The following is a 219,799-nucleotide window of genomic DNA, read 5'->3' as shown; positions in this document are numbered from 1 at the left end:
CCTGCTTTTTCAAGCCTCTCGCGGGCAAACCTTAACTGTTCCTTACTGATTGTCAGGCCCGTCACCCGCAGCCCGCGCTGACCGGCGGCATATTCGGCAAAACCGCCCCAGCCGCAGCCGATCTCCAGCACGTGGTCGCCGGGTTTGACCCCCATCTGGTCAACCATCGAGGCGTATTTGGCGGTCTGCGCCTTTTCCAGGCTGTCCTGGCCGCTTTGGAACAGGGCGCTGGAATAGGTCATCGTGTCGTCCAGCCACAATCCGTAGAACTCATTGCCCAGATCGTAGTGGTAGGAGATGTTCTTTTTCGCCTGGCGCCGGTGGTTGCGGTGCAGCCAGAAGCGGAAGCGCTCGTAAGCGCGGGCCAGGCCGCGGCCCGGAAAGCCGTCATAGACGGTGTTCGCCCCCATATGCACCAGATCCATAAAGGCCTGCAGGTCGGTCGTGCTCCACCAGCCTTCCAGATAGGCATCGGAAAACCCCAGGTCGCCCTCGCGGATCAGCCGGGCAAAGCAATCGGGGTTGTGGATGTGCAGATCGGCAACCGGGCCGGGGTTGCGCCCCTGGGCCGAAAAAACGCGCCCGTCCGGCAGATGGATATCCAGCTGCCCGACCTCCATTGCCTTGATCCTGGAAAACACCGCTGCGAAGTAGCGCGGCAGGTTTTCCTGACCCTCAACCGACGTCAGCTTCATAGGCCTCCCCCTGTACGCAAAACGGAAGTGCTACAGGGAAAAGCTAGGCCGCAGGGGGCTTTCTGGCAAGAAAACTGTGCGTTAGCGCTCTCCGCGGGCTTCGTGATAGGCCGTGAGCGCACGGTCCCGGCCTGCCTGCAGGCTGACAACCGGCTCCGCAGGCGCCATGCCGGCGGACAGATCCCAAGACAGCGGCGCGGCATCGAAGAAGTCCAGCGCGGTCCGCGGCGGCGTGTCCTGGCCTTCGGCGATCCAGCGGCTGGTGTACGCGCCTTCGGGGTCGAATTTCTCCAGCTGGCCGCTGGGATTGAAGACGCGGAAGAAGGGAGCCGCGTCAGGGCCGGAGCCCGCCACCCATTGCCAGCCCAGGGCGTTGGAGGCCGGATCCCAGTCCACAAGCGTGTCCGCGAACCAGTCCATCCCGATTTTCCAGTGCGTCATCAGATGCTTGGTGAGGAAACTTGCGACGATCATCCGGGCCCGGTTGTGCATCTTGCCGGTCACATACAGCTCCCGCATGGCGGCATCGACAAAACCGAAACCGGTCTGCCCGCGCTGCCAGGCCTGCACCTGCGGGGTGATCTTCTGGGACCAGGGGAACTCCTGCCATTCCTCGCGCCAGCTTTCGGTCAGGATGTGGGGCGAATTGTACATCAGGTGGTAGGCGAACTCGCGCCAGACGATTTCCTTCAGAAAGTGTTCTGCGCCCTGGCTGCCGCGCTCCATCGCTGCGCTGCCCTGGTGCCACATCCGGTGCGGGCTGATTTCGCCCCAGGCAAGGTTTTCGGACAGGCCTGAGGTCGCATCCTCAGCCGGATAGTCGCGGCGCGCCTTGTAGGCGTCAACGCTGTCCTCCAGAAATGTCTCCAGCCGCGCCTGCGCTGCTGCTTCGCCCACCCGGCAATAGCGGGCCACCACATCCGCCCCGCGGCGCATGGCGGCGCCCATGCGCCAATCGACAAGATCCTCGCTGGCGGGCCAGCTGTCCGGTGCAGCGATTTTCCCCGGGGCGGGCAGCAAGCTGTCGACGCCGCGGTTCCGCACTGCCTTCCAGAACGGGGTGTAAACCTTGTACATGCCGCCCGCCTTGGTCTCCACCGTCCAGGGTTCGAACAGCAGCCGGCCGCCGTGGGATTTGACCGCGACGCCCTGCTCCTTCAGCTGCTGCTTGATTTCGCTGTCGCGTGTGATGGCCTGGGGGTCATAGAGGCGGGACCAATGCACGGCCCCTGCCCCGGTTTCTTCGATCAGGTCCTGCAGCACCTCCAGCGCCTTGCCGCGGCGCAGGATCAGGCAGGAGCCGGCCTTGGCCAGTTCCTGCCCGAAATGCTCCAGCCCCAGGCCGAGGCGGAATTTCGGCGCGGCGCCCAGCGCCTCGTCCTGCTCGTCCAGGATATAGACAGGCAGGACCGGAGCACCGCTTTCGGCGGCAGCCGTGAGGGCCGGGTTATCGCAAAGGCGGAGGTCCCGCCTGATCCACCAGATCACCGGGGCACGGCTGCTCATGTCGTTTTCCTTGTCCTGTTCGCGTTACAGCACCCGGTCCAGCGCCTCGATCAGCTTCGCGACCTCGGCTTTGGACGTGTAGTGGGTGAAGCTGATACGCAGCACGCCTTCGGCCGGATCAATGCCCATCGCCTCCAGCGCGCGGACGGCATAGAAATCGCCGCCGCCGGCCATGATGCCAAATTCTGCCAGCTGGGCCGCCACCGGTTCCGCAGCACGGTTGAGGGCCAAGGCCACCGTCGGCGCGCGGGTCTCTGCCTTGGACGGCCCCAGCAGGCAGACATTGTTGCGGTCCTTCACCGCGTCCAGCAGCGGTTGCAGCAGGGCGATCTCATGCGCGCGCATGAGGTCATGAACGAAGGCACCTGTCTCTGCCGCGCTGCCTGCGTGGCCGTGATGGGCGGCGAGCGCCTCGACATAATCCGCCATGCCGGCCGAAGCGGCCACCTGGGCGTGATCCGGGCCCGCCGGAGTGAAGCGTTTGTAGAGGCAATCCGCGTTGAAATAATGCGCCTGGTTCGGCAGCAGCTCGCCCAGCGCCCTGCGGATCACCATGATGCCCTGGTGCGGCCCGTAGGTCTTGTAGGCGGAGAACAGGTAAATGTCGGCGCCCAGTTCATCCACATTCGGCAGCCCGTGCGGTGCGTAGGAGACGCCATCGACGCAGACGAAAGCCCCCGCGGCGTGCGCCATCGCGGTGATCTCCGCCACCGGGTTGATCTCCCCCACCACGTTGGAGCAATGCGGGAAGCAAACGAGGCGGACGTTTTCGTCCAGCAGACCTTCCAGCCGGGCCGTGTCCAGATGGCCGGTCTGCGGGTCGATCTGCCATTCGCGGACCTCGATCCCCTCCTCCGCGAGCCGCCGCCAGGGGCCGCTGTTGGCCTCGTGATCCTGGTTGGTGACGATGATTGCCTCGCCCGGTTTCATGAACTTGCGGAAGGCCTGCGCCAGAACATAGGTGTTCTGGGTGGTCGAGGGGCCGAAGCTCAGCTCATCCGTGGCAACGCCCAGGAGGGCCGCGAGGCGGGTGCGGGCCTCGTCCATCTCCTCCCCGGCCAGCCGGGATGCCTCATAGGGCGCATAGGGCTGCACCTTGCGCTGGGTGTAAAACCGGGCCAGCCGGTCTACCACCTGCCGGCAGGTATAGGAGCCGCCCGCGTTTTCAAAAAACGCCTGGCCGTCCAGACCGGGTTCGGCAAAGGCCGGAAACTGGGCCCGGACGAATTCAATATCCAATGCAGTCATTGCAAATCTCTCCTCAATCGCTGCGGTCCGATGGGAAGGCCGGCACATGCCAGGGATCTCCCCGAACATGGCAGGTCTTCCAGCCGAGCCGCGCTCCCGCACAAGGATTGAGGGATCGCAGGCAGCCCTGCAAGGCGCAAAAGGCCGGACAGGACGCAAGGGTCGTAGCGCAGCGACGGCGGTCCGGTCAAGCGGCAAGGCTGATGCCGGAAACTGTCATCAGGGCATGAGACCTTGCCCCCAGGCAAACATGGAGGATTTGACATGGCCTTTACTCCCAAGGATTTCCTGGTCTGGGGCGAGCTGCCCGTAAGCGATCTGGACGCGGCAGTGACGTTTTATTCCAAGGTCACCGGCGCGGACCTGAGCATTGACACCAGCGGACCCAACCCCATTGCGATGTTCAAGACCACAGATGAGGCATCCGGTGTTGCGCTGCATCTCTATCCCGGCAGACCCGCAGGCGACGGCCGCGGGCCGACGCTGCACCTGACGGCTGAGGGCGCGCTGGAGGACGTGATGGAGCGGGTGACGGATGCGGGCGGCAAGGTGGTGTCGGAAACCATCGCCATCCCGCCGGGGCGGTTCTTCTATGCCACTGACCCGGACGGCAATTCGCTGGGGTTCTTCAAATACAACGACTGACAAAAAACGCCCCGGCTCTGCAGCCGGGGCGTTCCTGAGTCCGGTGGCGATACGCCTTAGCGCGCTTCGGTCAGCAGCCCGCGGAAGATGGCCCAGCACATCAGCAAGAGCACCAAAGTGAACGGCAGACCGGTGGAGATTACCATCGCCTGCAGCGCCGCCAGACCGCCGCCCAGCAGCAGCACGATGGCAACGGCACCCTCGAAGATGCACCAGAACACCCGCTGCGGCACCGGCGCGTCGACCTTGCCGCCTGCGGTGATGGTGTCGATCACCAGCGAGCCGGAGTCGGAGGAGGTCACGAAGAACACGACCACCAGCACGATCCCCACAAAGGAGGTGATCCCGGCCAGCGGCAGCTCGCCCAGCATCTTGAACAGCTTGAGTTCAAGCGATGCGTCCTGCGCCCCGGTGAAGCCGTCGGCCAGCACCTGATGGATCGCGGTGCCGCCAAAGACGCTCATCCACAGCACGCAGACCAGGCTCGGGATCAGCAGCACGCAGATCAGGAACTCCCGCACGGTGCGGCCGCGGCTGACGCGGGCGATGAACATGCCGACAAACGGCGACCAGCTGATCCACCAGGCCCAGTAAAAGGCCGTCCAGCCCTGGCTGAAGTTCACATCCTCGCGCCCGATCGGGTTCGACAGGGCCGGCAGATATTCGATATAGGCCATCAGGCTGGAGACGAACCCGGTCAGGATGGCCATGGTCGGCCCCACCAGCAGCACGAAAAGCAGCAGCAGGAAGGCCAGCCCCATGTTGATCTCTGACAGAACCTTCACGCCGCCGTCCAGGCCGCGCAGGACCGAAATCAGCGCGATCGCGGTGATAACCGAAATCAGAACCACCTCGGTGGTGGCACCAGTCGGCACACCGAACAGCTCATTCAGGCCTGCGTTGGCTTGCGTCGCCCCGAAGCCCAGCGAAGTGGCAAGCCCGAACAGCGTGGCAAAGACCGCCAGAATGTCGATGATATGGCCGGTCCAGCCCCAGACACGCTCGCCGAAGATCGGATAAAAGGCGGAGCGGATGGTGAGCGGCAGACCCTTGTTGTAGGTGAACAGTGCCAGCGCCAGCGCCACAATGGCGTAGATCGCCCAGGGGTGAAGACCCCAGTGGAAGATGGTCGCCGCCATCCCGAGGCGCACCGCCTCGGCTTCATTGCCTGCCGCCGCGCCCAGCGGCGCCCAGTCGGTGCGGGCACCGCCGCCCTCGGGCACCGCGGTGCCGCCGAAGGCGGTGGAGAAGTGGCTCATCGGTTCGCTCACGCCATAGAACATCAGGCCAATGCCCATGCCCGCCGCAAACAGCATCGCAAACCAGCCCATATAGGTGTAATCCGGCGTCGCCTCATTGCCGCCCAGGCGCACGCTGCCCCAGGGGGAAACAATCAGAAACAGGCAGAACAGCACAAACAGGTCTGCCGCGCCGAAGAAGAACCAGTCAAAATTGCTGGTCACTGCCGGGCGCAGCCAGTTGAAAAATGTTCCCGCCTGCTCCGGCAGCGCCAGCGCGTAGAACACGAAGGCCACGATCACCAGGCCTGAGACCAGGAACACCGGGTTGTGGATGTCGACCCCGAACGGACCGATCTGGGTTTCGATATTGTCTTGACCGATCTCGTAATCGGTATCGATGAGATCCGCTTCGCCTTCCGGGGCGGGGATACCCTGATTTGTGGTTTCGTCAGCCATTGCGGCCTCCTTCCCTGTAAATTCCGGCCCATTATGCTTCGGCCTTGCAAACTTTGGCCCGGCAAGCTGGCGCTTGCGCGTTCAAGGGGCCACGTGGTCAGCTCTCGCGCACGACCAGCACCGAAACCGGCGCCTTTTCCGCAACCCGCCCGCCATGCGCATGGAACAGATAGTCGCTCACGCTCGGAACATGGCTCGCCATCACGATAAGCTCTGCCCCGGTATCGCTGCAGGCCTTGACCAGCGTCTTATCAAGGTCCACCGCCGGATCATGGCTGACGACAGCATGGCCAGAAGCGGTAATGTTGCGCGCGGCGGCCTGGCCGGACGCGAACGCATCGAGTTTTTCCGCAAACTCCTGCGGGTTATGCGCCACCTTGCTGGGCTGGGGTGAGGTGACACCCACGAAAATCACTTCTGCCTTGTAAAGATGCGCGAGATCCGATGCCACTTTCAGCGCCCGCTCAAGACGGCCGGCGTGGGCCAGATCGACGGGCACCATGATTTTGGAATACACGGTCTCCCTCCTCTTGCTTCAAATTCAATGCCCCTCCGGCACAGGGGCCAGGAGCGCACCGGGAGGCGCGGTACCGGAGCCGCACAATCGCGGCGCTGCACCCTCCCTAGGACCGCGGCAGGGCCGCGGTACGCATGAAAAACGCGCGGACATCGCCGCGCGTTCATCCGGTAGATACGAATGTATTATAATGATTTAGGCGTTGACGTCCACCACGACGCGGCCCTTGACCTGGCCCTTGAGGATATCCGCCCCCAGTTGCGGCAGATCGCCCAGCGTGGCGGGCTGGATCATCGCTTCCAGCTTGTCCATCGGCAGGTCCTTGGCAATCCGCTGCCAGGCGCGGACACGGTTGTCATAGGGCTGCATGACCGAGTCGATGCCCAACAGGTTCACGCCGCGCAGCAGGAACGGGACAACGGTGGCCGGCAGCGCAGCGCCGCCCGCCAGACCGACAGCCGCAACCGAGGCGCCGTATTTCATCTGACCCAGCACCCGCGCCAGCATGGCGCCGCCAACCGCATCCACGCAACCCGACCAGGTTTCGCTTTCCAGCGGCCGCTTGGTGGTTTCGTTGATTTCCTCGCGGGCCACGATCTGGGTGGCGCCCAGGGACTTCAGGTAGTCCGCGGTTTCCGGGCGGCCGGTGACGCCAGCCACCTCGTAGCCGAGATTGGCCAGGATTGCGGTGGCCACCGAACCGACGCCGCCTGCTGCGCCTGTGACCAGAACCGGCCCGTGGCCCGGCTCCAGCCCGTGATCCTCAAGTGCCATTACCGCCAGCATCGCGGTAAAGCCCGCGGTGCCAACAGCCATCGCCTGGCGGGTGTCCAGACCCTCGGGCAGCGGCACCAGCCAGTCAGCGCGCACATTGGCCTTTTGACTGTAGCCGCCCCAATGGGCCTCGCCCACGCGCCAGCCGGTCAGAACCACCTTGTCGCCGGGCTTGTAACGGTCATCTGAGGACGCCTCGACGGTGCCGGCAAAGTCAATGCCAGGCACATGCGGATATTTGCGCACCAGCCCGCCGCCCGGCCCGATGCACAGACCGTCCTTGTAGTTCACGGTGGAATAGTCCACCGCCACGGTCACCTCGCCCTCGGGCAGCTGATCGAGGCTGATCTGCTCGACCGCGGCGGAGGTCTTGCCGCTGTCTTCGTCCTTGTTCACAATCAATGCATTGAACATTTCGTATTCCCTTTCCTCTGAACCGGACCAGATCCCTTGTTCGTCTGGCCCGAAATATCCCGGGGGAGCCGCGGCCTGCCGCGGCGGGGGGCAGCGCCCCCCTGCCCGTCTCAGCTTAGCGCCAGAACCGCTCCTGCACCGTTGCGGGCCGCATCCCTGCCGGGGTTTCCACTTCCATCCAGGCGCCCGCGTCCCAATGGGAACGGTCCACCATGCCAATTGCCGCGTTCACCCCGAATTCTGGGGAGAACACGGCCGAGCCGACATTGCCGACCTGTTTGCCGTCGGCGTAAAGCGGCCAGGCGTCCAGGCACGGCGGGATCTCTCCGCCGATCGCCAGCGGGCGGATCTGGCGGGCGGGTCCGTTTGCGGCCTGCTCTGCCAGCGCGGCCTTGCCGATATACTCTTCAGGCGAGTTGCAGAATTTGCCCAGACCGCATTCATAAGGCGTGTTTTCGCGGGTCATGTCGTTGCCATAGCTCAAGAGCCCGGCTTCGATCCGCTCGATCGTGTTCGGGCAGCCCGCACGCACATGCATGTCCTCTCCGGCCGCAAACAAGGCATGCCACAGCGGCATGCCCAGGTCCGAGCCTTCGACATAGACCTCGAAGCCGCCCTGCTTGGACCAGCCGGAGCGCGCAACCACCAGGTCAACACCTTGAAACGCCAGCCGCTTGTAGCGGAAAAAGCGGATATCGCGCACCGCCTCGCCAAAGACGCGGGCCATCAGATCCTCCGCCTTGGGGCCTTGCACCGCCAGCGGCGAGACGTCAGGCTCGACGATTTCCACATCCAGCCCCTTGGCAATTGCAATCCCCAGCACAAACTGCAGAAAGTCGCCGTCGGCCAGCGACAGCCAGTAATGGTCGGCTGCCAGCTTCACCGCCACCGGATCGTTCAGCATACCGCCCCTGTGATCCACGACGGGCACATAATAGCACTGGTCATCCGCCATCCTGTCCATGTCGCGCGGGCTGATCATCTTCATCAGCCGCAGCGCGTCCGGCCCCTTGATGCTGACCTGGCGCTCACAGGCCACGTCCCAGACCTGCACATGCTCTTTCAGATGCGCGCAGTCATATTCCAGACTGTCGAACACGGTGGCCAGCAGCATGTGGTTGTAAACAGTATAGGCCTTGACGCCCGCGGCCTCCACGCCGGGGGTGAAAGGCGTTCTGCGCACGCGGCGCGAGGGGAAGATTTGGGCCATAACGGCAGTCTCCGGATACGGTTGTTGGCAGGCCGGCGGGAGGCCGGCCTGCAAGCTGCCTTTACTTCGGCCCGTGCCAGTCGATCTGGCAGATCTCAGCGGAGCGGCCTTCAAAATCCCAGACCCGGCCAAAGGCACGCACGCGGCCCTTGGTGGCAGTGGCGACGGTGATGTCGGGGCCCATCCAGTATTCGGTGTTGGTGACGACAATCTCCTTGCCGTCCTTGCCCTCGACCGGGACCACCGCGCCCTGGATTTTCTTGCCGACCATCAGGCGGCGTTCCTTGCCTTCGGTCTCGAACGTGACCGGAGAGCGTTCGGCGCCCAGGAATTCGCCCACCAGCATCGAGAACAGCCCGGTGGTGCCGCGCGCGGCGCCGGAGAAGATCGCAACCAGCGCGTCATAAGCGTCATCCGAGGCGCGGTCGTCGATGTAAGCCGCCGCCTTCCAGTTGCCGCGGCCCATGTTGCCGGGGATCTCCAGGAACAGGCCGACGTTCAGGCCCGACAGGTCAACCCCGCCGTAATCGCCCGTGTCGATGCGCACGCCTGCCCAGGCCTGGCAATGGCCCTCGGTCGGTGGGTGCTTGCCCAGCGACACCACGCAGGGGCAGAACACGGTGCAGTTGCAGTTGAGGATCAGCTCCCCTTTGATTGTCCAGGGCACGGTGCCCGTTGCGGCGTCCAAGGCCATGTCTTAGTCTCCCTCTCAGATAATCCCTGCTGCCAGCGCCAGCGCCGCAACCACCAGCCCCGCACCCAGCGGTTTGGTGATGTAGCGGCCCAGATCCGGCAGCTTTTCCAAAATCATGATCACGGTCGCCAGCCCCATGAAGGCAATGTTCATGGTGCCGCCCGCGAAGGCCAGCAGCATCAGTGCCCAGCAGCAGCCAAGGCACACCAGCCCCAGCCGCAGCCCGTTGCGCAGCGGGCCCTCGTCCCAGTGCTGCATGAAGAACACCAGCGGGCGGCGGCATTTGCTGAGGCAGGCTTCCTTCACCGGCGAGAACTGATAGCCGCCCGCGACCAGCAGCAGGCCCGCCGACAGGTAGCGCGAGTTGCTGTCGCCGAAGGCGGTGAGCAATTCTGCCTGGAACAGCCCCAGCTGCAGCACGGCGGCCAGCGCCGAAAAGCCGAGCCACACCGCCAGATAGCCGCCCACCAGACGGGTAAAGCTGGTGTCCGGCGCGGTGTGGGACAAATCCTCGTAGGTGGCAAAGGCTGGCAGCGCGGTCGGCGCCATCATCGCCGCCGACATCAGCGCCCACATCATCAGCATCTTGCCAAAACCCGCCGCATCCGGGGTCAGCGTGCAGAAGTCGCGCCAGAAATCGGGCCCGTAAATGGCCCCCGCGGCGCGCAGCTCGGCCGGCACGGACATCGCATAGAGCAGAACCCACGCCCCCAGGATCAGCCCGAACAGGCCCAGCCAATGCCAGCCTCCCATGGTTCTGATCCGTTGTGCCAGAATGGCTTTCATGGCGCGCTCCGGGTATGAGGGTTAGCGACTCAGGTCTTGAGTTTTAAATGTCAGACTTTTAAATGTCAGACAAATGATTTCTCGCCGGGCCAGCCTCGGCGTAACGCAGCGTCAGGATCCCGGGCATGAAGATTGACCCCAACAGCTCCGCCGATCTTTCGGTTCAGATAGCCCAGGCAATCAAGGATGCCATCATTTCCGGCGAGCTGATCGTCGATGAGCGGCTGCCGTCGGAGGCGGAGCTGTCGGATCATTTCAAGGTGTCCCGCCCGACCGTGCGCGAAGCGCTGAAGCGGCTGGCGGCGCAATCGCTGATCCGCACCCAGCGCGGAGCAACCGGCGGAGCCTTTGTGAACCGGCTGAGCTTTGAGGACGCCTATTCGCAGCAGATCACCACCTCCACCCTGCTGCTGAGCATGAATGCGGTGAGTTTCGATACAGCGTGCGAGGCGCGTTATGCGCTGGAACGCGCCTGTGCGCCGCTGTCGGCCGAACGCCGCAGTGCGGACCACCTGGCGACGATGCGGGCGGAGATCTTCCGCCAGGGGCAACCGGGACTGACCGATGAGGCCTTCTGCGCCTCCGACGTGGCGTTTCACCGGGCGCTGGTGGACGGTGCAGGCAATCCGGTGCTGTCCTATCAGCTGGCCGGCGCGGTGGAAGCGATGCAGCCCCTGATGAATATGATCACGTTCACCGCCCGAGACCGCGAGGTGATCACCGGCCTGCATTCCCGCATTGCCGACGCCATCGAAGCAGGCGACGGCAGCGCGGCCGTCTGCGGCTTGCAGGACCTGGAGAGCGAAACCCGCAAGCTGGCCTCCGACGTCTTCGCCGCGCGGGCGCAGAAGTAAGCGGTTAACGCTCTGCAAACCATGACCCGGGACAGTTGGGTCATGGCCAAACCCGGTTCCGCCCTCTCCCCCGGTATCCGGCTGCGCGACATCTTCGCCTGCAAGGCAATGCAGACCGGCCAGGTGCTGCGCCGCAAGAACCGCGATATCGAGCGCTATGCCGGGAGGGAGGCCTTTCTGGCCGGAATCCTAGCAGGATTCCGGTTGCCCCCTTTGCAACCGCGCAGAAGCGCACTATATAGCTGATGTTCCCTTGTGGAACTATGGACATAAACGCGCTCGTAATAAGCGGATCGGACCCGGGGGCGGTACCCGGCGGCTCCACCAAAATCCTTCGTTTGGGGATCATGGGGCCGAAACAGGATCGACGGACGTCTAAAGGGGTTTGCTTTGTCTCGGCGGGGTGCCACCGTACCGGCCCAAACAGTACAATTGCAAACGACAATCGTGCTCCGGTTGCTCTGGCTGCGTAAGCAGTCCGAGAAATCGAAATCTAAGCCCTTAGGCTTTGCAGCCTAAGGCGGGGTTCGCAGGTACCTGGCAACAGAAACCTGCACTTTCCCCACGAATTCCGACCAAATCCCCAGCTGGTATGCGGGGAATGCCTAAAACCTTAGGGATGGGCTGTAAAACCTGCCGGCGACTGTTAAATTACCGGGTCTGTACCGGACCCGGACCCGGACCGCAGGAAATCCTTCAATGCCTTTGGCTGCACAATGTTGAAATACTGACGCCCCGCGATTTCAGCCCGGCCGTGCCGGAGCGTGCAACTCCCTCCGCCCTGCCGCTTGCCGACCGAACCGGCGCGGCCGCCTGACAGCCCCCATGCCCCCCTGCCTGACCGGGCATGGCTCTGCTTTACGAAAAGAATGACTGATACTTTCACCAAACCCGCGACTGAACCCTTTGACACGCGCCGGGCTGCCGCAACCGGCGTCCAGGCTGCGATGGAAGCCCCCTTCGATCCGGCCAGCATGGCTGACCTGCCTTTGACCCGCCTGCTGCATCACTGGTTCGAGGAAGTCTGGGGCAGAGGCAACCTGAGCGCCGTCTCTGACATCATGCGCCGCAACACGCTGATCTCCGGATCGGTTTCCGCCCTTGCGGAACCGGAAGGCGATTACAGCGAGGTGGTCGCGGCGCTGCGCAACCTTTTGGGTCCGATCAAGGTGACCTTGACCCATGTGATGGAAACCGACGAATGGGTGTCGGTCCGGCTGGTGGCCGCAACCAGCAACCCCCGCGACGGCGAACCGTTCGAGATCACCGGCCAGGTCATGGCGCGGGTGCAGGACGGCAGGATCACCGAGATGCACTCCAACATGGATTATTTCCGGATGTTCGAAATGCTGGGCCAGCTGCCGCCGGAGGCCTTGGCCATCTGCCTGACCGGAGAACGGCTCGGCTGACAGGCGTTTGCGGCGCCATCATCGCAGGTTCTTGATCTTTGCCTCCTGCGGGACGAGCCTGGATCAAGACCGCCGGCGCTTGACAGGCTGGCCCAGGGTGTGAGAGGCGCCGGTACCGATTGGCACGGCCTTGCCGCCATGGCGGCGGGGCTGTTGCGCCGGTCAGTGGAGCACCATCAGCAGCTTGAGGCCGCCATGACCCTTGTTAACGCGCTGAACCGCCGGGCCCGCGATGGTTACCGCCACAGCCGGTTCGCGGAGCGCGCAGCATGAGCCATCCCGGCTGGGCGGAGATGTTCCGTGTCTTTGGACGCATCGGGGTGCTGAGCTTTGGCGGCCCGGCGGCGCAGATTGCTGTGATGCACAAGGAGCTGGTCGAAGACCGTGCCTGGCTGAGCGAAGAAAGCTTCCTGCGAGGCCTTTCCTTTTGCATGCTGCTGCCGGGGCCGGAAGCGATGCAGCTGGCAACCTATACCGGCTGGAAGATGCGCGGCACCGCAGGCGGGCTGCTGGCGGGGCTGCTGTTTGTTCTGCCCGGGGCCGCGGTGATTGCGCTGCTGGCTTGGCTCTACGTGCAATACGGCACCCTGCCCGCGGTGCAATCCGCCTTTCTGGGCATCAAGGCCGCTGTCGTCGTCATCATCCTGCAAGCGCTGCGGCGGCTGGCGGGCAAGGCGCTGCGCCACCGGGCGGACTGGATGCTGGCGGGATTTGGCTTTGCCGCACTGTTCCTGCTGAACCTGCCGTTCCCGCTGGTGGTGCTGGCGGCCGCCCTCACCGGTTTCCTGCGCAAGTCATCTGAGGCGGAGCTGCCCGCCCCTGCCGCGCCGTTTCAAGCTGCCGGCACGTTGCGGACCGTCGCCGTCTGGGGCAGCCTGTGGCTGCTGCCGCTGATTGCACTCAGCCTGTCCGGCGCAGGATTCCTGGCCGATGCCGGCTGGTTCTTCGCCAAACTCGCGGTAGTGACCTTTGGCGGCGCTTATGCGGTGCTGGCCTATATCAGCCAAACGGTTGTCAGCCAGTTCGGCTGGATCACCGCCGGACAGATGATCGACGCGCTGGGACTGGCCGAGACCACGCCCGGCCCCCTGATCCTGGTCACCCAGTTCGTTGCCATGCTGTCTGGGCTTCTGCAGGGCGGCTTCGGCCTGTTCCTGGCGGCAGGCGCGGTGGCGCTGTGGGCGACCTTCATGCCATGCTTTCTGTGGATCTTCGCCGCCGCGCCTTATGTCGAGCGCATCGCCGCGCATCCCCGGCTTGGCATGGCGCTGAAGGCGGTTACTGCAACGGTCGCGGGCGTGATTCTGAACCTTTCCGTCTGGTTCCTGATGCATGTGGCCTTTGCCCAAACGCAGATCTATGAGGCTGGCATCCTGCATATCCCCGCGCCGGTCTGGAGCAGCATGGACACCGCCGCGGTGCTGCTGGTTCTGCTGGCGCCGCTCGCCGCCTGGGTGGTGCGCGGCAATATGCTGCTGCTGCTGGCTGCAATGGCATGTGCCGGACTGGCCATTGGCGAATTCCCGTTTCCAATCAGTTGACTGCGGCGGCATTCGACACGCCCACCAGTGCCAAAAATAATTCGGCTTGCGAAAAGGGCGGTCTTTTGTTTCCGCCAGAATCTCTTATGCTTGGGGGCAAATGAACAAAGGGTGACTGCATGTCCCGTGAAATCGACTATGGCAACCTGATGCACACTGCCATGCGCGGCCTGATCCGGACCGTGCTGCAGGACATCGCTGAGAACGGCTTGCCCGGTAACCACCACTTTTTCATCACCTTCGACACGGCCCATCCCGATGTGGAGCTGGCCGATTGGCTGTCCGACCGCTATCCGGGCGAAATGACCGTGGTCATGCAGCACTGGTTCGACAATCTGACGGTGGATGATGAAGGCTTTGCCGTCACACTGAACTTCGGCGACTCGCCCGAGCCTCTCTATATCCCCTACGACGCGATCCGCACTTTCGTGGACCCGTCGGTGGAATTCGGTCTGCGGTTCGAAAGCGCCGAAGAAGATTCCGAATCCTATGCGGCAGATGACGATGAGGAGCAGGACACCGCCCGCGTCCCGGCCGAGGAAAAGAAAAACGCAGACATCGTCTCTCTGGACAGTTTCCGCAAATAACGCGTGTCCGCATCAGGCTGAAGAACAGGCGGCCCCTCAGGCCGCCTTTTTCATGTTCGCATCACTGCCGCGAGAGAAAGGTGCTCAGCTGCCGCTGGGGCTCTCCGTTGAGCCGCGAGATATAATCAAGGTCCAGGCCGCCCTCGGCCAAAGTCCGGTCGTACTGCTGCATTTCGTAATCCCCGTTGGGGTGGATATACAGCGAGAATACCGTCAGCGTATCGCCGGTGATGCGGCCCCAGACAAACGGCTCCCCTTTCATCGGGTCGAGCGGCACCGAATGGCCGAAGACATTGCGGGTCATCGCTGCGGAAAAGACACCTTCACGGCCGCTGGGCAGGAATTCGATCTCATAGGTTTTCGACTTCCGGCGCCCGTCGTCCTTTTCCGTCGTAGAGGTCCACTTGATGGTGAAGCCTTTCTTCGACTCGCGGATCGCCACGCTCATATCCCGGGGGTCGGTGTCACCGTCTTCCTTCACGATCTCGACGCTGCCGGCGTATTCGCCCGCGAAGCGGGAGATGTCCGCGCTTGCCCACTGCGGCAGCAGCAGGAGCAGAACCGCCGCCATCAGGGCGGCAAGGCTCAGCAAGACCTTGAGAGTTCGCAAATGCGTCGGCACGTCGCAATTCCTTCCGGATATACAGGCCTGTCCCTTACGCACTGTAATCATAGCATGGTTTCAGGCAATGGCATGTCTCCGATTGCGCCAATTCGGCACTATACCTGCCCGCGCGATTGGCTATGCTGCGCGCAACTGGCCAATTGCACTGCATCTGCACGCAGGCTAAACGGCATGCAATCGCATACGCAACGGAGAGAAGACGGATGTCCGAAACCCGCACCGAAACCGACAGCTTTGGTCCGCTCGAGGTCCCTGCAGACAAGTACTGGGGCGCGCAGACCCAGCGGTCGATCATGAATTTCCCGATCGGCTGGGAAAAACAGCCGGTCGCCATTGTGCGCGCGCTTGGGGTGATCAAGCAGGCCTGCGCCATGGCCAACAAAGAGTCGGGCAAGCTGGACGCAAAGATCGCCGATGCCGTCATCCAGGCCGCCAGCGAAGTGGTGGCCGGCAAATTCGACGACAACTTCCCGCTGGTGGTGTGGCAGACCGGGTCCGGCACCCAGTCCAACATGAACTCCAACGAGGTGATCGCCAACCGCGCCATCGAGATCCTGGGCGGCACCATCGGCTCCAAGGATCCGGTGCATCCGAACGATCACTGCAACATGGGGCAGTCGTCCAACGACACCTTCCCGACCGCGATGCATATCGCCACTGCGATGATGGTGCGCGACGTGCTGGTGCCCGGGCTGACCAAGCTGGCCGAAGGGCTGGAAAAGAAGTCCGAAGAATTCAAGGACATCATCAAGATCGGCCGCACTCACACCCAGGACGCGACCCCGCTGACACTGGGCCAGGAATTCGGCGGCTACGCGCATCAGATCCGTCAGGGCCTGGCCCGGGTCGAGGCGGCAATGCCCGGCATCTATGAGCTGGCCCAGGGCGGCACCGCCGTCGGCACCGGCCTGAACACCCAGAAAGGCTGGGGCGAGAAGGTTGCCGCCAACATGGCGGAAATCACCGGCCTGCCCTTTGTCACCGCCCCGAACAAGTTCGAGGCTCTGGCGGCGCATGACGCCATGGTGTTCCTGTCCGGCGCGCTCGCGACCATTGCGGGCAGCTGCTACAAGATCGCCAACGACATCCGCTTCCTCGGCTCCGGTCCGCGCTCCGGCCTGGGTGAGCTGATCCTGCCGGAAAACGAGCCGGGCTCCTCGATCATGCCGGGCAAGGTGAACCCGACCCAGGCCGAGGCGCTGACCCAGGTGGCGGCGCATGTGATGGGCAACGATGCGGCGATCAAGTTCGCAGGCTCGCAAGGCCATTTCGAGCTGAACGTCTACAACCCGATGATGTCCTACAACCTGCTGCAGTCGATCCAGCTCTTGGGCGATGCCGCGGACAGCTTCACCGAGCGGATGCTGAACGGCATCAAGGCCAACGAGCCGCGCATCGACAAGCTGATGAAGGAGTCGCTGATGCTGGTCACAGCACTGGCGCCGACCATCGGTTATGACAACGCCACCACCGTTGCTAAGACTGCGCATAAGAACGGCACCACGCTGAAGGAAGAAGCGGTCAAGCTGGGCTTTGTCGATGAAGCCACTTTTGACGCCGTGGTGCGGCCTGAGCAGATGATCGGGCCGAAGGACTGATGGAAAAGCCGGTCAATCTGAACCGGTACAGAAAAGAAAAAGCGCGGGCCGAGAAAAAGGCCCGTGCTGACCAGAACGCCGTGACATTCGGGCGGACCAAAGCCGAGAAAGGCCTGGACAAGGCGCGCAACGCGCAAGAGGTCAAACGCTTGGACGAACACAAGCGCGACGAATGAATTCCCGCCCCAAGAAGCATTCCCTCACGCTGCGCGGGCACCGGACCTCGGTGTCGCTGGAGGATGACTTCTGGGATGCCTTTCGCGAGATTGCAACCGCAGAAGACAGGGCGATCAATGACTTGGCAGCCGAAATTGATGAAACCCGCGGCGAGGATTGCGGGCTTGCCTCCGCCATCCGGCTGTTTGTGCTGCGGCGGTTAAGGGCGCGTTAACCACAAATTGCCATCCTCAGCTTATGCCTGTACCTGCCACTCTCTCTGCTGACGCGTGGTTGCAGCAACTTTTCCGTTCCCAGGCGGCCGCCAAGGGCGGCGTCATCCGGCGGCAGAAGCGCGACATAGAACGGCTGCTCGGCTGGGACCGGTTTCGGCAGGAATTGAAACACCGCGGTTTCCACGCCGTGGAAAATGCCGGTCAGGTCGTCATTTTCTGCAACCAAGACGCCGTGCGCATCATCCAGTAATGCAAATTTCTTCGAAGAAATTTGCCCAGAAAATTCGAATTTTCTTGGCTACCGCTCCGAAAGCTGCAGCCAGATCCCGCCCTTCGACCGCACCGTGAGATGCGCCACAGGCACCGGCGCCCTGCCGGCCGCCGGTTCGATACGGAAGCGGCGCAGGATCATTGACAGGATAAGCGGCCCCTCCACCATGGCGAAACCCGCCCCCGTACACACGCGGGCACCGGCTGAGAACGGGATATAGGCATCGCGCTGGCACTGCTTGCCGTTTTCCGTCCCCCAGCGCGCGGGATCAAAGCCGTCCGGGTTCTCCCACAGCCGCTCATGCCGGTGCAGGTGCCAGGGGCTGAGCACCATCTGCGCGCCCTCCGGCACGGCACGGTTGCGGAAGCGTTCGGGGCATGCGGCCTCCCGCACCATCATCGGCACCGGCGGATACAGCCGCAGGGTCTCGCGGAACACATCACGGCTGATCTTCAGCCGTGAAACGGCAGCAAAGTTCTCATCCTCCAGCACCGCGGCCTCAGCCGCCACCCTTTCCTGCCATTCGGGATAGAGCGCCATCAGATAGAGCGCCCAGGCCAAAGCGGAAGCGCTGGTTTCATGTCCTGCCAGGAAAAATATCGCAACCTGGTCCACCATCTCGGCGGTATCAAAGGTGCTGCCGGTTTCCGGGTCCCGGGTGGTCATGATCTTGGTCGCCAGATCATCCGGCGCTCTGCCCGCGTTAATCGCAGCCATCCGTTCAGTGGTCAGTTGCGCGATCAGCGCGCGGATCGTCCTTGCATTCCGCCGCGTCCCGGGGCGGAAGAACCGCGGCACCCAGCGCGGCAGCGGCACGAAGGCGGCCAGGTTCAGCAAGGGCTGGCTGCGCTGATAGTCGCGGAAGCGGGTGAAGACTTCGCCAGCCACCTCATGCCCGATCGGGATCGAAAATAGTGTACGGAAAATCACATCCGCCGCCGCGTGGGAGGTTTCCTCCTCCATCTCTACCGGCCCCGTCCGCCCCTCCAGCCGCTTGACCGCCGCCTCTGCCGCCGCGCGCATCGCCGGGTAGGTATCCTTCAGCCTCCCGCCCTCGAACGCCGGATCAATGATCCGCCGCTGCCGCTTCCAGGCTTCGCCATTGGTCAGAAACACCGAATTGCCCAGCAAGGGCTTCAGCCCCTCTGCAATGCGGTCCGATTTGGGAAAATCATCGGGGCGCTCCTTCAGCAAAAGCTTCACCAGATCCGGCTGGTTGACCAGAAAGGAGCGGAAAAACGGCGTGCGGAACTCTGCCATCCAGGCGCGGTAGAGCCGCGCAGGCTGCGCCGACAGGATGTCCTCACGGAACAGCTTCACATAGCGCCACAGCGGCACCTTATCCGGGCGCGCCGGCGGTTTTGGCGGCATCACTTGGGGCATTCAGCGGCCACCGAGGTGAACTTAGATACCGGCACGTCAATCCGCGATTTCGAAGGCTTCCGGTCGCGGTACCGTTCCGCCAGCGTTAGTGGCCCAGCAGTGATGCGGAAATAGTCATAGTCGCCCGGCCGGTCGAAGGCGCAGAGATACTGGAAATGCAGCCGGAAAAACCGCCAGCGCAGCTGCTGCCAGCGCGCAGGGCTAAGGGTTTGGGTAAAGGCGGCGGAGAACACCAGCGGCCAGCGCTTGCCCTCCGGCGCGACGCCGCTGACGGCGACCGGATCACACAGCGCAAAGGCGCAGCCATCGCCCGGCGCGGTCACATCCACCCAGGCAAGCTCGGTGCGCTGGGACAGGTATTTCAAGTCGGCCCGCAGCCGCTTGGCTTGAGGCAGGAAGGAAACCATCGGGACCACCTGCCCCAGCGTCAGAAACCCAAGGGCGGGGCGCTCTGCGGGCAGCCCGTCCCGGATCAGGTCCGCCAGCACCGACACCCCCAGATGCGCACCGGAGGAGTGGCCGACGACCAGCACCTCGTCCAGTGTTTTGTCCTGCAAGGCCTCGGCAATCAAAGCGCGGAACGCGCGCATCCGCGCCTCCATCTCCGGCGGGATCGCACCCCGGGAAGCCGCCGAATGAGCGTAATCGTGCATCAGGTAATATGCGAAAAACTTGCCGTCGCGTTTCTTGAACCAGCGCAGCAGCGCATAGCCGGCGCCAAGGCCCAGCATCCAGGCCGGCAGCAGGGCAAAGGCGCCGTTCAGACCGGCAGCAGCCGCGGCAAGACCGAAGGCATGAGCGGTTCCCCAAGCCAGCAGAAACGCCAGAAGCGCCTGCACAAGCAGCATTCCCACCGGGTAAAGCGCGGCAATCACCGGCCCCTTGCGCAGCAGCATCAGCCGCCTGAGCGCGCCGGTGGAGAGATAGATCCAGGCGGTGCGCAACAGCTGCCAGTAAGTGCCGGCAATCGTCGCCTCCATGCTGCCGCGCACGATGTCGGACCAAACCAGAACCTCGATATCGGCCTCAGTGCGCTGCCCGTCCATCTCAGCCGCGACATGCCAGCCGTAGGGGCCGTTGGTCCGTTTGGGAGAAAGGGTAAGGCTGTAGCCGGAAATCTGCGCCTGAGCTGTGCCCTCCTTGCGGTAGAGCTCGCGGTAACGGCGCGGATGAATCGGATCATAGCCGGGGATATAGAATACCCGGCGATTGCGCACTCTCTGGGGGTTGGAACCCGTGTGATCCACGCTGTTGATCCGCGCTGTCCTGCTCTGACATCTCATGCGCAGACTAACAGGGCTTTCCGGCAAGAGTAAGGCCGGGAGAGGCAAAGAAAAAGGGGACCTGAGGCCCCCTTGGAAACGCGCGGATCAGCCCAGCGTTGCCAGCGCCGGGAACGTTTCCAGCAGCCACCAGGAGAAGGTGGTGAACAGCCCGGTGACCAGCATGATGCCGACAAACAGCAACAGGCCGCCCATCACCTTTTCGATCAGCCCCATGTGGCGCTTCATCTTGTTCATCAGCGTCATCGAGCGGTTCAGGAACACCGCTGCCAGCAGGAAAGGCACGCCCAGACCCGCGGCGTAGACACCCAGCAGGAGCGTGCCGCGGCTGACCGAAGCCTCCGATGCGGCCAGCGACAGGATGGCACCCAGCTGCGGGCCGATACACGGCGTCCAGCCGAAGGCAAAGGCCAGCCCGAGCACATAAGCCCCCAAAGCGGAGCCGCCGGATTCGCCCGCCTCCATCCGTGCCTCGCGGTCCAGCAGCGGAATGCGGAAGATCGACAGGAAGTGGAGCCCGAAGATGATCACGACGACGCCTGAAACCTGGGCGAAAAGTTCCTGATTTTGCAGCACAAAGGCGCCGAAAGCAGAGGCCGTGAAGCCCAGCAGCAGAAACACCGTGGACAGCCCCAGCACAAAGAACAGCGCCGCAATGATCGCCTTGCGCCGCGCGGCGACGGTGCCCTGCATCTCGCCGATGGTGACGCCGCTCATATAGGCCAGGTAGGGCGGCACAATCGGCAGCACGCAGGGCGACAGAAAACTGATCACGCCGCCCAGCAGCGCCACCAGCATGGCAGGGATCAGCCCTGCGTCGATGATCTCGATTCCAAACATGGTCCCACACTTATGCCAGCGGGCGGCCAACGTCACGGGGACGGCTGGTCACATCCTTGTGGACAGCATGAAACATCCCCCTTATCTGAACACCATGAGCGAGATCAAAGAGACCCTCGATGCAATCGGGCTGCTGTGCCCCCTGCCCGTCCTGAAGGCGCGCAAGCGGCTGAAATCGCTGCAGACCGGCCATGTGCTGCAACTGCTGGCGGACGACCCGGCAGCGGTGATCGACGTGCCGCATTTCTGCAATGAAGCAGGGCATGAGTTCCTGGGCCACAGCGAAGGTGCGGGCCACCAGATCTACCTGATCCGCAAGGGCGGCTAGGCCGCAAACCTCCCCAGCGCCCGCGCCTTGCTGCACCGGAGTTCTGCAATAACTCCGGCCCGGAAAACTGTGTTTCGTGCGCAGCCAGAAGTTTCCTGATTGGGGCCAGCCCCAAATGAAAAAGGCAGGCCTGGCGGCCTGCCTTTTCGCGTGTTCCATGCTGGGCTCAGCCGCCCATCGACCACCAGCCGCGGCGTTTTGGCTTGGACGAGGCTGCGGGCTCCCGCTCCGCGGCGGCGCCAGCCATTGCAGGCTCCGGCTGCTTTTCCTCTTCCGGCTCAGCGGCGGGTTCCAGCTCAGCGGCCTCTTCCACAGCAGTCTGCTCCCCGGCAGGTTCCGCATCGGGCTCATCTGCAGGCTGTTCTTCGGCCACTTCGGCGGCAGTTTCCGCAGGCGCCTCAGCTTCTGCGGCCACTTGCGCAGCAGCCGGTTCTTCTGCCGGAGCGGCCGGTTCAGCTTCCCCAGCGGGCTCTGCGTCCTGGGCGGGAGCGGATTCTGTGCTGTCCGCAACGGCCTCAACCGCGGGTTCTGCGGTCTCATCAGCCCGAGCTTCCGCGACCGTCTCAGCCACAGGCGCATCGGCAGCTTCGACTGCGGCGGGCGTTTCCTCTGCCGCGGCTTCGGAGCCTTCAGCAGCGGCTGCATCTGCCTCAGCCTGCTTGCTCTTCGGTTTGCGCGAACGGGACCGGGTGCGGGTGCGGGAGGGCTTTTTCTCCTTCACGTCTTCCGCGACAGGCACTTCCGCCTCGGAGTCAGCTTCCAGCGCCTCGTCAGCCTCTTCCTTCGGCTGATCCTGGTCATCGGAGGTGTCCTCGCCGTTCTCGCCCGCCTGGGCCTGATCGCCGTTGCCGGACTTCCGGCGGCGGCGGCGGCGGCGCTTGCGCTTGGGCTTGTCGTCCTGCGGCGCATCGTCCTCAGCGGCCTCAACGGCCTCAACTGCAACGATGGCCTCTTCCTCATCCTGCAGCGCTTCGTCAGCGTCGACCTGCTCCATGATCGAGGTATCAACCGACACCACCGGAGCGGTGGCCGCAGGCACGGTGCGGGAAGCGGTCTTGAACTTCTCCAGCACAAAGTCCGGGCTGACCAGATGCGCGTCGCCTTCGATACGCACGGACAGACCGTAACGCGCCTCGATCTGGGCGATGTGCTCGCGCTTCTGGTTCATCAGGAAGTTGGCGATGGAGACCGGGCAGCGCACCAGAACCTCGCGCGAGCGGCGGCGGGTGCCCTCTTCCTCGATCTGGCGCAGGATCGACAGCGCCATCGAGTCGTCGGAGCGGATCAGTCCGGTGCCATGGCAATGCGGGCACGGCGCGGTGGTGGCCTCGATCATGCCGGGGCGCAGCCGCTGCCGCGACATTTCCATCAGGCCAAAGCCCGAGATACGGCCCACCTGGATGCGGGCGCGGTCGGTTTTCAGCTTATCCTTCATGCGCTTTTCGACGGCGGCGTTGTTCTTGCGCTCGTCCATGTCGATGAAGTCGATGACGATCAGGCCGGCGAGGTCGCGCAGACGCAGCTGGCGCGCCACCTCTTCGGCGGCCTCAAGGTTGGTCTTGAGCGCGGTCTCCTCAATCGAGGCTTCCTTGGTCGCCCGGCCGGAGTTCACGTCGATCGCCACCAGCGCTTCGGTCACGCCGATCACGATGTAACCGCCGGATTTCAGCTGCACCACCGGGTTGAACATGCCGCCCAGGTAGCTTTCAACCTGATAGCGGGCGAACAGGGGCAGCGCGTCCTGGTAATGCTTCACGTTTTTGGCGTGGGACGGCATGATCATCTTCATGAAGTCCTTGGCGATGCGGTAGCCGCGGTCGCCTTCCACCAGAACCTCGTCGATCTCGCGGTTGTAGAGGTCGCGGATCGAGCGTTTGATCAGGTCGCCTTCCTCATAGATCTTGGCGGGCGCGATGGATTTCAGCGTCAGCTCGCGGATCTGCTCCCAGAGACGCTGAAGGTATTCGTAGTCGCGCTTGATCTCCGCCTTGGTGCGCTTTGCCCCGGCGGTGCGCACGATCAGGCCCGCGCCGGTCGGCACGTCCAGTTCGGAGGCGATGTCCTTGAGCTTCTTGCGGTCGGCGGCGTTGGTGATCTTGCGGGAAATGCCGCCGCCGCGGGCGGTGTTCGGCATCAGCACGCAGTAGCGGCCGGCAAGCGACAGGTAGGTGGTCAGCGCTGCACCCTTATTGCCGCGCTCTTCCTTGACGACCTGCACCAGCAGCACCTGGCGCACCTTGATCACTTCCTGGATCTTGTAGCGGCGCGGACGGGGTTTGCGCGGCGGACGGATGTCCTCGCTGTCGTCCTCTTCGGCAACGGATTCGATGTTTTCATCTTTGGCGGCAGCGTCGGCCCGGAGGGATTCACCGTTTTCGTCGCCCTCGTCCCGGGCAGTGTCCTCTGCCTTGGCTTCTTCGGCGTCCGCCTCGGTCTCAGCCGCCGCTTCCGCAGCCTCGTCATCCGCCTCAGCAAGATCATCCGCCTCTGCCGCGTCGGCGGGGGCTTCGTTCTCGTCTTCCGGCTCTTCCACCGGGGTTTCCGCGACACGTTCCACCGGCGAGGAGCCTTCGGGCACCTCGGCCAGTTCCGCGGGCACATCCGCAGCCGCGGCGCTGTCGCTCAGGTCGATGGTTTCCATCCCGGCGATTTCGCCGGTCTTCTCGTCAGAAACGCCAACTTCCCTGGTCTCCACCGCATCGCCGGAGGAGGTCTTGGCCGCCTTGGCGGAAGACTTGGACCGGCGCGACCGCTTGGGCTTGGACGGTTTTTCTTCATCCTCCTCGTCGCGGGCGCGCATCGCCTCGGCATAGGCGCGCTCTTCCTCCATCAGCGCTTCGCGGTCGGCCACCGGGATCTGGTAATAGTCCGGGTGGATTTCCGAAAACGCCAGGAAGCCATGGCGGTTGCCGCCATAGTCCACGAACGCCGCCTGAAGCGAAGGTTCGACCCGGGTTACTTTTGCGAGGTAGATGTTTCCAGCAAGCTGGCGTTTGTTTTCGGACTCAAAGTCGAATTCCTCAACCTTGTTTCCATCGACCACCACAACGCGGGTTTCTTCCGCGTGGGTGGCGTCAATAAGCATCTTATTTGCCATTTGTCCTTGGTGCACCTGCCCTGTGCGCCCGCAAGCTGTCTGCTTCCAGGCGGCCGCGCGCGTTTCGGGTGGTGTCTTGTCAGGGCGATCTGGGACGGCGCGGTGCGGCAGGTGGTCCCGGGGACTGTGCCCGGCCTTCCTGCCTCAGTGCTCTTCGCTCTCGCGCGCGTCATCGCGGTTCTTCTCCGGCAGGCAAGCCGCGGCCTGTCCTGCCCTATAATCCCTGCGCCGGGTTAAATTCCGGCTCGGGCGCTAAACTGCCCCCTTGGGTCAAGGGGGCCAATCGGTCTGGCTGCAGCTTTCTCGGATCGTGCCGGACAAAAGCCGAAGCCAGCGAAACTCATCAGAACGGGGGAAGCCTAGTGCCGGTTTCCAGCCCGTTTGGACAGCATAAGGCCTGTGGATAGGTAATGACAATGGGCATTCGTCACCGCAGGACCTGAAAATGAATCCAGCCTGCTCATACCCGGGAAGACGTTAACTTTTCGTTGAAATTCAGCGGTGTGCCGGACTTCCGCGGCACACCCGGCCCCTAAAAACAAACCCCGTCCGGGCCGTGTCCCGCGTCAGGAAACGGCCCGGACAGCGGTTACGCCAGATAATCTGAGCGCTGCAGGCCGTATTTCGCCATTTTCTCGTTCAGCGTCCGGCGCGGCAGACACAGCTCGTCCATCACGCTGGCGATCGAGCCCTTGTGGCGGCGCATGGTGTTGTCGATCAGCATCCGCTCGAAGGCTTCCACATATTCCTTCAGCGGCTTGCCCTCGGTGGTCATCACCGGCTGCATTTCCTCGTGATCGGACATCAGAAGCGACGCGATGGTGCCGGAGCCGCGGCGCGACTGCAGCACGGCACGCTCAGCGATGTTGATCAGCTGGCGCACGTTCCCCGGCCAGGGCGCCTGCAAGAGCTGTGCGGCCTCCTGAGCGCTGACCTGCGGCGCATCGCAGCCGTATTCCTCGGAAAACTGCTCGCTGAGGCGGGTGAACAGCGTCAGGATATCCTCGCCGCGCTGGCGCAGCGGCGGCACGGTGATGCGCAGCGCCGCCAGACGGTAGAACAGATCCGGGCGCAGCGCGTCCTCGCAGGTCTTGCCGGCTTCCTGCAGGTTGGAAATGGCGATGATCCGGGTTTCGGCAGGCGTGCCCTGCTCGTTGATCACGCTTAGGAGCTTGGCCTGCAGGGTCTCCGGCAGAGCGTCGATGTCTTCCAGCACCAGGGTGCCGCCGCGGGCCTCCTCGATTGCGGGCAGCATGCTGTCTTCGGGCTGCATCGGGCCGAACAGGCGCTTGGCCAGCGCCTCCTCCTCCAAAGCGGCGCAGGAGACCAGCACGAATTTCTTGCCCGCGCGGCTGCCGACCGCGTGCAGCGCATGAGCGACCAGAGTCTTGCCGGTGCCGGTTTCCCCGTCGATCAGCACGTGGCCGTCGGCCTGGCCGAGGTCCAGAATATCCTCGCGCAGGCGTTCCATCACCGGGCTTTGGCCGATCAGCTTCTTCATGATCTGAGAGCCGTCCGACAGCTCGCGCCGCAGCGCCCGGTTGTCCAGGGTCAGGCGGCGGGCCCCGGTGGCGCGCTTGGCCAGTTCCGACATGCGGTCCGGGTTAAAGGGCTTCTCCAGGAAGTCGAAGGCCCCCACCCGCATCGCTTCAACCGCCATCGGCACGTCGCCATGGCCGGTGATCATGATCACCGGCAGCGCGGAGTCGGTGCCCATCAGCTTTTTCAGGAACTGCATCCCGTCCATGCCCGGCATCTTGATATCGGAGATCACGATCCCCGGATAATCCGGCCCCAGCACCTTCAGCGCTTCCTCGGCACTGGGGAAGGTTTCCGTGTCATACCCTGACAGCGCCAGCCATTGGCTGATCGACTGCCGCATATCCTGCTCATCATCGACGATCGCGATTTTCATAGCCTGGGCCATGCGCGTTCTCTCCTAATCACTCCGGGCGGCCTATTCGGCAGCCTCGATACCGTCCACCAGGACCGGCAGTTGCATCTCAAAGACCGCGCCGCCGCTCTGGCCATTGCGGGCGGTCAGCCGTCCCCCAAGGTCGTTGACGATCCCCGAGGAGATGGCAAGACCCAAACCAACCCCGTCGCCGGGCTGCTTGGTGGTGTAGAAAGGCTCGAACAGGTTGTCGAAGTCCTTGATCCCTACCCCATTGTCGCGCACCGACAGGGTTGCCGTCTCACCGGCGGCCAGCAGGATTTCCACCTCAGGGTCCGCCACGGATTTGGTGGCGTCCAGCGCATTGCGCAAGAGGTTGACCATAACTTGTTCCAGGCGCATCCGGTCGCCCATCACCATAACAGGTTCTTCTGGCAAAATCCGGGTGATTTTCACATGCCTCTGGCGCAGCTGCGGTTCCATCATCGACAGGCTGGATGCCAGCGCATCGCCCAAGTTTACAGGGCTGAACGCATCGCCGCCCTTGCGCGCGTAGGATTTCAGCTGGCGGGTGATCGCCCCCATCCGCTCAATCAGGTCGTCGATGCGCCCGAAGGATGCCAGCGCCTCATCCGGGCGGTTCCGGTTGAGCAGCAGGCGGGCGCCGGCCAAATAGGTTTTCATCGCCGCCAGCGGCTGGTTCAGCTCGTGGCTGACCGCCGCGGACATCTCGCCCAGGGCAGCCAGTTTCGAGCTTTGCGCCAGGCTCTGCTCGGCCACGGCGAGGGTCTTTTGCATACGTTCGCGTTCGGCAATTTCCCGCTGCAAACGCGCATTCAATACGCGAAGCTCTGCCGACTCCCGCTGGAACAGTGCCATCCGCAGCGCGGTCTTGCGGCTCAGCGCATAGAAGGCCAGCGCCAGCAGGATCGCGAATCCCATGATTTCCAGCGCCAGCACGGCATTTACCCGCTCCCGCACCGACGAATAGGTGGTGAAGGACGCCATCCGCCAGCCCTGGAACGGCACCCTTGTTTCCAGCCGCATCACCGCCTCGCCCTGAAGGTAGGCGTCGGGGGGCAGCGCAGTCCAGTCGGTGGTCGCGCGGATCGCCCGCTGGATCGCGCCTTCGGGCGTCTGCAGCGTCAGCGCATCGCCCTCCTTGAGGCCGCGCCAGCGCGCTTCGGTGGCAAGAATGATGGTGCCGGTGCTGTCGGTGACCAGCACCGCGTCGGAGATCCCTGCCCAGGCGCGCTCGAACTTCTGCAGGTCCACCTCAACAACAATCGCGCCCAGCACGCCGGTCGCATCAATGATGCGGCGCGAATAGGTGAATCGGTAGCCGCCGACCTCGCGCGGGATCACCGAGAATACGGTCGACTTGGCCCGCACCGCATCGACGAAATAGGCTGCATTGCGGTGGTTGGAGCCCAGCCGGTTGCGGTCTGTGGCCGCCACCGTGCGCCCGTCCTGCGCCAGCAGCATGATCGAGGCCGCGCCGATCTCATCAACAAAGGAGATAAGCCGCTGGGTCGACAGGGAGAAATCATTGGACTGCAACGCCGAGATCAAGGTCTGGTCGCGCGCCAGCAGCTGCGGCACGATGGCGTGCTGGCGCAGTTCGCTCAGCAGGTTGCCGGAGTAAAGCGCCAGCCGCAGCTCTGCCCTGTTGCGGGTGCTTTCGGTGAAACGGTGGGTCAACGCCCGGTTGGTGGTCCAGACGGTGACCGCCGCCGCCATCATGAACAGCACAAGCGCCAGCCGCGCCCGCCACGAAATCGTGCGCGAACCTGCCTTGGCCTTGCCTTTGATCATTTCAGAGCGCGGGGCGGTCATGACTCATACCTATTGCGGCCGCCCCGCATCCTCAAGTCACGCCGCGGTGACCATTCCCGCCAATGCGCGGAACACTGCCGCACCGTCGGTGCCGCCATGGCCCTCATCCGCAGCCCGCTCCGGGTGCGGCATCATGCCCAGAACGCGGCGGTTCTCCGACAGGATGCCGGCAATGTCCGCGATCGAGCCGTTGGGATTGTCTTCATAGGTGAAAGCCACCCGGTCCTGGTCGTGCAGCGCCTTGACGGTGTCCGCATCGGCGAAATAGTTGCCGTCGTGGTGGGCAATCGGGACGCCGATCACATCGCCTGCATTATAGCCCCGGGTGAACACGCTGTCAGCGGTCGCCACCTTCAGGTTCACAGTGCGGCAGATGTATTTCAGGCCCGCATTGCGCAGCAGCGCTCCCGGCAGCACGCCGGTCTCGGTCAGGATCTGGAAACCGTTGCAGACGCCAATGGCATAGCCGCCGCGGTCAGCGTGCTCAATCACCGCCTTGCAGATCGGCGACTGGGCCGCAATCGCGCCGCAGCGCAGGTAGTCGCCATAGGAAAAGCCGCCCGGCACGCCAACGATGTCCACCCCCTCAGGCAGGGCACTGTCCTTGTGCCAGACCATCGACACGTCGAAACCGGCCTGCTCGAAGGCCACCGCCAGATCGCGGTCGCAGTTCGAACCCGGGAAGACTACTACCGCCGCCTTCATCACTGCATCTCGATGCTGTAGGATTCGATCACGGTGTTCGCCAGCAGCTTCTCGCACATCGCGGTCACATCTGCTTCGGTCGCGCCTTCGGCCAGATCCAGGTCAATCACTTTGCCCTGGCGCACACCCTCAACCTTGTCAAAGCCCAAGGCCCCCAGCGCGTGGCGCACAGCCTCGCCCTGCGGATCCAGAACCCCGTTCTTCAGCATCACATGCACCCGTGCCTTCATCGCATCATCCCTCAGGTTTTCGATGGCGAAGCCCCATCAAGGCTTCATCTTTCTAGAAATACTCAAAGACCCGCGGCGCGGCAGGCGCAGCGGGTCCCTGTCTCAGTTCACCAGCGTCGGCTTGCCCGGCGCAGGCGGATTGTTCGGCATCACGCCCAGGCGGCGCGCCACTTCGCTGTAGGCGTCGGTCAGGCTGCCCAGGTCGCGGCGGAACACGTCCTTGTCGAGCTTCTGGCCGGTGTTGATGTCCCACAGGCGGCAGCTGTCGGGGCTGATTTCATCGGCGATGACCAGGCGCTGGAAGTCGCCCTCGTAAATGCGGCCGATCTCGATCTTGAAATCGACCAGGCGGATGCCGACCGCCAGGAACACGCCGGACAGGAAGTCATTCACCCGCAGCGCCAGGCTCAGGATGTCGTCCATGTCCTGCTGGCTGGCCCAGCCGAAGGCGGCGATGTGCTCTTCGGTGACCAGCGGGTCGCCCAGGGCGTCGTCCTTGTAGCAGTATTCCACGATCGGGCGCGGCAGCTGGGTGCCCTCGTCGATGCCCAGACGCTTGGAGATGCTGCCCGCCGCATAGTTGCGCACGATGATCTCCAGCGGGATAATCTCGCAGCTGCGCACCAGCTGCTCGCGCATGTTCAGCCGCTTCAGGAAATGGGTCGGCACGCCGATCTGCCCCAGCCCCAGCATGAAGAACTCGCTGAGGATGTTGTTCAGGACTCCCTTGCCTTCGATCACGTCGTGCTTTTCGGCGTTGAAGGCGGTGGCGTCATCCTTGAAATACTGCACGATGGTGCCCGGCTCCGGGCCTTCATACAGTGTCTTTGCCTTGCCTTCGTAGATTTTCTTGCGGCGCGCCATTGGGAACCTTTCGGGTCATTGCCGGGAATCCGGCCCTGCGATGTGCCGCCCTCATAGTGCAAGGGGGCTTCAGCCGCAAGCTTGCTGCATGGGCCCGCCATGCCGCGGGCGTTGCGGCGGCCGCGCCCGGACCGGCCCCCGGATCCGGCCCGCCGCTGGCAGGCCTAGGACAAATCCGCCCAAAGGCTTTAGCAGGCACTGTTTTTTCTTGCCCTGGGCGGCAATCATACTCCTATCATACCACAGGTGCACAAGGTTAATGAGGATCAGCCATGACAACATTCGACGAACGCGAGCAGGCCTTTGAGGCCAAGTTTGCGCATGATGAGGAAATGCAGTTCAAGGCGCGGGCGCGCCGCAACAGAATGCTGGGCCTTTGGGCGGCGGATCTATTGGGCAAGACCGGCTCTTCGGCCAATGAGTATGCCCAGTCGATAGTGGCGGCGGACCTTGAGGAAGCCGGCCATGAGGATGTGGTGCGCAAGCTGACCAGCGACCTGGGCAGCCGGGCCAGCGAGGAGCAGATCCGCCTGAAGCTGCAGGAACTTCTGGTGCAGGCGCAGGCAGACATCCTGAAAGAGACCAGCTGAACAGCCCGGCATCGGCAAAAGGCCCGGCTGAAACACCCCCGGCCCGCCCTGTGTCCGCCTGTCTGCCGGCATTGCACAGGCCGGCAGCGGAAGCGTGTTTCGCCGTTCCGACGGTGTGCCTGCAGCACGGCACCGCCGGGCCAACCTCTGTCAATTTTACGGGTTAACCGAACCGAAAACCGCCCCCCCTATACTGCCGGGCAAGGTGTTTGTTGCGCGCCAGTCCGGGAGTGCCATGAAGTTTCCCCTATCCTCCGCCCCCATAACGGCAGCGCGGCTGCTCCGGCTGGCCGTGCCGTTTGCGGTCATGGCGGGCTGCCTCTGGCTGCTTGAGGCGCAATCGGACCTGCCTTCCCTGGATGAGCTTGGCGCCCTCGTCTTTGGCCTCCCGGCATGGAAATGGGCGGGCGCTGCGCTGGCCACAGCCGTCAGCTTCTGGGCGCTGGGGCGTTATGATTGCGTGGCTCACCGCCACCTCGGCACCGGGCTCGACGGACCGGCTGCGCGCCGTGCCGGCATGGCCGCCATCGCCTTTTCGCAGACCGCGGGGTTTGGCCTGATCACCGGATCTTATGCCCGCTGGCGCCTGCTGCCCGGCCTGACGCCCCTGCAGGCGGGACAGCTCACCGCGCTGGTTGCTGCGACCTTTCTTGCTGCCCTGGCAGTGATCTGCGGCATATCTCTGATCGCCGCACCGCCTGTGCCGGGCCTGGCCTGGGCGGGTACCCTGATCCTGCTGGCCACGGCGGCGCTTTCCGCCTTCAGCTTTCTGACGCCGCAAATCCAGCTGTTCGGGCTGCCGCTGCGCTGGCCGTCACTGACCGCGATGGCTGCCCTGGGGTTTTGGGCGGCAGCCGATGCCGCAGCTGCGGGCACGGCCTTATGGCTGCTGCTGCCGCCCGGAACCGGGGTTGGGTGGCCTCAGCTGATCTCTGCCTTTACCGTGGCCTTGGGTCTTGCGGTGATCTCTTCCGCGCCCGGCGGTGCTGGTCCGTTTGAACTGACGCTCTGCGCGCTGCTGCCTGCGGTTCCGGATCACAGCCTGATTGCCGGGCTGCTGGCCTTCCGGCTGATCTATTACGCGGTTCCGGCGCTGATCGCCGGGATGCTGCTGGCTTTCCCGCGCCTGCTGCCCGCGCGCGCCGCCGCTCCGGACGATGCAGCCCTTTTGGGCAGCCGCAGCCTGCCGCCGGCCGCCCTCCCCCGCGACCGCCGTTGTTCGGAGACTGGGATCATCCGGCAGAACGGCGGCCGGGTCCACGCCTTCGGCCTGAACCAGCTTGCCCTGCTGGACAGCCCCCAAGCCTCGGTTGCGCTGTTCGACCCGCTGTCAGGCCTGACCGCAGAAACCTTTGCCCCGCTCGCCCGCCACGCCCGCCGCCGCAACGCCGCGGCCTGCTATTACAAATGCAGCGCGCGCACGGCGCTTCTGGCCCGCAAATCAGGCTGGAGGGTGCTGCGGATCGCTGAGGAGGCGGTCCTTAACCCGCAAACCTTTTCCGAAAGCGGGTCAAGCCGGCGCCAGCTGCGCCGCAAGCTGCGCCACGCGGAGACCGCTGGCATCAACGTCTGCCGCGGAGCGAACCGCCTGCCGTTTGAACAGATGCAGGAGGCCGACGCGGCCTGGGCATCCGCCCACGGCACCGCATATGGCACCACCATGGGCCGGTTCGAGCCCGGCTACCTGTCCTGCCAGGAGGTGGTCCTGGCCTTCCATCAGGGGCAGCTCGCTGGCTTTGCCAGCTTCCACACCTCGGCCCGCGAATGGTGCCTAGATCTGATCCGCCTGCGCCCAGGCGTGCCCGATGGCACCGGTCACGCGCTGGTGCGTGCAGGCATCGCTGCCGCCGCAGCGGACGGCATCCCCCGCCTGTCACTGGCCGCTGTGCCGGATCACCGGCTGGCCGGGCACGCGGACCGGGGCCTGCGCCGGTTCAAGGCAGCTTTTGCCCCGCAATGGGAGCCGCGTTACATGACAGCGCCCAGCTGGCTGCAAATGGCCATATCCATTGCCGAGCTTGTACGCCTGGTGCACCGCCCGCCGCCAGTGCTGCCAGCCGCAGCGCCGCAGACTCATAATGAAGATGAAGAAAATGAAATTGCCCTTGCCCGCCCGGCGTGAGACAGGGGAAACAGACCACTTTGCCGTCCGCACCGCCGGGGCGGCCTGCTGACATGGGACAAAACTGATGACGAATACTTTCAAACAGCTGCTGGACACCAGGGATGTGCTGCTGGCGGATGGCGCAACCGGCACCAATCTGTTTGCCATGGGGCTGCAGTCCGGCGACGCGCCGGAACTGTGGAACGTGGACGAACCCAAGAAGATCATGGCGCTGTATCAGGGTTCTGTCGATGCGGGCAGCGACCTGTTCCTGACCAACAGCTTCGGCGGCACCGCCGCACGCCTGAAACTGCACAACGCGCAGGGCCGCGTGCGCGAATTGAACCGCATTGCCGCCGAGCTTGGCCGCGAAGTGGCCGACAAGGCCGAGCGCAAGGTTGCCGTGGCTGGCTCCGTCGGCCCGACCGGGGAAATCTTCGAACCCGTCGGCGCCATGTCCCACGCGCTGGCGGTGGAGATGTTCCACGAGCAGGCCGACGCCCTGAAGGAAGGCGGCGCCGATGTGCTGTGGCTGGAAACCATTTCCGCGCCGGAGGAATTCCGCGCCGCGGCGGAGGCTTTCAAACTGGCTGACATGCCCTGGTGCGGCACCATGAGCTTTGACACCGCGGGCCGCACCATGATGGGGGTGACCTCGGCGGATTTCGCCCAGCTGGTGGAGGAGTTCGACAATGCGCCGCTGGCCTTTGGCGCCAACTGCGGCACCGGTGCCTCCGATATTCTGCGCACCGTGCTGGGCTTTGCCGCGCAGGGCACCGAGCGCCCGATCATCTCCAAGGGCAACGCCGGCATTCCGAAATACGTCGATGGCCACATCCATTATGACGGGACCCCGGAACTGATGGGCGAATATGCGGTGATGGCGCGGGATGCGGGCGCCAAGATCATCGGCGGCTGCTGCGGCACCATGCCCGACCACCTGCGCCACATGCGCGCGGCACTCGACAGCCGCCCGCGCGGCGGCCGCCCGGCGCTGGAACAAATCGTCGAGGTTCTGGGCCCCTTCACCTCTGACAGCGACGGGACCGGCGAGGATGCCGCGGCCGGCGCAGAGCGCCGCGGCCGCCGCGGCCGCCGCCGCGCGTGACCACCGCAACAGGCCGGTAAACACCGGAACAGGAGCGGCGCCGCATGTCAGCATGCGGCGCTTTTTTTACGCTCCTGCTGCCTGCACCGCCGCGGCGCTCACCGTTGCTTAGCCGACAATGCTGAAGCCGCGGATCGCCGGGTCGGGTTCGGTTTTTTCCGTCAGAACGTCCTTCACCGAGGCCGCACCGGGGCCACGGCCCATTCTGCGCACCATATCGGCAACACTGGCCGACGGCCCCATCAGCAACGCCCGCACGGACCCATCAGGTTCATTGCGGACCCAGCCCGTCAGCCCATGACGCATCGCTTCTGCCCTTGCCCAGGCGCGGAAAGCCACGCCCTGCACACGCCCGGTGACACGCGCCTTCACAGCTACAGATGCCATTGGACACCTTCCTTTCCGTCATGAAGGGCTTCAGCATAGCACAAAAGCACCGGAACAGCGGATCAAGAATGGATCAGAACAGCGCCAGCTGATCTCCCGGCTGCGGCGGGCGGGCAAACAGATCGCAGCGCAGCTCCCGTGTCCGCTCCTGCAAGCCAAGCCGCTTGCAGGCCGCCTTGAACCGCTGCGCGATCATCTCGGCAAAACGGCCCTCGCCCCGCATCCTGTGGCCCCAGCGCGGGTCATAATCGCGCCCGCCATGCATCTCCCTCAACCGCGCCATCACCTTGGCGGCGCGGCCCGGCTGATGTTCCGCCAGCCATTCCTGCCACAGCTCCGACACCTCCCGCGGCAGCCGCAGCATGATCCAGCTGGCGGCATCTGCGCCCGCCTCTGCACCGGCAGCCAAGAGCGCCTCCAGCTCATGATCCGTCAGCCCCGGCACCACGGGAGAGGTCATCACCCGCACCGGCACGCCTGCCGCCGTCAGCCGCCGGATCGCGGCCAGACGCCTGGCGGGCAGTGGCGCCCGCGGCTCCATCCGGCGGGACAGATCCGCATCCAGGGTGGTGACGGAAATGCCGACCCGCACCAGCCCTTTGGCCGCCATCGGCGCCAGGATATCCAGATCGCGCTCGACCATTGCGCCCTTGGTCACAATTGCCACCGGATGGTTGAAATCGCGCAGCACCTCCAGGCAGGCCCGGGTAATGCCGTAGTTCCGCTCACACGGCTGATAGGGATCGGTGTTGGTGCCAAGCGCAAGGGCGGCCGCCTTGTAGCGCGGCGCCGACAGCTCCCGCCGCAGCACCTCCGCTGCATTGGGCCGCGCAATCAGCCGGGTTTCGAAATCCATCCCCGGCGACAGCCCCAAATAGGCATGAGTGGGCCGCGCAAAACAGTAGATGCAACCATGCTCGCAGCCGCGGTACGGGTTTATCGACCGGTCAAACGGCAGATCGGGCGACCGGTTGTAGGTGATCAGCGACCGCGCCGCCTCCAGCCGCACCTCGGTGGGAATCACCGCCTCCGGCGCGTCCTGAAACCAGCCGTCATCGACGTCATCGCGGGCCATATCATAACGGCCTGCCGCATTGCTGAGGCTGGCACGCGCTTTGCGGCGCAGGGGATCTGGCGTGAATTCCTGTGGCATAGCCGCAAAATAACCGCTGCCCAGGAACAAATAAAGAACAAATGGCCGAAATCGAAGATTTCCATGTGGAATCTTCATTATTCTTGCACCGAAATTGTCTCTATACGTCGGTTAGAACAGCGGCAATGTCGCAAATAATGCAGTCGGCAGGCGGCATTCTGTCACAAAAGCTTTTGAAATAGGCCAACACCGGGGACATCCCCGTCAGCAAGGATTAGGCGCATGTCGGACGAAGAAGACATCATCCTCTCGGAACTCGATGACGAGGAACTTGTTCAGCAGATGTTTGACGACCTCTATGATGGTCTCAAAGAGGAAATCGAAGAAGGCGTGAACATCCTTCTCGAGCGCGGCTGGGCGCCTTACGACATCCTGACGAAGGCTCTGGTGGGCGGCATGACCATCGTCGGCGCCGACTTCCGTGATGGCATCCTGTTTGTGCCCGAAGTGCTTCTGGCGGCCAACGCGATGAAGGGCGGCATGGCCATCCTGAAACCGCTGCTGGCGGAAACCGGCGCCCCGCGCATGGGCTCCATGGTGATCGGCACCGTCAAGGGCGACATCCACGACATCGGCAAGAACCTGGTGTCGATGATGATGGAAGGCGCCGGCTTCGAAGTTTACGACATCGGCATCAACAACCCGGTCGAGAACTACCTGGAAGCCATGGCTGAGCATAAGCCCGACATCCTCGGCATGTCCGCTCTGCTGACCACCACCATGCCCTACATGAAAGTGGTCATCGACACCATGATCGAGCAGGGCCTGCGAGACGACTACATCGTGCTGGTTGGCGGCGCACCGCTGAACGAAGAGTTCGGCAAGGCAATCGGCGCCGACGGCTATTGCCGGGACGCAGCCGTGGCCGTGGAAATGGCCAAGGATTTCGTCGCCCGCAAGCACAACGCAATGAGCGCCTGATTTGGCACGCAAAGGACGCGCAGCTCGCTTGACGGAGCGGGCTGCCTTCCGCCCCCCCACCGGGCGGACGCTTGAGGAAAGCTCCCTCACCGAACAGGGCCTGGCCGCCCCTGAAAAGAAGACCGGCCGCATCCTGCTGATCGCCTGCGGCGCGCTTGCGCGTGAAATCATTGACATCAATGAGAAAAACGGGCTCGATCATATCGACCTCACCTGCCTGCCTGCCAAGCTGCACCTCTACCCGGAACAGATCGTGGACGCCATAGACGGCGCCGTGGCCAAGCATTCGGCCGCCTATGACAAGATATACGTGGTTTATGCCGATTGCGGCACCGGCGGCGCGCTGGAGCGCAAATGCGCCGAGCTGGGCGTCGAGATGGTGGCAGGCCCGCATTGCTATTCCTTCTTCGAAGGCAACGAAATCTTTGCCCGCCATTCGGAAGAAGGTGAAATCACCGCCTTTTACCTGACCGACTTTCTGGTCAAGCAGTTCGACGCCTTCGTCTGGCGCCCGATGGGCCTCGACAAGAATCCGGAGCTGCGGGACATGGTGTTCGGCAACTACACCAAGCTGGTCTACCAGTCGCAGACCAGCGACCCCAAGCTGGTGGAAAAGGCCCGCGCATGCGCAGACCGGATGGGGCTGGAGTTCGAGCACCGCCACACCGGCTATGGCGATCTGGAAACATCCCTGACCGCTTGGGCCAAGGGATCCTCTTCTTCTGGCTGAAAATATCCCGGCGAGCGCGAGGGTCCGCCCCCGCCCCGGCCGGCCTCAGGCCTGTGTCATCGCGGTTTCGCGGATCCGCTCGATCATTGCCCTGAGGCCATTGGAGCGCTGCGAGGACAGATGCTCATTCAGCTCCAGCCGCCCCAGTTCCGCCTTGGCGTCCACCGACACCACCTGCTGCAGGGGCAGACCGTTATACAGCTTGCGCAGCACCGCGATCAGACCGCGCACGATCATAGCGTCGCTGTCACCGTCGAACCGGAACACCCCGCCCTCGACCGTTGCATGCAGCCACACCTGGCTGGCGCAGCCGTCGACCTTGGTGGCGGGCACCTTCAGCGCGTCGTCCAGCGGCTCCATCGCCTTGCCCAGGTCGATCACATGGCGGTAGCGGTCCTCCCAGTCCTCCATGAACTCGAAGTCTTCCACGATCTCTTCAAAGGCGGCTGTGGCCATCTTCCGTCTATCCTCAAAATCCGCGTTCCGGGGCTGATCAGCACCTAAGCCCCTGCCCGCACCATTTCAACCGCTTTTCAAGCTTCGGCCAATCGGGTAATCCCTTGCAAAGACATTTTGAATGGGCGGGGACAGATGCACAAACCATTGGCTCTCACATTGGCCGCAGCGCTGGTGCTGGCCGGCTGCGGCGGCTGGAAGGACTCGCGGGTCAACCCCACCAACTGGTTCGGCAGATCCGCCCCCGCAGAGGCAACCGTGCCCGAGGGCACCAACCCGCTGCTGCCGCAGGAAAGCAACGCACGCGGGATTTTCGCCAAGAAGCCGCCAGAGGACAAAAGCGTCCTGATCAGCCAGATCACCGGGCTGCAGATTGAGCGCACCGCCTCCGGGGCCATCATTCATGCCTCCGGTGTTGCGGCGCGCCAAGGCGCGTTTGATGTCGAACTGCGCAAGGCTGAAACGGCCGAGGACGGCGTACTGGCCTATGACTTCCGGGTGGTCTATCCGGAGGAAGCAACCCTGCAGGGCAGCGAATTCAGCCGGACGATGCATGCGGCCCGCACGCTGTCCAATCAGGATCTAGAGGCAATCCGCCTGGTCCGGGTGAACGGCGCGGAGAACGCACGGGAAAGCCGCCGGCGCTGATCCTTAAGGCTGCAAAGGACTGCAACAAAAAACGCCCGCGTTTGCGGGCGTTTTTTGTTGCAGGTGACAGCTCTTTAAAGCTCCACCACCTGTACCGCCTGGCCGTTGGCGGCAAGGCCGATCTTGCCCTCGCAAAGCCGCAGCGCGTCGGCACCGAACACCTCGCGGCGCCAGCCGCTGAGGGCCGGCACATCCCGCAGGCCCGCAGCGATGGCATCCAGATCGGCGCTCGGCGCGATCAGCTTTGCCGCAACGCCCTCGGCCTCGGTCTTGGCCTTCAGGAGCACCCGAAGCAGGTCTGCCAGCGCCGGGTTCACTTGCAGCTTTTCCTTGCTGCGGTCCAGGCGCGGAAACTTTTCCGGCGGGCAGCTGATGCCCTTGGCCACGGCCTCCAGGATGCCCTCGGCAATCGCGCCTTTGCGGGCTTCACGCAGCAGCAAGCGGGAGCCGCCCAGTTCTGCCGCGGTGCGCGGCTTGGTCGAGGCCAGCTCCACCAGCGCGTCATCCTTGAACACGCGGTTGCGCGGCACGTTGTTGCTCTGCGCGTAAACCTCGCGGAACGCCGCCAGTTCGCGCACCACAGCCAGGAACTTGCCCGAGTTGGTGCGGGTCTTGACCCGCTGCCAGGCCTCCTGCGGCTGGATGTCATAAGTTGCCGGATCGGTCAGCACTTGCAGCTCTTCCGCCACCCAGTGGGACCGGCCGCTCTTTTCCAGTTCGGCCGCCAGGAATTCGTAGATCTTGCGCAGATGGGTCACATCCGCCAGCGCGTATGTCTTCTGCGCCTCGCTCAGCGGGCGGCGCGACCAGTCGGTAAAGCGCGAGGTCTTGTCCAGCCCCTGCTTGACGATCTTGCGCACCAGGGTTTCATACCCCGCCTGCTCTCCAAAACCGCAGACCATCGCCGCAACCTGAGTATCAAACAACGGTTTGGGAAAGACGCCCGCATCGACCCAGAAGATCTCCAGATCCTGACGCGCGGCATGGAACACTTTGACAACGTTTTCGTCGCGAAACAGCGCATAAAGCGGCTCCAGCGAGATGCCATCGGCCAGCGGATCAACCAGAACCGCGTCATCTTCGCCATTGCCGCTAAAGGCCAGCTGAATCAGGCATAGCTTGGAATAATAGGTCCGCTCGCGCAGAAATTCGGTATCCACCGTGACATAGGGATGCTGTGCGGCGGCATCGCAGAAGGCCTGCAGTTCTTCGGTCGTGGTCAGGGTTTTCATCAATTACCGCTTTTCAATCTCACGTGGGCCGGGCCGTGATACGCGCTTGTTCCGGGCAATGCAAACAGGTGCCGCTGCCGCCGTGGATTTGTGCTGCAAGCAGCACAGCAACCGGCGCACATGCGCCCCGGAATTCATTGTTTGTGATAATACTGTCGTCAAATATTCATTTTCCTGATGCAAGAGCGGCCCCTAGATTAGGTGTGCATCGCAAACAGGAGATTGAACGATGACTGCACTCGACTTTTCCGCCGCAAAAACTGCAGCAGCTGCGCCGTACCGCGGGATGATTCCGCTGCTGGCTGCTGCTGCTTTGCTATTGCTGCTAGGCCTGCCCGCGCTTCTGGCCCCGGACCCGCAGCAGGATCTGCTGGATTGGCACGGCAACAGCGCTGCCGTGCAGGAAAGGCGCTAGGGAAGCTGGACCGGGGTTTTGTCGCCAGCGGCAAAGCGGCGCAGCACAGCCGGGTACAGTTTGTGCTCCTGCACCAGCACCCGCGCAGCCAGCGTTTCCGGCGTGTCGCCGGGCAGAACCGGCACCCGGGCCTGGCCCAGCACCGGGCCGTCGTCCAGGCGCGGCGTCACCTCATGCACGGTGCAGCCATGTTCCGTATCGCCAGCCTCAAGCGCGCGGGCGTGAGTGTGCAGGCCTTTGTACTTCGGCAGCAGCGAGGGGTGAATGTTCAGCATCCGGCCTTCGAACTGCGACACAAACCCGGCGGTCAGAACCCGCATGAAGCCGGCCAGACAGACAATATCCGCGCCGGCCTCGAAAATGGGTTTCACCAGCTCAGCCTCAAATGCCGCCCGGTCGCCCAGAAAAGGGCGGTGGTCCACCACGGCAGTTGCCACGCCTGTGGCAGCAGCCTTGGCCAGCCCGCCGGCACCCGCGTTGTTGGACAGCACCAGACAGGGCCGCGCCGGATGGCCGCCGGTCATGCTCTCCAGCAGCGACACCATGTTGGAGCCGCCGCCGGATATCAGGATCGCGACCTTCTTGTGACTCACAGCAGCTTGCCCGAATAGCGCATGCCGGCGCCTTTGGTGACGGTGCCCACACGGGTCACGGTCTCGCCTTCGGATTCCAGCACCTTTACCAGCTCATCGGCGCGGTCCGCCGCCACCGACAGGATCATGCCAATGCCGCAGTTGAAGGTCTTGAGCATTTCCGCTTCGGCGATGCCGCCGGTCTCTGCCATCCATTTGAACACAGGCGGCAGCTCCCAGGCGTTCAGGTCGATGTCTGCGCCCAGATCCTCGGGCAGCACGCGCGGCAGATTCTCGGTCAGGCCGCCGCCGGTGATATGAGCCAGCGCATGCACGCCCCCTGCCCGCACCGCCGCCAGGCACTGCTTGACATACAGGCGCGTCGGGGTCAGCAGCGCCGCGCCCAGGGTGCCTTCGCCAAACGGGCAGTCCGCATCCCAGCCCAGGCCGGAGATCTCGACCAGCTTGCGCACCAGGGAATAGCCGTTGGAATGCACGCCGTCCGACGCCAGCCCCAGCAGAACGTCGCCCTCGACCACGCCTTCGGGCAGCGCAGAGCCGCGTTCCATGGCGCCCACGGCAAAGCCCGCAAGGTCAAAATCGCCTTCGGGGTACATGCCCGGCATTTCTGCCGTTTCACCGCCGATCAGCGCGCAGCCGGAACGCACGCAGCCCTCGGCAATGCCCTCGATGATACGGGCAGCGGTGTCGGTTTCCAGCTTGCCGGTCGCGAAATAGTCGAGGAAGAACAGCGGCTCAGCGCCCTGGCACACCAGGTCGTTGACGCACATCGCCACCAGATCGATGCCAACGCCATCCACCACGCCGGTGTCGATCGCGATCCGCAGTTTGGTGCCGACACCATCGGTGGCACCGACCAGGATCGGATCGCTGTAACCCGCGGCTTTCAGATCGAACAGCGCGCCAAACCCGCCCAGCCCGCTGGCCACGCCGGGGCGGTTGGTGCGCTTGGCGGCCGGCTTGATCCGGTCGACCAGGGCGTTGCCCGCATCAATGTCCACACCTGCGTCTGCATAGGTCAGGCCGTTCTTGCCGCTGGTCATCATTTGGCTCCTTCCAACACGTTGCGGCAGCCTTTAGCGCAAGGCGGAACAGAAGGAAACAAGCGATTGCACCGCCCCCCGATTAAGAGGGGCGGTGCATCTTTTTGCTGTCTCAAAGGCCGAATTGCCAGGGTGCCGCCTGATAGGCAAAGGCATCGCCGTGACGCAGCACCCGGCCCAGAGCCGGGAAGTCGATATGCGCGCCGGTGACCAGAAGATTATCTGCGGCGGCACGGTCCAGCATCCGCCGCCGGGTCTCCACCGTTTGCGCCGGATCTGTGTCAAAGGCGATGGTCCATTCCGGCAGCGCAAACTGCAACGCTGTGCTGTGGATGATGTCACCCCAGAACAACAGCCCCTCGCTGTCTGCATCCAGCATGAAACCTGTATGGCCCGGCGTGTGGCCTGGCAATTCCAGCGCGGTGAAGCCGGGGGCGGCTTCGCCCTCGCCCCGCAGCAGCTTCAGCCGGCCCGCATAAGGCGCAACTGAGCGGCGGGCCATCTCAAAGAACCCGCGGCTGCCTTCCGGCACGCCGGCCATGATGGCGTCATCATGCCAGAAATCCCATTCCCGCTGCGCCACCACCAGTTCAGCGCTAGAGAAGACCGCTGTGCCGTCCTCTGCGGCGAGCCCGCCGGAATGATCGGGGTGCATATGGGTCAGAAGAACGGTATCAATGCTCTCCGGCGCCGCGCCCGCCGCAGCCAGGCCGGCGCCCAGCGCCCCCAGTCCCGGCCCCATAAGCTGCGCCGTCCCGGTATCAATCAGGGTTCTCCGCCCCCCGCGTTCAACCAGATAACCGTTGACCGGGACCTGCAACGCCCCATTTTGCAACCGGTGCAGCCCGCCAGCCAGCACCGCCCCTGCGCTGTCCGCGTCATAGCCATTGAACAGCTGCGTTCCGAGAGGGATATGCCCGTCCAGCAGCACCGTGATTCTGGCGTCGCCAAGGTTGAAGCGGTGGATGGCAGGCAAGACCGCCGCGCCACCTTCTGCAAGGGCGGCGGCGTGCCCGGGGCTCCCCGCTGCCAGTGCAGCGGCCGGGACTGCTGCCAGGCCGTTCAGAAATGCTCTGCGATTGATTGTCATAAGAAACTCCGATATGCGCTGGGAAGAATTTCCCTGCAAACCGCAGATAATCCGGCTTCTCCGGCACTTGCAGCCCAGCAGCAGCAATACCTGTTATCACTATTGCTTATAGGTAAACGATGGACCGATTGACCCTGTTAGAAACCTTTGCGATCGCCCTGGACGAAGGCAGCCTGAACAAGGCAGCCCAGCGCCGCGGCATCACCCAATCCGCCGTAAGCCAGCAGATCAAGCAGCTGGAAAGCCTGATCGGGCAGCAGCTGCTGCACCGCACCGCCAAGGGCATCCACGCCACCCGCGCGGGCGACATGATTTACAGCCATGCCCAGCTGCTGCTGACAGGCTACAACAGGATGATAGCCGAACTGGACGCGCTGGAGGGCAGCGTATCCGGCACGTTCCGCATCAGCGTAAATTCCTTTCTGGGCCGCAGCGTGATCGGCCCGATGCTGATGGACATGGACCGGGAAAATCCCGACCTCAATATCGTGATGCGGCTGGAAGACCGGCTGGTCGACGTGGTGCGCGAGGGGTATGATCTGGCCATCCGCACCGGCCAGTTGGGGGATACCGATGGTTTTGGCCGCAAAATCTCGGTCATGGAAACCGTGCTCATCGCCACCCCGGAATATCTGAACCGCGAAGGCCGGCCGCAAAAACCCGAGGAGCTGCAGCGCCTCAAGTTTATCCAGCACCACGAGGATCAGACCAAAGGGTTTATTCCTCTGCGCCGCGATGGCCGTGAATACCCGGCCCCGGTGCGGGTCGGCTTTACCGCAGATGATCCTGACCTGATCATGCGGGCGGTCAGCTCGGGCTCCGGCTATACCCGTGTGCCGCGTTTCATGGCCGAAGCCCAGCTGGCTTCTGGCGAATATGAGCAGGTGCTGCCCGGCTATGACGCGCCGCTGAAGGAGGTTTTTGCCGTCTACCCGTCCCGGCACACCCCGGACCGCCGCCGGGATCTGACCATCGAAAACACCGTCGCCCGGCTTGAGGCCCTGCGTCGGGACCGTCCTGCAAAAACACCGGGTGCCCGAGCAATCACCGCTTGACCTCTCCCATCCCATTTCCTAACCACGAAACTGTGGCGGGCCTGTAGCTCAACGGTTAGAGCAGAGCGCTCATAACGCTTTGGTTGCAGGTTCGAATCCTGCCGGGCCTACCAATTCTTCCGCCACAGCACCGGACGCGGCCTGCAATCTCCGCTCACTGGCCCCAAGCCCCCCGCTGCCGCAGATGCCGCCCGCCAGCGCGGTTTGATAGCTGTGCGATGCGCGGCCGGGCGTTCCAGACCGCTGCGGCAGCTGGTGACCGGGCCGGTCTGAAAACGGCAGATCTTTCGGCACCGAATTGCGTCAGGACCGGCAGTCCCGGGGCACAAGGGATCCCGGCAACAGGGCAATACCCTGGCCGCCGGATCAGCGCGCGATAACGATATCGGCCTGCAAGCCGCCCAAGTCTGGGCTTTCCCCCAGCCGCAGCGTGCCGCCATGGGCGCGCGCAGTGTCCGCCACGATGGCCAGACCAAGGCCGACACCGGAGCCGCGGTTCTGATTGCGGGCCGGATCCAGCCGGGTAAAGGGCCGGATCGCATCGCCGCGCTGCTCCGGCGGGATGCCAGGACCGTCGTCTTCAACCCGGATGCGCAGGGACCGCTCCGTCAGCGCCACCGAAACCCGCGCCCTTGTGCCATAGCGCACGGCATTGGAAATCAGGTTTTCGACCGCCCGGCGCACCGGCTGGCGGCGCAGCATCACTTCGCCTGCTCCGCTCATCTCGCCCAGGGAGACCTGGTTTTCCTGACGCTGCCAGTCGGCGATGATGATGCGGACCAATTCGTGGGGGTCCACCGGTTCCGGCTCGCTCACCGCGGCACCGCGGGAAAAATCCAGAAACGCATCCAGCAGCGCCTGCATTTCGTCGACGTCGCGCAGCATCGGCGCGGCGTCTTCCTCGTCCAGCATCGCCAGCTCCAGCTTCATCCGCGTCAGCGGCGTGCGCAGGTCATGGCTCACGCCGGACAGCATCAGTGTGCGCTGTTCGATCTGCCGCTCGATCCGTCCCCGCATATCCAGAAACGCGCTGCCGGCCGCGCGCACCTCGGTGGCTCCGCTGGGCGAGTAAGGCACCACCCGCCCGCGGCCAAAGGCCTCCGCCGCATCGGCCAGCCGCTTGATCGGGCGCAGCTGGTTGCGCATGTACAGAAAGGAGATCATCATCATCAGGAAGCCAAACAGCAGCATGGTGACAATCAGCTGATGCGGTGCCGCGGCGGTCAGGCGGCGGCGGTCAAAGCTCAGCTCGACCAGCCCGTGCGCAGTGCCGAAATAGACCAGCGCCCTGCGGTCGGCCGGAAACCGTGCTGCCAGGAAACCCGGGAAGGTTTTCTCCAGTTCGTCGCGCACCACCCGGCCGGAAAACTCGATCAGGCCAAACTGGTCCTTTGGCAGCGGCGCCCCGGGCGCCAGATACCGCGCCTGCATGTTCAGCGGCTGCAGCAGCGGCGCCATCTGTGCCAGCGCCGTCTCCTGATCCGGCGCCGCTTCCGCCACCTGCCGCAGCAGTTCCAGCTCGCGCTGGATGGTGGCGGTCATCTGCACGGTCACATCCTCCAGATCCCGCTTGATGAACACAACCGAGACCACGATCTGCAGCGCCACGATCGGCACCACCAGGATCAGGGCCGCCCGGGCGTAAAGGCTGCGCGGCATATAACGTTTGAGCCAATTGAAGGACATGGGCTAAGCCTATAGGGCGCCAGGAAAAGAGAAAAGACGTCCGGCGGCGCATCAGTGCAGGAAATCAACAGCGGTGCAAGACCATGAATGCAGCAGACGACTTTAATCCGCAGCCCGGCCTCGCCGTTGAGCTGGACCCCGGCCTGCGCCGCATCCTGGCCCCGAATCCGTCTCCGATGACCTTTCGCGGCACCAACACCTATCTGATCGGCAGCAGCGGCCTGGCAGTCATAGACCCGGGGCCGGACTCTGCGCCACATCTGGACGCGATTCTCGCCGCCGTCCAGCCCGGTCAGCGGATCACCCATATTATCGTGACCCACAGCCATCTGGATCACTCGCCGCTGGCGCGCGGACTGAGCCAGGCCACCGGCGCGCCGGTCTATGCCTTTGGCGGCGCGGGCGCGGGCCGCAGCGCCGTCATGTCCGAGCTGGCCGCCAGCGGGCTGGCCGAAGGCGGTGAAGGCATCGACACAGGGTTTGCCCCGGACATCACCGTCCGCGACAGCGACGTGATCGGCGGTGATGGCTGGGACCTGGAGGTGATTCACACGCCAGGCCATCTAGGCAACCATATCGCGCTGGCCTGGAATGACACCTGCTTCACCGCGGATCACGTGATGGGCTGGGCCAGTTCGCTGGTATCGCCGCCGGATGGCGATCTCACCGATTTCATGGCCTCCTGCCGCCGCCTGCGCCAGCGCAGCTGGCGGGTGTTCCATCCCGGCCACGGCGCGCCGGTCACGGACCCCGCCGGGCGGCTCGACTGGCTGATTGCGCACCGTCAATCGCGCGAGGCCGCGATTTTGCAGGCGCTGGGGCAAGCCCCCGCCACCGCCCGCGCCCTGGCGGAGCAGATCTACACCGAAACCCCGCCTGCCCTGCTGAAGGCGGCGGAGCGCAACGTCTTTGCCCATCTCGTGGACCTCAGCGGCCGCGGCCTGGCGGCACCGCAGGAAACCCTGTCCGCCGCAGCTGTCTTCGCGCGGTGCGGCGGCTGATTTTTTTTCAAAAAAATCCCTCCGGCCTCTGGACGCCCTATCCGGGGAACGCTATACGGCACGGACCGTTCCGGCGTAGCTCAGCGGTAGAGCAGTTGACTGTTAATCAATTGGTCGTAGGTTCGATCCCTACCGCCGGAGCCATTTTCAAAACCACCTGAAAACAGGCCCTTAGGCTGTGCAGTGCCGGTTTTTGCCTGTGCGTGCTTCCAGAGTTTTCCGGCCCGCCACGGCCGGCCCTCCGCAGGGTGCAACCGCCAGCGCTGCCGCCGCACCAGCCCTTTCCACAGCCCCGAAGCGCCTGGATTTCCGCCTCTCGACAGCCTGCACACCCTGCCGGAAAGCGGGCACAAAAAAATCGCCCCAAAAGCAAATTTTCCTCTGGACGCCCCAGGTTGGAACTCTTATACGACGCCTCACATTCCGGCGTAGCTCAGCGGTAGAGCAGTTGACTGTTAATCAATTGGTCGTAGGTTCGATCCCTACCGCCGGAGCCAGATTTACAGGGGTCAAAGCAGAAATGCTTTGACCCCTTTTGGTTTGGTTCAACTGCTCAGCCTTGCCTGCCCCCGGCACCGCACACCAACGCCCCGCCAAGCTTTGCCGTCCTGCCTTCAGGAGACCAGATGCGGCGCCAGGATCATTTCGGCGCTGGCCCAGGCCTGCTGAAACGGTGCCAGCGGCGGGTCCTCTCCCAGCTCTGCCTTTTCGATGGCCAGCATTGCGCGGCGCAGATCCGACAGCCCCAGCACCGCAGCCGATCCTGCCAGCCTGTGCGCCTCCTTGCGCTGCGGGTCCTCCAGCGCCGCGGAGGTCTGCAGCGCGCCCTGCAACCGGGTCACCTCCTCGCAGAACGACACCAGGAAACTGCGCGCCCGCTCCGCCCCCAGAGCCTCGAAGAACTGGTGGATGTCGGACTCGGTTCTGGGCAGCGCCTTGACCCCGCCTCCAGCCCGGCGCGCAATCACATCGGCAAGCTCCGCCTTGTTGACCGGTTTGGTCAGCACTTCGGCAAACCCGGCCTCCAGAATGCGGGCGTGATCCTCGGCCGCAGCATGGGCCGTCAGCGCGACGATATCGGTCCCTTCGGCAAACTGCCCGGCGCGGATCCGGCGCAGCGCCTCAATTCCGTCCACCTCCGGCATGCTGATATCCATCAGAATCAGATCGAAGCGCCCCGCTTCGGCCGCCTCCACCGCCTCGGCACCGCCCGGCACGGCAGTGACCTGATGGCCCTCCTGGCTCAGCAGCGTGGCCAGCAGCTCGCGGTTGATGTCATTGTCTTCCGCGATCAGCAGGCGGCAGGCGCCCTTGTTGCGCGGCTTGTCCTGTTCGGCCTGCCGCGGCGGCGCCTTGGCGGGGGGCAGCGCCAGCGAAATGGTGAACAGGCTGCCTTCGCCCGGCTCGCTCTCGCAGGTGATGGTGCCGCCCATCGCCTCCACCAGGCGCTTGGTGATCGCCAGCCCCAGACCGGTGCCCTCGCTGCCGCGGCCATAGCTGGCGTCCAGCGTGATAAAGTCCTCAAAGATCCGGTCCAGATCCTCCGGCGCAATGCCCTGGCCAGTGTCCGCTACGCTGAATTCCACCGTTTCACCGTCGGACAGACGCATCACGTCAACGCTGACGGCCCCCTCTCTGGTGAATTTCAGGGCGTTGCCGATCAGGTTCAACAGCACCTGCTGGACGGCGCGGGGGCGGCCGGCGACCACCGGTTGTCCACCCAGGCTGCAATGCAGCGACAGGTCGATTCCCTGGCCCTTGGCGCTGGCCTGCTGGCTCTCGACCAGGCCGCTCACCAGCTCATCCAGATCGAATATCCGCAGTTTTTCAGAATCGGCTCCGGACTCCAGCCGCGACAATTCCAGCACGTCATTGACATGATGCAGCAGCAATTCGCCCGAAACCCGCATGGCCCGCAGATAGCGGCGCTGCTCCTGTGTCAGCCCGGTGCCCTCAATCAGGTCGATGGCGCCCAGCACCCCGGTCAGCGGCGTGCGCATCTCATGGCTCATGACCGTCAAGAGGTTGTGCTTGGCCCGCTCGCCCGCCAAGGCGTCATCCCGGGCCCGCCGCAGCTCCTCTTCCACCTCGATCCGCTCCGATATGTCGCGCAGGAAGCTGACAAATACCATTTCGGAGCCTGACTGGCTGACCGAAACGGAGAGCTCCACCGGGAACAGCTCCCCGGATTTGCGCCGCGCCTCCAGCTGCAGCCGCCCCTTGCCTGCAACCCGCGTCTCACCGGTTCGCAAAAAGCGCTTCATGCCGGCCTTATGCGCCTCCTGCAGGTGGTCCGGCACGATCAGGTTAACCATCGGCTGGCCGACCGCCTCCTCGCGGCTGTAGCCAAAGACCGATTCCGCCGCACCATTAAAGGCCTGGATCCGCCCGTCGGCGCCGACCACCAGGATCGCGTCCAGCGAGGACGCAATCATCGCCTCCATCCGCGCCGCAGCCCGGCTGCGCTCGATCGCCATCTCACGCCCCTTGCGGTACAGCCGCCCAAGCAGCAGCGCCGCCAGCGCCAGCGCCAGCACCAACGCCAGGACCACCCAGCCCAGACGGTAGAGGATGGTGAAAAGCTGCAGCCGCTTGTCCTTGGTATCGTCCACCTGCAGGACAACCCCGAACAACGCCAGCTCGCGCACGTCCTTGCTGTTTGCGTTCAGCTCTGCTGCCAGCTTCGGCAAACCGCCCAAGAGCGCCTGATCGCCGCTGTCCACCACGGCCGCCATCCGGTCCAGACGGCCCTGCATCTGCTGCAACAGGCCCGCCCCGCCCTGGCTGCGGCGCAGGTCCTCGAACAGCGGGCTTTCGCGGAAGGTCGCGATCCGGCTGTAATAGATATCGAACTGGCGCCGCAGCCGGGGCAGATCTTCAGCCTTGCGCGCCGTCAGCACCGCGGTCTGCAGCTTCAGATGCTCCACCTCGGCCTGGGACAGGTTCCATTGCATGTTGTCTGTGGCCGCTGTCGACAGCTCTTTCAGCTCCTGCAGAACCTGATGGCCCAGCCGCACCGATTGCGCTGCCAGAACGGCGGCGGCGGCCAGCACCAGGGCCAGCACCCAGCGCGGCACCGATGGAAACCCGTGAAGCATCAGCTGCCGGCCCCCTGCCCGCCCGTCACGGCCGGATCACGATGCGGTCCAGCTGCCAGATGCTGCGCGAGTAGACCTCTTCCGTGCGGTAATCGGGGTTGCTGTCATAGGGGTAGACCACCCAAAGCGGCCCCTTATTGCGCAGCGACATTTCCGCACCATTGCGTTCAAAGGCGACAATCGGCCCGCCTTCAACCGCGTCGGACACCGGGATTTCCACCGAGTAGTTATTCACCGCATGTGCCACCATCTGGCCGCCGCTGACCCCCATCTTCTTGATCAGAACGGCCAGCGGCACGCCGGTGAACTGCTGCGGACCTGTGGTCCAGATGGTCTCCGTCTCAAAGGTGACGGGATCGAGCGCGCGCAAATCCGCGATCGTGTACTGCGCCGCAGGCTCAGCCGCGCCGTCCATGCGCACCGACAGCAGCACCTTCTGCTCTTCGCCCGCAAAAACGGCGGCGGCGCAGGTTATCACCACCATCGCAGCCAGCGCCGCGGCCCGGGACATCAATCCTCTCATTTCCAGCTCTCCTCAGTTCAGCAACTCATTGCCCGGAAACATGCCACATCGGCGCGGCCCGGAAACCGGCACCAGAGGATAGGGTCCTGACCTTCCGTATAGGGTGCCCAGACGCAAGCGTAGCGCGAGCACCCTAATGTTGCCTTACCAGCCGCCGCCGGGCCGGCTTACTATCAATAATATTCCGGCAAATGCACAGGAGCGGCAGCTGATGTCCTACTACCAGACGGGTACGCAATCCCCGGTTGACAATTTTGAAACACTTGTGGCTGTAGATTGGGACCGTGAGTTTCAGAACAGGTCCAGGGGCATCATGCGAATATTGCTGGCAGACGATCACGACATGGTGCGGGAGACGATCTCCGCCTACCTCAGATCCGAGGGCGGTGCTGAGGTGGCACTGGCCACCGATCTGCCCGGCGCGATTGAGCAGATTTCCGGCGAGGGACCATTTGATCTGGTGCTGCTGGATTACAATATGCCGGGAATGATGGGGCTCGACGGGCTGTCCAAGGCGCTGGCGGCCAATGGCGGCAAAGGCGTGGCCATCCTGTCCGGCAGCGCGCCCGCCCGCACCGCGCAAGAGGCGCTGGATGCCGGCGCCATAGGCTTCATTCCCAAAACGATGGGCGCGCAATCACTGCTGAATGCGGTGCGCTTCATGAGCGCTGGCGAAATCTACGTGCCGGTCGACCTGATGCGCGAGGAGGCCGCGGCCAGCACCCACCCCCTCGCCAAAAAGCTCAGCCCGCGGGAGCTGGAGGTGCTGAACGGCCTGTCCAAGGGGTTGTCGAACAAGGAAATCGCGCGGGAGCTGGAGCTGCAGGAAGTGACCATCAAGCTGCATGTGCGCACCTTGTGCCGCAAGCTTGACGCCAAGAACCGCACCCAGGCAGCGCTTTGCGCCAAGGAAGCCGGGCTGTTCTGACCGAAGCCCCCGGCCCCGGGCCGGTTCGTCAGCGCAATCTGGCAGGCAGCGCCGCATAGCCCCGGAACCGGATCCGCCCGCCGGGCACCCGACCGGGAAGCAAGCGGTAGTCCGGAAAGCGGCGCAGGAACCGTTCGATTGCGATCCTCCCCTCCAGCCGCGCCAGCGTCAGCCCGACGCAGACATGCGGGCCGCCGGCAAAGGCAAGATGCCGGTTCGGGCTTCGGGAAATATCGAAAACATCCGGGTTCTCAAACACTTCAGGGTCCCGGTTGGCAGCGCCGATCACCAGATGCAGATTGGTGCCCGCAGGCACCCGGCAGCCGCCGATCTCCACCTCCGCGGTGGTCTCGCGGTTGCCCAGCTGATTGGGAGAGCGGAACCGCAGCATTTCCTCAATCGCGGGTTTGATCAGCTCCGGCGCCTCCAGCAGCCGCCGCTTCTGCTCAGGGTAGTCGTGCAGCAGCGCCAGCCCGTTGCCGATCAGGTTGGTGGTGGTTTCATGGCCCGCGTTCAGGATGAAGATGCAGTTCTGGATCAGCTCGATCTCGCTCAGGCTGCCCTCGGCCCCCTCGCCGCGGATCAGCCGCGTCAGCACGTCCGTTTCAAGTTCGCCGGGGCTCGCCCGGCGCCGGGCAATCAGGCCGCTTAGGTACGCCTTGAACTCCTCAACCGCCCGGTGTCCCGCGGCGAGCTGCTCGGCGCTCAGCACAGGCTCCAGCGCGCCCAGGATGGCCAGCGACCAGTCGCGAAGCGGTCCGCGCTCCGCCATCGGCACATCCAGCAGGTTGCCGATGATCTGGATCGGAATCGACGCGGCGAAATCCTCGATCAGGTCCACCTCGTCCCGGTCCGCCATCGCGTCCAGCAGATGATCCACCGTTGCAATCAGCCCCGGCTCCATCTGCGCAATCGCCCGCGGGGTCAGCGCCGAGGTCATGATCTTGCGCACCCGCGTGTGCAGCGGCGGGTCGGAAAACACCAGCGAAGTTGTGTGGTGCTCGAACAGCGGCGAGCCTGCTCCGTATTTCGGGGCAAACACCTTTTTCTTGTCCGAGGAGAACAACGTGGTGTCGCGGTAAATCCGGTCGAGGTCGGCATGACGGCAAACCAGCAGCGAGCCGTCCGGCTGCGGCAGAACCGGAGCGTCTCGCAGCAAGGCGTCGTAAAAGGGAAACGGATCGTCCGCAAACCCGTCTGGCGGGTTCGCCAGATCAAAACCCTCCGCATTGATAGATATTTGCTGGCTTTCCTGCATCGCCGCCCTCCCTCCGGTTCCGGTTGCCCTGCCCGCAAGGCTTCCCGGCGGATATGCGACTGTCAATCCGGCAGTGCGGCAAGCGACCCAGCGTCAGGCTGCGCTTGCGCGGTTAACGAACACGCTGTTTCCAGCGTGACACCGGCACCCTTAGGAGATAGAAACAAATCATGAACACAGCTATTTCTTCCATCCGCAACCTTGGCCCTGCCTATGAGGAAGCCTGCCACCGGGCTGGGATCACGTCAGCCGAAGACCTGCGCGCCATCGGCGCCGACGCGGCCTATGCCCGGCTGCTGCAGACCGGCACCCGGCCGCATTTCATCGGCTATTACGTTCTGGTGATGGCCCTGCAGGGGCGCCCCTGGAATGACTGCAAGGGCAAGGAAAAGGAGGAGCTGCGCCAGCGCTTTGACGCGATCAAGGCCGACGCCCAGCCGCAGCACAGCACGAAACTGCTGGCGGAGCTGGACGCGATCGGCGTGCGCGTTGCGGCCGCCGATCTGAAGCCCCTGTAGGCACCGCCGCCCGTCCGCGCCAGCGGTCAAAGCGGCGGCACCGGTTCGCCGTTGCGGCCCCTCATGCAACTTTTTCCCGGGTTCAGCCGTTAACCATGCAGGAAAGAGTGCAACAGAAGGAGTACCGGCATGGACCTGATCCGCATCATTTTCGCAGTACTGCTGCCCCCGCTTGGCGTTTTTCTCCAGGTCGGTCTCGGCAAGCACTTCTGGCTGAATATTCTGCTGACCCTTCTGGGTTATATCCCCGGCATCGTGCATGCGGTATGGGTCATCGCAAGGACGCCGAGCCATGCCTGATCTGCCGCAACACCATGAGCAAAAGCTGCAATCGCTGGAGCGGCTGGCGCAGCGCATGGACCGGGCATTCCGTATTCCGGGCATTGGCCTGAGGGTCGGCTGGGACAGCATCGCGGGCCTTGTGCCCGGCATCGGCGACGCCCTGGCGCTGGCACCCGCCGGTTACATCCTGTACTCGGGCTACCAGCTGGGCGCCTCGGCCGGCACGCTGGCCCGGATGGCGGCAAACACCGGTATCGACGCCCTCATCGGCTCCGTGCCGCTGGTGGGTGACCTGTTCGACATTGCCTGGAAATCCAACACCCGCAACACAGAGCTGCTGCGCCGCCACCTGGAGGATACCGCCTCAAAGGGTGAGCCCCTGCCCAAGCGGCTGGGGCGGCGGGCGTTCTCGAAACTGACCGCGCCCCGCGAGTTCGGCCGCTCGCTGTCTTACGCCAGGAACAGACACTGCCCGCAGCTGAAACAGCCTGCCATACGGCAGCACCCGCTGAACCGGTTCCTCGACCCATGAACATGAAAAAGGGGCTGCAAGCGTGACGCTGCAGCCCCTTCAGATTTCGACCGGTGAACCGGTTGATCAGCCGACCAGCTCGATGCCGGAGAAGAAGTAGGCGATTTCCACAGCTGCGGTTTCCGGAGCGTCGGAGCCGTGCACGGAGTTTTCGCCAACCGATTCAGCGAACTCTGCGCGGATGGTGCCGGCGGCCGCGTCTGCCGGGTTGGTGGCGCCCATGACTTCACGGTTCTTGGCAATGGCGTTTTCGCCTTCCAGCACCTGCACAACCACCGGGGCGGAGGACATGAATTCGCACAGTTCGTCGTAGAACGGACGCTCTGCGTGCACTTCGTAGAACTTGCCTGCCTGCTCCTTGGTCATGTGGATGCGCTTCTGCGCCACGATGCGCAGGCCGGCTTCTTCAAACTTGGCGTTGATTTTGCCGGTCAGGTTGCGGCGGGTTGCATCGGGCTTGATGATCGAGAAAGTGCGTTCCAGAGCCATTTGGCATTCTCCTGATTGATGGGCCGCAGGGCGTATCCCCGGGCCGGAAACTCCGCGCGCCGCGTAACATGGCTGGAGGCGCTTGGAAAGACGTTTTCAGAGCGCGCGCAGGCGCGTGCGCCCCCGGCAGCGATAATTTCAGCAAGAGGAACGCGGCAGGCCGATTGACAGCCCCCGGCACCTGCGCCACACCGCTGCTCATGTTACGCATTCAGGACATCACCTATTCGGTCGAAGGCCGCCCGCTGATCGACAGCGCCTCTGCCACTATCCCTACCGGGCATAAGGTCGGCCTTGTCGGGCGCAACGGCACCGGCAAGACCACGCTGTTCCGGCTGATCCGGGGCGAGCTGGCGCTGGAGGGCGGCAGTATCTCCCTGCCCTCCAAGGCCCGCATCGGCGGTGTCGCACAGGAGGTGCCCTCGTCCGGCGTGTCGCTGACCGACACGGTGCTGGCCGCTGATACCGAGCGCGCCGCTCTGCTGGCCGAGGCCGACAGCGCCAGCGACCCCGCGCGGATTGCCGAGATCCAGACCCGTTTGTCCGACATCGACGCCTGGTCGGCAGAGGCGCGCGCGGCCTCGATCCTCAAGGGCCTGGGTTTCGACGACGCGGACCAGAAACGCCCCTGCTCCGACTTCTCCGGCGGCTGGCGGATGCGGGTGGCGCTGGCGGCGGTGCTGTTTGCCCAGCCCGATCTGCTGCTCTTGGACGAGCCGACCAACTATCTCGACCTCGAGGGCGCGCTGTGGCTGGAAAGCTACCTGGCGAAATACCCGCACACCGTTCTGATTGTCAGCCACGACCGCGGACTGCTGAACCGGGCGGTGGGCGCCATCCTGCATCTGGAAGATAAAAAGCTCACGCTGTACCAGGGCAACTACGATACCTTTGCCGAAACCCGCGCGGCCCGTCTGGCGGTCGCCGAAGCCGAGGCCAAGAAACAGGAGGCCCGCCGCGCTCATCTGCAAAGCTTCGTCGACCGCTTCCGCTATAAGGCATCGAAGGCGGTGCAGGCCCAATCGCGGCTCAAAATGATCGCCAAGATGAAGCCGATCACCACCCCGCAGGAGGCCGCGCTGCGTGCCTTCACCTTCCCGGAGCCGGAGGAGATGTCCCCGCCAATCATCCAGATCGAGGGCGGCGTCACCGGGTATGGCGGGACAGAAGTGCTGAAGCGGCTGAACCTGCGCATTGACCAGGACGACCGCATCGCGCTGTTGGGCAAGAACGGCCAGGGCAAGTCGACACTGTCAAAACTGCTGGCGGACCGGCTGCCGCTGATGGCGGGCAAAATGACCCGCTCCTCCAAGCTGCGCATCGGCTATTTCGCCCAGCATCAGGTGGATGAGCTGTATGTCGATGAAACCCCAATCGACCATCTGCGCCGCCTGCGTCCGGAGGAGGCGCCTGCGAAATGGCGCGCCCGGCTGGCTGGGTTCGGACTTGGCGCTGCACAGGCGGAGACCGAGGTGGGGCGGTTGTCCGGCGGCCAGAAGGCGCGGCTCAGCCTGCTCATCGCCACCATCGACGCGCCGCATATGCTGATCCTCGACGAGCCGACCAACCACCTGGATATCGAAAGCCGCGAGGCGCTGGTGGAGGCGCTCACCGCTTATTCCGGTGCCGTGATCCTGGTCAGCCATGACATGCATCTGCTCAGCCTGGTGGCGGATCGGCTGTGGCTGGTCTCGGACGGCACGGTGAACCCTTTTGACGGCGACCTGGAAAGCTATCGCGCGTTGCTGCTGGCCCGGGAAAAGCCTGCGTCCAAAACCGGTGCACCAAAGCCCGCCAAGCCCAAGCGCGCCTCCCGCGATGTGCTGATTGCGCTGCGGGCGGACGTGCGCAAGTCCGAGGCGCGGGTGGAAAAGCTCAGCGAAATGCGCGAAAAGCTTGATGAAAAGCTCGCCGACCCAACCCTGTACGAACCAGGCAAGGCTGCGGATATGGCGGTCTGGCAGAAGAAACACGCTGAATGCATCGAGGCGCTGGAGCGGGCCGAAGGCCTGTGGATGGACGCGCTGGAGAAACTGGAGCAGGCCGAAGCGCAATGATCGACACCGCATTTCTGATTACCGCTTTCGTGACCCTGTTCGTTATCGTCGACCCGATCGGCCTGACGCCGGTGTTCCTCGCGCTGACCCAGGGCATGTCCACCGCGCAGCGGCGCACCATCGCGATCCGCGCCACCCTGACCGCAGCGGTCCTGCTGGCGCTGTTTGCCGCGCTGGGGGAGGCGGTGCTTGGCTTCATCGGCATCTCCATGGCCGCCTTCCGCATCGCGGGCGGCGTGCTGTTGTTCCTGACGGCCCTGGACATGCTGTTTGAACGCCGCAACAAACGGCGCGAGGACCGCAGCGAAGAGGATGAGTTTGACGACCCGTCGGTCTTCCCGCTGGCAATCCCGCTGATCGCCGGACCCGGCTCGATTGCCACGGTGATCCTGCTGACCGGCCAGCAGCCCGGCTTCACCGGCTTTGCTATGGTGATGGCCACGGTGCTGGCGGTGCTGGCAATCCTTCTGGTGATGTGCCTGTTTTCCGGCCTGTTCGAGCGGCTGCTCGGCAAGACCGGCATCACCGTCGTGACCCGCCTTCTGGGGATGCTGCTGGCGGCGCTGTCAGTGCAGTTTGTGCTCGACGGCCTGCGCGCCTTCGGCTTTGCAGGCTAGCATACCGCCCTGCCGCGCCTACATTCTGTTCAGGAGGTGCGCATATGGGCGACTATGAAATCGGGCGGTTTATCTATCTGGCGATCCTGCTGGTGGCAGTGGGGTCCTGGGTCTTTGTGCAAAACCGCCAGAGCCTGGGCAAGACGCTGCAGATGTTCGCCGTCTGGGGCTTCATTTTCCTGGGCGTCATCGCCTCTTACGGGCTTTGGCAGGACATCCGCCAGACCGTGCGCCCGCAGCAGAACGTGGCGGTGGATGGCGGCCGGGTCGAGGTGCCGCGCGCCCCTGACGGGCATTACTACCTGACCCTGGACGTGAACGGCACACCGATCGAATTTCTTGTCGATACCGGTGCCAGTCAGGTTGTGCTGAACGAAAGCGACGCCCGGCGGGCCGGTATTGATACCGGAAACCTCGCCTATCTCGGCCGCGCCCAGACCGCCAATGGCGAAGTCCGCACCGCCTCCGTCTGGATTGATGAAATGTCGCTGGGCGGCATCACGGACACCGGCGTGCGTGTCTGGGTCAACAAGGGGGCGCTTGATCAGTCGCTGCTTGGGATGGGCTACCTCCAGCGCTGGTCCAGCATCGAGATCCGCAATGGCGCCCTGGTCCTGACGCGGTAGCCTCTGCCGGCGGCAGTGCTCCGCGATTCAGGTTATTGAGCCGGATCAAGGAATTCCGGCTCAATTGCTCCTAAGCTGGATGACAACTGACATACCAGAAAGGAGCATGATATCCCGTGACAGATGCAGAACTCGAACAACTGAGAGAAAGCTACAGCAAGCTGAAGGACGAAGCCATCAGGGATCCCGCGTTTTTCTATGACGCGCTGTTCCGGCACGCGCCTGAGCTGCGGCAGCTATTCCGGGAGGATCTGGAAGGCCAAGGCATGAAGTTCATGACGACCCTGGGCGTCATTCTTGCCAAGCTAGGCGATGAATCGGCCGTCGACCCGCACTTTCAGGAACTCGGCAAAAAACACGCAAGCCTCGGCGTGCAGATCTCTCACTTCGCCCCGATGGAGGAAGCACTGGTCGACTCCCTGCGCAACGCGCTGGAAGACGATTTCACCCCGGAGCTCGAAGCGCTGTGGCGCAGGGCCTTTGAGGAGATTTCCGCCCGGATGATCCAGCGCGGCGGCATTCAGAACAGCTGACAGCTGCTCGCGTCATATCTCACCCGGCGCCGGGCTGCGGCGAGATGAAGCCAAGGATGGGGTAAACGCGCCCGAATGCGCCCGGATTACTTTCCAGCCGCACAGCGGACCAGTCATTGGCTGCCGACACATCAACCACCGCCATGCCCAGCGATACCTTGTTGCGGTGCCAGTTGGCGTGGTTGATCTCGATCCGGCGGGGGTTTTCGACCTTGGACACCACCGCGACGTGACCCAGCGGGTTTGAGCGGGTCGCCTGAAAGGCCATCACCGCGCCGGGCTGCGGCTGTTTCCCGCGGCTGAACTGACCTTCGGCCTGTGACCACCAGGTCTTGGCATTGCCGTAGATCTCGATGCCGCTGGCGTTGCGTGCAAACGGCACGCACCACACCCGCTTGCCCTTGGACCGCAGGGATTGGACTTCCTGAACTGCGAAATCCAGACGCTCGACGTCGACCTCGGCCCGGCCGACAGACCCGCCCTGGGGAGCACCGCAATTTGCCAGCACCAGCAGCGCCGCCCCAACAATGGGCAGAAGCCGCGGCCGCAGAAACACACGCTTTGAAATCATCTGTCCCCCAGTGTCTTGATCTTTTGACCGGGAGGATTAAAGCGCGAACCGCAATCAGGCGAGCATTTCCTGCACAAATGAAATAAAACTGACGGGAACTGGCGGAAACCTGCCGATTTCCGGTGCGAAGCAGCCTATTTTTCCGCCTTCTTTTCCCAGCGCCCGCTTTCCTCCGACCAGTACTGGGCGGAGCAGCCGGCATCTGTCAGGCTTTTCCACTGGGTGCGGGCGTGCTGCACAGCCTCCGGATCGGTGCCGTCAAACAAGATGCAGACGCGGCTCAGCGCCTGCACCTCCTCCGCGGTGACGGCGGCGCCATCCACCGCCATCACGCAATCGGGTGAATTGGCCGCCTCCGGCCCTGCCGTCAGCAGGACCGGCTGCAGCGCATCATGGGGGCCGCCCGCCAGGCCGTGGGCGGGAAAGCTTTCCTCCGGCCCCTGCCACAAACGGTCATCCAGCCAGGCCATGCGTTCGGGATCGCGCCCGCGCACCGCAATGCGCCAGCCCGCCCCGCGCGCCTTGTCCAGAAGGACCGGCAGGGTCTCTTCCAGCGGCCTGCGGGTCAGATGATAGAAATAGGCAGCCCCCATAAGTGTTTATTCCGCCTCGAACTTATCAGCGACCAGACGGTTCAGCGCCATCACGCCCCAGCCGGTTGCGCCCTTGGGCGCGTAGGCGGTATCCGACTTCACCGAAGCAACGCCCGCAATGTCCAGATGGATCCAGGGCATGCCGTCCTTGATGAACCGCTGAAGGAACTGCGCCGCAGTGATCGAACCCGCGGGACGCCCGCCCACGTTCTTCATGTCGGCTATGCGCGACTTCAGCTGCTCGTCATAAGCCTTGCCCAAGGGCATCCGCCAGGCGCCCTCATCCTCCGCGCCGGCGGCCTTGAGGAAAGCATTGCAAAGGCCGTCGTCGTTGGAGAACACGCCGGCATTCTCATGCCCCAGACCGATGATGATGGCACCGGTCAGCGTCGCCAGATCAATGACACCCGCGGGCTTGAACCGCTCCTGCGCGTACCACAGGACATCGCACAGAACCAAACGGCCTTCGGCGTCGGTGTTGATGATCTCCACCGTGTCGCCCTTCATCGACTTCACCACGTCGCCAGGACGGATGGCGTTGCCGGAGGGCATGTTTTCCACCAGCCCGACAAGGCCGACCACATTGGCCTTGGCCTTGCGCAGCGCCAGCGCCTTCATGGTGCCGGCCACGACACCCGCGCCGCCCATGTCCATCGTCATCTCTTCCATGCCGGCTGCAGGCTTCAGGGAGATGCCGCCGGTGTCGAACACCACGCCCTTGCCGACCAGCGCGAGCGGCGCGGCATCGTCTGCGCCGCCCTTCCACTGCATCACCGCCACCTTGGAGGGGCTGTCGGACCCCTGCCCCACACTCAGCAGCGTGCGCATGCCCAGCTTCTCCAGGTCCGCTTCCTCCAGGATCTCGATCTCCAGGCCGATCTCCGTCATCTCTTCGATGCGGCGGGCGAATTCCGTGGTGGTCAGCACGTTGGCCGGCTCATTGATCAGATCGCGGGTCATGTGAACGCCCTCGGCCACCGCCAGCAGCGGCGCGCAGGCGGCTTCCAGCTCAGAAGGCGCGTTGCAAGCGATCACCACCTCGCCCTCGGGCTTGTCATCTTTCTGCGATTTGTGGGTGTTGAACTCATAGCCCCGCAGTGCAATCCCTTGGATCAGATCGGCGGCCTTGTTCATGCCGCCTGCCATCACCGTCAGACGCTTGCCAGCGGCCCCCTTGGCCAGGTTGGCGCCGGCCTTGCGCGCCTCCACCGGAGTCAGCTTGCGCGGCAGCACCAGCACGTCCAGCACCTCCGCCTGTATTCCCGCAGGCCAACTCACAGAGATCACGTCGCCGGTCTTTGCCTTCTTGAACCCCTCGGACCCGATCAGGCGGGCGATGGCGCCTTTGCTGAGCCGGTTGGCGCTGCGCGCCGCCTGATCCATGCTGCCCTCCGGCGTGACCATCACTGCGACGCGGCCGGTCATCTCTGCCAGTGCCTTGGGATCGTATTCGGCAAAACGGATCGGGGTAAGACTGCTCATTTGTTGCGGACTCCTGCTGGTATCACCTGATTGTTGGCTCAAGAGGTATCCTGCGCAGCGGCGCTTGGCCAGACCCGGCCGTTCCATCCGGTTATCCGCAATCCGCCGCCGATCCAGCTGCCTTGCGAGAATGCAGTTTTCCCCGCCAATCAAATCCACTAAGGTCCCGCAAAATAACAATGGCAAGGTCTGGGGGATCGGGTGTCACGCTACGACAGATATGTGTTGTCACAGTATCTGCTCTTCTTCGGCTTCTTTGCCCTGATCCTGGTGGCCGTGTTCTGGGTCAACCGGGCAGTTGTGCTGTTTGACACGCTGATCGGCAACGGACAGTCGGCGCTGGTGTTCCTGGAATTCACCGCGCTCACCCTGCCGAACCTGATCCGAATGGTGCTGCCGATTGCCGCCTTCGGCGCCGCGGTATGGGTCACCAACCGGCTGAACAGCGAGAGCGAACTGACCGTGCTGCGCGCCACCGGCACCAGCCCTTGGCAGATGGCCCGCCCGGCGCTGGCCTTTGGCATCATCACAGCGCTGATGATGTCGGCGCTGACCCACTACCTGCTGCCCGCCTCGATCAACCAGCTGGAAGAGCGCGAGAGCGAGGTCTCCCGCAACATCACCGCCAAACTGCTGAGCGAGGGCGACTTCCTTCACCCCGCCGAAGGCGTCACCTTTTACATCCGCCAGATCGACCCCGACGGCACCCTGAACGACGTCTTCCTGTCGGACCGCCGCGACCCTGCGGTGACCGTCACCTACACCGGCACCCGCGCTTTTCTGGTGCGCGACGAAGGCAGCGCGCATCTGATCATGGTAGAGGGCATGGCGCAGCGGCTGGACAATGAGACGCAGCGGATGTCGACCACGTTCTTTTCGGATTTCTCATACGATATCAGCACCCTGGCGCGCAAAGCTGAGAATCCGGCCCGCAATATCCGCGCCATCCCCAGCTTGGAGTTGATGACCAGCACAGAGGCTGTCACCCGCACTGACGGCTATTCCGCCGGCGCCCAAGCAGAGGAGCTGCACCTGCGCTTTGCCCGCGCGCTGGTGTGCGTGGCGGTGGCCCTGATCGGGTTTTCGGCGCTGATGCTGGGCACCTTCTCCCGCTTCGGCGTCTGGCGGCAGGCCTTCCTGGCCTTTGTCGTGCTGATTTTTGTCGAAGGCCTGCGCGGCGTCGTGTCGGAGCCGGTGCTGGATAACCCCGGCCTGTGGCCGCTGATCTACCTGCCCACCCTGCTGGGTCTGGCCGTGTCGCTGATCTTCCTGATCCTGGCCTCCCGGCCCAAGCGCATCCGGCAGGAGGTGTCCGCATGAAGCTGGATCTCTATTACGCGCGCCGGTTCCTGCAATGGTTCCTGGTGATCTGCGCGGTCCTAATGACGCTGGTCATTCTGATCGACCTCAACGAGCAGATCCGCCGCTTCGAAGGGGCCGGCCTCGGCCTGCCGGAGCTGGTTGGCCTCAGCCTGCTGAACATTCCGGCCGCGCTCAGCGAGTTCCTGCCGCTGATCATGATCCTCACCACCATCGTGCTGTTTGTCGGCCTGGCCCGCAGCAGCGAACTGGTGGTGACCCGCGCCATCGGCCGCTCCGGCATCCGGGCGCTGGCGGCGCCGGTGCTGGCGGCTGCCGGGATCGGGGTTCTGGCAGTCACCATGCTGAACCCGATCGCGGCGGCCACTGCCAACCGCTACCAGGATCTGGCCGAAACCTATCACAACGGCGGCCCTTCCGCGCTGTCGCTCAGCGGCGAGGGCCTGTGGCTTCGCCAAGGCGGCGCCCGCGGCCAGTCGGTCATCCACGCCAAGGGCTACAGCGGCGATGCCGCCGACATCACCCTTCATGACGTGTCGATCCATGCCTACAGCACCGCCGGCGGACCGGTGCGCCGCATCATCGCCGAAAGCGCCCGGCTGGACGGCAGCAACTGGATCCTGACCAATGCCAAGTCCTGGCCGCTGACGGCCGGCATCAACCCGGAAGCCGGCGCCGCTTCGCATGACGAGCTGCAGCTGCCGACGACGCTGACCACCGACCGCATCCGCGACACGCTGGGCACCGCCAGCGGTATTTCGATCTACGACCTGCCCGCCACCATCCGCGAACTGTCTGCCGCGGGCTTCACCACCAAGCGCTACGAAGTGCGCTACCAGGCAGAGCTGGCACGGCCGCTGTTCCTGATCGCCATGGTGCTGGTCGGCGCCTCCTTCACCATGCGGCACGCCCGCTTTGGCGGCACCGGCCTGGCCGTGCTGATGGCAGTGCTGCTGGGATTCGGGCTTTATTTCATCCGCAATTTCGCGCAAATCCTTGGCGAGAACGGGCAAATCCCGGTGGCGCTGGCTGCTTGGGCACCGCCTGCCGCTGCAATATTATTGACCTTGGGACTGCTTCTCCATGCCGAAGACGGGTAACCTGCGCCGGGCGCTGCTTCTTTCCGCCGTGCTGCCGTGGCTGGCGTTGACAGCCCCTGCCCTGCAGGCGCAGACCGCAGTGCCGCCCGATCCGGCGCAGCCCGCGATGCTGGTGGCAGATCAGGTCTTTATTACCCCGGACCGCACTCTGGTCGCCGAAGGCAACGTCGAGGCGTTCCAGGGCAATATCCGGCTGCGCGCCCGCAAGATCACCTTTGACCAAACCAACGGCACCCTGCAGATCGAAGGCCCGATCCGGATCGACCAGAATGGCGGCATCACCATCCTGGCCAATGCAGCCGAGCTGGACCGCGACCTGCGCAACGGCCTGCTGACCGGCGCCCGCATGGTGTTCCAGCAGCAGCTGCAGCTGGCCTCGCTGCAGATGACACGGGTCAGCGGCCGCTATACCCAGCTCTATAAAACCGCTGTCACCTCCTGCCACGTCTGCGACGACGGCCGCCCGCCGCTGTGGCAGATCCGGGCTGAGCGGGTGATCCACGACCAGCAGGAACGCCAGCTCTATTTCGAAAGCGCTCAGCTCAGGGTGCTGGATGTGCCGGTGTTCTATTTCCCGGCGATCCGCCTGCCGGACCCATCGCTGGACCGCGCCAGCGGGTTCCTGGTGCCCTCTGTGCGCTCCACCTCGAATCTCGGCACCGGGATCAAGGTGCCGTATTTCTTCACGCTGGGTCCGCACCGCGATTTGACGCTGGCCCCCTATATCTCCTCCAGCACCCAAACGCTGGATGTGCGCTACCGTCAGGCGTTCCGCCGCGGCAGGATCGAATTCAACGCCGCCTATACCCGCGACGACCTGTTCTCCGGTGAGGACCGCGGTTATGTCTTTGGCGAAGGCCAGTTCGATCTGCCGCACGATTTCCGCTTCACCTTCGACGTTAAGGCGGTCTCGGACGACGCCTATGTCGCGGACTACGGCCTGCCCGATCTGGACCGCCTGCGCTCCGAGGCGGTGCTGACCCGGTCCAAGCGCGACAGCCTGTTCCGCACCTCGTTCACCCATTACAAGACCCTGCGCGACAGCGAGGAGCAGAGCGACATTCCCTCCGGCATCGCCGAGGCCTTCTACCAGACCCGCTATTTCCCGGCCCTCACCGGCGGCGAGCTGCGGCTGACGCTGCAGGGCCACGGCCACCACCGCAGCTCCAGCATCGAAGGCACCGCCACCGACAGCAACGGCCGCGACCTGTCCCGGCTGACCGCTGACCTCGACTGGCGCCGCAGCTTGCGCCTGGGCTACGGCATCCTGGCAGAATGGGAGATCGGCGCCGCCGGCGACGCCTTCCGCGCCTACGACGACGCTTTCTATACCGAGGAAGTCACCCGTCTCACGCCGCGCAGCGCACTGACCCTGCGCCTGCCGATGATCCGCCGCGAAGCCGGCGGCGCCAGCCAGTATCTGGAACCGATCCTGCAGCTGGGCTGGCGCGACGAGGGCGGCGGCGACGTGGTCAGCGAGGAAAGCCGCTTTGTCGAATTCGACCAGGGCAATCTGCTGTCGCTGTCGCGCTTTCCCGCAACCGACGCCCGCGAAGACGGGCTGACCCTGGTCTACGGCGCCAATTGGGCCCGCTATGCGCCCACTGGCTGGCAGGCCTACGCCACCGCGGGCCAGGTGCTGCGCAGCGACGGTGATGACCGCTTCACCAAAAGCTCGGGCCTGGGCGGCACCACGTCGGATATCCTGCTGGCGGGCCAGATCAAATACGGCGACAGCCTGGCGGTCTCCACCCGCGGCCTGCTGAACGGTTCGCTCAACTTTTCCAAGGCAGAGTTCCGCGGCGAATGGCACACCAGCCGCTCCAGCCTTGCCGGCACCTACCTGTGGCTGGGCACCGACCCGGATGAAGACCGGGACGAGGAAAGCTCGGAACTGTGGGTGGACGGACGCTACGACATCAACCCCAACTGGTCCGCCAGCGCCCGGCTGCGGTACGACATCGCAGGCGCCCAGGCCACCCGCGCGGGCCTTGGCGTGGCCTACAGCAACGAATGCGTGACGGTCGACGTTTCGGTCAACCGCCGCTATACCTCAACAACAAGTGTTGAGCCGACAACGGATTTCGGCTTTACCATCTCGCTGAGCGGATTTTCCGTAAAAAGCGGCAGCAAACAGTACAGGCGGACATGCAGCAAGACGTGAATACCCGGTTCCCGGCTCCCTTCCTTTCCCGTGCTCTCAGAACTGCGGCCGCGCTGGCGCTGGCCGCAGGGCTCGCCTGGAGCGGCCTGCCCGCAGGCGCACAGAACCTTTTTGCCCCGGCCATCACCGTGAATGATCAGGTCATCACCCGGTATGAGCTGGAACAGCGCGCCCGGTTCCAGGCCGCGCTGCGGGTTCCGGGCGATCCGCTGGAAACCGCCCGCGAGGAGCTGATCAATGACCGGCTCAAGCTGATGGTGCTGAAGCAGGCCGGAATTGAACTGAGCGAAGAAGACATCACCGCGGGCATGGAAGAACTGGCCGGGCGCGCCAACCTGTCGCTCAACGAGTTTCTGACCGTGTTGCAGCAGCAGGGCGTTGCGCCGCAGACACTGCGCGATTTCACCAAGGTCGGGCTTGGCTGGCGCGAATACACCCGCGCCCGTTTCCTGTCCCGCGCCCGCCCCACGCCAGAGGAAATCGACCGCGCCATGGGCACCTCCGGCACCGGCAGCGTCCAGGTTCTGCTGAGCGAATTCATCGTGCCGCTCAACGACCAGAACGCCGCCCAGGTCGAAGAGCTGGTGGAGCAGGTCGCCAAGCTGAAGGGCTATGACAGCTTCTCCGCCGCCGCCACCCAGTATTCGGCGGCAGGCAGCCGCGGCGATGGCGGCCGCCTGCCTTGGATGCCGCTGACCAAGCTGCCGCCGCAGCTGCAAGAGGTTGTGCTGGCACTGCAGCCGGGCGAGATTTCCGAGCCGCTGCCGCTGCAGGGCGCGGTAGCGCTGTTCCAGATGCGCGGCCTGCGCGAGGTTGAAGGCGCCGCCCCGCGCTTTTCCGCCATTGAATATGCCACCTATTTCCTGCCCGGCGGGCGCACGCCCGAAGCTCTGGCCGCCGCGCAGCAGGTGGTGAACAGCGTCGACACCTGCGAGGACTTCTATGGCCTGGCGCAGGGGCGGGATCCGTCTGTTCTGGCGGTCGAAAGCCTGCCGCCTGCGGAGATCCCCAGCGATATCGCGCTGGAACTGGCCAAGCTTGACCCGGGCGAGACCTCCACCGCGCTGACCCGCAACAACGGCCAGACCCTGATGGTGCTTATGCTCTGCGGCCGCACCGCCGACCTTGGCGAGGGCGCAAACCGCGAAACCGTGGCGAATGCGCTTACGGCGCAGCGGATGACTTCGCTGGTCGACAGCTACCTGGAGCAGCTGCGCGCGGATGCGCGGATCGACATCAAATGAGCCGGCCCGGGCCCATTGCGCTCAGCTGCGGCGAGCCCGCAGGCATCGGCCCGGAAATCGCTGTCAAGGCCTGGGACACTCTGCGCGCCGCCTGCCCGCTCGTCTGGATCGGCGACCCGCGCCACCTGCCCGCCGGCACTCCGGTCCGGGAAATTTCCGCCCCGGCAGAGGCCGCAGCAGCCTGCGCAGACCGCTTTCCGGTGCTGCCCCTCGCCTTTGGCGGCAATAGCGTGAAGGGCACCGCCGACCCGGCCAACGCTGCCGGTGTGATCCAGTCCATCGAAACCGCTGTCCGGCTGGTCCAGCAGGGCGAGGCTTCCGCGGTCTGCACTGCTCCCATCCACAAGAAGGCGCTGATCGACGGCGCGGGATTTTCCTATCCTGGCCATACAGAATTCCTCGCTGCCCTGGCGGGCCGCGACCGGGTGGTGATGATGCTGGCCAGCGCCCAGCTGCGGGTGGTGCCCGCCACCATCCACATCGCGCTTGCGGACGTGCCCAAGGTGCTGACCCCGGGCCTTCTGCGCGAAACCATCGAGATCACCGCCGCCGGGCTGCGCGATCAATTTGGCATCGCGTCCCCCCGCATCGCCGTCGCGGGACTGAACCCGCACGCGGGCGAAGGCGGCGCCATGGGGTCTGAAGAACTGGATTGGATCAACGATCTGATCAGCGGGATGCGGAAAGAGGGGCTGGCGGTCACCGGCCCGCACCCGGCCGACACCTTGTTCCATGCCGCCGCCCGTGCGCGCTACGACGCGGCGGTCTGCATGTACCACGACCAGGCGCTGATCCCGATCAAGACGCTGGACTTCGACCGCGGCGTCAACGTGACCCTGGGCCTGCCCTTCATCCGCACCTCGCCCGACCACGGAACCGCCTTCGACATCGCAGGCACCGGCCAGGCCAACCCCTCCAGCCTGATCGAAGCCCTGAAGCTGGCGCAGCGGATGGCCGCCAGCCCTTGATTCTTCTTCTGGCGGGAAATATCCCCGCCGGAGGCATGAAAGTTCCGGCGCGCCGCCCGCGCCCTGTCCCAAGGTCCAGATGACATGAGCGCTATCGACAGCCTTCCCCCCTTGCGCGAGGTGATCGCGACGCATCAGCTGTCGGCGCGCAAGTCACTGGGCCAGAACTTTCTGCTGGATCTTAACCTGACCGCCAAGATCGCCCGCCAGGCCGGCGACCTCACCGGCTGCGACGTGCTGGAGATCGGCCCCGGCCCCGGCGGCCTCACCCGCGGGCTGCTCGCCGAAGGCGCCCGCCGGGTGCTGGCGATTGAGAAGGACACCCGCTGCCTGCCCGCACTGCAGGAAATCGCAGACGCCTACCCGGGCCGGTTCGATGTGATCAACGGCGACGCGCTGGAGATCGACCCGCTCGAACATCTGACGCCGCCGATCCGCGTCGCGGCCAACCTGCCCTATAACGTCGGCACCGAACTCCTGGTGCGCTGGCTGACACCCAAGGAATGGCCGCCCTTCTGGGAGAGCCTCACCCTGATGTTCCAGCGCGAGGTGGCCGAGCGCATCGTGGCGCAGCCCGGCTCGAAGGCCTATGGACGGCTGGCGCTCCTGGCCCAGTGGCGCGCCGATGCCCGCATCGTGCTGTCGCTGCCGCCCGGCGCCTTCACACCGCCGCCCAAGGTCTCCAGCGCGGTGGTGCATCTGGACGCTCTGCCCGAGCCGCGCTTCCCGGCCGATGCCGCGATCCTGTCGCGAGTGGTGGCTGCCGCCTTCAACCAGCGCCGCAAGATGCTGCGCGCCTCGCTCAAGGGGGTTTCCCCCGATATCGAGGCGCATCTGACCGCCGCCGGTATTCCGCCGACCGAGCGCGCGGAACAGGTCAGCCTGGAGGCCTTCTGCGCGCTCGCCCGCGAACTGGCCAAGGCCTGAGCCCTTTCCCCGAAGTCTTTGCCGGAGCCTGATTGCCCGATGACCCGACCGGTTTCCTCCCGCCCGACCCTGCTGTCCGTGAACGTTAACGCCGTTGCCTATCTGCGCAACCGGCGCGAGGTGCCCTGGCCCAACCTGACCGACATCGCCCGCGCCATCCTGCAGGCCGGGGCCCATGGCATCACCGTGCATCCCCGCCCGGATGAGCGCCACATCCGGTTTTCCGACCTGCCGGACCTGTCCCGTCTGATCGCCGAAGAATTCCCCCAGGCGGAGTTCAACATCGAAGGCTATCCGACCCGCCATTTCATCGACCTGGTGCTGGAGAACAAGCCGCATCAGGTGACGCTGGTGCCCGACACGCCGGAACAGTCCACCTCCGACCACGGCTGGGACTTCGCCGCCGATGGCGGGATGCTTCTTCCGGTCGCGCAGGAGTTCAAGGCGGCGGGCATCCGGGTGTCCTATTTCGTGGACGCCAACCCGGCGGACCCCGCGCTGGCGCAACAGGCAGGCGCGGACCGGATCGAATTCTACACCGGGCCTTACGCCAATCAGACCAGCCCGGACGCCACCGGCCGGGAACTGGCCAGGATCAAGGCAACCGCCGACGCCGCCCGCCAGCTTGGGGCGGAAGGCGCCAGCACTGCGCTGATGATGAATGCAGGCCACGACCTGACCGTGGACAACCTGCCCGCCCTGCGCCAGGCCATCCCGGATCTGGCCGAAGTCTCCATCGGCCACGCAATCACCGCAGATGCGCTGATGCTGGGCTTTCCGGAGGCGGTCCGCCGTTACCTGCGGGTACTGGGCCACGCGGTGTAACCGCCCGGCCGTCCAGCCGGTGCGGGTCTTGACGGCCCGCCCCCCGGCTGCCCTATGCTGCGTGCCATAGCGAGCCAGCAGGTGCAGGAGCGGCGGATGGAGTTTTTGTCAGAATACCGCGGCAGCACCCGCGAGATCATCAGCCTGTTCCGTGCGGCTTTCGCCGCGTCGGAGGGCGACGCTGAAGGCGAGCTGAGGGCGGGCTTGGTCCGCGATATCTTCGCCAAGACACCGGATCAGGACCTGTTTGTCTATTCCGCCCGGGACAGCGGCACGCTCACCGGCTGCATCATCTTTTCCCGGCTGCGCTATGAACAGGACAGCCGCACCGTCTTCCTGCTATCACCCGTTGCCGTATCGCCCGGCCGGCAAAGGCAGGGGATCGGGCAGGCACTGCTCAAGCACGGGCTGAGCAGGATCGGCAAAGAGGGCGTAGACGTGGCTGTCACCTACGGTGATCCGGCCTACTACAGCAAGGTTGGCTTCCGCCAGATAACCGGGGCGCAGGCCGCCGCCCCCATGCCGCTGCGTTTCCCGGACGGATGGCTGGCGCAGCCGCTCAACGGCGAAGAGCTTGCGCCCCTGCGCGGCCCGTCATCCTGCATCGAGGCTCTGAACGACCCGGTATACTGGTAGCGCAGGCTGCAAAACAGGGATTTCTCCGGCAACAGCCGCTCACCAAAACAAAGACCCCTGGCGCCATCGGCACCGGGGGTCCTTCGCTGTTCTGGGATTGCGCCGCTTATTCAGCAGCTTCCGCCGGGCCGTCTTCGGTCTTGGGCTTCGGCTTCGCGCGCGGGCGGCTGGTTTTCTTCGGCGCGGGTTTTGCCTCTGCATCGCCGCCGCCGTCGCTGGCCTCTGCCGTATCATCCCCTTTGGCTGTCGGCTTGCGGGCTCGCGGCTTTCGGGCCGGGGCCTTTTTCGGCGCGGCCTCAGCCGAAGCATCCGCAGGCGCGGACTGGCTTTCCGGGGTTTCGACAAGGCCGCTGTCAGCACCGTTGCCGTTATCGCCGCGCGGGTCGATCACCTCGGGCTGCGGGCTGTCGGCCAGGTCTGACGCCGGAACAGCCGATGCGGACTCACGCTCCTGGCGCTCCAGCCGTTCGGCCCGCTCGCGGTCGCGCTCGGCCTGGCGTTCGCGGTTTTGCCGCTCCTGCTCCTCGCGGCGCGCGTCAATCTCGCGCTGCGCTTCATTCAGCATGCGGAGATAATGCTCGGCGTGCTGCTGGAAGTTCTCAGCGGCAACCCGGTCATTGCTCAGCTGCGCATCGCGGGCGAGCTGATTGTATTTGTCGATGATCTGCTGGGGCGTTCCGCGCACCTTGCCTTCGGGACCGGAGCTGTCGAACACGCGGTTGACAACATTGGCGCCATTGGGACGGTTCCGGTTCGACTTGGAACGTGAACGTGATTTGGACGATCTCATATGCCTAACGTAAGCCTTGAGTTAATGCGCCGTAGACCCATATCGTGCGCGCCTCAGCGCCGGATCATAAGCTTTTTTGGGCTTGATGCCGCGGGAAGGCTTCCAGAGCTTTCTCCTAAAGCGGCTCCTTCTGAGTAACCATTTTCCGAAGCCCCAGACAAGGGGCACAATGCTATTTTCTGTGTTTTTTCTTTCGAATTCGCGAATTTCCGCGTCAAACGCCGCTCTTTACGCTGGAATGCGCCCGCACCACCCGGTCGCGCCCGTCCAGATCCTGCAGCACGGCAATGCCGCTCAGACCGGCCTCTTCCAGCAGCGCACTGACCGCCCGGCCTTGCGACGGGCCGATTTCCAGCAGAACCCGCCCGCCTGGCGCCAGATGCCCGGTCACTTGCGCAGCGATCCGCCGGTAGGCCCCCAGCCCGTCGCCGCCATCGGTCAGCGCAATACCGGGCTCATGCCCGCGCACCTCCGCCGACAGGCCTTCCATCTCGTCCAGCGCGATATAGGGCGGGTTCGAGACGATCAGGTCGAACTGTCCTTCAACCCCCTCAAACCAGTCCGATTGCCGGATATCCGCCCGCGCCTGAACCCGGTGCAGCACCGCATTGGCGCTGGCCTGCAGGCAGGCCGCCTCGCTGATGTCCACGCCCAGGCCTGTGGCCTCCTGCCGCTCTGCCAGAAGCGTCACCAGAATGCAGCCGGAACCGACGCCAAGGTCCAGAACCCAGCTGTAAGGCTCCGCCAGCGCCGCTTCGATCAGGATCTCGGTCTCGGGCCGCGGGTCCAGAACATCGCGCGACACCTTGAAGCGGCGGCCGTAAAACTCCCGCTCGCCGATCAGATGCGAGACCGGCACCCGCACCGCCCGCAGCGCAATCAGCTGCTCGTAGCGCTCGGCCACTTCCGGCGCCAGCTCCTCCGGCGCGATCAGCGTCACCCGGCTGGCCTCGATGCGGGCCGCATGGGCCAGCAGCACCCGCGCATCCCGCGCCGGATCCGGCACCCCTGCCGCCCGCAGCCGCGCCGTTGCAGCCGCCATCGCCTGTGCCGCGGTCTCTGCCATGCTCACTGCCCCATCTCGGCCAGGAGCCGGGCCTGATTGTCCGCCGTCAGCGCGTCGATGATCTCATCCAGATCGCCGCCCATCACCTGATCCAGCTTGTAAAGCGTCAGGTTGATACGGTGGTCCGTCATTCTGCCTTGCGGAAAATTGTAGGTGCGGATCCGCTCCGAGCGGTCGCCCGAGCCCACCTGGCTCGCCCGGTCCGCCGAGCGTTCGCTGTCGATCCGCTGCCGCTCCAGATCATAAAGCCGCGTCTTCAAGACCTGCATCGCGATCTCGCGGTTGCGGTGCTGGGACTTTTCCGAGCTTGTCACGATGATCCCGGTCGGAAGGTGGGTGATCCGAACGGCCGAGTCGGTGGTGTTCACATGCTGCCCGCCGGCACCCGAGGCCCGCATGGTGTCGATGCGGATGTCATTGGCGTCGATGTGAATGTCCACATCCTCCGCCTCCGGCAGCACCGCCACTGTCGCCGCCGAAGTATGGATGCGCCCGCCGCTCTCGGTCGCGGGCACCCGCTGCACCCGATGCACGCCGGATTCATACTTCAGCCGGGCAAAGACATTGTCGCCCTTGATATGGGCGACAACCTCCTTGATGCCGCCCAGTTCGGTCATCTGCTCTTCGATGATATCGAATTTCCAGCCCTGCCCTTCGGCATAGCGCTGGTACATGCGCAGCAAATCGCCCGCGAACAAGGCCGCCTCATCGCCGCCCGTGCCGGGGCGGATCTCCAGCATCGCCGGACGGCTGTCCGCCGCGTCCTTGGGCAGCAGGGCCAGCTGCAGCGCATGCTCGGCCTCGGGGATCGCCGCCTTCAGCGCCGGGATTTCCTCCGCTGCCAGTTCCTTCATATCCGGATCCGCCAGCATCAGCTCGGCCTCCCGCAGATCGCTTTGCAGCTTGCGGTAGGCCGCGACCTGCTCCGCCACCGGCCGCAGATCGGAGTATTCCTTGGCCAGTGCCGCAATATCCCCGCCCCCCGCGCCATCCGCCATTGCGGCCTCAAGATACTGAAACCGCTGCAGGATCTGTTCCAGCCGTTCTTCGGGAACCATGGGTGCGCCTATTGTTGTTCATGTTTTGGCCAAGTGACCCCCATGTGATATGCTAGAGCAATGCGACATGCCAGAGTCCTTATTGCCACAATCCTTCTCACCCTGCCCGGCCTGGGTCTGGCGGATGTGAAGGGTCCGGGCGGCAAGACCATCGACTGCTATTGCACCGATAAATCCGGCGCCCGCGTGGAACTGGGTGAGCTGCGGTGCCTGCAAGTCGACGGCCGCATGTTCATGGCGCAATGCCAGATGTCGCTGAACGTGCCGATGTGGCGCGAGGTGCAAAGCAGCTGCCTGTCAGCGTCGCTGGAGGATGTGCCCGGCATGTCGAGCGCGTCGGCTACGGTTCCGCAGCTCTAATATCGTTTACTCGGCTGGCTGCCATACCTAGCTTTCCAGGCTCGCATCAAGCCTCAGAAACCCCAACCTCATAGAATTCCATCCCCACGCAGCCGGCAGCCTCGGCCAGCGCCTTGAATTCACTTGTACAAAGGACTTCTCTCGACTTCTGGTCACGCCACAGCATTGCGCCTTTCATCGCGGAGCGGTGCACCCGGCTTTTTGGCATAAGTCCCGGAATAGTCGATCCATCGTGAAAGGAAATGGTCTTGGTTTCGCTGTTATCCACATCCAGAGAATCCTTTGTCTGCTTCACCGCAGCAAAGAAATACTCCGGCTTGTCGATCACCCTGCCATGACGCAAGTCATACAACTGTGATACAGGCACAAAACTGCACAGCTCGGCATCGGCAGCCAAAATGGCTTCCATCAACTCCCTCCGAAATACGGGGAATATACCCTCGGCCCAACTAAATTCTCCCAAAACATCCGGCAATTCCAGTACATCCGGATTGATAAGCGTCCAGTGGCTGGCGAAGTTACGCTTTGCCTCCTCATCAAAACTTCCTGCTTCGATATGACGGATACGTGACGTCCATTTGCCTTCAGGCCACGGACTAGGAGCCTCTCCTGCTCTTGGCGAAAATTCGAAGGTAACAGACCGTTTGTCGCCATGCGCCATTATTGGCCGGTAGCAATGCATAGCTCTGTAATCACTTGTCATATGTCACGTCCTCAATCAGCAACCCCTACTGCATAGGCGCTTCTTATTGGAGCTTTCAAGCGCATCAATCTTCGCAAACCAACGCCGCTCCTCCGCGTCGGTTCAAGGGTGGAGCAGCCACCTCGCGCCAGCGCGTCTTGCCCTTGACGCGGCACGACAACTCACACAATCGGAATAGCGTCTTCAGGGGCAGACCAGCCCCTGAAGCGCCTCCCAGCAAAATCACGGCTCTGCCTCCAGAGGCCGATGAGCCAGCGCCGCGCGCAGCGCGGCGCCCGGCCCAACTGCGAGGGGCTTTTTGCAAAAGCCCGCGAACAGGCGGGAGCGCCCCGCGCCGCTATTGCCCGGCGGAGGCTTCTTGCGAGGCTCCTTCCATCTCCGCCAGCCAGCCGTTGATCCGCTCCTTGTTGGCACCAAGGTCAGACCGGCCGAAGCGCAGGCGGGCATAGACCTTCAGCAGATCGCCGTCCTGCGCCGCGGTGGTGTAGTCGGGAAAGCCCAGCACCTGGGTGCGGGTGATATAGGTCACCATCCCGTCGTTCGGCCCGCCCGCCAGCACGCTGGTGCGCGGCGCGTGGCTGGCGATGCGGTGGAACCGCTCCAGCCCGTCCGGCCCGGTGCGCACCACCCGGAACACGCCTCCGCGGAACTCCTTGTCCTCGGTGAACTCCGGCTGGGTGTTCCAGTCCAGCGGATCGCTGGGCGCCAGGCGGATGAACCCCAGCCCGGCGACAACGGCGGCCAGCACCAGCCAGCCCAGCAGCATCAGCCGCTTCATTGCGGTTTCAAGGTCAAGCCTTGCCTCCTCCCTGCGCGGCCCTCCCCCGGCCTGTCGCGTGAGGCCGGACCGCTTATTTTGTTGCCACGCCCGGCAGCACGCACAGCAGCTCATAGAGCAGGTTTGCGCCCACCAAGGCGGTGTTGCCCGAGGGATCGTAAGGCGGCGATACCTCCACAAGATCGCAGCCCACGATATTGACCCCCTTCAGCGCCCGGATCAGCTCCAGCGCCTGCGGCGTAGTCAGCCCGCCGATTTCCGGCGTGCCGGTGCCCGGCGCATAGGCCGGGTCAAGACTATCGATATCATAGCTCACATAGACCGGCCTATTGCCGATATCGCGGCGAATTTCCGCACCCATCTGGTGCAGCTGCCGCCCCCACAGCTCCTGCGCCGGGAAGTGCTGGAAGCCCCAGCTTTGCGCCTCGGTAAAGTCCGTCGCCGCATAGCCGGTGCCGCGGATGCCGATCTGATACGTCTTGTCCGGCACGATCAGCCCTTCCTCAAAGGCGCGGCGGAACACGGTGCCATGGGTCTCGCGCTCGCCGAACATCTCGTCGTTCACATCGGCATGGGCATCCACATGCACCAGCGCCACGGGACCGTATTTCTTGGCAATCGCGCGCAGAATCGGCAGGGTGATCGAATGATCCCCGCCCATCGCCACCGGGATCACCCCGCCCGACAGGATCGCCTCATAGCTGTCCTGGATGATTCTGAGCGAATCCGGCAGCGAGAAGGTGTTGATCGCCAGATCGCCGATATCGGCAATGTTCAGGCTGTCGAAGGGCGCCGCGCCGGTCGCCATGTTATAGGGCCGCAGCATCGCGCTTTCGGCGCGGATCTGCTTGGGGCCGAACCGGGTTCCCGAGCGCCAGGAGGTGCCGATATCCATCGGGACCCCCAGAACCGCCACATCCAAGCCGTCCAGCGAGGTGGCCTGCGGCAGCCGCATAAAGGTGTTCGGTCCCGAGAACCGGGCCAGGTCATTTCCGCTGATCGGTTGATTGAAGTCAGTCATTGTCTCTCATGTTCCAGCCCAGAAGGCAGATGATCTCCGTCGCCACATGTGCCCCGGCAATAGCAGTTGCACCGCTTGTGTCAAAGGGGGGAGAGACCTCCACCACGTCACCGCCCTTGAAATTGATGCCGGCAATCCCGCGCAGGATGCGCGCCACCTGCGCCGAGGTCAGCCCGCCCCAGACCGGTGTGCCGGTGCCGGGCGCATAGGCCGGGTCCAGGCAGTCGATGTCAAAGGTCAGATAGGTGGGCCGGTTCCCCAGGATCTCCTTGATCCGCTTTGCGGTCTCCGCCGGGCCGATTTCATGCACCGTGGGGGCGTCGATGATATTGACGCCCAGCGTGTCGTCGTTAGTGGTGCGGATCCCCACCTGTACCGAGGACTTGGGATCCACGATCCCGGTCTTCACCGCCTTATAGAACATGGTGCCATGATCCACCCGCTCCATGTTGTCATCCGGCCAGGTGTCGGTGTGGGCGTCAAACTGCAGGAGAGAGATCGGGCCGTACTTCTCGGCATAGGCCTTCAGGATCGGGAAGCTGATGCAGTGATCGCCGCCCAGCACGACCGAGGCCGTATCCGCGGCCAGGATGCCCCGGATATGCTCCGTCAGCGCCGCCGGGAACTCCGGCACATTGGCATGGTCAAAGGCCAGATCGCCGTAATCCGCAATCGCCAGCGTGCTCAGCGGCTTATGCGGCCAGCCATAGGGTTCATCCGGACTTTGCAGGGCAGAGGCCTCGCGGATCGCCCGCGGTCCCAGCCGGGTGCCGGGCCGGTTGGTCACCGCCTGGTCAAACGGCACACCGGTGACGGCAATATCCACGCCGGTCAGATCCTTGGTGTACTTGCGGCGCAGGAAAGACGTGGCTCCGCCAAAGGTGATCTCGAAACTCAGTCCCTTCAGATCCTCGCGGGTGAAGGCGTGGCCGATCACATGTTTCGCGTCTTCCAGTGCCATGGCCGTGCGTCCCTGTGATGCGGCTTCAGTTTCTGATCTGATACCGGCTGCGCCGACCGCTGCCACCTGCGGCGGGCCTCACCCGCCAAGCGGCTGCGCACGCTCCACCAGCCGGGCAAAGAAGGATGCCCCCACCGGCGCGATGTCATCGTTGAAATCATACTTCGGATGATGCAGCCCGGCGCTGTCGCCTTGCCCCAGGAACAGGTAGGATCCCGGGCGCACCTGCAGCATATAGGCGAAATCCTCCGCCCCCATCTCGCGGCCGCCCTCGGCCTCGACATTGCCCGCCCCGGCGATCTCCTTGGCAACCTCCACCGCAAAGGCGGTCTTTTCCGCATCGTTGAAGGTTGCCGGGTAGCCGGCTTCATAGTCCAGTTCCGCCTCGACCCCGTAGCTCGCCGCCTGCCCCGCAACGATCTCCTTCATCCGCCGCATCACCATCTTCTGCACGGCAGGATCAAAGCTGCGCACGGTGCCGTTGATATAGGCGGTATCGGGCACCACGTTGTCGGTGGTGCCGGTGTGAATCTGGGTGACAGAGACCACCAGATCCTGCAGCGCGTGATGGTTGCGGCTGACAATGGTCTGGATCGCCTGCGCCATGGCGCAGGCCGCCATCACCGGATCACGGGTCTCATGCGGCATCGCCGCATGGCCGCCCACGCCCTTGATATGGATGCGGAACTCATCCGTTGCCGCCATCAGCGCCCCCGGCGTGGTCAGGAAATGCCCCTCCGGCAGGCCCGGCGCGTTGTGCAGCGCATAGACCTCGCCGATATCGAACCGCTCCATGATGCCTTCCTCGACCATGATGCGGGCACCGCCGATGGCTTCCTCCGCAGGCTGGAAGATCAGCGCGGCCCGGCCCCTGAAGTTCCGCGTCTCCGCCAGGTATTTCGCCGCCCCCAGCAGCATCGCGGTATGCCCGTCATGGCCGCAGGCATGCATGTTGCCCGCATGGCCCGACGCGTATTCCGCCCCGGTCTCTTCCGGGATCGGCAGCGCGTCCATGTCAGCACGCAAGCCAATCGTCGGCCCTTCCCCCTGCCCGTTGATGATCGCCACCATGCCGGTCTGCGCAATGCCTTCGTGCAGCTCATCCACCCCGAACTCCCGCAGCCGCTCCGCCACAAAGGCCGCGGTCTTGGGCAGGTCGAGTGCCAGCTCCGGAATCTGGTGCAGATGCCGCCGCCAGGCCTTCATCTCTTCGGCGTAATCGGCAATACGGTTCACAACGGGCATCGGGGTGGACTCCTGCTCCAGACTCGGGATGATGCATCTGACACCGGAAAAAGAGCAGCCGCAATGCAAGAAACAGACCTGATCCACGACCCGTCCGCCGGTATCGAGCGCCTCCTGGAAATCATGGCGCGGCTCCGTGATCCGCAAACCGGCTGCCCCTGGGACATCGAACAGGATTTTGCCAGCATCGCCCCCTACACCATTGAAGAGGCGTATGAAGTTGCCGACGCAATTGAGCGCGGGGCCTGGGATGAGCTGAAAGGGGAACTGGGCGACCTGCTGTTCCAATCCGTCTTCCACGCGCAGATGGCTGAGGAAGCGGGCCACTTCACCTTCCAGGATGTGGTGCGGACCATGTCGGACAAGATGGTCTCCCGCCACCCGCATGTGTTCGGGGAGGAAAGCCGCGAGAAATCCGCCGAACAGCAGACCCGCGACTGGGAGGCCATCAAGGCCGCCGAGCGCGCAGGCAAGGAGCAGAAAGGCACGCTGGACGGCGTCGCCATCGGCCTGCCCGCCCTGCTGCGCGCCTACAAGCTGCAGAAACGCGCCGCCCGTGTCGGTTTCGACTGGCCGTCAGCCGCCAATGTCATCGCCAAGATCACCGAAGAATGCGCCGAACTGGTGGAGGCCCGCGACACCCTCTCCCACGCCGAGGTCGAGGAGGAATTCGGCGACTTGCTGTTTGTGATGGCCAACCTGGGCCGCCACCTGGGCGTCGAACCCGAAGCCGCGCTGCGCGCCGCCAACGCGAAATTCACCCGCCGGTTCGAAGGCGTCGAAGCCAAGCTCGCCGCCCGCGGCAAGCGCCCCGAGGACAGCGACTTGGCCGAAATGGACGCGCTCTGGGATGAAGTGAAGGCAGACGAGCGCGCCTGAGTGCGCGCCTTCTGCTTCATCTTTCCCGAAATACTCAAGGTCCGGCGCCCTGCCGCCGGGCGGAGCGCAGCTTTCCCTCGCGGGAAATCTCAGGAAATTTGCGCGCCCGCACCTGCCGGCGGTTCAATCCCGGCCGGACTGGGCGTAGTCTCGTGGCTCACGATTTACGGAGACCGCAATGAGCGCCAGGAAAATCATCATCGACACCGACCCGGGCCAGGATGATGCCGTTGCCATCCTGCTGGCGCTGGCCAGTCCAGGGGATCTGGATTTGCTTGGCATCACCTGCGTTGCCGGCAATGTGCCGCTGGAACTGACCAGCAAGAACGCCCGCATCACCTGCGAGGCGGCAGGCAAGACGGACGTGCCGGTCTATGCCGGCAGCAAGGCGCCGCTCGCCCGGCCGCTGATCACCGCTGAGCATGTGCACGGCCAGACCGGCCTTGACGGGCCAAAGCTGTGGGAGCCGCAGATGCCGCTGGCGGAAGGCCACGGGGTGGATTTCATCATTTCGACCCTGCGCGCGCAGAAGGCTGGCACCGTCACGCTGTGCACCCTGGGCCCGCTCACCAATATCGCCGCCGCCTTCAACACCGCCCCCGACATCATCGAGCGGGTGCAGGAGATCGTGATGATGGGCGGCGCTTATTTCGAAGTCGGCAACATCACCCCGGCGGCTGAATTCAACATCTACGCCGACCCGGAAGCTGCTGAAATCGTGTTCCGATCCGGGGCTCCGATCACAGTGATGCCGCTGGATGTGACGCATAAGGTGCTGGCCACCAAACCGCGTGTCGAGGCGATCCGCGCCCTCGATACCCGCGTTGGCCGCTTCACCGCCGAGATGCTCGACTTCTTCGAGCGATTCGATATGGAGAAATACGGCTCCGAAGGCGGCCCGCTGCATGACCCCTGCGTCATCGCCTGGCTGCTCAAGCCTGAGCTGTTCTCCGGCCGCCAAGTGAACGTGGAAATCGAAACGTCCTCCAGCCTGACCCTCGGCATGACCGTGGCCGACTGGTGGGGCGTCACGGACCGCAAACCCAATGCCCTGTTCATTGGCGACGCCGACGACGACGGCTTTTTCAACCTCCTGACCGAAAGGCTGGCCCGCCTATGAGCGCCGCCCTGCACCTCGCCAAGCCCGAACACCTCGACACCGTGCTGGCGCTGGTTGCCGCCTTCCACGCCGAATCCGGACTGGAGAGCAGCGACGCGCACCGCCGCGCCGGGATTGATCCGCTCCTGAACGGCCACCCTTACGGCGCTGTCTACCTGATCGGCCCGACCCGCGCGCCGATCGGCTATATCGTCATCACCTTCGGCTGGTCGGTGGAATTCGGCGGCATGGACGGGTTTGTCGATGAACTCTACATCCGCCCCGCCGTGCGCGGCCGCGGCGTCGCCACCGAGGTTCTGACCGAGCTGCCGAAATCGCTGGCGGCAGCCGGCGTGCGCGCCCTTCACCTGGAGGTCGGCCGCGAAAACGAGACCGCCCAGCGGCTCTATCTGCGCACCCGGTTCCAGCCGCGCAAGAACTGCATCCTGATGACCAAAATCCTGTAGCGCTGCATCTGGCCGCCGTTTGGCGCGCCTGCCCCTTCAGCGCCCCGTGCCTGCGGCAAAAACTTGCCGCAGCAGGCCCCCTGCGGGCGGAACAGCGCCACAGCCGGAAAATCCCGCGGCACTGCGGAACCATATCGAAGCCGCGGGAGTTATAGTGCCACCTGCGGCCGTTAAACTGGCCGGCCGGACCAATGAAAATGGAGAAAGAATATGACTTTCCGCTGGATCCCTGCTCTCGCAAGCAGCGCCGTACTGGGCCTGGGCGCCTGCACCAACCTGACCCCGGAACAGCGCACCGTTGCCGGAGTGGCAGGCGGCGCCGCAGCCGGCCTGATCGCGGCTGACGCGCTCAAGGCCGACGACGACTGGCGCCTGATCGCTGCCCTCGGCGGCGCAGCGGCAGGCACCATGGTTGCCCAGAACAACCAGACGAAGCAATGCGCCTATTCCCGCGGCGACGGCACCTATTACACTGCCGCGTGCTAAGTGATTTAGATCTGGCGCCCTCCCCCGGCAGGGCGCCAGATCTCCGGACGCGGCCTGACGTCAGGCCGCGCATCCGGGGTTAGCGCAGCTCCGCGCCGAGGTTGAGCCGTTTGACAGGATCGTCCGCCGAGGCGGTCTGCCCTGTGAACGGATAAGTCCCCGGCCCGCTGCACCCCATAACTGCCGAAAGAATTGCACAGATCGCCACTGTGCGCAGAATTCGCGTTCTCATGGCCTGTTCCCCTTTCCCGCACCGCCCTTACGCTGCGTAAGATCACCATACCGTAACGCCCGCGTGAGCGTCTGTGATCCTGGCCACACATGCAGAGTCCTGAAGGTAAAGGCCAGAAAATGCGCGCTTTTGGAGCGGTTCAGCCTGTCCCGGCTTTGCACCGTTCAGCCGCGGCCCCGGTAAGCCGGCGCGGCAGGCGGATCAGAGTGCCGAGCCCGCCGGGCAATCGCTTGCATCAAGCTCCAGCACCGGATCCTCCGGACCGCATTCCTCACCGCTGACGGGATAGGTGCCGGGCTCCGTACACGCTGCAAGCAGCAGCGGCAGGTTTATCAGAGCAAGTAAAATAATGCGGACGGGGGTCATATCAGGCTCCTGCGTTGACGGTGATCCTGTCCCAGAATGCCTGTTTCCGGCAGCGCGGGCCTTGATGCGAGTTAAGGCCTGGCCATGATGTTATCCGGCCCGCGGCCTGCAAGGAGGCGCGGCTGGAGGAGGGCCAGAGCCACACCCGCGGAAGACCATCACCCGAGACCTTATGCTGCCGTAAAAAAGCGCCCCGAACACATGTTCGAGGCGCTCTTCGCTTTCCAGGGAAAGACGCTCTTACTTCAGGATCGAACGGCCCGCGTATTCGGCCACTTCGCCCAGCGCTTCCTCGATGCGGATCAGCTGGTTGTATTTCGCCAGCCGGTCCGAGCGCGCCAGCGAGCCGGTCTTGATCTGGCCGCAGTTGGTGGCAACCGCCAGGTCCGCGATGGTGGCGTCCTCGGTCTCGCCGGAGCGGTGCGACATCACGTTGGTGTAACGGGCGCGATGCGCCATATCGACGGCTTTCAGGGTCTCAGTCAGCGAGCCGATCTGGTTCACTTTCACCAGCATCGAGTTGGCGCAGCCGCGCTCGATGCCCTCGGCCAGACGCGCCGGGTTGGTCACGAACAGATCGTCACCCACCAGCTGCACCTTGCCGCCCAGTTCGTCGGTCAGGGCCTTCCAGCCGTCCCAGTCATCCTCGGACATGCCGTCTTCGATCGAGATGATCGGATAATCCTTCACCAGCGCCGCCAGATAGGCGACGTTTTCCTCGGACGACAGGGTCTTGCCTTCGCCGGACAGAACGTATTTGCCGTCCTTGTAGTACTCGGTCGCCGCGCAATCGAGCGCCAGGTAGATTTCCTCGCCCGGCTTGTAACCGGCCTTCTCGATGGATTTCAGCACGAAATCCAACGCTTCGCGGGTGGAGGCGATGTTCGGGGCAAAACCGCCCTCGTCGCCGATCCCGGTCGACAGACCCGCCGCCGACAGCTCTTTCTTCAGGGTGTGGAACACTTCCGAGCCCATGCGCACCGCGTCGCGAATGTTCTCCGCAGCCACCGGCATGATCATGAATTCCTGGATGTCGATCGGGTTGTCGGCGTGCTCGCCGCCGTTGATGATGTTCATCATCGGCACCGGCAGCACGCGGGCGGAGGTGCCGCCGATATAGCGGTAGAGCGGCTGGGTGGTGAAATCGGCCGCGGCCTTGGCCACCGCCATCGACACGCCCAGGATCGCGTTGGCACCCAGGCGGCCCTTGTTCTCGGTGCCGTCCAGCTCGATCATAGCCTGGTCAACGGCGACCTGCTCGGTGGCGTCAAAGCCGACCAGTTCCTCGGCGATCTCGCCGTTCACCGCGGCGACCGCTTCCAGAACGCCCTTGCCCATATAGCGGGATTTGTCGCCGTCGCGCTTCTCCACCGCCTCATAGGCGCCGGTCGAGGCGCCCGAAGGCACGGCAGCACGGCCCATGGTGCCGTCTTCCAGGATCACGTCGACCTCAACCGTCGGGTTGCCCCGGCTGTCGAGGATCTCACGGGCGTGAATGTCGATAATGGTGCTCATCTGTCCATCCTTGTGTGGTGCCTGAAAGCGGCGCGTTTTGCTGCCAGCGTCATACCAGCCGCGGCGGAAATGTAAACCACGCTCGTTATCGCTAACACGCCTAAATCCGGCAGGTTAGGGCTAACAAATCGCTGTTTGCGCCAACAGGGCGGAGGATTTCTGCCAGCCGGGACGTCAGGCCGCAGCCGCTGCTGCGCGGCGGGCCCGCCGCGCCAGCCGCTGCTCGCGCACAAAGGTGTAAAGCCCCGACCCGATGATCAATGCGGCCCCCGCCAAGGTCAGCCCGTCGGGCCGTTCGCCAAACACCAGCACCCCCGCCAGAATGGAGAACAGCAAACGGGTATAGCGGAACGGCGTCACCGCCGAGGCATCGCCCACCCGTGTCGCCGTAACGATCCCGTAATAGCCCAGAACCCCGAACAGCACACCGCCTGCCATCATCAGGTATTCGTTCTGCACCATCGCCTTCACCTCGCCGGGCGTGAAGGCCAGCAGCAGCAGCCCCGCAGGGATCACCGCCAGAAACGCCTGAAAACTGACAACGGTGGAAGGCACCGCGCTGTCCATCACCCGCGTCATCAGATCCCGCGTCGCGACCCCCAGCACCGCGATCACAACCAGCAGCGCCGCAGGCTCGAAACTGTCCAGCCCCGGCCGGATGATCAGCAAAACCCCGGCAAAGCCGACGCAGATCGCCAGCCAGCGCCGCCAGCCGACCTGTTCGCCCAGAAACAGCGCCGCACCCATGGTGATCACCAGCGGCGTTGCCTGAAAGACCGCCGCCACCACCGAAATATCCACCAGCGCCAGCGCCGAGGCAAAGCTCATCGCCGAAACCGCCTCGGTCGATGCCCGCAGAACAGGCCGCAGCCGCCAGCAGCGCGGTGCAAACAGGCTGTGCCCCTGCATCCGCGCCATCACAGCAAAGACCAGACCGCTGCCAACACCCAGGCAGATCAGGATCTGCCCGACCGGCAAGGTGCCCGACAGCTGCTTGATGAACATATCCTCAAGCGTGAAGAAAGCCATCGAGGCAATGACCAGCAGAATGCCGTGCAGATTGTTCATGGAGGCGCGTCCCGTCTTGCGGTCCGGCTGCGTGCCGGACCATCCGGACAAAAAACATCAGCGCCCCCGCCCCGGCAACTCCGTTTCCGGCCCCGCTGCATGACAAGACGTTAGCAGACATATCACGATCTGTGATACGGCACGCGGCGCAGGCCGCCGGCACCACCGGAGTTTTGCACGAAATTCCGCTCAGGAAACCGGCTCTGCCGCCTCAATCTGCCTTGCGCGGCACCCCGTAAAGCTCCAGCTTGTGGCCGCGCAGCTCATAGCCCAGCTTGCGGGCGATCCGCTCCTGCAGCTCCTCGATCTCCGGATCGCAGAACTCGATCACCTCGCCGGTGTTCATGTCGATCAGGTGGTCGTGATGCTCGCGCTCGGCATCCTCATAGCGCGCCCGCCCGTCGCCGAACTCCAGCCGCTCCAGAATGCCCGCTTCCTCGAACAGCTTCACCGTCCGGTACACGGTGGCGATCGAAATGCCGGCGTCCATCGCGCTGGCGCGGGCATAAAGCTCCTCGACGTCCGGGTGATCATCGCTGTCCTGCAGCACCTGGGCAATCACCCGGCGCTGGCCGGTCATGCGCAGGCCCTTGCGCTCGCAGCGGGCGATAATCGTCTTTGCCATTTGCGTCCTCGCGGTTTTCTGGGCTTCTTCTTTAGCGGATGCAACCTGCGCCGAAAACCGGCTTTTCACACGCATCAACAGTTGACAAACCGCTTATCCACAGCCATTTGGCTTCTAGGCATCCCTCCCTGCCGCGTGAGCAGAGACCAATACCGGCCGCACCGCATGTGCGTAACAGAACACCCGGGGTCTAGTGATATGCCGCCATTCCCAAAATCACGCGTGGGGATTGCAGAGGCCAGCGGCCTGGCATCCGGCCAGCGCGCGCCCGAGGTCCCTGCCCCGCAAGACACCGCTGTACCGCAGCGGATACGGTCCGTGCTGAGCGCAGGGCCGTGAAAGGACGATACGTGACTGAATTTTCGACCATGGGGCTTCCTGAAAAGCTCCTCGCCCGTCTCCAGGACATGGGCCTCAATGACCCCACCCCGATCCAGGCCCGCGCCATTCCGCATGCCTTGAACGGCAAGGACGTGCTGGGTCTCGCGCAGACCGGCACCGGCAAGACCGCCGCTTTTGGCGTGCCGCTGATCGCGCAGATGATGCAATACGGCCGCAAACCCGCCGCCAACACCGTGCGCGGCCTGGTGCTGGCCCCCACCCGCGAGCTGGCCAACCAGATCGCCGACACCCTGAAGGGCCTGACCGAAAACACCCCGATGAAGGTCGGCCTGGTGGTTGGCGGAGTCTCCATCAATCCGCAGATTTCCCGCATTGCCAAGGGCACCGACATCCTGGTCGCCACCCCGGGCCGCCTGATCGACATCCTCGACCGCGGCGCCCTGGACCTCGGCTCCTGCGACTTCCTGGTGCTGGACGAGGCCGACCAGATGCTGGACCTCGGCTTCATCCACACTCTGCGCAAGATCGCGGCGCTGCTGCCCACCGAACGCCAGACCATGCTGTTCTCGGCCACCATGCCCAAGCAGATGAATGAGATCGCCAACTCCTACCTGCAAAGCCCGGTCCGGATCGAGGTTTCGCCTCCGGGCAAGGCCGCCGACAAGGTCACCCAGTCGGTGCATTTCATCGCCAAGGCAGAAAAGCTGAGCCTGCTGAAGGAACTGCTGGCAGAACACAAGCACGAGCGCGCGCTGGTGTTCGGCCGCACCAAACACGGCATGGAAAAGCTGATGAAGGTGCTGGACAAGGCAGGCTTTGCCGCCGCCGCGATCCACGGCAACAAAAGCCAGGGCCAGCGCGAACGCGCCCTCGCGGCGTTCAAATCCGGCGACATCAAGGTTCTGGTTGCCACCGATGTGGCCGCCCGCGGCCTGGATATCCCGGACGTGAAGCACGTCTACAACTACGAGCTGCCGAATGTGCCCGACGCGTATGTGCACCGCATCGGCCGCACCGCACGCGCCGGCAAGGATGGCGCCGCCATCGCCTTCTGCGCGCCGGATGAGATGGAAGAGCTGAAAGCAATCCAGAAGGTGATGAAGATCACCATCCCCGTCGCCTCCGGCCGCGCCTGGGAAGCAATGCCCGATCCGGCTGCGCCCGCAGGCAAACCCGGCGGCCGTCCCGGCGGACGCCGCGGCGGCGGCAAACCCGGCGGCCAGCGCCGCCGTGGCGGCGCCGGCAGCAGCAGCAGCAGCCAGGGCAAACCCCAGGGCGCAGCCCCTGCAAACGCCCAGCGCCGCGGCCAGAAACAGCGCGCACGCTGACCGCTCCCCGTGCTGATTCCGGGTCAAGGACGGCAAAGCCGCAGCGCCTCAGCGCTGTCCATCCTTGATGCGGATCAGCACATCGCACAGTCGGCATGGCGGTTAAGGGCAATCCTGCCCTTAAGCGCCGCTCAGCAGAAAGCACCCTGCGCTGCGCAGCAGCGCCGGGCCCAAGGCCGCCAAGGGGTTTCAGGCGCAGCCTGAAACCCCTGCGGGCGCGGGAGCCCCCCGCTTTCAAACACAATCAGGCAGTCAAACCGCGCGCAAATCCGCCCAGACCGGCAAATGGTCGGAGGCGATATGCGCCGGCCGCGCGCCATGCACCCCATGCGCCACCGCCTCCAGCCGCCGGCAATGGGCGATCCGGTCCAGCGCCCCCAGCGGCCGCAGCGCCGGAAAGCTGGCTTTCGGCGGCAGAAAGGTCAGCGCCGGGGCGATATGCTCCAGCACCGGAGATCGCGACCATTCGTTGAAATCCCCCGCCAGCACCACCGCGGCGTCATCCGCCTCCGCCGCCCGGGCCAGCGCATGCATCTGCTCGCGCCGGGCGCGCCCTGTCAGCCCCAGATGCGCGCCGATCACCCGGACCAGCCCCGCCTCTGTCTCAAACAGCGCCCAGACCGCACCGCGCGGCTCCAGCCCCGGCAGCGCGATATGGCCCTCGGCCCGCAGCCGCACGCTGTCGCGGAACAGCACCGCATTGCCATGCCACCCCAGAGACCCTGCCCCGCCCAGATCCACCGCCTGCCAGCCGGTCTCCTCGACCAGGAAATGCGGCAGCGCCGCAGGCCGCGGCGGCAGCCGCTTGTCGGCCTCCTGCAGCACAGCCACATCGGCGCCCAGCCCGGACAGCACCTGCAAGGTGCGCTCCGGCCGCCGGCGCAAGTCCATGCCGACACATTTCTGGATATTGTAGGTCGCGATCCGCAGGGTATCCGGCGGCGGTTTCTTCGGCATCTGCTCTCTCTCCGGGGCTTTGCGAAAGTGTGGCGCACAATGCGGCCCAAGCACAACCGGCATCCGGCCGCAGGGGGGCGAAGGGGGGCTGTCTGCCCCCTCTTGAGCCTGCGGCTCAATTCACTCCCGAGGATATTTCCAGCCCGAAGAACAAGGGCTCAGGTCCCGCAGAAGGTCGCCTGCACCACTTCCTCGGGCAGCGGCGGGCGCTGCAGATCGGCGTGCTCCGGCTGGTCATCGTAAGGGCGGGCCAGCACATCGTTCAGCCGGTGGAACAGGGTGTAATCCCCTGCCACCGCGCCTGCGATCATGTCCTCGATCCGGTGATTGCGCGGGATGAACGCCGGGTTGGCGCGGCGCATCACCGCTTGCGGGTCCGGCTCCCCCTCCAGCCGTGCCTTCCAATCCGGCTCCCAGGCCTCGAATGCCGCCGGATCGGTGAACTGGTCCCGTGCCGTGCCCTCTGCCAGGGCCCGGAAGGTGTTGGTGAAATCGCTCTGATTCTCCGCCATCCGTCCGAGCAGGGAGGTCACCAGCTCCAGGTCGCCCTCCTGCGCGGAAGTGATCCCAAGCTTGGCGCGGAAGCGGGCCAGCCAGGCTGCCTCCGTGCGGTCCGGCATCGCATGCACGATTTCGGTGGCTTGCGCGACACCGTCCTGCGGGTCGTCCAGCTGCTGGATCAGCGCGGTGGCCAGCTGCGCCAGGTTCCACACCGCAATCGAGGGCTGGTTGGCATAGGCATAGCGCCGCCCGCGGTCGATTGAGGAAAACACCGTGTGCGGATGGTAGACATCCATGAAGGCGCACGGACCGTAGTCGATGGTTTCCCCTGAGATCGAGAAATTGTCGGTGTTCATCACCCCGTGGATGAAGCCCACCGCCATCCACGCCGCAATCAGCTCCGCCTGCGCATCGCGCACCGCGCTGAGCAGTCCCATCGGCCCCTCCGCCTCCGGGTAATGGCGGGCAATGGCGTAGTCCGTCAGCTGCCGCAGGCTCGCCTTGTCGCCGCGTGCGGCAAAGATCTGGAAGGTCCCCACCCGCAGATGGCTCGCCGCCACCCGCGTCAGCACCGCGCCGGGCAGGCCGCCCTCACGCCAGACCGTCTCGCCGGTTTCCACCGCCGCCAGCGCCCGGGTGGTCGGGATGCCAAGCGCGTGCATCGCCTCGCTCACCACATATTCGCGCAGGACCGGCCCCAGCCAGGCGCGCCCATCGCCGCCCCGGGAATAGGGCGTCCGCCCCGACCCTTTCAGCTGGATGTCGCGGCGTTTGCCGTCGGTGCCGACGGTCTCGCCCAGCAGGATCGCGCGCCCGTCGCCGAGCTGCGGGTTGTAAGTGCCGAACTGATGCCCGGAATAAAGCTGCGCCAGCGGATCGGCCCCGTCCGGCACCCGGTTGCCGCTGAACACCTCCGCCATCTCCGCTGTATCCCCGGGGGTGATGCCCAGGACCCGCGCCAGATCCTCGTTGAACGCCACCAGCCGGGGCGCCTTCACCGCTTGCGGCGGCAGTTTGGAGTGGAACTGCCCCGGCAGGGCGGCATAGGTGTTGTCAAAGGGGATCGTGAGTGTCATGGCCCAAACATATGACTGGAACACGGATTTACCAGCACCAAAGCGGAGGCAGCAGCAATGGACGCGGACCGGATCATCGAACACCTGGGCCTGCAGCAGCACCCGGAGGGCGGCTGGTACAAGGAAACCTGGCGCGCAGAGAATGAGGGCCGCCCAACAGGCACCTGTATTTATTTCCTTTTAAAGGCAGGCGAGGCCAGCCACTGGCACCGCGTCGATGCTGCTGAGATCTGGCTCTACCACGCCGGCGCGCCGCTGGTGCTGTCGCTGGCGGCTACGGACGAAGGCCCGGCGCAGGACCACCTGCTGACCCCGGATCTGGCCAAGGGCGCACCGCAGCTGATCGTGCCGGAGGGCCACTGGCAGGCGGCCCGCAGCACCGGCGACTACACGCTGGTCAGCTGCACGGTGTCGCCGGGCTTCCAGTTTGAAGGCTTCGAGCTCGCCGCTCCAGGCTTCGACATCCCGCGCGGCTGAGCGCAAATTTCTTCAGAAGAAATTTGGCAAGAACCTTCAGAAAATTCTTGCGCCAGGCCGCACCGCCTTACGCATCCGGCATGCTGACAACACCGCCGCCGACACAGGCGCCGACGCCCGTCGTGCCGGGAGCCGAGGTCGGCAGGCCCCTCGCCACCCGCACGGCCAGATGGGCAAAGGCCTGCGCCTCCAGCATGTCGCCGTCTAGCCCAGCATCCTCCACCGGCTTCACCGGGCAGTCGAGCGACACCCGCAGCATCTCCATCAGCACCGGATTGCGGCGCCCGCCGCCGGTGACCAGCACCACCTCGGGCGGCTGCGGGCAATGCTCCATGCCTTGCGCCACCGCGGCTGCGCACATGGCGACAAGGGTCGCCGCCGCATCCGCATCGCTCAACTCCTTGACCAGCCCGACCATCTCGGAAAAATCGTTCCTGTCCAGCGACTTGGGCGGCATCCTTGCGAAATAGGGCTCGGCAAGAAACAACTCCAGCGCGCCGGTTTCCACGGTGCCTGAGCGCGCGACCTTGCCATCCGCGTCCCAGGGAATGCCCAGGCGCTCCTGTACCAGATCATTGACCGGCGCATTCGCCGGACCGGTGTCAAACGCCAAGAGCGCGCCCGGCTCCTCCGGCCTCTCGAACCGCGGATCCACATAGGTGAGGTTGCCGACCCCGCCCAGGTTCAGGAAACACAAGGGCTTCTCCGCACCGATGTATTTCGCGCAGGCAAAGTGAAAGAACGGCGCCAGCGGCGCGCCCTCGCCGCCCATCGCCACATCGTCGGAGCGAAAATCCCAGACCACCGGCTTGCCAAGCTTTTCAGCCAAGGAAGCGCCGTCGCCCACCTGCAGCGTCCCCCGCAGCCGCGGCGCATGGGCCAGGGTCTGACCGTGAAAGCCGACGATCTCCACGTCCCGGAACTCCGCCAGCGCCGCCGCATGGGCCGCATCGCAGACCGCTGCCGCGGCCTCCACCTCCGGCCCGGCCCATTTGCCCAGACCCGCGCGCAAGACGCTGCGCTCCTCTGCCGAATACTCCCGGTAACTGCTCTCGCCGAATCCGTGAATGCGCGCGCCGTCGGTGATCACCACCGCCGCATCGACCCCGTCCAGCGAGGTGCCGCTCATCGCGCCCAATGCCCTGACCGCGCCCGTTTTTCCAATGGCCTTGCTCATGGCCCCTGCCCCTTTCAAGGATCCGGGCCGTCCCGCCCGTTTGCGCATCACATTACAGCGCATATTTTGCCGGGAAAACAGGTTCCAACCCGCGCCAATGCGATTTATAGGGCAAGATGCACAACTCATAGACCGAGGCATGTTATGACCTACACACCGAAATCGGATTTCGTCGCAGTCATGATGGAACGCGGGTTCCTCGCGGACTGCACCGATTATCAAGGGCTGGACGAAGCCCTGCTGCAAGGTGTGCGCCCGGCCTATATCGGCTTTGACGCGACAGCGAAGTCGCTGCACGTCGGCTCGCTGATCCAGATCATGATGCTGCGCTGGTTCCAGAAGACCGGCCACCAGCCGATCACCCTGATGGGCGGCGGCACCACCAAGGTGGGCGACCCTTCCTTCCGCGCCGATGAGCGCCCGCTGCTGACCGAGGCGCAGATCGACGAGAACATCGCAGGCATCAAGAAGGTGTTCTCCGCCTACATCGACTATGACACCGAAGCGCCGAACAAGGCGCTTATGCTGAACAACGCCGAATGGCTGGACGGCCTGAACTACCTGGAATTCCTGCGCGACATCGGCCGCCACTTCTCGGTGAACCGGATGCTGTCGTTCGAAAGCGTGAAATCGCGCCTCGACCGCGAGCAGTCGCTGTCGTTCCTCGAATTCAACTACATGATCCTGCAGGCCTATGACTTCATGGAGCTGAACCGCCGCTACGGCTGCATCCTGCAGATGGGCGGCTCGGACCAGTGGGGCAATATCGTCAACGGCATCGACCTGACCCGCCGGGTGATCGACCACGAGGTCTATGGCCTCACCTCGCCGCTCTTGACCACCTCGGACGGCAAGAAGATGGGCAAGACGGCGGACGGCGCCATCTGGCTCAACGCCGACATGCGCAGCCCGTATGAGTTCTGGCAGTTCTGGCGCAACACCACCGATGCGGATGTGGGCCGCTTCCTGAAGCTCTACACCGAGCTGCCGGTGGCGGAATGCGAGCGTCTGGGCGCGCTGGCAGGATCCGAGATCAACGCCGCCAAGGTGATCCTCGCCAATGAGGTGACCACCCTGTGCCACGGCGCAGACGCGGCGGCGGCGGCAGAGGCGACCGCGCGCGAAGTGTTCGAGAAAGGCGGCGTCGGCGACGACCTGCCAACCCTCAGCCTGTCGCCCGCCGATCTGGGCGACGGCATTTCGATCGTGCAGCTGATCGTGAAATCCGGCCTCGCCAAATCCGGCAAGGACGCCAAGCGCCTGATTGCGGAACATGGCGCCAAGATCGACGACCAGCCGCTGACCGATGCAGGCCTGATAATCGACGCGGGCGCGCTGACCTCGCCGATCAAGCTGAGCGCGGGCAAGAAACGCCACGCCCTGGTGCGGCTGGACGGCTGAACCGGTCGACATGAAACCTGAGAAAGGGAGCCGCTGCGCTCCCTTTTTTCATGTTCGCGGGGTCTCCCGCCCATTCCAGCTGCATCAAAGATGAAGCTTCATGGTTGGGCCTGGCGCCGCGCTGCCGCGCGGCGCGGCTGCGTTTCCCTGGCTGCGGTCCGCAACAGGCCGGCACCGGGTCAAGGGCCGCGGCCGAGGCCGTGCGCAGCTCGGTTCATCCTTGAGACGGGGACGTCCGGGATAGACTGGAACTGGCGCTTAGAGGCAGGCTTGACCTGAAGCGCCTCTAGCAATCCATCAGCTGCGCAGCGGCGCCACGCCCAAGGCCGCCCGCCTCAGAACACCACCGCCTCCACCAGCGTCAGCACCAGAAACACCGGCACCGACAGGCCGATCGCAATCAGCAGCGCCGCTGCCTTGGTCATCCGCGGGGCCGCTGCCGTCTGCCCCATGATCTGAGTTACCTTTTTCATGCGTTCATTAACCCTGATTTAGGTTTCCAGCGCGTTAATGGAGCCATGTTTGACAGCGCCCCCGATCCCGGTATGCCCGCCGCGGCAACCGCCCGCCCGCAGCTCCGCGCCCTCCAGCAATCGCCGGAATTTGCCCGCGCGCTGATGGCCTGCGGCCAGACGCCGCTGATGCTGGACGGCACGCTGGTGCTGCAGCGCCGCCTGCCCGGCGGGCTGCGGCTGGCGATGGTGAACCGCGCGGACCTCGGCAATCCCGCCCCGCTGTTGGCCGCGCTGCGCGCCCAGGGCCTCGGCCGCACCCCGCTGATCCTGTCGCCAGAGGCTCCGGCGCCGCATCTCGCCCGCCTCGGCGCGGTGCCGCTGGCCACCCCCGCCCATGCCGCGCTGTGGGATCTGACCGGCGGTCCGGACCAGCGCCGCGCCGCCCTGCATCAGAAATGGCGCAACCGGCTGAAACATGGCGAGGCGCAGCCCCTCCGCCTCACCCGCCAGAACCTGCCGCATGATGTGCGCCACTGGCTGTTTCAGGCCGACGCGCAACAGCAAACGATGCGCGGCTACCGAAGCTGGCCCATCGGCCTCACCCTCGCCTACGCGCGCGAGAACAAGGGGCAGGCGAAACTCTTTCAGGCCTTTGAGGGCAAGGACCCCGCCGCCGCCATCCTGATCCTCACCCACGGCAGCACCGCCACCTATCACATCGCCCACACCACCGCTCGCGGCAAACAGCTCAGCGCCCATACGCTGCTGCTGTGGGAAGCGGCAAGCTGGCTCGCCACCAAGGGCATCTGCCGGCTGGACCTGGGCCTGATCAATACCGAGGATGCCGCGGGCCTCGCCCGGTTCAAGCTCGGCACCGGCGCCAGGCTGCACCGGCTGGGGGGCACCTGGGGCCTGTGGCCGCCGCTCGGGCGCCTGCTGCGCCCGCTGGCACGGCTCGACCGCGGCCTGATGGCTGGCTGACCTCCGCGCCGCCGTGCCGCGACGCCCCGTCCCGCTGGACAGGCCGGGGGCAATCCCATTATATGAACGCATGTTCAGATAACCGGGAGGAGCCCCGCTCATGAAACTTGCAGATACCGCAGCCGTGATCACCGGCGGCGCATCCGGCCTGGGTGAGGCCACCGCGCGCTATTTCGCCGAACAAGGCGCCCAGGTCACCATCCTCGACCGTGATGCGGAGCGCGGCCCCCAGGTGGCCGAAGAAATCGGCGGCCACTTTGCCCAGACCGATGTGACCAGCGAAGAGTCGGTCTCTGCCGCCATCGCCCATGCGGTCGAGAAGATGGGCAAGATCACAGCTTGCGTGAACTGCGCGGGCATCGCCATCGGCGCCAAGACCGTGGGCAAGGAGGGCGCGCACCCTCTGGATGCCTACAAGCGCACCATCGACATCAACCTGGTCGGCACCTTCAACGTCGCCCGCCTGGCCGCCGTGGAAATCGCCAAGAATACGCCCGATGCGGACAACGCCCGCGGCGTGATCATTAACACCGCGTCCATCGCGGCCTTTGACGGTCAAAAGGGCCAGGCCGCCTATGCCGCCTCCAAGGGCGGGGTTGCAGGCATGTGCCTGCCGATGGCGCGCGATCTGGCGTCTTCCGGTATCCGGGTGATGACCATCGCGCCCGGCATCTTCATGACCCCGATGCTGGCCGGCCTGCCGGAAGAGGTGCAGCAGCAGCTTGCCGCCGATGTCCCCAACCCCGCCCGCCTGGGCGATCCGCGCGAATACGGCCGCCTTGCCGGTTTCATCGTCGAGATGGGCTACCTCAACGGCGAGGTCATCCGCATCGACGGCGCCCTGCGGATGCGCTGACGCGCCTGCCGCTGGTTGCGGGTCAAGGGCGGCAAAGCCGCCGTGCGCAGCACGGTTCACCCTTGATGCGCAACCACCGGCAAACACACTCGATATTGCGTCTTGAGGGGCACACTTGCTCCTCAAGCGCTTCTCAGCAGAAACCTTAGGCGTTGCACAGCAACGCACGGCCCAAAGCCGCAACAAGGCGCCTTGGCGCAGCCAAGGCACCTGCGGGCGCGGGAGCCCTCCGCCAATTGACAAACCGCTGGGGCCACTGTCCTCTTCCCCGGGAAGGAGGCTCAATGAGCAAGACCGAACGGCAGAAAATGCAGGCCGGTGAGTGGTACAGTTGCCGGGACAGCGAACTGGGGGTGTTGCAGCATCAGGCCCGCGCGGCGGTGCATCGGCACAACAGCGCGCCGCCCGATCCAGCGGCCCGGCTCAGCCCGCCGCTGGCCGCGCTCTTCGCCGCCCACGGCGAAAACTGCCTGATCGAGGCGCCGTTTCACTGCGCCTATGGCATCAACATCACCCTTGGAAACGATGTCTACATGAACGCGGGCTGTACCATCCTGGACACCGCGCCCGTCACCATCGGCGACCGCACCATGCTGGGGCCGAATGTGCAGATCTACTGCGCGCAGCACCACAAGGACAAAGACTTGCGGGCGCAAGGCCTGGAAATCGCATACCCTGTCACCCTTGGGGCAGACGTCTGGATCGGCGGCGGCGCGATCATTCTGCCCGGCGTCACCATCGGCGACGGCGCCATCGTCGGCGCAGGCGCTGTGGTGACCAGGGACGTCGCCGCGGGCCAGACCGTCACCGGCAATCCGGCCCGCCCCCGGCACCCGTAATCAAACGGTGAACCGAGCGCCCGCAGCCCCTACCCAAAATTCACATTTCTTTATGAATTCCAAACTTTTACGGCAGCCTCTTTGACCAAATGTTTCGCGCGCGAAACATTTGGTCAACCGCACTGACCTACCCGGAAAACCGGCCTCAGCCCCCGGCTTTTTCCTCCAGCAGCAGCCATTCCTCTTCGGCGGCGGCCAGCTTCTCCTGCCGCTCCACCAGCGCCTCGGTGGCCTTCTTGAACTTGACCGGTTCGCGGGTGAACAGCTGCGGATCGCTCATCAGCTCCTGCAGCTTGCCGATCTCCGCCTCCAGCCGCTCGATCTCGCCGGGCAGCGCCTCCAGCCGGTGCTTCTCCTTGAAGCTCAGGCCGTCCTTGGGCTGGGCCTCCTGCTTGGGCTTGGCCTTCGCAGGCTTCACCTTCTCGGGCCGCTCCGCAGCCTCCAACGGGCCGCGCTGCGCGAGGTAATCGCTCCAGCCGCCGGCATAGGCCGTGGCCCGGCCGTCGCCTTCCATCGCGATGGTGGTGGTCGCCACCCGGTCCAGGAAATCCCGGTCGTGGCTCACCAGCAGCACGGTGCCGTCGTAGTTGTCCAAAAGCTCCTGCAGCAGATCCAGTGTCTCCACATCCAGATCGTTGGTCGGCTCGTCCAGGACCAGCAGGTTCGAGGACCGCGCCATCAGCCGCGCCAGCAAAAGCCGCGCCTTCTCGCCGCCCGACAGCGACCGCACGGGCGCCCGCGCCTGCCGCTCGTCGAACAGGAACTCTTTCAGGTAGCCCACAACGTGCTTGGGCTGGCCGCGCACCATTACCTGATCCGCCTTGCCGGAAATCCCCAAGAGCGGATCGGCGGTCAGGTTCTCCCACAGGGTCGAATCGCCGTCCAGCTGATCGCGGGTCTGGTCGAACAGGGCGATTTCCAGATTGGTGCCCAGCTGCACCGAGCCTGCATCCGGCTGTTCCATGCCCAAAAGCATCTTCAACAGCGTGGTCTTCCCGGCGCCATTGGGGCCGACAAACGCCACCCGGTCGCCGCGCTGCACCTTCAGCGAGAAGTCCCTCACGATCTGCTTGCCGCCAAACGCCTTGCTCAGCCCCTCGGCCTCGATCACCTTGCGGCCCGACTTGGGGCCAGCCTCCAGCGCCATCTCCGCCGCACCCTGCCGCTTGATCTGGCCGGCGCGCTCCGCCTTCAGGTCCTGCAGCGCCCGCACCCGGCCCATGTTGCGCTTGCGCCGGGCGGAGATGCCTTCGACCGCCCAGCGGCTTTCGGCTTTGATCAGCCGGTTCAGCTTGTGTCGCTGCATGTCCTCGTCTTCCCAGACCTTGTCGCGCCAGGCCTCGAAATCCTCAAACCCCTTTTCCTGGCGGCGCACCTCGCCGCGGTCCACCCAAAGGGTCGCGCGGGTCAGCGCCCGCAGGAACGCCCGGTCGTGGGAGATCAGCACAAAGGCCGCGCGGGTGGCTTTGAGTTCATTTTCCAGCCAGGTGATCGCCTCGATATCCAGGTGGTTCGTGGGCTCGTCCAGCAGCATCAGGTCGGGCGCTTCGGCCATCAGCTTGGCCAGCGCGGCGCGGCGGCGCTCCCCGCCGGAGGCAGTTTCCACCGGCCGGGCCGGATCAAACTTCAGCCCTTCGCCCGCGCGCTCCACCTTGTACATCTCGCCGGGGTCCAGCTCACTGGCGGCAAAATCGCCCAACGTGGCAAACCCCTCCATCTTCGGGTCCTGCTCCATGTAGCCGACGGATTTACCCGGCGGCACCACGATGTCGCCCTGATCGGCTTCAACAATCCCCGCCATCACCTTCATCAGCGTGGATTTTCCCGAGCCGTTGCGGCCCACCAGCGCCACCCGGTCGCCGGGCTGCACCACCAGATCGAGGTTCGAAAAAACCGGATCGCCCCCAAAGCTGAGGGAAATGCCGGACATCTGCAAAAGAGGAATACGTGCCATGCCAGCCAGCTACCCCGGCGGCAAAATCGCGTCAACGCTCCGCTTTCATCTTTCCGAAAATACTCAAAATCACCCGGCCACCGCCCGCAACAGCCGTTTGCGGGCCTCCGGGATCGCGCCGGTCTCCAGCCCGGTGAACACATGCAGCGTGTTCATCTGCCGGTCCACCACCGCATGATCGCTGACCCAGCCGCCCATCGCCAGATAGGTCCGCAGCAGCGGCGGCATCGCTTGCACCGCAAGCTTCATATCGGGCGCCTCTTGCAGCTCTGCCGCAAAGCGGACCACCTCCGGCGCCTTTTCCAGCACCGGCCACTGCGCCGGCGCCAGGTGCCGCTGCCGGAGCAGCGCAAATGTATCCAGATACGGCACGGCAGAGGTTCCCGCGAAGGAAGTGCAGCCGAACAGCAGCTTAACGTCCTGCGCCTCGATCAACCCGGCCAACGCTCCCCAGGCAATGCGCAGGATGTCGGGATCATGCCAGTCTGGATGCATACAGAACCGGCCCAGCTCTGCCAGCTTCCCCTCAAATCTCTCAAGCCGCGACAGATCGTAGAATTGCGCGGAGTAGCTGTTCCGCAGGCTGCTGCCGCCCTCCAGCACCAGCAGCCGGAAACAGCACACCAGCACCCCGGAGCCTGCCTGCTCGACCAGCACATGCGCGCAGAGGCCGTCAAAGGCGTCGCTATCCGTGCCGGCGGTGCGAAAGCACAGTGTCCGCAGGGCCTGCGCCGCGGCGATATCCTCCGACCCGGCGGCCAGCCGGGCGCGGTAGCGGCCTCTGCTCAGCAATAGATCCGGCTCTGCCATGGCTGTCCCCTGCTGCAGGCCCGCGCTGGTGCGGCGCGCATGTCCTGGCGCAAACGCGGCAGCACAGCCGTAAGCCCGGGTTATTCTGTGTTCAGAAGCTGGCCGGGACCGAAGTTGCCCAGGTTGCCCAGAAGCTGGCGCAGGAAGGTGCTGTCTTCCACCCCGGAACTGGTCACCCGGCGCTCCAGCGGCACCACCCTGCCGTCTTCCAGGCTGTAGCGGCGGATGCCCTCTACCACGCCCTGCGCGTCAAAGCTGATCGCCACCAGGTCCCGCGCCACAGGTTTCGGCGCCGAAGCGCCATAGTGGCGGAAGCGGGTCGCGACATAATAGTAGCCGCTTTCGTTCAGCACCCCGGTCGAGGACGGCACACCGATGGTTTCGGCCACCGAATCCCTGGTATCGACCCCGGGCACAACCTCGGCCAGCTGGCTGGGTGTGGGCACGTAGCCATGCTTGCGGTAGACCGACGCGCAGGCCGCCAGCGCCAGCCCGGCCGCCGCAAATACCGCGCCGCGCAGAACGGACTTGTAATGAAACGCCTTTGGAAACATGAGGGCCCCCCGAGCCTCGCCGCACTGTGCGGCTTGAATACGTCTTTCAACCCGATTACCTAATGACCGCTTCCGGTTCAAGAAACGAAAGTCCCCAACATGTCTGAGAGCACCGCTTTGCGGGTGGCGGACCTGCCGCAGAACACCCCGACCGCCTTTGAAATCATCCCAGGCAAGGAGGAGCTGGCCGCCCTGGCCGCAGAGCTTGGGGTGAATGCCCTGCGCAAGGTCCGCTTCACCGGCGAGATCAAGGCCCTGGGCAAGCGCGACTGGCAGCTGACCGGCGCCCTGGGCGCGACCGTGGTGCAGGACTGCGTGGTCACGCTGGAACCGGTGACCACAAGGATCGAGGAAAAGGTGGCCCTCACCTATACTGCCCGGTACGAAACGCCGGAAGGCGCCGAGGTGGAAATGCCCGATGACGACAGCGTCGAGCCGCTGGGCAGCCATATCGATCCGGGCCAGGTGATGGCCGAGGCGCTGGCGCTGCACATCCCGCCCTACCCGCGCAAGGACGGCGCCGAACTGGGCGAGGCTGTCTATGCCGAAAACGGCGTGGCGCCGATGCGGGACGAGGACACCAAACCCTTTGCCGGGCTTGCCGCCCTGCGCGGGCAGCTGAAAGATGAGGACTAGAGGCAGTTTTTTCGCACATGCGGAAATTGTTTCTGGCGCCGGGCGCGGCGCTGCCCTAAAAAACACCTTGCGCCGCCGGAGATTCGCAGTATTTTCGCGCGCTCATCGGAATTTTTGGTTGGACAATGCTAGGGCAGCCGCCTAAACGCACGTCACACCGATCGAACACGAATGCAATCGCGCCGCGGGGATGGTCCCAAGGCCCAAACAGACAAAGGTTGAGACATGGCCGTCCAACAGAACAAAGTATCCAAATCGCGCCGCAACAACCGCCGCGCGCACGATGCACTGGTTGCTGCGAACCCGAACGAATGCGGCAACTGCGGCGAGCTGAAGCGCCCGCACCACGTGTGCCCGTCCTGCGGCCATTACGACGACAAGGAAATCGTCGCGGCAGCTGACGAAATCGAGATCGACGAGGACGCGGCGTAAGCCACGTACCGGATCCTGATGCCAGGCAGGCTTTCGCATGACGGGTAAACCCGCGAAAAATCAGGCAGAAGCCGGCCGCATCATCATTTCTGTTGACGCCATGGGCGGAGACGCCGGCCCTGCTGTTGTGGTGGCCGGCATTGACATGTCGGCACAGAAAAACCCGGATATCGGGTTCATCCTGCACGGCCCCGCCGAGCAGCTGCAGCCTCTTGTCGCCAGAAAGCGCGCCCTTAAGGGCCGCGTCGAGATTCGCGATGCCCGCGACGTGGTGACGATGGAGGACAAACCTTCGCAGGTGATGCGCAACGGCAAGGGCACCTCGATGTGGTCCGCGCTGGAGGCGGTCAAGACCGGCGAGGCGGCGGGCGCTGTTTCCTGCGGCAACACCGGCGCGCTGATGGCGCTCAGCATGCTGCGTTTGCGCAAGCTGCCGGGCATCAACCGTCCGGCCATCGCTATCCTGTGGCCGTCGCTGAATCCGCAGGGGTTCAACGTCATGCTGGATGTCGGCGCCGACGTGAAGGCGGATGCCGAGGACCTGCTGCAATACGCGCTGATGGGCACCTCTTACGTGCGCAACTCCATGGACATCGCCTGCCCGCGGGTGGGGCTGCTGAACGTGGGCACCGAAGAACACAAGGGCCGCGCCGAGCTGAAAGAGGCCTTCGGGCTGATTGCGGACAATGCGGCGCAGGCAAGTTACGAATTCGTGGGCTTTGTCGAGGGCAGCGACATTCCCGGCAATGCGGTGGATGTGATTGTCACCGACGGCTTCACCGGCAATGTGGCGATCAAGACCGGCGAAGGCACCGCGCGGGTGATGCGCACCGCGCTGCGCGAGGCGTTCCAGTACTCCTTCCTGTCCAAGATTGCGGCGCTCTTGGCGATGACCTCGCTCAAGCGGCTGTCCAAGCGGATGGACCCGCGCCGCGTCAATGGCGGAGTATTCCTGGGCCTGAACGGCACCGTGGTGAAATCCCACGGCGGCGCGGACGCCACCGGCGTATCGGCCGCAGTGAAGCTCGCGTTCCGCCTGGCGCAGCACGGATTCGCTGAAAAACTGGCCGCGCGGGTTGCATCTGCAGGCGCGCATACCCAAGATAATAATGCTTCCCGCACCCCGCGGGCGGCCACCGAAAAAGACTGAAATAGGCAGGCACCGGATGACGCGACGCGCGGTAGTTGTTGGCATAGGCCACTATCTCCCTGAACGGGTGGTTGAGAACGCGGAATTCGAAGCCTCGCTGGACACCACGGACGAATGGATCCGCACCCGGTCTGGCATCGAACGCCGCCATTTCGCCGCTGAGGGAGAAACCACATCGGATATGGCTGCCAAGGCCGCAGAGCGCGCTTTGGCGGATGCGGGCCTGACGGCTGACGATGTGGATGCGATCGTCGTTGCAACCTCCACCGCCGACCTCACCTTCCCCTCTGCCGCGACCATGGTGCAGTCCAAGCTGGGCATGACCAAGGGCTTTGCCTTTGACGTCCAAGCGGTCTGCGCGGGTTTTGTCTATGCGCTCAGCAACGCCAATGCGCTGATCGCCTCGGGCCAGGCCAGCCGGGTGCTGGTGATCGGCGCCGAGACCTTCAGCCGGATCATGGACTGGACCGACCGTTCCACCTGCGTGCTGTTCGGCGACGGCGCCGGCGCGCTGCTGCTGGAGGGCCAGGAGCTGGCGGGCACCAACAAGGACCGCGGCATTCTGGCGACCGATCTCAATTCCGACGGCCGCTACAAGGATCTGCTGTATGTCGACGGCGGCGTATCCTCGACCCAGTCGACCGGCCATCTGCGGATGCAGGGCAACCAGGTATTCCGCCACGCGGTGGAAAAACTCGCCTCTACCGCGAACACCGCGCTGGACCGCGCCGGGCTGTCGGCGGCCGATGTGGACTGGATCGTGCCGCATCAGGCCAATATCCGCATCATTCAGGGCACCGCCAAGAAAATGGGACTGAGCATGGACAATGTGGTGGTAACCGTGCAGGATCACGGAAATACCTCCGCGGCCTCCATTCCGCTTGCCCTGTCTGTCGGCAAAGAGCGCGGCCAGATCAAAGAAGGCGACCTGATTGTGACCGAAGCCATCGGCGGCGGTCTGGCCTGGGGCGCCGTTGTGCTGCGCTGGTAACTCTTCCAGCCGGATTCCCGCCCGAAACACCCCGCGCAATTCATTGATATTGACAGGGAATTTCCCTGCACCCTATGCTTTGGCAAACAACGGGGATTGGTATGGGCGAAAAAACACTGACACGAATGGATTTGAGTGAAGCTGTTTTCCGGGAAGTCGGCCTGTCGCGCAATGAAAGCGCGCAGCTCGTGGAAAGCATGCTGCAGCATATGTCGGACGCCCTGGTGCGCGGTGAACAGGTGAAGATCTCCTCGTTCGGGACATTCAGCGTAAGGGATAAATCTGCCCGGGTCGGGCGGAACCCGAAGACCGGCGAAGAGGTGCCGATTCAGCCGCGCCGCGTGCTGACCTTCCGGCCTTCCCACCTGATGAAAGACCGCGTGGCAGACGGCAACCGTAACTAACGGGACCAATTGAGCCATGTCAAAATCACCGGATGCCTTCCGCACCATCAGCGAAGTTGCGGACTGGCTGGGCGTGCAGGCGCATGTTCTGCGCTTCTGGGAGAGCAAGTTCACGCAGGTCAAACCTGTCAAGCGGGCCGGCGGGCGCCGGTACTACCGGCCTGCGGATATGCGGCTTCTGGGCGGCATCAAGAAACTGCTGCATGACGACGGGATGTCGATCAAGGACGTTCAGGCGCTGCTGCGCGAGCATGGCCCCGCCCACGTGGCGGAGTTCTCGCACCCGGTCGACGGCGCAGCCCCAGAACGCTCCGCGCCGCTGCCGCCGGCGGACAAGTTTGGCGATGACTGGCAAAGCTCGCTGGAGCTGAGCCATGAGCACGCGGCAGAGGAGGATACGGGTTCCGAAGCCAGCAATGTCGTCGGCTTCCCGCAACAGGACGCCGCGGCAGACGACATCCTGCAGGACCCCGCAGGCGCCCCCGCGGCTGTAAGCCCTGCTGCCCCGGCGGATATCCCGGAACCTGCGGACGCCCCCGCAGACGCCGCTGAGCCAGAGCCGCAGATGCTGATGGATCTGGACCCGCCCGCCGCAGAATCAGACCCCGGCCTCTCCGCCGCATCTCCGCTTGCGGCGCAAGACCCCGCCGCCGATGGCACCGCGCCCGCACCGGCAGACGCCGCCGGGGCTTCCCATGCCGCTGCAGTGGAACCGGACACCGCTTCCCCCTGGAGCGAGGACGCCGCTGAGACCCCGGCTAAAGAGAGCACAGCAGCAGCGGATGCCCCCGCAGACACCGCCCCGCTCGCCCCCGCGCCAGAAGAAATTCAAGACCCGCAAGACGGCGATGAAGCCACTGGCTGGGACTTGGGAGCTGAGCCGGCAGCGGCTCCGCCCGCCGCCGGCGAGACACAGCCCGACACGCTGGACCTCCCTGGCTCACCGGCTGAAACCGGACCCGCTGAGACGCTGCCGGAAGAGGCCCCCTTGACCGCAGCGCCGCCGCCCGTGCTGGAGGATACGTCCGCTGCGGAAACACTCGGGCCGGACACAGCCGATTTGCCGGAGCAGGCTTTCGGACGGGAACCGGCGGAAGACGCCGCCAGCCCTGCAGCGGCTGATCCGCTGGCAGTCCAATCACCCGAACCGGACCTGTCCGAGGACACCCTGGCTGCCGCGGCGGGCGTTCAGCCGGAAGAGCCGCTGGACTTTGGCAGCGGCGCAGAGCCGTTTGCCGCCGCCATGGAGGCAGACCCCGGCGCGGATGACGCAGGCGCCGCGGCCGATCCTGCCGCCGCCTTCCCGCCGCATGATCTGGACGAGGCCGCCCGTCGGGTGGATGCGCTGGAATTTGCCTCCGGCTTTGACCCTGACGCAGACGCGGCTGCTGAACAGGACCAGCCGCAAGACAGCCCGGCGGCAGAGCTGGAAACGACGGCAGACGCCCCTGCCACTGTCCTGCCCCACCCCGGTGTTCTGTCCCATCTGGCCGCTGTCCGCAGCCTGCCGCCGCAAACGGTGGCCGCAATCGCCGCCTGCGCCGAAGATCTGCGCGCCCTGGCCGCTCGCGGCACTGTTGCAGGGGTGCCGGTCTCCGGCGCCAGGTCCGGTCCGGACCTCCCCTGATTGCACGGGCGTTTCCCGCGCCGGGAAACGCCCCCTTGCGCACGCGCGGGCCTGCAACTGCCTCAGCCGGCAGGATTTCCGGGCGGATGCGCAAAAAATCTTGCCGCCCCCTCTTGCCCCTGCCGTGAAAACGGTTAGAAGGCTCTTCAACGGGCTATGGCGCAGCCTGGTAGCGCGTCCGTCTGGGGGACGGAAGGTCGCAGGTTCGAGTCCTGCTAGCCCGACCATTTGAAAAACGCCCGGGTGCTTCGGCACCCGGGCGTTTTCATATCCCGGCCCTGAATTGCCGATTGCGCAGCGGGGCCGATTGGGCCAGCATCGCCGGAAATTCCGGCGCGGGGAGGGACAGGAAATGACAGGCGTTTTGCCCAGCCAAACCATTGAAAACATGCTGGAGAACGGCGCGATCACCGTCAGCAGCCCGCTGGTGGAGGGTCAGGTGCAGCCTGCCAGCCTCGACCTGCGGCTGGGCAATGTCGCCTACCGGGTGCGCGCATCTTTTCTGGCGGGCCAGGGCCGCAGCGTCTCCGACCGTCTGACGGAATTCGAGATGCACCGCATCAGCCTCGACGGCGGCGCGGTGCTGGAAAAGGGTTGCGTCTATGTGGTGCCCTTGATGGAAGGTCTGGCGCTGCCGCAGGATGTTTCCGCGGTGGCCAATGCCAAAAGCTCCACCGGGCGGCTCGACCTTCTGACCCGCACCATCACCGATGGCGGCGAGGAGTTCGACCGGATCAAGCCCGGCTACCAGGGGCCGCTTTACGCGGAGATCTGCCCGCGCTCGTTCTCGGTTCTGGTGCGGCCGGGCATGCGGCTGAACCAGATCCGCTTCCGCCGCGGCCAGGCGGTGCTGTCGGATGCGGAACTGAAGATGCTGCACGCGTGCACGCCGCTGGTCGATGGCGAGGCGATGATCGAGGATGGTTTGGGCTTTTCCGTCGATCTGAAACTGCCGGGCACCGATCTGGTCGGCTACCGCGCCAAACCGCATACCGGGGTGATCGACCTGGACCGGATCGGCGAATACGACCCGCAGGAATACTGGGAGGAGGTGCGCACCAAGGATGGCCGCATCATCCTGGATCCCGGCGCGTTCTATATCCTGGTGAGCCGCGAAGCGGTGCATATCCCGCCCGCCTTTGCCGCCGAGATGGCGCCTTATCTGGCGATGGTGGGCGAGTTCCGGGTGCATTACGCGGGCTTCTTCGATCCCGGATTCGGCCATGACGCGGCGGGCGGTGCCGGATCGCGCGGGGTGCTGGAAGTGCGCTGCCACGAGGCGCCGTTTGTGCTGGAGCACGGCCAGGTGGTGGGCCGTCTGGTCTATGAGAAGATGGCCGAGGTGCCGGAGCAGCTTTATGGTGCCGGCATAGCGTCGAACTACCAGGGCCAGGGGCTGAAGCTGTCCAAGCATTTCCGCAACCCTTGAATGCAGGGGCGCTTCTACACTACCCTCAGGCAGGCGCCTGAGCGCACTTACCTCCATTCCAGCCGATAGCGAGGAAAAGGTGATGAAGAATCGTAAGATACGTTTTGTAGCAGCCCTATTCCTGGCCCTGCCTCAACCTGCTTTTTCGCAGGAGTTCTTCGGTCTTTTTACCGAAGGGCCAAAGGGCGAGTTCCACAGCGCCGAGCCGTGGACCGTCTTCAAACTCGGAACAGACTTTCATTTCGATGACCCCAATGGCCTCAGGTGGACGACTCCAGCCGGCGCAGAAGTAAACGGCGCTTCTATCCCACCGGCATTCTGGTCCTTCATCGGCGGCCCGTTTACAGGCCGTTACCTGAAAGCCTCTGTCATTCACGACTACTATACCCAGGTACAAACGCGCACTGCCCACGATACTCATCGGAACTTCTACTACGGCATGCGCGCCAATGGTGTGGAGGACTGGCGCGCAAAACTCATGTACTGGGCAGTCAGGACGTTTGGACCTTCATGGACAGTTGAGCGCAGCGTAGTTCAGAGCCAGGAGTGCACAGAGATTTCGGGCAACCTTGTGTGCAACTCGGTTTCCAACGTCGTGACCAAGACGGTCCCTCAGGCTGTAGCCAATCTTGAAGATCCGGAACAGCTTACGTTTGCACTTGCCAAGTTCGCCGCAGTCGCGCGCACGCTCAAGACTTCCGATGGCATCGTGCTGGATGTAACCGAGAACGGTCAGGTGTTCGCCAGCCTATCCAGCATTGAGGCCAATGCCGAAAGTCTTAGCAAGCACCTTTCCGCTACTACCCCCCTAACTAAGGCCGATCTTGGGCTGATGGCAAGTTGGGAAGGACTGGATCTCAACAACGTCCCGGTCTGGGCAAACAATGAACTGCCGGAACTGAAAAACGTGCCCACTTTTGAACCCGTGCACGACTTTGTGCCGATCTATGAAAGGCAGCGTGACTTGAACGCTGTCGCGCGGGAATTCGACTTCCCAGCTGACGCATTCCGTTTCCAACGCCAGGACGTCCCGGGGTAGTATCTGTTTATGGCACTGCCCTCAGCCTAATCCGGTGGGCACATTCCGCAGGCACGGCACACTGCCTGCCGGTTCCTCTACTTGACCTTGGGGATGCGCGACGCGGCATTGCGCAGCTTGCGCCGGGGGCTGGGGCCCGGACCGAACCCCGGTGCCGGTCCCTTGCTCTTGCCCAGGCGCTGCGCGCCGTGTTGCGCCGCGCGGCGCAGTCCGGCATTCACCGCGCGCCCGATCAGGCGGCGCAATACCATGCGGATGATCCAGTTCGCACTCATTAGCTCAGCCCTCCGCATTCGCCTGCCCGCCACCATAAAGGCGCAATGCGGCAATTTCCGGGCGTACTGAGCCGCGCAGGCGTCACTCCTCGAACAGTTCCGCCTGTTCTTCCGGCTCGTCGTCCTCGTCGCCGCTCTGGCCCAGCGGCAGGCTGCCCGGCGGCGGGCGGTTTTCCAGCAGGCCCGCGGCGCGCAGCTCCTTCAGGCCCGGCAGGTCGCGGGCGCTTTCCAGGCCGAAGTGGTCGAGGAAGTCCGGCGTCACCACGAATGTCACCGGGCGGCCCGGTGTCATCCGGCGGCGGCCGAGGCGGATCCAGTCCATCTCCATCAGCTGGTCGATGGTGCCGCGCGACACCGACACACCGCGGATCTCTTCGATCTCGGTGCGGGTCACCGGCTGGTGGTAGGCGACAATCGCCAGGGTCTCGATCGCGGCACGGCTGAGCTTGCGCAGCTCGGTGGTTTCCTTCTGCATCAGGAAACCCAGGTCCGGTGCGGTGCGGATCGCCCAGGCATCGCCCAGACGCACCACCCGCACGCCGCGGCCCTCATAGCGCTTGCGCAGATGCTCCACCGCCTCGCGCGGGTTGCAGCCATGCGGCATGCGGCTTTCGAGGTCGCGCAGAGTGACAGGTTCGGCGCTGGCAAACAGCACCGCTTCCACCATCCGCTCCTGCTCCGCCATCGGCGGCGCGTCGAACAGCGAATCTGTGTCTTCGCGGACGGGAGCGCCCTGGCTCTGACCGTCCATGATCTGGTCTTCCATCAGCTATCCTCGTTCAGGCTGCGCAGCTGGATCGGCGCAAATGTTTCGCTCTGGCGCAGCTCTGCCTTGCCTTCCTTGACCAGTTGCAGCGACGCGGCAAAGGTCGCCGCGGTGGCCGACCGCCGCTTGACCGGATCGCTGTGCCAGCCGTCCGGCAGATAGCTGATCAGGTCGGTCCAATCGCCGGTAAAGCCCAGCAGGTGGCGCATCCGGTCCAGCGCTTCCTCCATGGTGAAAACCGAGTCGCGGTCCATCACGAAGGGGCGGAAATCCTCCTTGGTGCGGATGCGGGCATAGGCTTGCATCAGATCCAGGAGGTTGGCGGTATAGGTGACGGTCTTGATCCGGGCGACGGTCTCTTCCTCCCCGCGCCCGAAGAAGTCGCGGCCCAGCCGGTCGCGGCCCATCAGCCGGGCAGCGGCGTCGCGCATCGCCTGCAAACGCTCCAGCTGGAACGCCAGGTGGGCGGCCAGTTCCTCGCCCGATGGCCCCTCTTCCTCCGGGTCCGGCGGCAGCAACAGGCGGGATTTCAGAAAGGCGAGCCAGGCCGCCATCACCAGATAATCGGCCGCCAGTTCGATCCGCAGCTCCTTGGCCTTCTCGACGAAGGTCAGATACTGCCGCGCCAGCTCCAGCACGGAGATCTTGCGCAGGTCCACCTTCTGGGTGCGCGACAGCGTCAAGAGCAGGTCCAGCGGGCCTTCGAATCCGTCCACGTCCACGATCAGGGCCTCGGCCGCCAGCCGTTCCTCTACCGATCTGTCCGCGTCTGAAAAGAGTGTCTGCTCAGCCATACACCTGCCCGCCCATGAGGGCGGCAAGTTCGTCTTCGGCGGCCTGAATGTCAAGATCCGCAGGGGGTTTGCGGGCTGCCAGCGCACGGTCTGCGCGGGTTTGCGCTGCCGCTGTCATACTTCCTGCGGCCTCTGCGACGGCGATCCGGTCCGCCAGCGGCGCATTGCACAGCAGGACCACGTCGCAGCCCGCGGCAAGGGAGTCCCGGGTGATGCCGGTCAGCGCGCCCTTGAGCGCCTTCATGGAGATGTCGTCGGTCATGATCAGCCCGTCGAAGCCGATCTGCTCGCGGATCAGCTGCATCATCACCGGCGAGGTGGTGGCCGGGCGGCTGTCATAGGCGTCATAGACCAGATGCGCGGTCATCCCCAGCGGCAGGTCATTCAGCGCTTTGAAGGCGGCAAAATCGCTTTGCTCCAGTGTCTCCGGATCGCTGGCCACATGCGGCAGGTCCAGATGGCTGTCGGCGGTGGCGCGGCCGTGGCCGGGGATGTGTTTCAGCACCGGCAGCACGCCGCCGTCCAGATGGCCCTGCGCCACCGCGCAGCCGATGGCGGCAACCGACCGGGTGTCTTCGCCGTAACAGCGGTTCTTCAGGAACTCGTGGGTGTCCGCGCAGGCCACGTCGGCAATCGGGGCGCAATTGCTGTCGATGCCGAGGCCGTGCAACTCATGCGCGATCAGCCGATAGCGCAGGTACATGGCGCGTTCGGCGCCGGCGCCCGCCCGCACGACATGCTCCAGCGGCGGCAGCCAGTTGCGCCCCAGCGGCTCGCGCAGACGCTGCACCCGGCCGCCCTCCTGGTCGATGGTTATGGGACAGTCCCGGCCCACCGCCTCGCGGAAATCGCCGCACAGGGCGCGGACCTGATCGGCGCTTTCGATGTTGCGGGCAAACAGGATGAAGCCGAAGGGATCGGCGTCGCGGAAGAACGCCTTTTCATCTGCGCTCAGGCGCAGGCCGTCGGCGTCGAGGATGGTGGCTCCAAAAGTCATGAGTGTGCCCTATGGCCCCCTTGGGTCCGGGAGAGCAGCGCCCGGCCCGGGGTGGGTGCATAGCGCCCGCCCTGGGGGCGGGACGGGCGCTGCCCGGCCTCGCGGCCAGGCGGTTCGTTACCGTGTGGTTACCGGAATGCAGTCGGCATTGCCAGCCACCAGCGCCGAGCAGAAGCGGCGGGCATCCGACAGTCCGGCAAAGCCCATCGCCCGCAGGCGGTAGAAGGTGCGGCCGCCGCTTTCGGCGCGCTGGATCACCCGCTGCTTGCCTTCCAGGTAATCGGCAAAGCGGGCATGGATCCGGTCCCATTCGGCGCGCGCGACTTCCGGGCTTTCATAGGCGCCCAGCTGCGCCAGCCGTGTGCCGGCCGGGAGGGTGGCCGGGTCGACTTCGACGGCAGCGGCAGGGGCTGCCGGTGCGGCTGCGGCCGGTGCGGGGCTGAACCGTGCGGGCCGGGCGGAGGGCCGCAGCGAGTGCTTGACGCCGGGCGCATTCAGGACGGCGGGAGACGGCGCTGCCGCGGCCAAGCCTGGCTGCAGCGGTTCCGGCTGCACGATGGCGGGCGCCTGCGCCGAAGCGGGCACCGCAGCCGACAGCGTTTCCGCCTCGCGGGCGAGTTCTGCGACCAGCGCGTCGATGTCGCCGTTCTGGAAAGAGGCCACCGCGTCCTCGCTGACACCGGGGGCTTCAGCCGCCACAGGTTCTGCCGGAACGGCCGGCAGCTCCGCCGGGGCGGTTTCCGCGGCCAGCTGCGGCAGCGGCTTGTCGTCGTCTGTCAGCCGGATTGCGGGCGGTGCCAGGGTCAGACGGTCGGCCGGCGCCTCGGCGCTACCGCTGGCGGCAACCGCATTCACCGCCAGCCCCTGGTGATCCGCCTGGGAGCCGCCCGGATTCACGGGCTGTTCGCGCATCGGCCCCTCGGCCGCGCGCACCACCGGCACGCCGCTGACATCGCGCATCACCAGCTTGTAGCCCCAGACGCCAACCCCCGCGACCAGCGCAACGGAGGCGGCGGCGCCCAGCAGGCTGAGGGTGCGGGAGAATCGCGTCCGCAGCCCGGCAGGCGCGGCGTAAGCGGCATATTCCTGCGCGTCATAGCTCTGTCCGTCAGGCTGATAGCCGTAGGCGGGATCCTCGTAACCGTATGCCGGCTCCGCGCCCGGACCGGTGTAATGCTGATCGGAGTACTGCTGCCCGTAGGCCCCGCCAGTTGCGGTGTCCTGCCTTTGAACACCGCCCTGAATATAGGCGTGGCCCTGGCCCGCCTGCGCAAAATACGCCATTTTCCGCCTCACTGCCCGGATTTGCAGCGCCGAATCGGCGCCGCGCCCCAAGTCTCTTGAACTGCCTCACTCCGGCGGGTGTGCAATTTTAACCGCTGGGGCCGACGCCCCGTTTTGGTTATCGCATCTCTTCTGCCGGTTTCACGCCAAGAATACCAAGACCAGCCGAAATGACAACGGAAACGGCTTTGGCCAGGGCCAAATTCGCATGTGTTGCCGATTGGCTGCTCTCGTTAACAAATCGTAAACCCTCTTGCGATTTTCCCATGTGGTACAGCCCGTGCAGCTCCGAGGCCAGATCGTAGAGATAGAAGGCCACCCGGTGCGGCTCATGGGTGCGGGCCGCGACTTCCACCAGGCGCGGCCATTCGGCCAGCTTCTTGGCCACCGCCAGCTGCGCCGGGTCGGACACCAGGCTGAGATCGGCGGCGTTGAGCGCCGCATCATCCGCCGCAATCCCCTGCTCCTCTGCCTTGCGCAGGGTCGAGCAGATCCGCGCGTTGGCGTATTGCACGTAGAACACCGGGTTGTCCTTGGACTGCTCCAGCGCCTTGTCGAGGTCGAAATCGAAGCCCTGATCGTTCTTGCGGGTCAGCAGCATGAAGCGGGTGACGTCCGGGCCGACAGCATCGACCACATCGCGCAGGGTGACAAAGGTCCCTGCCCGCTTGGACATCTTGAATTCCTGGCCGTCCTTATACAGCTTCACCAGCTGGCACAGCTTGATATCCAGCGGCACCTTGCCATCGGAGAGCGCCGATACTGCAGCCTTCATCCGTTTGACATAACCGCCGTGATCGGCGCCGAAAACGTCGATCAGCTCGTCAAAGCCGCGCTCCACCTTGTCGTAGTGATAGGCGATGTCGGGCGCGAAATAGGTCCAGGTGCCGTCCGATTTCTTCACCGCCCGGTCAACGTCGTCGCCGTGATCGGTGGATTTGAACAGGGTCTGCTCGCGCGGTTCCCAGTCGTCGGGTTTCTTGCCCTTCGGCGGCTCCAGCACCCCCTGATAGATCAGCCCCTTGGACTCCAGCGCCTTCAGCGCGGCCTCGATCTTGCCGGTGCCGTAGAGGGATTTCTCGGAGTAGAACACATCCATTTCGATGCCGAGCTGGGCCAGATCCTCGCGGATCAGCGCCATCATCGCATCGGTGGCAAATTCACGGACCTCCGCCAGCCAGACTTCTTCGGGCTGATCGAGATAGGCATCGCCCGCCTTGTCCTTCAGCGCCTGGCCGACCGGGACCAGGTAATCGCCGGGATAGGTGCCGTCGGCAAAGGCGATGTCCTGTCCGTGCGCCTCCAGGTAGCGCAGGTAGACAGAGCGCGCCAGAACATCGACCTGGCCGCCGCCGTCGTTGATGTAATACTCGCGGGTGACGTCATAGCCGGCATAGGCCAGCAGTGCCGCCAGCGCATCGCCGAACACCGCGCCGCGGGTATGGCCCACGTGCAGCGGACCGGTCGGGTTGGCGGAGACATATTCCACGTTCACGCGCTTGCCCGCGCCGATGCCGGAGCGGCCGAAATCCGTGCCTGCGTCCAGGACCGATTTCAGCACCCCTTGCCAGATGCCCGGCGCCAGCCGCAGGTTCAGGAAGCCGGGGCCTGCGACCTCGGCGCTGGTGATCCGCTCGTCCGCTGCCAGCTTGGCGGCCAGCGCCTCGGCGATGTCGCGCGGCTTCATCTTTGCGGGCTTGGCCAGCACCATCGCCGCATTGGTCGCCATGTCGCCATGGGCGGCGTCGCGCGGCGGCTCCACCGCGACATTGGCAAAATCGAGCCCCTCGGGCAGCGCGCCCTCGCCGGTCATGGCGGTCAGGCTGTCGATCACGAGCGAGCGGATATCGGTAAAGAGGTTCATATCTGGCGTCCCAACTGTTCAGCACTGCGGATACCGGGGGCCGCAGGAAGGGTCAACAGGATTGCAGGGGAAGCCCCGGGCCTCAGGCGGGCGGCACCGGAAAATTCATATTTTCCGGCCAATTTCCCGCACCGGGAAAATGCGCCGCTGCCGCGGCGCGCCGTCCGGCTTGGCTGCCTGCGGATCAGGACAGGATGTTCTGCACGGCTGAGGCGGTGCCCCATTCCGTGATCGTGTAGCGGCGCAGGGAGGCGACATAATACGGGTCCTGCAGGATCAGCCGCTCCACATCCTGGCGGGTTTCGGCCTCCACGTTCCAGATCGCTCCGGGAAAGTCCTGCATCGGCCGCATCGCCAGCGCGCCGCCGATCTGCAGTTCGGGCCGCGACCGCACAAAGGCGATATGCGCCTCGCGCCGCTTCCTGTCGCTGCGCACTTTGTCCATTTCCGGCTTGTCCGTGAAGGTGACGGTCCAGCGTGCCATGGCTTGCCCCTTGTTCTGCTTCCCCCAGCGGATAACGCCGATGCCTTGCGGCATCATAGGGCCAGATCATAGCACGGCTTACGGCCAATTGGCGAAACACCTGCCGGACCGGACCGGCGGTCCGCCGGCCAAGCCCGTCACGGCACGTGGCACAGGGCGCCGGACACAAGCGCAGCTGTCCAAGGCGTGGTCAGACCTCGACCTTCACCCCGATCAGCCGCTCATGCTGTTGCAGGGCAAAGCGGTCGGTCATGCCGGCGATGTAGTCGGACACGATCCGCGCCAGCGCTGTGCGGTCTCCGGCTGCGGCAATGTCGGCCTGCCAGCGCTCCGGCATGTCCAGCGGATTGTCCAGGAAGTAGGGAAACAGCGCCTCCACCACCTTGGCCACCTTGGCGCGCTTCTCCATCACCGAGGGCGCCCGGTACATGCGGGTGAACAGAAAGGCCCGGATCTCTTTCAGGTCGCGCCAGAGGGGATCGGAGAATTTCACCACCGGATGCCCCAGCGCGCGGACCTCCTCGACGCTTTGCACGCCGCTTTCCGCGAGCAGCAGCCGGGCGGTGTCGATCACATCGCTCACCATCACTCCGAAGAACCGGCGCAGCGCCTCGTGGCGGCGGCGGTTCGGGTCAAGGCCGGGATAGAGCGTGTCGACCTGCCCGTAAGCCTTGTCCAGCAGCGGCAGCCGGGCCAGGTCATCGTCGGTGAACAGCTCCGCCCGCAGCGCATCGTGCAGATCATGATTGTTATAGGCGATGTCATCGGACAGCGCTGCCACCTGCGCCTCGGCGCTGGCGTGGGTGTGCAGTTCCAGATCGACCTCGGCGTTGTATTCGGCCAGCGCCCAGGGCAGTTCGCCCACCACCGGGCCATTGTGTTTGGCAATCGCCTCAAGGGTTTCCCAGGTGAGGTTCAAGCCGTCGAACTCGGCGTAGTGCCGTTCGAGCCGGGTCACGATGCGGATCGCCTGGGCGTTGTGGTCAAAGCCGCCATAGGGTTCCATCAGCGCATGCAGCGCGTCCTCGCCGGTGTGGCCGAACGGCGTGTGGCCCAGGTCGTGCGCCAGCGCCACCGCCTCGGTCAGCTCCTGGTTCAGCCCCAGCGCGCCGGCAATGGTGCGGCCCACCTGCCCCACCTCGATCGAATGCGTCAGGCGGGTGCGGTAGTTGTCGCCCTCATGCTCGACAAACACCTGCGTCTTGTGCTTGAGCCTGCGGAAGGCGCTGGCGTGGATGATCCGGTCGCGGTCGCGCTGAAAGGGCGAGCGGAAGGAGCTTTCCTCCTCCGGAACCTGCCGCCCGCGGCTGCGGTCCGGCATCGTGGCATAAGGCGCATGCATATCAAATCTTTTCCCTGGCAAATCTTGCTGCCTGGATGGCACCTTTCTATATAATGACTTGCGCTGCAACATCAGCTTTGGAGAGACCGTATGAACCTGCCCCCGAAAGTCACCGACCGCGCCTTTGCCCGGCTGGCCGAGATCGGCGCCGCGGATCAGGGCCAGGCGCTGCGAGTCGCGGTCGAAGGCGGCGGCTGCTCCGGTTTCCAGTATGAGATCGCCCTGGACGAGGCGAAACCCGATGATCTGGTCCTTGAGGGACAGGGTGAAAAAGTGGTGGTCGACGCCGTGTCGCTGCCGTTCCTGGAAAACGCGGTGATTGATTTTACCGAAGAGCTGATCGGCGCGCGGTTCACCATCGAAAACCCCAACGCCACATCCAGCTGCGGCTGCGGCACCTCGTTCTCAATGTGATCCCGGCCTTGCAGGCACATTTCCCGGCGCGGGAAATGACCGGCATAACGCCTGTGTTCCGAGCCTGAGCTACCGGAAATTCCGGCACTGCCGGGCGCCCTCAATCCAGGTCACGGATCGGTTTGCAGCCGTCCAGGATTGCGCAGCCGCGGCGCCGCGGGGGCGAACTGGTCCCAGACCAGATAAAGCCCCGAGGCAATGACGATGGCACCGCCGAAATAGGTGGCAGCGGGCGGGAACTCACCAAAGAACACCGCGCCGATCACCGCCATCCAGATGAATTGCAAATTCATCAGCGGCGTGACGGCGTAGGAAGCCAGAAGCCGCAGCGCCACCACCAATAGCCAGCGCGCCCCGAACAGCAGGAAAGCATAAGCCGCAGCCCAGCCCGCATCCGCCAGCGGCATCGGGACCCAGACAAAGGGCAGCAGCACCAGCATCACCAGGCAAAGGGTCAGGTTGGGATAAAAGACCTGAGCCAGAGAATTGCTTTCATAACGGCCGATAAACCGCGCCAGTGTCATGGAAAATGTGCCGGAGACCGCCGCGGCCAAAGCAACGAGATGGCCCGGCGTGGCGGAGGCAACCCCGCCCGGAAACAGGAAAAGCACCCCTGCAAATCCAGCGCCAAGCGCCGCCCAGGCCGCCGGGCGCACCGGCTCCTTCAGCACCAGCCCGGACATGGCCCCCGCCAGCAGCGGCATCAGACCGATGAACACAAACACCTCGGCAAAGGGCAGCAGCCGGAAGGCATAGAAAAAGCACACCGCCGCAACCAGCGTGGCGCCGGAGCGCAGGGCCATCGCCCGCGGGCACTTGGTGCGGAAGCCGCCGCGCACGGCGGGCAGCCGGTCCGCCAACAGGCACAGCCCCGCAACCATGGCCCCGGACAGCGCATAGAGCTGGGCCGCTGCGTATTGGCCCGCAAGCAGTTTGGTGATCCCGTCGGCAGAGGCAATCAGCCCGGTATAAGCGACCACCAGCAGCGCCCCGGCCAGCGCCTGGTTGCGGGAACCGCGCATCACGCCGCCCCTGCGCTGCCCGCGCGGGCAAAACCTTCGAAAAATCCGGCAAACCCGGCGCAGCTGCGTTCTGCCGCGGTCAGGATGCGGTGCTGCTCCTCGCTGAGCGCCGCCTCGGCGCGCGCTTTCACCGCGCTCCAGCTGGCCCGCGCCATTCCCGCATCAAACACGGCTTCAGACAGGCTCCTCAAGATGCTCCCTCCCTGCTGCGCCGACACATGCACCGCCCCCAAGGGGACCGGCTGCCTGAAGGCCGGACGGCCGGACATCAGCATGAGCCAGTTGGTTACAAAATACTCGTGATACGCATCGTGGAGTCCAGAAAATTCATCCTTAGCGAGCAAATAAGCGGAAACCTGCCCGTCGAGCCAAGCCTCCCAGGCGGCTGGCGGCTGCTGCCCGGCATAGCGCATGGCGATGCAGATCTCCGCCAGAAGGTCGGCATTCTGATCGAGAAAAGCCACCAGACCCGCGAATTCGAGGCTGGTCACGGCAGCCGCCGGCAGCCCCGGATCCCGGCGCCCGTACTCGGACAGGTAGAACACGATATGGGTCAGCTCGTAGGCGGCCTTTTTGTTGGGAATGGCAAAGGTCTGCGGGCGGGAAATAAAGCTGCGGAGCCGGTCGTCCAGCCCGTCGTCCCGCACGGCAATGCCGCGCCGCGCCAGCAGGCGGCGGGCCTCGGCGCGCTGCAGGTCCGACAGCTCTGCCCCGGCCAGCCCCTGGGCGCAAACCCACTCGGCAATCTGCGCCCCGGTCTGCCCCGGCAGGCCCAGATCCTCCAGATCCAGGCAAATCGACAAGATGAAGCGGTAGTACTGGCGGAAGAAACTGATGTGGCGTGCCGCGCCGTCGTAAAACGGCTGCAAGGGCGCCAGGGCCTCTGCTTTCACATCCGCTCCTGTGCTTTCAAGGATGTTCAGAAGCTCCGCATTTTCCTTGAGCCAGAACACGTCCTCCTGGCTGCGCCGGCAGGTTGCAAAGCTGGTGACCAGCGCCCCCTGCGCATCGGCCCGGGACTGGCGGGCGGCAGGAGAGAAAAACGGGATGATCTGGGCCATGGGAACCTCTTGCGGATGGGTACGGCGCGGCGGCAGCCCCGGAAACCGGAGCCGCTCAAGGTCAGGGGCCGGGAGGGAGACCGGCCCCGTCCCGGTCAGCTGCCCGAAGAGAACAGCCGGGTCGCATCGCCAGTGCAGGTGCGCGCCGCCGGTGCCGGTGCGGACCCGGAGGAGAACAGATGCGTGCCGTCGCCTGCGCCGGTCTCTGCCGTTGCCGCGGGCGCCGAGCCGGAGGAGAACATTTCCGTCAGATCCCCCGACGCAGTTTCACCCGCCGCCTGGGCGGACCCGGAAGAAAACATCTCTGTCAGATCGCCTGCGGCAACTTCTGATTGTGCTTGCGGGGCAGATCCTGAGGAAAACAGCTGCACCAGATCACCTGCGGCAGTGTCACCTTGCGCCGCCGGCGCCGACCCTGAGGAGAACATCTCCACCAGATCGCCGGTTGCGGTTCCGCCGCTGGCCGAGGGCGCGGAGCCGGACGAAAACAGCGATGCCCCCTCCCCTGCAGCCAGGTCCGCAGTGCATCCGGGAGCCGAACCGGAGGAGAACATCTCTGTGGCATCGCCCGCAAACAGGCTTGCGCCTGCGGCCGGACGGGTTGCGCTGAAGTCCTTGGTTTTACGCTGAGCAGTCATGTTGGAACCCCATTCGTTAGAGACAAAAGGCCCCTTGACGCTGGCACGGCCGGCGCACAGCGCAAACATAAAATGCAATCCCTCATTGCATTTATTTAAAACCGCAACTTTAACTTCGGCTCGCTATTTTTTGCGAAATTTAATTTAAATTAATTAATCCACAGAATACTCACCGCGTTATTCACACGCTCAATTTTGCAAAATAGATATAATCAACCGGAGGGTTATTTTTCACTGGTGCAAAACCTGCCGAAGCGGCGGCGCGCCGGTGATTCGCTCTGCAGGCGCCGGACTTGCCCCGGGGCGCCGATTCAGCGATAGATCGGCTTCAAATACCGCAACCTGGGCCGGAGACAAGTCATGAAAATCGCCACCTTCAATATCAATGGCATCAAGGCCCGGGCCCAGGCGCTGCCGGATTGGCTGGATGAGGCGCAGCCGGACGTGGTGGTGCTGCAGGAAATCAAATCGGTGGACGAGGCGTTCCCGCGCGAGATCTTCGAGGAGCGCGGCTATAACGTGGAGACGCACGGCCAGAAGAGTTTCAACGGGGTGGCGATCCTGTCGAAACTGCCGTTGGAGGACGTGCGCCGCGGCCTGCCCGGCGACGACAGCGACGAGCAGGCGCGCTGGATCGAGGCCACCGTGACGGGCAAGCAGGCGATCCGGATCTGCGGTCTTTACCTGCCCAACGGCAACCCGGTGGAGCTGGAGGCGGACGGCAGCCCGGTGGCGGGCGGCAAATACGCCTATAAACTCGCCTGGATGGAGCGGCTGAAGGCCCGCGCCGCGGCGCTGCTGGCCGATGAGATGCCGGCGCTGATGGCGGGCGATTACAACATCATCCCGCAGGCCGAGGATGCCAAGCGGCCGGAGGCCTGGGCGGAGGATGCGCTGTTCCGCCCGCAAAGCCGCGCCGCGTTCCAGCGGATCGTCAACCTGGGCTTCACCGAAGCGTTCCGTGCCCGCCATCAAGGGCCGGGGCATTATTCCTTCTGGGACTACCAGGCCGGCGCCTGGAACCGCAACGACGGCATCCGCATCGACCATATCCTGCTGACGCCGCAGGCCGCCGACCTGCTGCTGGACTGCCAGATCGACAAGGACGTGCGCGGCCGCGAAAAGCCGTCCGATCACGTGCCGGTCTGGGTCGAACTGGATATCTAGGCGAACTGGACATCCAGGCCGGGACCGCGCCGCGCGCCAGCGCGGCGCCCCGCCCAACGGGAGCGGCTCATTTCCATAATGAGCCTGCGACGGGCGGGAGGCCCCCGCCTGCCCCGCCGCTCAGGCGGTGACGTCGTGGCGGTAGATCCAGTCGAACTGGCGGACCATCTTATCGGGCGCAAAACGCCCGCCCAGTTTCAGCACCTGATGTGCGGGCCAGTTGAGCGGCGCCCGCAGGTGGTATTTCCAGGCGTTGCGGCTGGCGGCCTGCACCACCTTGCGCGCCCGCTCCAGGCGGCGCGACTGGTACAGGGCCAGGCCTGCGCCGGCGCTATCGGCCTCTTGCAGCGCGCGGGCCAGCACCCAGGCATCCTCCAGCGCCAGATTCGCGCCCTGCGCCATAAACGGCAGCGTCGGATGCGCGGCGTCCCCAAGGATAGCGCTGTTCTCGCCCTGCCAGCGGGCTGCGACCGGGTGCCGGAACAGGCCCCACAGCAGCACCTCCTCCACCGCCTCCAGCAGCGCGGCGGCACTGCCGCCGAAGCCTGCGAAGGCAGCGCGCAGATTGGCCGGGTCGTCCTGCAAGTTCCAGCCTTCCTCGGCCCAGGCGCGGCGCTCCTGCACCGCCACCAGGTTGACCATGCTGCCATCGCGCAAGGGGTAGGCCACCAGATGCCGCCCCGGCCCCATGAACAGCTGCGCCTCGGGGGGCAGGTTCAGATGATTGGGCACGGTGGCGCGCCAGGCGACCTGGCCGGTAAAGACCGGCTTATCCGCGCCATTGAGCGCGGCGCGGGTTTTCGAGTGCAAGCCATCGGCGCCGATCACCAGGTCGCCGCCGCATTGGGCGCCATTGCCAAGATGCACCACGGGCTGCGGCCCGGGCTCGACCCGCTCCACCTTTTGCAGCAGCCGCACCTGCACACCCTCGCGGCGCGCGGCACCGGCCAGAATGCCGACCAGATCCGAGCGGTGCACGAAATAATACTGCAATCCGGCTGCGTATTCATCGAGGTCCAGCCGCAGCACCTCATTGCCGCGGCGGTGGCCGCGCAGCACAACCGCGCGCGCCCGCTGAGAGCACCAGGCCAGGTCATCGGCCAGCCCCAGCGCCTTCAGCACTGCAACGCCGTTCGGGGTGATCTGCAGGCCGGCGCCAACTTCGGAAATCGCCTCGGCCTGCTCCAGAACGGTCACGGCAGCACCCTGGCGGCGCAGCGCCAGCGCCGCGGTCAGCCCGCCGATCCCGGCGCCGATGACGGTTATTTTCAGGCCTTTGAGTTCCATGGGCTCCTGCAGATTCTCCGCCCGCTCCCAATGAAACAAAAAACGCCGGAGCAAAAGACCCCGGCGTCAACTAATTGTCGGTTTGACCGCTGCAGACAGCGGTCAGTCGTCGCGGTGGACCTTTTCGCGGCGCTCGTGGCGCTCCTGCGCTTCCAGGCTCATGGTGGCGATCGGGCGCGCATCCAGACGCTTCAGCGAAATCGGATCGCCGGTCACCTCGCAATAGCCGTATTCGCCCTCGTCGATGCGGCGCAGCGCAGAGTCGATCTTGGCGACCAGCTTGCGCTGGCGGTCGCGGGTGCGCAGTTCCAGCGCGCGGTCGGTTTCTTCGCTGGCACGGTCCGCGACATCGGGGATGTTGCGGGTATTGCCCTGCAGACCTTCAATGGTCTCGCGGCTGTCGGACAGAAGTTCCTGCTTCCAGTTCAATAGCTTGCGTCGGAAATACTCAAGCTGCCGTTCGTTCATGAACGGCTCATCTTCGGCCGGTCGGTAGTCGTCCGGCAGAAACACTTCTTGCTTCATTTCGGCTCCTTCGGTCTGCCCCATAATGCTGGTCATAATTTGCACCTGAACATTGTGGCTCCCCCTCTGCCGCAGCGTTTATCCCTATCGGGAAGGAATGTCACTACACAATAGTGGCGCTGTTTGGTTAAAACCGTGATAAGAACTGGGCGCTGCGGCCCCCATCATGACTGGAACAGGAAAGATATGCAATTTCAGGGCACTAAAGAATATGTCGCAACCGATGATTTGAAAGTTGCGGTCAATGCGGCGGTGACACTGGAGCGGCCGCTGCTGGTCAAGGGCGAGCCGGGCACCGGCAAGACCGAGCTGGCAAAACAGGTTGCAGACGCCCTGGGGCTGAGGATGATCGAGTGGAACGTGAAGTCCACCACCCGCGCGCAGCAGGGCCTGTACGAGTACGATGCCGTCAGCCGCCTGCGCGACAGCCAGCTGGGCGACGAGCGCGTGCACGACGTGAAGAACTACATCAGGAAGGGCAAGCTGTGGGAGGCGTTTGAGGCGGACGAGAAGGTCGTTCTGCTGATTGACGAGATCGACAAGGCCGACATCGAATTTCCCAACGACCTCCTGCAGGAACTCGACAAGATGGAGTTCCACGTCTACGAGACCGGCGAGATGGTCAAGGCGAAGCACCGCCCGATCATGATCATCACCTCCAACAACGAAAAAGAGCTGCCGGATGCCTTTTTGCGCCGCTGCTTCTTCCACTACATCCGCTTCCCGGATGCGGAGACCATGAAGAAGATCGTCGAGGTGCATCACCCCGGCATCAAGGACGCGCTGCTGACCGCTGCGCTGACCCAGTTCTACGAGATCCGCGAAACCCAGGGGCTGAAGAAGAAGCCGTCGACCTCCGAGGTGATCGACTGGCTGAAACTGCTGCTGGCCGAGGATCTGAGCCCTGCGGACATCGCCCGCGGCGGCGCCGACGCGCTGCCCAAGCTGCATGGGGCGCTTCTGAAGAACGAACAGGACGTGCATTTGTTCGAGCGCCTCGCCTTCATGGCCCGCGGGCGGCGCTGACGCCCGCTTGCACCACCCGGCGGGCGCCATTTCCGGCGCCCGCCCGTTTCCCTTCTAATTGCTGCCGCATTCCCCTATCAGAAGGGTAAGAGCCGGGCTGACCTGTCCGGGCTGATAGGAGACGCCTGATTGCCTGCTGACGCTGCCCCGGTTTCACACCTGCCTGCCTGCCGCCTGGGCCTGCGCCTGCTGCGGGGTGCTGCCGCGGCGGCGGCACTGCTGGCGCTGGCCGCCTGTGCCGTGCCTTCGGCCCGGGTGGAGGCGCCGACCCGGGCGGCGGCGGCCCCGGCCGCGCTGCCGCCGGTCAAGGTGTTCCCCGCCCGGCGGCCGCAGCCGCCGCAGCGTTCCAACGCCGATATCGCGCGCGATTTCCTCGACCTGCATTTCCGGCTGGAAGGCGGCAGCACCCTGCCCCAGTTCACCCGCTTCGAAGGCCCGATCACCCTGCGCGTGACGGGCAGCCCCGCACCCGGGTTCAGCCGCGACCTCAACGCGCTGCTGGCGCGGCTGCGGGACGAGGCCGGTATCCCGGTCCGCCGGGTGTCCGGCGACAGTGCCAGCATCACGGTCCAGTCGGTCTCCCGCGCGGAGATCCGGCGGGCGCTGCCCAAGGCGGCCTGTTTCGTGGTGCCGAACGTGTCCTCGCTGGCGGAATACCGGCGCAGCCGGCGCACCGCCCGCACCAACTGGTCGCTGCTGCGCAGCCGCGAGCAACTGGCGGTGTTCATCCCCAATGACGTCAGCCCGCAGGAGGTGCGCGATTGCCTGCATGAGGAACTGGCCCAGGCGCTCGGCCCGCTGAATGACCTGTACCGGCTGCCGGATTCGATCTTCAACGACGACAACGTCCACGCGGTGCTGACCGGCTTTGACATGCTGATCCTGCGCGCCACCTATGCGCCCGAGCTGCGCACCGGCATGAGCCGGGCAGACGTGGCGGAGCGGCTGCCCGCGGTTCTGGCGCGGCTTAACCCGGGCGGCGCCCGCAAGGCCGCCGTCTGGCTGCCGGAAACGCCGCGGGCCTGGATCACCGCCTATGAGCAGGCGCTGGGGCCAAGCGCCTCGCTGCGGGAGCGGCTGCGGGCCGCCAACCGGGCAGCGGAGATCGCCCGCAGCCTGGGCTGGCAGGACCACCGCCGCGCCCTGAGCCATTATACCCTGGGCCGGATGCTGCATGTGCGCGAGCCAGAGCTGGCGCTGCAGCACTTCCACACCGCGATGAGCTACCTGCGGGGCCTGCCCGGCACCCGGATGCACCAGGCCAAGCTGACGGTGCAGCTGGCCGCCTATGAGATTGCCACCGGCAACGGGGCGGCGGCGCTGGCGCGGCTGGGTCCGGCGGCGGAGGCTGCGGCCGCGCATGAGAACGCGGCGCTGCTGTCGACGCTGCTGATGCTGCAGGCAGAGGCGCTGGAGCTGGAGGGCCGCAGCATCGAGGCCCGACGGGTCAGGCTGGACAGCCTGGGATGGGCAAGGTACGGCTTTGGCCCGGATTGGGTGGTCGAGGCGCGGCTGGAGGAAATCGCCGCGCTGCGCCCCTCTGCCCCCTGATCCGTCAGTGACAGAAAAGAAACGGATAGAGACATGATCGTAATTGCCGGCTTGGTGCTGGGCGCCCTTATTGGCGCGATTAAGGCCCGCAAACGTGGCGGCAACACCCTGGACATGCTGCAATACGGGGCTGTCTATGCCATCGTTTTTGGTATTCTCGGCCTGCTGGCAACCATCGTGACCCACCGGGTGCTGGCATAACCCGAGCCGGAGGCCGCCGCGATGTTCCAGCCCTTCTTTGAAAACCTGCGCAAGGCGTCCATCCCGGTCTCCCTGCGCGAGTACCTGACGTTCCTGGAGGGGATGAAGGCGGGGCTGGCCACCTACGACATCGAGGCCTTCTACTTCCTCGCCCGCGCCGCGATGGTGAAAGATGAGCGCAACATCGACAAGTTCGACCGCGCCTTTGCCGCCACCTTCGAGGGGCTGGAGGCAATCCCCGCCGAGGCGGTGATGGAAGCCGTCGACATCCCGGAAGAGTGGCTGCGCAAGATGGCGGAAAAGCATCTGAGCGCGGAAGAGAAGGCCGAGATCGAGGCGCTTGGCGGCTTCGACAAGCTGATGGAGACGCTGAAGGAGCGTCTCAAGGAGCAGCAGGGCCGCCACCAGGGCGGAAATAAATGGATCGGCACCGCGGGCACCTCGCCCTTTGGCGCCTATGGCTATAACCCCGAAGGCGTCCGTATCGGACAGGGAAAGAGCCGCCATCAGCGTGCGGTCAAGGTCTGGGACAAGCGCGAGTTCAAGAACCTCGATGGCGATGTCGAGCTGGGCACCCGCAACATCAAGGTGGCCCTGAAACGCCTGCGCCGCTGGGTTCGCGAGGGCGCGCAAGAGGAGCTGGATCTGGACGGCACCATCCGCTCCACCGCCGAGCACGGCTACCTGGACGTGAAGACCCGGCCCGAGCGGCACAATGCGGTGAAGGTCTTGCTTTTTCTCGACGCGGGCGGCTCGATGGATCCGCATATCCAGGTGGTGGAGGAGCTGTTCTCTGCCGCGCGGGCCGAGTTCAAGCATCTGGAATACTACTACTTCCACAATTGCCTCTACGAAGGCGTCTGGCGCGACAACCGGCGGCGCTGGAATGAGAAGATCCCCACCCATGAGGTGCTGCGCACCTACGGGCCGGACTACAAGTGCATTTTCGTGGGCGATGCCTCGATGTCGCCTTATGAGATCGCGTATCCAGGCGGCGCCAATGAGCACTGGAACGAGGAAGCGGGCCAGGTCTGGCTGCAGCGCGCGCGCGACGCCTGGGCGGCAAACCTGTGGATCAACCCGGTGCCTGAGAAATACTGGGACTACACCCATTCGATCGGCATGATCCGTGAAATCTTCGAGGACCGGATGGTGCCGATGACCCTGGACGGGCTGGAGCGCGGGATGCGGGAACTGAGCCGCTAGGCAGCATCGCTTCAACCAACGAAGCGCTCCCGCACCGCCGGCGCCGCGGCATCAGGGACCCATTGCCGCCATCAGCGTTGCCATTGCAGTTCCGGCTGCCGGTGACGGCCTCCCAATTTACCCCCCTGAAAAATGAGGAAATCAGCCCGCTTACGCGCGGCCCGGCACCTCTTGACCATCCCCTGTTGCACGGCGCCGCTGGCGATTGAGCCGCCATGCGGACAAAATAATCTGGCGCCGCCCCCGCAGCGGTTGATTGCGCGGGCCGCCGCACCTAGGTCCTGTTGCTGTATGAGCAGCAGCACCCCGATCACCGGCCCCATCCTGATCCTCGACGATCTGCGCGATGGCCAAATGCAGCTTGCGGCGCTGTTTATCGCGCCCAAGGGCCTGTCCGTGCCGCCTGTTTCTGCCGGCGGCATGACCCTTCAGCCGCAACGGCTGGCGGATTACGCAAGCGTCTCGGTCCTGCGCGTGCGCTTCGCGCTGCCTGCGGACCGGCCCTCCTCCTACCAATGGGACGGCACGCGGTATGAAGTGGCGGGCGGTTTCGGCGGGGACATGCGGATCGCCTATGCCTCCTGCAACGGCGAGGAGAACGGCGACCTGGACCGCGACGGAACTGAGCGCAACGCCATGTGGGCGCGGATGGGCGAGGAACACCAAAAGCGCCCCTTCTCGCTGCTGCTGCATGGCGGCGACCAGGTTTATGCCGATGAGGTCACGGAGGGCCACCGGCTCAGCAATGGCTGGCCGGACAAGCTGCCCAGCGACCCCTCGCGGGAGGATCTGGCCAGCCTGCGCCAGCATCTGCGGGAAGGTTTTCTGCGCCGCTACCTGGCGGTCTACAGCGCGCCGGAGCTGGCTTGGCTCGCGGCCCGCGTGCCCTCGCTGATGCAATGGGACGATCATGACATCTGCGACGGATGGGGCAGCTTGCGGCGCTCCAGCACCTATTCGCCGGTGGGCCAGACGCTGTTTGCGATGGCCCGCGAGGCGGCGCTGCTGTTTCAGCACGGCTGCAGCGACGGCGACCTGCCCGCGCGGTTCGCGGACCCGGAAGGCACCCACTTGGGCTGGCGCATCGAGGCCCCGGGGCTGCGGCTGCTGGCGCCCGACCTGCGTTCGGAACGCAGCCGCCGCCGGGTGATGGCGCGCGGCGGCTGGCGGATGATGAAGGCCGAGGTGAAACGGGCCGCGCCGGGACAGACCTTCCTGCTGTCCAGCGTGCCCCTGCTGGGGCCGCGGCTGTCGCTGCTGGAGCTGCTGATGGTGCTGACCCCGCGGATGCAGGAATATGAGGACGACCTGCGCGACCAATGGCAAAGCCGGGCGCATCGGGCCTCGTGGCGGCGGATGCTTCGGATGACGCGCGATATCGCCGCGCTGGACGGCCAGAAGATCGCTGCCGTGTCCGGCGAGATCCACCTGGCCGCGCGCGCCGAGATGCCGCTGGGCGATGGCAAGATGCTGCATCAGCTGGTGGCTTCGGGCATTTCCCACCGGGCGCCGCCCAGGGCCTGGGCGCGGGTCTTGGGAATGCTGTCCTGGCTGGGTGATGCGCCCCTGCCCGGCCACCCGGTCCGCATCCGCAAGATCCCCGGCCAGGCCGGGCGCTATGCGGCGGAGCGGAACTATTTGATCCTGGAGAGGCAGGACAGGCAGTGGGCCGCGATCTGGGATCTGGAAACCTCGGGCCAGTCTGCGCCGCTGCCGCTGTAGCCGCCGCCCCGCCGCGGCCTGGCAACGGTTTTCTGCGCAACCTGAAGCAGTCCGCGTGCGGAAATCCGCCGGTGCCTGCGGCATCCGGCGCATGTCCGCCGAAGCCACCGTGTCCTGGTTGAACGGGCCATACCGCTAACGGTACGCAAGAGGAAAAGAAGCCGCGGGCCAAAACCGCATTCCCCGAGCAGGAGCATCGCGTGAGCGTGCCGCATCAAGACATATCCCCCCGTGGCGGTCCTCCTGCCGCCACCGTGAAGCCGTTTCAGATTCGCGGGCGGTATTTTACCGCCGTTGCGCTGCGCCCGGAGGACGGGCCGCTGGACCAGGCCTTCTATGCGGCTCTGGACGCGCAGCTGCGCTGGAACCCCCATTTCTTTGACGGCGCGCCGCTGATACTGGATCTGGCCCAGGCGCCCGGCCTGTCCCGCCCGGCCGAGCTGCGGGCGCTGACGGATTGTTTGCGCAGCCGCGGGCTGGCGGTGTTCGGGGTGCAGAATGCCACGCCGGAACAGATATCCGCGGCTGAGGACGCCGGGCTGATCACCATTGCCAGCGGCAAGGATGCGCCGCTCAACATGGAAGGCAGCACCAAGCCCGGTCCCCGCCGCGAACTCCCCAAGAAACTCAGGCCGCCGGAAAACCGGCTGATCACCCAGCCGGTGCGCTCCGGCCAGACGGTGGTGGCCGAAGGCGGCGATCTGGTGGTGGTCGGGCCGGTGAGTTCGGGTGCGGAGCTGATCGCGCGCGGCAGCATTCATGTGTACGGCCGGCTGCGCGGCCGGGCGATGGCCGGCGCCGAGGGCGACGAGACCGCCCGGATCTTTTGCCAGAGCCTGGACGCCGAGCTGCTGGCGGTCGCCGGGCTGTACCGGACGAGCGAGAATTTGGAGCCCGAGCTGCTGAACCGCCCGGTGCAGGTATTCCTGCAGGACGAGCGGCTGTGTGTGGAAGCCTTGGGATGAAGGCTGTTGAAAGGGCTGGAATGAGAGAGGCAGGACGAATGAGCAAGGACCTGAAACTGGAAGAACCGCTGGGCCGGGTGATCGTTGTCACCTCGGGCAAGGGCGGAGTGGGCAAGACCACAACTTCGGCGGCAGTGGGCGCCGAACTGGCCCGGCGCGGCCACAAGACGGTCGTGATCGACTTCGACGTCGGCTTGCGCAACCTGGACATGATCATGGGCTGCGAACGCCGGGTTGTATTCGACTTCATCAACGTGATCCAGGGCGACGCCAAGCTGAAGCAGGCGCTGATCCGCGACCGGCGGCTGGAAACCCTGTCGGTGCTGCCGACCTCGCAGACCCGCGACAAAGATGCGCTGACCAAGGAAGGCGTTGAACGGGTTCTGGACGAGCTGCGCCAGGAATTCGACTATATCATCTGCGACAGCCCGGCGGGCATCGAGCGCGGCGCCCAGATGGCGATGCATTTTGCCGATGAGGCGATTGTGGTCACCAACCCCGAAGTGTCCTCGGTCCGCGACAGCGACCGGGTGCTGGGGCTGCTGAACAGCATCACCGAGCGCGCAAGCAAGGCCGGCGCGGAGCCGGTGAAGGCCCAGGTGCTGATTACCCGCCACGACAAATCCCGCATCGAGAGCGGCGAGATGATGACGGTGGAGGATGTGCTGGAGGTTCTGGCGGTGCCGCTCCTCGGCATCATCCCCGAAAGCCCGGCGGTGCTGCGCGCCTCCAACCTGGGCGTGCCGGTGGTGCTGGATGACCCCTCGGCGGCGGCGGCGGCCTATGAGGACGCGGTCGGCCGGCTGATCGGCGAGCAGATCGAGATGCGGATTGCCGCGGACCCCCGTCGCGGCCTGTTGCAGCGGCTGTTCCGCCGGGCGGTGTAAGCGGATGTTCGGATTTTCCCTTCGCCCCCGCAAAGCCTCTGCCAGCACCGCCAAGGAGCGGCTTCAGATCCTGCTGGCGCATGAGCGCAGCGGCAGCGGCGGCGCCCGCCCCGACTGCCTGCCGCAGCTGCAGCGCGAAATCCTGGAAGTGATCCGCCGCCACATGCAGATCGGCGACGAGGCCATCGACATCCGCATGGAGCGCGGCGACGAGCTGTCGAGCCTGGAGATCAACATAGAGATCCCAGGCAAGCTGGGCGTGAACTAGGGCCGGGACCCTGGGGCTGCCAGGCGGCGGCCTCTGCATACTGACCGCGGGGCTGCCGAACGGCGGCCCCCGGCATTTTAGGAAAATCGGGCGCAGAGACCCCGCCCCTGTCCTGCGCCGGGTAAGGGCACGTTAATCCTGTCCGCTTAGTCATGGGCCTTCCGCATTTTCACTGCCGAAGGCCCATGACATATATTCCCCCCATCTCCAGTCCCGGCCAGGGCGGCGGTTCCGCACCGCAGGGCATTCTGCGGCTGGGGGAGCTGCTGGGCGCGCTGAGCCATGCGCTGGATCTGACCGAAGGCCAGCCCAAGGGCCATTGCGTCCGCTGCTGCTGGATCGGGATGCAGGCCGCGCAGGCGCTAGAGCTTCCGCCGCAGGTGCGCTCCGACCTCTATTTCACGCTGTTGCTGAAGGATCTGGGGTGCAGCTCCAACGCGGCCCGCATCTGCCAGCTGTACCTGACCGATGATCTGTCCTTCAAACAGAACTTCAAGACGGTGCGCGGCTCCCGGCAGGGCATCGAGTTTTTGCTGCGCAACACCGCGCTGGGGGCCAGCCCGCTCAAGAAGCTGAAAACGCTGGGCCATGTGATCGCCAGGAACGACCAGCTGGCGGGCGAGCTGATAGAGACCCGCTGCAACCGCGGTGCCAGTATCGCCCGGCAGATGCGCTTCTCCGAGGATGTGGCGCAGGGCATCGCCAGTCTGGATGAGCACTGGGACGGCGGCGGCCTTCCGCAGGGCCTGAAAGGCGCGGCAATCCCGCTGTTTGCCCGCATCGCCCTGATGGCTCAGGTGGCCGACGTCTTTGCCGCCAGTGCGGGCGCCGAGGCCGCTGCGGCGGAGCTGGAAGCCCGCGCAGGCAGCTGGTTCGACCCGGATCTTGTGCCGGTCTTCACCGCGGTGATCCGCCGCCCCGGCTTCCTGGCGGATCTGCAGGACCCAGGGCTGGAGGCGGAGGTGTTTGCCACCCCGCAGGCGCAGCATATCCATGCCGTGGATGAAGACTACCTGGATGAGATTGCCCGGGCGTTTTCGCTGGTGATCGACGCCAAGAGCCCCTTTACCCACGGCCATTCGCAGCGGGTGGCGCGCTACACCGGGCTGATCTGCGACCAGCTGGGCTACTCCCCCGAACGGCGCCGCTGGATGGTGCGCGGGGCACTGCTCCATGACATCGGCAAGCTTGGGGTTTCCAACACCATCCTGGACAAGCCCGGCAAGCTGACGGATGAGGAGTTTACCCTGATGAAGCGCCACCCGGTGCTCGGCCACGAGGTGCTGAGCCGGATTGCCGCCTTCCGGGAGCTTGCGGATGTGAGCGCGGCGCATCATGAGCGGCTGGACGGAAAGGGCTATCCGTACGGAATGGATGCCAGCCAGCTGACGCAGGAGATGCGGGTGATGGCAGTGGCCGATATCTTTGACGCGCTGACCGCCGAACGCCCCTACCGTGCGGCAATGCCGCTGGAGAAGACCTATGCCATCATGGACGGCATGGCCGGCCCCGCCATCGACCCGGACTGCTATGCCGCGCTGCAGGATGCGGTGACCGCCAGCGGCTGGCCCTCGGCCTCGGACGCGCGGCTGCCCGAAAGCACGTGGGAGCTGCCGGCCGCTGAGCGCAGCGCCTAGCTGGCGAGGTTGCGGTTCTTCTGCGAATAAAGCGCCAGCGCCGTCACCTGCCCCGCCACGATGGCCGAGAACATCAGCAGCGCCGACAGGCCGATGCTGGCGTCCGCCATCAGGGTTTCATTGAACAGCGACTGCGTCGCGCTCATCAGCACCCGGCTGCCGGGGACCAGGATCAGGATGCCCTGCACGATGTAGATCGCACCGGTGAGGTTCAGTGTCTTGGCAAGCCAGGTGCCGTAAAGGGTGATGCACATGGCGGTGACCCAGGTGCCGACAATCCAGCCGCTGCCGAAGCCGAGGTAGAGCGGCCCCCACATGCCCAGCACGGTGACGGGCAGCGCCCGCACGATATCCACCAGCCGGGCATTGAAGATCACGCCGATCGAGAACGACAGCGCAGGCAGCGCCAGATAGGGCATCCACCACAGGACTTCGTTCACATTCTTCACCTGCGGCGTTGCCCCCCACAGCGCCGCGCCGATGCTGACGCCGATATAAATGCCGATGAACAGTTTCATCAGCACGAAGATCGACTGGGCAAACAGGCTGGACCCGGAGATCACGTCGTTGAAGGCAAGGCATTCCAAGGAGTTGGCAATCGACAGACCCGGCACGAACAGCACGATGGCAGCGATGCAGGTGCCCCAGACCGGCACCTCCACCCCCATGCTGCTGACCAGCGAGACCGCCAGCCCCGCGACCAGCGCCGAGAGGAATTCGACCAGGATCACCCGGTCGCCGCGGCAGAACAGCTGGCAGAGCCAGACCAGCAAACCCAGCACCGCCGACAGCGCAATCGTCGTCAGCGCGCTGCCGATCAGGGTCAGGAAGGCGGGCGGAATGGCGATATTGGCCAGCATGATCAGCCAGGCAGGATAACGGCCCGGCTCCTCGGTCCCCGGATCCTCCACCGCGTTGATGCGGATGATGGTGCGCGCCAGCAGGCTGAGGTTGATCTGGGCGGGTTCCAGGCGGCGGATGATGAACTGGTTGTCCTCGTCCGGGAACTGGCAGGAGATCGAGGTCGGCGTGGCCTGCACGATTACATTGATGCCCTGCTTCCTGGCATAGAACTGCAGGTATTTCTCGATCTTGTAGGGCGCACAGCCGCTGCGGTGCAGGGTCTCGCCTGTGTCGGCGATGTTGCGGAGCTGGGACAGGGGTGCCATGTGCCGGATGCCGTTGTTCTGGGGTGTCTTGGGTCCAGCCCCCTTAAGCGATGCGGCGCGCGGCGGCGAGTGCGGATTTTGCATGGCGGCCTGCGCTGGATGCAAGGCTTCGCGGCCGCTGCCTCTTGCTGGCGGCGCGGTTTCGGCCCATATCTGAGGCATGCTGCGCCTCATGCCAATTCTGCTGGCCGTGATTTATGGCCTTGTGATGTACCGGATGTCCGTCTGGCGCACCAATCGCGAGCTGGACCAGCGCTCGACCGAGCTTGCGGACCCGCGGCTCAAGCGGCTGACCGACCGGCTGGCAGCAGCGCTGAACATCGCGCGTATCCCTGTCCACATCTATGAGGTCGACCCTGTCAACGGGCTGGCGGCGCCGGACGGGCGGATCTTCATCACCCGCGGCTTTTACCGCAAGTACCAGAATGGCGAGGTGAGCGCAGAGGAGCTGGCCACGGTGATTGCGCATGAGCTGGGCCATGTGGCCCTGGGGCATGCGCGCAAGCGGATGGTCGATTTCTCCGGGCAGAATGCGCTGCGCACGGCGCTGATGCTGATTCTGGGCCGCTACATCCCCTTTATCGGCCCCTGGATTGCCGGGGCGCTGACCTCGCTGTTGGCGGCGCGGCTGTCGCGCGGCGATGAATACGAAGCGGATGAATATGCCGCGGCGCTGCTGACCAAGGCGGGGATCGGGCTGGCGCCGCAGAAAAGCCTGTTTGCCAAGCTGGAAGAGCTGACGCAGGCGCGCGCCGGCATGGCACCGGCCTGGCTGATGAGCCACCCCAAGACCGATGAGCGCATCGCCGCGCTGGAGCGGCTGGAAGCGAAATGGTCCAGGGGCTGAGTCTGCGGCAAGGGCGGGATTGAGGGGCCGGCCCCTCAAACTCCCCGGAGTATTTCAGGAAAGATGAAACACCGGTCAGCCCGCCAGGGCCTTGGCCAGCCGCGGCAGGCGGGCTTTCTTGAGCAGCGGACGGATTTCCCAGCTGCCCCCGGAGAGGCGGTTGGCCTCAGACAGCACTTGCGCACCGAGCGCGTCCATGCCGGTGCTGTCGTCAAGCCAGAAGCGGTAGAGCAGCTCATCCGGGCCGAGGCGCTCCAGCCCTTCCTCTGCCAGGGTGTGGCGGGGGAAGTCCTTGGTATTGACCGTCACGATGGCGTCGGCGTGGCCTGCGATGGCGGCGGCCAGAACATGAACGTCGGCGCTGTCCGGCAGCCAGAGGCGCGCCTCGATCCCCGGGGCGGGGGCGACTTCGGCCCCGGGCCAGCGCGCGCGGGTCAGCGCTGTCTCTGCCTTGGCCTGCGCCGCGCCTTCGGGGCCGAGCTTCAGCGCCGCGCGCTCCCATTCGCCCAGGATCCGGGCGGACCAGAGCGGGGTGAAATGGCCCAGGCGCGCCGCGCCCAGGAGCATTTCCCGCATCACCGTCGGGTAGAGGACGCAAGTGTCGAGGAGCAGCTTCACCGCAGATCAGTCCAGCCGGAAGAACACGGCCTTCAGATAGCCGCTTTCCGCCAGCTGCGGCAGCTGCGGGTGGTCGGGGCCTGCATAGCCGGTGTGAATGAGCTGGCCGCGGCGGCCCGCCTTGCCGATGCCGCGGGCGGAAGAGTTGCGGAACCTGGCGAGATCGGCGGCGTGCGAGCAGGAGCAGAGGCCGAGGTAGCCGCCGGGTTTCACCAAGGGGGCCGCCAGTTTGGCAACGCGTTCATAGGCGCGCAGGCCCGCTTCCAGCGCCTGTTTCGAGGGGGCAAAGGCAGGCGGGTCGCAGATCACAACGTCGAAGCTTTCGCCCTCTTCCACCAGCGCCGTGAGCACATCGAAGGCGTCGCCCTGGCGGGCGGTGAACTTGTCCTTGAAACCGCCGGCCTCGGCGCCTTGGGCAGCCAGTTCCAGCGCAGCCGCAGAGCCGTCCACGCAAGTCGCCTGCCCTGCCCCGCCTGCCAGCATGGCCAGGCCGAAGCCGCCGACGTGGGAGAATACATCCAGCACCCGGGCGCCCGGCGCGGTCAGCCGCGCCGCGAAGGCGTGGTTTTCGCGCTGGTCGAAGAACAGGCCGGTTTTCTGGCCGCCGGTGAGATCAGCCATATAGGTGGCGCCGTTCATCCGGACCGGCACCGGCGCGGCGGGGGCCTCGCCCCGCAGGGTCTGGTTCTGATCGTCCAGCCCTTCCAGGGAGCGGGTGCGGCCGGAGGCGTTTTTCAGGATAAGCTCGGCGCCTGTCACCTCGGCGAGTGCGGCGGTGAGCATGTCCAGATGCGCTTCGGCCCAGGCGGCGTTGGGCTGCACCACGCAGGCTGCGCCGAAACGGTCGATCACCACGCCGGGCAGCCCGTCGGATTCCGCGTGGACCAGCCGGTAGAAGGGCGCGTCATACAGGCGCTCGCGCATCTCCTGCGCGCTGGACAGGCGGTCTGCGAACCAGGCCTGATTGATCACCGCTTCCGGGTCGCGGTCGAGCATCCGGGCAATGATCTTGCTTTCGGGGTTGACCGAGACCAGACCCAGCGGGCGCTGCGCCTCATCCTCCAGCACCGCCAGCGTGCCCGGCACCAGCTTGCGGGTGCGGCGGTCGGTCACCAGTTCGTTGGCATAAACCCAGGGAAACCCGTGCCGGATGGCGCGGGCGTTGGACTTGGGCTTCATTTTCACGCGGGGGCGCTGGAGCGCATCAGGGGAGGCTGTCATGGCCCCCTCATATCCGTAACCCTGAAACAGGGAAAGAGGCCGTTTGGCCCCGGCGCCGCAGAACCGGCGCGCAGGCTGGCGCCCTGGCGCGGGTCCGTCACCGCTCGCGCGAGCGCCAGCCGCCGCGGCGGCGCGGCTTTTCCGCGCCCTGCAGGCCATCGCGCAGCACCGCCGTCATCGGGTGGTCCGGCTGGTCCTTGCCGTATAGCTCCAGCAGCGCCTGAATATCGGCTGGGCTGTCGCGGGCGGCGTCCATGCCAAGCGCCCAGTCGAAGAAGATACTGCGGCATTGCGCGCCGGTGATGCCGTCGATCCGGTAGGATTCGTAGATCAGACCGCGCGGGTCGTGTTCACTGCTGCCCTTCATCCGTTCCTTCCCCTTGCACGGCGTCCGCTATGATCGCAGCGCAGCCGGTGTAGCGGGCCTGCAGCTCCTGCTCCAGCGCATCGAGCCGGGCATAGCCGGTGGTGCGGCAGAGGAACTGCGCCCCGCCCTCGCCGATGTCATCGGCCTCGATGACCTTGCCGGAGAGCAGCCGCGCCGCGCATTGCACCGACCAGAATAGCCGGTAACTGGCACCGAGGTATTCCGCATCCGCGTCATTCAGCCATCCGGCAGCGACAGCCCCCGCCAGGCCCGCGGCCACATCGCGCGCGCCGGAGCCGGAGGTCAGCGCGCCCGCCTGTGAGATCAGCTCCACATCCATCATCCGCCCGGGCCCGTTCTTGGCATCCCAGACCCCCGCCGGCGTCTTGGCGGCAGCAAGCCGCGCGCGCATCTGCGCCACCTCCTGCAGCACCTCGCCGCGCTGCCTCGGCTGCGCCAGGAGGCCCGCACGGAAATCCTCGATCTCTGCGGCCAGGCTGGCCTCTCCGGCGACCACCCGGGCGCGGGTCAGCGCCAGATGCTCCCACACCCAGGCCTCGTTCTGCTGGTAGAGGGTGAAACCCGCCAGGCTGACCGCCACTGGCCCTTGTGTGCCAGAGGGGCGCAGCCGCATGTCGACCTCATAGAGGCGGCCCTGCGACATCGGCGCCGACAGCGCGGTGACAAAGGCCTGGGTGAGACGGGCGTAATAAGGGCGCGTGGCCAGCGGGCGCTTGCCCTCCGACATCTCCGCCGTGCCGGGGTCGTAGATCACGATGATGTCGAGGTCGGATTGCGCATGGATCTGCCCGGCGCCAAGCGAGCCCATCGCCAGCACCGCCGCGCCGCGGCCCGGCGCGGGGCCGTGCTTGCGGGCGAAGTGATCCACCACTTCCGGGGTGATCCCGGCGATCACCACTTCGGCCAGTTCGGCGTATTGCGCCCCGGCCTGCTGGCCGTCGATCAGCCCGCGCAAGTGATGGACCCCGATGCGGAAGTGCCACTCCTTGCTCCAGCGGCGGGTGGCGTCGAGCCGGGCTTCGTAGTCGCCTTCCAGGGCCAGCCGGCGGGCCAGCTCGGCCTTCAGCCGGGCGGCGCCGGGCCATGGGTCAAAGAAGGCCCCGCCGATCACTGCATCGAACACGGCGGAGTTGCGCGACAGAAAGCTGGCAAGCTCGCGGGAGGTGCCGGCAATGTCGATCAGCAGGTCAATCAGCTGCGGATTGGCGCCAAACAGCGAAAACAGCTGCACCCCGGCAGGCAGCCCGGCCAGGAAGCCATCGAGCGCCAGCAGGGTTTCGCCCGGCTTGGCGGTTCTGGCAACGCGGGCCAGCAGCTCCGGCTTGAGCCGTTCGAAGATCTGCGCACCGCGGGCGGAGCGCAGCGCCGGGTAGGTCGGCCAGCGGGCGATGACGGCGCCGTCAAGCTCTGCCGTTTCCTCGGGCAGCGCCGCGGGCCGCGGGGCGGCGCCCCCGGAGAAGAACCCTTCGGTCAGCGCGTGCACCTGTTCCAGGCGCTCCTTTATTTCCGCCATCAGCGGTTCCGGGTCGCGGTCCATCAGGCAGGCGATGCGGGCGATGCCGTCCTCGGATTTCGGCATCCGGTGGGTCTGGGCGTCATGCACCATCTGGATCCGGTGCTCGACCTCGCGGTGAGCGCGGTAATGCGCGGCCAGCTGCTCTGCCGCGTCCTGCGGCACCCAGCCCTTGTCCGCCAGCGCCGCCAGCCCCTCGACAGTGCCGCGCAGGCGCAGCGATTCATCGCGCCCGCCCGCGATGAGCTGCCGGGTCTGGGTGAAGAATTCGATCTCGCGGATGCCGCCGCGGCCCAGTTTCATGTCGTGCCCCGGCACGCTCAGCGCGCCGCCGGTGCCCTTGCTTTCCCGGATGCGCAAGCGGATGTCATGGGCGTCCTGGATGGCGGCGAAATCCAGGTGCCGCCGCCAGACAAAGGGCCGCAACGTGTGCAGGAACCGCTCCCCCGCAGCAATATCGCCGGCACAGGGGCGCGCCTTGATATAGGCGGCGCGCTCCCAGGTGCGGCCAAGGCTCTCGTAGTAGCGCTCCGCCGCCTCCATCGCCAGGCAGACGGGCGTGACTGCCGGGTCCGGGCGCAGCCGCAGGTCGGTGCGGAACACATAGCCGTCGCCGGTGCGGTCGCTGAGCGCGGCGCACATGTTCTTCGTCGCGCGCACCATGCCCTGGCGCGCCTCATAGAAATCATCCGGGTCGAACCGGGTTTCGTCGAACAGGCAGATCAGATCGATGTCGGAGCTGTAGTTCAGCTCATGCGCGCCCATCTTGCCCATCGCCAGAATGGAGAGGCCGCCCGCGGTCGCGATGTCATCCTCCGTCAGGCCCGGCAGTTTCCTGCGGCGGATCAGATTGGCGATTTCCGACTTGATGGCCACATCTGCGCAGAGCGCCCCGAAATCGGTCAGCGCGCCGGTCACCTGCTCCAGGCTCCAGCCGCCGCTGAGGTCGCAAAGCGCGGTCAGCAGCGCCAGCCGCCTTTTCGCCTGGCGCAGGCCGGGCTTCAGCTGCACGCCCTCCAGCGCTCGGCAGTCCGCCAGAACGGCCTGAAGCGCCGCGCCGGGGTCCTGCAGCGCCTCCGGCAGCCAGTCCGCCTCCCGCGCGGTGAGTTCCGTGAGATAGGGGCTGGAGCCGCAGGCCCCGGCCACCAGATCGGCCAGATCGCCGGACAGGGCGGGCACCAGCGCGCGCGCCTCGGCGCCTAGATGAGGGTCAAAGGGACGGGGAAGGCGGGTGATCTGCAGGGCGGTCGTCATGCTCCCGACACTGTTCCTGCGCCACCGCCGCGTCAATGGCCGAAATGACGCGCCGGGCGGGGACCATGTGAAAAAGATTCACATACGGGCTTGAAACCCCCGCCGCGGCTTCCGATATGCAGTGATGTGAAAGGGATTTACATACACCCGAAACCTGGAGGACCCCGATGACGAGTTTCACCCCGACCGCCCGCCACACACCGGTGCAGGGCTGGTTTTCCCGCAGCGAAGCCTGGCTGGACAGCAAGGGCAAAGGCGCCTGGATTGCCGCCATGGTGCTTGGCTTCGTGTTCTTCTGGCCGGTCGGTCTGGCCCTTCTCTTCTACATGATCTGGAGCAAACGCATGTTCAGCAAATTCTCCTGCAGCCACCAAAGCAAGACCTGGGCACGCCACGGCTTCTCGGCGATGAAACCCTCGGGCAACAGCGCCTTTGATGCCTACAAGGCCGACACGCTGCGCCGCCTGGAACAGGAGCAGCATGACTTCGAAGCCTTCCTGGAGCGCCTGCGCGACGCCAAGGACAAGGCCGAGTTCGACCAGTTCATGGATGACCGCGCCCGCGCCGCAGATCACGGCGATGACGCGGCGGATGAGGACGAAGACCGCGGCGAACCCAAGCGCCGCTAATCTCCGCCCCACCTCCGGCTGCCCCGCCCCGCCCGGGCGGGGCTTCCGCTTCCTGTCTCTTCCTTTAGCAAAGGATCCCATACATGACCGCCCTGCCCGATCCCGACTACCAGGCAGAATTCTATGCGTCTGTACCCGCCAAGCGGCTGATCGCCTGGGTCATCGACAGCATCCTGATCTTTACGCTCAGCGCCGGCGCAGTGCTGCTGACCGCCTTCACCGGGCTCCTGGTCTGGCCGCTTCTGTATCTGGCGGTTGGCTTTGCCTACCGGACCGTGACCATTGCGAACGGCTCCGCGACCTGGGGGATGCGCTTTGCCGGGATTGAGCTGCGCGACAGCGCGGGCCAGCGGCTCGACAGCGGCATGGCAGCGCTGCACACTGCGGGCTATTCGCTGTCTCTGGGCTTCCCGGTGCTGCAAGTGATCTCGATCATCCTGATGCTGACCTCGCCGCGCGGCCAGGGCCTGACGGACCATTTCCTCGGCACCGTCATGCTGAACCGGCGGGTTTGAATGAAAACGGCAAGCGTCCGTTAAACCATTTTCCACAAGGCTACTTGGCGCACCGGAACCGCGTTGCTATCATCACTTGAAGTAGCTGCTGCCTGTTCCATCTTTCCTGCGAAACCGCTGAAGAGTTCCGATGCGCCATACCCTTCCCATTGCACCGCAGTTTTACGTGACAGCGCCGCAGCCCTGCCCCTATCTGGGCGGCCGGATGGAGCGGAAGCTGTTCACTGCACTGCAGGGCGACGGGGTGGAACAGCTCAACAACAGCCTCAGCCAGCAGGGCTTCCGGCGCTCGCAGAATGTGCTCTACCGGCCCTCCTGCTCGGAATGCTCGGCCTGCCTGTCGGCCCGGATCGACGTGTCGGCCTTCTCCCCGACGCGCAGCCAGAAACGCACCCTGAAACGCAACGCCCATCTGGAGCGGCGGGCGACTTCGCCCTGGGCGACCGAGGACCAGTTTGCGCTGTTCCGCAGCTATCTGGACAGCCGTCACGCCGATGGCGGCATGGCCGACATGGATGTGTTCGAATACGCCGCAATGATCGAGGAAACCCCGGTGCGCAGCCGGGTGGTGGAGTATGCCGAGGCGGGCAGCAACCGCCTGACCGCGGTATCGCTCACGGATGTGCTGGAAGACGGCCTCAGCATGGTCTACTCGTTCTATGCGCCGGACCAGCCGAAGAACTCGCTCGGCACCTTCATGATCCTGGATCATATCCAGATCGCGCGGGAGGCCGGTTTGCCTTACGTCTATCTGGGCTATTGGGTCCCCGGCAGCCAGAAAATGGGATACAAGGCCAAGTTCTCCGGCCTTGAGATTTATCACCAAAGCGGATGGACGAAAATGACCGACCCGTCGGAGTTCGAGGCCGCCAGCCATCCGCTGTCGACCGATCCGATTGCCGAACAGGTCGCCAATATCCAGTTGCCCGAACAGCCCATCCACCGCAGCCGCTGATGCAGCATCTCCACGCCGTCTCGCTGGTGGTGCCGGATTATGACGCCGCCATCGCCTTTTACTGCGGCCGCCTTGGCTGGCAGCTGGCTGAGGATATTGATCAGGGCGCCAAGCGCTGGGTGCGGATCCTGCCACCGGGCGCTGCGCAGGGCAGCCTGGTGCTGGCCCGCGCCGAAGGCGCCGAGCAGGAAGCTGCCATCGGCAACCAGTTCGGCGGCCGTGTCGGGCTGTTCCTGGCCAGCGATGATTTCGCCCGCGACCACGCTGCGATGCTGGCTCAAGGCGTGACCTTCGAAGAGGACCCGCGGCAGGAGCTTTATGGCACCGTAGCGGTCTGGCGCGACCCCTTCGGCAACCGCTGGGACCTGATCCAGTTCGCCTGAGCCGGCCCGCGGGCCTGACCGTCTCCGCAAGGATCCCTCGTTCATCTGGCTGAAAATATCCCGGGGTGAATGCGCATCGCGCAGAGGGGCAGCGCCCCTCCCCCGGCAGGAAAAGCAAAGGGGCCCGCTTGGGGCCCCTTTTCCGTTTTCTTAGACTGCCGCCGGATCAGTTCGGGATCAGCGCAGGCACGATGGTCACGATCGACGGGAAGGCCCAGAGGATACCGATCCCCACCACCTGGATCAGCACGAAGGGCACGATCCCGCGGTAGATATGCGCCGTCGTCACCTCCTTGGGGGCGACCCCGCGCAGGTAGAACAGCGCAAAGCCGAAGGGCGGTGTCAGGAACGAGGTCTGCAGGTTCACCGCCACCATGATGGTCACCCATTTCGGATCGAACGACCCGCCATAGATCACCGGCCCGACAATCGGGATCACGATGTAGATGATCTCCAGGAAGTCCAGAACGAAGCCCAGGAAGAACAAGACCAGCATCACGATCAGGAAGACCGTCATCTCGTTGTCGAAGCTCTTCAGGAACTGCTGGATGTAGTGCTCGCCGCCAAAGGAGATCACCACCAGGTTCAAGAGCTGCGAGCCGATCAGGATGGTGAAGACCATCGAGGTCACCTTGGCGGTTTCCCGTACCACCGGGGTCAGCACGCCGGAGCGGAACAGAACCCAGCAGCCATAGAGCAGCCCGAACAGCGCATAGAGATAAGCAGCGTAGGCCACGAGGAAGGCAATCCAGCTTTCGACGCTGACGCCGCCCTGGTTCACCCGCAGGTCGAAGTTCATGCCGACCAGGATGCACAGCATCACCGCAAAGGTGGACCAGATGATGATGCTGCCGGAGCGGCCTTCATCCTTCAGCTTGCGGTAGGCCGCCAGCATGATCGCGCCGCCTGCCCCCAGCGCCGCGGCAGGCGTCGGGTTGGTGATGCCGCCCAGGATCGAGCCCAAAACCGCCACGATCAGAACCAGCGGCGGGAACACCACCCGGATCAGATCGTTGCCCGCGCAGCGCGCGGCGGCCTCGCGGCAGCCCCACAGCGCCAGCGCCAGCGGCAGCGCAATCCACAGAACGGTCACGCCCGCCGAGGTGGTCGGCCCAATCGCCACCAGATCCACCAGCGCAATCAGCAGGACCCCGATCGCGCCAAGGATCAGCGGCTTGGCATCGCGCGACGGTGCCACGCCGCGCCCGAACGCCAGCACCAGGCCCAGCAGGATCATGATCACGCTGATGCCGGTGCCAATCGGCGCCGCAGCGGCGATCTTGGCTTCGCGGGCCGCGGCGATTTGCTCCTCGCTCAGCCTCGCAGACAGAGCCACGCCGCCAGCCGCGTCGATGGCTTCCTGTTCCGCCACGGCAGCATCCCAGGCGTCCTGCCCGTGCAGCTCGATCATGGCCTCCTTGCACTGAGGCCCGACCGTGGTGCGCAGCGAGGCGGTCTCACCAGCATCGGAGAAAGTCGAGACGGTGATGTTCTGGCTGCCGATCACGTTAAAGCTCGACAGCAGGATCGCGCCGCCGATCAGCGCGGCCGGAACCGCCAGGAACCAGGTCAGGCCCTCGTTGCGGGTGATCACTTCGCCGGTGCCGCCTTCGATGGCGACCGCGGGCGCCTTGTGCGGGTTCAGCAGCGCATAGCCAAAGGCATAGGTGGCATAGAGGATCGCCAGCAGGATGCCCGGCAGCAGCGCCGCCTGGAACAAGGTGCCGACCGAAACCACCGCCGGCTCGCCCAGATACGTCAGCGCGTCAGAGCAGCCCGCCTCCATCGCGCGGGTTTCCTGCGCGGTGGAATAGAGGTCGCCCGCCAGCGTGCCCAAGAGAACGATCACGATGGACGGCGGAATGATCTGGCCAAGGGTGCCGGAGGCGGCGATCACGCCGGTCGCCAGTTCCGGCGAGTAGTTGTTGCGCAGCATGGTGGGCAGCGCCAGCAGGCCCATGGTCACCACGGTTGCGCCGACGATGCCGGTGGAAGCCGCAAGGAACGCGCCCACAACCACGATCGACACCGCCAGACCGCCGGGCAGCGGGCCAAAGACGCGTGCCATGGTGGTCAGCAGGTCGTTGGCGATCTTCGAGCGCTCCAGGGTGATGCCCATCAGAACGAACATCAGCACCGCCAGCAGGGTTTCAATCGACGCGCCCGCCAGCACCCGCTCGTTCATCCGGTTGACGATGAAGGAGACGTTGCGGTCCAGCGCCACTTCCCAGCCCTGGGCGAACACCGGTTCCGCCATTCGCGGCAAGTCCGGGTACCGGAAGATCGAGACCTTGTCAGGCCTGACTCCAGAGTTCACCAGGTCTCGGTAGGCCTGCGACGAGGTGTCGATGGCCTGGTGGATCAGGATGCCCGCGCTGTCCAGCGCGGCGATGATCCCGAAGGAGATGATCCCGGCACCGCCGATGGCAAAGGCCACCGGGAAGCCGGAAAGGATACCCCCGAAGAGGCAGAAAAATACGATGAGCAGGCCGATCTCGACGCCATCAAGTCCAAATAGCATGTTTCCGACGTCCCTTAATGCGTGCCTTCGTAGGCTTCTTCACCCTCTCCAAGGCTGTCCTTGTCGAGGTATTTGTTTTCGCTGCCCGGGCCTTCCACGAACTCCAGGAAGGAGCGGTAGAAGAAGGCAATGGCGTGCAGGAATACGAGGCCCGCGAAGGCGATCAGCAGGATCTTGAACAGGAAGTAGGCGTTGAACCCGTTGGGGCTGAAGCCGATGGTTTCCACGTTCCAGCGCAGCGCGCGGGATTTCATCACCAGCCGCTCCAGCGTGTCCGAGGCCGAGGGGTTCGGCACGATCAGGTGCCGCCACAGGAAGAACCAGCCGTACATCCACGTCAGCACCGCGGCAGGCATCATGAAGATCAGCGAGCCGACCATGTCCACGACCTTTTTGGCGCGGAAGCTGATGCCGGAATAGATCAGGTCCACCCGCACATGGCCGCCCTGCACAAAGGTGTAGGTCACGCAAAGACAGACGACCAAGGCATTGTAAAACTTCAATTCCTCGGCAAACCAGCTGATGTCCTGGCTGAACGGGATGCCAAAGCCGAAGCTGATGTCGGGCCGCGCGAACACGCGCTGCATGAAGACGATGATGATCTGCTGCACCACCATCAAAAGCCCCGCCCAGGCAAAGAAACGGCCAATGGTGTTGGCCATCCCCTCCAGCCCGCGGACCATGGCCCACATGAAGCCGCGGAAATAGAGGCCGATGGCGGTCAGCACCAGGAAGGTGGTGAACACGACAAAGAAGAATTCGACCGAGCCGCCATAGTAGACGAAGCGCATGATCGAAGCCTTGTCGGACCAGTCGAGCCAAAGCTGCGGATGGGTGACGGCGTAGCCGAGATTATAAAAGGCGCCGGCGATGTTCTGGATCAGCCAGACAAGTCCGCCCCAGATTGCGCCAAAGAAGGTGATGCCACTCTCTTCCTGCATGTTTCCCCCGGAAGATTGCTGCGAAGTTGCGGCAGGGGGCTTGGGCACACGGCACTGCTGGCCGGCCTTCCCGCGCTACGGGCAACTGCATGTGGATCCCCCGCCTGCGGCGGGGGATCCGGTTAATGCCGGTCAGGCGGATCAGGCCAGGACGCGGTCGCGCTGAACGCGGTAGGCGCCTTCGGATTTGGTGATCCAGCCCGAGGAGGCTTTCATCGAGGACTCGACGCTGCCGCGGATTTTCGCGAACAGCTCGTCGCCCATGAATTCGTCCAGGGTTTCCTTGGTGGCCTTGCCGAAGGCGTCCCAAACGCTTTCCGGGAATTCCAGGGTCTTGACGCCGCCGGACTGCAGGCGCTGCAGCGCTGCACCGTTGTTGTTCATGAACTGCGCCAGGCTCCACTGGTGGCCGGCGGCCGATGCCATCTCGATGATCTTCTGATGGGCCGGCGACAGGCCTTCGAACACTTCGCGGTTGGTGGCAACCGACAGCGCCGCGCCCGGCTCGTGGAAGCCCGCGGTGTAGTAGGTCTTGGTGATTTCCTGGAAACCAGCCTTCTCGTCCGCCCAGGGGCCGATCCACTCGGTGCCGTCGATGGCGCCGGAGGACAGCGCCTGATACACTTCGGAACCCGGAATGTTCTGCACCGAGGCGCCCAGCTTGCCCAGCGCCTTGCCGCCCAGGCCCGGCATCCGGAACTTCAGGCCGTTGAAGTCTTCGGGGCCAGAGATTTCCTTGTTGAACCAGCCGCCGGACTGCGGGCCGGTGTTGCCGCCGATGAAGGACTTCAGGCCAAAGATCTGGCCCAGCTCATCATGCAGCGCCATGCCTTCGCCGTGGTAGTACCAGTTGGTCAGCTCCTGCGGGGTCATGCCAAAGGGCACCGCGGTGAAATACGCATAGCCCGGGTGCTGGCTGACGAAATAATAGTCGGCAGCGTGGTACATGTCGGCCTGGCCTGCGGTCACGGCGTCGAACACTTCGAACGCGCCGACCAGCTCGCCTGCGGCTTTCACGTCAACGGTCAGATCGCCACCGGACATGGCCGTGATGGAGTCGGCAACATATTGCGCGGAATCATGCACACCGGCCAGACCGCGGCCCCAGGTGGTGACCATGGTCAGCGTGCGCTTGCCCTGGGCATATGCCGGCGCGGCCAGGGTGCTGGCTGCTGCGGCGGAGCCGCCCAGTGCGGACGTCTTCAAAAAAGAACGGCGATCCATAAAGTATTCCTCCCATTATCATTCGGATTGCCCGGAAGGTCCCCCCCGGGCGGATCGGTTCGAGTGCGGCCAGCCTAGCGGCGGCGAATTTTATGTGAATACCTAGTACTGCGTAGAACGGCACGTTTTTCGCGGCTGCGGCGGGTCAGTTGGCGCATTTCTGGCGCGAATCACTGAACGGCGGCACACCTCAGGGGCGCAAATGTGTCGCGTGCCTTTGATTCCTCTGGGCGGCCGGACAATGATTCGGTACAAGTTTCTGACCAATTCCGGGACCCCATTGATGCGTCTGTTCCAAACACTTTTGCGCCCTACCTACGCGCAGAAACTGTCGCTTTTGATGACCTTGCCGCTGATCGTGGCAGGCACGGCGATTGCGGTTCTGGTGGGCTATCAGTCGCGCGCCTTGGCAGAGCGCGAGATCCAGGCGCTGGAAATGCAGCTGCTGGCCGCCAAGAAGGCGGAGCTGCGCAATTATGTGACCCAGGCCCGCAACGGCTTTGCCCATATCTATGGCCTGGCGGCACCCGATGATGCCGTAGCAAAGGAACAGGTTACCCAGATCCTCAGCGCGATGATCTACGGCAAGGACGGGTTCTTCTTTGTCTACGACTATGACGGCACCAACCTGGTCAGCCCGCGGCAGACCGAATTCATCAACCGCAACTGGGCGGGCCTTACTGACAGCGAAGGCGTGCCGGTGGTGGATGAGTTCATCCGCCTGGCCCGCGACGGGGCGGGCTGGCACAGTTTCACCTGGGAGAAGCCCTCCACCGGCGAGGAGGCGCAGATGATCGCCTATGTGCTGGGGCTGCAGGACTGGCAATGGGCGATCGGCACTGGCGTGTTCATTGACGATGTGCTGGCCACCGTCGCCGCCTCGCGGGCGGAGGTGGAGGCGCGGGTGCGGCGCACCTTCCTTTATATCGGGGCGATCACGCTCATATCGCTGGGGCTGGTTTTTGCCTCCGGCATGTTCCTGAACATCCGCGAGCGGCGGCTGGCGGATGCCAAGCTGAAGGAGCTGACCCAGCGGGTGTTCGACGCCCAGGAGGAGGAGCGCGGCCGGGTGGCGCGGGAGCTGCATGACGGGATCAGCCAACTGCTGGTCGGGGTACGCTATGCGCTGGACAACACCCGCCGCCGCCTGTCGCGCGGCGATGGCGAGGGCGCGGCGGCGCCCCTGGAGAAAGGCACCGAAAGCCTGCTGACGGCCATCACCGAGGTGCGCCGGATCAGCCGCGACCTGCGCCCCGGCGTGCTGGATGATCTTGGCCTGGGGCCTGCGCTGAAGGCGCTGACCGATGATTTCGCGGCCCGCACCGGGATCGAGACGGCGTTCTCCACCGTGGTGTTCCGCAACCGGCTGGATCAGGATTCCAAGATTGCGCTCTACCGCATCGCCCAGGAGGCGCTGACCAACATCGAACGCCATGCGGAGGCCACCAAGGTCAGCATCGATCTGCGCGGCCATACCAAGGGCGCCACCATGCGCATCACCGACAATGGCCGCGGCCTGCCGCCCAGGGATGCCCGCACCGGCCCCGGGATCGGCCTGCGCAACATGCAGGAGCGGATTGAGCAGCTTGACGGCACGTTGCGCATTCTGTCATCACGGGGCACCCAAAGCGGCACGGTGATCGAGGCAAGCCTGCCTCTCAGCCACCTGCTGCCGCCGGGCGAGGAGGGAACGCCTGCACAACTGCCGTGACCGGGCAGGTTACTGCAAGCTGCGAGGCTTCCGGGAGATGGAATGCTGCATTGGGGGAATGATGGCTGATCCGGTGAAGGTTCTGATCGTGGATGACCACCCGATGGTGGCCGAAGGCATCCAGTCGATTCTGGAGAGCTATGACGATATTCAGGTGGTCGGCTCGCTGACCGATGGCCGCGATGCGGTGAACCAGATGGGCAGGCTGGCGCCGGACGTGGTGCTGATGGACCTGAACATGCCCAAGCTCGGTGGTCTCAGCGCCACCGAGATCATTCTGGAACAGCATCCCGGCACCCGCATTCTGATCCTGTCGATGCATGACAGCGCCGAATACATCTCCACCGCGCTGAGCCACGGCGCGATGGGTTATGTGCTGAAGGACGTGCCGACGGATGAGATCAAGCAGGCCATTGACGCGGTGATGGAGGGGCAGACCTATCTCTGCACCGGTGCGGCCGGCTCCCTGAAGCCCAAGGACAACGGCGCCCGCGAGGCGCTGACCGGGCGCGAGCAGACCATCCTGCTGGAGCTGGCGCAGGGCAAATCCAACAAGGAAGTCGCCCAAGCGCTTGATATCTCTGTCAGAACCGTCGAAACCCACCGCAAGAACATCAAGCGCAAGCTGGGCATATCCTCCACCGCCGGCCTCACCCGCTATGCGCTGGAGCATGGCGTGCTGCAGGGCACCGGCGCCGCGTTCTGATCCTCCCTGCCCCTAGTTCAGACTGGCCAGCAGCGCCGGGGACGGATCGCCGGTCACCGGCAGGCCGCGGCTGGACTGGTAGCCGCTGATCGCAGCGCGGCTTTTCGGGCCCAGCACGCCATCGGCACCGCCGGTATCGAAGCCTTTGGCCGTCAGGCGTTTCTGCAGCAGGATGCGGTCATCTTTGGTCAGCCCGTAGGAGTCCGGCGGGAAGCCGGTCCGCAGCGGGCCGCCTCCGGCAATACGGTCCGCCAGGTGGCCCACCCCGATCGCGTAGGCATCCGAGTTGTTGTAGCGCTTGATGGCGTTGAAATTGCTGGTGACGGCAAACTTCGGCCCGCCCGCCTGCGGCTGGAGGATGCGGCCTGCGGGAGTGCCGGGCGCCCAGGCCTCGCCGCCCCATTTCAGCCCGCGCGTCCAGCCGTTCCTTTGCAGATAGGCGGCGGTGGAGGCCAGCGCGTCGCTGGGATCCTCCGACCAGATATCGCGCCGCCCGTCGCCGGTGAAATCCACCGCAAAGGCCTGGTAGGAGGTCGGAATGAACTGGGTGTGCCCCATGGCGCCGGCCCAGCTGCCCGTCATCCGGGCGGGGGTGATGTCACCGCTTTGCAGGATCTTCAGCGCCGCCAGCAGCTGCTTTTCAAAAAACGCCCCGCGCCGCCCGTCATAGGCCAGCGTCGAGGTGGCGGAGATCACCGGCACGTCACCGCGGCGCTCGCCGAAGAAGCTCTCAAGCCCCCAGATGGCGCAGATGATTTCCGCATCAACGCCATAGGCCCGCTCCAGCGCCTGCAGTGTGGCGCCATGACGGGCAAAGGCGGCGCGGCCCTTGGCCAGCCGCTCGTCCGAGACGGCGATGGACAGGTAGTCCTCCAGCGAGCGCTTGAACTCGGTCTGGTTGCGGTCGCGCTTGATGACCCCCGGCAGATACCCGGCCCCGCGGAAGGCGGCGCGCAGGGTGGATTGGGAAATGCCCCTGGCCTCAGCCCGGGACCGGAAGGCCGCCACCCACCGGTCATATCCGGCATTGGGCACCGGCCGCAGATCCGCGGGCAGGCCGGTGCTGCGGGAGCTGCCCCCTGCCGGCACCGTGCTGCTGCAGGCCGTGAGCCCAAACGCTGCAAGACCAAACCCGAAATGACGCCGTGTGATGTTCATGTATTCTGCCCGTTCTGCTGATTGCCGCCTGCCTTTTGCAGCAGGGCTTTTGCCGGACAGGCTGCCAGAAACAGCGCGGGCCGCCAAGGTCCGGAATAGCGCCAGAGCAAAGACCTGCCGCCTAGCGCTTCGCCAGCGGGTCCGCTGCCTGCCCCGCCGTGAATCGTTCCCGCGGGAAGCCCGCGCGGCCAAAGATCTCCCAGATCCGCTGCTCCAGGTCCGGCGCGCCGATTTCCAGGCAGTTCTTGCGGAAATACCAGGTCAGGAACTGCGCATAGCCGCCTTTGCGCGCGAGCGCCCGCTCCAGCGCCCCGGCAAACTGCCCCGGCCCGGTGATGGTTTCCGCCATGTGGTGAAAATCGGAGGTGCCATAGAGAATGGCAGGCGTCCGGTGCAGAAACCCTTCCATCGCCGCCGTCGAGTTGACCGAGACGGTCACGCAGCTGGCGGCGAGAATATCGTGGATGTTGGCGCCACTGATCACCACCCGGCTGTCCCCTGCCGCAATCTCCGCCAGCTCCGCCATGGTTGCGATGCTCGCCAGCAAGGGATGCGGCTTGACCAGAACGGTCTTGCTTCCCGCCCCCTGCAGCACATCCTGCAGCATGGCGATATCGGTAAATGCTGTTGCCCCGGTCCGGACCGGGTAAGATCCCTGGAAAAATACCGAGATACACCCCTGCGGAATATCCTCCCGCTCCCTTGGCGCGCTGTACCGGGTCCGGCGGGCATCCTTCCACGTCCGTTGCAGCCGCCCGTAGAACTGCTTGGCGTACTGGTAAGGGATCATGTCCTCCCGGAATTCCCGGGCCGCGATGGAGCTGAACCCGCGGGTTCCCTCCGGGTCCAGATGCCAGAAGCCGTCCAGATACGCCAAGGCCGCATTCAGCACATTGGGCATCTGCACGTTGCGGTCATCCAGAATGTGCAGATTGCCATCATTGAAGCGATGGCCGGGAACCTGCCGCATGCGGCTGGTGATGCCGCCCTCCAAGGCGCGGATGTCACAGCCGATCCCCTCTGCCGCCAGCATCTGCTGGATCACGCCGTAAAGCTGCAGGAAACCGCGTGAAAGGTCGCTTTCAAGATGCTTTTTGCGCAGATGGATAATGACTTTGGGCACCGGCGGGTTCCTGCGAAATACTGCAAGCGAGTATCCCAATCCCGCGCCTCAGGTCCAGCCCCCTGACGCAGGCCCGTCAATCCCGCAGCGCGTCGGCACGCAGCCCCTCTCTCTCGTAATGGCGCGGCAGGACCCTGCCATAAAGCTGCCGGGTGCGCTCTACCCCGCCGCACATGCCCTCCTGCTCGACAAAGGAGAAGATCCCGACATAGCGCCTGCGCGACCCCTCGACCGGGGCCACCCGGTGCAGCGAATAGCGGCCCCGGAAGATCTGCAGGTCGCCGGGCCGCAGCACCAGCCTGCGCACCAGCGGCGAGCCGCCCGCCAGCACCCGCGCAACGCCATCGAAATTCTCATCCGCCGGGGTGCGCAGCATCGGCACGTATTCGAACGCGCCGCCGCTCTCGCCGTTCTGGATCGCCAGCGTCACGGTGTAGTTGTTGGTATCGAAATGCCACGGGAAGCCCTGCCCCGCCTCGACCATGTTGATGATCACATCGGCCAGCGGATCGTCATAGCGGAAGAACCGGTCCTCCGGCTCTCCCAGCGCCTTGCGCACAAACGGCATGAATCCGGGGTGCTCGTAGATCGAGCGCAGCGGGCTGTCCGGGCCAAAGTTGTCCGCCGGGATAAAGGCGTTGGAGCGGCCGAAAAACTGCCGCACCGGATGGGTTTCCGGCAGGGTGCTGTCGTCCTGGGAGAAATAGGCATTGGTACGGCTGAAGGACGTGTGCCCCTGGCCTGCCACCGCGTCGGCCTCCGCCACCAGCCTGGCAACGCCGTCCTGATGCACAAATCCGGGCAGCACCGCACAGCCGTCCGCGGCAAGATCGCGCTGCAGATCCGCAATCAGCCGGGCGCAGGCGCTGGAGCCGGGCCGGTCGATGGGATAGCGCCCGAGATCCACCAGATCGGAGAGTTGAACCATGGCCGCTTCCTTCCCTTCCATCCTTTGCTGAAGCTGAGCTTGCCTGCTGCGGGAGCACCGATCTGGCACAAACGGGACATGGGCGTGCCGGATTTGAACGATTTCCCGCCCGAGAGGGCCACCGCTTTCGCGGAAATTTCGCCACACCCCGGGGCACAAGCAAGAAAATGTCTCCGGGAGCGCTATTTTTGACACGTTTGCCGGTTGACGCCCCTGTCCGGCGCCCATAATGTCCGCTGCAACGCAATGAGGAGCCTGTGGACGTGACCACCCTAGTCGTAATCGTAGGAACCATGCGCATGGGCCGGTGACGGTTGACCATAATCGAACCCATGCGCCTCCGACTTGAAATCGGGGGCTTTTTTTATGCGTAATGACGATGCCGCCAATTGGAGCAAAAAGCAGATGACACGTGAGATGACCGGCGCGAAAATGGTTGTTCAGGCCCTGAAGGATCAGGGGGTGGACGTGGTCTTCGGATACCCTGGCGGCGCCGTGCTGCCGATCTATGACGAGATCTTTCTGCAAAATGACATCCGCCACGTTCTGGTCCGTCACGAACAGGGCGCGGTCCACGCGGCAGAAGGCTATGCCCGCTCCACCGGCAAACCCGGCGTGGTTCTGGTGACTTCCGGCCCCGGTGCCACCAATGCGGTGACCGGACTGACTGACGCGCTTTTGGACTCGATCCCGATTGTCGTGCTGACCGGCCAGGTGCCGACCTTCATGATCGGCTCCGACGCCTTCCAGGAGGCTGACACCGTCGGCATCACCCGCCCCTGCACCAAGCACAACTGGCTGGTCAAGGACACCGACGCGCTGGCCCGCACCCTGCATGAGGCCTTCCACGTCGCCAAGTCCGGCCGCCCCGGCCCGGTTCTGGTCGACATTCCCAAGGACGTTCAATTCGCCAATGGCAAATATCACGGCCCGAAACCCTCGGCCTCGCATTACCAGCCGCAAGTGAAGGGCGACATGGCGGAGATCACCGAGCTGGTCGAGGCCATCGAAAAGGCCAAGCGCCCGGTGTTCTATACCGGCGGCGGAGTCATCAACTCCGGCACCGCCGCCAGCCAGCTGCTGCGCGAGCTGGTGGACGGCACTGGCATTCCGATCACCTCGACCCTGATGGGCCTGGGCGCCTACCCTGCGTCAGGCAAGAACTGGCTGGGCATGCTGGGTATGCACGGGCTGTATGAGGCCAACATGGCGATGCACGGCTGCGACCTGATGATCAACATCGGCGCCCGGTTCGATGACCGGATCACCGGCCGCATCGACGCCTTCAGCCCCAAGTCGAAGAAGGCGCATATCGACATCGACCCCTCCTCGATCAACAAGGTGATCCGGGTCGATATCCCGATCGTCGGCGACGTCGCTCATGTGCTGGAGGACATCCTGAAGGTCTGGAAATCGCGCGGCCGCAAGGTGAACCGCGAGGCGCTGGCCAAATGGCACAAGCAGATCGACGAATGGCGCGCGGTGAACTGCCTGTCGTTCAAGAACTCGGAAAAGACCATCAAGCCGCAATACGCGCTGCAGCGCCTGGAGGCGCTGACCAAGGGCCGCGACCGCTATGTCACCACCGAGGTCGGCCAGCACCAGATGTGGGCGGCCCAGTATCTGGGCTTTGAGGATCCGAACCGCTGGATGACATCCGGCGGCCTTGGCACCATGGGCTATGGCTTCCCGGCCTCGATCGGTGCGCAGATGGCGCATCCCGACGCGCTGGTGATCAACGTCGCGGGCGAGGCTTCGTGGCTGATGAACATGCAGGAAATGGGCACCGCGGTGCAGTTCCGCCTGCCGGTGAAGCAGTTCATCCTCAACAACGAACGGCTGGGCATGGTGCGCCAGTGGCAGGAACTGCTGCACGGCGAACGCTACAGCCACAGCTGGTCCGAGGCGCTGCCCGATTTCGTGAAGCTCGCGGAGGCCTTCGGCTGCAAGGGCATCTGCATCAGCGATCCCGCCGATCTGGATGATGCGATCATGGAAATGATCGACTACGACGGACCGGTGATCTTCGACTGCCTGGTCGAGAAGCACGAGAACTGCTTCCCGATGATCCCCTCGGGCAAGGCGCATAACGAGATGCTGCTGGGCGAAGCAGAGACCCAGGGCGTCATCCAGGCCGGCGGCGCGGTGCTGGTGTAACCGCGGCAGCGCCGCAAATTTCTTCGAAGAAATTCGCCAGGAAATTCGAACTTCCTGGCAGCGACATACGAGAGGACGACCACGAATGTCTGCCCTGCATATCAAAAAAGGCTCCACCCGCCATTCCGCCTACAATCTGCGCCCGACATTTTCGGACGTGCAGGAACGCCACACCATTGCAGTTCTGGTGGAAAACGAACCCGGGGTTCTGGCCCGTGTCATCGGCCTGTTCTCGGGCCGCGGCTACAACATCGAAAGCCTGACCGTGGCCGAAGTGGACCACACCGGCCATCTGTCGCGGATCACCATCGTCACCACCGGCACCCCGCAGGTGATTGAGCAGATCAAGGCGCAGCTTGGCCGCATCGTTTCAGTCCGCGATGTGCACGACCTGACGGTCGAAGGCGTCGCGGTGGAGCGGGAACTGGCGATCCTGAAGGTGGCGGGCGAAGGCGACAAGCGGGTCGAGGCGCTGCGGCTGGCGGATATCTTCCGCGCCAATGTTGTCGACAGCACGCTGAACAGTTTCGTTTTTGAAATCACCGGCGCGCCGGACAAAATCGACGCCTTTGCCGAACTGATGCGGCCGCTTGGCCTGGCTGAGATTGCCCGCACCGGTGTCGCCGCGCTGCTGCGCGGAAACTAATATTGCTGCCGGCCTGGAAACAGGCCGGCGCTCAGGTCCGGCTGGCCTGAAGCGGTGCGGAAACGCTCCGCTTTTTTGCGGATTGCACCGGAAAGGGAACCACGGCGCCCCGCGTCTGGTCTTCTGCGCCGCAATCCCGCCCGCAGGCCTCTGCTGACAGCCTGTCCGCCAAATCGGGGCTGCCCTGTTCGATCAGGACCGAAAGATTTCCGGCAATCCTGACATTTCCGCTGATGGCCAGCTCAAATTCGACCCAGTCGCCTGGATTGAATTCCTGAAACTCCGCCCCAGCGTCTTTTGTATAAAAAGCGAGATCCCCCTGATCTTCACACCAGATTACGGCTTTAGTCAGGGTTTCATCCCGCCACAAAACGACTCCAATCATACCAGCCCTCGCATTGCCGCCCACCGATTTTGAAACAATTGGGGTGACGCCAACATGGTAAAATACGCACTAGGCTATTGCATTTTGTGTCGGCTTGACATGCCTCCTGACGTGGAATAGCACCAGTGTTGACGCAGAACGGCAGCGGCCGCTCGCAGCTCACCGCAAGAGTCTTGCACAATCAGTCTGGAAGCGCCGCAATTGCATCGCGAAAATTCGAACCATCAGGGCCCAAGATGACCAGTCAGAACCGCTCCCCAGCTGATTTAAGGAACATGTTCGGCGCCAATCTGCGTCAATTGTCGCGGCAATATCCGTCGGTTTCCGAACTGTCCCGCCAGCTTGGGATCAACCGCACCCAATTCAACCGATACCTGTCCGGCGAAAGCTTTCCGCGCCCGGATGTGCTGGACCGTATCTGCCGCTTTTTCGATGTTGATGCGCGTATTCTCCTGGACCCGGTGGAAAAACTGTCCAAAGCCGGTCAGGTGATAAACGGCGCATTTCTGGCGGATTTCCTGGGCCGGGGCGTGCAGCAGCTGAGCCAGGAGTTTTTCCCGTCCGGGTTTTACCGTTTTACCCGCCGCAGCTTCATCAATGACGATAAATTCGTGATCGGCCTGACCTATGTCTTCCGGGACGCGGGCGTGACCTACATCAAGGGCTTTGAAGCCAAGGAGGCGATGTACAGCCAGGGGCTTCCGGCCACCCCGGCGGTGCGCGAATTCCGCGGCTATGTCAGCGGCCACGAGGACGGCGTTGCCTTTGTCATCGCGCGGCGCAGGGCGATGACCTATTCCTTCAACTACCTGGCCCGCGAAGCCTCTCTGGAGAACAATTTCTGGTCCGGCTACGTGGCCCGCACCGTGCGCGAGACCCAGACCGGCGAGCGGGTGACCCGGATGGTTTATGAACACCTGGGCCGTGATACCGGACAGGTGCTGGCCGCCGCGCGCAGTGCAGGCTTTGCCGATGCAGCGGACCTGCTGCCCTTCCACCGCCGCCTGCTGCACGCCGGCCAGCCCTTCCGCTGACGCTATTGCGCGGCGGCCTGGCGGTAAATGTGCCAGGTGGCGTGGCCCAGCAGCGGCAGCACCAGGAACAATCCCAGGAACCACGGCAGCAGCGCGGCGAACGTGGCGGCGGCAATCAGCCCGGCCCAGACCATCATCACCAGAAAGTTCTGCTGCACATACTGGAAGCTGGTGATCATCGCGGTGACGAAATCCACCTCCCGGTCCAGCAGCAGCGGCAGCGATATCACCGTGATCATATAGAGCAGCAGCGCAAACAGCGCGCCAACCACGGTGCCCACCGCCAGCATGGTCAGCCCGTTGGCGGTCAGGAACACCTCGGCAGAGCTGGAGACATTGGTCATCGTCGCATGCCCCATAAACAGGGCAAAAATCATGTGGCCGAGGAAAAACCAGAACAGAAACACCACAATGATGATGGCGCAGATCGAGGGCAGCTGGCGGCGGCTTTGCTGCAGCACCACCCCAAGGATGCCGCCAAAGGCAATCGGCTGCCCCTGTTCCAGCCGGTGCGACACCTCGTAAAGCCCCACTGCCGCAAACGGGCCGATCAGCGGAAAGCCGATGGCGGCCAGAACCAGCCAGTAGGTGGTGCCGGTTTGTACGGTGACCCAGGCCATGGCCCAGCCAGCCAGAACGTAAAACCCCGCAAAGAACAGCCCGTACAGTGGCTTGGCCCGGAAGTCGGCCCAGCCGCGGCGCAGCGCCTCGAACAGCATGGGCATGGCAGCAGGCCGCAGCTGCGGCACCCCAAAGGGCTTTTCTGTGGTCATCGCGGTATGTCCTCTCAAATGCCTGTTTGCGCCAGCCTAGCCGCGAACCCGGCATCAAAAAATACCTTTCAAATACATATTTCAAATACTTGCGCGGGCACCGCCGCCCGGCGGCCCGCAGCGCCTGCCCCAAGAAAATGACGGGCTGTCACGCCCGTCCCTGCTGGTTTGCGCCAAGCGGCCTGGGGTTACACGAAGACAAAGTCGTCCGCGGTCAGAGCAAGCCCGGCATCGCCGTCCAGGCGGACGGTTCCGCCGTCATAGGTGATCAGGCGGCTGCCGGCGTCGTCAGTGATGCCGAGGCTGGCGAAACCGCCGCTGTGGCCGCAAATCTGCAGGATGTCGGCTCCCTCTTCGAAGTCCCGGACCAGATCGTCGCCGCGCGTAAAGACAAAGGTGTCATCCCCCTTGCCGCCGGTCAGCGTGTCATCACCGCCGCCGCCCTTGAGCGTGTCCTTGCCGCCGCCGCCGGCCAGCCTGTCGTTGCCGCCGCCGCCAATCAGCGTGTCCGAACCGGCCAGCCCAGCCAGGCGGTCGCTGCCGCCCTTCCCCGCAAGCAGGTTCGCGCCGCCGTCCCCCGTCAGCCGGTCGCCCTTGGCGCTGCCGGTCACGTTCTCGATTGAGGTGGCTTGCACAAACCCGGTGCCCTCTGCGTCCAGCCTGCCGCCCGGCGCGCCGGGGTTCTGCCACGCCCCGTTCAGGTTGAGCGAGAACACCACCCCGCTTGAAAACGCCGAGAAATCCACCGTGTCTCTGCCGCCGCCGCCGCTGATCTGCACCCCGGTGCCAGGATCGGTTTCCGAAAGCCTCACGGTATCCCGCCCGCTGCCCAGCCGGACCGAAGCGGCACCGCCGGCCCCGACCTCTGCGGTGTCGTTGCCATTGCCGGTGGAGATCAGCTCGACAAACGCACTCCCGGTGCGGACAGTATCGCTGCCGTCGCCTGTGCGGACAACACCAGCGCCGCTATCGCCAACCACCACAACGTCATCTCCGCCGGACGTGCTGACAAATTCCGCAAACCCCTTGCGGACCACAACCTTGTCATCGCCGGCGCTGGTGCGCACGGTGCCCGCGCCGCCGCTGCCGATGGTGATCACATCCCCCTTGGCCCTGTCCCCGTCGCTGGCGCCAAGGCCGGTTTCAATGTTGAACACAAACGCGCTGCCGGTGGTGACAAAGTTTTCTTCGGCAAACAGATGGATGGAAAACGTGCTGTCCTGCTGGTTTTCTCCCAGCGTGACCTCATGCTTTTTCCCGTCCCAGCCGTTGATCTGCCGCGCGCGGGTGCTGTCCAGAACCACGCTGGAGTTGTAGCCCAGCTCCAGATAGTCGATCCGGCGGCCGGTTCCGCCGTCCAGATCGGTGATCCTGGTCAGGTTGTTTTCCGCAGCGCCGCCGAACCGGACGATCTTGGCCGTCCAGTCCTGCCCGGTGAGGCCGACATCTGCCACCAGCCTGTTGTCCGCGTTGCTTTCGAAGACACCGTAGGTGTTTAGAAAGCGGTCGGACCATGCAACGCTGTTCTGGCCATCAAGTCGGGGAATGGGTGTTTCACCGTCAAACAGAATATTCAGATTGACCCGTGCCATGACACCCCTCCCCAGCCGCGAAAACCAGCCTTGGCAAGTTCCAGCAAAGGGCGTTCGGGCGCTATCGGCAAGGTGGCTATTTCGATAGCTTGCCCGCAGCGGCGCCAAAGAAATAAGCTCCGGCTGGTGCGGCCGGAGCTTGCAATTCACTCAGCAGAGGCAGTGTGCCGCTGCCGCCAGACAAAACCGGCGGCGGGGATCAATCCTCGCCCTGTGCCTCTGAGCGGCTCTTGCCGGAGACATTCATGGCCAGCGTCGCCGCCATGAACCCGTCCAGATCGCCGTCCAGCACGCCCTTGGTGTCAGACGTCTCATACTGGGTGCGCAGGTCCTTCACCATCTGGTAGGGCTGCAGCACGTAGGAGCGGATCTGGTTGCCCCAGCCGGCATCGCCCTTGGCCTCGTGGGCGGCGTTGATCTCGGCGTGGCGGCGGTCCAGCTCCTGCTGATACAGGCGCGATTTCAGCGCCTTCATGGCGATGTCGCGGTTCTGGTGCTGCGATTTCTCGGATGAGGTCACAACAATGCCGGTCGGAATGTGGGTGATCCGCACCGCCGAGTCGGTGGTGTTCACGTGCTGGCCGCCCGCGCCGGAGGAGCGGTAGGTGTCGACGCGGATGTCGGACGGGTTCACCTCGATCTCGATGTTGTCGTCAACCACCGGGTAGACCCAGACAGAGCTGAAGGAGGTGTGCCGCTTGGCCGCCGAGTCATAGGGCGATATCCGCACCAGCCGGTGCACACCGCTTTCGGATTTCAGCCAGCCATAGGCGTTGTGGCCGGAAATCTTGTAGGCGGCGGATTTGATGCCCGCTTCGTCGCCTGCGCTCTCGGACTGCAGCTCGACCTTGTAGCCCTTCTTCTCCGCCCAGCGGACATACATCCGCGCCAGCATCGAAGCCCAGTCGCAGCTTTCGGTGCCGCCGGCGCCCGCGTTGATTTCCAGGAAGGTATCGTTGGCATCGGCCTCGCCATCGAGGAGTGCTTCCAGTTCCTTCTCGGCAGCCTTTTCCTTCAGCGCCTTCAGCGACTCCTCGGCGTCCTTGACGACCTCGGCGTCCTCTTCCATCTCGCCCAGCTCGATGAGCTCGATATTGTCAGACAGATCCTGCTTGATGCCCTTGTAAGTATTGATGGAATCCACCAGCGCCTGGCGCTCGCGCATCAGTTTCTGCGCCGCCTCCGGGTCGTCCCACAGGTTCGGATCCTCAACCCGGGCATTGAATTCCTCCAGGCGGTATTCGGCGGTTTCCCAATTCATCCGCTGGGCCAGCAGCTCCAGCGACTTCTCGATCTCCGCCACGATGTTCTGGGTTTCCGCGCGCATGGGGTGTCCTTGCAATATCCGGGCAATCTCAGGTCAGGCCTGCGTGATAAACCACCCTTGCGCCGCTCGCAAGCCGCCACGCCGCGCGCCGCTGCCGAAGGTGCTGCAGAAAAACATCCTAAAATGCTGCGCAGATTCCGGGTTGCAAAAACGCGGCTTTAACGCCGTGCGGTTAAGTCTTGTTCCCGTATTGTTTACCGGCGGGCGACCGCCACTGTACCGGGGACCTGGATCATGCCTAGCGGTTATCTTGTCCAGCTTGGAGACGGATCGCTCGACCACGGCGACACGATTACCGCAACTTACGCCGCCTTCACCACGGATCAGAACCTGGGCGCCGGCAACTGGAGCTGGACCGGCTCGCATGGCGGCACGCCCTACACTGACGAGATTGAACCGGGCGTCTATTACCTGGGCACAGACGGAAATGTCTATTTTGTGCCGGACTACGGCCCGCCCGACAGCTTCGGTTCGGCCAGCGCAGACACCCCGCCCGCCTACACCGACATGGATGGCCCGGTCGAGGGCACCAGCGGCGCCGACACGATCGGCAGCAGCTACACCGACAGCGATGGCGACCAGATCGACAACGGCAGCGGCGGCGGCGTCTCGGGCAATCAGGACACGGTGGAGGCCGGCGCGGGCGACGACACCGTGAACGCCGGCGCGGACAACGACCTGGTGCTGGGCGGCGCGGGCGGCGACAGCCTTGAGGGCGGCAGCGGCGGCGACACGATCTATGGCGACAGCAGCACCGAGGCGGGGCTGGGCTACTCGCAGCAGAACATCGACGATTCAAACGTCACCGATACCAGCAGCGGATTCACCGTCACCGCCAAGGACCTGGCCGGCAACGCAAGTGCCGCCAACATTGACTATTACGACGGCGCCTTTGGTGTGGCCGGGGCGATTTCGGATTCAGACAGCAGTGTTGACGCCCAGATCGGGTATGACAAGGCTTCAGGCATTTCCGAGGAACTGATCGTAGATTTCGACCAGAACACCACCGAGGCCAGTTTTTCCTACAAGCATCTGTATACTGACGGGTTCGGCGAGGAAGGCCATTGGGCGATCTACAAGGACGGGGTTCTGGTAGCCGAGGGCGACTTTACCGAGAATACCCCCGGCACCGGCGCCGGCACGGTCAACATCAGCAGCTATGGCGAGTTCGACCGGCTGGTGCTCTCTGCCAACCTGCAGACCGACGGCACCGACGGCTCGGATTACACGGTCTCGAACATCACCTTTACGGTGCCGCCGGAAACGCCCGCGGACGGCAACGACAGCATTTCCGGCGGCGCCGGGGACGATGTGATCTATGGCCAGGGCGGCGATGACACACTGGCGGGCGGCAGCGGCGCCGACACGCTGGAGGGCGGTGCCGGAAACGACAGCCTCTTCGTGGGCGAAGGCGATTCCGCTACCGGCGGCAGCGGCGACGACTATTTCACCATCGTCGACACCGGCGACAGCGGCAGCAACAATATCACCATCACGGGCGGCGGCGACGGGCAGACAACCGGCGACACGCTGGATTTCAACGGGCAGCTCGACAAGGGCACGCTGAACATCACGGACAACACCGGCGGCAGCCTGACCGGCACGGCGACGCTTCTGGATGGCAGCGTGGTCAGCTTTTCCGGCATTGAACAGATCATCTGCTTCACCGCGGGCACCCGTATTGCCACCCCCGCGGGCCTTCGCGCCATCGAAACCCTGCAGCCCGGCGATGAGGTGATCACGCGGGACAACGGAATGCAGCCGGTGCGCTGGATCAGCCAGTCGGCAGTGCCTGCCACAGGAAATCTGGCCCCGGTGCGCATTCCGGCGGGCCTGTTCGGGGCGGAACGCGACCTGCTGGTTTCCCCGCAGCACCGGATGCTTTACTCAGGGCAAGCCGCCACCCTGCTCTGCGGCGCGCAGGAGGTGCTGGTGTCCGCCCTGCATCTGGTCAACGGCAGCAGCATCCGCCAGCAGCCCGGCGGCATCGCGATCTATGTGCATCTGCTGTTTGACCGGCATGAAATCATCTATGCCGAAGGCGCACCGTCCGAAAGCTTCCACCCCGGCGGCCAGGCAATATCGGCCCTGGACGACCCAGTGCGGGAGGAGCTGTTCCGGATCATGCCGGATTTGCGCTGGTGCGCCGGCACCTATGGCGCCACGGCGCGCCAGTGCCTGACGCGCCATGAGGCTGTGCTGCTGGGAGCCTAGTACAGCCCGCCGGAGCTGACCGTGCCGAAGGTCGCCTTGGGCCCCAGTACCGCAGTGCCGCCGCTGGAGGTCGTGACCTTGCGGCCGGACTGCTGAACCTCCTCGACCAGCGGCAGGTTCGACCCCATCGCAAAGCCGCCGTCATAGGTCAGGCCGAAGATCGGCTCGGCGCCGTCGCGGAAATATTCCGCCACCACATACGGGCCGGAGGCATCATCCGGCAGCCGCGCGCCGGTATAGCGGTCGATCTTGATGAAATGGCCGCCTTCCGGCACCTCAAACGGGCCGCCGCCGAATTTCTCCACCGCCTTGGTCATGAACTTTTGGAACACCGGGCCGCACATGGTGCCGCCATAGGCGCCGCGGCCCATCGGGCGGGGCTGATCAAAGCCCATGTAGCAGCCCGCCACGATGTTCGAGGTGAAGCCGACGAACCACACATCGCGCGAATCGTTAGTGGTGCCGGTCTTGCCCGCGGTGGGCACCGGCAGGTTGATCACGCTGGAGGCGGTGCCGCGGTCGACCACACCCTTCATCATTGAGGTCAGCTGATAGGCGGTGACAGGATCCATCACCCGCTCGCGGTCAGTGACGATGCGCGGCGCCTGCCCGGGGGCCAGCGACGGGTCCGCGCAATCCACGCAATCCCGGTCGTCATGGCGGTAGATGGTGCGCCCGAAGCGGTCCTGCACACGGTCCACCAGCGTCGGCTGCACCCGCTCGCCGCCATTGGCGAACATCGCATAGGCCGCGACCATCTTGTAAAGCGTGGTCTCCTCTGCCCCCAGCGAGTTGGCCAGGAACGCGCCCATGTTGTCATAGACGCCGAAACGTTCGGCATAGCCCGCAACCACCGGCATCCCGACCTCTTGCGCCAGGCGGATGGTCATCAGGTTCCGGCTCATTTCAATGCCGGTCCGCAGCGGCGTGGGCCCGTAGAACTTGTTGGATGAGTTCTTGGGCCGCCACAGGCCCTGCGGCGTGTTGATCTCGATCGGGGCGTCGACCACGATCGTCGCCGGGCTGTAACCGCTGTCCAGCGCTGCTGCGTAGACAAAGGGTTTGAAGCTGGAACCCGGCTGGCGCAGCGCCTGGGTGGCGCGGTTGAACACCGAATGCTGGTAGGAGAATCCGCCCTGCATCGCCAGAACCCGGCCCGAGTTCACATCCATAGCGACAAAGCCGCCCTGCACTTCGGGCACCTGCCGCAGCGACCAATGGCTGAACTCGCCGTCCTTCTTCTCGGCCCGCACCAGCACTATGTCACCGCGGGTGAAGTTTTCGGCAAAGCTGCCCTTCATCCACTTGATGTCGGCGCGCGGCACCGAGCCGGTGCCCTTGCTGTGCTCGACCCCCACGGTCAGCGACTCGCTGCCGACCTCCAGCACCACCGCCGGATACCATCTGCCGCCCAGCACGATATCGCGCGGAACATCGGCCTCTGCCAGCGCAGCGCGCCAGGTGGTCTCATCCGCCAGCTGGGCTTCCTCCAGCTTCACACCAGTGCCGCGCCATTTCCCGCGGGAGCGGTCGTATTCTTCCAGCCCGCCGCGCAGCGCCAGCGCCGCTTCGGCCTGCATCTCATGGTCAAGGGTGGCGCGCACGGTAAAGCCGCCGGTGAAGAATTCGCCCTCGCCGAAATTCTGGGTCAGCTGGCGGCGGATTTCGTCGGTGAAATAATCCCGCGGCGGCAGTGCGGTGCGGAACGCCTCGAAATCGCCGTTCTGCACCGAGCGCAGCGGCTGCGCGACCTCCACTTCATAGACATCGGCGGAGATATATCCGTTCTCGCGCATTTCCCGCAGCACGTAATCGCGCCGCGCCAGCAGCCGGTCCTTCTGGCGCACCGGATGGTAATCCGACGGCGCCTTGGGCATCGCGGCAAGGGTGGCGGCCTCATGCGGGGCCAGGTCGCTCAGCGTTTTGTTGAAATAGGTCTGCGCGGCGGCGGTCACGCCATAGGAGTTCTGGCCCAGAAAGATTTCGTTCAGGTACAGCTCCAGGATCCGTTCCTTGTCGAGCGTTTCCTCCAGCCGGGTGGCGAGGATGATTTCCTTGATCTTGCGCTCGGCCCGGCGGTCGCCGGACAGCAGGAAGTTCTTCATCACCTGCTGGGTGATGGTCGAGGCGCCGCGCACATTCTCCCCGCGCGACTGCACTGCCTCAATCGCTGCAGCGGCGATACCGCGGGCATCATAACCGGAATGGCTGTAGAAATTCTTGTCCTCGGCCGAGATGAAGGCCTGTTTCACCAGGTCCGGGATCTCATGCGACGGCGTGAACAGGCGGCGTTCCTTGGCGAACTCGTCGATCAGATAGCCTTCGCCCGAATAAATCCGGCTGATGGTCGGCGGCTGGTACTGGGCCAGCGACTCATGGCTCGGCAGATCGCGCCCGTAGATCCAGAACACCGCCCCGATGGTCAGCGCCACCATCGCCACGCCAAGGGTGATGGTGCTGAAAATGGAGCCGAAGAAGGAGAGTATGAACCTGAGCACGGGGTTTGGCCTTTCTCGCGAGGTGCCGCCTATATATGCGCGGCGGTGTCCGGGGTCAAAGCATGCGGCGGCGAAAGTGTGCTGTCTTGAAATCTGCCGTCCCAAGAATTGGTTTTGCGCCGTCTGTGATGTATCCTGACCCGGTAATACTAGCAGCGGCTGCCCCTTTTCCCAATGCTTGCCGCGGTTCGGCGCAAGCGGCGGGCAGGCTGAACGCACGCGCACCCAACCGCCGCTTTGGCCTGCCTCCCCGCCCCCGCCCGCCGGCCGCGGCGCGTGCCCTTTTCAGGTTCACCCGGCAGCCCATAAGGTGGAGGAGACAGCTATGGCCAAACTCGGTGCTCCGGTCGGCGGCGGCAAGACCGCGGTGAACGATCCCAAGGACGTTGTTCTGGTCCAGAAAATGCTCAACGAACACGCGGCGACCGTCGGCTACAAGCGGGTGCCCACCAACGGCAAGGTCGGCCAGCCGACGATCCTCGCCATCGGCCAGTTCCAGCAGCAGGTGGTGAAAACCAAGGTGACAAGTCTGGTCGAACCCGGCTCCAAGACTTTCAAGATGCTGGACAGCTCCCCGGTGAAGGTCGCCGAACAGTTTGCCAAGGCCCAGGGCGGCAGGCCGCTGCCGGCCAAGGGCAAGGTCTATGAGGTGAAATGGCGGGGCAAGACCCACTGGTTCACCGAGGACGACATGGGCGACGCCGTGGACGCCATCCAGAGCCGCCTGCACACGGAAACCCTGGCGTTCATGAGCACGCTGCGGAATTACCAGGACCAGTACCGTGAGATGCAGAAGGGCTTCTGGACCTTCTTCGTGAAGATGGTGACCCCGAATGCCGATATCGACCGCCCGGCGAAATCGCTGAAGAAGGCCGACGCCGCCATCGGCAAGCTGGTGGACATGACCTATGGCAAGAACAAGAAAAGCCTGCTGGCGTCGTTCAAGCAGATGAAGCAGACCAAGATCCTGCTCGACGCGGCAGCGCTGGATCTGAACCTGCTGTCCAAGGAACTGGGCCGAAGCGCCAAGATCTGCGAAGAAATCTCGGTTGATCTGCGCGACGGCGCCGCTGATATCGTGCAGCTGATCCTGGTCACCAACGGGGTAAACCCCGCCACCGCGGGCGCCGTTGTTGCCGCCAGCAAGAACACGGTTCAGGAGATCGCAAACGGCGTCATCCTCAAGGGCCAGTGGGTCAAGGCCGGCGGCGTGGCCGGGTCCTTCAAGCGCATCACCTTTGCGGCTGTGGCGGGCGGCTTTTCGGGCTGGCTGGGCGCCAAGGCGGGGCAGATGATCATGAAAGGCGTCGGCGAGCGGCTGGCCAGCCGGATGGTCAATTCCAGCTGGCTCAGCAAATACCTGTGGAGCACGGCGGCGCGCTGGGGCGGCAAGGAAATCGAGATCATCCTGGGCCGCTTCACCGCCATTCCGCGCAAGATCGGTGCCGAGATCGCGCTGCAGACCGTCCTGCGGATGGCGCATAAATTCTTCACCGGGCGGGCCATCGCCAAGGCGTTGACCAGCTACATGACCGAATTGGAGAAAATTGTCAGCTCCTGCATGGAGAAAAGCAAGGCCGAGGGGCAGCTGATGGACTGCATCGCCGCCAATCTGGAAAAGCAGGGGCTGATGGCCAAGGCCGCCGGCGACATCCTGGCGCCGCACAAGCAGGCGCTTGAGCGCGAGATCGAAAAGGCGCTGGCCAAGGCCGAAGCCAAAGCGGGCTAACGAAGTGCCCCCTGCAGCCCGGCCCCGGGTGCAACGGCGCGAATCCTGCGCCGTGCTACTTCCGCACCAGCGCGCGCCGGGCGTCATCCTGGGCGCGCCAGGTGATCAGCCCGTTCAGGATGCCGCGGGCCGCCTTGGCGCGCCAGTCCGCATCCACCAGGTTTTTCAGGTCGCGCTTGCTGGACAGGAAACCGATCTCCACCAGCACCGAGGGGATATCCGCCGACTTCAGCACCGAAAACCCGGCAGAGCGCAGCGGACGGTTGTTGATCGGCTTGCCTTGCGCGCGCAGCCCGTCAATCAGCGCCGCCGCCAGCGCGTCGCTGCGCGGCTGGGTCTCCTGCCGGGCCAGGTCCAGCATCACGCCGGTCACCCTGTCATCCGCCTGGCTGAGGTCGGTACCGGACAACAGGTCGCCGCGCAAATGCCGCTCCGCCAGTTTGGCCGAGGCCGCATCGGAAGCCTCCCTGGACAGCGTGTAGACGGTGGAGCCATGCGCGCGCCCCTCCGAGATCGTGTCCGCATGAAGCGAAATGAACACATCGGCGCCAGCCTGATGCGCCATTGCGATGCGGCGCTCCAGCGAAACGAAATAGTCATCGTCGCGGGTCATCATCACGGTGAACTGGCCGGACCGCAGCAGCGCCTCGCCCAGTTCGCGGGCGAACTGCAGCATCAGGTGCTTTTCGATGACAACCTCTGTCTCCGCCCCCGGATCAATCCCGCCATGGCCCGGATCCAGCATCACCAGAAGCGGCGCGTTTTCGTCCCGCGCGGCCCTGCCCTGCATCTCCTGCGGTGCGGGCAAATCCCAGCGCGGATCCTGCGGGGCGCCGGCGCTGGCGGCGAACTCCTCTGCCGTGGCGGGCTCCAGCGACACCGTCAGACGCGCAGCGGCGGTCACCTGATCGATGCGCAGCGCCGCCGATGAGACCTTCATCGGCTGCGCCAGCTGAAGCACCAGCCGCGACCAGCCCGGCACGTAGGTGCCGAACTGCGCGGCGGTGATCTGTTCGCCCTGCACCAGCTTGTCCGCCGTCAGCCCGGTCCAGTCGACCTCCTGGAAATCCAGCACCAGCCGCGGCGGGCCGTCCAGGGTAAACAGCCGGTACGGCACCCCCTGGCTGAGGCCCAGCGTCATCTCCGCCCCCTGCCCGGCATCGCGCACCCGGCTGGCCTCTGCGTCAATGCGGGCCAGGCCGCTGAAGCCTTGCGCCCAAGCGGCTGCGGCCAGCAGCCAAATCAATGCGGAAAGTGAAAACAGTCTGCCCATGCGCGCCTCTTGCCCGGCCTTTCTGGCCTGTTGCCGGGCAGACTAGGCAATTCCGGCGGATTAGGAAATCCGCCTTCTGCAGTTATCCCCGGCTCAGTCCCTGGACGCCATGTAGAGCGCCAGACGCGCCAGCCCCTCCTCGATATCCGCAGTGGAGCGGGCATAGGAGAACCGCAGCGTGGTGGCGCCGCGGACGGGGTCGAAGTCCAGACCGGGCGTCACCGCAACGCCAGCCTTCTCAAGGATTTCCGCGGCAAAGCTGCGGCTGTCATCCGTCAGATCCGACACATCCGCATAGACATAGAACGCCCCGTCCGGCGGCGCGATTTTGGTGAAACCGGCCTTGGGCAGCCCCTCCAGCATCAGCTGGCGGTTCCTTGCGTAGACGGCCAGGTTCTCCCGCAGCTCGTCCTCGCAATCGAGCGCGGCCAGCGCCGCCACCTGGCTGGCGTGCGGCGCGCAGATGAACATGTTCTGGGCAATCCGCTCCACCACCCGCACATGGTCCTCCGGCACCACCATCCAGCCCACCCGCCAGCCGGTCATCGAGAAGAACTTGGAGAAGGAGTTGATCACGTAGCATTCATCCGTCAGCTCCAGCGCGGTCACCGCCTTCGCCTCATACTCCAGCCCGTGATAGATCTCGTCGGAGATGAAGCTGGCGCCTTCCGCGTGGGCGGCATCGATCAGCGCGCCCATCGCCGTGTGGTCCAGCATGGTGCCGGTCGGGTTGGCGGGCGAGGCCACCATCAGCCCGGCCAGATCCTGCCCCTTGAGGTCCGCCGCCACCGGCTGCAGCCGGTTTTCAGGTGCGGTCTGGATGTCCACCGGGGTCAGCCCCAGCGCCTTCAGGATCTGCCGGTAAGACGGATAGCCCGGCGCACCGATGCCCACCCGGTCGCCGCTGTCGAACAGCGCCGTGAAGGTGAGCAGAAACGCGCCGGAGGAGCCCGGCGTCACAATCACCCGCTCCGGGTTCAGGTCGACGTTGTACCAGTCGCCGTAGAGCTGCGCGATTCGCTTGCGCAGCTCCGGCAGGCCTAGCGCAACGGTGTACCCCAAGGCGTTGTTTTCCAGCGCATTCCCCAGCGCCCTCAGCGCCCCGGCGGGTGCCCCGGTCGAGGGCTGCCCGACCTCCATATGGATGATGTGGCGGCCGGCCTCTTCGGCCTTGCGGGCGGCCTCCATCACATCCATCACAATAAACGGATCAACACTGGAGCGGCTTGAGTTTCGCATTCTGATCTCCCATGGTGCGCGCATGAGTTTTGACCGTTTCTTCCGGCTGGCGTCAATCCCGGCTCTTGTGGTTTGCGCGCTGCTTCAATTTGCAGCGGCCGCGCAGGCGGCGTCGATTTCGCTGCTGCGGGACCCGGATATCGAACACGGGCTGAACCGGCTCGCCGCTCCTGTTCTGCGCGCCGCCGGGCTGAACGCCACACGGATGCGGATCCTGCTGGTCAACGATTCCTCCTTCAACGCGTTCGTATTGGATTCGCGAACGATTTTCGTGCATTACGGGCTGATCCTTAAGGTTACGAGCCCGGAGATGCTGCAGGCGGTGATCGCCCATGAGGCCGCCCATATCACCAATGGCCACTTGGCGCGGCGGATGCAGAACCTGCGCTCCGCCAACAGCGCTGCGGGGCTGGGCCTGGCGCTGTCGGTGCTGGCCGCCGCGGCAGGCAGCGGCGAAGCAGCCGCCGGCATCGCCATCGGCACCCAGAATTCCGCGCTGCGCAGTTTCCTGGCCCACACCCGGGCCGAGGAAAGCTCTGCCGACCGCTCCGCCGCCGATTACCTCAACCGCGCAGGCATCAGCCCGCAGGGCCTGGTCGACCTGCACCGCGCCTTTGCCGGCCAGGAGGTGCTGAGCGCCGGCAGCCAGGACCCCTACACCCGCTCCCACCCGCTCAGCCGCGACCGCATCCGCGCGGCTCAGGCTTATCTGGCGGCGCATGGCGACAAGGGCCAGACCAGCGCGGAGGCGCAATATTGGTTTGCCCGCATCCGCGGCAAGCTGTCGGCCTTTACCCGCGCCCCGAAATGGACCCTGCGCCGGGTGCGCGAGGAGCAGTACAAGGACGTCCGCTTGATGCGCGAGGCCGCGGCCTTTCACCGGCAGAACAGCCTGAAGAAAGCTCTGGCAGCGGTGAACGGCGCTCTGGCCGTGCGCCCCTCCGATCCCTTCTATCATGAGCTGAAGGGCCAGATCCTGATCGAAAACCGCCAGTGGAACGCTGCGCTCGCCGCCTATGGCAAGGCCGTCAGCCTGGCCCCCGGGGACGCGCTGATCCTGACCGGCTACGGGCGCGCGCAGCTGGCCGCCGGCCAGCCCCAGGCGGCGCTCAAATCCATGGAGCGCGCCCGCGCCATCGACTTCCGCAACCCGGTGCTGCTGCGCGACATGTCGCTGGCCTATGCCCAGACCGGACAGACCGGGATGGCCGCTCTGGTCACCGCAGAACGCTATGCCTTGCAAGGGCGTCTGGATGACGCCGGCATTCACGCCAAACGGGCCGTGGCCCAGCTGCCCGCAGGATCCCCCGCCGCCCGGCGGGCGCAAGATGTGCTGTCAGCCTATGAACAAGCTCAGAAGAGAAAGAGAAGAAAATGACCCCTTTCACCCGCACCGCCACAGCGGCCGCTGCCGCCCTTGCCCTGCTGGGCGCCCCGGCGCAAGCCTTTGACATCAGCGCCATGTCGGATGCCGAGCGCGAGGCCTTTGGCGAGCAAGTGCGTGAATACATCCTGGCCAACCCCGAGCTGATCCTGGAGGCGGTCGACCTTCTGGAGGAGCGCCAGCAGCAGGCAGAGGCCGCCCGCGATGACGTTCTGGTTGCCGACAACCTGGAGGAACTGCAAAACGACGGCTATTCCTGGGTGGGCGGCAACCCCGATGGCGATATCACTCTGGTCGAGTTCATGGACTACCGCTGCGGCTACTGCCGCCGCGCCGCGCCGGAAGTGGAAAAGCTGCTGGAAAGCGACGGCAATATCCGCCTGGTGATCAAGGAATTCCCGATCCTCGGCGAAGCCTCGGTGCTGTCCTCGCGCTTTGCGGTCGCAACCAAGCAGGTGGCCGGGGACGACGCCTACAAGCAGGTGCATGACGCGCTGATCGCGTTCGGCGGCGAGCCGAATGAAGTTGCCCTGCGCCGCCTGGCCGAAGGGCTGTCGCTGGATGCAGACCCGATCTTTGCCAGAATGGACAGCGAGGAAGTGACCGCCGAACTGCGGCAAACCCGCGAGCTGGCGCAGAAGATGGCGATCTCAGGCACCCCGACATTTGTGCTGGGCACCGAACTGCTGCGCGGCTACCTGCCCGCCGACCAGATGGAAATCATGGTGGCGGAGATCCGCGAAAAGCAGAGCTGAGGTTCGTGCCAAACCGGCGGAACCGGGGCGCTGCCCCGGACCCCGGAGTGTTTTTGGAAAGATGAAGCGGTTGGAGCTTTACTCCGCCGCCTCCTGGGCCGCCTCGATCTGGGCGGCCTTTTTCTCGACCTCTTCGACAATGTGGTCGACCATCTGCGCGTTGGACATCTTGTGGCTGGCCTTGCCCGCCAGATAGACCATGCCGGAACCCGCGCCGCCGCCGGTGAAGCCCACGTCCGTCATCAGCGCCTCGCCCGGGCCGTTCACCACGCAGCCGATGATGCTGAGGCTCATCGGGGTGTGGATATGGGCCAGCCGTTCTTCCAGCGCTTCCACCGTCTTGATCACATCGAACCCCTGCCGCGCGCAGCTGGGGCAGGAGATGATGTTGACGCCGCGGTGGCGCAGGCCGAGCGACTTGAGGATCTCAAAGCCCACCTTCACTTCCTCCACCGGATCGGCGGAGAGGCTGACGCGCAGGGTGTCGCCGATGCCCATCCACAGCAGCTGGCCCAGGCCAATTGCCGATTTGATGGTGCCGGAGACAAAGCCGCCCGCCTCGGTGATGCCGAGGTGGATCGGCGCGTCGGTGGCGTCGGCCAGCTGCTGGTAGGCAGCCGCGGACATGAACACGTCGGAGGCCTTCACCGAGATCTTGAACTCGTGGAAGTCGTGATCCTGAAGGATGCGGATGTGGTCGAGGCCCGACTCCACCATCGCCTCCGGGCAGGGCTCGCCGTATTTTTCCAGAAGGTGCTTTTCCAGGCTGCCCGCATTGACCCCGATCCGGATCGCGCAATTGTGGTCGCGGGCGGCCTTGATCACCTCGGCCACGCGTTTCTCGTCGCCGATGTTGCCGGGGTTGATGCGCAGGCAGGCGGCGCCGGCCTCGGCGGCCTCGATGCCGCGCTTGTAGTGGAAGTGGATGTCGGCGACGATCGGCACCGGGCTTTCGCGCACGATCTCCTTCAGCGCCCTGGAGGACGCCTCATCCGGCACCGAGACCCGCACCAGGTCGGCGCCCGCCTCTGCCGCGGCCTGCACCTGCGCCACGGTCGCCGCCACATCTGTGGTCAGCGTGTTGGTCATGGTCTGCACCGCAATCGGGGCATCGCCGCCGATGGGCACATTGCCGACATGGATCTGGCGGCTTTTGCGGCGCTCGATATGGCGCCAGGGGCGGATGTGGTTCATCGACATGAGGTTCGTGTCCCGGCTGGATCCTGTTAGCGCCTAGATACGCGCAGCAGCGCCGCCCTGCAATGGCAGGCGCCCGGTTCAAAGAGGAAACGGAAGGGGATTATTCGGCGGGCGGCGCAGTCTGCAGCTGTGCCACCAGGGTGGCCAGCGCCTCGTTGCGGCCATCCTGCAGGTCGGCCAGCTCAAACCGGCCGGTGATCGCCTCCATCGACAGTTCGATGTTCTTGGACACCTGGCCGCGCTTTCCGACCGGGCCGAAATGCTCGCCGTTCACCGCAAAATAGATGGCGCTGCTTTCACCAGTGCGCAGACGCGGCGCATCCTCGGTCATCGGCACCTCGAACCGCTGGCCCGCATCCATGATGGTTTCCAGAATCACGCTGCCGTCGGCCGCGGTGACCTGCACCCAGGACGGGCGCACCGCCACCATCTCAACGCCCGGTTCAACCTCGGCAACCACCTGCGGCACCGGCTGCGACAGCGCGTCTTCCCCGTAGCTCATGCTGGCGTCGGCGAGAGCGACGCTGGGCAGCTCGGGCGCGGCGAAGTTACCGATGGTGGAGGGATCCAGGGTCGAAATCGGCGCATCGCGGGCGATCAGCACCGGCACATCCAGCGCCTGCGGGCGGTAAAGCCGGTCCAGCGCCTCGGCCGCCGGGTCCTGGCTGCCTTCGGCGGTTTCCAGCACCGCGCTGCTGAGCGGGTCGAGATCCGCCATCACCGCCGGGGTCTGATCCACCGGCGCAAATTGCACCTGCTGCACCTCTTTCAGGACGGCCCAGCCGCCATAGGTGATGCCGCCGATCAGCGCCGTCAGCACCATCAGCGAGCCGACCGCGCGCGGTTCGATCTGGCTCAGGAAACTGCTGGGCGCGGGAATGAACGGTGTGTTGGGCGAGGCAAACGCATCGCCGCCCAGCCCGGTGGACTTGACGGCCGGCCCCGCGCCGGTCTTGCTGCGGCTGGACGCCTCGGCAGACATGCCGTGGGCAACGGAAAACCCGCTTTCCTGGCAGAAATCCTGGAACGCCTGCTCCGCATCCATGTTGAGATAGCGCGCGTAGGAGCGCACGTAGCCTGCGATGAAGCCGGGCGTGTCAAAGGCGGAAGGGTCGGAGTTTTCGATGGCAGCGATGTAGGAGGCCTTGATCCGCAACTCGCGCTGGACGTCGAGCAGCGATTTGCCCATTGTCGCCCGCTCGCCGCGCATCACGTCGCCAAGCTTCAGTTCGAAATCATCAAAACCCTTGGGCTCTGCTGTCCCGCCATGCTCTTCCTGCTTGCGCTGGGTGAAGCGCCCGATCATGCCTGCCGTCCCATAAATGCCTGCCGCCTCGTTTCAGAGTGGTGAAGGAATCACAGTCGCGACTCAGATCCACTCATTGGTTGACGGCAGCGTAACACACTCAGTGTTAATTTACACTGATCAGTATGTTACCCGGCAAGTTCGGCACGATTCAGCGCACAATGAGACCATAATGAGTCCATCGCCTTGACCAGCGCGTCAATTTCCTTGGGCCCGTGCACGGGCGACGGTGTGAAGCGCAGACGCTCGGTGCCGCGCGGCACGGTCGGGAAATTGATCGGCTGCACGTAGATGCCGTAGTCTTCCAGCAAGTGGTCGGAGAGTACCTTGGTGTGGACCGGGTTGCCGACAATCACCGGCACGATGTGGCTGCCGTGGTCGATGATCGGCAGACCCAGCCCCTTAAGCCTCAGTTTCAGCACCTTGGCCTGGTCCTGATGCTTGTCGCGCAGGTCCTGCGCCCCCTTCAGGTAGGCGACCGAGGCCGCCGCCCCTGCCGCCACCGCAGGCGCCAGCGAGGTGGTAAAGATGAAACCCGGCGCATAGGAGCGGATGGCGTCGCACATCTTGGCGGACGCGGCGATATAGCCGCCCATCACACCGTAGGCCTTGGCGAGGGTGCCGTTGATGATGTCGATCCGGTGGGCGAGCTGGTCGCGCTCGGTCACGCCGCCGCCGCGGGGGCCGTACATGCCGACCGCGTGCACCTCGTCGATATAGGTGAGCGCGCCGAATTCATCGGCCAGGTCGCAGATGTCCGCAATCGGGCCGAAATCGCCATCCATCGAATATACCGACTCAAAGGCAATCAGCTTGGGCGCGCTGGGGTCGTCGGCTTCCAGCAGCTCGCGCAGGTGGCCGACATCGTTGTGGCGGAAGATGCGCTTGGCACCGCCGTTGCGGCGCACGCCTTCGATCATGGAGGCATGGTTCAGCGCGTCGGAATAGATGATCAGCCCCGGGAACAGCTTGGGCAGGGTGCTCAGCGTGGCGTCATTGGCGATATACGCCGAGGTGAACAGCAGCGCCGCTTCCTTGCCGTGCAGATCGGCCAGCTCGGCCTCCAGCTGCTTGTGATAGACCGTGGTGCCGGAGATGTTGCGGGTGCCGCCGGAGCCTGCGCCGGTTGCATTGATGGCATCATGCATCGCGTCCAGCACCACCGGGTTCTGGCCCATGCCGAGGTAGTCGTTGCCGCACCAGACGGTGATGTCCTGCTTGCTGCCATCGGGCCGGTTCCAAACCGCATGCGGGAAATGGCCCTTCCTGCGCTCGATGTCGATGAAGGTCCGGTAGCGTCCCTCTTGGTGCAGGCTGGCAATTGCAGCATCCAGTTTCGCGGTATAGTCCACCGGCATCTCCATAGCTAATTGTGCTCCCTCGAAGCACGCGGGCTGTGTAAAGGGCTCGGCCGTCCGGCAGTTAAACCACATTCACGTTCAGGAATGGTTACCGCAGGCGTCCCTTTCGATCAACTGCATACCCGCAGGCAAGGGTGCGCAACATTGATGCAGGTCAAATAGAACTTAAACAATGGACGGGCAAGGACAGCTGCGGCCAACCTGCGGCCGTTTACGTCGTGTTCCGTGCGCATCCCGGCAGGGGCGGCCCGGCAAGACAGCAGAAATCCCGTGCTGCCCCCTCTGGCCCCTTGCCAAGGGCACTGCTAGGGTCCGCGGCAAATCGGCCCAAATCCCGGGCCTTCCCCGGCAAACAGGAGAGCATGAGATGGCACTGAATGACGTTCTGGACCGGATCGACGCAGAGCTGGACGCCGCCACCGGGCGGCTGATGGAGCTGTTGCGCATCCAGTCGATTTCCACCGATCCGGCTTATAAGGCGGAGTGCGATCAGGCCGCCGATTGGCTGGTCGCGGATTTGAACTCCATCGGGATCAAGGCGGAGAAACGCGCAACGCCGGGCCATCCGATGGTGGTGGGCCATGTGGGCGAGGAGAATACCGATGTCCCGCATATTCTGTTTTACGGCCATTACGATGTGCAGCCGGTCGACCCGCTGGAACTTTGGAAAACCCCGCCGTTTGAGCCGCAGCTGGAGGACACCCCGAACGGCACCGTGATCCGCGGCCGCGGGGCGTCGGACGACAAGGGCCAGCTGATGACCTTTGTCGAGGCCTGCCGCGCCTGGAAGGACGTGAACGGCTCCCTGCCCTGCCGCATCACATTCTTCTTCGAAGGCGAGGAGGAATCCGGCTCCCCCTCGCTGATCCCCTTCATGGAGGCCAACGCCGAAGAGCTGAAGGCCGACATCGCGCTGATCTGCGACACGTCCATGGTGTCGCGCGGGGTGCCGTCGATCTCCTCGCAGCTGCGCGGCATGCTGAAGGATGAATTCACCATTATTGGCCCGCGCATCGACCTGCACTCCGGCCACTACGGCGGCCCCGGCCTGAACCCGCTGCGGGTGCTGTCCGAAGTCGTCGCTTCCTTCTATGACAACGACACCGGGCGCGTCGCGGTGGAAGGCTTCTATGAAGGCGTGCATGAGGTGCCGGAAGACCAGCTGCGCCAGTGGCAGAACTGCGGCTTTGACGAGGCCGAGTACCTGAACTCCGTCGGCTACACCCGCCCGCATGGCGAGACCTCCTATTCCACCCTGGAACAGCAATGGGCCCGCCCGACGCTGGAAGTGAACGGCCTCTGGGGCGGCTACAACGGCGCCGGTTCCAAGACCGTGATCCCGTCGGAAGCGCACTGCAAGATCACCTGCCGCCTGGTCGGCGACATGGACCCGGACGCGCTGCGCAGCAAGATCCGCAAACACGTCGAGGACCGCCTGCCGGTGGATGCCGCAGTGCGCTGGGACAACGACCTGGAAGGCTCGCCCGCCTCGGTGATGAACATCTCCCGCCCCGAATTCGAAGCCGCCCGCGGCGCGCTGTCGGACGAGTGGCAGCGCGAGGCGGTGTTCTGCGGCATGGGCGGCTCGATCCCGATTGCCGGCTACTTCAAGTCGATCCTCGACATGGACGCGATGCTGATCGGCTTTGCCAATGATGACGACGCCATCCATTCGCCCAACGAGAAATACGACCTGAAAAGCTTCCACAAGGGCATCCGCTCCTGGGCCCGCGTCCTGGACGCCCTGACCGCGAAGTGACAAACCGCGGGCGGGCGTTTCTCAGCGCTCCGCCCGTGCCGCAGGTTCCGGGCTGAAGCCGCGCAAGCTAACCCTCCCGCCCGTCATCGGGCCTTTGGCAAGGCCCTCTTCCCGTTGGGCATGGCGCCGCTGGCGCGGCGCGCGCCGTGCGCCAGCACGGCGCCGGACCCAAGGCTTATGGGGCTGCATCTTTGATGCGGCGCCAAGGCGCGGGAGCCCCTCCCCGATCCGGAAACGCAGCGGCAGGCTTGATCCTGCGCCGCCGGCAGGGTCCAATCCCGCAGACCCGCCGCCGCGAAGGGAGAAGACCATGCCAGCATCGCCTCAATCCGGCACCCTGCAGGTGAACGGCCAGCAGATCGCCTATACCCTGCGCGGCGACGGCCCGCCGCTGCTGCTGCTGCACGGCTTCCCGCAGACCAAGGAGATGTGGGAAGACACCGCCCCCGCCCTCGCCCGCCGTTTCACCGTGGTGACGGCGGATCTGCGCGGCTACGGCGCCAGCTCCAAACCCGAAGGTGTGGAGGCCATGAGCTTCCGCAACATGGCCGCCGACCAGCTGGAACTGATGCGCGCCCTCGGGTTCCCCCGCTTTCACCTGGCGGGCCACGACCGCGGCGGACGCACTGCGCACCGGCTGGCGCTCGACGCGCCGGAGGCGGTGGCCAGCCTCACGGTGATGGACATCATCCCGACTCACCTGCTGCTGGACCAGCTGACGCAGCAGGTGGCCCGCGCCTATTACCACTGGTTTTTCCTGGCCCAGCCCGCGCCGCTGCCGGAGCGGATGATCGGCGCCGATCCGCAAGCCTATTTCGAAAGCTGCCTGCTGGGCTGGGGCGGCGCCTCCCTGTCTGATTTCCCGGCCCCGGCGCTGGCGGCCTACCGCCGCGCCTGGGCGGATCCGGCCTGCGTCCATGCCATGTGCAACGATTACCGCGCCGCCATCGACGTTGATTTCCACCACGACGCCCGCGACCTGGACCGCAAGGCGCACTGCCCGGCGCTGGTCCTTTACGGCGCTGACGGTGCCATGGCCAAGGCCTTTGACGTTGCCGCAACCTGGGCGCCGCACCTGCAGGACATGACCGCGCAAGGCATCCCCGGCGGGCATTTCTTCATTGACAGCAGCCCCCGCGAAACCGGCGCCGCTCTGCTGGAGTTCCTCAGCCCCCTGCCGTCCCTGTAACCGCCCCGCAAAGCAGCGCCTCTCAGCCGCAATTTTCGTTCGTTTTACGCACGCGGATTAAGACTTGCTTATCGCTCTTGGCCTAGCCTGCCCGGTAGCACGCAAGACCTTACAGACGGAGACAGCAGATGGTCCAAAGCAGGTTCAAACGGCCGCCGGGATTCGAAGGCAATCAGACCGACCCGGAGGAAAGCTACCGCGCCGGCTATCAGCACGGCACCCGCGTCCTGCTGCGCTACCTGGAGACCAACCCCAAACCCGATCTGGACCACATTAAGAAGTGGGTGAATGCCGAGCTGACCGGCTGGCGCCACGACACCGGCGCGGAGCCGGCGCCGCCTGCGCTCTGAAAGCCGCTGCTGCAAACCGGCCGCTTGCCTGACCTGCCTCGCGCGGTCAGGCTGGCGTCATGACACAAATGATTCCGACTGACGGCCCGCTGCTGAACGAAATCCTCACTCTGGAGACCCGTGTCTGGGAGGCCATGGTTCTCGGCGACCGGCAGTTAGACGCGCAAGTCCTCGCTGACAGCTTTCTGGGCGTCTACCCCAGCGGCTTTGCAGGCAAAGACGATCACTGCGACCAGCTCCGGGACGGGCCGGTGGTGGCCGAATACAGGCTGAGCAGCGCCCGCCTGCGCTGCATCGGCAATGCTGCTGCGCTTCTCTCCTACCGCGCGTCCTACCGGTCATCAGGCTCGGCGGAATGGAAGGTAATGCTGATATCGTCACTCTGGGAGAAGGAAGGCGGGAAGTGGCTCAACACCTTCAGCCAGGACACCCCGGAAACAGGGGGCAGGATGCACGAATGACATCCGGCATTTCTGGGGAACGATATGAATGGAAAGGGGGAAAGTGGCGCGGTTGACGGGGCTCGAACCCGCGACCCCCGGCGTGACAGGCCGGTACTCTAACCAACTGAGCTACAACCGCGCATGGGCCTTTCGGCAATGGTCCCCTCCGGGGCGGACCCTGAAACGTCAGGGTGGCGGGCGAAAGTGGCGCGGTTGACGGGGCTCGAACCCGCGACCCCCGGCGTGACAGGCCGGTACTCTAACCAACTGAGCTACAACCGCATTTTCGCCTTGCGGCGGACCGTTACCGGCCCTGATCCCCTCCGGGGCGGATCCTGTTTGACCCCAGGATGGGGTGCAGCAGTGGCGCGGTTGACGGGGCTCGAACCCGCGACCCCCGGCGTGACAGGCCGGTACTCTAACCAACTGAGCTACAACCGCCCGCTGCAAATCCAGCATCGCTGCTGAATGTTGGGCTGTAATATTCCCACCCCCCTAAGCCGTCAAGCCGTGTTTTGCCTTTTTCGGAACTTTCCGGAAAAAAAATGACCCGCGCCAAGTAACTCCCTGAAACGGAAGGAAAAACACCTTGCCAGCACCGCCTCGCGGGCGATCTTCGGTCTTGAGTTGCAAGGGAGAATGGTGGGTCGTGAGAGGCTCGAACTCCCGACATCTTCGGTGTAAACGAAGCGCTCTACCAACTGAGCTAACGACCCGATGAGCGGGGATTTAGACAAAGCCGCCCGGCAGTTCAAGAGCAAAAAGCAGATTTTTCGGCCAGCCCGGCCCGGTCACTCCAGAACCGTCTCCGCCCCGTTTTCCAGCACATAGACACAGCCCTGCCCGTTCGGCAGCGCCGCCATCCGGTCCCGGCTCAGCCCGCAAACGATGCCGCGCATCACCTGACCCAGCAACCCATGCGCCACCACCACCGACGGGCCGGTCAGCGACTGCATGAAGTCCAGGATGCGGCCATGAAAGCTGTCATAGCCCTCGCCGCCGGGCGCTTCGCAGAACAGGTCCAGATTGTGCGGGTTCTCCCCGTGAATCTGCGGGTATTGCGCTGCGACCTCTGCCAGCGTCATGCCCTGGAATTCTCCGGCAAAGGCTTCCGCCAGGCGGGGATCGGTCACAAACGGCGCGCCGCCCAGGGCAATATCCGCCGTCTGCTGCGCCCGGCCCAAGGGCGAGGCATAACAGGCCGGGGCCAGTTCCATCACCGGCGCCATCAGCGCAGCCTGCCGGCGGGCGTGCTCAATCCCCAGCGGCGTCAGCGGCGATTCCAGCTGGCCCTGAATGCGCCGCTCGGCGTTCCATTCGGTCTGCCCGTGCCGCAGCAGCCAGATTTTCGGAAATTGCATCGCGCGCCCCCTGCCCGGTTTCTCGGGCAAATTGGTACCCGCAAGCCGCCGCCAGAGAAACCCCGGAAACGGAAAAAGGCGCTCAACCTTCGCAGGGAGCGCCTTTCCGGAAAAATGGTGGGTGATAAGAGATTTGAACTCCTGACATCTTCGATGTGAACGAAGCGCTCTACCACTGAGCTAATCACCCGTGAGGCAGGCTTTTAACGACCGGATGCGGGCTCCGCAAGAGGGCCGGCAGAAGATTTTTTCCCTTCCCGCGCATTTTCTTCACGCGCGGTTGCAGCTGCATACAGACAGCGCCGTGACCTGGTCAGCAGGCGGGCAGCGCGTCGCGTTGAATCATCGTGCGCAGGGTAAAGCTGGAGCGCGTGTTGCGGATGCCCGGCACCCGCATCAGCTTGTCTTCCAGGAAGCGGTCGAAATCCGGCAGATCCTCGGCCACCACCCGTAACAGGATATCCCGTGTGCCGGTCATCAAATAGCATTCCATCACCTGATCGAACCGGCGCACCGCGTTTTCAAAGGCGCTGAGCGCTTCGGTGGATTGCCTGTCCAGCTCCACAGCCACAAAGATGGTGACCGGCAACCCCAGCTTGGCCTGATCGACCCGGGCGGAATAGCCGCAGATCACGCCGCTCTCCTCCAGGCTGGCGACCCGGCGGGCGCAGGGCGTGGGCGACAGCCCGACCATGCCGGACAGTTCCGAAATCTTCAGCCGCCCGTTGCGCTGAAGCGCGGCGACAATCTTACGGTCAATCGAATCCATGGCGGTTTTCCCTAAACGTGGCGCCCTGGTTGGAGATTATCACCAAAACTGCCGATTCCGGCACCGCTTTTTGGTGAAAACCGGCGCAGCCGCCCGGATATTATTCGGGGAAGGTTTAGGAGGATCAAACCAAATGACAGTGACTGCCGTCGCATCCAGCAGCCATGAAGAGATTTACCGCGTCGAGGAGCCGTCCGTTGGCCTCCTGGGCTTTATCGCCGTGCACTCCACCCGCCTGGGGCCGGCCGCCGGCGGCCTGCGCATGCGGCCCTACGCCAGCGAAGACGAAGCGCTGACCGATGTCAAACGCCTCAGCGAAGGCATGACCTACAAGAACGCCGCCGCGGGGCTGACCCTGGGCGGCGGCAAGGCGGTGATCATCGGCGATCCCGCCAAGCACAAGACGCCTGAGCTGCTGCGCGCCTTTGCCCGCGCCATCGAGAGCCTGGACGGCCGCTACATCACCGCCGAGGACATGGGCATGAGCCCGGCGGATATGGCCATTCTGGCGGAGGAAACCCGGTTTGTGGCTGGCCTCGCGGACGGTGAGTTCGCCAGCGGCGACCCCTCGCCGATCACCGCGCGCGGCATCTTCAACGCCATCCGCACCACCCGCGCCCACAAGCACGGCAGCCGCGACCTGTCCGGCGTCACCGTGTCGGTGCAGGGCCTGGGCCACGTGGGCTGGTACCTCTGCCAGTTCCTGCATGAGGCCGGCGCCAAGCTGGTTGTCACGGACATCGACGAGAGCCGCGTCGAAAAGGCAATTGCCGAATTCGGGGCCAAGGCAGTGCCGCTGGCAGAGATCTACAGCGCCGAGGCGGACGTCTTTGCCCCCTGCGCCATCGGCGGCATCCTGAACGCCCAGACCATCCCCCAACTGAAGGCGGATATCGTCGCAGGCGGCGCCAACAACCAGCTGGCAACGGCTGAGGACGGCGCGGCGCTGCACGCCCGCGGCATTCTCTACGCGCCCGATTTCGTGGCCAACGGCGGCGGCATCATCAACGTCGCCACCGAGATCCAGAAGATCAAGGACCGCGAGGGCTTTGTCGCCGAGAAGCTGCGGGCGCTGGACGAGACCATGGCCGCGATCCTGACCCAGGCCAAGGCGGCGGACGTCAGCCCGGCGGAGATGGCCATCGCCACCGTGCAGGCCAAGATGGAGAAGGCCAGCAAGGCCGCCTGATCCGTCACAGCGATGCGGCAGCCGCGGGGCACTCCCGCGGCTGAACGGACTCCGGCCTGCGGGCCGGACCCCATCCTGCCTTTGGGCCCGGCGGCCTGCCCTATCCAGGGCAGGCCGCGCGCCGCACCTGGGGTGCGGCGCCACGTCCAACGGGAGCGGCTGCGCCCCGGCGCAGCCGGCGACGGGCGGGAGTGCTGCCGGAGGGCGCGCCCTCGGTGCCCCAGTGACATAACAGCCCCGCTCAGAAGGGCCAGAACGGAAGAGAACACCTGAAAAAGGGCGGCCCCGCGGGACCGCCCCTTCTTTTCGTCAGTAATATCCGGACTGGATCAGTGGGCGGTTGCCCCTGCCCCCTCTTCCGTGCCTTTCAGCGCCGCTTTTTTGGCCGCCGCAGCCTCCTCAGCCGCTTCATCCCATTCGATGGGCTCAGGCTGCGACACCAGCGCGTGCTTCAGAACTTCGGAGACATGCGACACCGGAATGATCTCCAGACCTTCCTTCACGTTGTCCGGAATGTCCGGCAGGTCCTTTTCGTTCTCCTGCGGGATCAGCACCGTCTTGATGCCGCCGCGCAGTGCCGCCAGCAGCTTCTCCTTGAGGCCGCCGATCGCCAGCGCATTGCCGCGCAGGGTCACCTCGCCGGTCATCGCGATGTCCTTGCGGACCGGGATCTGGGTCAGCACCGACACGATGGAGGTCACCATCGCCAGACCCGCTGACGGGCCGTCCTTGGGCGTTGCGCCTTCCGGCACGTGCACGTGGATGTCCCAATGGTCGAACTTGGTCGGCTTGATGCCCAGTTTCGGCGAGACGGAGCGCACATAAGACGACGCCGCCTCGATCGATTCCTTCATCACATCGCCCAGCTTGCCGGTGGTCTTCATCCGGCCCTTGCCCGGCAGACGCAACGCCTCGATCGACAGCAGCTCGCCGCCGACGGAGGTATAGGCCAGACCGGTGACGACACCAACCTGGTCTTCCTTCTCGGCCAGGCCGAACCGGTACTTGGGCACGCCCAGGAACTCGTCGAGATTGTCCGGCGTGACAGTCACGGTCTCCGCCTCTTTCTTGACGATCTTGGTCAGCGACTTGCGCGCCACCTTGGCGATCTCCCGCTCCAGGTTCCGCACCCCCGCCTCGCGGGTGTAGGTGCGGATCATCGCGGTCACCGCGTCCTCGGTCAGCTCGAACTCCTTGGCCTTCAGGCCATGGTTCTTCACCTGCTTGGAAATCAGGTGCTGCTTGGCGATCTCGCGCTTTTCGTCCTCGGTGTAGCCCGACAGCGGAATGATCTCCATCCGGTCCAGGAGCGGCCCGGGCATGTTGTAGCTGTTCGAGGTGGTGAGGAACATCACGTTCGACAGGTCGTATTCCACCTCCAGGTAGTGATCCATGAAGGTGTTGTTCTGTTCCGGATCCAGCACCTCCAGCATCGCCGAGGCCGGGTCGCCGCGGAAATCCTGGCCCATCTTGTCGATTTCATCGAGCAGGATCAGCGGGTTGGTGGTCTTCGCCTTCTTCAGCGCCTGGATGATCTTGCCGGGCATCGAGCCGATGTAGGTGCGGCGGTGGCCGCGGATCTCGGACTCGTCGCGCACGCCGCCCAGCGAAATGCGGATGAACTCGCGCCCGGTCGCCTTGGCCACCGATTTGCCCAGCGAGGTCTTACCCACGCCCGGAGGGCCGACGAGGCACAGGATCGGCCCCTTCAGCTTGGCCGAGCGCTGCTGCACAGCCAGATATTCAACGATCCGCTCCTTGACCTTCTCCAGGCCATAGTGATCCGCATCCAGGATCTCCTGCGCCCTGTTCAGGTCTTTCTTAACGCGCGACTTGGTGCCCCACGGAATCGACAGCATCCAGTCGAGGTAGTTGCGCACAACCGTGGCTTCCGCCGACATCGGCGACATGTTCTTGAGCTTCTTCAGCTCCGCCTCAGCCTTCTCGCGCGCCTCTTTCGACAGCTTGGTCGCGGCGATCTTCTCTTCCAGCTCGGCGATTTCGCCTGCGCCTTCCTCGCCGTCGCCCAGCTCCTTCTGAATGGCCTTCATCTGCTCATTCAGATAGTACTCGCGCTGGGTCTTCTCCATCTGGGATTTGACGCGGGTCTTGATCTTCTTTTCGACCTGCAGAACCGACAGCTCGCCCTGCATCAGGCCGTAAACCTTCTCCAGCCGCTCGCTGATAGAGAGGGTTTCCAAAAGCTCCTGCTTGCGGTCGACGTCAATGCCCAGGTGGCCCGCCACCAGGTCGGCCAGCTTGGCCGGCTCGGCGGTTTCGCCCACGGCTGACAGGGCTTCCTCGGGGATGTTCTTGCGCACCTTGGCATAGCGCTCGAACTCGTCGCCCACGGTGCGCACCAGCGCCTCGGTGGTGGTGACGTCGCCGGGCATTTCCGCCAACTCCTCGGCCTTTGCCTCGAAGTAGTCGTCGTTTTCCAGGAATTCGGTGATCTTCACACGGCTCTGGCCCTCGACCAGCACCTTCACGGTGCCATCGGGCAGCTTCAGCAGCTGCAGCACATTGGCCAGCACGCCGACGGTGTAGATGCTATCGGTTTCCGGGTCGTCCTCGGAGGGGTCGATCTGGCTCGACAGCAGGATCTGCTTGTCGTCCGCCATCACCTCTTCCAGGGCGCGCACCGATTTTTCCCGGCCCACGAACAGCGGCACGATCATGTGGGGGAACACCACGATATCGCGCAGCGGAAGCACGGGATAGGAGGAATTGAGTGGCTCTTGCATACTCGGTCCTTTACTTGGCAAGACGGCCCGGCCCCGGTTCCGGCAGCGCTTGGCGCGTCTCCTCATTGGATGTCTTTATCTGGGGGGATGGTGAATGATTTTCAACCTGCCCGCCGCTTGGTTGGCCCCACCTTGCCCGCAGCGCGCCCGGACCACAAGGCGCAAATGACCGGAGGGTGACCAAAGCGCTAACACGCCCTGGGATGCGGCGGAAACCGCCGGGCAGACCGGCGCGATCCGCCATTCAGCGCCGCTCCAGCGTCACCAGGCCGCGCTCTATCCGGCCCGCCGCGCCGGTCTCGCTGTAGGTGCCGCTCAGCCGTGACTGGTCGACCAGAAACAGCCGGTAATCCTGGCGCAGCACATGCCCCGTCCCGCTGTCCTGCGCGCCCGCGATGTTCAGCCGCAAGAGCTGATCCGGCCCGCAGGCCAGCGGCCCCAGGGCGATCTCGTCCAGGAACACCTCCGCATCGTCCGGCAAGTCGCCGCGGCCGGCGCTTTCGGCCCGCAGCCCGCTGCCCGGCGCCGGCGGCGCGCGGTCCTCGACCGCAACCGGCATGAAGCCCAGCACGGGCGAGCCTGCCATCAGCCGGCCGTTCCTGAAATCCAGCGTCAGAATTTCGCCGCTGCGCTGCGGCACCGGTTGCATTTCGACCCGCCCGGCCGAAACCAGCCCGATCTCTCCCGGCCCCTTGCGCAGGATCCACCGCCCGCGCAGCGCGCCCGACTTGCCCTTGACCAGCTCCTCCAGCGTGATGGCGCAGCCGTCAATCGGCGGCGCCTTGAAAAAGCCCGACGCCTCCGCCAGCGATCTTGGAGACCGGGCGCTTTCCGCCGTCTGAGCCTGAGCCTGAGCCGCCGGAGGGCAGCCCAGCAGAACCGCCAGAGCAATCGCGCGCAACCAGGTCATCGCCATCCTCCCCGCTTTTGCGCGAGGGTAGCAGACAGGGTCTTCACAACAGGTGAACGGGCGCAGCGAAACCCGCTGAATTGGCACCGGCGGCCGGGCGCTCGCTGCCCCGCCGCCGGCCCCTGATCAGGGCAGCGCTACTCAGCCGCCTGCTGCATCACCGGGTAGTCGGTGTACCCTTCATCTCCGCCGCCATAGAAGGTGTCCGGATCGCCTTCGTTCAGCGGCGCATCTGCTGCCAGCCGCTCCACCAGATCCGGGTTGGCGATGAAGGGGCGCCCGAAAGCCACAAGGTCAGCCTCGCCCGAGGCCGTCCGCGCCAGCGCGGTTTCGCGGTCATAGCCGTTGTTGGCCATATATGTACCGGTATAGTGCTTGCGCAGGGCGTCGAAGTCCCCGTCACGGGCGCCGCCGGTCTCGCCTTCGACCATGTGCAAATAGGCCAGACCATAGCTGTTCAGCCGCTGAATCACCGGCGTGTAATGGCCCACGGGATCGCTGTCGGACACATCATTGAAAGTGGAAAACGGCGACAGGCGCAGACCAATGCGGCCGGCCTCCCAAACGGTTTGCAGCGCATCAAGGATCTCGAAGACGATCCGCGCGCGGTTTTCCGCGGAGCCGCCATAGGCATCGGTGCGGGTGTTCACCCCGTCCTTCAGGAACTGCTCCAGAAGATAGCCGTTGGCCGCGTGCAGCTCGACACCGTCAAACCCCGCGTCCCTGGCGTATTTCGCGGCCTGCACAAAGTCGGCAATCACCCGCTGGATGTCTTCCGCGCTCAGCGCCTGCGGCTTGGCCGTCGGCACGAACCCTTCATGGGTGAACGTCTGCGCCTCTGCCGCAACATCGGTGGAGGACACGGCTTTGGTGCCCTCGGGCAGCAATGAGTCATGTGTGATCCGCCCGACATGCCACAGCTGAATAACGATCTTGCCGCCCTTGGCATGAACTGCATCCGTGACCTTGCGCCAGGCCGCAGCCTGCGCCGCGGTGTGAATGCCGGGGGTCTGGATATACCCTTTGCCCTCGGGGCTGATCTGGCTGCCCTCGGTGATGATCAGGCCCGCGCTTGCCCGCTGGGCATAGTATTCCGCATGCCGGTCCAGAACCTCGCCGGTGCCGTCATCAGCCCGGTTTCGGGTCAGCGGCGCCATGACAATGCGGTTGCTCAACTCGATTGCGCCAGCGGTGGCGGCGGAAAACAATTTTTGGCTCACGGGGATGTCCCTCCGGTCAAAGTGTCCAGCAACAGGAACGTTGCCGGAATGACCTGAGCACTCCGCCCCGCGCTTTCAACCGGGCGTCAGCCAGAGAAGCTGTCCGCCCGCGCACAGTGACTGTTCAGCCGCGCCCGTTCACAACCGCTCAATATCCCCCTGCGCGCGGGTGTCGTGGAAGTCCTTCTGCCAGGCTTCAAACGTGCCCGCCGCAATCGCCTCCCGCATACCCTGCATAATCTCCTGGAAGTAATGAAGGTTGTGCCAGGTCAGCAGCATGCCCGAGATCATCTCGTTGCTGCGGAACACATGGTGCAGGTAGGCGCGGGAGTAGTTCGAGCAGGCCGGGCAGCTGCACTGCTCATCCAAAGGCCGCGGGTCGTCCTGGTGGCGGGCGTTCTTGATGTTCACCACGCCATAGCGGGTGAACGCCTGCCCGGTCCGGCCGGAACGCGACGGCAGCACGCAGTCCATCATATCGATGCCGCGCGCCACCGCGCCGACGATATCGTCAGGCTTGCCCACGCCCATCAGGTAGCGCGGCTTGTCCTCCGGCAGCATGTCCGGCGCAAAGTCCAGGCAGCCGAACATCGCCTCCTGCCCCTCGCCCACCGCAAGGCCGCCCACGGCATAGCCGTCAAAGCCGATGGCCTTCAGCGCCTCGGCGCTTTCCTCGCGGAAATCGCGCTCCAGCCCGCCCTGCTGGATGCCGAACAGCGCGTGCCCCGGACGGTCCCCGAAGGCCTCGCGCGAGCGCTCCGCCCAGCGCATCGACAGGCGCATGCTTTCAGCAATCCGGTCGCGGTCCGCAGGCAGCGCCGGGCATTCGTCGAAACACATCACGATGTCAGACCCCAGCAGCCGCTGGATCTCCATCGAGCGTTCCGGCGTCAGCTCATGCCGGGAGCCGTCGATATGGGATTTGAACGTCACGCCCTTCTCGGTCAGCTTGCGCAGGCCCGCCAGCGACATCACCTGGAACCCGCCCGAGTCGGTCAGGATCGGGCGGTCCCAGTTCATGAACTTGTGCAGGCCGCCCAGCCGGTCGATCCGCTCCGCCGTCGGGCGCAGCATCAGGTGATAGGTATTGCCCAGCAGGATGTCGGCCCCGGTCGCGCGCACGCTTTCCGGCATCATCGCCTTCACGGTCGCAGCCGTGCCAACCGGCATGAAGGCAGGCGTGCGGATCTCGCCGCGCGGCGTCTGGATCACGCCGGTGCGCGCTTTCCCGTCCGTTGCTTTCATTTCGAAGTTGAAAAGGGTAGCCATATCGTATTCCTGCGCTTCTCTGCCGCATTTGAAAGGCGGCGATTCCCCCTAATGCCAAGGAGCCCCGCGCATGTCCACAGCAGACCCGGCGCCGCAACTGAAACTCGGGTGGGAGGAGTGGGTCAGCCTGCCGGAACTGGGGCTGCCCGCGCTGCGCGCCAAGGTCGACACCGGAGCCCGCACCTCCTCGCTGCACGCCACTGAGATCGAAACCTTCGGGCCGCAGAACGCCCCCAAGGTGCGCTTCATGGTGCACCCGATCCCCGGCCAGTACGACCTGGAGATCCCCTGCTCCGCCCCGATCACCGACCGCCGCGAAGTCACCTCGTCCAACGGCGAAAAGGAAATGCGCTACGTGATCCAGACCAAGCTGGAGGTTGCGGGCCAGGCCTGGACGGTCGAGCTCACACTGACCGACCGGCGCGGCATGGCCAAACACATGCTGCTGGGCCGCCAGGCGCTGACCGAAAACATGACGGTGGTGCCCGGCGAACGCTTCTGCCAGCCGCAGCTCGACTATTCGGTCTATTCCTCCGCCAGCATCCGCAAGACCGCCCCCAAACGCGCCCTGCGCATCGCCGTGCTCAGCCGCGAGGACAATTACTCCACCAGCCGCCTGATCGAAGAGGGCGAAAAGCGCGGCCATACGGTCGAGGTGATCAACACCACCCGCTGCTACATGGCGATCAACGCGCTGGCGCCGGAAATCCACTATGACGGCAAGCGCCTGCCCCGCTATGACGCGGTGATCCCGCGCATCGGCGCCTCTGTCACCCAATACGGCACCGCGCTCCTGCGCCAGTTCGAGGCGCTCGGCACCTTCTGCGTCAACGGCTCCGAAGGCATCACTGCCAGCCGCGACAAGCTGCACGCGCATCAGGTGCTGGCCCGCAACAAGATCGGCATGCCCGCCACCGCCTTTGCCGCCTCGCCCAAGGACACCGCCAATCTCATCGGCATCGCCGGCGGCGCGCCCTTGATCGTCAAGCTCTTGGCGAGCACGCAGGGAAAAGGCGTGGTGCTGGCGGAAACCAAGAAGGCCGCCGAAAGCGTGATCACCGCCTTCCGCGGCCTCCAAGCCAACTTCCTGGTGCAGCAGTTCGTCAAGGAGGCCGCGGGCGAGGACATCCGCTGCTTCGTGGTCGGCGCCAGGGTGGTGGCAGCGATGAAACGCTCCGGCGCCGACGGCGATTTCCGCTCCAACCTGCACCTCGGCGGCAGCGCCACCCCGGTGCGCATCACGAAGGAGGAGCGCAGCACCGCCGTGCGCGCCGCCCGCGCCTTCGGCCTCAATGTGGCAGGCGTCGACCTGCTGCGTTCCGCCACCGGCCCCAAGGTGCTGGAGGTGAACTCCTCCCCCGGGCTGGAGGGCATTGAAGAGGTCTCCTCCAAGAACATCGCCGCGCTGATCTATGACGAGATCGAGGACCGGGTCCGCCCGGCTCCGATGCGGCGCCTCAAAGCCGCCGCCTCCTGATCCGCGGTTCCCCTTGACCTATCCCGCGCGCCCGCACGATCCTACGCGCAGAAGCTTGAAACAGAAGGCAGATTCATGACCGAAAACGACCTGCTCGACCTCTTGTCCGGTAATCTTCTCTATCTGCTGGGCGCCCTCCTGCTGATTATCGTCGCCCTCAAAGGGGTCAAGATCGTGCCCCAGTCGGAGAAATACGTGGTCGAGCGCTTCGGCCGCCTGCATTCGGTGCTGGGGCCGGGCATCAACTTCATCGTGCCCCTCCTCGACGTGGCCCGCCACAAGATCTCCATCCTGGAGCGCCAGCTCCCGAACGCCACCCAGGACGCGATCACCAAGGACAACGTGCTGGTGCAGATCGACACCTCCGTGTTCTACCGCATCCTTGAGCCGGAAAAGACCGTCTACCGGATCCGCGATGTGGACGGCGCCATCGCCACCACCGTGGCGGGCATCGTGCGCGCCGAGATCGGCAAGATGGATCTGGACGAGGTGCAGTCCAACCGCGCCCAGCTGATTTCCCGCATCCAGGAAAGCGTCGAAAGCGCGGTGGACGACTGGGGCATCGAAGTGACCCGCGCCGAGATCCTGGATGTGAACCTGGACCAGGCCACCCGCGACGCCATGCTGCAGCAGCTGAATGCGGAACGCGCGCGGCGCGCCGAGGTGACCAAGGCCGAGGGCCAGAAACGCGCGGTCGAGCTGAACGCCGATGCAGAGCTTTACGCCGCCGAGCAGACCGCCAAGGCCCGCCGCATTCAGGCCGAAGCCGAGGCCTATGCCACCGAAGTGGTCGCCAAGGCGATCCGCGAAAACGGCATCGAGGCCGCCCAGTACCAGGTCGCCCTGAAACAGGTGGAAGCGCTCAACGCCCTCGGCAAAGGGGAAGGCAAGCAGACCATTCTGGTCCCCGCCCACGCGCTGGAAGCCTTTGGCGACGCCTTCAAGCTGCTGAAAGGAAGCAAGTGATGGCAGATGGCTTCTGGACGCTCTGGTGGGTCTGGGCGGCGGCGGCGCTGGTGCTGGGCATCCTCGAAGTCCTGGTGCCCGGCTTCGTCTTCCTCGGCTTCGCCATCGGCGGTGCCGCGGTGGCGCTGCTGCTGCTGGTCTCCGGCGGCAGCTGGGGCCTGCCCCTGCTGCTGCTGATCTTTGCCGGCCTGTCGCTGGCTGCCTGGCTGCTGCTGAAACGGCTGTTTGCCCTGCCCAAGGGCCAGGTCAAAACCTTCGACCGCGATATCAACGATTGATCCGGCGGGCGGGCCGCCATGCTGCCGCCCGCCCTCAGAACTTGAACCCGATGCCCGCCAACAGGCCATGGGTCACCGCATCATGGCGGAAGAAACTGCCGGTGCCGCGGGTGCCCTCCTGGTAATCCACCCCCAGCCCGCGGTACATCACATAGATCGAGGCGCGCTCCCAGCGGTCATAGACCAGCCCGCCCATCGCCGACCAGCTCTGATCCGACCCGGTACCGAAGCCGCCGATGTCGCCCTCCAGCAGGATACTGAACTCCGGCGACACCCGGCGCTGCCAGCGCAGCCCGGCAATCGGATCTGTCCACTCCGCCCCCTGCCGCACGGTGCCGCCGGGCACACCGGCAATCACATCCACATCCCAGTGGCGCACGCCCCCGAACAGCTCGAAACTGTCCCGCCCGCGCCCGAAGCTGTAGGTGACCACCGCCTCCGCCACATTCTGATCGTAGGTCACAGGCACCGCGCCGGCAGAGCTGCTGCCAATGGCATCGGCATCCAGCAGCGCATACCGCAGCCGGAACCCGAACCGGCTGCTGTGGACACCCTCGAACTGCAGCATTCCGCCCGCCTGCAGCTGGTCGAACACATCGCTTGCCTCAAACGCGACATCCCCGGCGGCCCGGCCCAGCTCTGTTGTGCTCTCTACCGAAGGCGCCAGCACAAAGGGCGTCAGCTGCCAGCGCCAGCCGCGCAGGTCCTGGGCCGCCGCGGCGGTCCCCAAGAGCGCGGCAAGCGCCGCCCCGGCAATCGCGGCAGCCCGTGCAGGCATACTCGGCTCAGGCATGGCTCTCCCTCCCCCGTTCCTGCCAGGCGCCGCGCTCCGGCCGGCGTGCGGCATCTGGCCGCTGCATCCCAGCAGCTTTCAAAATCATTATGGGGAAGTAACGATTTAGCGCGCAGACCCGCCAAAGCAATCCCGCGCAGGCAGCCTGCTGCGGCCTCATTGCCGCTGCGGCGCGCGGCGCCTCTGGACGCCGGGCCGCATATTTCCTATATAAACCGTCGGATAATCAGACCGGGACCATCATGACCAACCCTTCAGAACCGCTCGAAGGCGCACCGCTGATCGCGCCCTCCTCCGTCAGCCACCCGCTGTACGAGGCCGTGGCCGAGGCCTGCCGCACCGTCTATGACCCGGAAATCCCGGTGAACATCTATGAACTGGGGCTGATCTACACGATCGCCATCAACGACGAGAACGATGTGAAAATCATCATGACCCTGACCGCGCCGGGCTGCCCTGTCGCGGGCGAGATGCCGGGCTGGATCGTCGATGCGGTGTCGCCGGTGCCCGGCGTCAAGAGCGTTGACGTGCAGCTCACCTGGGAGCCGCCCTGGGGCATGGAGATGATGTCCGACGAGGCCCGCCTCGAACTGGGCTTCATGTAAGCCTTTGGGGCGCGTCCGCCCCCGGGGCGGCGCCGCTGATGCGCCGGTCCGCTGCCCGCGCGCCCTTGAGACCGCGGCACGGCGCTCCTAAATACAAAGCAACGCGCGACTTTTGGAGACCCGGATGTTTGGAATTCCCGGCAAGCAAGCTGTGACAATGACGCCCAAGGCAGCGGCGCAGATCGCCAAGCTGATGCAGAAGGACGGTCATGCCGGCCTGCGCATCGGCGTCAAGAAAGGCGGCTGTGCGGGCATGGAATACACCATGGAATACGTCGATGAGCCCGCCCCCAACGACGAGGTGGTGGAACAGGACGGCGCCCGCATCCTGATCGCGCCGATGGCGCAGATGTTCCTGTTCGGAACCGAAATCGACTACGAGGTGTCGCTCTTGGAAAGCGGTTTCAAGTTCAACAACCCCAACGTGGCCGAGGCCTGCGGCTGCGGCGAGTCGATCTCCTTCAAGGAGGTGCCCGGCAGCTGAGCCAATGCTGTCAGGACAAAACCGGCGGGCGGGGTCTTCCCCGCCCTTTTTGCATCGCACTGCCCCGCCCAAGCGAATTGCGCCGCCCGGCAGCCGGTGCTACCAGTCACGCCCAGACAGGACATTCGGAGGCATTCCCCCATGCGGCGTAAACTTGCAGCAGGCAACTGGAAAATGAACGGCACCGGCGCGGCCCTGGCCGAGCTCGCAGCGCTCGCGGAAAGCCACCCCGCCCCGGCCGCAGACATCCTGATCTGCCCGCCCGCAACCCTGCTGTCGCGCGCCGCAGAGGCCGCCCGGGGCATCGCCATCGGCGGCCAGGACTGCCACGCAAAGGCGTCCGGCGCCCACACCGGCGATCTGTCCGCTGCCATGCTCAAGGACGCAGGCGCCTCCGCCGTGATCCTCGGCCATTCCGAACGCCGCGCCGACCACGGCGAGACCGACGCCCAGGTCTGCGCCAAGGCGGAGGCCGCCATTTCCGAGGGCCTCACGGCCGTGATCTGCATCGGTGAAACCCTCGCGGAACGCGAAGCAGGCAACACGCTGAATGTGGCAGGCACCCAGCTCGCAGGCTCCGTGCCCGCCAATGCCACCGGCGCAAACACCGTGATCGCTTACGAACCGGTCTGGGCCATCGGCACCGGCAAGGTGCCGACGCTGGAGCAGATCGCCGAGGTTCACGATTTCCTGCGCGCCGAGCTCACCGCCCGCTTCGGCGCGGACACCGCAGACAGCATCCGCCTGCTCTACGGCGGCTCGGTCAAGCCCTCCAATGCCGCGGAGATCTTTGCTGTCTCCAACGTCGATGGCGCGCTTGTGGGCGGTGCCAGCCTCAAGGCCGCGGATTTCTCCCCGATCATCAGCGCGCTGGAAGCCAGCTGACCGGCGCGCAGCGGCCCGGGCCTTGGATTTGAGTATTTTTGGAAAGATGAAATCTGCCTGGGCTTCATCTTTCCCCCAAATACTCCGGGGTGAATTGGCCAACGGCCAAGAGGGGCAGCGCCCCTCTTCCAACATAAACCTGCGGGGCAGCGCCCCTCTCCTGAAATGCAAAGCGCCCCGGTTTCCCGGGGCGTTTCTTTTTACCTTAAAGCTACTTCGTTATGATCTCCGGCCCCATGATGGAATTCGGCAGATAGGTCGAAATCCAGGGGATGTAGGTCACCATGATCAGGAAGACGAACAGCACCGCCAGGAACGGCAGGGCGGCCCGCACCACTGCCATCATCGGCATCCCTGCCACACCCGAAGTCACGAACAGGTTCAGGCCGACCGGCGGGGTGATCATGCCGATCTCCATGTTGACCACCATGATGATGCCCAGGTGGATCGGGTCGATGCCCAGCTCGATGGCAATCGGGAACACCAGCGGTGCCACAATGACCAGCAGGCCCGACGGTTCCATGAACTGGCCGCCGATCAGCAGGATCACGTTGACGACGATCAGGAACATCACCGGGCCAAAGCCCGCGGACAGCATGGCGCTGGCGATATGCTGCGGGATCTGCTCATCGGTCAGCACATGCTTCAGGATCAGCGCGTTGGCGATGATGAACATCAGCGTGATCGTCAGCTTGCCCGCCTCAAACAGCGTGTGGCGGGTGTCCTTGTGGAAAAAGGCGGTCACCAGCGCCAGCGGGTACTGCAGCAGCGTCTTGTTGCGGCCGCCGTCCTTTGCCTTCAGCGGGCCCATGTCGCGATAGACGAAGACTGCCACGATAAAGGCATAGACCGAGGCCACCGCCGCCGCTTCCGTCGGCGTGAAGATCGCGCCGGTGATGCCGGGGATGCCGTAGATCCCGACCATGATGATGACGATCAGCATCAGGCCCCAGAAGGCCTCGGCAAAGCTGCTGCCGATCTCGCCCCAGCCCTGCCACTCGCCCTTGGGCATGCCGCGGATGCCAGCCATGATATAGATGGTCACCATCAGCATCACGCCGGCCATGATGCCCGGAATGACGCCCGCAAGGAACATCCGGCCGACCGAGACATCGGTGGCGGACGCATAGACCACCATCACGATGGAGGGCGGGATCAGGATGCCCAGGGTGCCCGCGTTGGCGATGACGCCTGCCGCGAACTCCTTGGTATAGCCCGCCTGCCGCATGGCGGCGATCACGATGGAGCCGATCGCCACCACGGTTGCGGGCGACGAGCCCGACAGCGCCGCAAACAGCATGCAGGCAAACACCCCGGCAATCGCCAGCCCGCCGCGCAGATGGCCGACGCAGGCGATGGAAAAGCGGATGATCCGTTTCGCCACCCCGCCCGTGGACATGAACGAGGAGGCCAGGATGAAGAACGGGATTGCCAGCAGCGTGTAATGCCCCGCCATCGCCTGAAACAGCGTCTGCGCGATGGAGGCCAGCGATGTATCGCTCAGCACCAGCAGGAAGATGATCGAGGAGAAGCCCAGCGAGACCGCGATCGGCACCCCGATCAGCATCAGCCCCACGACCATGATAAAGAGAATCAAGACGTCCATTCAGTTAGTCCCCGGCGTTCATATGGCGCACATCTTCGACGGCGTCTTCGGCTTCGTGGCTGACGATCAGGCTGTCGCTGTCGCCGCACAGGATGGCCAGAAAGGCCTGCACAAAGCGGAACAGCAAAAGCGCCATCCCGAAAGGCAGGATGAAATAGGGAATGAAGCGCGGCAGCTTCTCGTAATGCTCGCCCTCATTCATGACCGGCTCGATGAAACGCAGCCACTCGGGAAAGCTGATGTCCACCACCTCGTACCAGCCGCGGTAAGACGTGCGCTTCATCTCCTCGAACCCCGTCGGGAACCAGCGGCCCGTGGTCTGCGGCAGGTTGGCGAAGTTGGCCCAGTAGTCCCAGGCCCCCTTCAGCAGAAGCGCGGCATAGGCCAGGCAGATCAGGCCAGCCACAATGGCGGCGATCCGCCGCGTGCGCGGCGCCAGCAGGCTGGTGACCGCATCCACCCCCAGATGCGCAGTGATCTTGACGGCATAGCTGACGCCGAAAAGCACCAGCCAGGCGAACAGGAACGTCACCGCCTCAAGCCCCCAGATCAGCCCGGAGGAAAAGACGTAGCGCAAAATCACGTTGACGAAGGTGATGAGGGTCATCGCACCGAGGATCACCGCGATGGCGGTCTCCTCCAGCTCGTTAACCGCGCGGCCCAGGCCGGAGGCGGGCACATACTTTGAAGACATGGAAGTATCCCCCTGCCCGGCGGCCAGCGCCGGGTTTGCAAAGGCCCGGCTCCGCAGGGCGGGAGCCGGGCCGCTTCGGTGTGTCAGGCGAACGGAATCAGAAACCTGCGTTGATCGCCTGCGCGGCTTCGATGTTGTCCTGGCCAACATCGTCGCGGAACTGCTCCCAGACCGGTTTCATCGCTTCGAGCCAGGCCTGGCGCTGCGCCTCGTCCAGCTCGCGGATCACACCGCCGGCATCCAGCACCGCCTGGCGGGCTTCCTTGTCGACCTCGCCCACCGCTGCGTTCCGCTCCATGCTGACCTCGCGCACGATAGTGGCCAGCTGGCTGCGCACGTCTTCAGGCAGGCTGTCCCACCAGTCGGTGGAGGTCACAACCAGATAGTCAAGCGCGCCGTGATTGGTCTCGGTGATGCCGTCCTGCACCTCAAAGAACTTCTGGCCGTAGACGTTGGACCAGGTGTTCTCCTGCCCGTCCACAACGCCGGTCTGCAGCGCGCCGTAGACCTCGGAAAAGGCCATCGGCTGCGGGCTGGCGCCCAAGGCTTCGAACTGCGCCTTCAGCACTTCCGACTGCTGCACGCGGAACTTCAGGCCCTTGGCATCCTCAGGCGAGATCAGCGGCTTGTTGGCCGACATCTGCTTCATGCCGTTGTGCCAGAACTCCAGGCCCAGAATGCCGCGGCGGGCCATCGATTCTTTCATCGCCTGGCCGGCATCCGAGGCCTGGAAGGCATCCACGGCTTCGATGTTCTTGAACATGAACGGCAGGTCGAAGATGCGGAACTGCTTGGTGAACTGCTCGAATTTCGACAGCGACGGCGCCGCCATCTGCACGTCGCCCTGCAGCATCGCCTCCAGCACCTTGTCGTCGTTGTAGAGGGTGGAGTTCGGGTAGACCTCCATGCACATGGTGCCGTTCATCTCGTCGTTGACGCGCTGTTGCAGCAGCGATGCGGCAATCCCCTTGGGGTGCTTGTCGGTGTTGGTGACGTGGCTGAACTTCACCACGATTTCGCCGTCGTCACAGGCGGCGCTTGCAGCGCCTGCGGAAACGGCCAGCGCCAGTGCGGTCGCAGCAGTGGTCAGGAATTTCATGTCTTTCCTCCCAGAAAAATCATCAGAAAATTCTATGTTGCCCTCAGCGCATGGCTGAAGCCCGCTCAGAGCATCCCAAGTTGCGGAAAGCCGCTCAAGATTTGATTCGGGAATCATCTGCCATCCGGAATTTCCGCCATTTGACAGAGGCTTACGGGCCCACCCCAAGGCTGCCCGGGGATGCGGATCAAAAGCTGTGCGAAATCCCGCACAAGGCGCTTCGGGCTTTGTGCGGAAATCCGCACAAATGTTAGCGCCGGACAGAATTGCAAAGGTGGAATCATCTCGCGGCGAGTCTGCAACTTCAGGCCCGCGCCCGGCCCCCGGCGGGTGCGAAGCGCCCTTCCGGGGAGGCCGGGCGCGGGTCCTGCCGCTTCGCGGCACGGGCCGATAATGCGCAAACAGGCACTCTCTCCTGAGCGTCCGCTAGGGTGTTGCGCATCCACCGCACGCCCCGCTTTCCCGGCCTTAACCTGGTCCTGCGATACTGCATCCCGTCGCGACACTGGTGCGGACTGACACCCCGCACCGCCAGGAGATCACAGGGCCCCCAAGACCACCTCTTCATCGGGTGCAGGGGCGTCCCGCACCGAAGGCTTCAGCGGACACGGGGGCTTGCGACCCCCGTCCACCCTCCGCCCATGGCCCCCTTGGGGCTTTCCGGCGGCGCCGCCTCCTTCCTGCCCCGGCATCACCGCCGGATCGGACGAACCGCAAGGTTCCAGGCCCAGCGCCCTCAGCGGCGGTAATCCTCGGGCCGGATGCCATAGCGGGCCAATTTATCGTAGAACGTCTTGCGCGGCAGCTTCAGGGCTTCCGCGGCCGCAGCCGCGCGCCCGTTGACCCGGCCCAGCGCCGCGATCAGCAGCGAGCGCTCCACCTGCGCCATCTGCTCCGCCAGCCCCAGCCCGGCAGCAGCGGCGGCCTCCTCCGGCATTCCCAGCACAAACCGCATCGCCGCCGACATCAGGGAGCGCGCATTGCCCGGCCAGTCCTGCGCCATCAGCGCCGCCAGATGGTCCTGGCTGATCTCCGGCGGCTCAATCCCCGCCTGTTCCGCCGCCTGCGCCACGTAATGGCGGAACAGCACGGGAATGTCGCCCGGGCGCTCCGCCAGCGAGGGGATGCGCACCCGCATCACATCCAGCCGGTAAAACAGATCGGCGCTGAATTTCCCCGCCTGCGCCAGATCCGCCAGACCGGCGCTGGACCCTGCGATGATCCGCACCCCGCCGCCCTGCTCAAGCTGCGCCAGCAGAGCATACTGCGCCGCTTCCGGCAGCGCCTGCACCTCGTCCAGGAACAGCGAGCCGCCCGCCGCCTCCTGGCACAGCCCGGCCACTGTCTCCGCCGCCAGCCCGGCCGCCGGGCGTTTCACAAACGGCCCCTGGCCCGCAGGCGACATCAGGTGGATGACCTCCGCCACCTTGGAAATGCCGCTGCCCGGCGCGCCGGTCACCAGCACCTCCGCCCCCGTCGGCGCCACCGCCCGCACCCGCTGGCGCATCTCCTCCGCCTGCGGCGAGGTGCCGAACAGCAGCCTGGAGGCCGGATCGCCGGTTTCCAGCTGCCGCTTCAGCCGCCGGTTCTCCAGCACCAGCGCCCGCGTCTTCAGCGCGCGCTCCAGCACCGGCAGGAAGTCGGCGGCGGCGCAGGGTTTCTCCAGGAAATCGAACGCCCCCTGCGACATCGCCTTCACCGCCATCGGAATGTCGCCCTCGCCGGTCAGCAGCACCACCGGCAGCTCGTCATCCACGCTGCGGGCATAGTCCAGCAGATGAAACCCGTCCCGCCCCGGCATCCGCAGGTCCGAGACGATGACCCCCTCGAAGCCGCGGGTGATATGGTCCTTTGCCGCCACAAAGGACCCCGCCGCGACCGCCTCCAGCTCGTTCAGCTCCAGCGTCTGCGCCAGCGCCTCGCGCACGGCAGCATCGTCATCCACCAAAAGCACCTTGCGGATCATGCGGCATCATCCCTCTGCCCGGCCTCGCTCCACGGCTCCAGTTCCACCGTGAACACCGCGCCGCCGCCGGTGTTGGTGCCGCGGATGTTGCCGCCAAAGCTCTGCACCAGCCCGTAGGAAATCGACAGCCCAAGCCCCATCCCCTCGGAGCTGCCAACCGCCTTGGTGGAATAGAACGGCTCGAACATCTTCTCCGGCTCCTTGATGCCGGGGCCGCTGTCCTGCACCCGCACCTGCAGCCGCGGGCCGCTGTCGACAGAGATCGAGATCACCTTCTCCACCTGCCCCTGCATGGCGTCCGCGGCGTTGTTGATCAGGTTCACGAAAACCTGCGTCAGCCGCACCTCGCCGCCCCAGGCATAGATTGGCGCGGGATAATCGCCGGGCTGCCAGCGCAGATCCACCCGCTCCGCCTTCAGCCGCGGCGCGGTCAGCTCTGCCGCGGCGCTGATCACCTGCACCAGATCGACCTGCCCCATCGGCTCGCTCTCGTTGCGGGCAAAGGCGCGCAGGTTCTTGATGATCCGCGCCATCCGCGCCGCCATGTCCGAAATCCGCCCCAGGTTTTCCCCGGTGCGCGCCGCCTTGCCGCGCTCCAGAAAGGCGGCGCCGTTCTCGGCATACTGCTGGATCGCCATCAAGGGCTGGTTCAGCTCATGGCTGATCCCCGCCGACATCTGCCCCAGCGCCGACAGCTTGCCCGCTTGCACCAGCTCCTCCTGCGCGCGCTTCAGCGCCGCCTCGGCCTCCTCGCGCTCGCGCACTTCGCGGCGCAGCTGCAGGTTGGCCGCCGACAGCGCCCGTGTGCGCGCCTCGACCCGGCTTTCCAGCACCGCGTTGGCCTCCGCCAGGGTGCGGCGGCGCTCCATCACGATGAACAGCATCGCCCCCAGGGCGAGGCACACCGCCGCCAGCGCCGCCGCCTGCAGCACCGCAATCCGCCGCGCCGGGGCCACATCCACCAGGATCTCGCCGGTCATGCCGATGACCGGCAGGTCCACCGACAGATGCAGCGCCTGCTGCGGCAGGTAAGCGCTGCCCCTCAGCGACCAGATCTCGTGGCCGGCATGACGGCGCCTGCCGGTCACCTCCGGCTGCCCCGGTTCTGCTTCCGCAGCCGCCCCGCCGCGCTGCCAGAACAGCAGCTCCGACCGGTTGGCAATGAACACCTCGCCGGTTTGATCGGTGAAGAACACCGCCGGCAGCGAGCCGCGCCAGGTCTGCTCCACATCCGCCACATCGGCGACCACCACCAGTGCCCCGCGCACCCGCCCGTCATGGGCAAAGGCAGGGGCCGCATAGAAATACGCCCGCTGGCCGTCCGGCTGCAGCACCCCGTGGCCGGTGCCCAAGGCCCCCTGCATCGCCCGGACGAAGTAATCCTGCCGCGCCACGCCGGCGCCTGTCACCCCTTCGGCCGCCGCCAGCACCTGCCCGTCCGCCGCAGCAAAGAACACATCCAGCGCCGCGGTCTTGTCCGCCACCGACCGCAGCAGGTCCGCCGCCCCGGCCTGCGCCTCAGGCGTAGAAAGATCCGCCAGCGCCGGATGCTCCGCGGTCAGCACCGCCAGTTCCTGATAGACCTGCAACTGCGTGCTCACCCGGTCCGAGGCCAGCGCCAGATCGGCCGCACTGCGCTCGGCCAGGCTGTCCAGCGCCTGCCGGTAGCCATAGGACCACGCCGCCAGCGCCAGCGCCGCCACGGCCAGAAGGAACCCGGCGGGCAGGCTCCAGCGAAGAAGGTTTTGTGTTTTCATGGCGGCACGTTATCAAAGCCCCCCTTGCATTGGCCAGATGCAGCGGCAACAACCGGTATATGAAGACTTTATGCCAATCCCCCACCGATCCCGCCTTTGTGCAGGATCCCTATCGTTTCTATGCCGCCGCCCGGGCTGAGGGCCAGCTGCACCACTGGCAGGACTACGGCATGGCAGCCGCCTTCGGCCATTCCGCGGTGCATATGCTGCTGCGCGACCGCCGCTTCGGCCGCGAGGTGCCGGAGGAACTGCGCACCGAAGGCCCCGCCCATCTCGCGCCCTTTCTGGCGGTAGAGGCGCATTCGATGCTGGATGCCGAGCCGCCGCGCCACACCCGCCTGCGCAAGCTGGTGCTGCGCGCCTTCACCTCGCGCGAAATCGCGGCGCTGGAGCCGGGCATCAGGGATCTGTGCCACCAGCTGATCGACGCCTTCCCGGACCGGCCCTTCGACCTGCTGGACGCCTATTGCACGCAGGTGCCGGTCATCACCATCTGCCGCCTGCTGGGGGTGCCGGAGGAGATGGCGCCGCAGCTTCTGGACTGGTCGCACAGGATGGTGGCGATGTATCAGGCCGCGCGCACCGAGGCGACCGAACACGCTGCGGCACAGGCCTCGCAAGAATTCACGGACTTCCTGCGCCGCTACATTGACGACCGCCGCGACGATCCCCGCGACGACCTGATCACCCGGCTGATCGCGGCTGAGGAGGAAGGCGACAAGCTCTCCGCCGATGAGCTGATCGGCACGTGCATCCTGCTGCTGAATGCCGGCCACGAGGCCACCGTGCATTCGCTGGGCAACGGCGTGAAGACGATGCTGCAGCAGGGCTGGCAGCCGGAGTGGCTGGCGCCCGCGGGCATCGAGGGGCTGGTGGAGGAGATTCTGCGCTTTGATCCGCCGCTGCACATGTTCACCCGCTACGCCTATGAGGAGGCAGAGGTGTTCGGCCACACCTTCCAGCGCGGCGATCAGGTGGCCTTGCTGCTGGGCGCTGCCAACCGCGACCCGGCGGCGCTGGACGACCCGGAGCGTTTCGACCCGTCAAGACCGCCCAAGGTGAACAAGAGCTTCGGCGGCGGCCTCCATTTCTGCGTCGGCGCGCCGCTGGCGCGGCTGGAAATGCAGATCGCCCTGCCAATCCTGTTCGAGCGCTGCCCGGACCTGAAACTGGCAGCAGAGCCCGAATACAACAACAGCTACCATTTCCACGGGCTGACCCGGCTGCTGGTGACCCGCTCTTAAGGACCGGGGGCGCTCCCGCCCGCGCGGCAGGGATCCCGGATCCCCTTGCCCGGTTGGGCCCGGCGCCGCTGGCGCGGCGCGGCGCCCCCGTTTCACCTTTGGCTAAATACTCCGGGGTGAGGCGCATCAGCGCCGAGGGGGCAGCGCCCCCTCCTTGCCCCACCGTGGGCAGCGCCCCCTCCTTGCTCCACCCAGGGCAGCGCAGCGGCTGGCAGGCCGCCGTCCCCCCGGTGCCTCAGGCGCCCAGCGGCAGCATGGTGGTCGACTTGATCTCCTCCATCGACAAAAGCGCTGTTACATTGTGCACCTTCACCTCGGAAATCAGCGCCTGATAGAAGACATCATAGGCGCGCGCGTTCTGCACCCGCACCTTGAGGATATAGTCGATATCACCCGCCAGCCGGTGCGCCTCCTGCACCTCGGGGCGGTCGCGCAGGGCCTGCAGGAACTTGGCCTGCCATTCCGCCTCATGCTCCGAGGTGCGGATGAGGACAAAGAAACAGGCCTCGAACCCCAGCGCCTCCGGATCCAAAAGCACCGTCTGCTGGCCGATCACCCCGGCCTCCTTCAGCTTGCGGATCCGATTCCAGACAGGGGTCTTGGAAGACCCCACCCGGCGGGCTATTTCGTCCAGCGACTGGCTCGCATCCCGTTGCAGTTCAGCCAGAATTTTCCGGTCCGTGCCGTCGATCCGCACCGTCATTCCTGTTTTCTCCTTATGTGAGGACCAAACGGCCCGATGTCCCGCCGCGGCAAAACCATTGTTCTTATTTCCGCGCCCATATAGCGCGATACCGGGAATATTTCCTATATCTACCCTTAAGTCAAACACACCAAAGAGGGTACAGGGATGTCCGCACCAACGACACATGCCGCCAATGCCGCCACTCGCGTCCGCGGCGGCATGGACTGTATGGCTGCGGGCCAGGTCATCTTTGCCGGGTCCGGCCCCGGCGATGCGGAGCTCTTGACCCTGAAAGCGCTGCGCGCGCTGCAAGCCGCCGACGTGATCCTGCACGACCGTCTGGTCAGCGATGACATCCTCGCTCTGGCCGGCCCGCAGGCGGTGCTGGAAGACGCCGGCAAGGAAGGCTTTGGCGCGCAGGTCAGCCAAGCGGACATCAACGCCCGGCTGGTGGAGCTGGCGAAAGAAGGCAAGAAGGTGCTGCGCCTGAAGGGCGGCGATCCGGCGATCTTTGCCCGCCTGGACGAAGAGCTGACCGCCTGCGAGGAAGCGGGCATCGCCTACAGCATCATTCCCGGCATCACCGCCGCTTCGGCAGCGGCCGCCGCCATCGGCCAGAGCCTGACCCAGCGCGGCCGCAACACCGCGGTGCGGTTCCTGACCGGACACGCGATGAGTGGCTTTGCCGATCATGACTGGGCCGCGCTGGCGCGCCCGGGCGAGGTGGCCGCCGTCTATATGGGCAAGAAATCCGCGCGTTTCGTGCAGGGCCGCCTGATCATGCACGGGGCAGACCGCGCGACGCCGGTGACCATCGTCGAGAACGCCTCCCGCCCCGATCAGCGGGTGCTGGACACCACATTGGACCGCCTGCCTGCCGACCTTGATGCGGCTGGTTTCGGCGGCCCTGCCCTCACCTTCCTGGGCCTTGCCCCGCGCCAGGCGGCGGCGGCCCTGAACGACCTCAAAACGGAGCTTGCATAATGGCCCGCGCCTTTACGCCCAAAGTCATCACCGCCAACGACCTGCTGGAAGGCGACGTGATCTACTTCACCGCCCAGGACACCTGGACCCGCGAGCTGTCGGAGGCAGAACTGATCACAGACGAGGCCGAAGCCCAGCTGCGCCTGCTGGAAGCAGAGAAGCAGAACATCAAGATCGTCGGCGCCTATCTGGCCGACGCCAAGGCAGGCCCGAACGGCCCCGAGCCCACCCACTTCCGCGAGGAATTCCGCCGCACCGGCCCCTCCAACTACTTCCACGGCAAGCAGGAGGCTGACGCCAATGTATAAGTACAATGAATTCGACGAAGCCTTCCTGGCCGAACGTAACGCCCAGTTCCGCGCCCAGGTCGAGCGCCGCATCGACGGCTCCCTCACCGAGGACGAGTTCAAGCCGCTGCGCCTGATGAACGGCGTCTACCTGCAGCTGCACGCCTATATGCTGCGGGTCGCGATCCCCTATGGCACCCTGAACCCGAACCAGATGCGCACCCTGGCGCTCCTGGCGGAGAAGTGGGACAAGGGCTACGGCCATTTCACCACCCGCCAGAACATCCAGTACAACTGGCCGAAACTGCGCGACATTCCGGACATGCTGGACGCGCTGGGTGAGGCTGGCCTGCACGCCATCCAGACCTCCGGCAACACCATCCGCAACACCACCGCCGACCATTTCGCCGGTGCCGCCGCGGATGAGCTGACCGATCCCCGCCCCTATGCCGAGCTGATCCGCCAGTGGTCCACCGACCACCCGGAATTCCAGTTCCTGGGCCGCAAGTTCAAGATCGCCATCACCGGCAGCGGCAGCGACCGCGCGGTGATCAAGGCGCACGATGTGGGCCTGCAGGTGGTCGAGAAGGACGGCAACATTGGTTTCAAGGTCATCGTCGGCGGCGGCCTGGGCCGCACCCCGATGATCGGCCAGGTGCTGCGCGAGTTCCTGCCGCAGGCGGATCTGCTGCCCTATCTGGAGTCGGTTCTGACCGTCTACAACGTGCTGGGCCGGCGCGACAACAAGTACAAGGCGCGCATCAAGATCACCGTTTCCGAGAACGGCATCGACACCTACCGCGCGATGACCGAGGAGGCCTTCATGGCGATCCGCGGCCAGTACGACGGCACCGACCAGCAGCTCTTGGAAGAGATCAAGACGCATTTCCAGGCGCCGGAGTTCCGCTCCGGGTCCACCGGTGCGTTCGACGCGGCCTATGCCAGCGACCCGGTGTTCCGCGCCTGGGCCGACACCAACCTGCACGCGCACCGCGCCGAAGGCCATGCCATCGCCACCATCTCGATCAAGGCGCATGGCCAGACTCCGGGCGACGCGACGGCAGAGCAGATGCGGGTGATGGCCGATCTGGCCGAGCAATACGGCTATGGCGAGCTGCGCATCAGCCACCAGCAGAACGTGATCCTGCCGCATGTCCACAAGAACGACCTGCCCGCGATCCACGCCACGCTGAAAGCGCATGGCCTGGCCACGGCCAACATCGGCCTGATCTCCGACATCATCGCCTGCCCGGGCATGGACTATTGCGCGCTGGCCACCGCCCGCTCGATCCCGGTCGCGCAGGAGATTGCCACCCGCTTTGACGAGCTGAAGATGGAGCACGACATCGGCCATCTGCAGATCAAGATCTCGGGCTGCATCAACGCCTGCGGCCATCACCACGTGGGCCACATCGGCATCCTGGGCCTCGACCGCGCAGGGGTGGAGAACTACCAGATCACCCTGGGCGGCGACGCCACCGAGACGGCGGCCATCGGCACCCGCACCGGCCCCGGCTTTGCCTATGACGAGATCGTGCCTGCCGTGGAGCGCATCGTCGAGGTCTACATGGACCAGCGCGAAAGCGCGGACGAAACCTTCCTCGAAACCTACCGCCGGATCGGCATGGAGCCGTTCAAGGCCGCGCTCTATCCCGAGGCACAGAAAAAGGTCGCCTGATCCGATGGTCCATTCAGCCGGAAACACGCCCGCCGGAGGGGAAATCCCCCTCCGGGACCGGGAGCTGGCCGCCAAGGCGGAAGCGCTCAATGCGCGCTACCGCCACCACTCGGCCACCTCGGTGATGGAGGGCGCATTGCGGGACGCAGGGCACATCGCGCTGGTCTCCTCTTTCGGCGCGGAATCCGTGGTGCTGTTGCACATGGCCGCGATCATCGACCCGATGACGCCGGTTGTGTTCGTGGACACCGAGCTGCTGTTCACCGAGACGCTGATCTATCAGCAGGAAGTGAGCGAGCGGCTGGGCCTGCGCAATGTGCGCATTATCCGCGCCGGTGACATCGCCGAAAAAGACCCCTACGGCGCGCTGCGGTTCAGCGACAAGGACGCCTGCTGCACCCTGCGCAAGACGATCCCGCTGCAACAGGCGCTGGACGGGTATGACGGCTGGATCACCGGCCGCAAGCGGTTCCAGTCCGGCAGCCGCGCCGCGCTTGAGTTCTTCGAGGTCGAGGACGGCCCGGAAGGCCCGACCGGACGGCTCAAGATCAACCCGCTGGCCCATTGGGCGCCCGAGGACGTGCGCACCTATATGGATGAAAACCGCCTGCCCCGCCATCCGCTGGTGGCCAAGGGCTACCCGTCGATCGGCTGCGCGCCCTGCACCAGCCCGGTCAAGGAAGGCGAAGACCCGCGCGCCGGCCGGTGGCGCGGAGAGAACAAAGAAGAATGCGGCATCCACGTGGTGGATGGCAAATTCGTACGCACAGGAGCGTGAGTGAGATGACTGTTATCGTGACCGACACCGGCTTTGCCGCCGATGACTGGACCGGCGGCTTTGACGGCTCGAACGTGCTGGAGCTGGCCTCGGATGCCAATCTGAACGAGGTATCGCTGGACGGCGTGGAGCTGGTGCGGGTCGCCTTCCCCAGCTTTGCCGACGGCCGCGGCTTCACCCTGGCCCGCCAGCTGCGCCTCAAGGGTTATGAGGGCCGCCTGCGCGCCTTCGGCCATGTGATCGCAGACCAGTATGCGATGGCCCGCCGCTCCGGCTTTGACGAGGTGGAGCTGAGCGATGAGCTGGCCGCCCGCCAGCCGGAGGACCAGTGGCTGGCCCGCGCCAACTGGCAGGACCACAGCTATCAGGCCCGCCTGCGCGGCAGCACCGCCGCCCGCTGAGCCAGCCCTCCCGAACCCGGGAAATGCCTCCAAAACCGGTTCCGTTGCGTCACGCGCGGGGCCGGTTTTCCAAAACGGGGGCTTTTCCTGACCTGTATCAAAGATTAATCAGAGGTGCCGGCTACTCCTCCGGCAGTGGAACCGATGAATGAGATGACACCCGTGACCGACACTGCAACCGACCTGAAACCGGCCAAAGCGGTGCCGGCCCTGCCCGACGCCCAGACCGTCACCCAAGTGAAGCACTGGACCGACCGGCTGTTTTCCTTCCGCTGCACCCGCCCTGCCTCCCTGCGTTTCCGCTCCGGCGAATTCGTGATGATCGGCCTGATGGGCGATCCGGACCCCAAGACCGGCAAGCAGAAACCGCTGCTGCGCGCCTACTCCATCGCGTCGCCCTCCTGGGACGAGGAAATGGAGTTCTACTCCATCAAGGTGCAGGACGGCCCGCTGACCTCCAGGCTGCAGCACATCAAGGAAGGCGACGAGATCATCCTGCGCCCCAAGCCGGTCGGCACCCTGGTGCATGACGCGCTGGTTCCCGGCAAGCGGATCTGGTTCTTTGCCACCGGCACCGGCTTTGCGCCCTTTGCCTCGCTGCTGCGCGAGCCCGAAACCTACGAAAAATTTGACGAGGTGATCATCACCCACACCTGCCGCGAGGCTGGCGAGCTGACCTATGGCCGGGAGCTGATCGAGAGCCTGAAGCACGACGAGCTGCTGAACGAGGTGATCGGCGAAGGCTTCTGGAAGAAGATCAAATACTACCCGACCACCACCCGCGAGGAGAGCCCCAAGATGGGCCGCATCACCGACCTGCTGCGCTCCGGCGAGGCGTTTGCCGATCTCGGCGTGCCGCCGCTGAACCCGGAAAGCGACCGCGCGATGATCTGCGGCAACCTGGCCTTTAACCTGGAGCTCAAGGACCTGTTCGAGAACACCTACGGGCTGGAGGAAGGCGCCAATTCCAAGCCTGCGCATTTCGTGGTGGAAAAGGCGTTCCTGGACTGATCCGGCGCCGGGGGGCCGCCGCTGGCAGCCCCATTTTTGACACTGTTTTGACGGGAGGCCGCCGCCTCCCGTTTATCATTTGTTGGGGATGATTCTGTATTCCGGAAGCAAGTATCCAGAATGGAGAAGCTCGAAATGCAGAATGAACTGGCCTCCGGGCAGGCGCCCGTCTTCATGTCCGTCAGAACAGAGGCAGGCAAGGCCCGCGTCAAGGCTGCAGTGGCAGGCTTTCAGGCCCGCACGGACCAGGTGCAGCCCTCGATCCCCGAAAAAATTGCCGCCATCAAGGCGCGCTATGACCCGCGCGCCATCGCGCCGCAGGACATCGACCAGCTGTTCGACGAGCTGGTGCAGGCCGGGCAGCCGGTGACCGCGCCGATGCTTCTGCTGAACTCGATGGGCAGGAAATTCCGCGGCCATCTGGCCGGTATCACCGGCAGCGCCTATGACGGGTCCAAACCGCTGGATCTGGTCGGCATCGCGCAATTGCAGATTCAGCGCGCCCGCAAACAGGGCAGCAGCCCCGCCGGCTGGGAAACCTTCCTGGCCTTCCTGGCGCCGCAGCCCCAGGCGGGAAAGACGGGCGGCCAGTCCGCTCTGGACCAGATCGCCCGCGTGGCCCAGCAGGCCCAGACCCGGCCGCACTGACCGGGCTGCACTGATCCGGCGGCCGGTCCAGCCCGGCCGCGCGGCGTTATGTCACCAGCAGCGCTCAGTTGCTGCCGGCGGTGCCTTCGGTTTCCACCGCCGCATCGCCCTCGGCCGATCCGGTTGCGCTGTTCAGCTCCTCAGTGGCGGCATCTGCCGCGGCATCCTGCGCCGCATCCGCTGCGCCAGCCGCGCTGTCCGCTGCGGCATCCGCGGCCTGGCCTGCCTGATCCACGGCCTCACCGGCCAAATCCGCCACGCCGCCGTCCTGGCCCGCAGACTCCTGGATCGCGTCAACGGCATCCCCGGCGGCCCCGGCAGCGGCATCCACCGCCTGATTCAGCGTGTCCTGCACAGCTTCAACTGCCGCGCCGGCCGCTTCGGCGCCGGTTTCAATCGCCTCCTCCACGGCCGCCGCCGCGTCTTCGGCGGCCTGTTCAGCCGGGGCCGCGCTCTCTTCGGAGGATTCCGGCACGGTGCTGCTCTGCTCTTCCTGCACCTGCGGCACGGTCTCCTGCGGCACGGTTTCCTGCGGCACGGTCTCCTGCGGTTCCGGGCCGGTCAGCAGCACATAGGCGGACACCGCTGCAATGGCCACGGCAATCACGATCAACAGTTTTTTCATAACGGGCTCCTTCCATGATCCGGCCCTGCTGGCCGGTCTCTCGCCTTCTGTTCTGCCAAATGGGACCGCAGGCGGCTTTGCTCAAGGGGAAAGTTCCCGGCCGCAGCCTCATGGCGCTCCCGCGCCGCTGCCGCCCGCCAACCGGCGGAACCCCGCCGCGACCCTGCCTTTTCAGGATGTTGCCGCCTGCGCCCCGGCCGCCGCAACAGCCCGCAAAAGCGCCTGTTCCAAAGGCGGTTTGCGATATGCGGCCTTGAAAAACAGCTTTCCTGCCGCCATACCCGGCATAAGTCTTGAATCACACGCGCGGGGGCAGTAGCGTTCCCGCACTTTTTGCAATGACAGAAGGATAGCAGTCATAGCCCGCAGACCTCATAACGCGCCGCCGCAACGTGATACCGGCCCGCGCGTCAACGAAAAAATCCGCGCCCCCGAAATCCGCCTGATTGGCGCCGATGGCGAAAACGTCGGGGTCGTGCATCCGGCCAAAGCCATGGACATGGCTGCCGAAGCCGGACTGGATCTGGTTGAAATCTCGCCCAATGCCAACCCGCCCGTGTGCAAGATCATGGACTTTGGCAAGTTCAAGTACGAACAGCAGAAGCGCGAGAGCGAAGCCCGCAAGAAGCAGAAGATCATCGAGGTCAAAGAGGTCAAGTTCCGTCCCAACACGGACACTCATGACTATGAAGTGAAGATGCGCAACGTCTTCAAGTTCCTGGAAAACGGCGACAAGGTGAAAATCACCCTGCGCTTCCGAGGCCGCGAGATGGCGCACCAGAACCTCGGCCGCGAGCTGCTGGAACGGGTGGCCGAAGACACCAAGGATATCGGCAAGGTCGAAAACATGCCGAAGATGGAAGGCCGCCAGATGATCATGATGATCGGCCCGCTGGCCAAGAAATAAGCCGCACCGCAGGTGCATGGCACAGCCCCGCAGGTTCCGCCTGCGGGGCTTTTCTTTTGCCTTGAAGGGGGTGCCCCGGCCCCAAACGCAAACAGGCACCGGACCCCGGTGCCTGCTGCGTCTCCGCGGTTCAGCCGGTCTCAGGCCGCAGCCGCCACCGCCCGCCTGGTCATCACCGCCGCCAGATGGGCGCGGTATTCCTTGGTGCCATGCAGATCGCCGATCATGCCGTCGGCATCCAGGCTGAGGCCGTCCAGCGCGTCAGGCGAAAAACCGGCATCCAGCGCCGCCTCGGCCTCGCGCCAGCGGAACACGCCCGCCTCCGACGCGCCGGTGACCGCGACCCGCACGCCGGCGGCGTATTTCGCAACAAACACGCCGACCAGCGCAAAGCGGGAGGCGGGCTGCTCGAACTTCTGGTAATTGGCCTTCTCCGGCACCGGGAAGCGCACCGCGGTGATGATCTCGCCTTCATTCAGCGCAGTCTCGAACAGGCCGCGGAAGTAGTCATCCGCAGCAATCTCGCGGGTGCTGGTGACGATGGTGGCACCGCTGGCAAGCGCCGCCGCCGGGTAACAGGCGGCCGGGTCGTTGTTGGCGAGCGAGCCGCCGATGGTGCCGCGGTTCCTGACCGCCGGATCGCCGATATGGCTGGCCAGATCCGCCAGCGCCGGATAGCTCCCGGCCGCGGCTGCGGCCACTTCGGCATGGGTCGTTGCGCCGCCGATGCTGAGCACGCCGTCACCGGCGCTGACGCCCTTCATCTCCGCGATGCCCGCAAGGCTCACCAGTTTCGACGGCATCGCCAGCCGCTGCTTCAGGGTCGGGATCAGCGTCTGCCCGCCGCCCAGCGCCAGCGCGTCCTCCTCCGCCAGCGCCGCCACCGCCTCGGCGACGGATGCGGGCTTTTCGAACTCGAATTCATACATTCCGTATCCTTTCCGAAAACCGGCGCACCGGCTTTCATCTTTCCGAAAATACTCCGGGGGTATGGGGGCAGCGCCCCCATGAGCCCTTACCCGTTCATCGCCGCCCAGACGCGCGACGGCGACAGCGGCATGTCAATGTGGGTGACATTCTTGCCGCCCGATTGCAGCGCGTCGATCACCGCGTTGACCACCGCGGGCGGTGAGCCGATGGCCCCGGCCTCGCCGCAGCCCTTCACGCCCAGCGGGTTGTGGGTGCAGGGGGTCTGGCAGGAATGGTCCACCCGGTAGAACGGCACGTCATCGGCGCGCGGCATGGCGTAATCCATGAAGGACGCCGACAATAGCTGGCCGTCCTCGTCATAGGCCGCATTTTCCAGCAGCGCCTGGCCGATGCCCTGCCCCAGCCCGCCGTGGACCTGGCCGTCGACGATCATCGGGTTGATGATATTGCCGAAATCATCGGCAGCCGCGAAGCGCTCGATGGTGACCTTGCCGGTGTCGGGGTCCACCTCCACCTCGCAGGCATAGGCGCCGGCCGGGTAGGTGAAATTGGCCGGGTCGTAGAACGCGGTCTCCTCCAGCCCCGGCTCCAGCTCCTCCAGCGGGTAGTTGTGGGGGACATAGGCGGTCAGGCAGACATCGCCCCAGGCCACCGACTTGTCGGTGCCCGCGACGGTGAACTGGCCGTCCTTCAGCTCGATATCGGCGTCGGAGGCCTCCATCAGGTGGGCGGCGATCTTCTTGGCCTTGGCGATGATCTTCTCGGTCGCCCGCACCATGGCCGAGCCGCAGACCGCGATGGAGCGCGACCCGTAAGTGCCCATGCCGAACGGAACCCGCCCGGTGTCGCCATGCACGATATCGACCATGCTTTCGTCGATGCCGATCATATCCGCAACCACCTGCGGGAAAGTGGTCTCATGCCCCTGCCCGTGCGCATGCGCGCCGACAAAGACGCTGATGGTGCCGGTGGCATTCACCCGCACAGTTGCGGCGTCATAGAGACCGGCCCGCGCGCCCAGCATCCCGACGATGTTGGAGGGCGCGATGCCGCAGGCCTCGATATAGCAGTTGACGCCAAAGCCGCGCAGCTTGCCGTTCTTCTCGCTTTCAGCCCGGCGGGCGGCGAAGCCCGCCACGTCCGCGACCTCCTCCAGCTTGTCCATGGTCGCCACGTAGTCGCCGGTGTCATAGGTCAGCGCCACCGGGGTCTCATAGGGGAACTCGGTGATGAAGTTCTGGCGGCGCAGCGCAATCGGATCGGCCCCCAGTTCGCGGGCGGCCTTGTCGATCACCCGCTCCAGCTGGAAGGTCGCCTCCGGCCGGCCTGCGCCGCGGTAGGCATCGACCGGGACGGTGTTGGTGAACACGGTTTTCACGTTCACCTGCACGATGGGCGTCTTGTAGTTCCCCGCCATCAGCGTGCCGTGCAGGTAGCTCGGCACCGAGGTGGAGAACGTCGACAGATACGCGCCCATGTTGGCCATCGTATTGGTGCGCAGCGCGGTGAAATTGTTGTCCGCGTCCAGCGCCAGCTCGATCTTGGTCACATGGTCGCGGCCATGGGCGTCGGAGATGAACGCCTCTGCCCGTGTCGAGGTCCACTTGACCGCCCGCCCGCAGGCCTTGGCGGCGAAGGTGCAGAAAGCTTCCTCGGCATAATGAAAGATCTTGGAGCCGAAGCCGCCGCCCACGTCCGGCGCAATCACCCGCACCTTGTGTTCCGGCAGGCCCAGCACGAAGGCGCACATCAGGAGGCGGATCACATGCGGGTTCTGGCTGGTGGTGTGGAGCGTGTATTCATCCGTGCCACGGCTGTAGTCGCCGATCGCCACGCGCGGTTCCATCGGGTTGGCGACCAGCCGGTTATTGACCAGTTCCAGCGTCGTCACATGCGCCGCCGAGTCAAAGGCCGCCTGCACCGCGTCGTCATCGGAATTGCCGAACACCCAGTCATAACAGAGGTTTGAGGTCAGATCCTCATGCACCTTGGTGGCACCGCCGGCCAACGCCGCCGCCATGTTCACAACGGCAGGCTTGTCGCTGAGGCTCAGCTCAATCGCTTCCGCCGCATCGCGGGCCTGTTCCAGCGTGTCGGCGACCACGGCGGCGACAATCTCGCCCACGTGGCGGATGGTGCCGTCGGCGATGATCGGGTGGCGCGGCTCCTGCTGCGGGTTGCCGTGGCGGTCGGTCACGCCCCAGCCGCAGGGGATGCCGCCCACCTCGGCGAAATCGGCACCGGTGAAGATCTTCACCACGCCGGGCATCGCCTCAGCCGCGGATGTGTCGATGGAGTTGATGGTCGCATGGGCCACATCCGCGCGCAGGAAATGCACGTAGGCCTGGCCGTTCACATTGATGTCGTCGGTGTAGTTTCCGGCTCCTGTCAGGAACCGCACGTCCTCGCGCCGCTTGGGGCTGGCGCCGATGCCTTGGTCCTTGGGCATGTCTGGTCTTTCCTCCCTGGAGGGTGCTGCCACTGGCGCACCTCTTTGTCACTTACTCCTTGGTCAGCTCAGGCCGCGGTCCGGCCTGGGGTCGTCTGGTCATTCCGCCGCGATGGAGGACACATCCTGCCCGGAGGCCGCCATGATCGCCTTGACGATATTGTGGTAGCCGGTGCAGCGGCACAGGTTGCCTTCGAGGTAGTCGCGGATTTCCTGTTCGCTGGGTTTGGGGTTGTCCTTCAGCAGCGCCGCCGCCGACATCACCATGCCCGGCGTGCAGAAGCCGCATTGCAGCCCGTGATGGTCCTGGAACGCCTGCTGGATGGTGTTGAGCGAGCCGTCGGCGTTGGCCTGGCCTTCGATGGTGGCGACCTCGGCCCCCTCGGCCTCCAGCGCCAGCATGGTGCAGGCCTTCACCGCCTGGCCGTCCACATGCACCACGCAGGCGCCGCACTGGCTGGTGTCGCAGCCCACATGGGTGCCGGTCAGCCCCAGCTGCTCGCGCAGGAATGAGGACAGCAGCGTGCGCCCTTCAACCTCGCCGCTGGCAGCCTTGCCGTTCACGGTCATGGAGACCTTGGCCATAGTACCCTCCCTTTAGCTTGTTTTTGTCTGGCTGACGGGAGTTAAGCACGGGGACCCCGATCCGCGAAGTGTTTTCCGGCGGGGCTGCTGCGCAAATTCGCGTCAGCGGGGCTTACCCAAGGTTGTGACCTTGCGTCACTTGTCGCGTGCTGCAGCGCCGCATTCAGCCTTCTGCATCGCGGCGCGGCATCGGGCGGGTGGGGATTTCCTTCAACAGCCCGCCGACGCCCATGGCGGCGATATCCGCAGAGCGGACAGGCAGGCCGCAGATCACACGCTCCAGCACCCAGTCGGCACCGTTGAGGGCCGGAGAACGGGCGCAGCCCGGCAGGCCGATCACCGGCTTGTCCCGGCAGGTGCCCAGAAACAGCAGATTGCCGGGATCGACCGGCATTCCGAAGCGGGTCATGGTGCCGCCTGCGAGGCGCAGCGCTTCGGGTGCGACGTCGTGGATGTCAGAGGTGGCGGAGCCGGTCAGGATCAGCACCAGCTGCCCCGGTGCGCTGGTGATGGCCCCGGCAATCGCGTCCTCCCGGTGCGGCACCACCACGCGGGGCGTGAGGGTGATGCCCATCCGGTGCAGGCGGCCCGCCATGGCTGCACGGCCCTTGTCGGAAGGGGTGTCTTCCGTGACCGCCGTTTCGATCAGCGTGGCGGAGGACAGGACCGGCGGCAGCACCCGGATGGCGTCCCCGGCCCCGCTGCTGGCGCGGCGGATGGCATCGGCGGAAACCCCATAGGAGATGATCTTGATCGTCGCCAGCATGCCCCCCGCATCGGCCCGGTGATAGTCCGGCACGGTGGCGACGGTGATCATCGGGTCCACCGCGTTCACGGCCTCCAGCTTGTCCCGGTCCAGCCGCACCAGCCCGGCACCTGTGGCATAAAGATTGACCCTCCCCGTGCCGGATCCGGAGATGCGTATGCCCTGCGCGGACGGATCCGCCACCAGCGCATGCGCGAGGGCTTCGGCAGCGGCGTCCTCATGCATATCGGCGGGGTCCAGCCGCGCGACCGTCAGCGTCTCGTGGCCTGCGGCGTCCAAGTCATCGAGGTCGGCGGCGGTCAGCACCGTGCCTTTGGCCACCTTGCGCGATGCGCCCTGCAGGGAATGCGCGAGGATGGCGCCTTCGGCGTCCTTCAGGGGAACCGGGCCGAACCTCATGGCTGTTTGCCGCGCAGGACGGCGGTCATTTCGGCAAGGATGGACACCGCGATTTCCGCCGGTCCTGCCGCGCCGATATCCAGGCCGATAGGGCCGTGGATGCGGCTGATCTGATCCTCGGTAAAGCCTGCCTCCTGCATCCGGGCGGCGCGGGCGGCGTGGGTTTTCTTGCTGCCCAGCGCGCCGATGTAAAAGACATCTGCTGCCAGCGCCGCCTGCAGCGCCGGGTCGTCCAGTTTCGGGTCATGGGTCAGCAGCACCAGCGCGGTGCGGCTGTCGAGGCCAAGCTTCTGGACCGCCTCGTCCGGCCAGTCGTCCATCAGGGCCTCGCCGGGGAAGCGCTCCGCTGAGGCGAAGGCCGCGCGCGGGTCGATGATCACCGGGTCATAGCCCGCGATCCGCGCCATCGGCACCAGGGCCTGGGCGATATGGACCGCGCCCACCACCACCAGCCGCAGCGGCGGGTTGTGGACAGCCACGAAGGTCTCGCCGTCGTCCTCCAGCCCCGAGCGGTCCATGCGCATCCGGTCCTTGTATTCCCCGCGCGCCAGGCGGCGGGCGCCGGTTGCCAGGTTCACCTCATAGGCCACGGGCGCGCGGCTGGCGCGGGCCTCTACCAGTTCCGCCAGAAGGTCTGCAGGCAGCGCAGCGCCGATGGGTTCCACCAAAACCTTGATGGTGCCGCCGCAGGCAAGGCCGACGGCAAAGGCATCCGTATCGCTGACGCCGAATTCCAAAAGCCGGTGCTTGCCGTCCGCCAGCGCCTCCTGCGCCTCCACCACAACCGCGCCTTCGACGCAGCCGCCGGAAACGGAGCCTTCGATCCTGCCATCGCCGGACACAGCAAGTTGCGCTCCGGTGCGGCGCGGCGCGGAGCCCCAGGTCTGCACCACGGTCGCAAGGGCCGCGCCTGCGCCGGATCTGTGCCATTCCAGCGCGGTCTCCGGCGCGGTCTCAAACTGGGCGGTGTGCTGCATCTTGCGTTTCTCCCCGGGCCGCCCGGGCGGCGGCTGCCTTTAAACCTCGGCGCTGGCAGGGGAAGTTTCAAGCGCGAAGCGCCCGCAAAAAGCGGGCGAAAGACCGGAAAGCTCCCGCCATCCCCGGCGGGCGCTCCCCTGCTGCTGCGCGCGCGGGTTATTCCGCAGGCTGCGCGGCAGATTTCTGCGGCACCAGCCGTTCCGGCAGGGCAAAGGCCAATGCGATAAAGCCAAGGCCCAGGATGATCCCCAGCAGGTCGCCGGGCAGCGCGGTCAGGCCGTCGTATTCAGCGCCCGGCACCGTGCCCAGGGTCACCTTGCCGCCCGCGAAACTGTCCAAGAGGCCGCTCGCCTTCCACGCCGGGTAGGTGACCATATAGGCCGCCGCGCCCAGCAGGCCGCCGGCGATGAAGAACAGCGCGTCCTTGCGGCCCGAGGCGGCAGCGACCACGCCGGTGCCGGGGCAGTAGCCCGCCAGCGCCCAGCCCGCGCCCAGCATCAGCCCGCCAAGGAAAACCCCGGCATAGGCCGCCTTGACCGACATGTGGCCGACATCGACCAGCCCCGCCATCTGGCCGCCGAACATCAAGACCGAGCCGGTGCCGATCGCCAGCAGGATGGCCTTGGCCAGGTTCAGGTTGGTGAGGTTCAGCATCTTGCCGATATAGTTGGGGTTGGAGGCCCCGATCCGGTCCAGCACCGCGCCGAAGGCGGCGCCGATCACGATTGCAAGGAGGATGGTTGTCATGGCTCAGGCCTCCTTCTTGAACAGCATCAGCGACACGGGGATGGCGGCGGCAAAAGCGCCGGCGGCAAAGATGTAGCCCGACAGCGCGGTCTGCATCATGCCGGACATCATGTGGCCCGAGGTGCAGCCGCCCGCCAGCCGCGCGCCGTAGAGCACGATGAACCCGCCAAGGAAGGCCGCGGCATAGCGTTTCGCGGTGCTGTCGCCGAAGTTGGCGCGCCACAGGGCATGCACGCTGCGCTCTGCCCCGGTGATGCCGCCGCGGAGCTTGGCCGACAGCAGCCCGCCCAGCGCCATCGCCAGCACGAAGACAAAGCTGTAGTTCAGCGGATTGGCGATGGCTTTGGCGTATTTGCCGTCCGATTTCGCCAGATAAGCGTTGGTGGAGGTATACCCGTCGGCGGTCTGCGTCACCAGCTGCGGGTTCACGGCGTCCGCGAGGATGCCGTCGAGGATCACGAACTGGGTCGAGACCCCGATGGGCTTGACCAGCAGCACCGCCAGGAAAAACACCAGCCCCAGCAAGAGCCCCCCGGCTTTCCAGTTGAGTGGCATGATTTCTCCTTTCGCACGTTACATTCTGATTTCAGAATATATCAGAGCCATAAGAGACGGTTTGATTCAGATCAAGTCATATTCTTGTTCTGGAATTTATTGCCACGGGCTAGAGCAGCGCCATCAGCCGCGCCTTCTCGCCCGCATCCGCAGGGCTGGAGATCACCTGCGCCAGGTCCTTCAGCGAGGCGATGGAGTGGCCCGCGCGGAAGCTGTCGGCATAGGGCAGCATGGCGCGGATGCCCTGCGCCTTGGGGGCAAAGCCGTCCCAGCGCAGCAGGGGGTTCAGCCAGATCAGGCGGCGTGACGAGAGCTGCAGCCGCTGCATCTCGCGCGCCAGGGCTTCGGGGGCGCCGCGGTCCAGCCCGTCGGTGATCAGCAGAACCACCGCCCCCTGCCCCATCACCCGGCGCGACCAGTCGCGGTTGAAGGCGTGCAGGCAGTCGCCGATCCGGGTGCCGCCTTCCCAGTCCTGTGCCTCTGCCCCTGCCGCCGCCAGCGCCGCGTCGGCGTCGCGCTGGTGCAGGTGGCGGGTGATGTTGGTGAGCCGGGTGCCGAAGGTGAAGCCATGCACCCGCGCCCATCCCGCGCCCTTGGCGTTGGCGGCGGAATGCAGGAAATGCAGGATGATGCGGCTGTACTGGCTCATCGAGCCGGAGATGTCGCAGAGCACCACCAGGTTGGGCCAGCGGATGCGGCGTTTGGCGCGGGCGATCTGCTGCAGGTCGCCGCCCTGGCGCGCGGCCTGGCGCAGGGTGCGGCGCCAGTCGGCCCGCCGCCCCTGCGGAGAGGCCATCAGGCGGCGCGACTGGATCGGTGTCACCGGCAGCTGAAGCTGCGCCAGAATGCGTTTGGCGGCGGCGGCCTCCGCCGTGCTCATCTGCTCGAAATCGAGGGTTTTCAGGCGTTCCTCAGCGGAGGCGGTGCGGGAGGCGTCGATGTCGATCTCCGTGTCCTCCGGCTCCTCCGCCGGGGCTTCGGGCGGGTCGAGCATACCGTCCAGCAGCGCCTCTGCCGCGCGTTTTTCGGCGGGTTTCGCCTTGCGCTCCTCCTGCACGCCGCGGATCGCGGGCAGCATCGCGGCCATCATCTGCTCGAGGTACCTGGGGTCGCGCCAGAACAGGCGGAAGACCTGGGCAAACACCAGCCGCTGCTCCGGCTTGGTGACGAAACAGGCGTGCAGGGCCCAATAGAAATCCTCGCGGCTGGTGAAGCCCGCGGCGGCCACCGCCTGCACCGCGTCCAGCACCCGGCCCGGACCGATCGGCAGCCCGGCCTTGCGCAGGGCGCGGGCGAAATGGGTGATGTTGCGGACCAGCTTGGGGTCGTCCGGCAGGGACAGCGGCGGATAGTCAGGCATCAGTGGCCCTGGGGGCGCTGCCCCCGGCCTCCGGCCTCCCCCGGAGTATTTCTGGAAAGATGAACCATCAGGCGGCGTCCAGGCTGGCGCGCGCCTGATCCAGAATGCGCTTGGCCTCGGAGCCCTGCAGGCGGGCGATGTCGTCCTGGTATTTGAGGATGGCGCCGAGGGTGTCGGCGATCACCTCGGGGCTGAGGGCGATCACGTCGAGCGCCAGCAGGCAGTTGGCCCAGTCGATGGTCTCGGCCACCCCCGGCTTCTTGAACAGATCCTCGGTGCGCAGGGCCTGCACGAAGGCGACGATTTCGCGGCTGAGCTGCTGGCTGGCCTCGGGGGCGCGGGCGTTCAGGATTTCCACCTCGCGGCTGAAATCCGGGTAGTCGACCCAGTGGTAGAGGCAGCGGCGCTTCAGCGCGTCATGCACCTCGCGCGTGCGGTTGGAGGTGAGCACCACGATCGGCGGCTCCGGCGCGCGGATGGTGCCGAGTTCCGGGATCGTCACCTGGAAGTCGCTGAGCGCCTCCAGCAGGAAGGCCTCGAACGGCTCATCCGTGCGGTCAAGCTCGTCGATCAGCAGCACCGGCGCGCCGCGCTCATCCGGGCGCATTGCCTGCAACAGCGGGCGTTCGATCAGGTAGTCGGCGGAGAAGAGTTCGTTTTGCAGCGCCACGCGGCCGGCGCTGCCTGCGGCTTCGCCCGAAACCTCTGCGGTGCGGATGGCGACCATCTGGGCGGCGAAGTTCCATTCGTAGACGGCGCTGGCGGCGTCCAGACCCTCGTAGCATTGCAGCCGGATCAGGCGGCGGCCCAGGCCCGCGGCCAGCGCCTTGGCGATCTCGGTCTTGCCGGTGCCGGCCTCGCCCTCCAGGAACAGCGGCCGGCCCAGTTTCAGCGACAGGAACACCACCGTGGCCAGCGCCCGGCCGCAGACATAGCCCTGGCTGGAGAGAACCTGCTGGACCTGATCAATTGACTGCGCCTGCTGCATGCTGAGCCTCCTTTTGCCCCGCCCAACAGGCCACGCCGCGCGGCCCCGGTCAAGCCGCGCGGCGCGGCTGCGCTGCAGAGGCAGGCGCCGTGCGGGCCGGCGCAGAGTTGTAAATCCCGTCCGGGCGGGTAAAACTCCGCACCAGGAATGCGCTGAGCCGGGCGCGGGTTACGAGGAGCGAGAAGCACGCCATGGGCAGAGCCCCGCACATGCCGCCCTATCAGCCCGCTGGCCCCGCCGCGGCCGCTCCGGAGGCGTGAGGCCGGTGCGGGTTCTGGCCGTCCTCTGCGTGCGCAACGAAGCCGCCTTTCTGCTGGAATGGCTGGCCCATCACCGGGCCGCCGGATTTACCGACTTCCTTGTCTTCTCCAACAATTGCCAGGACGGCACCGCCCGGATGCTGGACCGGCTGGAGGCGCTGGGGCAGCTCTCTCATGTGCGCAACGAGGGGCCTTACCACAAGGGCGGCATCCAGTTCACCGCGCTGAAACAGGCGGACCGGCATCCGCTGATGCAGCAGGCCGATTGGGTGCTGGTGCTGGATATCGACGAGTTTGTCTGCATCAAGACCGGCGATGGCACGGTGGCGGACCTTCTGGCGGCGCTGCCGCAGGCGGATGCGGTGACGCTGACCTGGCGGCTGTTCGGCAATGCCGGCATCGTGCGCTATGAGGATCAGCCGGTGACAGAGCAGTTCACCCGCTGCGCGCCAGAGGTGATTCACTGGCCCTGGCGGGCGGTGATGTTCAAGACGCTGTACCGCAACAACGGCACCTACCGCAAATGCGGCGTCCACCGGCCCCGCGATGTGAAAGACGCGGCGCGGCTTGACCGGTTCCGCTGGTTCGACTGCGAGGGGCGCGAGCTGGGCGCCGAGTTCAAGACCAAGCGGCTGTTCTCCAGCTATGGCCGGCCGAACGGGCGTCTGGCGCAGCTGAACCATTATCCGTTGGGCGCGATGGAGAGCTATGTGCTGAAGGCCGACCGCGGCCGGGTCAACCGGCAGGCGGAGCTGGGGATGGATTACTGGGTGGAGCGCAATTACTGCGCGGCCAGCGACACTTCCATCGCGCGCAGCAGCGCGGCGCGGGCAGAGCTGCAAGCGGGCCTGCTGCGCGACCCGGAGCTGGCGCGGCTGCATGCCGGCGCGGTGGCGTGGCGCCATGAGCGGTTTGCGGCGCTGATGCAGCAGGAGCCCTTCCGCGCGCTGTTTGCCCGGCTGCTGATGACGCCGCCCTCGCGCGCGGTGAGCCCGGCGGCGGCAGAGCTGCTGCGCGGCTTTGCCATGCAGGAACAGGCCGCCGGACCGCAGCCCGAAGAGGGCAGCTGAGCCGCAGGCGCTGCGCCGGAAGGCCGCCGAATGGACGCTGCAACGCCCTAAAGAGGCAGAAGTTTTTCCAAATTTGGCCTCAATTGCCGCCTAACTGTGTCTCCGAGCAGCAAGCCCGCAGTATTGCGGCGGGCGCAGAGGATAGCAGGTATGCCGGACGGACTTGAAAATCTGGAAGAAGACCTCTCCGGGCTGAAGCCTGTGCAGTGGAAGGCCCGGATGGCGGCCCTGGCGGAAGAGTACGGAATGCACCAGCCGCTGGGCAGCCGCCACTTTGCCACCTTCATCGACCAGGGCAACACGCTGCTGGTGACCTTTGAGACCATGCAGGGCATTCACAACCTGTCCGACCTGGCGCAGCCGCTGGGGTTTGACCTGGTAAAGAACCTGGGCTGGTCGCATATGTGCGTGGTCTCCGACGGCGACACCTGGTTCCGCGACGAGAAAATCTACGGCTTCTTCGACCAGCTGATCGATGACGGCTTCTTCGACGAGTTTGACAATGTGATCTTCTACGGCGCAGGCCCTTGCGGCTATGCGGCGGCGGCCTATTCGGTGGCGGCCCCCGGCGCCGTGGTGGTGGCGGTGCAGCCGCAGGCGACGCTGGAGCCGCGGATGACCGAATGGGACGACCGGTTCACCGAGATGCGCCGCCTGTCGTTCACCGACCGCTACGGCTATGCGCCGGATATGCTGGATGCGGCGGAACAGGCCTTTGTGATCTATGACCCGCAGGAGCGGCTGGACGCCATGCACGCCTCGCTGTTTGCCCGCCGGAATGTGACCCGGCTGCGGGCGCCCTACCTGGGCGATGCAGTGCAGACCCGGCTGATCGAGATGGAGATGCTCTATCACATCCTGTCGCTGGCCGGCAGCCGCAAGCTGACGGCGGCGGCGTTCCACAAGCTGTTCCGCAGCCGCCGCAACAATTCTTTCTACCTGCGCAACCTGCTGGGCCGGCTGGAGCGCGAGGACCGCAACTATCTGGTTGCGCTCGTGTGCCGCAACGTGACCGAGCGGATGCGGGCGCCGCGGTTCCGCCGCCGCCTGCAGGAGCTGGAACAGCGCGCCGAAAGCGGCGAATTCCGGTTCCCGCCCAAGCGCTGAACAGCGGCAGCCCCCGGTCAATCCGCCGCTTTGTTTCGCCGCTGCCATGTGCTAACGCGGGCGCATGACCCAGACGCTGACCATCCCCCGCCCCGACGACTGGCACCTGCATCTGCGCGACGGCGCGATGCTGCAAGCCGTGCTGCCCGAAACCGCCCGCCATTTCGGCCGCGCCATCATCATGCCGAACCTGGTGCCGCCGGTGGTGACCGGGGACCAGGCCGCCGCCTACCGCGACCGCATTCTGGCGGCGCTGCCCGGCGGCATGGCGTTTGAACCGCTGATGACCCTCTACCTGACAGAGGACACCGATCCGGCGGATGTGGCCGCCGCCCATGCCAGCGGGCTGGTCAAGGCGGTGAAGCTGTATCCGGCGGGGGCAACCACCAATTCGGCCTCTGGCGTGCGCGATTTCGACAAGGTGCGCCCGGTGCTGGAGAAGATGGCCGAGATCGGCCTGCCGCTCTGCACCCATGGCGAGGTGACCGACCACGACATCGACATCTTCGACCGCGAGGCGGTGTTCATCGACCGGGTGCTGGATCCGATCCGCCGGTCGACCCCGGGGCTGCGGGTGGTGATGGAGCATATCACTACCAAAAACGCGGCAGACTATGTGGCGAGCCAGGAGCGTGATCTGGGCGCGACGATCACCACGCACCACCTGATCATCAACCGCAACCACATCCTGGTGGGCGGCATCAAGCCGCATTACTACTGCCTGCCGGTTGCCAAGCGCGAAGAGCACCGGCTGGCGCTGCGTGCCGCGGCCACCTCGGGCGACAAGCGGTATTTTCTGGGCACCGACTCCGCCCCCCATACCGACCCGAACAAGGAAAGCGCCTGCGGCTGTGCCGGCTGTTTCACCGCCACAAATACCATGTCCCTCTTGGCGCATGTGTTCGAGGAAGAAGGGGCGCTGA

215 protein-coding genes, 9 tRNA genes and 1 other RNA gene (2 of these 225 only partly in view) are annotated in these 219,799 nt (G+C 65.1%); 109 read left to right on the top strand and 116 right to left on the bottom strand.

Features of this window, described 5'->3' with window-relative positions:
• The 3 genes from DAEP_RS0104215 to DAEP_RS0104205 form a co-directional block, all read right to left on the bottom strand.
• Window positions 1–695, bottom strand: partial view of an SAM-dependent methyltransferase gene (locus DAEP_RS0104215; protein ID WP_027243790.1) — the 5' portion only. It extends 511 nt beyond the left edge of the window; the window shows 695 of its 1,206 coding nt (coding positions 1–695); the start codon lies at window positions 693–695; the stop codon falls past the left edge of the window.
• 81 nt (window positions 696–776) lie between these two features.
• Window positions 777–2,201 (bottom strand): cryptochrome/photolyase family protein, encoded by a 1,425-nt coding sequence (locus tag DAEP_RS0104210; protein ID WP_027243789.1) that lies wholly within the window; start codon window positions 2,199–2,201, stop codon window positions 777–779.
• 24 nt (window positions 2,202–2,225) lie between these two features.
• A complete protein-coding gene (locus tag DAEP_RS0104205) occupies window positions 2,226–3,449 on the bottom strand; it encodes an aminotransferase class V-fold PLP-dependent enzyme (protein ID WP_027243788.1) in 1,224 nt (407 codons plus the stop codon).
• 264 nt (window positions 3,450–3,713) lie between these two features.
• Here DAEP_RS0104205 and DAEP_RS0104200 point away from each other — a divergent pair, with 264 nt between their 5' ends.
• Window positions 3,714–4,094, top strand: coding sequence for a VOC family protein (locus DAEP_RS0104200; protein ID WP_027243787.1), 381 nt, complete (start codon window positions 3,714–3,716; stop codon window positions 4,092–4,094).
• Window positions 4,095–4,150: 56 nt separating this feature from the next.
• Here the strand turns inward: DAEP_RS0104200 and DAEP_RS0104195 are convergent, their stop codons facing one another.
• The 6 genes from DAEP_RS0104195 to DAEP_RS0104170 all read right to left on the bottom strand — a co-directional run bounded on the left by DAEP_RS0104195 (window position 4,151) and on the right by DAEP_RS0104170 (window position 10,153).
• On the bottom strand, window positions 4,151–5,791 hold the full coding sequence (locus tag DAEP_RS0104195) for a BCCT family transporter (RefSeq protein WP_008555181.1): 1,641 nt from the start codon (window positions 5,789–5,791) through the stop codon (window positions 4,151–4,153).
• Window positions 5,792–5,888: 97 nt separating this feature from the next.
• The gene (locus DAEP_RS0104190) at window positions 5,889–6,308 is read right to left on the bottom strand and encodes a universal stress protein (RefSeq protein ID WP_008555157.1); all 420 of its coding nucleotides are present in this window, start codon (window positions 6,306–6,308) and stop codon (window positions 5,889–5,891) included.
• 195 nt (window positions 6,309–6,503) lie between these two features.
• Window positions 6,504–7,496 (bottom strand): acryloyl-CoA reductase, encoded by a 993-nt coding sequence (gene acuI / locus DAEP_RS0104185; RefSeq protein ID WP_027243786.1) that lies wholly within the window; start codon window positions 7,494–7,496, stop codon window positions 6,504–6,506.
• A gap of 115 nt (window positions 7,497–7,611) precedes the next feature.
• Window positions 7,612–8,706 carry a dimethylsulfoniopropionate demethylase gene (locus DAEP_RS0104180; protein WP_027243785.1) on the bottom strand — a complete coding sequence of 365 codons (1,095 nt, stop codon included), beginning with the start codon at window positions 8,704–8,706 and terminating at the stop codon, window positions 7,612–7,614.
• A gap of 61 nt (window positions 8,707–8,767) precedes the next feature.
• Window positions 8,768–9,400 carry a DUF1326 domain-containing protein gene (locus DAEP_RS0104175; RefSeq protein WP_008557312.1) on the bottom strand — a complete coding sequence of 211 codons (633 nt, stop codon included), beginning with the start codon at window positions 9,398–9,400 and terminating at the stop codon, window positions 8,768–8,770.
• 15 nt (window positions 9,401–9,415) lie between these two features.
• The gene (locus tag DAEP_RS0104170) at window positions 9,416–10,153 is read right to left on the bottom strand and encodes a DUF2182 domain-containing protein (protein WP_036760982.1); all 738 of its coding nucleotides are present in this window, start codon (window positions 10,151–10,153) and stop codon (window positions 9,416–9,418) included.
• 158 nt (window positions 10,154–10,311) lie between these two features.
• On the opposite strand from DAEP_RS0104170, the gene DAEP_RS0104165 reads away from it, so the two are divergent.
• From DAEP_RS0104165 to DAEP_RS0104140, 7 genes are all read left to right on the top strand, one after another.
• Window positions 10,312–11,040, top strand: a complete 729-nt coding sequence (locus tag DAEP_RS0104165; protein ID WP_008553520.1) for a FadR/GntR family transcriptional regulator — start codon at window positions 10,312–10,314, stop codon at window positions 11,038–11,040.
• A gap of 21 nt (window positions 11,041–11,061) precedes the next feature.
• Entirely contained in the window at window positions 11,062–11,286 is a 225-nt protein-coding gene (locus DAEP_RS23910) for a hypothetical protein (RefSeq protein ID WP_027243783.1), read from the top strand.
• Window positions 11,249–11,598: a transfer-messenger RNA gene (ssrA, locus tag DAEP_RS23510) on the top strand. Before DAEP_RS23910 ends, ssrA begins: the two co-directional genes overlap by 38 nt.
• Window positions 11,599–11,909: 311 nt before the next feature.
• Window positions 11,910–12,449, top strand: coding sequence for a nuclear transport factor 2 family protein (locus DAEP_RS0104155; protein WP_027243782.1), 540 nt, complete (start codon window positions 11,910–11,912; stop codon window positions 12,447–12,449).
• Between the two features lie 99 nt (window positions 12,450–12,548).
• Window positions 12,549–12,722, top strand: a complete 174-nt coding sequence (locus tag DAEP_RS23905) for a hypothetical protein (protein ID WP_154665026.1) — start codon at window positions 12,549–12,551, stop codon at window positions 12,720–12,722.
• Window positions 12,719–13,990, top strand: coding sequence for a chromate efflux transporter (chrA, locus tag DAEP_RS0104145; RefSeq protein WP_027243781.1), 1,272 nt, complete (start codon window positions 12,719–12,721; stop codon window positions 13,988–13,990). Before DAEP_RS23905 ends, chrA begins: the two co-directional genes overlap by 4 nt.
• 119 nt (window positions 13,991–14,109) lie before the next feature.
• A complete protein-coding gene (locus tag DAEP_RS0104140; protein ID WP_008555124.1) occupies window positions 14,110–14,577 on the top strand; it encodes an SspB family protein in 468 nt (155 codons plus the stop codon).
• A 61-nt stretch (window positions 14,578–14,638) separates the two neighbouring features.
• On the opposite strand, the gene DAEP_RS0104135 is transcribed toward DAEP_RS0104140, so the two are convergent.
• The gene (locus DAEP_RS0104135; RefSeq protein ID WP_027243780.1) at window positions 14,639–15,199 is read right to left on the bottom strand and encodes a hypothetical protein; all 561 of its coding nucleotides are present in this window, start codon (window positions 15,197–15,199) and stop codon (window positions 14,639–14,641) included.
• 206 nt (window positions 15,200–15,405) lie between these two features.
• Here DAEP_RS0104135 and fumC point away from each other — a divergent pair, with 206 nt between their 5' ends.
• The 4 genes from fumC to DAEP_RS0104115 are packed head-to-tail and all read left to right on the top strand — an operon-like array spanning window position 15,406 to window position 17,442.
• Window positions 15,406–16,800 (top strand): class II fumarate hydratase, encoded by a 1,395-nt coding sequence (fumC, locus tag DAEP_RS0104130; protein ID WP_008555107.1) that lies wholly within the window; start codon window positions 15,406–15,408, stop codon window positions 16,798–16,800.
• Complete coding sequence (locus tag DAEP_RS0104125; RefSeq protein ID WP_027243779.1) at window positions 16,800–16,976, top strand: DUF4169 family protein; 177 nt, start codon at window positions 16,800–16,802, stop codon at window positions 16,974–16,976. The genes fumC and DAEP_RS0104125 overlap by 1 nt, the downstream gene beginning before the upstream one ends.
• A complete protein-coding gene (locus DAEP_RS0104120) occupies window positions 16,973–17,191 on the top strand; it encodes a ribbon-helix-helix domain-containing protein (RefSeq protein ID WP_008554745.1) in 219 nt (72 codons plus the stop codon). The genes DAEP_RS0104125 and DAEP_RS0104120 overlap by 4 nt, the downstream gene beginning before the upstream one ends.
• Window positions 17,192–17,214: 23 nt before the next feature.
• Complete coding sequence (locus DAEP_RS0104115; RefSeq protein ID WP_027243778.1) at window positions 17,215–17,442, top strand: hypothetical protein; 228 nt, start codon at window positions 17,215–17,217, stop codon at window positions 17,440–17,442.
• Window positions 17,443–17,490: 48 nt separating this feature from the next.
• On the opposite strand, the gene DAEP_RS0104110 is transcribed toward DAEP_RS0104115, so the two are convergent.
• From DAEP_RS0104110 to DAEP_RS0104100, 3 genes are all read right to left on the bottom strand, one after another.
• Window positions 17,491–18,846, bottom strand: a complete 1,356-nt coding sequence (locus DAEP_RS0104110; RefSeq protein ID WP_027243777.1) for a cytochrome P450 — start codon at window positions 18,844–18,846, stop codon at window positions 17,491–17,493.
• Complete coding sequence (locus DAEP_RS0104105) at window positions 18,834–20,129, bottom strand: hypothetical protein (RefSeq protein ID WP_245595053.1); 1,296 nt, start codon at window positions 20,127–20,129, stop codon at window positions 18,834–18,836. The genes DAEP_RS0104110 and DAEP_RS0104105 overlap by 13 nt, the downstream gene beginning before the upstream one ends.
• Before the next feature lie 87 nt (window positions 20,130–20,216).
• Window positions 20,217–20,969 (bottom strand): cytochrome c biogenesis CcdA family protein, encoded by a 753-nt coding sequence (locus DAEP_RS0104100; RefSeq protein ID WP_008557269.1) that lies wholly within the window; start codon window positions 20,967–20,969, stop codon window positions 20,217–20,219.
• Between the two features lie 94 nt (window positions 20,970–21,063).
• On the opposite strand from DAEP_RS0104100, the gene DAEP_RS0104095 reads away from it, so the two are divergent.
• On the top strand, window positions 21,064–21,297 hold the full coding sequence (locus DAEP_RS0104095) for a sulfurtransferase TusA family protein (RefSeq protein WP_027243775.1): 234 nt from the start codon (window positions 21,064–21,066) through the stop codon (window positions 21,295–21,297).
• Between the two features lie 166 nt (window positions 21,298–21,463).
• Here the strand turns inward: DAEP_RS0104095 and DAEP_RS0104090 are convergent, their stop codons facing one another.
• From DAEP_RS0104090 to purC, 6 genes are all read right to left on the bottom strand, one after another.
• Window positions 21,464–24,394, bottom strand: coding sequence for an Rne/Rng family ribonuclease (locus DAEP_RS0104090; RefSeq protein ID WP_027243774.1), 2,931 nt, complete (start codon window positions 24,392–24,394; stop codon window positions 21,464–21,466).
• A gap of 589 nt (window positions 24,395–24,983) precedes the next feature.
• The gene (locus DAEP_RS0104085) at window positions 24,984–26,321 is read right to left on the bottom strand and encodes a sigma-54-dependent transcriptional regulator (protein ID WP_008555716.1); all 1,338 of its coding nucleotides are present in this window, start codon (window positions 26,319–26,321) and stop codon (window positions 24,984–24,986) included.
• A 30-nt stretch (window positions 26,322–26,351) separates the two neighbouring features.
• A complete protein-coding gene (locus DAEP_RS0104080) occupies window positions 26,352–28,124 on the bottom strand; it encodes an ATP-binding protein (RefSeq protein ID WP_027243773.1) in 1,773 nt (590 codons plus the stop codon).
• A gap of 36 nt (window positions 28,125–28,160) precedes the next feature.
• The gene (purQ, locus tag DAEP_RS0104075; protein ID WP_008555735.1) at window positions 28,161–28,829 is read right to left on the bottom strand and encodes a phosphoribosylformylglycinamidine synthase subunit PurQ; all 669 of its coding nucleotides are present in this window, start codon (window positions 28,827–28,829) and stop codon (window positions 28,161–28,163) included.
• Window positions 28,829–29,059, bottom strand: coding sequence for a phosphoribosylformylglycinamidine synthase subunit PurS (purS, locus tag DAEP_RS0104070; RefSeq protein WP_027243772.1), 231 nt, complete (start codon window positions 29,057–29,059; stop codon window positions 28,829–28,831). Before purS ends, purQ begins: the two co-directional genes overlap by 1 nt.
• Before the next feature lie 102 nt (window positions 29,060–29,161).
• Window positions 29,162–29,923 carry a phosphoribosylaminoimidazolesuccinocarboxamide synthase gene (gene purC, locus DAEP_RS0104065; protein WP_008555976.1) on the bottom strand — a complete coding sequence of 254 codons (762 nt, stop codon included), beginning with the start codon at window positions 29,921–29,923 and terminating at the stop codon, window positions 29,162–29,164.
• Between the two features lie 272 nt (window positions 29,924–30,195).
• On the opposite strand from purC, the gene DAEP_RS0104060 reads away from it, so the two are divergent.
• The 3 genes from DAEP_RS0104060 to bmt all read left to right on the top strand — a co-directional run bounded on the left by DAEP_RS0104060 (window position 30,196) and on the right by bmt (window position 33,725).
• Window positions 30,196–30,513, top strand: coding sequence for a DUF1476 domain-containing protein (locus DAEP_RS0104060; protein WP_008556777.1), 318 nt, complete (start codon window positions 30,196–30,198; stop codon window positions 30,511–30,513).
• 235 nt (window positions 30,514–30,748) lie between these two features.
• Complete coding sequence (locus DAEP_RS0104055; RefSeq protein WP_027243771.1) at window positions 30,749–32,635, top strand: phosphatidylglycerol lysyltransferase domain-containing protein; 1,887 nt, start codon at window positions 30,749–30,751, stop codon at window positions 32,633–32,635.
• A 67-nt stretch (window positions 32,636–32,702) separates the two neighbouring features.
• Entirely contained in the window at window positions 32,703–33,725 is a 1,023-nt protein-coding gene (gene bmt / locus DAEP_RS0104050) for a betaine--homocysteine S-methyltransferase (protein WP_027243770.1), read from the top strand.
• A 108-nt stretch (window positions 33,726–33,833) separates the two neighbouring features.
• Here the strand turns inward: bmt and DAEP_RS0104045 are convergent, their stop codons facing one another.
• Together DAEP_RS0104045 and DAEP_RS0104040 are read right to left on the bottom strand one after the other, a co-directional pair.
• Window positions 33,834–34,112: an acylphosphatase gene (locus tag DAEP_RS0104045; RefSeq protein ID WP_027243769.1), complete on the bottom strand. Its 279-nt coding sequence runs from the start codon at window positions 34,110–34,112 to the stop codon at window positions 33,834–33,836.
• Between the two features lie 73 nt (window positions 34,113–34,185).
• Entirely contained in the window at window positions 34,186–35,265 is a 1,080-nt protein-coding gene (locus DAEP_RS0104040; RefSeq protein ID WP_027243768.1) for a PA0069 family radical SAM protein, read from the bottom strand.
• A gap of 222 nt (window positions 35,266–35,487) precedes the next feature.
• Between DAEP_RS0104040 and DAEP_RS0104035 the strand changes: the two genes are divergently transcribed.
• Complete coding sequence (locus tag DAEP_RS0104035) at window positions 35,488–36,186, top strand: corrinoid protein (protein WP_008554984.1); 699 nt, start codon at window positions 35,488–35,490, stop codon at window positions 36,184–36,186.
• A 1-nt stretch (window position 36,187) separates the two neighbouring features.
• Window positions 36,188–36,916 (top strand): DUF1638 domain-containing protein, encoded by a 729-nt coding sequence (locus DAEP_RS0104030; RefSeq protein ID WP_027243767.1) that lies wholly within the window; start codon window positions 36,188–36,190, stop codon window positions 36,914–36,916.
• Window positions 36,917–36,961: 45 nt separating this feature from the next.
• Here DAEP_RS0104030 and DAEP_RS0104025 read toward each other — a convergent pair whose 3' ends face one another.
• The gene (locus DAEP_RS0104025; RefSeq protein WP_027243766.1) at window positions 36,962–37,372 is read right to left on the bottom strand and encodes a SufE family protein; all 411 of its coding nucleotides are present in this window, start codon (window positions 37,370–37,372) and stop codon (window positions 36,962–36,964) included.
• Window positions 37,373–37,507: 135 nt separating this feature from the next.
• Here DAEP_RS0104025 and DAEP_RS0104020 point away from each other — a divergent pair, with 135 nt between their 5' ends.
• Window positions 37,508–38,020, top strand: coding sequence for a hypothetical protein (locus tag DAEP_RS0104020; protein WP_027243765.1), 513 nt, complete (start codon window positions 37,508–37,510; stop codon window positions 38,018–38,020).
• Window positions 38,021–38,094: 74 nt separating this feature from the next.
• On the opposite strand, the gene rnd is transcribed toward DAEP_RS0104020, so the two are convergent.
• A complete protein-coding gene (rnd, locus tag DAEP_RS0104015) occupies window positions 38,095–39,252 on the bottom strand; it encodes a ribonuclease D (RefSeq protein WP_008556547.1) in 1,158 nt (385 codons plus the stop codon).
• A gap of 229 nt (window positions 39,253–39,481) precedes the next feature.
• Here rnd and DAEP_RS23900 point away from each other — a divergent pair, with 229 nt between their 5' ends.
• On the top strand, window positions 39,482–39,667 hold the full coding sequence (locus DAEP_RS23900) for a hypothetical protein (RefSeq protein WP_154665025.1): 186 nt from the start codon (window positions 39,482–39,484) through the stop codon (window positions 39,665–39,667).
• On the opposite strand, the gene purN is transcribed toward DAEP_RS23900, so the two are convergent.
• From purN to DAEP_RS0103995, 3 genes are all read right to left on the bottom strand, one after another.
• Window positions 39,664–40,260, bottom strand: coding sequence for a phosphoribosylglycinamide formyltransferase (purN, locus tag DAEP_RS0104005; RefSeq protein ID WP_027243764.1), 597 nt, complete (start codon window positions 40,258–40,260; stop codon window positions 39,664–39,666). The genes DAEP_RS23900 and purN overlap by 4 nt on opposite strands.
• Entirely contained in the window at window positions 40,257–41,303 is a 1,047-nt protein-coding gene (gene purM / locus DAEP_RS0104000) for a phosphoribosylformylglycinamidine cyclo-ligase (protein ID WP_027243763.1), read from the bottom strand. The genes purN and purM overlap by 4 nt, the downstream gene beginning before the upstream one ends.
• A gap of 112 nt (window positions 41,304–41,415) precedes the next feature.
• Complete coding sequence (locus DAEP_RS0103995; RefSeq protein WP_425411762.1) at window positions 41,416–42,279, bottom strand: MBL fold metallo-hydrolase; 864 nt, start codon at window positions 42,277–42,279, stop codon at window positions 41,416–41,418.
• A gap of 233 nt (window positions 42,280–42,512) precedes the next feature.
• On the opposite strand from DAEP_RS0103995, the gene DAEP_RS0103990 reads away from it, so the two are divergent.
• Together DAEP_RS0103990 and DAEP_RS0103985 are read left to right on the top strand one after the other, a co-directional pair.
• Window positions 42,513–43,448, top strand: a complete 936-nt coding sequence (locus DAEP_RS0103990) for a LysR family transcriptional regulator (RefSeq protein WP_027243761.1) — start codon at window positions 42,513–42,515, stop codon at window positions 43,446–43,448.
• A 37-nt stretch (window positions 43,449–43,485) separates the two neighbouring features.
• Window positions 43,486–43,561: transfer RNA gene (locus DAEP_RS0103985), tRNA-Ile, on the top strand.
• Window positions 43,562–43,814: 253 nt separating this feature from the next.
• Here the strand turns inward: DAEP_RS0103985 and DAEP_RS0103980 are convergent.
• Window positions 43,815–45,134 carry an ATP-binding protein gene (locus tag DAEP_RS0103980; RefSeq protein WP_027243760.1) on the bottom strand — a complete coding sequence of 440 codons (1,320 nt, stop codon included), beginning with the start codon at window positions 45,132–45,134 and terminating at the stop codon, window positions 43,815–43,817.
• A gap of 83 nt (window positions 45,135–45,217) precedes the next feature.
• Here DAEP_RS0103980 and DAEP_RS0103975 point away from each other — a divergent pair, with 83 nt between their 5' ends.
• The 3 genes from DAEP_RS0103975 to DAEP_RS0103965 all read left to right on the top strand — a co-directional run bounded on the left by DAEP_RS0103975 (window position 45,218) and on the right by DAEP_RS0103965 (window position 46,632).
• Complete coding sequence (locus tag DAEP_RS0103975; protein ID WP_027243759.1) at window positions 45,218–46,135, top strand: MBL fold metallo-hydrolase; 918 nt, start codon at window positions 45,218–45,220, stop codon at window positions 46,133–46,135.
• Window positions 46,136–46,204: 69 nt separating this feature from the next.
• Window positions 46,205–46,279: transfer RNA gene (locus tag DAEP_RS0103970), tRNA-Asn, on the top strand.
• Between the two features lie 278 nt (window positions 46,280–46,557).
• A tRNA-Asn gene (locus DAEP_RS0103965) sits at window positions 46,558–46,632 on the top strand.
• Between the two features lie 117 nt (window positions 46,633–46,749).
• Here the strand turns inward: DAEP_RS0103965 and DAEP_RS0103960 are convergent.
• Both DAEP_RS0103960 and DAEP_RS0103955 read right to left on the bottom strand, forming a co-directional pair.
• The gene (locus tag DAEP_RS0103960; RefSeq protein WP_027243758.1) at window positions 46,750–49,233 is read right to left on the bottom strand and encodes a PAS domain-containing hybrid sensor histidine kinase/response regulator; all 2,484 of its coding nucleotides are present in this window, start codon (window positions 49,231–49,233) and stop codon (window positions 46,750–46,752) included.
• Between the two features lie 25 nt (window positions 49,234–49,258).
• Window positions 49,259–49,747 carry a putative pterin-binding protein gene (locus DAEP_RS0103955; RefSeq protein WP_154665101.1) on the bottom strand — a complete coding sequence of 163 codons (489 nt, stop codon included), beginning with the start codon at window positions 49,745–49,747 and terminating at the stop codon, window positions 49,259–49,261.
• 322 nt (window positions 49,748–50,069) lie between these two features.
• Between DAEP_RS0103955 and DAEP_RS0103950 the strand changes: the two genes are divergently transcribed.
• Complete coding sequence (locus DAEP_RS0103950) at window positions 50,070–50,684, top strand: response regulator (RefSeq protein ID WP_027243756.1); 615 nt, start codon at window positions 50,070–50,072, stop codon at window positions 50,682–50,684.
• Between the two features lie 28 nt (window positions 50,685–50,712).
• On the opposite strand, the gene DAEP_RS0103945 is transcribed toward DAEP_RS0103950, so the two are convergent.
• Window positions 50,713–51,942: a cytochrome P450 gene (locus tag DAEP_RS0103945; protein ID WP_027243755.1), complete on the bottom strand. Its 1,230-nt coding sequence runs from the start codon at window positions 51,940–51,942 to the stop codon at window positions 50,713–50,715.
• A 170-nt stretch (window positions 51,943–52,112) separates the two neighbouring features.
• Between DAEP_RS0103945 and DAEP_RS0103940 the strand changes: the two genes are divergently transcribed.
• The 3 genes from DAEP_RS0103940 to DAEP_RS0103930 all read left to right on the top strand — a co-directional run bounded on the left by DAEP_RS0103940 (window position 52,113) and on the right by DAEP_RS0103930 (window position 53,274).
• Window positions 52,113–52,460, top strand: a complete 348-nt coding sequence (locus DAEP_RS0103940) for a TfoX/Sxy family protein (protein WP_027243754.1) — start codon at window positions 52,113–52,115, stop codon at window positions 52,458–52,460.
• Window positions 52,461–52,589: 129 nt separating this feature from the next.
• Window positions 52,590–52,760 (top strand): YqaE/Pmp3 family membrane protein, encoded by a 171-nt coding sequence (locus tag DAEP_RS23505; protein WP_008553983.1) that lies wholly within the window; start codon window positions 52,590–52,592, stop codon window positions 52,758–52,760.
• Window positions 52,753–53,274: a DUF4112 domain-containing protein gene (locus DAEP_RS0103930; RefSeq protein ID WP_027243753.1), complete on the top strand. Its 522-nt coding sequence runs from the start codon at window positions 52,753–52,755 to the stop codon at window positions 53,272–53,274. The genes DAEP_RS23505 and DAEP_RS0103930 overlap by 8 nt, the downstream gene beginning before the upstream one ends.
• Window positions 53,275–53,340: 66 nt before the next feature.
• Here the strand turns inward: DAEP_RS0103930 and ndk are convergent, their stop codons facing one another.
• Window positions 53,341–53,763 carry a nucleoside-diphosphate kinase gene (gene ndk, locus DAEP_RS0103925; RefSeq protein WP_008556653.1) on the bottom strand — a complete coding sequence of 141 codons (423 nt, stop codon included), beginning with the start codon at window positions 53,761–53,763 and terminating at the stop codon, window positions 53,341–53,343.
• Between the two features lie 200 nt (window positions 53,764–53,963).
• Here ndk and DAEP_RS0103920 point away from each other — a divergent pair, with 200 nt between their 5' ends.
• The 4 genes from DAEP_RS0103920 to DAEP_RS0103905 all read left to right on the top strand — a co-directional run bounded on the left by DAEP_RS0103920 (window position 53,964) and on the right by DAEP_RS0103905 (window position 57,596).
• Entirely contained in the window at window positions 53,964–55,820 is a 1,857-nt protein-coding gene (locus tag DAEP_RS0103920; RefSeq protein WP_027243752.1) for an ABC-F family ATP-binding cassette domain-containing protein, read from the top strand.
• A complete protein-coding gene (locus DAEP_RS0103915) occupies window positions 55,817–56,437 on the top strand; it encodes a MarC family protein (protein WP_008556478.1) in 621 nt (206 codons plus the stop codon). Before DAEP_RS0103920 ends, DAEP_RS0103915 begins: the two co-directional genes overlap by 4 nt.
• A 44-nt stretch (window positions 56,438–56,481) precedes the next feature.
• A complete protein-coding gene (locus DAEP_RS0103910) occupies window positions 56,482–57,063 on the top strand; it encodes a retropepsin-like aspartic protease family protein (protein ID WP_008556017.1) in 582 nt (193 codons plus the stop codon).
• Between the two features lie 116 nt (window positions 57,064–57,179).
• Window positions 57,180–57,596: a globin domain-containing protein gene (locus DAEP_RS0103905; protein ID WP_027243751.1), complete on the top strand. Its 417-nt coding sequence runs from the start codon at window positions 57,180–57,182 to the stop codon at window positions 57,594–57,596.
• 19 nt (window positions 57,597–57,615) lie between these two features.
• On the opposite strand, the gene DAEP_RS0103900 is transcribed toward DAEP_RS0103905, so the two are convergent.
• From DAEP_RS0103900 to DAEP_RS0103890, 3 genes are all read right to left on the bottom strand, one after another.
• Entirely contained in the window at window positions 57,616–58,167 is a 552-nt protein-coding gene (locus DAEP_RS0103900; protein ID WP_027243750.1) for a CHAP domain-containing protein, read from the bottom strand.
• Between the two features lie 134 nt (window positions 58,168–58,301).
• Complete coding sequence (locus DAEP_RS0103895; RefSeq protein WP_027243749.1) at window positions 58,302–58,760, bottom strand: DNA polymerase III subunit chi; 459 nt, start codon at window positions 58,758–58,760, stop codon at window positions 58,302–58,304.
• 6 nt (window positions 58,761–58,766) lie between these two features.
• Window positions 58,767–60,242, bottom strand: a complete 1,476-nt coding sequence (locus DAEP_RS0103890; RefSeq protein WP_027243748.1) for a leucyl aminopeptidase — start codon at window positions 60,240–60,242, stop codon at window positions 58,767–58,769.
• 201 nt (window positions 60,243–60,443) lie between these two features.
• Between DAEP_RS0103890 and lptF the strand changes: the two genes are divergently transcribed.
• From lptF to DAEP_RS0103850, 8 genes are all read left to right on the top strand, one after another.
• Entirely contained in the window at window positions 60,444–61,562 is a 1,119-nt protein-coding gene (gene lptF / locus DAEP_RS0103885; RefSeq protein ID WP_027243747.1) for an LPS export ABC transporter permease LptF, read from the top strand.
• On the top strand, window positions 61,559–62,662 hold the full coding sequence (gene lptG, locus DAEP_RS0103880; protein ID WP_027243746.1) for an LPS export ABC transporter permease LptG: 1,104 nt from the start codon (window positions 61,559–61,561) through the stop codon (window positions 62,660–62,662). Before lptF ends, lptG begins: the two co-directional genes overlap by 4 nt.
• A complete protein-coding gene (locus tag DAEP_RS0103875) occupies window positions 62,646–64,826 on the top strand; it encodes an LPS-assembly protein LptD (RefSeq protein ID WP_208855443.1) in 2,181 nt (726 codons plus the stop codon). The genes lptG and DAEP_RS0103875 overlap by 17 nt, the downstream gene beginning before the upstream one ends.
• Complete coding sequence (locus DAEP_RS0103870) at window positions 64,811–66,070, top strand: peptidylprolyl isomerase (RefSeq protein ID WP_027243744.1); 1,260 nt, start codon at window positions 64,811–64,813, stop codon at window positions 66,068–66,070. Before DAEP_RS0103875 ends, DAEP_RS0103870 begins: the two co-directional genes overlap by 16 nt.
• Window positions 66,067–67,038, top strand: a complete 972-nt coding sequence (gene pdxA / locus DAEP_RS0103865; protein ID WP_027243743.1) for a 4-hydroxythreonine-4-phosphate dehydrogenase PdxA — start codon at window positions 66,067–66,069, stop codon at window positions 67,036–67,038. Before DAEP_RS0103870 ends, pdxA begins: the two co-directional genes overlap by 4 nt.
• Window positions 67,039–67,122: 84 nt before the next feature.
• The gene (rsmA, locus tag DAEP_RS0103860) at window positions 67,123–67,965 is read left to right on the top strand and encodes a 16S rRNA (adenine(1518)-N(6)/adenine(1519)-N(6))-dimethyltransferase RsmA (protein WP_027243742.1); all 843 of its coding nucleotides are present in this window, start codon (window positions 67,123–67,125) and stop codon (window positions 67,963–67,965) included.
• A gap of 39 nt (window positions 67,966–68,004) precedes the next feature.
• A complete protein-coding gene (locus DAEP_RS0103855) occupies window positions 68,005–68,790 on the top strand; it encodes a pyridoxine 5'-phosphate synthase (protein WP_027243741.1) in 786 nt (261 codons plus the stop codon).
• A 96-nt stretch (window positions 68,791–68,886) separates the two neighbouring features.
• A complete protein-coding gene (locus DAEP_RS0103850; protein WP_027243740.1) occupies window positions 68,887–69,426 on the top strand; it encodes a GNAT family N-acetyltransferase in 540 nt (179 codons plus the stop codon).
• Window positions 69,427–69,532: 106 nt separating this feature from the next.
• Here the strand turns inward: DAEP_RS0103850 and DAEP_RS0103845 are convergent, their stop codons facing one another.
• The 3 genes from DAEP_RS0103845 to prfA all read right to left on the bottom strand — a co-directional run bounded on the left by DAEP_RS0103845 (window position 69,533) and on the right by prfA (window position 72,340).
• Window positions 69,533–70,216 (bottom strand): DUF4167 domain-containing protein, encoded by a 684-nt coding sequence (locus tag DAEP_RS0103845; RefSeq protein WP_027243739.1) that lies wholly within the window; start codon window positions 70,214–70,216, stop codon window positions 69,533–69,535.
• 214 nt (window positions 70,217–70,430) lie between these two features.
• Entirely contained in the window at window positions 70,431–71,282 is an 852-nt protein-coding gene (gene prmC, locus DAEP_RS0103840) for a peptide chain release factor N(5)-glutamine methyltransferase (protein ID WP_208855442.1), read from the bottom strand.
• Between the two features lie 2 nt (window positions 71,283–71,284).
• The gene (gene prfA, locus DAEP_RS0103835; RefSeq protein ID WP_008555081.1) at window positions 71,285–72,340 is read right to left on the bottom strand and encodes a peptide chain release factor 1; all 1,056 of its coding nucleotides are present in this window, start codon (window positions 72,338–72,340) and stop codon (window positions 71,285–71,287) included.
• 60 nt (window positions 72,341–72,400) lie between these two features.
• On the opposite strand from prfA, the gene DAEP_RS0103830 reads away from it, so the two are divergent.
• On the top strand, window positions 72,401–72,700 hold the full coding sequence (locus DAEP_RS0103830) for a hypothetical protein (RefSeq protein ID WP_027243737.1): 300 nt from the start codon (window positions 72,401–72,403) through the stop codon (window positions 72,698–72,700).
• A gap of 46 nt (window positions 72,701–72,746) precedes the next feature.
• Here the strand turns inward: DAEP_RS0103830 and DAEP_RS23895 are convergent, their stop codons facing one another.
• The 5 genes from DAEP_RS23895 to DAEP_RS0103805 form a co-directional block, all read right to left on the bottom strand.
• Window positions 72,747–73,403 (bottom strand): imm11 family protein, encoded by a 657-nt coding sequence (locus DAEP_RS23895; protein ID WP_154665024.1) that lies wholly within the window; start codon window positions 73,401–73,403, stop codon window positions 72,747–72,749.
• A gap of 337 nt (window positions 73,404–73,740) precedes the next feature.
• The gene (locus DAEP_RS0103820) at window positions 73,741–74,181 is read right to left on the bottom strand and encodes a DUF1499 domain-containing protein (RefSeq protein WP_027243735.1); all 441 of its coding nucleotides are present in this window, start codon (window positions 74,179–74,181) and stop codon (window positions 73,741–73,743) included.
• A gap of 73 nt (window positions 74,182–74,254) precedes the next feature.
• The gene (gene speB / locus DAEP_RS0103815) at window positions 74,255–75,202 is read right to left on the bottom strand and encodes an agmatinase (RefSeq protein WP_008555940.1); all 948 of its coding nucleotides are present in this window, start codon (window positions 75,200–75,202) and stop codon (window positions 74,255–74,257) included.
• Window positions 75,195–76,163, bottom strand: coding sequence for an agmatinase (gene speB, locus DAEP_RS0103810; protein WP_027243734.1), 969 nt, complete (start codon window positions 76,161–76,163; stop codon window positions 75,195–75,197). The genes speB (DAEP_RS0103815) and speB (DAEP_RS0103810) overlap by 8 nt, the downstream gene beginning before the upstream one ends.
• Before the next feature lie 78 nt (window positions 76,164–76,241).
• Window positions 76,242–77,408 carry a M20 aminoacylase family protein gene (locus tag DAEP_RS0103805; RefSeq protein WP_027243733.1) on the bottom strand — a complete coding sequence of 389 codons (1,167 nt, stop codon included), beginning with the start codon at window positions 77,406–77,408 and terminating at the stop codon, window positions 76,242–76,244.
• A 63-nt stretch (window positions 77,409–77,471) separates the two neighbouring features.
• Between DAEP_RS0103805 and mazG the strand changes: the two genes are divergently transcribed.
• From mazG to DAEP_RS0103785, 4 genes are all read left to right on the top strand, one after another.
• Window positions 77,472–78,287: a nucleoside triphosphate pyrophosphohydrolase gene (gene mazG / locus DAEP_RS0103800; RefSeq protein ID WP_008553496.1), complete on the top strand. Its 816-nt coding sequence runs from the start codon at window positions 77,472–77,474 to the stop codon at window positions 78,285–78,287.
• 178 nt (window positions 78,288–78,465) lie between these two features.
• Window positions 78,466–79,407 (top strand): nucleoside hydrolase, encoded by a 942-nt coding sequence (locus DAEP_RS0103795; protein WP_027243732.1) that lies wholly within the window; start codon window positions 78,466–78,468, stop codon window positions 79,405–79,407.
• Window positions 79,404–79,853, top strand: a complete 450-nt coding sequence (locus tag DAEP_RS0103790; RefSeq protein ID WP_008553781.1) for a GNAT family N-acetyltransferase — start codon at window positions 79,404–79,406, stop codon at window positions 79,851–79,853. Before DAEP_RS0103795 ends, DAEP_RS0103790 begins: the two co-directional genes overlap by 4 nt.
• 210 nt (window positions 79,854–80,063) lie before the next feature.
• Window positions 80,064–80,339, top strand: a complete 276-nt coding sequence (locus DAEP_RS0103785) for a glycine zipper 2TM domain-containing protein (protein WP_008554627.1) — start codon at window positions 80,064–80,066, stop codon at window positions 80,337–80,339.
• Window positions 80,340–80,772: 433 nt separating this feature from the next.
• On the opposite strand, the gene DAEP_RS24185 is transcribed toward DAEP_RS0103785, so the two are convergent.
• The 4 genes from DAEP_RS24185 to DAEP_RS0103765 all read right to left on the bottom strand — a co-directional run bounded on the left by DAEP_RS24185 (window position 80,773) and on the right by DAEP_RS0103765 (window position 84,145).
• Window positions 80,773–80,937 (bottom strand): hypothetical protein, encoded by a 165-nt coding sequence (locus tag DAEP_RS24185; RefSeq protein WP_008553412.1) that lies wholly within the window; start codon window positions 80,935–80,937, stop codon window positions 80,773–80,775.
• A 240-nt stretch (window positions 80,938–81,177) separates the two neighbouring features.
• The gene (gene eno, locus DAEP_RS0103775; protein ID WP_008555765.1) at window positions 81,178–82,452 is read right to left on the bottom strand and encodes a phosphopyruvate hydratase; all 1,275 of its coding nucleotides are present in this window, start codon (window positions 82,450–82,452) and stop codon (window positions 81,178–81,180) included.
• Between the two features lie 174 nt (window positions 82,453–82,626).
• Complete coding sequence (locus DAEP_RS0103770) at window positions 82,627–83,520, bottom strand: DMT family transporter (RefSeq protein ID WP_027243731.1); 894 nt, start codon at window positions 83,518–83,520, stop codon at window positions 82,627–82,629.
• 211 nt (window positions 83,521–83,731) lie between these two features.
• Window positions 83,732–84,145, bottom strand: coding sequence for a Fur family transcriptional regulator (locus tag DAEP_RS0103765; protein WP_008556019.1), 414 nt, complete (start codon window positions 84,143–84,145; stop codon window positions 83,732–83,734).
• Window positions 84,146–84,495: 350 nt separating this feature from the next.
• Between DAEP_RS0103765 and DAEP_RS0103760 the strand changes: the two genes are divergently transcribed.
• Complete coding sequence (locus DAEP_RS0103760) at window positions 84,496–85,815, top strand: DEAD/DEAH box helicase (protein ID WP_036760435.1); 1,320 nt, start codon at window positions 84,496–84,498, stop codon at window positions 85,813–85,815.
• A 252-nt stretch (window positions 85,816–86,067) separates the two neighbouring features.
• Here the strand turns inward: DAEP_RS0103760 and DAEP_RS0103755 are convergent, their stop codons facing one another.
• The gene (locus DAEP_RS0103755; RefSeq protein WP_027243729.1) at window positions 86,068–86,772 is read right to left on the bottom strand and encodes an endonuclease/exonuclease/phosphatase family protein; all 705 of its coding nucleotides are present in this window, start codon (window positions 86,770–86,772) and stop codon (window positions 86,068–86,070) included.
• Window positions 86,773–86,930: 158 nt separating this feature from the next.
• Window positions 86,931–88,349: a protein adenylyltransferase SelO gene (locus DAEP_RS0103750; RefSeq protein WP_027243728.1), complete on the bottom strand. Its 1,419-nt coding sequence runs from the start codon at window positions 88,347–88,349 to the stop codon at window positions 86,931–86,933.
• Between the two features lie 57 nt (window positions 88,350–88,406).
• Between DAEP_RS0103750 and DAEP_RS0103745 the strand changes: the two genes are divergently transcribed.
• Window positions 88,407–88,826 (top strand): cupin domain-containing protein, encoded by a 420-nt coding sequence (locus DAEP_RS0103745; RefSeq protein WP_008553954.1) that lies wholly within the window; start codon window positions 88,407–88,409, stop codon window positions 88,824–88,826.
• 67 nt (window positions 88,827–88,893) lie between these two features.
• Here DAEP_RS0103745 and DAEP_RS0103740 read toward each other — a convergent pair whose 3' ends face one another.
• Complete coding sequence (locus DAEP_RS0103740) at window positions 88,894–90,003, bottom strand: anhydro-N-acetylmuramic acid kinase (protein ID WP_027243727.1); 1,110 nt, start codon at window positions 90,001–90,003, stop codon at window positions 88,894–88,896.
• A 144-nt stretch (window positions 90,004–90,147) separates the two neighbouring features.
• Between DAEP_RS0103740 and tyrS the strand changes: the two genes are divergently transcribed.
• A complete protein-coding gene (gene tyrS, locus DAEP_RS0103735; RefSeq protein WP_027243726.1) occupies window positions 90,148–91,404 on the top strand; it encodes a tyrosine--tRNA ligase in 1,257 nt (418 codons plus the stop codon).
• A 335-nt stretch (window positions 91,405–91,739) separates the two neighbouring features.
• On the opposite strand, the gene DAEP_RS24180 is transcribed toward tyrS, so the two are convergent.
• Complete coding sequence (locus DAEP_RS24180) at window positions 91,740–91,877, bottom strand: hypothetical protein (RefSeq protein ID WP_167630821.1); 138 nt, start codon at window positions 91,875–91,877, stop codon at window positions 91,740–91,742.
• Window positions 91,878–91,922: 45 nt separating this feature from the next.
• Here DAEP_RS24180 and DAEP_RS0103725 point away from each other — a divergent pair, with 45 nt between their 5' ends.
• From DAEP_RS0103725 to DAEP_RS0103715, 3 genes are all read left to right on the top strand, one after another.
• Complete coding sequence (locus DAEP_RS0103725) at window positions 91,923–92,840, top strand: GNAT family N-acetyltransferase (protein ID WP_027243725.1); 918 nt, start codon at window positions 91,923–91,925, stop codon at window positions 92,838–92,840.
• Between the two features lie 100 nt (window positions 92,841–92,940).
• Window positions 92,941–93,696 carry an SDR family NAD(P)-dependent oxidoreductase gene (locus tag DAEP_RS0103720; protein ID WP_008555876.1) on the top strand — a complete coding sequence of 252 codons (756 nt, stop codon included), beginning with the start codon at window positions 92,941–92,943 and terminating at the stop codon, window positions 93,694–93,696.
• Window positions 93,697–93,980: 284 nt separating this feature from the next.
• Window positions 93,981–94,535, top strand: coding sequence for a sugar O-acetyltransferase (locus DAEP_RS0103715; RefSeq protein ID WP_027243724.1), 555 nt, complete (start codon window positions 93,981–93,983; stop codon window positions 94,533–94,535).
• A gap of 145 nt (window positions 94,536–94,680) precedes the next feature.
• On the opposite strand, the gene DAEP_RS0103710 is transcribed toward DAEP_RS0103715, so the two are convergent.
• From DAEP_RS0103710 to DAEP_RS0103700, 3 genes are all read right to left on the bottom strand, one after another.
• A complete protein-coding gene (locus DAEP_RS0103710) occupies window positions 94,681–96,489 on the bottom strand; it encodes an ABC-F family ATP-binding cassette domain-containing protein (protein ID WP_084204394.1) in 1,809 nt (602 codons plus the stop codon).
• A 69-nt stretch (window positions 96,490–96,558) separates the two neighbouring features.
• Window positions 96,559–97,299, bottom strand: a complete 741-nt coding sequence (locus DAEP_RS0103705; RefSeq protein ID WP_051337312.1) for a GNAT family N-acetyltransferase — start codon at window positions 97,297–97,299, stop codon at window positions 96,559–96,561.
• A gap of 80 nt (window positions 97,300–97,379) precedes the next feature.
• On the bottom strand, window positions 97,380–97,853 hold the full coding sequence (locus DAEP_RS0103700; RefSeq protein ID WP_008555242.1) for an outer membrane protein assembly factor BamE: 474 nt from the start codon (window positions 97,851–97,853) through the stop codon (window positions 97,380–97,382).
• 99 nt (window positions 97,854–97,952) lie between these two features.
• Here DAEP_RS0103700 and DAEP_RS0103695 point away from each other — a divergent pair, with 99 nt between their 5' ends.
• The 9 genes from DAEP_RS0103695 (at window position 97,953) to DAEP_RS22405 (ending at window position 105,561) form a co-directional block, all read left to right on the top strand.
• The gene (locus tag DAEP_RS0103695; protein ID WP_008556720.1) at window positions 97,953–98,489 is read left to right on the top strand and encodes a YceD family protein; all 537 of its coding nucleotides are present in this window, start codon (window positions 97,953–97,955) and stop codon (window positions 98,487–98,489) included.
• A gap of 225 nt (window positions 98,490–98,714) precedes the next feature.
• Window positions 98,715–98,921, top strand: coding sequence for a 50S ribosomal protein L32 (gene rpmF, locus DAEP_RS0103690; RefSeq protein ID WP_008558107.1), 207 nt, complete (start codon window positions 98,715–98,717; stop codon window positions 98,919–98,921).
• Window positions 98,922–98,958: 37 nt separating this feature from the next.
• On the top strand, window positions 98,959–100,071 hold the full coding sequence (gene plsX, locus DAEP_RS0103685) for a phosphate acyltransferase PlsX (protein WP_027243721.1): 1,113 nt from the start codon (window positions 98,959–98,961) through the stop codon (window positions 100,069–100,071).
• Between the two features lie 16 nt (window positions 100,072–100,087).
• Window positions 100,088–101,062, top strand: coding sequence for a beta-ketoacyl-ACP synthase III (locus tag DAEP_RS0103680; RefSeq protein WP_027243720.1), 975 nt, complete (start codon window positions 100,088–100,090; stop codon window positions 101,060–101,062).
• Window positions 101,063–101,163: 101 nt separating this feature from the next.
• A complete protein-coding gene (gene ihfA / locus DAEP_RS0103675) occupies window positions 101,164–101,466 on the top strand; it encodes an integration host factor subunit alpha (protein WP_008555015.1) in 303 nt (100 codons plus the stop codon).
• Between the two features lie 16 nt (window positions 101,467–101,482).
• On the top strand, window positions 101,483–103,093 hold the full coding sequence (locus DAEP_RS24345; protein ID WP_245595052.1) for a MerR family transcriptional regulator: 1,611 nt from the start codon (window positions 101,483–101,485) through the stop codon (window positions 103,091–103,093).
• Between the two features lie 150 nt (window positions 103,094–103,243).
• A tRNA-Pro gene (locus DAEP_RS0103665) sits at window positions 103,244–103,320 on the top strand.
• Between the two features lie 125 nt (window positions 103,321–103,445).
• Window positions 103,446–104,522: a 2'-deoxycytidine 5'-triphosphate deaminase gene (locus DAEP_RS0103660; RefSeq protein WP_027243719.1), complete on the top strand. Its 1,077-nt coding sequence runs from the start codon at window positions 103,446–103,448 to the stop codon at window positions 104,520–104,522.
• Between the two features lie 82 nt (window positions 104,523–104,604).
• Window positions 104,605–105,561, top strand: coding sequence for a DUF1353 domain-containing protein (locus tag DAEP_RS22405; RefSeq protein ID WP_051337311.1), 957 nt, complete (start codon window positions 104,605–104,607; stop codon window positions 105,559–105,561).
• A 77-nt stretch (window positions 105,562–105,638) separates the two neighbouring features.
• On the opposite strand, the gene DAEP_RS0103650 is transcribed toward DAEP_RS22405, so the two are convergent.
• The 8 genes from DAEP_RS0103650 to DAEP_RS0103615 form a co-directional block, all read right to left on the bottom strand.
• Window positions 105,639–105,836: a hypothetical protein gene (locus tag DAEP_RS0103650; RefSeq protein ID WP_027243718.1), complete on the bottom strand. Its 198-nt coding sequence runs from the start codon at window positions 105,834–105,836 to the stop codon at window positions 105,639–105,641.
• A gap of 82 nt (window positions 105,837–105,918) precedes the next feature.
• A complete protein-coding gene (scpB, locus tag DAEP_RS0103645; protein ID WP_008555369.1) occupies window positions 105,919–106,602 on the bottom strand; it encodes an SMC-Scp complex subunit ScpB in 684 nt (227 codons plus the stop codon).
• Window positions 106,602–107,396: a segregation and condensation protein A gene (locus DAEP_RS0103640; protein ID WP_008556822.1), complete on the bottom strand. Its 795-nt coding sequence runs from the start codon at window positions 107,394–107,396 to the stop codon at window positions 106,602–106,604. Before DAEP_RS0103640 ends, scpB begins: the two co-directional genes overlap by 1 nt.
• Window positions 107,389–108,393 carry a beta-N-acetylhexosaminidase gene (nagZ, locus tag DAEP_RS0103635; RefSeq protein ID WP_027243716.1) on the bottom strand — a complete coding sequence of 335 codons (1,005 nt, stop codon included), beginning with the start codon at window positions 108,391–108,393 and terminating at the stop codon, window positions 107,389–107,391. Before nagZ ends, DAEP_RS0103640 begins: the two co-directional genes overlap by 8 nt.
• A gap of 117 nt (window positions 108,394–108,510) precedes the next feature.
• Window positions 108,511–109,677, bottom strand: coding sequence for an SPOR domain-containing protein (locus tag DAEP_RS0103630; RefSeq protein ID WP_027243715.1), 1,167 nt, complete (start codon window positions 109,675–109,677; stop codon window positions 108,511–108,513).
• A 118-nt stretch (window positions 109,678–109,795) separates the two neighbouring features.
• Window positions 109,796–111,541, bottom strand: a complete 1,746-nt coding sequence (gene argS, locus DAEP_RS0103625) for an arginine--tRNA ligase (RefSeq protein WP_027243714.1) — start codon at window positions 111,539–111,541, stop codon at window positions 109,796–109,798.
• Window positions 111,542–111,725: 184 nt separating this feature from the next.
• On the bottom strand, window positions 111,726–112,025 hold the full coding sequence (locus DAEP_RS0103620; protein WP_027243713.1) for a YciI family protein: 300 nt from the start codon (window positions 112,023–112,025) through the stop codon (window positions 111,726–111,728).
• 190 nt (window positions 112,026–112,215) lie between these two features.
• Window positions 112,216–113,367 carry a deoxyguanosinetriphosphate triphosphohydrolase gene (locus DAEP_RS0103615; RefSeq protein ID WP_027243712.1) on the bottom strand — a complete coding sequence of 384 codons (1,152 nt, stop codon included), beginning with the start codon at window positions 113,365–113,367 and terminating at the stop codon, window positions 112,216–112,218.
• 90 nt (window positions 113,368–113,457) lie between these two features.
• Between DAEP_RS0103615 and DAEP_RS0103610 the strand changes: the two genes are divergently transcribed.
• Window positions 113,458–113,781, top strand: a complete 324-nt coding sequence (locus tag DAEP_RS0103610) for a HesB/IscA family protein (protein WP_008558117.1) — start codon at window positions 113,458–113,460, stop codon at window positions 113,779–113,781.
• A 110-nt stretch (window positions 113,782–113,891) separates the two neighbouring features.
• On the opposite strand, the gene DAEP_RS0103605 is transcribed toward DAEP_RS0103610, so the two are convergent.
• From DAEP_RS0103605 to DAEP_RS0103595, 3 genes are all read right to left on the bottom strand, one after another.
• Window positions 113,892–114,803, bottom strand: a complete 912-nt coding sequence (locus DAEP_RS0103605) for a DMT family transporter (RefSeq protein WP_027243711.1) — start codon at window positions 114,801–114,803, stop codon at window positions 113,892–113,894.
• The gene (locus DAEP_RS0103600; protein ID WP_027243710.1) at window positions 114,803–115,864 is read right to left on the bottom strand and encodes a DUF6902 family protein; all 1,062 of its coding nucleotides are present in this window, start codon (window positions 115,862–115,864) and stop codon (window positions 114,803–114,805) included. The genes DAEP_RS0103605 and DAEP_RS0103600 overlap by 1 nt, the downstream gene beginning before the upstream one ends.
• Before the next feature lie 95 nt (window positions 115,865–115,959).
• Window positions 115,960–116,502 carry a DUF6749 family protein gene (locus DAEP_RS0103595; protein ID WP_027243709.1) on the bottom strand — a complete coding sequence of 181 codons (543 nt, stop codon included), beginning with the start codon at window positions 116,500–116,502 and terminating at the stop codon, window positions 115,960–115,962.
• Between the two features lie 360 nt (window positions 116,503–116,862).
• On the opposite strand from DAEP_RS0103595, the gene xth reads away from it, so the two are divergent.
• A complete protein-coding gene (gene xth / locus DAEP_RS0103590) occupies window positions 116,863–117,669 on the top strand; it encodes an exodeoxyribonuclease III (RefSeq protein WP_027243708.1) in 807 nt (268 codons plus the stop codon).
• Between the two features lie 120 nt (window positions 117,670–117,789).
• On the opposite strand, the gene DAEP_RS0103585 is transcribed toward xth, so the two are convergent.
• Window positions 117,790–118,956: an FAD-dependent monooxygenase gene (locus tag DAEP_RS0103585; RefSeq protein ID WP_027243707.1), complete on the bottom strand. Its 1,167-nt coding sequence runs from the start codon at window positions 118,954–118,956 to the stop codon at window positions 117,790–117,792.
• Window positions 118,957–119,058: 102 nt separating this feature from the next.
• Complete coding sequence (gene dksA, locus DAEP_RS0103580) at window positions 119,059–119,481, bottom strand: RNA polymerase-binding protein DksA (protein ID WP_027243706.1); 423 nt, start codon at window positions 119,479–119,481, stop codon at window positions 119,059–119,061.
• Between the two features lie 186 nt (window positions 119,482–119,667).
• Between dksA and DAEP_RS0103575 the strand changes: the two genes are divergently transcribed.
• From DAEP_RS0103575 to DAEP_RS0103535, 9 genes are all read left to right on the top strand, one after another.
• The gene (locus tag DAEP_RS0103575) at window positions 119,668–120,507 is read left to right on the top strand and encodes an AAA family ATPase (protein WP_008557056.1); all 840 of its coding nucleotides are present in this window, start codon (window positions 119,668–119,670) and stop codon (window positions 120,505–120,507) included.
• Between the two features lie 129 nt (window positions 120,508–120,636).
• Window positions 120,637–122,058 carry a DUF2927 domain-containing protein gene (locus tag DAEP_RS0103570; protein WP_084204393.1) on the top strand — a complete coding sequence of 474 codons (1,422 nt, stop codon included), beginning with the start codon at window positions 120,637–120,639 and terminating at the stop codon, window positions 122,056–122,058.
• 33 nt (window positions 122,059–122,091) lie between these two features.
• The gene (locus DAEP_RS24175; RefSeq protein WP_008554770.1) at window positions 122,092–122,259 is read left to right on the top strand and encodes a hypothetical protein; all 168 of its coding nucleotides are present in this window, start codon (window positions 122,092–122,094) and stop codon (window positions 122,257–122,259) included.
• Between the two features lie 21 nt (window positions 122,260–122,280).
• Entirely contained in the window at window positions 122,281–123,465 is a 1,185-nt protein-coding gene (locus DAEP_RS0103560) for a vWA domain-containing protein (RefSeq protein ID WP_027243704.1), read from the top strand.
• Between the two features lie 291 nt (window positions 123,466–123,756).
• Window positions 123,757–125,187 (top strand): alkaline phosphatase D family protein, encoded by a 1,431-nt coding sequence (locus DAEP_RS0103555; RefSeq protein WP_027243703.1) that lies wholly within the window; start codon window positions 123,757–123,759, stop codon window positions 125,185–125,187.
• 200 nt (window positions 125,188–125,387) lie between these two features.
• Window positions 125,388–126,152 carry a septum site-determining protein MinC gene (gene minC, locus DAEP_RS0103550; RefSeq protein WP_008554883.1) on the top strand — a complete coding sequence of 255 codons (765 nt, stop codon included), beginning with the start codon at window positions 125,388–125,390 and terminating at the stop codon, window positions 126,150–126,152.
• Window positions 126,153–126,190: 38 nt separating this feature from the next.
• Window positions 126,191–127,039: a septum site-determining protein MinD gene (gene minD, locus DAEP_RS0103545; RefSeq protein ID WP_008555794.1), complete on the top strand. Its 849-nt coding sequence runs from the start codon at window positions 126,191–126,193 to the stop codon at window positions 127,037–127,039.
• 4 nt (window positions 127,040–127,043) lie between these two features.
• Window positions 127,044–127,307 (top strand): cell division topological specificity factor MinE, encoded by a 264-nt coding sequence (gene minE, locus DAEP_RS0103540; RefSeq protein WP_008556087.1) that lies wholly within the window; start codon window positions 127,044–127,046, stop codon window positions 127,305–127,307.
• Window positions 127,308–127,492: 185 nt separating this feature from the next.
• Window positions 127,493–128,944, top strand: coding sequence for an HD-GYP domain-containing protein (locus tag DAEP_RS0103535; protein ID WP_027243700.1), 1,452 nt, complete (start codon window positions 127,493–127,495; stop codon window positions 128,942–128,944).
• On the opposite strand, the gene DAEP_RS0103530 is transcribed toward DAEP_RS0103535, so the two are convergent.
• Window positions 128,941–130,113 (bottom strand): threonine/serine exporter family protein, encoded by a 1,173-nt coding sequence (locus DAEP_RS0103530; RefSeq protein ID WP_027243699.1) that lies wholly within the window; start codon window positions 130,111–130,113, stop codon window positions 128,941–128,943. The two genes, DAEP_RS0103535 and DAEP_RS0103530, sit on opposite strands and share 4 nt — an antisense overlap.
• A gap of 160 nt (window positions 130,114–130,273) precedes the next feature.
• Here DAEP_RS0103530 and DAEP_RS0103525 point away from each other — a divergent pair, with 160 nt between their 5' ends.
• The gene (locus DAEP_RS0103525) at window positions 130,274–130,960 is read left to right on the top strand and encodes a M48 family metallopeptidase (protein ID WP_027243698.1); all 687 of its coding nucleotides are present in this window, start codon (window positions 130,274–130,276) and stop codon (window positions 130,958–130,960) included.
• A gap of 75 nt (window positions 130,961–131,035) precedes the next feature.
• Here DAEP_RS0103525 and DAEP_RS0103520 read toward each other — a convergent pair whose 3' ends face one another.
• The 4 genes from DAEP_RS0103520 to DAEP_RS0103505 all read right to left on the bottom strand — a co-directional run bounded on the left by DAEP_RS0103520 (window position 131,036) and on the right by DAEP_RS0103505 (window position 135,954).
• Window positions 131,036–131,578, bottom strand: coding sequence for an RSP_2648 family PIN domain-containing protein (locus DAEP_RS0103520; protein ID WP_027243697.1), 543 nt, complete (start codon window positions 131,576–131,578; stop codon window positions 131,036–131,038).
• A 6-nt stretch (window positions 131,579–131,584) separates the two neighbouring features.
• On the bottom strand, window positions 131,585–132,799 hold the full coding sequence (locus tag DAEP_RS0103515; RefSeq protein WP_027243696.1) for an RSP_2647 family RNA methyltransferase: 1,215 nt from the start codon (window positions 132,797–132,799) through the stop codon (window positions 131,585–131,587).
• Between the two features lie 97 nt (window positions 132,800–132,896).
• Entirely contained in the window at window positions 132,897–133,166 is a 270-nt protein-coding gene (locus DAEP_RS0103510; protein ID WP_027243695.1) for a hypothetical protein, read from the bottom strand.
• Entirely contained in the window at window positions 133,150–135,954 is a 2,805-nt protein-coding gene (locus DAEP_RS0103505; protein ID WP_027243694.1) for a [protein-PII] uridylyltransferase family protein, read from the bottom strand. The genes DAEP_RS0103510 and DAEP_RS0103505 overlap by 17 nt, the downstream gene beginning before the upstream one ends.
• Before the next feature lie 167 nt (window positions 135,955–136,121).
• Between DAEP_RS0103505 and DAEP_RS0103500 the strand changes: the two genes are divergently transcribed.
• From DAEP_RS0103500 to DAEP_RS0103485, 4 genes are all read left to right on the top strand, one after another.
• Window positions 136,122–136,583, top strand: a complete 462-nt coding sequence (locus DAEP_RS0103500) for a DUF2852 domain-containing protein (protein WP_027243693.1) — start codon at window positions 136,122–136,124, stop codon at window positions 136,581–136,583.
• 83 nt (window positions 136,584–136,666) lie between these two features.
• Complete coding sequence (locus DAEP_RS0103495; protein WP_008553980.1) at window positions 136,667–137,098, top strand: RDD family protein; 432 nt, start codon at window positions 136,667–136,669, stop codon at window positions 137,096–137,098.
• A gap of 130 nt (window positions 137,099–137,228) precedes the next feature.
• Entirely contained in the window at window positions 137,229–138,053 is an 825-nt protein-coding gene (locus tag DAEP_RS0103490) for an arginyltransferase (protein WP_027243692.1), read from the top strand.
• Window positions 138,053–138,436: a VOC family protein gene (locus DAEP_RS0103485; RefSeq protein WP_027243691.1), complete on the top strand. Its 384-nt coding sequence runs from the start codon at window positions 138,053–138,055 to the stop codon at window positions 138,434–138,436. The genes DAEP_RS0103490 and DAEP_RS0103485 overlap by 1 nt, the downstream gene beginning before the upstream one ends.
• Before the next feature lie 166 nt (window positions 138,437–138,602).
• On the opposite strand, the gene DAEP_RS0103480 is transcribed toward DAEP_RS0103485, so the two are convergent.
• From DAEP_RS0103480 to DAEP_RS0103470, 3 genes are all read right to left on the bottom strand, one after another.
• Entirely contained in the window at window positions 138,603–140,957 is a 2,355-nt protein-coding gene (locus DAEP_RS0103480) for a TRAP transporter large permease (RefSeq protein ID WP_008557598.1), read from the bottom strand.
• Between the two features lie 14 nt (window positions 140,958–140,971).
• Window positions 140,972–141,898: a TRAP transporter small permease subunit gene (locus DAEP_RS0103475; protein WP_027243690.1), complete on the bottom strand. Its 927-nt coding sequence runs from the start codon at window positions 141,896–141,898 to the stop codon at window positions 140,972–140,974.
• Between the two features lie 141 nt (window positions 141,899–142,039).
• Window positions 142,040–143,122 carry a TRAP transporter substrate-binding protein gene (locus DAEP_RS0103470; protein ID WP_008556786.1) on the bottom strand — a complete coding sequence of 361 codons (1,083 nt, stop codon included), beginning with the start codon at window positions 143,120–143,122 and terminating at the stop codon, window positions 142,040–142,042.
• 283 nt (window positions 143,123–143,405) lie between these two features.
• On the opposite strand from DAEP_RS0103470, the gene DAEP_RS0103465 reads away from it, so the two are divergent.
• On the top strand, window positions 143,406–144,833 hold the full coding sequence (locus DAEP_RS0103465) for a cache domain-containing protein (protein WP_008554677.1): 1,428 nt from the start codon (window positions 143,406–143,408) through the stop codon (window positions 144,831–144,833).
• Between the two features lie 61 nt (window positions 144,834–144,894).
• On the top strand, window positions 144,895–145,539 hold the full coding sequence (locus DAEP_RS0103460; protein WP_008553820.1) for a response regulator transcription factor: 645 nt from the start codon (window positions 144,895–144,897) through the stop codon (window positions 145,537–145,539).
• Window positions 145,540–145,551: 12 nt separating this feature from the next.
• On the opposite strand, the gene DAEP_RS0103455 is transcribed toward DAEP_RS0103460, so the two are convergent.
• From DAEP_RS0103455 to DAEP_RS0103445, 3 genes are all read right to left on the bottom strand, one after another.
• Window positions 145,552–146,697, bottom strand: a complete 1,146-nt coding sequence (locus DAEP_RS0103455; RefSeq protein ID WP_027243689.1) for a lytic murein transglycosylase — start codon at window positions 146,695–146,697, stop codon at window positions 145,552–145,554.
• Between the two features lie 121 nt (window positions 146,698–146,818).
• Window positions 146,819–147,820 carry a capsular polysaccharide export protein, LipB/KpsS family gene (locus DAEP_RS0103450; RefSeq protein ID WP_027243688.1) on the bottom strand — a complete coding sequence of 334 codons (1,002 nt, stop codon included), beginning with the start codon at window positions 147,818–147,820 and terminating at the stop codon, window positions 146,819–146,821.
• A gap of 76 nt (window positions 147,821–147,896) precedes the next feature.
• Entirely contained in the window at window positions 147,897–148,748 is an 852-nt protein-coding gene (locus DAEP_RS0103445) for a HalD/BesD family halogenase (RefSeq protein ID WP_008555974.1), read from the bottom strand.
• Between the two features lie 405 nt (window positions 148,749–149,153).
• Between DAEP_RS0103445 and DAEP_RS0103440 the strand changes: the two genes are divergently transcribed.
• Window positions 149,154–150,905 (top strand): acetolactate synthase 3 large subunit, encoded by a 1,752-nt coding sequence (locus DAEP_RS0103440; RefSeq protein WP_027243687.1) that lies wholly within the window; start codon window positions 149,154–149,156, stop codon window positions 150,903–150,905.
• An 85-nt stretch (window positions 150,906–150,990) separates the two neighbouring features.
• The gene (ilvN, locus tag DAEP_RS0103435) at window positions 150,991–151,551 is read left to right on the top strand and encodes an acetolactate synthase small subunit (RefSeq protein WP_008556411.1); all 561 of its coding nucleotides are present in this window, start codon (window positions 150,991–150,993) and stop codon (window positions 151,549–151,551) included.
• Window positions 151,552–151,582: 31 nt separating this feature from the next.
• On the opposite strand, the gene DAEP_RS0103430 is transcribed toward ilvN, so the two are convergent.
• Entirely contained in the window at window positions 151,583–151,936 is a 354-nt protein-coding gene (locus tag DAEP_RS0103430; RefSeq protein WP_027243686.1) for a hypothetical protein, read from the bottom strand.
• 275 nt (window positions 151,937–152,211) lie between these two features.
• Between DAEP_RS0103430 and DAEP_RS0103425 the strand changes: the two genes are divergently transcribed.
• Window positions 152,212–152,970 (top strand): helix-turn-helix domain-containing protein, encoded by a 759-nt coding sequence (locus tag DAEP_RS0103425; protein WP_008556198.1) that lies wholly within the window; start codon window positions 152,212–152,214, stop codon window positions 152,968–152,970.
• Between the two features lie 2 nt (window positions 152,971–152,972).
• Here the strand turns inward: DAEP_RS0103425 and DAEP_RS0103420 are convergent, their stop codons facing one another.
• The 3 genes from DAEP_RS0103420 to prfB all read right to left on the bottom strand — a co-directional run bounded on the left by DAEP_RS0103420 (window position 152,973) and on the right by prfB (window position 156,662).
• The gene (locus tag DAEP_RS0103420; RefSeq protein WP_027243685.1) at window positions 152,973–153,743 is read right to left on the bottom strand and encodes a DUF2189 domain-containing protein; all 771 of its coding nucleotides are present in this window, start codon (window positions 153,741–153,743) and stop codon (window positions 152,973–152,975) included.
• 188 nt (window positions 153,744–153,931) lie between these two features.
• Window positions 153,932–155,335, bottom strand: coding sequence for a calcium-binding protein (locus DAEP_RS23265; RefSeq protein WP_027243684.1), 1,404 nt, complete (start codon window positions 155,333–155,335; stop codon window positions 153,932–153,934).
• Window positions 155,336–155,534: 199 nt separating this feature from the next.
• Window positions 155,535–156,662: a peptide chain release factor 2 gene (gene prfB / locus DAEP_RS0103410; RefSeq protein ID WP_027243683.1), complete on the bottom strand. Its 1,128-nt coding sequence runs from the start codon at window positions 156,660–156,662 to the stop codon at window positions 155,535–155,537.
• Between the two features lie 234 nt (window positions 156,663–156,896).
• On the opposite strand from prfB, the gene DAEP_RS0103405 reads away from it, so the two are divergent.
• Window positions 156,897–158,876, top strand: coding sequence for a Hint domain-containing protein (locus DAEP_RS0103405; protein ID WP_027243682.1), 1,980 nt, complete (start codon window positions 156,897–156,899; stop codon window positions 158,874–158,876).
• Here the strand turns inward: DAEP_RS0103405 and DAEP_RS0103400 are convergent.
• Complete coding sequence (locus DAEP_RS0103400) at window positions 158,873–161,374, bottom strand: penicillin-binding protein 1A (protein ID WP_027243681.1); 2,502 nt, start codon at window positions 161,372–161,374, stop codon at window positions 158,873–158,875. The genes DAEP_RS0103405 and DAEP_RS0103400 overlap by 4 nt on opposite strands.
• Before the next feature lie 325 nt (window positions 161,375–161,699).
• On the opposite strand from DAEP_RS0103400, the gene DAEP_RS0103395 reads away from it, so the two are divergent.
• Window positions 161,700–163,103, top strand: a complete 1,404-nt coding sequence (locus DAEP_RS0103395; RefSeq protein ID WP_027243680.1) for a nucleotidyl cyclase domain-containing protein — start codon at window positions 161,700–161,702, stop codon at window positions 163,101–163,103.
• Window positions 163,104–163,158: 55 nt separating this feature from the next.
• On the opposite strand, the gene DAEP_RS0103390 is transcribed toward DAEP_RS0103395, so the two are convergent.
• Together DAEP_RS0103390 and DAEP_RS0103385 are read right to left on the bottom strand one after the other, a co-directional pair.
• Window positions 163,159–164,376 carry an N-acetylmuramoyl-L-alanine amidase gene (locus DAEP_RS0103390; RefSeq protein ID WP_027243679.1) on the bottom strand — a complete coding sequence of 406 codons (1,218 nt, stop codon included), beginning with the start codon at window positions 164,374–164,376 and terminating at the stop codon, window positions 163,159–163,161.
• A 93-nt stretch (window positions 164,377–164,469) separates the two neighbouring features.
• A complete protein-coding gene (locus DAEP_RS0103385; RefSeq protein ID WP_027243678.1) occupies window positions 164,470–165,615 on the bottom strand; it encodes a pyridoxal phosphate-dependent aminotransferase in 1,146 nt (381 codons plus the stop codon).
• A 22-nt stretch (window positions 165,616–165,637) separates the two neighbouring features.
• On the opposite strand from DAEP_RS0103385, the gene DAEP_RS0103380 reads away from it, so the two are divergent.
• Both DAEP_RS0103380 and DAEP_RS0103375 read left to right on the top strand, forming a co-directional pair.
• Window positions 165,638–166,993: a M48 family metalloprotease gene (locus DAEP_RS0103380; RefSeq protein ID WP_208855439.1), complete on the top strand. Its 1,356-nt coding sequence runs from the start codon at window positions 165,638–165,640 to the stop codon at window positions 166,991–166,993.
• Window positions 166,990–167,754: a DsbA family protein gene (locus tag DAEP_RS0103375; protein ID WP_008553591.1), complete on the top strand. Its 765-nt coding sequence runs from the start codon at window positions 166,990–166,992 to the stop codon at window positions 167,752–167,754. The genes DAEP_RS0103380 and DAEP_RS0103375 overlap by 4 nt, the downstream gene beginning before the upstream one ends.
• Before the next feature lie 78 nt (window positions 167,755–167,832).
• Here DAEP_RS0103375 and ispG read toward each other — a convergent pair whose 3' ends face one another.
• From ispG to hemA, 3 genes are all read right to left on the bottom strand, one after another.
• Window positions 167,833–168,954, bottom strand: coding sequence for a flavodoxin-dependent (E)-4-hydroxy-3-methylbut-2-enyl-diphosphate synthase (ispG, locus tag DAEP_RS0103370; protein WP_027243677.1), 1,122 nt, complete (start codon window positions 168,952–168,954; stop codon window positions 167,833–167,835).
• A 100-nt stretch (window positions 168,955–169,054) separates the two neighbouring features.
• The gene (locus DAEP_RS0103365) at window positions 169,055–170,260 is read right to left on the bottom strand and encodes a helix-turn-helix domain-containing protein (protein WP_027243676.1); all 1,206 of its coding nucleotides are present in this window, start codon (window positions 170,258–170,260) and stop codon (window positions 169,055–169,057) included.
• 128 nt (window positions 170,261–170,388) lie between these two features.
• Entirely contained in the window at window positions 170,389–171,624 is a 1,236-nt protein-coding gene (gene hemA, locus DAEP_RS0103360; protein ID WP_008554853.1) for a 5-aminolevulinate synthase, read from the bottom strand.
• A 364-nt stretch (window positions 171,625–171,988) separates the two neighbouring features.
• Here hemA and DAEP_RS0103355 point away from each other — a divergent pair, with 364 nt between their 5' ends.
• The 4 genes from DAEP_RS0103355 (at window position 171,989) to DAEP_RS0103340 (ending at window position 175,380) form a co-directional block, all read left to right on the top strand.
• Window positions 171,989–173,380, top strand: coding sequence for a M20/M25/M40 family metallo-hydrolase (locus DAEP_RS0103355; RefSeq protein ID WP_027243674.1), 1,392 nt, complete (start codon window positions 171,989–171,991; stop codon window positions 173,378–173,380).
• Between the two features lie 310 nt (window positions 173,381–173,690).
• Window positions 173,691–174,569, top strand: coding sequence for an alpha/beta fold hydrolase (locus DAEP_RS0103350; protein WP_027243673.1), 879 nt, complete (start codon window positions 173,691–173,693; stop codon window positions 174,567–174,569).
• A 128-nt stretch (window positions 174,570–174,697) separates the two neighbouring features.
• Entirely contained in the window at window positions 174,698–174,919 is a 222-nt protein-coding gene (locus DAEP_RS0103345; RefSeq protein WP_008553264.1) for a hypothetical protein, read from the top strand.
• Between the two features lie 59 nt (window positions 174,920–174,978).
• Window positions 174,979–175,380: a nuclear transport factor 2 family protein gene (locus tag DAEP_RS0103340; protein ID WP_036760434.1), complete on the top strand. Its 402-nt coding sequence runs from the start codon at window positions 174,979–174,981 to the stop codon at window positions 175,378–175,380.
• Window positions 175,381–175,424: 44 nt separating this feature from the next.
• Here DAEP_RS0103340 and DAEP_RS0103335 read toward each other — a convergent pair.
• The 7 genes from DAEP_RS0103335 to DAEP_RS0103305 all read right to left on the bottom strand — a co-directional run bounded on the left by DAEP_RS0103335 (window position 175,425) and on the right by DAEP_RS0103305 (window position 177,492).
• A tRNA-Asp gene (locus tag DAEP_RS0103335) sits at window positions 175,425–175,501 on the bottom strand.
• Window positions 175,502–175,567: 66 nt separating this feature from the next.
• Window positions 175,568–175,644 (bottom strand) — tRNA-Asp (locus tag DAEP_RS0103330).
• Between the two features lie 82 nt (window positions 175,645–175,726).
• A tRNA-Asp gene (locus DAEP_RS0103325) sits at window positions 175,727–175,803 on the bottom strand.
• A 199-nt stretch (window positions 175,804–176,002) separates the two neighbouring features.
• Window positions 176,003–176,078 (bottom strand) — tRNA-Val (locus tag DAEP_RS0103320).
• A 75-nt stretch (window positions 176,079–176,153) separates the two neighbouring features.
• The gene (locus DAEP_RS0103315; RefSeq protein WP_027243671.1) at window positions 176,154–176,723 is read right to left on the bottom strand and encodes a histidine phosphatase family protein; all 570 of its coding nucleotides are present in this window, start codon (window positions 176,721–176,723) and stop codon (window positions 176,154–176,156) included.
• Between the two features lie 115 nt (window positions 176,724–176,838).
• Window positions 176,839–176,913: transfer RNA gene (locus DAEP_RS0103310), tRNA-Val, on the bottom strand.
• A gap of 123 nt (window positions 176,914–177,036) precedes the next feature.
• Entirely contained in the window at window positions 177,037–177,492 is a 456-nt protein-coding gene (locus DAEP_RS0103305) for an Lrp/AsnC family transcriptional regulator (RefSeq protein WP_008557654.1), read from the bottom strand.
• A gap of 133 nt (window positions 177,493–177,625) precedes the next feature.
• On the opposite strand from DAEP_RS0103305, the gene DAEP_RS0103300 reads away from it, so the two are divergent.
• Window positions 177,626–178,681, top strand: a complete 1,056-nt coding sequence (locus DAEP_RS0103300; protein WP_027243670.1) for a Glu/Leu/Phe/Val family dehydrogenase — start codon at window positions 177,626–177,628, stop codon at window positions 178,679–178,681.
• Between the two features lie 329 nt (window positions 178,682–179,010).
• On the opposite strand, the gene lon is transcribed toward DAEP_RS0103300, so the two are convergent.
• The 4 genes from lon to tgt form a co-directional block, all read right to left on the bottom strand.
• A complete protein-coding gene (lon, locus tag DAEP_RS0103295) occupies window positions 179,011–181,425 on the bottom strand; it encodes an endopeptidase La (protein ID WP_008556416.1) in 2,415 nt (804 codons plus the stop codon).
• 244 nt (window positions 181,426–181,669) lie between these two features.
• A complete protein-coding gene (locus tag DAEP_RS0103290) occupies window positions 181,670–182,335 on the bottom strand; it encodes a hypothetical protein (RefSeq protein ID WP_245595050.1) in 666 nt (221 codons plus the stop codon).
• Between the two features lie 137 nt (window positions 182,336–182,472).
• Entirely contained in the window at window positions 182,473–183,555 is a 1,083-nt protein-coding gene (locus tag DAEP_RS0103285) for an alkene reductase (protein WP_027243668.1), read from the bottom strand.
• Window positions 183,556–183,693: 138 nt separating this feature from the next.
• The gene (gene tgt, locus DAEP_RS0103280; protein ID WP_027243667.1) at window positions 183,694–184,824 is read right to left on the bottom strand and encodes a tRNA guanosine(34) transglycosylase Tgt; all 1,131 of its coding nucleotides are present in this window, start codon (window positions 184,822–184,824) and stop codon (window positions 183,694–183,696) included.
• A 70-nt stretch (window positions 184,825–184,894) separates the two neighbouring features.
• Between tgt and rimK the strand changes: the two genes are divergently transcribed.
• From rimK to DAEP_RS0103265, 3 genes are all read left to right on the top strand, one after another.
• Entirely contained in the window at window positions 184,895–186,301 is a 1,407-nt protein-coding gene (gene rimK, locus DAEP_RS0103275) for a 30S ribosomal protein S6--L-glutamate ligase (RefSeq protein WP_027243666.1), read from the top strand.
• 75 nt (window positions 186,302–186,376) lie between these two features.
• Entirely contained in the window at window positions 186,377–187,267 is an 891-nt protein-coding gene (locus DAEP_RS0103270; protein WP_008554841.1) for an SPFH domain-containing protein, read from the top strand.
• Window positions 187,267–187,545, top strand: a complete 279-nt coding sequence (locus DAEP_RS0103265) for an NfeD family protein (RefSeq protein WP_027243665.1) — start codon at window positions 187,267–187,269, stop codon at window positions 187,543–187,545. Before DAEP_RS0103270 ends, DAEP_RS0103265 begins: the two co-directional genes overlap by 1 nt.
• A gap of 34 nt (window positions 187,546–187,579) precedes the next feature.
• On the opposite strand, the gene DAEP_RS0103260 is transcribed toward DAEP_RS0103265, so the two are convergent.
• On the bottom strand, window positions 187,580–188,338 hold the full coding sequence (locus DAEP_RS0103260; RefSeq protein ID WP_027243664.1) for a hypothetical protein: 759 nt from the start codon (window positions 188,336–188,338) through the stop codon (window positions 187,580–187,582).
• A gap of 242 nt (window positions 188,339–188,580) precedes the next feature.
• On the opposite strand from DAEP_RS0103260, the gene DAEP_RS0103255 reads away from it, so the two are divergent.
• From DAEP_RS0103255 to tpiA, 3 genes are all read left to right on the top strand, one after another.
• Window positions 188,581–188,943 carry an SUF system Fe-S cluster assembly protein gene (locus tag DAEP_RS0103255; protein ID WP_008556169.1) on the top strand — a complete coding sequence of 121 codons (363 nt, stop codon included), beginning with the start codon at window positions 188,581–188,583 and terminating at the stop codon, window positions 188,941–188,943.
• A gap of 124 nt (window positions 188,944–189,067) precedes the next feature.
• Complete coding sequence (locus tag DAEP_RS0103250; protein ID WP_008555779.1) at window positions 189,068–189,427, top strand: HesB/IscA family protein; 360 nt, start codon at window positions 189,068–189,070, stop codon at window positions 189,425–189,427.
• A gap of 141 nt (window positions 189,428–189,568) precedes the next feature.
• Entirely contained in the window at window positions 189,569–190,312 is a 744-nt protein-coding gene (gene tpiA / locus DAEP_RS0103245; protein WP_027243663.1) for a triose-phosphate isomerase, read from the top strand.
• A 211-nt stretch (window positions 190,313–190,523) separates the two neighbouring features.
• On the opposite strand, the gene DAEP_RS0103240 is transcribed toward tpiA, so the two are convergent.
• The 5 genes from DAEP_RS0103240 to DAEP_RS0103220 all read right to left on the bottom strand — a co-directional run bounded on the left by DAEP_RS0103240 (window position 190,524) and on the right by DAEP_RS0103220 (window position 197,434).
• Window positions 190,524–191,918 (bottom strand): TRAP transporter large permease, encoded by a 1,395-nt coding sequence (locus tag DAEP_RS0103240; RefSeq protein WP_008557670.1) that lies wholly within the window; start codon window positions 191,916–191,918, stop codon window positions 190,524–190,526.
• 4 nt (window positions 191,919–191,922) lie between these two features.
• Complete coding sequence (locus DAEP_RS0103235) at window positions 191,923–192,612, bottom strand: TRAP transporter small permease (RefSeq protein WP_027243662.1); 690 nt, start codon at window positions 192,610–192,612, stop codon at window positions 191,923–191,925.
• 97 nt (window positions 192,613–192,709) lie between these two features.
• Window positions 192,710–193,711, bottom strand: coding sequence for a DctP family TRAP transporter solute-binding subunit (locus tag DAEP_RS0103230; RefSeq protein WP_008555477.1), 1,002 nt, complete (start codon window positions 193,709–193,711; stop codon window positions 192,710–192,712).
• A gap of 736 nt (window positions 193,712–194,447) precedes the next feature.
• Complete coding sequence (locus DAEP_RS0103225; RefSeq protein ID WP_008555690.1) at window positions 194,448–195,677, bottom strand: sigma-54-dependent transcriptional regulator; 1,230 nt, start codon at window positions 195,675–195,677, stop codon at window positions 194,448–194,450.
• Window positions 195,674–197,434, bottom strand: coding sequence for a sensor histidine kinase (locus tag DAEP_RS0103220; protein ID WP_027243661.1), 1,761 nt, complete (start codon window positions 197,432–197,434; stop codon window positions 195,674–195,676). Before DAEP_RS0103220 ends, DAEP_RS0103225 begins: the two co-directional genes overlap by 4 nt.
• Window positions 197,435–197,493: 59 nt before the next feature.
• On the opposite strand from DAEP_RS0103220, the gene DAEP_RS0103215 reads away from it, so the two are divergent.
• Entirely contained in the window at window positions 197,494–198,678 is a 1,185-nt protein-coding gene (locus DAEP_RS0103215; protein ID WP_027243660.1) for a cytochrome P450, read from the top strand.
• A gap of 235 nt (window positions 198,679–198,913) precedes the next feature.
• Here the strand turns inward: DAEP_RS0103215 and DAEP_RS0103210 are convergent, their stop codons facing one another.
• Entirely contained in the window at window positions 198,914–199,381 is a 468-nt protein-coding gene (locus DAEP_RS0103210) for an Lrp/AsnC family transcriptional regulator (RefSeq protein WP_008553370.1), read from the bottom strand.
• Between the two features lie 210 nt (window positions 199,382–199,591).
• Between DAEP_RS0103210 and cobA the strand changes: the two genes are divergently transcribed.
• The 7 genes from cobA (at window position 199,592) to DAEP_RS0103175 (ending at window position 205,150) form a co-directional block, all read left to right on the top strand.
• A complete protein-coding gene (gene cobA, locus DAEP_RS0103205; protein WP_084204392.1) occupies window positions 199,592–200,347 on the top strand; it encodes a uroporphyrinogen-III C-methyltransferase in 756 nt (251 codons plus the stop codon).
• Entirely contained in the window at window positions 200,347–200,655 is a 309-nt protein-coding gene (locus DAEP_RS0103200; RefSeq protein WP_008553694.1) for a DUF2849 domain-containing protein, read from the top strand. The genes cobA and DAEP_RS0103200 overlap by 1 nt, the downstream gene beginning before the upstream one ends.
• Window positions 200,648–202,312 (top strand): nitrite/sulfite reductase, encoded by a 1,665-nt coding sequence (locus DAEP_RS0103195; protein ID WP_027243658.1) that lies wholly within the window; start codon window positions 200,648–200,650, stop codon window positions 202,310–202,312. The genes DAEP_RS0103200 and DAEP_RS0103195 overlap by 8 nt, the downstream gene beginning before the upstream one ends.
• Before the next feature lie 4 nt (window positions 202,313–202,316).
• Window positions 202,317–203,090: a phosphoadenylyl-sulfate reductase gene (locus tag DAEP_RS0103190; protein ID WP_008557778.1), complete on the top strand. Its 774-nt coding sequence runs from the start codon at window positions 202,317–202,319 to the stop codon at window positions 203,088–203,090.
• A gap of 5 nt (window positions 203,091–203,095) precedes the next feature.
• The gene (locus tag DAEP_RS0103185; RefSeq protein ID WP_008557872.1) at window positions 203,096–203,491 is read left to right on the top strand and encodes a DUF934 domain-containing protein; all 396 of its coding nucleotides are present in this window, start codon (window positions 203,096–203,098) and stop codon (window positions 203,489–203,491) included.
• Window positions 203,492–203,635: 144 nt separating this feature from the next.
• Window positions 203,636–204,502 (top strand): ferredoxin--NADP reductase, encoded by an 867-nt coding sequence (locus tag DAEP_RS0103180; RefSeq protein WP_008553951.1) that lies wholly within the window; start codon window positions 203,636–203,638, stop codon window positions 204,500–204,502.
• Between the two features lie 120 nt (window positions 204,503–204,622).
• Entirely contained in the window at window positions 204,623–205,150 is a 528-nt protein-coding gene (locus tag DAEP_RS0103175; RefSeq protein WP_027243657.1) for a hypothetical protein, read from the top strand.
• 64 nt (window positions 205,151–205,214) lie between these two features.
• On the opposite strand, the gene DAEP_RS22395 is transcribed toward DAEP_RS0103175, so the two are convergent.
• Both DAEP_RS22395 and DAEP_RS23890 read right to left on the bottom strand, forming a co-directional pair.
• Window positions 205,215–205,775: a hypothetical protein gene (locus tag DAEP_RS22395; RefSeq protein WP_051337310.1), complete on the bottom strand. Its 561-nt coding sequence runs from the start codon at window positions 205,773–205,775 to the stop codon at window positions 205,215–205,217.
• A gap of 171 nt (window positions 205,776–205,946) precedes the next feature.
• Window positions 205,947–206,135 (bottom strand): hypothetical protein, encoded by a 189-nt coding sequence (locus tag DAEP_RS23890; RefSeq protein WP_154665023.1) that lies wholly within the window; start codon window positions 206,133–206,135, stop codon window positions 205,947–205,949.
• Between DAEP_RS23890 and infC the strand changes: the two genes are divergently transcribed.
• Window positions 206,125–206,682, top strand: coding sequence for a translation initiation factor IF-3 (infC, locus tag DAEP_RS22390; protein ID WP_425411781.1), 558 nt, complete (start codon window positions 206,125–206,127; stop codon window positions 206,680–206,682). The two genes, DAEP_RS23890 and infC, sit on opposite strands and share 11 nt — an antisense overlap.
• A 140-nt stretch (window positions 206,683–206,822) precedes the next feature.
• Here infC and DAEP_RS0103150 read toward each other — a convergent pair whose 3' ends face one another.
• The 9 genes from DAEP_RS0103150 to DAEP_RS0103110 form a co-directional block, all read right to left on the bottom strand.
• Window positions 206,823–207,611 (bottom strand): FAD binding domain-containing protein, encoded by a 789-nt coding sequence (locus tag DAEP_RS0103150; RefSeq protein WP_027243655.1) that lies wholly within the window; start codon window positions 207,609–207,611, stop codon window positions 206,823–206,825.
• Between the two features lie 86 nt (window positions 207,612–207,697).
• Entirely contained in the window at window positions 207,698–210,061 is a 2,364-nt protein-coding gene (locus DAEP_RS0103145) for a xanthine dehydrogenase family protein molybdopterin-binding subunit (RefSeq protein ID WP_027243654.1), read from the bottom strand.
• A 99-nt stretch (window positions 210,062–210,160) separates the two neighbouring features.
• Complete coding sequence (locus DAEP_RS0103140) at window positions 210,161–210,646, bottom strand: (2Fe-2S)-binding protein (protein ID WP_008555838.1); 486 nt, start codon at window positions 210,644–210,646, stop codon at window positions 210,161–210,163.
• A gap of 163 nt (window positions 210,647–210,809) precedes the next feature.
• The gene (locus DAEP_RS0103135) at window positions 210,810–211,811 is read right to left on the bottom strand and encodes a molybdopterin-binding protein (RefSeq protein ID WP_027243653.1); all 1,002 of its coding nucleotides are present in this window, start codon (window positions 211,809–211,811) and stop codon (window positions 210,810–210,812) included.
• The gene (locus DAEP_RS0103130; protein WP_027243652.1) at window positions 211,808–212,788 is read right to left on the bottom strand and encodes an XdhC family protein; all 981 of its coding nucleotides are present in this window, start codon (window positions 212,786–212,788) and stop codon (window positions 211,808–211,810) included. The genes DAEP_RS0103135 and DAEP_RS0103130 overlap by 4 nt, the downstream gene beginning before the upstream one ends.
• A 157-nt stretch (window positions 212,789–212,945) precedes the next feature.
• Window positions 212,946–213,536: a DUF6691 family protein gene (locus DAEP_RS0103125; protein ID WP_027243651.1), complete on the bottom strand. Its 591-nt coding sequence runs from the start codon at window positions 213,534–213,536 to the stop codon at window positions 212,946–212,948.
• Between the two features lie 3 nt (window positions 213,537–213,539).
• A complete protein-coding gene (locus DAEP_RS0103120; protein WP_008555346.1) occupies window positions 213,540–214,091 on the bottom strand; it encodes a YeeE/YedE thiosulfate transporter family protein in 552 nt (183 codons plus the stop codon).
• Window positions 214,092–214,200: 109 nt separating this feature from the next.
• Window positions 214,201–215,451: a vWA domain-containing protein gene (locus tag DAEP_RS0103115; RefSeq protein ID WP_027243650.1), complete on the bottom strand. Its 1,251-nt coding sequence runs from the start codon at window positions 215,449–215,451 to the stop codon at window positions 214,201–214,203.
• Window positions 215,452–215,518: 67 nt separating this feature from the next.
• Window positions 215,519–216,439 (bottom strand): AAA family ATPase, encoded by a 921-nt coding sequence (locus tag DAEP_RS0103110; protein WP_008554965.1) that lies wholly within the window; start codon window positions 216,437–216,439, stop codon window positions 215,519–215,521.
• 265 nt (window positions 216,440–216,704) lie between these two features.
• Here DAEP_RS0103110 and DAEP_RS0103105 point away from each other — a divergent pair, with 265 nt between their 5' ends.
• The 3 genes from DAEP_RS0103105 to pyrC form a co-directional block, all read left to right on the top strand.
• Complete coding sequence (locus tag DAEP_RS0103105) at window positions 216,705–217,769, top strand: glycosyltransferase family 2 protein (RefSeq protein WP_027243649.1); 1,065 nt, start codon at window positions 216,705–216,707, stop codon at window positions 217,767–217,769.
• Window positions 217,770–217,919: 150 nt separating this feature from the next.
• Window positions 217,920–218,876 (top strand): hypothetical protein, encoded by a 957-nt coding sequence (locus DAEP_RS0103100; RefSeq protein WP_008555372.1) that lies wholly within the window; start codon window positions 217,920–217,922, stop codon window positions 218,874–218,876.
• Window positions 218,877–218,940: 64 nt separating this feature from the next.
• A protein-coding gene (gene pyrC, locus DAEP_RS0103095; protein WP_027243648.1) for a dihydroorotase crosses the window boundary here: on the top strand, window positions 218,941–219,799 show its 5' portion. The gene runs 182 nt beyond the window's last position; the window shows 859 of its 1,041 coding nt (coding positions 1–859); the start codon lies at window positions 218,941–218,943; the stop codon falls past the right edge of the window.

Source organism: Leisingera daeponensis DSM 23529, from assembly GCF_000473145.1.
GTDB lineage: Bacteria > Pseudomonadota > Alphaproteobacteria > Rhodobacterales > Rhodobacteraceae > Leisingera > Leisingera daeponensis.
The sequence above is the reverse complement of the archived record's forward strand: the minus strand, read 5'-3'. Positions and strand labels throughout refer to the sequence as shown.

What these genes read in the sequence shown, in the direction of transcription:
- DAEP_RS0104210 (WP_027243789.1), bottom strand. Translation starts at nt 2,201, where the DNA reads ATGAGCAGCCGTGCCCCGGTGATCTGGTGGATCAGGCGGGACCTCCGC.
- DAEP_RS0104205 (WP_027243788.1), bottom strand. Translation starts at nt 3,449, where the DNA reads ATGACTGCATTGGATATTGAATTCGTCCGGGCCCAGTTTCCGGCCTTT.
- DAEP_RS0104200 (WP_027243787.1), top strand. Translation starts at nt 3,714, where the DNA reads ATGGCCTTTACTCCCAAGGATTTCCTGGTCTGGGGCGAGCTGCCCGTA.
- DAEP_RS0104195 (WP_008555181.1), bottom strand. Translation starts at nt 5,791, where the DNA reads ATGGCTGACGAAACCACAAATCAGGGTATCCCCGCCCCGGAAGGCGAA.
- acuI (WP_027243786.1), bottom strand. Translation starts at nt 7,496, where the DNA reads ATGTTCAATGCATTGATTGTGAACAAGGACGAAGACAGCGGCAAGACC.
- DAEP_RS0104180 (WP_027243785.1), bottom strand. Translation starts at nt 8,706, where the DNA reads ATGGCCCAAATCTTCCCCTCGCGCCGCGTGCGCAGAACGCCTTTCACC.
- DAEP_RS0104175 (WP_008557312.1), bottom strand. Translation starts at nt 9,400, where the DNA reads ATGGCCTTGGACGCCGCAACGGGCACCGTGCCCTGGACAATCAAAGGG.
- DAEP_RS0104170 (WP_036760982.1), bottom strand. Translation starts at nt 10,153, where the DNA reads ATGGGAGGCTGGCATTGGCTGGGCCTGTTCGGGCTGATCCTGGGGGCG.
- DAEP_RS0104165 (WP_008553520.1), top strand. Translation starts at nt 10,312, where the DNA reads ATGAAGATTGACCCCAACAGCTCCGCCGATCTTTCGGTTCAGATAGCC.
- DAEP_RS23910 (WP_027243783.1), top strand. Translation starts at nt 11,062, where the DNA reads ATGACCCGGGACAGTTGGGTCATGGCCAAACCCGGTTCCGCCCTCTCC.
- DAEP_RS0104155 (WP_027243782.1), top strand. Translation starts at nt 11,910, where the DNA reads ATGACTGATACTTTCACCAAACCCGCGACTGAACCCTTTGACACGCGC.
- chrA (WP_027243781.1), top strand. Translation starts at nt 12,719, where the DNA reads ATGAGCCATCCCGGCTGGGCGGAGATGTTCCGTGTCTTTGGACGCATC.
- DAEP_RS0104140 (WP_008555124.1), top strand. Translation starts at nt 14,110, where the DNA reads ATGTCCCGTGAAATCGACTATGGCAACCTGATGCACACTGCCATGCGC.
- fumC (WP_008555107.1), top strand. Translation starts at nt 15,406, where the DNA reads ATGTCCGAAACCCGCACCGAAACCGACAGCTTTGGTCCGCTCGAGGTC.
- DAEP_RS0104125 (WP_027243779.1), top strand. Translation starts at nt 16,800, where the DNA reads ATGGAAAAGCCGGTCAATCTGAACCGGTACAGAAAAGAAAAAGCGCGG.
- DAEP_RS0104120 (WP_008554745.1), top strand. Translation starts at nt 16,973, where the DNA reads ATGAATTCCCGCCCCAAGAAGCATTCCCTCACGCTGCGCGGGCACCGG.
- DAEP_RS0104115 (WP_027243778.1), top strand. Translation starts at nt 17,215, where the DNA reads ATGCCTGTACCTGCCACTCTCTCTGCTGACGCGTGGTTGCAGCAACTT.
- DAEP_RS0104110 (WP_027243777.1), bottom strand. Translation starts at nt 18,846, where the DNA reads ATGCCCCAAGTGATGCCGCCAAAACCGCCGGCGCGCCCGGATAAGGTG.
- DAEP_RS0104105 (WP_245595053.1), bottom strand. Translation starts at nt 20,129, where the DNA reads ATGAGATGTCAGAGCAGGACAGCGCGGATCAACAGCGTGGATCACACG.
- DAEP_RS0104100 (WP_008557269.1), bottom strand. Translation starts at nt 20,969, where the DNA reads ATGTTTGGAATCGAGATCATCGACGCAGGGCTGATCCCTGCCATGCTG.
- DAEP_RS0104095 (WP_027243775.1), top strand. Translation starts at nt 21,064, where the DNA reads ATGAGCGAGATCAAAGAGACCCTCGATGCAATCGGGCTGCTGTGCCCC.
- DAEP_RS0104090 (WP_027243774.1), bottom strand. Translation starts at nt 24,394, where the DNA reads ATGGCAAATAAGATGCTTATTGACGCCACCCACGCGGAAGAAACCCGC.
- DAEP_RS0104085 (WP_008555716.1), bottom strand. Translation starts at nt 26,321, where the DNA reads ATGGCCCAGGCTATGAAAATCGCGATCGTCGATGATGAGCAGGATATG.
- DAEP_RS0104080 (WP_027243773.1), bottom strand. Translation starts at nt 28,124, where the DNA reads ATGACCGCCCCGCGCTCTGAAATGATCAAAGGCAAGGCCAAGGCAGGT.
- purQ (WP_008555735.1), bottom strand. Translation starts at nt 28,829, where the DNA reads ATGAAGGCGGCGGTAGTAGTCTTCCCGGGTTCGAACTGCGACCGCGAT.
- purS (WP_027243772.1), bottom strand. Translation starts at nt 29,059, where the DNA reads ATGAAGGCACGGGTGCATGTGATGCTGAAGAACGGGGTTCTGGATCCG.
- purC (WP_008555976.1), bottom strand. Translation starts at nt 29,923, where the DNA reads ATGGCGCGCCGCAAGAAAATCTACGAAGGCAAGGCAAAGACACTGTAT.
- DAEP_RS0104060 (WP_008556777.1), top strand. Translation starts at nt 30,196, where the DNA reads ATGACAACATTCGACGAACGCGAGCAGGCCTTTGAGGCCAAGTTTGCG.
- DAEP_RS0104055 (WP_027243771.1), top strand. Translation starts at nt 30,749, where the DNA reads ATGAAGTTTCCCCTATCCTCCGCCCCCATAACGGCAGCGCGGCTGCTC.
- bmt (WP_027243770.1), top strand. Translation starts at nt 32,703, where the DNA reads ATGACGAATACTTTCAAACAGCTGCTGGACACCAGGGATGTGCTGCTG.
- DAEP_RS0104045 (WP_027243769.1), bottom strand. Translation starts at nt 34,112, where the DNA reads ATGGCATCTGTAGCTGTGAAGGCGCGTGTCACCGGGCGTGTGCAGGGC.
- DAEP_RS0104040 (WP_027243768.1), bottom strand. Translation starts at nt 35,265, where the DNA reads ATGCCACAGGAATTCACGCCAGATCCCCTGCGCCGCAAAGCGCGTGCC.
- DAEP_RS0104035 (WP_008554984.1), top strand. Translation starts at nt 35,488, where the DNA reads ATGTCGGACGAAGAAGACATCATCCTCTCGGAACTCGATGACGAGGAA.
- DAEP_RS0104025 (WP_027243766.1), bottom strand. Translation starts at nt 37,372, where the DNA reads ATGGCCACAGCCGCCTTTGAAGAGATCGTGGAAGACTTCGAGTTCATG.
- DAEP_RS0104020 (WP_027243765.1), top strand. Translation starts at nt 37,508, where the DNA reads ATGCACAAACCATTGGCTCTCACATTGGCCGCAGCGCTGGTGCTGGCC.
- rnd (WP_008556547.1), bottom strand. Translation starts at nt 39,252, where the DNA reads ATGAAAACCCTGACCACGACCGAAGAACTGCAGGCCTTCTGCGATGCC.
- DAEP_RS23900 (WP_154665025.1), top strand. Translation starts at nt 39,482, where the DNA reads ATGACTGCACTCGACTTTTCCGCCGCAAAAACTGCAGCAGCTGCGCCG.
- purM (WP_027243763.1), bottom strand. Translation starts at nt 41,303, where the DNA reads ATGACCAGCGGCAAGAACGGCCTGACCTATGCAGACGCAGGTGTGGAC.
- DAEP_RS0103990 (WP_027243761.1), top strand. Translation starts at nt 42,513, where the DNA reads ATGGACCGATTGACCCTGTTAGAAACCTTTGCGATCGCCCTGGACGAA.
- DAEP_RS0103980 (WP_027243760.1), bottom strand. Translation starts at nt 45,134, where the DNA reads ATGTCCTTCAATTGGCTCAAACGTTATATGCCGCGCAGCCTTTACGCC.
- DAEP_RS0103975 (WP_027243759.1), top strand. Translation starts at nt 45,218, where the DNA reads ATGAATGCAGCAGACGACTTTAATCCGCAGCCCGGCCTCGCCGTTGAG.
- DAEP_RS0103960 (WP_027243758.1), bottom strand. Translation starts at nt 49,233, where the DNA reads ATGCTTCACGGGTTTCCATCGGTGCCGCGCTGGGTGCTGGCCCTGGTG.
- DAEP_RS0103950 (WP_027243756.1), top strand. Translation starts at nt 50,070, where the DNA reads ATGCGAATATTGCTGGCAGACGATCACGACATGGTGCGGGAGACGATC.
- DAEP_RS0103945 (WP_027243755.1), bottom strand. Translation starts at nt 51,942, where the DNA reads ATGCAGGAAAGCCAGCAAATATCTATCAATGCGGAGGGTTTTGATCTG.
- DAEP_RS0103940 (WP_027243754.1), top strand. Translation starts at nt 52,113, where the DNA reads ATGAACACAGCTATTTCTTCCATCCGCAACCTTGGCCCTGCCTATGAG.
- DAEP_RS23505 (WP_008553983.1), top strand. Translation starts at nt 52,590, where the DNA reads ATGGACCTGATCCGCATCATTTTCGCAGTACTGCTGCCCCCGCTTGGC.
- DAEP_RS0103930 (WP_027243753.1), top strand. Translation starts at nt 52,753, where the DNA reads ATGCCTGATCTGCCGCAACACCATGAGCAAAAGCTGCAATCGCTGGAG.
- ndk (WP_008556653.1), bottom strand. Translation starts at nt 53,763, where the DNA reads ATGGCTCTGGAACGCACTTTCTCGATCATCAAGCCCGATGCAACCCGC.
- DAEP_RS0103920 (WP_027243752.1), top strand. Translation starts at nt 53,964, where the DNA reads ATGTTACGCATTCAGGACATCACCTATTCGGTCGAAGGCCGCCCGCTG.
- DAEP_RS0103915 (WP_008556478.1), top strand. Translation starts at nt 55,817, where the DNA reads ATGATCGACACCGCATTTCTGATTACCGCTTTCGTGACCCTGTTCGTT.
- DAEP_RS0103910 (WP_008556017.1), top strand. Translation starts at nt 56,482, where the DNA reads ATGGGCGACTATGAAATCGGGCGGTTTATCTATCTGGCGATCCTGCTG.
- DAEP_RS0103900 (WP_027243750.1), bottom strand. Translation starts at nt 58,167, where the DNA reads ATGATTTCAAAGCGTGTGTTTCTGCGGCCGCGGCTTCTGCCCATTGTT.
- DAEP_RS0103895 (WP_027243749.1), bottom strand. Translation starts at nt 58,760, where the DNA reads ATGGGGGCTGCCTATTTCTATCATCTGACCCGCAGGCCGCTGGAAGAG.
- DAEP_RS0103890 (WP_027243748.1), bottom strand. Translation starts at nt 60,242, where the DNA reads ATGAGCAGTCTTACCCCGATCCGTTTTGCCGAATACGATCCCAAGGCA.
- lptG (WP_027243746.1), top strand. Translation starts at nt 61,559, where the DNA reads ATGAAGCTGGATCTCTATTACGCGCGCCGGTTCCTGCAATGGTTCCTG.
- DAEP_RS0103875 (WP_208855443.1), top strand. Translation starts at nt 62,646, where the DNA reads ATGCCGAAGACGGGTAACCTGCGCCGGGCGCTGCTTCTTTCCGCCGTG.
- DAEP_RS0103870 (WP_027243744.1), top strand. Translation starts at nt 64,811, where the DNA reads ATGCAGCAAGACGTGAATACCCGGTTCCCGGCTCCCTTCCTTTCCCGT.
- pdxA (WP_027243743.1), top strand. Translation starts at nt 66,067, where the DNA reads ATGAGCCGGCCCGGGCCCATTGCGCTCAGCTGCGGCGAGCCCGCAGGC.
- rsmA (WP_027243742.1), top strand. Translation starts at nt 67,123, where the DNA reads ATGAGCGCTATCGACAGCCTTCCCCCCTTGCGCGAGGTGATCGCGACG.
- DAEP_RS0103855 (WP_027243741.1), top strand. Translation starts at nt 68,005, where the DNA reads ATGACCCGACCGGTTTCCTCCCGCCCGACCCTGCTGTCCGTGAACGTT.
- DAEP_RS0103850 (WP_027243740.1), top strand. Translation starts at nt 68,887, where the DNA reads ATGGAGTTTTTGTCAGAATACCGCGGCAGCACCCGCGAGATCATCAGC.
- DAEP_RS0103845 (WP_027243739.1), bottom strand. Translation starts at nt 70,216, where the DNA reads ATGAGATCGTCCAAATCACGTTCACGTTCCAAGTCGAACCGGAACCGT.
- prmC (WP_208855442.1), bottom strand. Translation starts at nt 71,282, where the DNA reads ATGGCAGAGACCGCGGCACAGGCGATGGCGGCTGCAACGGCGCGGCTG.
- prfA (WP_008555081.1), bottom strand. Translation starts at nt 72,340, where the DNA reads ATGGTTCCCGAAGAACGGCTGGAACAGATCCTGCAGCGGTTTCAGTAT.
- DAEP_RS0103830 (WP_027243737.1), top strand. Translation starts at nt 72,401, where the DNA reads ATGCGACATGCCAGAGTCCTTATTGCCACAATCCTTCTCACCCTGCCC.
- DAEP_RS23895 (WP_154665024.1), bottom strand. Translation starts at nt 73,403, where the DNA reads ATGACAAGTGATTACAGAGCTATGCATTGCTACCGGCCAATAATGGCG.
- DAEP_RS0103820 (WP_027243735.1), bottom strand. Translation starts at nt 74,181, where the DNA reads ATGAAGCGGCTGATGCTGCTGGGCTGGCTGGTGCTGGCCGCCGTTGTC.
- speB (WP_008555940.1), bottom strand. Translation starts at nt 75,202, where the DNA reads ATGACTGACTTCAATCAACCGATCAGCGGAAATGACCTGGCCCGGTTC.
- speB (WP_027243734.1), bottom strand. Translation starts at nt 76,163, where the DNA reads ATGGCACTGGAAGACGCGAAACATGTGATCGGCCACGCCTTCACCCGC.
- DAEP_RS0103805 (WP_027243733.1), bottom strand. Translation starts at nt 77,408, where the DNA reads ATGCCCGTTGTGAACCGTATTGCCGATTACGCCGAAGAGATGAAGGCC.
- mazG (WP_008553496.1), top strand. Translation starts at nt 77,472, where the DNA reads ATGCAAGAAACAGACCTGATCCACGACCCGTCCGCCGGTATCGAGCGC.
- DAEP_RS0103795 (WP_027243732.1), top strand. Translation starts at nt 78,466, where the DNA reads ATGAGCGCCAGGAAAATCATCATCGACACCGACCCGGGCCAGGATGAT.
- DAEP_RS0103790 (WP_008553781.1), top strand. Translation starts at nt 79,404, where the DNA reads ATGAGCGCCGCCCTGCACCTCGCCAAGCCCGAACACCTCGACACCGTG.
- DAEP_RS0103785 (WP_008554627.1), top strand. Translation starts at nt 80,064, where the DNA reads ATGACTTTCCGCTGGATCCCTGCTCTCGCAAGCAGCGCCGTACTGGGC.
- DAEP_RS24185 (WP_008553412.1), bottom strand. Translation starts at nt 80,937, where the DNA reads ATGACCCCCGTCCGCATTATTTTACTTGCTCTGATAAACCTGCCGCTG.
- eno (WP_008555765.1), bottom strand. Translation starts at nt 82,452, where the DNA reads ATGAGCACCATTATCGACATTCACGCCCGTGAGATCCTCGACAGCCGG.
- DAEP_RS0103770 (WP_027243731.1), bottom strand. Translation starts at nt 83,520, where the DNA reads ATGAACAATCTGCACGGCATTCTGCTGGTCATTGCCTCGATGGCTTTC.
- DAEP_RS0103765 (WP_008556019.1), bottom strand. Translation starts at nt 84,145, where the DNA reads ATGGCAAAGACGATTATCGCCCGCTGCGAGCGCAAGGGCCTGCGCATG.
- DAEP_RS0103755 (WP_027243729.1), bottom strand. Translation starts at nt 86,772, where the DNA reads ATGCCGAAGAAACCGCCGCCGGATACCCTGCGGATCGCGACCTACAAT.
- DAEP_RS0103750 (WP_027243728.1), bottom strand. Translation starts at nt 88,349, where the DNA reads ATGACACTCACGATCCCCTTTGACAACACCTATGCCGCCCTGCCGGGG.
- DAEP_RS0103745 (WP_008553954.1), top strand. Translation starts at nt 88,407, where the DNA reads ATGGACGCGGACCGGATCATCGAACACCTGGGCCTGCAGCAGCACCCG.
- DAEP_RS0103740 (WP_027243727.1), bottom strand. Translation starts at nt 90,003, where the DNA reads ATGAGCAAGGCCATTGGAAAAACGGGCGCGGTCAGGGCATTGGGCGCG.
- tyrS (WP_027243726.1), top strand. Translation starts at nt 90,148, where the DNA reads ATGACCTACACACCGAAATCGGATTTCGTCGCAGTCATGATGGAACGC.
- DAEP_RS24180 (WP_167630821.1), bottom strand. Translation starts at nt 91,877, where the DNA reads ATGAAAAAGGTAACTCAGATCATGGGGCAGACGGCAGCGGCCCCGCGG.
- DAEP_RS0103725 (WP_027243725.1), top strand. Translation starts at nt 91,923, where the DNA reads ATGTTTGACAGCGCCCCCGATCCCGGTATGCCCGCCGCGGCAACCGCC.
- DAEP_RS0103720 (WP_008555876.1), top strand. Translation starts at nt 92,941, where the DNA reads ATGAAACTTGCAGATACCGCAGCCGTGATCACCGGCGGCGCATCCGGC.
- DAEP_RS0103715 (WP_027243724.1), top strand. Translation starts at nt 93,981, where the DNA reads ATGAGCAAGACCGAACGGCAGAAAATGCAGGCCGGTGAGTGGTACAGT.
- DAEP_RS0103710 (WP_084204394.1), bottom strand. Translation starts at nt 96,489, where the DNA reads ATGGCACGTATTCCTCTTTTGCAGATGTCCGGCATTTCCCTCAGCTTT.
- DAEP_RS0103705 (WP_051337312.1), bottom strand. Translation starts at nt 97,299, where the DNA reads ATGGCAGAGCCGGATCTATTGCTGAGCAGAGGCCGCTACCGCGCCCGG.
- DAEP_RS0103700 (WP_008555242.1), bottom strand. Translation starts at nt 97,853, where the DNA reads ATGTTTCCAAAGGCGTTTCATTACAAGTCCGTTCTGCGCGGCGCGGTA.
- DAEP_RS0103695 (WP_008556720.1), top strand. Translation starts at nt 97,953, where the DNA reads ATGTCTGAGAGCACCGCTTTGCGGGTGGCGGACCTGCCGCAGAACACC.
- rpmF (WP_008558107.1), top strand. Translation starts at nt 98,715, where the DNA reads ATGGCCGTCCAACAGAACAAAGTATCCAAATCGCGCCGCAACAACCGC.
- plsX (WP_027243721.1), top strand. Translation starts at nt 98,959, where the DNA reads ATGACGGGTAAACCCGCGAAAAATCAGGCAGAAGCCGGCCGCATCATC.
- DAEP_RS0103680 (WP_027243720.1), top strand. Translation starts at nt 100,088, where the DNA reads ATGACGCGACGCGCGGTAGTTGTTGGCATAGGCCACTATCTCCCTGAA.
- ihfA (WP_008555015.1), top strand. Translation starts at nt 101,164, where the DNA reads ATGGGCGAAAAAACACTGACACGAATGGATTTGAGTGAAGCTGTTTTC.
- DAEP_RS24345 (WP_245595052.1), top strand. Translation starts at nt 101,483, where the DNA reads ATGTCAAAATCACCGGATGCCTTCCGCACCATCAGCGAAGTTGCGGAC.
- DAEP_RS0103660 (WP_027243719.1), top strand. Translation starts at nt 103,446, where the DNA reads ATGACAGGCGTTTTGCCCAGCCAAACCATTGAAAACATGCTGGAGAAC.
- DAEP_RS22405 (WP_051337311.1), top strand. Translation starts at nt 104,605, where the DNA reads ATGAAGAATCGTAAGATACGTTTTGTAGCAGCCCTATTCCTGGCCCTG.
- DAEP_RS0103650 (WP_027243718.1), bottom strand. Translation starts at nt 105,836, where the DNA reads ATGAGTGCGAACTGGATCATCCGCATGGTATTGCGCCGCCTGATCGGG.
- scpB (WP_008555369.1), bottom strand. Translation starts at nt 106,602, where the DNA reads ATGGAAGACCAGATCATGGACGGTCAGAGCCAGGGCGCTCCCGTCCGC.
- DAEP_RS0103640 (WP_008556822.1), bottom strand. Translation starts at nt 107,396, where the DNA reads ATGGCTGAGCAGACACTCTTTTCAGACGCGGACAGATCGGTAGAGGAA.
- nagZ (WP_027243716.1), bottom strand. Translation starts at nt 108,393, where the DNA reads ATGACTTTTGGAGCCACCATCCTCGACGCCGACGGCCTGCGCCTGAGC.
- DAEP_RS0103630 (WP_027243715.1), bottom strand. Translation starts at nt 109,677, where the DNA reads ATGGCGTATTTTGCGCAGGCGGGCCAGGGCCACGCCTATATTCAGGGC.
- argS (WP_027243714.1), bottom strand. Translation starts at nt 111,541, where the DNA reads ATGAACCTCTTTACCGATATCCGCTCGCTCGTGATCGACAGCCTGACC.
- DAEP_RS0103620 (WP_027243713.1), bottom strand. Translation starts at nt 112,025, where the DNA reads ATGGCACGCTGGACCGTCACCTTCACGGACAAGCCGGAAATGGACAAA.
- DAEP_RS0103615 (WP_027243712.1), bottom strand. Translation starts at nt 113,367, where the DNA reads ATGCATGCGCCTTATGCCACGATGCCGGACCGCAGCCGCGGGCGGCAG.
- DAEP_RS0103610 (WP_008558117.1), top strand. Translation starts at nt 113,458, where the DNA reads ATGAACCTGCCCCCGAAAGTCACCGACCGCGCCTTTGCCCGGCTGGCC.
- DAEP_RS0103605 (WP_027243711.1), bottom strand. Translation starts at nt 114,803, where the DNA reads ATGCGCGGTTCCCGCAACCAGGCGCTGGCCGGGGCGCTGCTGGTGGTC.
- DAEP_RS0103600 (WP_027243710.1), bottom strand. Translation starts at nt 115,864, where the DNA reads ATGGCCCAGATCATCCCGTTTTTCTCTCCTGCCGCCCGCCAGTCCCGG.
- DAEP_RS0103595 (WP_027243709.1), bottom strand. Translation starts at nt 116,502, where the DNA reads ATGACTGCTCAGCGTAAAACCAAGGACTTCAGCGCAACCCGTCCGGCC.
- xth (WP_027243708.1), top strand. Translation starts at nt 116,863, where the DNA reads ATGAAAATCGCCACCTTCAATATCAATGGCATCAAGGCCCGGGCCCAG.
- DAEP_RS0103585 (WP_027243707.1), bottom strand. Translation starts at nt 118,956, where the DNA reads ATGGAACTCAAAGGCCTGAAAATAACCGTCATCGGCGCCGGGATCGGC.
- dksA (WP_027243706.1), bottom strand. Translation starts at nt 119,481, where the DNA reads ATGAAGCAAGAAGTGTTTCTGCCGGACGACTACCGACCGGCCGAAGAT.
- DAEP_RS0103575 (WP_008557056.1), top strand. Translation starts at nt 119,668, where the DNA reads ATGCAATTTCAGGGCACTAAAGAATATGTCGCAACCGATGATTTGAAA.
- DAEP_RS24175 (WP_008554770.1), top strand. Translation starts at nt 122,092, where the DNA reads ATGATCGTAATTGCCGGCTTGGTGCTGGGCGCCCTTATTGGCGCGATT.
- DAEP_RS0103560 (WP_027243704.1), top strand. Translation starts at nt 122,281, where the DNA reads ATGTTCCAGCCCTTCTTTGAAAACCTGCGCAAGGCGTCCATCCCGGTC.
- DAEP_RS0103555 (WP_027243703.1), top strand. Translation starts at nt 123,757, where the DNA reads ATGAGCAGCAGCACCCCGATCACCGGCCCCATCCTGATCCTCGACGAT.
- minD (WP_008555794.1), top strand. Translation starts at nt 126,191, where the DNA reads ATGAGCAAGGACCTGAAACTGGAAGAACCGCTGGGCCGGGTGATCGTT.
- minE (WP_008556087.1), top strand. Translation starts at nt 127,044, where the DNA reads ATGTTCGGATTTTCCCTTCGCCCCCGCAAAGCCTCTGCCAGCACCGCC.
- DAEP_RS0103535 (WP_027243700.1), top strand. Translation starts at nt 127,493, where the DNA reads ATGACATATATTCCCCCCATCTCCAGTCCCGGCCAGGGCGGCGGTTCC.
- DAEP_RS0103530 (WP_027243699.1), bottom strand. Translation starts at nt 130,113, where the DNA reads ATGGCACCCCTGTCCCAGCTCCGCAACATCGCCGACACAGGCGAGACC.
- DAEP_RS0103525 (WP_027243698.1), top strand. Translation starts at nt 130,274, where the DNA reads ATGCTGCGCCTCATGCCAATTCTGCTGGCCGTGATTTATGGCCTTGTG.
- DAEP_RS0103515 (WP_027243696.1), bottom strand. Translation starts at nt 132,799, where the DNA reads ATGACAGCCTCCCCTGATGCGCTCCAGCGCCCCCGCGTGAAAATGAAG.
- DAEP_RS0103510 (WP_027243695.1), bottom strand. Translation starts at nt 133,166, where the DNA reads ATGAAGGGCAGCAGTGAACACGACCCGCGCGGTCTGATCTACGAATCC.
- DAEP_RS0103505 (WP_027243694.1), bottom strand. Translation starts at nt 135,954, where the DNA reads ATGACGACCGCCCTGCAGATCACCCGCCTTCCCCGTCCCTTTGACCCT.
- DAEP_RS0103500 (WP_027243693.1), top strand. Translation starts at nt 136,122, where the DNA reads ATGACGAGTTTCACCCCGACCGCCCGCCACACACCGGTGCAGGGCTGG.
- DAEP_RS0103495 (WP_008553980.1), top strand. Translation starts at nt 136,667, where the DNA reads ATGACCGCCCTGCCCGATCCCGACTACCAGGCAGAATTCTATGCGTCT.
- DAEP_RS0103490 (WP_027243692.1), top strand. Translation starts at nt 137,229, where the DNA reads ATGCGCCATACCCTTCCCATTGCACCGCAGTTTTACGTGACAGCGCCG.
- DAEP_RS0103485 (WP_027243691.1), top strand. Translation starts at nt 138,053, where the DNA reads ATGCAGCATCTCCACGCCGTCTCGCTGGTGGTGCCGGATTATGACGCC.
- DAEP_RS0103480 (WP_008557598.1), bottom strand. Translation starts at nt 140,957, where the DNA reads ATGCTATTTGGACTTGATGGCGTCGAGATCGGCCTGCTCATCGTATTT.
- DAEP_RS0103475 (WP_027243690.1), bottom strand. Translation starts at nt 141,898, where the DNA reads ATGCAGGAAGAGAGTGGCATCACCTTCTTTGGCGCAATCTGGGGCGGA.
- DAEP_RS0103470 (WP_008556786.1), bottom strand. Translation starts at nt 143,122, where the DNA reads ATGGATCGCCGTTCTTTTTTGAAGACGTCCGCACTGGGCGGCTCCGCC.
- DAEP_RS0103465 (WP_008554677.1), top strand. Translation starts at nt 143,406, where the DNA reads ATGCGTCTGTTCCAAACACTTTTGCGCCCTACCTACGCGCAGAAACTG.
- DAEP_RS0103460 (WP_008553820.1), top strand. Translation starts at nt 144,895, where the DNA reads ATGGCTGATCCGGTGAAGGTTCTGATCGTGGATGACCACCCGATGGTG.
- DAEP_RS0103455 (WP_027243689.1), bottom strand. Translation starts at nt 146,697, where the DNA reads ATGAACATCACACGGCGTCATTTCGGGTTTGGTCTTGCAGCGTTTGGG.
- DAEP_RS0103445 (WP_008555974.1), bottom strand. Translation starts at nt 148,748, where the DNA reads ATGGTTCAACTCTCCGATCTGGTGGATCTCGGGCGCTATCCCATCGAC.
- DAEP_RS0103440 (WP_027243687.1), top strand. Translation starts at nt 149,154, where the DNA reads ATGACACGTGAGATGACCGGCGCGAAAATGGTTGTTCAGGCCCTGAAG.
- ilvN (WP_008556411.1), top strand. Translation starts at nt 150,991, where the DNA reads ATGTCTGCCCTGCATATCAAAAAAGGCTCCACCCGCCATTCCGCCTAC.
- DAEP_RS0103430 (WP_027243686.1), bottom strand. Translation starts at nt 151,936, where the DNA reads ATGATTGGAGTCGTTTTGTGGCGGGATGAAACCCTGACTAAAGCCGTA.
- DAEP_RS0103425 (WP_008556198.1), top strand. Translation starts at nt 152,212, where the DNA reads ATGTTCGGCGCCAATCTGCGTCAATTGTCGCGGCAATATCCGTCGGTT.
- DAEP_RS0103420 (WP_027243685.1), bottom strand. Translation starts at nt 153,743, where the DNA reads ATGACCACAGAAAAGCCCTTTGGGGTGCCGCAGCTGCGGCCTGCTGCC.
- DAEP_RS23265 (WP_027243684.1), bottom strand. Translation starts at nt 155,335, where the DNA reads ATGGCACGGGTCAATCTGAATATTCTGTTTGACGGTGAAACACCCATT.
- prfB (WP_027243683.1), bottom strand. Translation starts at nt 156,662, where the DNA reads ATGCGCGCGGAAACCCAGAACATCGTGGCGGAGATCGAGAAGTCGCTG.
- DAEP_RS0103405 (WP_027243682.1), top strand. Translation starts at nt 156,897, where the DNA reads ATGCCTAGCGGTTATCTTGTCCAGCTTGGAGACGGATCGCTCGACCAC.
- DAEP_RS0103395 (WP_027243680.1), top strand. Translation starts at nt 161,700, where the DNA reads ATGGCCAAACTCGGTGCTCCGGTCGGCGGCGGCAAGACCGCGGTGAAC.
- DAEP_RS0103390 (WP_027243679.1), bottom strand. Translation starts at nt 164,376, where the DNA reads ATGGGCAGACTGTTTTCACTTTCCGCATTGATTTGGCTGCTGGCCGCA.
- DAEP_RS0103385 (WP_027243678.1), bottom strand. Translation starts at nt 165,615, where the DNA reads ATGCGAAACTCAAGCCGCTCCAGTGTTGATCCGTTTATTGTGATGGAT.
- DAEP_RS0103380 (WP_208855439.1), top strand. Translation starts at nt 165,638, where the DNA reads ATGAGTTTTGACCGTTTCTTCCGGCTGGCGTCAATCCCGGCTCTTGTG.
- DAEP_RS0103375 (WP_008553591.1), top strand. Translation starts at nt 166,990, where the DNA reads ATGACCCCTTTCACCCGCACCGCCACAGCGGCCGCTGCCGCCCTTGCC.
- ispG (WP_027243677.1), bottom strand. Translation starts at nt 168,954, where the DNA reads ATGTCGATGAACCACATCCGCCCCTGGCGCCATATCGAGCGCCGCAAA.
- DAEP_RS0103365 (WP_027243676.1), bottom strand. Translation starts at nt 170,260, where the DNA reads ATGATCGGGCGCTTCACCCAGCGCAAGCAGGAAGAGCATGGCGGGACA.
- hemA (WP_008554853.1), bottom strand. Translation starts at nt 171,624, where the DNA reads ATGGAGATGCCGGTGGACTATACCGCGAAACTGGATGCTGCAATTGCC.
- DAEP_RS0103355 (WP_027243674.1), top strand. Translation starts at nt 171,989, where the DNA reads ATGGCACTGAATGACGTTCTGGACCGGATCGACGCAGAGCTGGACGCC.
- DAEP_RS0103350 (WP_027243673.1), top strand. Translation starts at nt 173,691, where the DNA reads ATGCCAGCATCGCCTCAATCCGGCACCCTGCAGGTGAACGGCCAGCAG.
- DAEP_RS0103345 (WP_008553264.1), top strand. Translation starts at nt 174,698, where the DNA reads ATGGTCCAAAGCAGGTTCAAACGGCCGCCGGGATTCGAAGGCAATCAG.
- DAEP_RS0103340 (WP_036760434.1), top strand. Translation starts at nt 174,979, where the DNA reads ATGACACAAATGATTCCGACTGACGGCCCGCTGCTGAACGAAATCCTC.
- DAEP_RS0103315 (WP_027243671.1), bottom strand. Translation starts at nt 176,723, where the DNA reads ATGCAATTTCCGAAAATCTGGCTGCTGCGGCACGGGCAGACCGAATGG.
- DAEP_RS0103305 (WP_008557654.1), bottom strand. Translation starts at nt 177,492, where the DNA reads ATGGATTCGATTGACCGTAAGATTGTCGCCGCGCTTCAGCGCAACGGG.
- DAEP_RS0103300 (WP_027243670.1), top strand. Translation starts at nt 177,626, where the DNA reads ATGACAGTGACTGCCGTCGCATCCAGCAGCCATGAAGAGATTTACCGC.
- lon (WP_008556416.1), bottom strand. Translation starts at nt 181,425, where the DNA reads ATGCAAGAGCCACTCAATTCCTCCTATCCCGTGCTTCCGCTGCGCGAT.
- DAEP_RS0103290 (WP_245595050.1), bottom strand. Translation starts at nt 182,335, where the DNA reads ATGACCTGGTTGCGCGCGATTGCTCTGGCGGTTCTGCTGGGCTGCCCT.
- tgt (WP_027243667.1), bottom strand. Translation starts at nt 184,824, where the DNA reads ATGGCTACCCTTTTCAACTTCGAAATGAAAGCAACGGACGGGAAAGCG.
- rimK (WP_027243666.1), top strand. Translation starts at nt 184,895, where the DNA reads ATGTCCACAGCAGACCCGGCGCCGCAACTGAAACTCGGGTGGGAGGAG.
- DAEP_RS0103270 (WP_008554841.1), top strand. Translation starts at nt 186,377, where the DNA reads ATGACCGAAAACGACCTGCTCGACCTCTTGTCCGGTAATCTTCTCTAT.
- DAEP_RS0103265 (WP_027243665.1), top strand. Translation starts at nt 187,267, where the DNA reads ATGGCAGATGGCTTCTGGACGCTCTGGTGGGTCTGGGCGGCGGCGGCG.
- DAEP_RS0103260 (WP_027243664.1), bottom strand. Translation starts at nt 188,338, where the DNA reads ATGCCTGAGCCGAGTATGCCTGCACGGGCTGCCGCGATTGCCGGGGCG.
- DAEP_RS0103255 (WP_008556169.1), top strand. Translation starts at nt 188,581, where the DNA reads ATGACCAACCCTTCAGAACCGCTCGAAGGCGCACCGCTGATCGCGCCC.
- DAEP_RS0103250 (WP_008555779.1), top strand. Translation starts at nt 189,068, where the DNA reads ATGTTTGGAATTCCCGGCAAGCAAGCTGTGACAATGACGCCCAAGGCA.
- tpiA (WP_027243663.1), top strand. Translation starts at nt 189,569, where the DNA reads ATGCGGCGTAAACTTGCAGCAGGCAACTGGAAAATGAACGGCACCGGC.
- DAEP_RS0103240 (WP_008557670.1), bottom strand. Translation starts at nt 191,918, where the DNA reads ATGGACGTCTTGATTCTCTTTATCATGGTCGTGGGGCTGATGCTGATC.
- DAEP_RS0103235 (WP_027243662.1), bottom strand. Translation starts at nt 192,612, where the DNA reads ATGTCTTCAAAGTATGTGCCCGCCTCCGGCCTGGGCCGCGCGGTTAAC.
- DAEP_RS0103230 (WP_008555477.1), bottom strand. Translation starts at nt 193,711, where the DNA reads ATGAAATTCCTGACCACTGCTGCGACCGCACTGGCGCTGGCCGTTTCC.
- DAEP_RS0103225 (WP_008555690.1), bottom strand. Translation starts at nt 195,677, where the DNA reads ATGATCCGCAAGGTGCTTTTGGTGGATGACGATGCTGCCGTGCGCGAG.
- DAEP_RS0103220 (WP_027243661.1), bottom strand. Translation starts at nt 197,434, where the DNA reads ATGAAAACACAAAACCTTCTTCGCTGGAGCCTGCCCGCCGGGTTCCTT.
- DAEP_RS0103215 (WP_027243660.1), top strand. Translation starts at nt 197,494, where the DNA reads ATGAAGACTTTATGCCAATCCCCCACCGATCCCGCCTTTGTGCAGGAT.
- DAEP_RS0103210 (WP_008553370.1), bottom strand. Translation starts at nt 199,381, where the DNA reads ATGACGGTGCGGATCGACGGCACGGACCGGAAAATTCTGGCTGAACTG.
- cobA (WP_084204392.1), top strand. Translation starts at nt 199,592, where the DNA reads ATGGCTGCGGGCCAGGTCATCTTTGCCGGGTCCGGCCCCGGCGATGCG.
- DAEP_RS0103200 (WP_008553694.1), top strand. Translation starts at nt 200,347, where the DNA reads ATGGCCCGCGCCTTTACGCCCAAAGTCATCACCGCCAACGACCTGCTG.
- DAEP_RS0103195 (WP_027243658.1), top strand. Translation starts at nt 200,648, where the DNA reads ATGTATAAGTACAATGAATTCGACGAAGCCTTCCTGGCCGAACGTAAC.
- DAEP_RS0103190 (WP_008557778.1), top strand. Translation starts at nt 202,317, where the DNA reads ATGGTCCATTCAGCCGGAAACACGCCCGCCGGAGGGGAAATCCCCCTC.
- DAEP_RS0103185 (WP_008557872.1), top strand. Translation starts at nt 203,096, where the DNA reads ATGACTGTTATCGTGACCGACACCGGCTTTGCCGCCGATGACTGGACC.
- DAEP_RS0103180 (WP_008553951.1), top strand. Translation starts at nt 203,636, where the DNA reads ATGAATGAGATGACACCCGTGACCGACACTGCAACCGACCTGAAACCG.
- DAEP_RS0103175 (WP_027243657.1), top strand. Translation starts at nt 204,623, where the DNA reads ATGGAGAAGCTCGAAATGCAGAATGAACTGGCCTCCGGGCAGGCGCCC.
- DAEP_RS22395 (WP_051337310.1), bottom strand. Translation starts at nt 205,775, where the DNA reads ATGAAAAAACTGTTGATCGTGATTGCCGTGGCCATTGCAGCGGTGTCC.
- DAEP_RS23890 (WP_154665023.1), bottom strand. Translation starts at nt 206,135, where the DNA reads ATGACTGCTATCCTTCTGTCATTGCAAAAAGTGCGGGAACGCTACTGC.
- DAEP_RS0103150 (WP_027243655.1), bottom strand. Translation starts at nt 207,611, where the DNA reads ATGTATGAATTCGAGTTCGAAAAGCCCGCATCCGTCGCCGAGGCGGTG.
- DAEP_RS0103145 (WP_027243654.1), bottom strand. Translation starts at nt 210,061, where the DNA reads ATGCCCAAGGACCAAGGCATCGGCGCCAGCCCCAAGCGGCGCGAGGAC.
- DAEP_RS0103140 (WP_008555838.1), bottom strand. Translation starts at nt 210,646, where the DNA reads ATGGCCAAGGTCTCCATGACCGTGAACGGCAAGGCTGCCAGCGGCGAG.
- DAEP_RS0103135 (WP_027243653.1), bottom strand. Translation starts at nt 211,811, where the DNA reads ATGAGGTTCGGCCCGGTTCCCCTGAAGGACGCCGAAGGCGCCATCCTC.
- DAEP_RS0103130 (WP_027243652.1), bottom strand. Translation starts at nt 212,788, where the DNA reads ATGCAGCACACCGCCCAGTTTGAGACCGCGCCGGAGACCGCGCTGGAA.
- DAEP_RS0103125 (WP_027243651.1), bottom strand. Translation starts at nt 213,536, where the DNA reads ATGACAACCATCCTCCTTGCAATCGTGATCGGCGCCGCCTTCGGCGCG.
- DAEP_RS0103120 (WP_008555346.1), bottom strand. Translation starts at nt 214,091, where the DNA reads ATGCCACTCAACTGGAAAGCCGGGGGGCTCTTGCTGGGGCTGGTGTTT.
- DAEP_RS0103115 (WP_027243650.1), bottom strand. Translation starts at nt 215,451, where the DNA reads ATGCCTGACTATCCGCCGCTGTCCCTGCCGGACGACCCCAAGCTGGTC.
- DAEP_RS0103110 (WP_008554965.1), bottom strand. Translation starts at nt 216,439, where the DNA reads ATGCAGCAGGCGCAGTCAATTGATCAGGTCCAGCAGGTTCTCTCCAGC.
- DAEP_RS0103100 (WP_008555372.1), top strand. Translation starts at nt 217,920, where the DNA reads ATGCCGGACGGACTTGAAAATCTGGAAGAAGACCTCTCCGGGCTGAAG.